The organism is Streptomyces sp. NPDC002520 (genome assembly GCF_053595235.1).
On the sequence record NZ_JBSFXG010000013.1, the window covers coordinates 1 to 227,962 of the forward strand.

The window sequence follows — 227,962 nt, forward strand, 5'->3', positions numbered from 1 at the left end:
ACAGCATCACCGACCCCGTCGCCAACATCACCGCCGCCGCCAACTACGCCGCCCACCGCTACGGCTCCATCGACAACGTCAACTCCGCCTACTGACAGCTGTCTTTGATCGGCCGGGGCGCCGGCCGGCAAGGGTGCTGGCCCGGGTCGCCCCGACCTCCGGCAGCGCGCGTCCAGGACCGGACGGTGATGCTCTGCCGACGACGCTGCCGACCACGCCGCATGAGAAGCGCTCTGTGTTCCGGGCAGTCATTTTCGGATGCGGCCTGCCACTGCTCCGTGGTGGGATGCGCCGTCCTTCCCACCGCTCGCCGTCGGGGCCTGGCCGCAGCCGTCACAGCGGCCCTGGCGACCCACGCCCGCAGCCACGGGGTCCGGACCGTCTTTCTCGCCTACGCGGACGAGACCGTCGCCTGTCTCTACGCCCGCTTGGGCTTCCGCCCCGCCGGCGTCACCCTGCTGATCGCCAACCAGCCCGCACGGTCGTGACAGAGCTCTGCGACGCCGCTGAGACCGGGACGCCGACGGCGAGTCCTCAGCCGTACCGGTTGAAGAGCGCCTGGAGGTAATCCTCCAGACGACCGGTGAGAACGGCCGATGTCAGATCGTCCCTCCCCAGTTCCCGCCACGGCCCGGCGACCTTCTCCGCATCCGGTGCGAAGGCCAGCGCGTCCAGGACACGCCAGTACAGGTGGTCGGCCGGATCCTCTGCGAGCGTTCCCCCGGCGGCGACGTAGTGGTCCGCCAGTCCCATGCCGACACCCGCTCCATGCAGCAGGGCAAGCGCTGTGCTGCAGTGGGCCACGTCCAGGTCGGCCGGTCCCCAGGACGTCTCCACCCAGTCCACGACACCGGTGATCGCCAGGTCGGGCCCTTCTCCCTCGAAGAGCACGTTCCCGGGATGGAAGTCACGGTGCAGGAAACATGGCCGATACGGCGGGGGCGGGCGGCGAATGACCTCCACGGCCTGCTGCCACAGGTCCGGCTGGTTCGAGTGCTCTGGGAACCGCACCCGTTCGGGACCGGTCCACGCCTGATATGTGCGAGGCCGGGCCTCTTCGGGAACGACCAGTCCGTGAATCGTGGTCAACTGCCGTGCCAGCAGTTCGGTTCTCCGCTCCAGGTATGCCTCGTCCAGCCTGACGCCGCCCGGTAGCAACGACATCAGCAGCGACGGCCGGTCGCAGTGCTCGGCTGCCGCGTCGACGGCGTGGAGACGCGCGGCCGGCACGTCGGTGTCCGCGAGGAGATCGAGGACATCGGCCTCCCGCGTGAGCAGTCCCAGGGCGTGCTTCACGAAGAACGGCTTGACGAATGAACGCAGCACCAGGAAGTACGGCTCACCGTCCCCCTCGACATCGAGGCGGCGCATCTCGGAGGTCCAGCCGCCTCGCAGCCTGACCACGCCACGAACCCGGTGTCCGGGGCGGAGATTCCGTTCCACCCATCGACGGGTGCCGGACCAGTCCGCATCGTCGACTTCAGCCTCGACCACCGCCGCGCTCTCGTCCTTGGTCACGACGGCAGACTAGTGAAAGCCCGGGAACGGCCCCGGCGAACCGTCGATTTCGGGCCCGGGTGATGCGCCCGACATTTCCCCATGCTCGCGCTCCGGACCCGGCGTGGTGTAGAACCGGCTGCCCCGACGAGCTGGAGGGGCCATGAATCGTCTGCTCGGCTACGCGATGTTCTGGGCGGCGGTCATGGCCTCGATAACCTTCGGGTACGGAGAGTCCGGCGAGGATCGGCTGATGAGCGTGGTCGCCGCCCTCCCGGCATGGTGGTACATCGGCTTCCGCGTCATGCGGGAGGTCCGCGGCATCAAGGAAGACGGCAGACTGGCGCGTCTCCGCAGGGAGGAACGGAAGCACACGGACTCGGCACCTTGGGCGGGGGTCAGGGACGGTGGCGGGAGTTGAGGCGGGCGGCCTGGCGCGTGAGATGGTCGCGTTCGGCGAGGTTGGGGGCCTTGTGGGCCGCCTCGGCGTACAAGCGGGCCGCCGTCGCCAGGTCTCCGTCGCGTTCGTGGAGGTACGCCGCCACCGCGGTGTGGCGGGGAAGTGAGTCGTCCAGCGCCGCGAGCGCCGCCAGCCCGGCGCGTGGCCCGTCGGCCTCTCCGACGGCGACGGCGCGGTTCAGTCGGACGACGGGGCTGTCCGTCAGGCAGGTGAGTTCGTCGTACCACTCGACGATCTGCACCCAGTCGGTCTCCTCGGCGGTGGGCGCGTCGGCGTGGAGTGCCGCGACGGCGGCCTGGGCCTGGAACTCGCCCAGCCGGTCGCGGGCGAGGGCCGCCTGCAGGATGCCGACGCCCTCGGCGATCAATCGAGTGTCCCACTGGCCGCGGTCCTGCTCGGCGAGCGGTACCAGGCTGCCGTCGGGTGCGGTCCGGGCGGCGCGCCGGGCGTGGTGGAGCAGTATGAGGGCGAGCAGCCCCGCCACCTCGGGGTGGTCGACCTGGGCCGCGAGCTGCCGGGTGAGCCGGATGGCCTCGGCGGCGAGGTCGACGTCGCCGGAGTAGCCCTCGTTGAAGACCAGATAGAGGACGCGCAGCACGGTGGCGACGTCGCCGGGCTGGTCGAAGCGTACGCCGGAGACGGTGCGCTTGGCCCGGCTGATGCGCTGCGCCATGGTCGCCTCCGGCACCAGGTAGGCCTGGGCGATCTGGCGGGTGGTCAGGCCGCCGACGGCGCGCAGTGTGAGCGCGACCGCGGACGCCGGGGTCAGCGACGGGTGGGCGCACAGGAAGTAGAGCTGGAGGGTGTCGTCCGTCGCGGGCGCGGTCCCGGCTGCCGGTTCCTCGTCGACAAGGTCCTCGCGCCGGCGGCGGGCGGCGTTCGCCCGGGCCGCGTCGAGGAACTTGCGCCAGGCCACGGTGACCAGCCAGCCCTTCGGGTCCCGTGGCGGGTCGGCCGGCCAGGCGCGGACCGCCTCGATCAGCGCGTCCTGTACAGCGTCCTCGGCCGCCGCGAAGTCGGCTCCGCGGCGGACGAGGACGGCGAGCACCTGCGGTGTGAGGCTCCGGAGCAGGGCCTCGCTCATGGGAGTGGTCACTCCGTGATGGTGTGCATGGCGGTCAGGAACGGGCGTACCTCGAGCCACTCGTGGATCGGCTTTCCGCCGGCACCTGGGGCGGCCGAGAGTTCCCCGGCCAGCTCGACGGCGCGCTCGTAGCTGTCGACGTCGATCACCATCCAGCCGGCGATGAGGTCCTTGGTCTCGGCGAACGGCCCGTCGGTCACCGGCGGGCGCCCCTCACCGTCGTAGCGGACCCACGTTCCCTCGGGGGCGAGCGGCTGGCTGTCGACGAACTCGCCGGTCTTCTCGAGCCGGGCCGCGAAGTCGTTCATGTACTGCACGTGGGCCGAGATCTCCTCCGGCGTCCACTGGTCCATGGGCACGTCGTTGACCGCGGCCGGGGCGCCGCGGTAGTGCTTGAGAAGCAGGTACTTGGCCATCGTGTTTCTCCTTGGTGCTGTGCGACCCATTCTGGTCGCGTTCACACCGGGGACGGAGCCGGTCGAGGGTTCTCGACATCGCCGCCGGATTTTTTGGCTCGTTCGGATGCGGGAGCCGGGTCACCCGGCTGACCCGGGATGCTTTCCGAAGAAGACCGCCGGTACCGATCCGATGCGGACTCCGAGCCGAAGCCCTCGACGAACGACCTGTCCGACCGCCACGCCCGCCCGCGGACCGCATCGTGATGAGCCCCATGGCTCATATCGAACACAAGGTACGTCACACGCGGTGCGCGAACGGCGGTGGGGAGATCGGCGCATGCGCCTCACCTGGCAGGCCCCGGCGACCACTCTCGTTCGCCGGGCGGTGTCCGTTCGCTTCGGCACGCGCGGCGCGGGGCCGACGCCCCGGCTGTGAACAGGGTCTCGTGAGCCGTCCGACAGGATTCTCCCCGCCCTCGAAAATACCCCCGGGGGTAACCGTGCTACGGTCTGAAAATACCCCGGGGGGTACATCGACACTGGAAGGGAGTACCTCGTGTTCTTCGTCGACACGATCGAGGTGCCAGGACTCGGCAACCGCAGCTACCTGGCGGGCGGCGAACGGACGGCCGTGGCGGTGGACCCGCCGCGCGACATCGACCGGGTGATCACGGCAGCGGCACGACGCGGAGTGCGCATCTCCCACGTCGTCGAGACGCACCTCCACAACGACTACGTCACCGGAGGCCTGGAACTGGCCCGGGTCACGGGCGCCGCCTACCTGGTACCGGCCGGAGCCGGTGTGTCGTACGAGCGCACACCCGTGCACGACGGCGACAGCGCGGAGATCGACACCCGCGCCGGACTGACGCTGCGCGCGCTGGCGACGCCCGGCCACACCGCGCACCACACGTCGTACGTGCTGGAGGCGGACGGGACGGCGGTCGCGGTGTTCACCGGCGGCTCGCTGCTCGTCGGCACGGTCGGGCGTCCCGACCTGGTCGAGCCGCGCCTGACGGAACGGCTCGCCCGCGCTCAGCACGCCTCGGCGCACCGGCTGGCCGCCGAACTGCCGGACGATGCGGCGGTCCTGCCCACCCACGGCTTCGGCAGCTTCTGCTCGTCCAGGCAGGCGGACGGCGAGTCCACCACCATCGGCAAGGAGAAGGCGTCCAACGAGGCGCTCACGCGGGACGTCGACACCTTCGTCGCCGATCTGCTGGCCGGCCTGAGCGACGTTCCCGCCTACTACACACACATGGCTCCGGCCAACGCCGCAGGTCCCGCGCCGGTCGATCTGACGCCGCCGGCCGTCGCGGACGCCGCGGAGATAGCCAACCGGCTGGCCGCGGGCGAGTGGGTGGTCGACCTGCGCAATCGCGTGGCCTTCGCCGAGGGACACGTCGCGGGTTCGTTCAACTTCGAGGGCGACGGGCAGCTCGCCACCTATCTGGCCTGGCTGATCCCGTGGGGGAAGCCGGTGACCCTCCTCGCCGAGTCCGCCGAGCAGCTCGCCGCCGCGCAGCGCGAGCTGGTCCGGGTGGGCATCGACCGCCCGGCCGCCGCGGCCACCGGGGCGCCGGAGCGCTGGGTACGGGACGGCGAAGCCCTCGCCTCCTTCCCCCGCGCCACCTTCGCCGGCCTCCCGAAGAACCCCGCGGACGGCGGCGCGGTGAAGGACGGAGTCGTCGTGCTGGATGTCCGCCGGGCCGCCGAACGCTCCGCCGGCTTCATCGAGGGCTCGGTGCACATCCCCCTCCACGCCCTGCACGGACGCCTCCACGAGGTTCCCGTGGGGCAGGTCTGGGTGCACTGCGCCGGCGGTATGCGCGCCGGCATCGCGGCCTCCCTGCTGGACGCGGCGGGCCGCGACGTCGTCGCCGTCGACGACTCCTTCACCGGCGCCGAACAGGCCGGACTCGCGATCCGCACGCCCTGACCCCGGCGGCGGCCCACAGGTACGGGCAGACGAGAAGCACGAGCAGACAGACCAGGAGCCAGAACGACGATGAGCCTCTTTCGACGCGACCGAGGCCCGGGGCGGGTGACCGTGCAGGAGGCCGCTGCCCGCACCGGCCACGCGCCCACCGACGCGGGCAGCGCAGACGCGGGCAGCGCAGACGCGCGCAACGGGGACAAGGTCAGAAGGAACGCGGGCAGAAGGGACGCGGGCAGCGCAGACGCGGTACTGCTCGACGTCCGCGAACCCCACGAGTGGCAGGCCGGGCACGCCCCCGGGGCCGTACACCTGTCTCTCGCGGCGCTCGCCGCCGGTGCCGGGCTGCCCGTCGGGGCGCGGACACGGCCGGTTGTCGTGATCTGCCGTTCGGGCAACCGCTCGCGGCAGGCCGCCGAACTGCTGCAGGCACGCGGTGTGGAGGCCGTCGACGTGATCGGCGGCATGCGGGACTGGGCGAGTGCGGGACTGCCGGTGGTGGACGCCCACGGCGGGAACGGGATCGTCGCGTGAGCGCTGTGGTCCTCGCCCTGGTCGCCGGTGCCGTCATCGGCCTGGCGCTCGGCGCGCTCGGGGGAGGCGGCAGTGTCCTGGCCGTCCCCGCGCTGATCTACCTGCTCGGTTTCACCCCGATCGCGGCCACCACGGCCAGTCTGGTCATCGTCTCCGTCACCTCGGCCACCGCGCTGTCCGCTCACGCACGCGACGGTCACGTCCGCTGGCGTACGGGGCTGCTGTTCGCGGCGGCGGGGATCGGTCCGGCGATGCTGGGCGGAGCGCTCTCCGCGCACCTGCCGGCAGCGGCGCTGACCTCGTCCTTCGCCCTGGTCGCGGCTGCTGCCGCGCTCCGTATGCTGCGGCCTCGTCCGCCGGCGGAGGGCGCGGTCGCGGTGCGGCCGGGCGGGGCGGCGGCCGCCGGTGCCGGGCTGGGCGCGGTCACCGGTGTCCTCGGTGTCGGCGGAGGCTTCCTCGCCGTCCCCGCGCTGGTCGGCGTCCTCGGCATGCGGATGCGGCAGGCGGTGGGCACCAGCCTGCTCGTGATCACGATCAACTCGCTGGCCGCACTGGCCCTGCGCGCCGGTACGGCAGAAGGACTGGACTGGGCCGTCATCGGCCCGTTCGCCGGGGCCGCGATCCTTGGCGCGCGGGACGGCAAGCGCCTGTCGGCGAAGCTGTCCGGGCACACCCTCCAGCGGGTCTTCGCACTCGTCCTGCTGGCGGTGGCCGGGTTCATGCTGGTGGATGCGGTGGCGTAATGCGCAAGGAGCCACTCGGCGCTCGGGCAGCCGTCACACGAGCGAACGCTCGCCTTCGGCAGTCCGTCACGCGAGCGACAGGAAGAGCTTCTCCAGTCGGGCGCGCATCGCCTCCGTGTCGTCGCCGTTCTTCCGGCCGGACTCGATGTCGGCGACACACTGCTGCAGACCGGTGGCGATGATCGCGAAACCGGCACGGTCCAACGCTCGTGAAGCGGCGGCCAGTTGCGTGACGACGTCCTCGCAGTCCCGCCCCTCCTCGATCATCCGGATCACACCGGAGATCTGGCCCTGTGCGCGCCGCAGCCGGTTCAGCACGGACTTCAGGGCCGCACCCTCAAGCTCCAGTTCCACGATCACTCCTCAAAAAATACCCCTAGGGGTACTCTACGTCCTGCTTCGGGACAGCGCCGACCAAAAAGGATCACATCTGTCATGACCGACCCCCTCGCCCCCCTCACCCCCGTTGCGCTCGGCACCGCGCAGGCCCACGCACGGCTGCACGAGTTCGTCGTGATCGACGTCCGCACCCCTGGCGAGCACGCCTCCGGCCACCTGCCCGAAGCCCTCAACATCCCGCTGGACCAGATACGCCGGGCGCTCCCGGAGATCCGCGAAGCGGCCAGGCGCGGCAGCGTCCTCCTGGTTTGCGCCTCCGGCGCTCGTTCGGAAAGCGCCGGCGCGCTACTCGCCGAAGAGGGGGTCCAGGCAGCCACCCTCGCCGGTGGTACGAACGCCTGGGCCGCCGACGGACACGAGCTGCGGCAGCCCGCGGCGTGCGACACGCGCGCCGGCTGGAGCATGGAACGGCAGGTCCGCTTCACCGCAGGCACCGTGGTGCTCCTGGGGCTGCTGCTCGGCCTGCTCGTGCATCCGGCCTTCCAGCTGCTGTCCGCCGGCATCGCGGGCGGCCTCGTGTTCTCCGCCCTCACCAACACCTGCGGCATGGCGGTCATCCTCGGGAAGCTGCCCCACAACCGTCCTCGCGCGGCGGACCTCGACGCCACACTCGCCGCTCTGCGCGCCCGCTGAGCCGACCCGGGCCCCGCGAACGCGGCGCGGGGTCCGGCCAGGGCAAGTCCAACTACCTTGCCCGGCCGTCACGTTGGGGCTCGGCGCTGTGATCGCTCGAACCGGCCTGCTCGAGAAGCAGGCGGGCCAGGCTCCGCGCCTCGTCGGCGGTGAGCGCCGCCCAGGCGCCCGGCACGCCGCCCTGGTCCGCCCCGACGTCCAAGGCGATCCGGCCGACAGGCCGGTCGGGAGAACCGAGCCGCAGGCCCCGCACCTCGATCCTGCGTCCGCAGGTGGTCACGAGGTGGCCCTCTTCAGTCGGCCGAAGCCCGCCATTTCCTGCCATCGCCATGGGTTTCACGCTCCTCCGCGCGCACTGTCACCACCCACCCGACAGAACGGATGATGTATCGGCAAGAGCACTTCGAGGGCGGTGTTTGTTCCCGTTCACAGCTCTCTCGGTGCGACCGTTCAGGCCGTCCCGCCGGGACGCAGGGCCGCCGTGGGCGCGCACGGCGCTCATGCGATGTCCGAGGCGGGGTCATCGGGCCGGCCGGGGAATGGGGTCACCCGGCAATGGGGTCGTGCGGCCCGCGGCCACCCGGCTCACACCTCACGCCTCACACCTCACGCCTCACGGACGTGCGTCGGTGTAGCCGCGGGCCCGGACGAGGTCGCGGGTGAGACGGGTGAACGCACGGGCGGCGGCACTCTGGTAGCTGCTCTCGCGCCGCAGCAGGGTGACGGTGCGTGCGGGCAGGGCGGGGTCGAGGGGGACGGGCTGCAGATGGGGGTGGTCGTGGGTGACGGCGTCGGGAAGCACCGTGGAGATCGGGGTGCGCCGCACGATCTCGACGAGGGCCTGGACGGAGTTGGCCTCCACGGCGATCGGAGGCTGCACCCGGTGGGCTGCGAAATGGGCGTCGATGTGATTGCGTGTGGCGAAGTCACCGTTGAGCAGGGCGAGTTGATGATTCGTCACGTCCCGGACCGGTAGGGGCGCGGCCGGCCCGTCCTGGGGGTCGAGGGTGCCGGTGACCAGGCTCAGAGACTCGGTGAACAGGGTCGTCGCGGAGATGCCGGGCAGGTGGGAACCGGCGAAGGCGATGCCGAGATCGAGGTCGTCGGCGAGCAGGGCCGACTCGATGTGGTCCTGGGTCATCTCCTTCATGTCCAGGGTGATGCCCGGGTGCCGGCGGTACAGCTCGGCGACCAGGGGGCCCACCAGGTACGCGGTGAACGTCGGCGTCACGGCGAGCCGCAGGTGGCCGCGGCTCAGATCCTGGACGTCCTGGACGGCTCGCTCGGCGGCCGCCAGGTCCCGCAGGGCACGGCGCGCATGGTGCGCGTACGTCTCGCCCGCGTCGGTGAGCCGCACACCGCGGCCGGTGCGGTCCAGCAGGGGCACTCCCACGGTCCGCTCCAGTTGCCTGACCTGCTGGGAGAGGGTGGGCTGGGAGATGCGCAGGTCTTCGGCGGCGCGCGTGAAGCTGCCGTGATCGGCCACCGCCAGCAGATAGCGCAGATGACGTAGTTCCAGAGCCATGGGAACAAGTATAGATATGACCAATGCGATGCATGGGCATTGCGTCTTGGACTCTATAGACCCTGGTCATGCATGGTGGATTCATCAAGCCCGGACAGCCTGAATCCACCGAGAGGAGTGACGCATGCGCAACCTCACCGAAGGCATCGTGCGTTTCCAGCAGGAAGTCCACCCCGCCAAGGCGGATCTGTTCGCTCACCTCGCCGAGAACCACACGCCGCACACGCTCTTCATCGGCTGCTCCGACGCCCGCGTGGTGCCCGAGCTGATCACGGCCAGTGAGCCGGGCGAGCTGTTCGTCATCCGCACCGCGGGCAACATCGTCCCGGCCTACGCGCCGGGCTCCGACGGTGTCGCGGCGAGCATCGAGTACGCCGTCGCCGTCCTCGGAGTGACCGACATCGTGCTGTGCGGGCACTCGGGCTGCGGCGCCATGACGGCGCTGGCCGAGTCCCAGGACCTGAGCGGTGTGCCGACGGTCGCCAAGTGGCTGCGGCACGCGGACGCCGCCCGCGCCCGCACCGCCGCTCGCGGAGACGTCATGGCTCTGGTACGCCAGAACGTGATGGCCCAGCTGGCGAACCTGGCCACCCACCCCTCGGTCGCCGGCGCCCTGGCCGAAGGCACCCTCGCCCTGCACGGCTGGGTGTACGACATCGCCTCCGGCGGCGTCGAGGCCCTCGGCGCCCACGCGAAGGCGACCATGACCGCGGCCTGACCGCCGGTCCCACCCCTCGTCCCGGCCCTGCGCACCGCAGCCGCAACCGCAACCGCAACGCAGTGGACCGGGTACTCCCCCCTTTTGACCCCTCTTCGACCCCTCTTCGACCCCTCTTCGACCCCTCAAAGTTTCACCCCTGAAAGGAAACCCCCCATGCCGCACGCCCAGTTCGACCCCACCGCCCGTGAAGCCCTCGCCATCGCCGCGGTCGAGGCCAAGACCCGCAAGGACCTCTCCTGGCAGCAGATCGCCGACGCGTCCGGCCTGTCGGTGGCCTTCACCACCGCCGCCGTGCTCGGTCAGCACGCCCTGCCCGAGGCGGCCGCGCAGGCCGTCGGCGAGCTGCTCGGCCTGGACGCCGACGCGGTGATGCTGCTCCAGACGATCCCGACCCGCGGTTCGATCCCCGGCGGCATCCCGACCGACCCGACCATCTACCGCTTCTACGAGATGCTCCAGGTCTACGGCACCACGCTCAAGGCCCTGGTGCACGAGCAGTTCGGTGACGGCATCATCTCCGCGATCAACTTCAAGCTCGACGTGAAGAAGGTCGCCGACCCCGAGGGCGGCGAGCGCGCGGTGATCACCCTGGACGGCAAGTACCTGCCCACCAAGCCCTTCTGATCTCCCCCCGTCGAACCCGTTCCGGGGCGGTCCGGCCCGCCCGGCCGCCCCGGGCTTCTTCCTCCCCCCACCGAAGGACACCCCTGATGGACTTCGCACAGCGCACCGTCGACCTCGCCCGCCGCAACGTCGCCGAGGGCGGCCGCCCGTTCGCGACCGTCATCGTCAAGGACGGCGAGATCCTCGCCGAGAGCCCCAACCGGGTCGCCCAGACCAACGACCCCACCGCGCACGCCGAGATCCTCGCCATCCGCGAGGCGTGCACCAAGCTGGGCACCGAGCACCTCGTCGGCGCCACCATCTACGTGCTCGCCCACCCGTGCCCGATGTGCCTGGGCTCGCTGTACTACTGCTCGCCGGACGAGGTCGTCTTCCTCACCACCCGGGACGCGTACGAGCCGCACTACGTGGACGACCGCAAGTACTTCGAACTGGACACCTTCTACGGTGAGTTCGCCAAGAACTGGGACGAGCGCCGACTGCCGATGCGCCACGAGCCCAGTGACGCCGCGGTCGAGGTCTACCAGCTCTGGCAGGAAAAGAACGGCGGCCGGCGCCGTGTCGCCGACGCCCCCACCGCGGCCTGAGGGAGCAGCCATGGCCCCCATCGAACCGACCCCTGCCGAGCTGCGGCACCTCGAGCGCGCCGTGGAGCTGGCGGCCGAGGCGCTTCGGGCCGGGGACGAGCCGTTCGGCTCTGTCCTGGTCGACGCCGACGGCCAGGTCCTGGCGGAGGACCGCAACCGGGTGAGGACGCTCGACGACAACACCCGGCACCCCGAGTTCGAGCTGGTCCGCTGGGCCACGGCCCACCTCACCCCACAGCAGCGGGCGCAGACCACGGTCTACACCTCCGGGGAGCACTGCCCCATGTGTGCGGCCGCCCATGGCTGGGCCGGCCTCGGGCGCATCGTCTACGTGCACTCGGCCGCCCAGTTGTCCCACTGGCTGACCGAGCTGGACGTACCGCCGTCCCCGGTGCACTGCCTGCCGATCCAGGACGTGGTGCCCGGCCTTCCGGTGCAGGGGCCCGTCCCGGCCCTGGCCTCCCGCATGCACGACATGCACGTCGGCTTTCACACCGGCCGGCCCGACGGCACCGCTCCCTGACGCGGGGCCCGGGACTCACCCGTACAGCCCGGCCGGGGCGCTCCCCGCTCGGCGAGTGCGCAGGCTGGTACGACGGACCGGCGTGAGAGCATGAGCCCGACGTGGGGAGGACGACATCGACAGGACGCGAACGGCGCACTCCCGCAGGGACTCGATCACGCGGCTTCTCGCGCGCTGCGCCGTGCTGGCGGCGGTCGGCGCCGTGCTCGTGCTGCTGCTCGCTCTGGGTGAGGACGGGCTGCTGATCATCGGGGCCGGGCTTCTCGGGCTGGTCGTCTGCGCGGTCGGCGTCTGGTGGTTCCTGGCGCACCGCGGGGCGCTGCGGCTGCTGGGGGCGCTCGTCGTCGTCGCGGTGCCCATCGCCATCGTGGTCCTCTTCGTGCACCGGTGGTTGTGGCTGACTGCACTGGTCTCGAGCCTGTGCTGGGGCCTCGCGCTGGCCTGCGCCCGGGCGGCGCTGCGCAGATCGCGTCCGCGGCGGCCCATGCGGGCGACCGCCGTACCACGGCCCGACCGGCCGGTCCTCATCATGAATCCGAGGTCCGGCGGCGGGAAGGTCGGCCGCTTCGGGCTCGTCGAGCGGGCGGAGGAGCTCGGCGCGCGGGTGATCCTGCTCGGTCCCTCCGTCCGGACCGACGTCACCGTGCTGGCCCGGCAGGCCGTGGCCGAGGGCGCCGACCTGCTCGGCGTGGCCGGCGGCGACGGCACGCAGGCGCTCGTCGCGGCGGTCGCCGCCGAGCACGACCTGCCGTTCCTCGTGGTCTCCGCGGGCACCCGCAACCACTTCGCCATGGACCTGGGCCTCGACCGGTCCGACCCCGCCCGCTGCCTCGACGCGCTGACCGACGGCGAGGAACTCAGGGTCGATCTCGGCGACGTATCGGGCCGGGCCTTCGTCAACACCGTGTCGTTCGGGGTGTACGCGGACGTCGTCCAGCACCCCGAGTACCGCGACGACAAGGCGGGCACGGCACTGAACCTGATGCCGGACCTGCTGGTCGGCGAGGGGGTGCGGCGGCTGGACGCGCGGGCCGACGGCACGGCGCTCTCGTCCCAGCAGGCGCTGCTGGTCAGCAACAACCCGTACGCCGCCCCCGACGAGTTCGGCAGCGGTGCCCGCCGGCCCCGGCTCGACGACGGAGAACTGGGCGTGCTGGGGATCCGGGTGGAGGGCGCGGCCCAGGCCGCGGAACTGGCCGTGCTGGGCTCCCAGTCCACCGGGCTGACCGTCATGACCGCGCACCGGGTCGAGGTGACCTCCGACGAGGACGAGATCCCCGTGGCGGTGGACGGCGAAGCGCTGCGGATGGCCACGCCGGTCGTGTGCTCGTTGCGGCCGGGCGCGCTGCGGGTCCTGGTGCCGCGCGACCGTCCGGGCGTCGTGGTTCCCGCGCCGCCCGTGAACTGGCGGCAGCTCGCCGCTCTCGCGTTCGGTCGCCCCGAGCGGACACCCGAAGGAGTTTCCCGTGCCTGACCGGAACACCGCCCCGCCCACCGCACCGGTGCACGGGAGCGTGGCCTCGGCGCGGTCGACCGTTGCCGCCGTGCTCAGCGACCTCCGTGCGATCGACGGGGCCCTGTACGCGGCCGTGGCCGCCACCCCCACGCCCACGCTGGACCGCGCGCTGCGGCGGCTGTCGCACGCGGCCGACCACTCGAAGATCTCGCTGACCGTCGCGGCGGGCCTCGCCCTCAAGCCCGGCCGCCCCCGGCGCGCCGCGCTGGCCGGAGTCGGCGCGGTCGCGCTGGCCTCGGCGGCGGCGAACCTGTTCGGCAAGCGGATGGTCCGCCGCCCGCGGCCCGACCGCGAGACGGCCCGGGTGGTCGTGGACCGGCACGTGCCCATGCCGAAGTCGGCTTCCTTCCCGTCCGGGCACACGGCATCGGCCACCGCGTTCGCCACCGCCGTCGGTGTCGTCCTGCCCCCGGCGGCCGTCCCGCTGGCGGCGCTGGCCGTCGCCGTCGGCTACTCCCGCGTCCACACGGGCGTGCACTACCCCGGCGACGTCGCGGCCGGAGCGGTCCTCGGCTTCGCCGCCGCGGCGGTGTCCCTGGCGGTCGTGCACGCCCCGCCGGGCCCCTTCGGAATCTGAGCGATCCGCCCGGGGAGCAGGCAAACGGCAACAGCCGGACGTCGGCCGTCGACCTTCGGCACGGGGAAAACCTGTTGGCCGACGACCGCCGCACTACGACGATGCGCCCCGGTCGTCGTTGTCGCGGGCCAAGAGGTCGCGGTCGCGGATCCGGCGGGCGGGCGCGGTCGCGGTCCCGCGCAGATCTCGGGATGCGGCGGTTCGGTCACGCGGTCGTCCGGGACGGCGCCTCGGGCGCCGGACCGAGGACGCGGTCGAGATACGGGTTGGCGAACACCCCGGTCGGGTCGTGCGCGTCGCGCAGCGCCACGAAGTCGTCGAACCGATCGTAGCGGGGGCGGAGTCGACCGGCGTCGAGGTCGTGCATCTTGCCCCAGTGCGGCCGGCCCCCGTAGCCGCCGAGGATGTCCTGGCAGGCACGGAAGTACCGCTGATGGGGCATGCGGTGGTACTGGTGGAAGGCGATGTAGCAGGTGGCGCGGCCCTGCGCGGTGGAGAGCCAGATGTCGTCCCCGGCGGCGAAGCGGACCTCCAGCGGGAACGACACCCGCTCGTCGTGCTCGTCGACCCAGCGCTTGAGCTCGCGCAGCGCGTCGACCGCGTGCTCCCTGGGGATCGCGAACTCGCCCTCGTGGAAGCGGACATCGCGGACCGAGGCGAACACCTTGTACGAGTGGTCGGTCCATTCGCGGGAGGACATGGCCCGCGCCGCGAACCGGGCGATGGGCGGCACCAGCTTCGGAAAGCGGGTGCCGATCCGGTTGAGTCCCTCGAAGCCGAGGCCGCTGACCGTCTCGTCCAGGCGACGGGCGAACGTGCCGATCGGCTTGAGCGGCGCATCGCCGGGCAGCCGGGTGAAGCGCCGGGTGAGGGCGGTGGTGCTGTGCGGGAACCAGAAGAACTCGAAGTGGTCGTCGGTGTCGGCGAACTCCTGCGCGCGCTCCAGCGTTTCGGCTACGGGCATGGCGGTGTCGCGGGCGTGCAGGGCGAACAGCGGAACGCAACTCAAGGTCACCCGGGTGATGACGCCGAGGGCGCCGAGGCCGACCCGGGCCGCCGCGAACAGTTCCGGGCGCTCGGTGGGCGAACAGGTGGCCACCGAACCGTCGGCGAGAACCAGTTCCAGGGCGCGGACCTGGGTCGCGATACCGCCGAAGCGGGTGCCGGAGCCGTGCGTGCCGGTCGAGATGGCGCCGGAGACGGTCTGCCGGTCGATGTCGCCCATGTTCTCCAGGGCGAGGCCGTGCGCGGCGAGCAGCGGGTTGAGCTTCCACAGCTCCATGCCCGCCTCGACGGTCACCAGACCCGTCTTCGCGTCGATGGAGGACACTCCGTCCAGCTGGTCCAGTCGCAACTGCACGTCGGGGGCGACGGCGGCGCCGCTGAAGGAGTGCCCGGAGCCCACGGGCTTGACCCGCAGCCCGTCCCGTACGGCGTCCTTCACCGCGGCGGCCACGTCCTCGGTGCTTCCCGGGCGGAGGATGCGACGGGGCCGCGCCTCCTCGTTGCCCGCCCAGTTGCGCCACACGCTGCTCATGCCAGGAGTCCTCTCGACCGGATCGGCGGGCGCCGGCGCCCGTCCCGGCGGCGGCTTGCCGGAAGCCTGAACTTGGTCAACCGTCCAAGTCAAGCGTCCGGAAGTCTTGACTTGGACAGTTGACCAAGAGACTGTGACTGCCCCGCACCGGTCCACGGAAAGGCCGCCAGCCATGGGAAGCGCCGCCTCGGACGAGAGCACCCTGACTGCTCCGCACCACCCCGCGCGTCCGACGTCACCGGCCGGCTTCGCCGACCTGGAGAAGGCGACGGCCGGACTCCAACCGCCGTTCGCCGTGGTCGACCTGGGCGCCCTGCGGGCCAACGCCGCACAGATGGTCCGGCGCGCGGGCGGCAAGCCGATCCGCCTCGCCAGCAAGTCGCTGCGCTGCCGCGCACTGATCGGCGACGTCCTGCGGCTGCCCGGCTTCTCGGGGGTTCTCGCCTTCACCGTGCCGGAGGCGCTGTGGCTGGCGGAGGACGGGGCGCTGGACGGGAAGGGGCGGCTCGGAGGGGATGCCGAACGTGCGGTGCACGGGGACGGGCGCCCCGAAGGGCACGCCGATGCTGCGGCAGGCGGCGCTCGGGACACCGCCGACCCGAGCATCCTGGTCGGCTACCCCACCGCCGACGTACCGGCCCTCCGCCGCCTCGCCTCCGACGAGCGCGCCGCCTCGCGGATCACGCTGATGGTGGACTCCGTCGAACAGCTCGACCTCATCACCGAGGCCATCGGTCCCTCCGGCCCGCCCGTCCGGATCTGCCTGGACCTCGACGCGTCGCTGCGCCTTCTCGGCGGCCGCCTCCACCTCGGCATGCGCCGCTCGCCGCTGCACGCGCCCGAGCAGGCCGCGGAGTTGGCCCGCGCCGTCCAGGCCCGGCCGCGGCTCCGCCTCGTCGGCGTCATGTCGTACGAGGGACAGATCGCCGGCGTCGGCGACAACCAGCCCGGTCCGCGCCTGACGCGGGCGGCGGTACGGCTCTTCCAGCAGCTGTCTGCCCGTGAGCTGCGCGCCCGCCGAGCCGCCGCGATCCGCGCGGTGCGCGCTGTGGCGCCGCTGGAGTTCGTCAACGGGGGCGGCACCGGCAGCCTGGAGCAGACCTCCGCCGAGCCCGCCGTCACCGAACTCGGGGCCGGATCCGGCATCTACGCGCCGGTCCTGTTCGACCACTATCGCGGATTCCGCCCGCTGCCCGCCGCGTACTTCGCCCTCTCCGTCGTCCGCCGGCCCGCGCCCCGCCACGTCACCGTGCTGGGCGGCGGCTGGATCGCCTCCGGCGCCCCGGGCACGGACCGGCTGCCGCTCCCCGTCGCGCCGGCCGGCCTGCGTCTGCTGTCCGCCGAGGGCGCCGGCGAGGTCCAGACCCCGCTGCTCGGAGCGGCCGCCGACGGCCTGCGGCTGGGTGACCGGGTGTGGTTCCGGCACGCCAAGGCGGGCGAGCTGTGCGAGCGGGTCGACCAGCTGCATCTGGTCGAGGGAGACAGGATCGTGGACGTCGTCCCCACGTACCGGGGCGAGCGGCACGCCTTCCTGTGACGGCCCGGCCGGGCACGAACCGCACTGGGATACGTTGACCCGAGCCGGGCGTGCCCGAACCCTGTCCATCCTCACTCTCCGAGGGAGCGCATCATGCCCCGCCTGTCAGCCGACGAGCGCCGTGAGCAGCTGGTCGAGGCGGCCATCCGGGTCATGATCCGCGACGGTGTCGCCAAGACGACGACCCGCGCCGTCGTCACGGAGGCGGCCGTCCCGCTGGGGGTGTTCCACTACTGCTTCCGCTCGAAGGAAGAGCTGCTGCAGAGCGTGATCGAACGGATCATGGAACGCGCCCTCACCCCGGTCATCGCCCGGCCCGACGGCGCCGACGCGTACGCCGTCATCCACGCCACCCTGCACGCCTACTGGGACCGGGTACGCGAACGCCCCGCCGAGCACCTGGTCACGTACGAGCTCACGCAGTACGCGCTCCGCCAGCCGGGCCTCGCCGATCTGGCCCGCAAGCAGTACCGCCACTACCTGGCGATCAACAGCGCCTACCTGGAGTCCCTCGCCGGCACCCTCGACATCCACTGGACGCTGGACCTCCCCGTCCTCGCCCGCTATGGCCTGAGCGTCCTGGACGGCCTCACCCTCAACTGGCTCGTCGACCGCGACGACACCGGGGCGACCGCGGCCCTGGACGAGTTCGCCCGCTATCTCACCTCACTGGCCCGCCCCAACCGCTGACCGCGGCGGTGCGGACTCCCGACGTTCCCCCCTCCCGGCACGCCGTGTGCACGCCTCAGCCTTCGTCCAGAACGGCCCGGATCACATGGCGGGCGTTGTGTGCCATCGCGGGGTTCGTCGTCCGGTAGTACGGCAGCGCGACCAGGGCCTGTGAGAGGGTCCGGCCCCGGCCGCGGATCCAGGTCGCCTCGTCCACGGCGAGCGCCTCGCGGAAGACGACTCTCGCCTCGGCCGGCAGCAGGTTCCAGGCCGGGAACAGATCGCATGCCGGGTCGCCCACCCCCGCGCACCCGAAGTCGATCACCGAGGACAGCCTGCCGCCGTCGACCAGCAGGTTGCCCGGCATCAGATCGGCGTGCAGCCACACCGGCGGGCCGTCCCAGCCGGGAGCCCGCAGCGCCTCCTCCCACACCGCGGTCGCGGCGTCGCAGTCGACGTCTTCCTGAGGGATTCCCCTCAACTCCTCAATCGCCGCGCGGGTATCCGCGTCGAGCGCGGCGACCGGCCCGCCGCGGTGTGCCTGCGGCGCGGCCGGCAGCGTGACACTCCGCATCGCCACCACGAAGGCGGCCAGATCCTCGGCCAGCAGCGCCGGCTCGCTGAGCGCTCCGGCTTCGGGAAGCTCCCCCGGCAGCCATCGGTACACCGACCACGGCCACGGATACGCCTGGTCCGGTTTCCCGGCCCCGAGCACCTCGGGGATGCGCGTCGGCAGGTGGGGCGCGAGGCGTGGGAGCCACTCCTGCTCCATCGACACGTCCTCGGCTCCGCCTCGTACCAGCGGCAGCCTGACGACCATGTCGTCACCCAGCCGGTACATGGCGTTGACCGTGCCACCGGACGGCCACCGTTCCACCGCCAGCCCCGCCCATCGGGGGAACTGACCGGCGATCAACCGTCGTACGAGGCCTTCGTCGATGGGACGCATCTCGGGATGCATCTGCCCGCTGCTCATGCGCGGCATCCGACCACCGGGCGCCGACGGACGTCAAACGCCTTTCCCCCTGCACCCGCACTCCGACGGGACGCCCCCACCCGCGCCGTCCCAGAGTCGCGAACTCTCGGGACGCACTCAATAAGGTAGGGCCGCGTGAGGCTGTGCGGGGCCGAGGTAGTGCACGGTGGTCTGTGCCGCGTGCGGGAAGAGCAGACCCTGGAGTTCGTCCGCCGCGACCTTGAGGAGGTCACCGTCCCGGTCGGCGTGGAGGGTTTCGAGGAGGAAGGCGACGTGCGTGGAGTCCTCGGTGACGCGCGTGCGGTGGGCGTCGCGGTGGTTCCAGTGGCGGGTCAGGACGCCGGCGGTGTCCGCGTAGATGATCTCCCCTGGCTTGGGATGCTCGACCGTGTCGGGCTCACCGAGTGGGGTGAAGGACTCGGTACCGTCCGCGTGGCGGATCGCGACGTCGCCGCTGACGTGGTCGAGGTCGAAGGCGCCGGCGGGCAGGCCGTGTCGGACGGAGACGGCGTTGTAGGAGTCGACCGCGGGGTTGATGCGCGGCAGGGTTCCCTTCTTCAGGAAGCGGCGGCCGAGTGCGTCGACGCTGGGGCGGATGCGGCGGGGGTTGGTGCCGAACGAGCGGTAGGCGGTGTGCCATGCCTCGATGCGGGGGTCGGTCTCGTCGGCGGGGTGCCAGGTGCCGTCGGCGAGTTGGCGTTCGAGTTCCTCCAGGCCGGTGGCGGTGTGGGGCCAGGGTTCGCGGCCGCGCAGGCCGGTGGCGGTGACCATGGCGATGAGGGTGCCGGGGAAGGCGTCCGCGACGGCGGAGGTGAGGCGGAAGGCAGGCATGGGCGGGGTTCCGTTTCCGGCGTGTGCAGGTGGTGGGTGTGGGAGCGGTGAGCGTCTGGGTCAGGCTTTCCAGGGGCCGATGCGGTCCGTACGGCGACGCTGCTGGCGTGCGGTGGGGACGTCCAGGCCCCGGCCGCGTTCGGTGAGGCGGTCGGCGACGGAAGTGCGGTGCTCGACGGGCTTGTGGTCGTCGTACTTGAACTTGGCCAGGACATCCCGGACTTCCAGCCGCAGACCGCGGATGCCGGACAGCATCCGGCCGTAGGGGGGTCGGTCGACGGCGACGGGGGCGTGGTCGCCGTCGGGCTGGAAGTGGGCGAGCTGACGGCGCAGCAGTTCGGCCTTGGCCTCGGGGGCGTCGACGATGCCGGCGCGACAGGTGAACTGGACGGCCGCGTAGTAGCTGGTGGGCACACCGTCGGTGGGCGGGGTTCCGGCCTGGGCGCGCCAGGGTCCGGGGATGAAGGCGTAGTCGCCGATGACGGTGAGGACGACGTTCGGGTCGCGCTCGATCGCCTTCCAGACCGGGTTGGGCCGGGCCAGATGGATCAGGAGGTGGCGGTCGTCGAGGGCGAAGTGGGTGGGGACGACGGCGGGCGGACGGCCGGGCAGGCCGTTGACGCTCAGCTGGCCGAAGTCGTGGCCTTCGGCGATCCAGGTCTGCCATTCGGATTCGTCCAGGCCGGCGTCCCACGGATGAACCAGCATGCCGTCCTCCTTGGTTCGGTACGGAGATGAGCTGATGAGGTGAGCTGGGTCGGCCCGATGGGGTGTGGGCCGATGCGGTGGGCCAGGTGCCCGATCAGGTCAGGGCGAGGAGGCTGACGGCGACGGCAGCGGTACCCAGCCCGACGAGTTGGCCGCGGGCGATGCGCTCGGCGAGCACGCCTCGGGCGAGGAGGACGGTGCCGACCGGGTAGAGGGCGGTGAGCACGGCGACGACAGCGAGGTCACCGCTGCGGGCCGCGAGCAGGAACAGCAGGTTCGCGATCGAGTCCAGCACGCCCGCGCCGGCCGACAGGGCGTAGGCGGGCTTCTCGGGTCCCAGCTTGCGGTACATCAGTCCCGCGGCGGCCAGGGTGACGGCCGAGGACACCGCCCGGCCCGTGATCAGCGGAGCCACTCCGCTGTCGGACGGCGCCTGATGCAGGAAGACCAGCTGAAGCGCGATGGCGGCGCCCGCGCCGAAGGCCAGCAGCAGCGCCGTACGCGAGGGCCGTGCCGAGCCCGCGCCGTGTCCGGCGCTGACCAGCACCACCGCGACCAGCGCCAGCGGCAGCCCCACCAGTCCGGCGGCGGTGAGGTGCTCACCCTGAAGCAGGCCCACACCCACGGGCAGCGCGGCGGACACCAGCGCGGTCACCGGCGACAGCACGTTCATGGGGCCGATCGCGAGCGTGCGGTAGAGCAGGGCGAACGCGGCCGCCGAGGCGACCCCGGACAAGGCACCCCAGCCGAGGGCCCCGGGACTGAACGAGGCGCCGAGTACCGGCCACAACAGCAGTTCGACCGCGAGACTGGCCGGGGCCGCGACCATCACGGTGCGCAACACGTGGGCCTTGCGGGCGCCGAGGCCGCCGAGGAAGTCGGCGCATCCGTAGGTGAGTGAGCTGCCCAGGGCCAGCAGCAGAGCGATCACGACACATCCCTTACCATTCAGTGGAGCGACCACACGGTACAACAGAACGACCGAGCCTTGTCAACCAAACGACCGGGCGGTCCATTCAAATGGTCAAGCGGCAAGGATGGTGATCAGGTGGCCGAGACAGCCGCAACCCTGCGGACGGTCGCGCACAACGTCCGCGCGGCCCGCATCCGCGCGGGCCTGTCCCTGGAGGAACTCGGCCGGCGCGCCCAGGTCAGCAAAGGCGCCCTGGTGGGCCTGGAGAAGGCGCAGGGCAATCCGAACCTGGCCACCCTGGTACGCCTGGCGGACACCCTCGGCATCTCGGTGAGCGCACTCATGCAGGGACCGCCCGAAGGCCGCGTCCGCATCGTCTCCGCCGACACCGTCGCACCCCTGTGGAGCGGAGACCGGGGCGGCGAGGCCCGACTCATGCTGACGACCTCGGGCCCGGCCCCTGTCGAGGTCTGGCGCTGGCGGCTGGAGCCGGACGAGGAATACCCCAGCCACCCCCACCAGGCCGGAGTCGTGGAAACGGTCAGCGTGACCGCCGGCCGGATGACCCTGGTCGTCGACGGCATCGAGCACACCCTCGAATCCGGACAGACCGCCACCTTCGACGGCGACACCCCACACACCTACCGCGGCTCCGGCACCGACACCTGCCACCTGATCATGACGGTCCACCTGCCCCCGGCCTCCACCACCTGACCCGCGGGGCATGCACGCGGGCGGTCGACGCGGCGGCAGCCGGTTCGGCGCCAAGTGGCCGCCACCGTACGGCCTTGGCGGGCGGGCGTTCGCGCAGCGCTCCGTAGGCGACCCAGTAGGCGGGAAGGCGACGGATCCAGCGTGCCCTGGTCAGCATGCGTACGATGCGCCGGGTGCGCGACGCGCTGCCGAGGGGTGGGCGGCCCCGCAGGACAGGAGCGATGACGCTCGCGTGGGCCGCACGCTGGAGGGCCTGGGTGGCGACCGCGGCGGGACGGCGGCGGCGCTGCACACCGCGCACATCGCCGTCGCTCACCGTGCCGCGGCGCAGTGGGCCGGCGAGGTGGCGGGCGGTGGCCACGGCGTCCTGGACGGCCAGGTTGATTCCGATGCCGAAGACCGGGGACATAGCGTGGGCGGCGTCCCCGATGCAGAGCAGGCCGGGGCGGTGCCAGTGGCGCAGGCGGTCCAGGCGTACGTCGAGAAGCTTGACCTCGTCCCACGAGCGCAGCGCTTCGGTGCGGTCGGCGAGCCACGGGACAGCGGCGGAGAAGTCGGCCCGGAAACGGCCGAGACCGGCCGCGCGGCGCTGCGCGTCGGTTCCCTTGGGGATGAGTGCGGCGCACTGCCAGTAGTCGCCGCGGTCGATCATCGCGGTCAGGAAGCGGTCGCCGGCGGCGCCGACGAGGCCGCGCGGGTCGCCCTCGTGCCGCGGCAGGCGGAACCACCAGGCGTCCATCGGGCAGGTGAAGTGCCGCAGTCCCAGTTCCGGCCGGGACCGGGCCAGCGATCCGCGGCCGTCGCAGGCGACGGTGAGGGCGGCGTGCAGCTCGCCGGTGCGGCCGTCGGAGGTGCGGTAGCGCACCCCGGTCACCCGCCCGGATTCGGTCAGGAAGGACGTCACTTCCGTGTTCATGCGCAGGTCGAAGGAGGGCTCGCGCCGCGCCTCGGCCGCGAGCAGGTCCAGAAGGTCCCACTGCGGCACCATCGCCACGTAGTTGTACGGCGGGCGCAGTACCGAGAGGTCCGCGACCGTGACCGACGAGCGGCCGACTCCGACGGGCAGCTGGACGGTGGTCACGCGGCGCTGTGGCAGCTGGGCGAAGCGCTCGGTCAGGCCCAGGGTGCCCAGCAGCGCCAGCGTGGACGGGTGGACGGTGTCGCCGCGGAAGTCCCGCAGGAAGTCGCCGTGCTTCTCCAGCACCGTGACCTCCACGCCGGAGCGGGCGAGGAGCAGGGCGAGCACCATGCCCGCGGGACCGCCGCCGACGACACAGCATGTGGTCCGTTCCCGAGTTGTCTGTTCCATGGGGACCTGCCCTTCGGAAGAGCAATAATTCACCGCTCGATGAATATCTTACTCCTCGCGGCGCCCCCGACGCAGCCTCGGGAAGCCCACGGGGGCTCGGACGACGCAGCGCGGCACCAATAACGCGGCACCAATAACATCGGATCACGGCAGGCCGGCCGGGGAATCGCGCCAGGCCGGCCGGGGAAAGGATCAGCAGTCGTTGCCCGTCGCCGGCCCGCCACGGGGTTCAGAAGCAAGGTGTGAACGCCGGAGCGGCCTCCGGCGCGTCCTCGGAGGGATTACGCGATGTCCGTCATCGAAATGACCACGTTCCAGGTGAGGCCCGACAAGGTCTCGGACATGCTGGCCGCACGCCCCGGCATGCTCGCGGCCTTCCGGGAGGGCCGGCGCGGCTTCGTCTCCGCGCGGCTTGCACGGGTGGACGAGGACACATGGCTGGACCTCGTCGAGTGGACGGACGACGCCGCGTGGGACGAGTCCCGCGCCAGGGGAGCCGACCGTCCCGAGATCGCCGAGTTCTTCGCGACGATCGACACGGTGGTCAGCAGCGAGCGGGGCATGCGATATGACGACGCCGCCGACGGCCCGCGGGCGGTTCGGACCGTCGCCTACGGCCCCCATCCGTCCCAGGTGGGGGAACTGTACGTACCCGAGGGGGAGGGGCCCTTCCCGGTCGTCGTGCTGATCCACGGTGGCTTCTGGACGGCGATGTTCGACCGTCGGCAGCTCGTCGGGCTCGCGGACGACCTGGTCGGTCTCGGGTACGCCGTGTGGAACATCGAGTTCCGACGCATCGGGGAGTCGGGGGGCGGGTGGCCCGGTACGTTCCTGGACGTTTCGGCCGCCATGGATGCGGTCGCCGGTATCGATCCGTCGGTGGATGCCGGCCGGGTGGTCGTCGTCGGTCATTCGGCCGGAGGTCTTCTGGCGACCTGGGCCGCTCACCGTTCCGTCCTGCCTCCGGACGCCCCTGGGGCCAACCCCGAGGTCAGGCCGATCGGTGCCGTGTCGATGGCCGGGGTGCTCGACCTCGTCGCCGCGGACGCCGCGCGGCTCGGTTCCGCGCTGGCCGACAGCGATACCGAGGGGCCGGCCGACGCGCCGCCGCCGTCGGATCCCACTGTCTGGCCCGCCGTGGCAGCCCTGGCCGGGAACGGTGTCACCCGCGCGCTGCTGGGCGGAGCGGCCGGCGACGTCCCCGAGCGCTACTCCCAGGCCTCCCCCGCCGAACTGCCGCCCGCCGACGTGCCCGTGCTGGCGCTCCAAGGAACCGACGACCATGTCGTGGCGCCGCCCTACGGCCGGGCGTACGCCGATGCCGCGACGGAACGCGGCGGAGACGTGCGCTTCGTCGAGATTCCCGCGACGAGCCATTTCGACTGGATCGACCCCGCAGGACCGAGCTGGCACATGGCTCGCGACTGGATCCAGAAGCTGCTCGCCTGACCTGCGTCACCGTCAGGCGGCAACTACTGAAGGCGAGTTGGACTTGAGCTGAGAGAAATGCCTTGCGCCTGATGCTGCCCGGACTGGTAGCTTTCGGTCGGCCGTGACATCGCCGGAGGAGGTGAGACCCATGAACGCTGTATCCGTATGGGTGCTCCCCCTCGTCGTCATGGTCGGGCGGTCGACATAGGTGTCGCCGGGAGCGCCTCACTGACAAAGGCCTCCCGAAGGGCAACAACCCATGCATTCTCTCCAGTTCACTGAGAAGTCGTCGTCGAACGGCGTCGTGGAACGCGAATTCACCGTCGGTGATGTCACCGGCGTTCTCTGGTCCCCCGCATCCGGCTCCGATCGCGCTCCCCTGGTGCTGATGGGGCACGGTGGCGGCACGCACAAGAAGTGGCCGGGCATGGTGGGCCGCGCGCAGCGCCTCGTGGCCGACGGCGGCTTCCACGTCGCCGTCATCGACGCACCCGGACACGGCGGCCGGCCACGCACCGCGCACGACGAGCAGGAGATCGCCGCACTGTACGAGGCGAGGGCGGCGGGCGAGCCGGAAGGCCCGGTCGTCGTCCGCTACAACCTCCACCTCGCGGAGCGCGCCGTACCGGAGTGGCAGGCGACCCTCGACGCTCTCCAGACACTGCCGGAGATCGGCACCGAGGGGCCGGTCGGCTACTTCGGTCTCAACATGGCCACCGCGATCGGCGTGCCACTGACGGCGACGGACCCCAGGATCACCGCCGCGGTCTTCGGAATGTTCTGGCCCGACCCACTGGCCGAGACAGCGAAGCGGATCACCGTCCCGATCGAGTACGTCCTGCAGTGGGACGACGAGCACATCCCGCGCCAGTCAGGTCTGGCCCTGTTCGACGCCTTCGCCTCGCGGGAGAAGACGTTGCACGCCAACACGGGCGGGCACAAGGACGTGCCCAGGTTCGAAGCCGACAGCGCGGTCCGGTTCTTCGTACGGCACCTCGGCGGGGCGGGCACATCGAAAGCCTGACATGAGATCGAAGGCCTGACATGAGGGGCCGGTATCCCCGGCCTGACAGGAAGGGGATCGGCGTCCGGCTCACCGGCCGGGCGCCGATCCCTGCTGCCGAAGTACGGAATTCCCTTTGAGTCGTCATTCGGAGTTGCCCCAACCCATCACAATCCAAGGCCCTGTTAATGCCCTCGCCACCCTTCCCCCACGCACCGGATTCGCCAGAAAATCTTTTCCCGGAGCCCGAATTGCGCGCCCCCTCATTCCCCATAGCATGAGAGAGATAAGACCAAGGAATACGGAGGGGAATCAAAAGAACACAGAGAGGAATGCGGCGGAGAATCCAGAAGGGAGCGCCGTCAGATGAACGCGATGCAGGGGGCCACGGCGGCGGGCATCGATCTCGTGACCGTGGGTTCGGGCAACGGACACCCGGTCATCCAGCCTCCCGCACTGGGCGGCTCCGAGCACACTGACTACTACCTCCTGAACGACCTGCTCGACGAGGATCAGCAGGCGCTTCGCTCGAAGGTCCGGGAGTTCATGGACCAGGAAGTCACCCCGGTCGTCAATCCGTACTGGGAGCGGGCCGAATTCCCCCATGAGCTGGTCCCCAAGCTGGCACAGCTGGGGATCTCGGGATTCCAGATCCAGGGATACGGCTGCCCGGGGATGAGCAACGTGACGGCCGGCCTGGTGATCATGGAACTGGCGCGCGGCGATCTGAGCATGTCCACATTCATGGGTGTGCACTCGGCGCTGGCCATGAACTCGATCGCGCTGCTGGGGTCGGACGAACAGAGGCAACGGTTCCTGCCGGGCATGGCGCGCATGGAGAAGATCGGCGCCTTCGGCCTGACCGAGCCCGCGCACGGCACGGACGTGGTCAAGCTGGAGACGATCGCGCGCCAGGACGGCGATTCCTACGTGCTCAACGGTCACAAGCGCTGGATCGGCAACGCGACCTTCGCCGACTACGTGATCGTCTGGGCCCGGGGCGACGACGGCCACGTCGGCGGGTACATCGTCGAGAAGGACACGCCGGGCTTCCAGGCCGAGGTCATCACCGGCAAGACGGCACTGCGCTGCGTGCAGAACGCGCAGATATCCCTGACCGACGTCCGCGTCCCCGCCGAGAACCGGCTGGCGAACGTCAGGACCTTCCGCGACACCGAGAAGGTCCTGCTGGCCTCGCGCTTCTGCGTGGCCTGGGAGGCGGTCGGCGCCGCGGTCCGCGGCTACGAGACCGCGCTGGCCTACGTCAAGCAGCGCAAGCAGTTCGGGGTTCCGCTGGCGGCCAACCAGCTCATCCAGTACCGGCTGTCGCGGATGCTGGCCGACATCACCGACATGATGTGCATGCAGTACCGGCTCAGCCAGCTCATGGACGAGGGCAAGTACTCGATGCCGCGGGTGGCGCTGGCCAAGATGCACTACACCGAGCGGGCACGGGCCATCCTCGCCGAAGCCCGCGACATGCTCGGCGGCAACGGCATCCTCCTCGACTACCACGTCGCCCGGCACCTGTGCGACATCGAGGCGATCAACACCTACGAGGGCACCGACACGGTCCAGGCGCTGATCGTCGGCCGGGACATCACCGGATACAACGCCTTCGTGCCTTCGGCTCCCGAACAGTGAGGGAGGCTTCATGCAAGACACGCCCCTCCTGCACGGGCTGCACGTCGTCGACCTCGCCAGTTTCATCGCCGCCCCGGCCGCCGCCACCATGCTCGGCGACTTCGGCGCCGACGTCGTCAAGGTCGAACCACCTCACACCGGTGACACCTATCGGGCGCTCAGGCACGTGCCTCCGAACCCGCGGGTCGACGGCGTCAACTACCCCTGGCAGCTGGACAACCGCAACAAGCGGAGCATCGCCCTCGACCTGAAGTCGCCCGACGCCCGGGCTGTGGTCGAGCGGCTGGTGAAGTGGGCGGATGTGCTGGTGACCAACTTCCCGCCCGGCCCCCGGGCCAAGCTGGGCCTGGACTACGACGATCTGGCCCCTCTCAACCCCCGGCTGGTGTACGCCGATGTCACCGGGTTCGGCGAGGAAGGACCGGACGCGCATCTGCCCGGGTTCGACGTCACCGCGTACTGGGCGCGCAGCGGCCTGATGGACGTGACGCGGCAGTGGGGCGCGCCGCCGGCGATGAACGCGTTCGGATCGGGCGACCACCCGACGGCGATCACCCTGTTCGCCGGGATCATGACCGCGCTGTACCGGCGGGAGAAGACCGGCGAAGGCTCCCGTGTCACGGCGTCGTTGATCGCCGAGGGTGCCTGGGCGGCGGGCATGTGGCTGCAAGCCGTACTGGTCGGCGGGAAGGCTCCCGACCCGGTCGACCGGAGAGACCCGCCGAACGCGCTCGCGAACGCGTACCGCACGGCGGACGACCGCTGGCTGCTGCTGGCCTTCGCCAACGAGGACAAGCAAGTCCCCCTGTTCCTCGAGGCCATCGGCAAGCCCGATGCGATACACAACCCGAACTACGCCGACACACCGAGCCGTCGGGCCCACGCGGCCGAGATCGTCGCCCTCCTGGACAAGACGTTCGCGACGCGGACGCTCGCCGAGTGGCGGGAGGCTCTCGACCGCGCGGGCCTCACCTACGGAGTCGCCCAGACCATCGAGGAGTTCGCCCACGATCCCCAACTCGTGGCCAACAGGATCCTCGTGCCCGTCGACGACGGCAGCCCGGAGCCGTATCTGACGATCGACAGCCCCGTGCGCCTGGACCAGGAGCAGAAGGTCCGTCCGCGCCCGGCTCCCGAGTTGGGCGAACACACCGAGTCGGTTCTCCGGGAACTCGGCTACGCCGATGCCGAGATCGCGGACCTGCGCCAGAGCCGGACGATCGACTGACACCCCGGGTGGCAGACGAACCCCGGGTGGAGGACGACACGCCGGGTGGAGGACGACACACCGTCCTGTCTCACGTCGAGCATCCGGCCGACGCGAGACAGGCGCGAGACAGGACGGACAGAAGGGAACCAGCACCATGACCGAACCCCGGACCAACCCCGGTGTGCGCACCGAGAACCGCAACGGCATCTTCGTGATCACCATCGACCGCCCGGAGGCCCGCAACGCCATCGACGGCGCGACCGCACGCGCGCTGGCGGCCGCCATCGACGAACTCGACGCCCGCGACGAGCTCCTCGTCGGCATCCTCACCGGCGCCGGTGGCGTGTTCAGCGCGGGCATGGACCTCAAGGCGTTCGCGGTCGGCGACAAACCCCTCATTCCCGGACGGGGCTTCGCGGGTATCACCCGCACCGAGATCAAGACCCCGCTCATCGCCGCCGTCGAGGGCTACGCGCTGGGCGGCGGCACGGAGATGGCGCTCGCCTGCGACATGATCGTGGCCGCCCGGAACGCCACCTTCGGCCAGACGGAGGTCCACTACGGAATCGTGGCCCCCGAAGGGGGAATGGTGCGCCTGCCCGAACGCATCCCCCACAACATCGCCGTGGAGCTCCTGCTCACCGGCGACCCCCTGCCCGCCGCACGTGCCGAGCAGCTCGGTCTCGTCAACCACCTCACCGAACCGGGCGAGGCGCTCACCCAGGCTCTCGAACTCGCCCACCGCGTCGCGCGCAACGCGCCCCTGGCGATCGCGGCCGTCAAACGCGTCGTCAACGAGCGCACCGCGTACCGCGACCAGGACGCCCTGCGCGACCAGGACCAGATCGTCCATCCCGTGCTCGACTCCCAGGACGCGCGGGAAGGAGCCCGCGCCTTCGCCGAGAAGCGCTCGCCCCACTGGCTGGGTCGCTGACATCGGCCTCGACGGGGGAATCCGCCGGTCACGACGGCGACCGGAAGTGCAGGGCCCTGTCGCGGGGCTCTGCACTGTCGTGAGGTGCACTCCCGGGACTCACCGAGCGCCCACCTCGGGCGGCGGGACGATCTCCCGCTTGACGATCTTCCCGGTCGGCCCCTTGGGCAGCGCGTCGACGATCCAGACCTTTCGCGGGTACTTGTACGCGGCGACCTGGCGCTTGACGTAGTCGCGCAGTTCCTCGGGCGTCGCCTCGGCGCCGGGCTTGAGCACGACAGCCGCGCCGACCTCCTGACCGAGGTCCGCACTGGGCAGGCCGATGACCGCCGCGTCCGCCACAGCCGGGTGCTCGTACAGCACGGACTCGACCTCGCGTGGGTAGACGTTGTACCCGCCGCGGATGATCACGTCCTTCTTGCGTCCGACGATCCAGAAGTACCCGTCCTCGTCCACCCGGCCGAGATCCTCGGTGTGGAACCAACCGCCCCGCATCGCGTCGGCGGTCTCCTCGGGCCGCTGCCAGTACCCCTTCATCACGTTGTGCCCGCGGACGACGATCTCGCCGGTCTGACCCTCCGGGACGTCCGCGCCGCGGCCGTCGACCACCCGCATCCGGACGCCCTCGATCGGGGTGCCGACCGAGCCGGGCTTGCGTTTGCCCTGGAGGGTGTTGAACGAGACGACCGGGGAGGTCTCCGACAGCCCGTACCCCTCGAGCACGACGGTCGCGAACGTGGCCTCGAAGGCGTGCAGGACGTTGACCGGCATGGCCGAGCCGCCGGCGACGGACAGTCGCAGACGGGAGAGGTCGTAGGCGTCCCGGTCGGGCGCCTGCAACAGCCGGCTGAACACCGTCGGCACCCCGGCGAACACGGTCACGCCGTGCTCGGCGAGCATCGCCAGGGCCTTCGCGGCGTCGAAGCGCGGCAGCAGGGTGAGGCACGCGCCGGAGGCGACGGCGGAGTTGAGCGTGCAGGTCTGCCCGAACGCGTGGAACAACGGCAGCCCACCGAAGATCACGTCGTCCGCGGTGAGCCCGAGCGGCCCGCCGGTCACGACGTCACAGTTCCGGACGAGGTTCGCATGGGTCAGCTCGGCGCCCTTGGGCTCACCGGTCGTACCGGAGGTGTAGAGGATCACCGCGGTGTCGTCCGCCTGCCGGTCGACGATGTCCTCGGTGGGCGCCCCGGATCCGGGCAGCCTCTCCAGTCCACCGGGTTCCACGACGACCGCGTCGGCCCCGGCCGTCCGCGCACCGACGCGCGCCTCGTCGGCGGCGTCGTGCCAGGCGAACATCAGCCGGGCACCCGAGTCGCCGAGGTAGTAGGCGACCTCGCGGGACTTGAGCAGCGGATTCATCGGCACGACGACGCCGCCCGCCCTGAGCACGCCGTAGTAGACGACGGCGAACTCCGGGATGTTCGGCAGCATGATCGCGACTCGGTCGCCGGGTCTGACACCGCGTTCGTGGAGCAGTGCGGCCATCCGCGCGCTGTCCTGGTCGAGCGTCCGGTACGAGATCCTCTCGTCCCCGAGACGCAGCGCGGTGCGGTCCTGATGGGTGCGGGCGCTGGAGATCACGTGCGATGCGAGATTCATGCCAGATCCTCTCTCCGCCGTCCCGGCGTCGGGCGCCCACGCGATCCCGGGCGGACCGGCGAGACCGCCACAGACGTCGTCGCCCTCGCAAGGTGACATCCCTCCGATGCACGGGGGCATCGGCACCGAAGACGCGCGGAGCGTCGCCACGCACCGCAGACAGCGCGCCCCGACCCCGCGGACCACCCGAACACAACACGGGCGGGGCCCTGTGGCGCTCGCCGCTGTCGACGCTACGCCCCGAGCAGCTCGCCACGCCACCGCAGGCACGGCCCTGACGACAGAGACTGGATCCGTCGGCGTGGGCACGTGAGGGGGCGTGAGGACCATTGTAAAGATTTCTTTAGAAAGATATCTTTAGCTCATGAACCGGCGACAGCTCACCGACCCGCGGGCCCTGCGGGCGTACGCCCACCCGTTTCGCCTGACGCTCATCGGACTGCTCCGCAGGGAAAGCGCGATGACGGCGACCCGGGCTGCCGACCTGACGGGCGAATCCGTGGCCAGCTGCTCGTATCACCTTCGGATGCTGGCCAAGTACGGGCTCGCCGAGCAGACAGGGGAAGGACAGGGCCGGGAGAAGCCCTGGCGGGCGACCTCGTCCTTCACCTCCTGGCCGGGTTATGCGGCGGACCCCGAGGTGAGAGAAGCAGCCACGGCACTCAGCCTCGCGGTCGTCGAGCGGTACTTCACCGAGGCGACCCGCTGGCTGGAGAGCCGGGACACCGAGCCCGCGGACTGGCAGGCGGCCGCGCCGCTGGGGGACGCCACGCTTTTCCTGACCGCCGACGAGCTCAAGGAACTCGACGAGAAGGTATGGGAGTTGCTCCAGCCGTACGTGGACCGGCTGGAACATCCGGAACAGCGTCCCGCCGCGGCTCGTCGGGTGACGTATGTTCACTTCGCGCACCCGACGCGGGAGTTCGGCGCCGAAACGCAGAACGAGACAGAAACGTCGGGCCCGTGACCTCGACCGGGCGGTTACCCGCGTTGCTGCGCGAGCCGTCGTTTCGCCGGTACTGGACCGGTCACACCGTGTCGCTCTTCGGGGACCAGACCACTCTGATCGCCCTGCCGCTGCTCGCGGTCCTGGCCCTGGATGCGGGTGCCGCACAGATGGGGTGGCTCACGGCCGCCGGGCTTCTGCCGAGCCTGCTGTTCTCGGTGCACGCCGGCGTCTGGGCCGACCGCCGCGGGCACCGGCGACGCATGATGATCATCACGGACCTCGGGCGGGCACTGGTCCTCGCCTCGCTCCCGGTCGCCTGGGCCCTGGAGTGGCTCGGCCTCGGCCAGCTCTACGTGGTCGCGTTCATGGTCGGCACGCTGAGCGTGCTGTTCGACGTGTGCAACGCCGCCCTGTTCGTCTCCCTCGTGCCCGCGGAACGCTACGTGGAAGGAAACTCCCTGCTCAACGGCAGCCGGGCCATGTCCTACATGATCGGTACCAGCGCCGGAGGAGCGCTCGTGCAGCTTCTGTCGGCGCCGGTCGCGCTGCTCGCCGACACCGCCTCCTACCTGGCCTCGGCCTGGCAGCTGTCCCGGATCCGCCCCACCGAGCCACCGGCTGCCGAGCGCGCCGAGGGTGACCTGATGGCCGGCTTCCGCCACCTCGTCAGTTCCCGGATCCTTCGCGGCTACTACGGCGCGGTCACCACTCTCAACCTGTTCAACTTCGCCTTCCAGGCCGTCTTCGTCCTCTATGCCACCACCGGCCTGGGACTCGGGCCCGGCCTGCTGGGCGCCGTGCTCGGCAGCGGCGCCGTCGGCTCCGTGATCGGGTCCCTGCTGACCGGCCGGATCGTGCGCCGCGTCGGGATCGGGCGGGCCACGCTCCTCGGCCTCTTCGCCTTCCCCGCGCCACTGGCCCTGGTCCCCCTGGCACAAGGTCCCGTCGCCCTCACGGCAACGTGCCTGTTCCTGGCGGAGTTCGGCTCCGGGTTCGGCCTGATGCTCCTCGACATCGCAGGAGGATCACTCACTGCGACACTGATACCCAACAGGCTGCGGTCCCGCGTCGCAGGGGCCGGCCGAGTGTTCAACTACGGCATCCGCCCCATCGGCGCACTGGCAGGCGGGTGGCTCGGCTCGGCGATCGGCCTGCGCCCCACTCTATGGATCGCGACCCTGGGGGCGCTGCTGGGCATGGCCTGGGTGCTGCCCTCCCGCATACTCCTGCACACGAAGAGGCCTGAGCCGGCTCATGGCGAACCAGAGCTGAACAGGGCGCCCTGAAAAGGTCGGCACATCGCGGCAGGTGCTGCGCTGTTCCGCCCGCCCATCGGCCGAGGGTCGAGGACAACCGGCTGAGGGGCGGCATGTGGTCCCGGTCGCTGCCACCCTGCAGTGACCGGGCATGCCGCCCCGCCAAGGGCACGGAGGCTCCCTCCGTACCCTGACTGACCGCCGGCGCCGCTCAAGGACCGGCGGATCCCCCGACGGACCCCAATCCGCTGGAGGAGTTTTCGGGTGCCGAGTCCGGTGGACGTTCCGTATCCACCGGACGCGTCACGCGTACGCGTCGATGTCCGCCTCGGCACCGCTGCCCCTGGTCAGCGCCTGCCGTCCTGGGAGCGAGCGTCGCCGTCGCGGTACTGGTGGCCGCGGCCGGAATCAGCGCCGGAGTGCCGCCCCACGCCGCGGTCGCCGTCCCATCGGTACGACCCCTCGTGGTGATCCCGCGCCCAGCGACCGTCGCGGTTGTCGTACCGGTACGCATCACGACGGTCGTCGTCGCGGTAGCTGTCACGGTGTTCGCCGTACCAGTGGCCGTAACCGTCGTAGCGGTAGCCGTCACGGTGACCCCATGCACCGTGGCTGCCCCCTTCGTGGGTGACGAAGCCGGCGGACCGGGCGGTGACAACGACAGAGGAATCGGTCGACGGGGTCGCCGCCGATGCCGCGCCTCCGGCGGCGAGGAGTACGCCGGCCGCGACGGCCACGGATGCGACCGCGACACCGGCCCGACGCGCAATCTTGGATGCCATGCTCTTCTCTCCTCCGCGACTTCGCGATCCATGGATAGCAGATCACAAATGCCTTGTTTTAGATGGCAATAGCGACCGTACTCCTGTACATCCAAGGAAATGTAAAGCCTCTGGCGTGATCTATGCCATGCACGAGAGAAGCGCCGCAACGGAATAATCCGAGAGACTCGGACACTCGCCTTCCCCGCCGCTCCACACGCGCTTTTCACCCGTAAAAGAGTTCATTCCGGCGACGGGGCCACCGAAACGAATATCGCCACCGCGGCCAAATGCATGCGTGACGATGCGTCAGAAGAAGCATGGGTCCATTAAGTAGCCTGTTTTCAGGGGTCGTTGCGCGCGTCTACTCCGACTCCGGCGCCAGCTGTCGCGGGAAGCCGATGCGCAGTACGGCGGCTGCCGCCGCGGCGGCCAGGATCACGGCCGCGGCCAGCAGCAGTGCCTCGTGGTAGCCGTGCCGAAGCAGGGGCGTTACGGCCAGCGGGCCGAGGATCTGGCCGACGGAGTAGCCGGCCGTCAGCAACGCGACGGAGCGGGGGAACCGCAGATGGGATCCGGTGGCGAGGGCCAGCGTGCAGATCCCGACGAACGTTGCGCCGAAGAGCGCGGCGGAGACCAGGGCGGCCGTCACTCCACCGATCAGGGCCGGCAGGGCGATGCCGACCGCCTGCAGGACGAGCGCGGCGAGCAGCAGGCCGGGGCGGGACCGGCGCCGCCCCAGCCAGGTCCACAGCACCGCGGAAGGTACGGCCGCCAGGCCGACCAGAACCCAGGCGCCGTTGCCGACCCACCCGGGCGAGGTCTGTTCGATCGCGGAGACGAGGAACGTGCCGGCCACCATGTAGCCGACGCCTTCAAGGGCGTAGGAGACGAACAGGGCCTTGAACCAGCGCTGCGTCCGCACCCCTGGCGCACCGGCCGTAGCCCCGCCGGCACGCGCGGTTTCCGACGGTGTGTCCTCGGGCCGGAGGTTCCACGAGGCGGCGCCGAGGAGGGCGGCGAGTACGGCCGCGATGTACCAGGCGGCCCGCCAGTCGGCGAGGGAGTGCAGCACGAGGACGAGCAGCCCGGACAGTGCGATGCCGGCACCGATCCCGCCGAAGGCCCAGCCTGGGAGGTGGGCCGGGTGCTCCCGCAGGTGGCACAGGAGGGAGCTTGCGGTGATGACGAAGATCAGGGCGCTCGCCACCCCGGCCGACAGCCGTAGCGCGATCCATATCGCCGTGTCGTGTGTGGCCGGCATCGCGGCCAGGCCGACGGTCAGGACGACCAGGGAGCCGCGCAGAAGGGTGGGCGAGCGCACCAGCGCGGGGGCCAGGATGCCCGCGAGCGCACCCCCGAGATAGCCGACGTAGTTGGCGGTGGCCAGGTTCGCGCCGGCGCTCGTGGAGAGCCCCGCCTGGGTGTGCATCAGGGGAAGGAGCGGGGTGTAGACGAATCGGCCGATTCCCATGGCCGCGGCGAGTGCCGCGGCGGCCCGGGCCACGTGCGCCCAGGGCGAGTGGAGCGGGCCGGCGCTTCCTCGGTGAGAGGAGGTACGCAGGGGTATGACGCTCATGCCGAAGTCCTTCTCCGCCCGTTCGGGCACCTGGCCTCGCGCGATGCCCGTCCAGGTACCGCGCCTCGTGCGATGCGCCCCTCACTCAGGAGGCGACGACAACGGCAATAACTGCGCGTAGCGGCAGCAAGGGTGGCGGTAGCCGTCGTCCTGACCGAAGGGGCCGGTTCGTCACGAGGTGTCGTCGGCCTTGCCGGGGTCGTTGGGGTGGGACTCGAGCGCGGTGACGTCGAAGCTCATCCAGGGACTGAGGGGGAGCGTGCCGAGCACCTTCTCGTGCAGCTCGTCCTCGTCGGCGGCCCGCCAGATGCCGATGCTGCGCAGTTCCCCGACCGGCCGCCACAGGCGCGCGAGGTTGCCTGTGGCAGCCAACTCCCGGGCGCGGAGGGCCTCGGCGGCGCGCCGTCGGTCGACTTCGTCCTGGCTGGTGCCCTCGGGAATGGTGGTGGTGATCCGGACGAGGAACTCCCGCATGGTCCAACTCCGTTCGCCGGGGCGGCCGAGGCCGTCGCGATGTGCCGCTGGGGCTCGCCACGCAGACGGGTCGCGTTCATGTGGCTGCCGTACTGCCTTGCCCTCATCTTCCGTCCGCCCCCGTGAGGTCGCCACGACTGGCATCCTCCTGGCTGATAGGCACAGCCTCTTACCGGACGTAGGATGGGGGACGTGGAGCTGCGCCAACTCCGGTACTTCGTGGCGGTCGCCGAGGAGCTGAACTTCAGCCGGGCCGCTGTGCGGCTCCTGATCGCGGGGCCGTCCCTGTCCCAGCAGATCAAGGCTCTCGAACGCGATCTCGGGGTACGCCTGTTCGACCGTGACCGTCGGTCCGTCTCCCTCACCCCGGCGGGCTCCGCCCTGCTTCCGCAGGTGCGCGACCTGCTGGCCCGCGCGAACGACGTCCAGCGCCGCGCCGCCACCCTGTCCGGATCGGAACCTGTACGGCTCGGCTACGTCAACTGGCTTCCGGCGGATCTGACGGCCCGCACCTCGGCCGTGGCCCAGGTCCACATCGACGCCTGGGTCGCCCCCTCGCACACCCAGGCCGCCCGGGTCGCCGACGGCAGCCTCGACCTCGCCGTGTGCTGGGTCCGGACCGAGGACCTGGATCGACTGGGCCTGCGGGCCCAGCTCATCGGCGCCGACCGGCTCTACGCCGTAGCCAAGGGCGACGACACCAGCGACGTCCCGGCGCACGACACCTCTGTCCTCGTCGACGCCGACACCACCTCCTGGTTGTCGTGGAACGTCTACGCCGAGGACGTGGCCCGGGACACGGGGGCCCGTGAGGTACGGGTGTCCGACGGAGGTGTCACGGGCCCCGCGTTCTTCGACCACGTCCGCCGTTGCGACCGCCCCGTCGTCAACTGCCCCAAGGGCCAGACCGACCCGCTCCCGCCGGACCTGGTCCGACGCGAGGTCGTGGCGCCGGAGATCTACTGGACCTGGTCGCTGGTCCGGCGGGCCGACGAGGCCCGAACCGCGGTCCTCGCCGTCGTCGACGCCCTCGGCGACGGCGTCGGCGACCTCGCTGTCCACACCCCGGGGGCCTGGCTGCCCGAGTCCGACCCGTACCGCCGGCAGGGGCCTTCGCCGGCAACCGCCCGGCAACTCTGACCCGCCCCGGCGCCGACCCGCTGACCTGCGCTTGGAGGAGTCGTCTCCCAGCAGGAAGGAAGCCGGTCCCGGCCAGGACCCCGTGTGCCTTTGACCTCCGCTCCCCGCGTGTCTACCTTCCGAAGAGTCGATCGGCCGAACACTCCGGGTCGGGAACCCTGTTCCCCCCGTCCATCCCTGACGCTTCCGAAGAAGGTTCGCCATGAACTCGCAGTTCCAGAAAGTCGCGGTCGTCACCGGTGCCTCGCAGGGCATCGGCGCGGGCGTCGTCGACGGCTACCGCAAGCTCGGGTACGCCGTCGTCGCCACGTCGCGCTCGATCGCGCCCGTCGACGACACCGACGTCCTGACCGTGCAGGGCGACATCGCCGACCCCGCCACCGCGGAACGCGTCATCGCCGCCGCCGTCGAGCGCTTCGGCCGTGTCGACACTCTGGTCAACAACGCCGGGATCTTCGTCGCCAAGCCCTTCACCGAGTACACCGCGGACGACTACGCCGCCGTGACCGGTGTGAACCTGGACGGGTTCTTCCGCATCACCCAGCTGGCCATCGAGCGGATGCTCGCCCAGGGCGGCGGCCACATCGTCAACGTGACCACCAGCCTGGTCGACAACGCCGACTCCAGGGTCCCCTCGGTGCTGGCCTCGCTGACCAAGGGCGGCCTGCAGTCCGCGACCAAGTCCCTTGCCATCGAGTACGCCACCCGCGGCATCCGCGCCAACGCCGTCTCCCCGGGCACCGTCAAGACCCCCATGCACCCCGACGAGACCCACGAGGCCCTCGCCGGTCTGCACCCGGTCGGCCGGATGGGTGAGGTGGGCGACATCGTCGACGCGATCCTCTACCTGGAGCAGGCCGCCTTCGTGACCGGCGAGATCCTGCACGTCGACGGCGGCATGTCCGCGGGCCACTGAACCCGGTTCGATCCGCTCCATCAGGAGAACACGATGCACGCCACGACAGAGAGTGAAGCGATCCTGCGCAGCGTCCTCGACCGCTGGAAAGCGGCTGTGGACAAGCACCGACCGGACGAGGTCGCCGCGCTCTTCACGGAAGACGCGATCTTCCAGGGACTGCATCCCTACAGCGTCGGCAGACGGGGAGTGAACGACTACTACGACTCCCAGCCGCTCGGGCTGGCCGCCGAGTACCGGATCCTGGAGACAAGGCGGCCGGCCGACGACCTGGTCCTCGGCTACCTGAGCGTGGACTTCTCCTACACCGACCGGCCGACGCGGCACGTCAACCTCAGCGTCCTGGCGAGGCGCACGGACGACGGCTGGTACCTCAGCCACTATCAAGTCTCCCTGCTCCCCTAGGAAATCCCGCTCGGGTTCTCGACCGGCACAACCGACACGACCGGGCCGACCGCCGCCGCAGCGACGACCCCTCGCACCCCGTGCTTGTCCGCCACTCCGGCACCGCATTACGGTGCCGGAGTGGATCTCTTCTCACGCTCGTGGACGGCGTTGCGCGCGGCGGTCGCCTATCTCCCGGACGAGCACTTCGCCCGCCCGTCCGGCTGTACCGGCTGGCTCGTACGGGACCTGGTCTGCCACCTGATCATCGATGCTCAGGACGTTCTGATCACCCTCGTGACGCCCGCCGAAGCGGAACCGACCCGCGACGCGGTGACCTACTGGGACATCGCCGGCACACCCCCGACCGGTGAGGACCTGCTCGACGCGCTGACCGTCCGGCTGGCCGCCGCGTACGAGGATCCCTGGCTGTTGAGGTTCCACCTGGACGACGTCGGCTCCGCCGCCGGGCGCGCCGCCGAACTCGCCGATCCCGGCCTCCGGGTCAGTACGCGCGACGAAGTCCTCACCGTGGGCGACTACCTCTCCGCGTACGTCATCGAGTGGACCCTGCACCACCTCGACCTCATCGCGCACCTCCCGGACATGGCGGATCCGCCCGCCGAGAGCCTCGCCCGCTCACGCGAGATGCTGGAGAAGATCGCCGCAGACCGTTTCCCCGGGTCGTTCTCCGACACCGACGCGCTGCGGGTCGGCACCGGACGACGTGCTCCGACGGACTCGGAGAGCGCCGAACTCGGACGGCTGGCCTCGAAACTCCCGTTCGTCCTCGGCTGATCATCTGCTCACAGATCGCTCCTGGCCCCAGCGAGTAGGCCGCCGCGCAGCGAAACACCTGCCCGGGATCCCGAACGACCGGTCGGTTGTTCCAGTGCCCTGTGAACTGGGCGGTCCCTGTCCCTTCCGCCCCGTGAGGCGTCCGGGCGCGTTCTTTGGCATCGTGAGTACGGGGACCGGCATCGTGCGAGCAGGAAAGGTGTGATCGTAGGCGGGGGGAGGTCACCGGAGATCTCCAGGCGTGGAACCTACACCCGCCCCACAGGGGCAGAGGCCGCTGCCGTCGCCACCCAAGGGAGTGCGGCGGCAACTCGGCACGGAAAAGGCGGTGGCGCTGCTCGACGCCCTGCTCGCCGAGGCGCCGGTGGGCCTGTATGTCCTGGACGCCGATCTGCGGAGAATGAGCGTCGGCAACGACGCTCCGCACGCAGTGCGCCGCCCGGACGCGGAGGAGAGCCCCTCACTGGTGTCCGGGCTGTCGGTTCCCGAGGTACGACGAGCTCTGCGTACGGCCCTGGATACCGGCGAGCCCGTACGTGACCTGCGCTGCCACGTGCACCTGCCTCCCGGCGGGGAACGGCGGCAACGGACGCTGTCCATCTCGGCCTGTCCCCTGCGCGATGACGACCGCCGCCCGCTCGGCCTGGCCGTGACCGTCGACGATGTCACGGCAGGCGAACGCGCCGAGAAACGACTGGAGTTGCTGCGGCGGGCTGATTCGACGATCGGCAGCTCACTGGATGTCTTCCGTACCGCGCGGGAACTGGCCGAGAGCGCGATTCCCGGGCTCGCGGACGCGGCCGCCGTCGACGTGCTCGATGCCGTCCTGCACGGTGACGCGCCCGCTCCGGGGCCGCTCGTGGAGCCGGTCACCGTGCGCCGGGCGGGCTTCGCGACGGCGACGCGCGTGGACCAGGGCGGTGTGTACGAGGTCGGCGCCGTGCGGGTCATGCGGCAGGGCAGACCGTACGCCTACGTGCTCGCCGATCTGGTCCCGCGCGTGGTGAACGATCTCGACGGCGACGAGTCGGCCGCGTGGCTGGCCCGCGATCCGGATCGTGCCGGCCTGTTCCAAAGCGTGGGGGTGCACTCGATGCTCGTGGTACCGCTCGCCGCCCGCGGTGTGGTGCTGGGCCTGGCCGCGTTCTACCGCGTGGGAGATTCGGAGCCGTTCGACGACGCGGACGTCGACGCGGCCGGGGAACTGGCGTCGCGGGCCGCGCTCTGTCTGGACAACGCGCGCCTGTACACACGCGAGCGGATCCTGGCGCGCATCGCCCAGCGGGACCTGCTGCCCCGGCACATGCCCGCCACCAGTGCCGTCGAGACGGCACACACGTATCTGCCCGTGGCCGCGGGCGGCGCATGGTTCGACGTGATCCCGCTGTCCGGGGCCCGGGTGGCCCTGGTGGCGGGTGACGTACGAGGCCGCGGACTGCGCGCCGCCACGGCCATGGGCCAACTCCGCACCGCAGTCCACGCGTTCGCCAGAATGGACCTGGAACCCGCCGAACTCCTCACCAGACTGCACGAGTTGACGGCGGGCGCCGCAGCGGACGAGTCGCCACCGGCTTTCGCGACCCAGGCCGACGGCTCGGCGCCGCACGACAGCTGGACGGACCATGACCCGCCGGCGAGCTGCCTGTACGTCGTGTACGACCCGGTGAGCCGGCAGTGCGAGGCCGTCAGCGCCGCGCACCCGCCGCCCGTGGTGACGTCGCCGCATGCGGAGCCGTACCTGCTGGACGTGGATCCCGGTCCCCCACTGGGTCATGGGACGGCCTTCTACCGGTCGACGACCGTCGAGCTGCCGGTGAACAGTGTGCTCGCGTTGTTCAACCACGGACTGGTGCGCGGCACAGCCCGGGACGGCGATCGACTCCCGGTCCTCACAGATCACTTGGCCGGAGCGTGGAAGCGTCCCCTGCGGCAGCTGTGCGACGCACTGGTGACCACCGTGCTGCCGGACGGCCCCGCGGAGGACGCTCTGCTGCTCCTCGCCCGCACCCGCTCCCTGGACTCCCTCCACGTGGCGAGCTGGACGCTGGACCACGACCCGCTCAGCGCCTCCGAGGCACGGCAGCTCACCGCAGACCGACTGACCGGATGGGGCCTCGGCGACCTGATCTTCAGCGCCGAACTGATCGTGAGCGAACTGGTCACGAACGCACTCCGTTATGCCGAGGGCGCCATCGGCCTGCGTCTGATCCGCGACGACGTGCTCATCTTCGAGGTCACGGACTCCACCAGCGCCGCACCGCACCTGCGCCTCGCCGACGACTCGGACGAGGGCGGCCGCGGCCTGTACCTCGTCGGCCGGGTCGCCAGGCGCTGGGGGACGCGTTACTCCTCCGAGGGCAAGACGGTCTGGGCGGAGCTGCCGCTGCCGTGAGGGGCAGACCGGCGACGGGCGGGCCGGCAACGGCCGAACCGGCGGCGAGCGGGCGGACCAGCGACGGGCGGACCAGCGACGACCGCGACGGCAAAGGCCCCGTCCGTGCTTCTCGGCGTTTTCCGGCGCCCTACGACATGCGCCGGGGCGACGGAGGAGTCACCCTGTACTTCCCCGGGCACTTCCCTGTGCCGGTACCCGTGGACGCAACGGCCCGTGCGCTGTCGGCGCCCGTCGGGCCGGAGGCCGGAAGCTGGAGGCGATCATGTCCGCACCGAGTGACCGCCGGCCGATCGTGGTCGGTGTGGAGGACGACCCCACCGGGCGGGCGGCGCTGGCCTGGGCGGCCGACGAGGCGGCCCGACGGCGCCTGCCCCTGCGTCCGGTCCGGGCCGAGGGCGTGCCCACCCGCGGGGATCGGGACCTGAAGGCTCCGCCGTCCTGGGAGGAGTGGAACACCGAGCTCCACGGGAGGGGGAAGCGGGTGCTCACGGAGGTCGCGGAATTCGTCGCGGCCAGGCATCCCGAGGTCGAGGTGGACATGCTGCTCGCCGAGGGCGAGCCCGCGTGGGTACTGGGCGAGGAGAGTCGTACCGCCACGTACGTCGTGCTGGGCTCACAGCATCTGAGCCGGGCGCAGGAGGTCTTCGGTTCCCATTCGGTCGCGCTGCCCCTCATCGCTCGCGCGAGTTGCCCGGTGGTGGTCGTTCCGGACGCCGAGCACGCTGTCCAGGAGCCCCCGTACTACGTCGTCGGCGTCGACGGCAGCGAGCACTCCGCCGCGGCCGTCGACACGGCGTTCGAGGAAGCCGCCCTGCGCGGGGCCCAACTGCGGGCGCTGTACGTCTGGCAGCCCGGACCGCTGCGCGTCTTCGACGAGTACGCGGCACAGCAGGAGGGCCGCCGGTTGCTCTCCGAGACCGTGGCAGGCCGCCAGGACCGCTACCCCGATGTGGACCTGCAGCTCGAACTGGTCGTCGGGCATCCGGTGCAGGCGCTCGCCGACGCCTCGGCTCAGGCCCTGGGCCTGGTCGTGGGCACGCGGGGGCGCGGCGGCTTCGCCGGCATGCTGCTGGGCTCGGTGAGCCAGGGAGTCCTGCGCCATGCCCGCTGCCCTGTCGTGGTCGTTCCGTGGGAGCGGACCTGAGCGACCGGCCCGCGACCGCCTCGCCTCACGCGAGGCCTCGCGGCGAAGCGCTCTTCGCGTGCGCGTCCGCACGGTCCAGGTCCGCCAGGAGCCGTTCCACGTCCGTCATGAGGGAGCCGTACACGTGCCACGCACCGGGTTTGGTGAGGGCGCCCCGGCCGATCAGCGTGGTCATGGTGTCGTGCCAGGCCAGCACGCCGTCCATCGCGAGCCGCAGACGTTCACGGGGCACGGCGTCGGGTGATCCGGTCGGGCCGGGCGGCTCGCCGAATCCGTTAACGGCCGCTCCCGCCAGCCGCAGGGTCTGCGCATAGCGGTCGAGGAACTCGTGGCCCAGGTGGTGACCGGTGTGGCGGTCACGGGCATTGTCGGCGAGGGTCCGTGCGATGCCGCGCACCTGGAGGGCGACCCCGCGCAAGGCCTGGAACGCCTCGCCTGCGGGCACTTCCCCGTGCCGGGCCTGGGCGGCGCAGCGTGTGTTCCAGTGCAGGCTCTCGTCGGCCGTGCGCACGCGCTCCTCCGCCTGGACGAGGCGCTTGTCGAGGCCGCGTGCGCGGTGGAGCCAGCCGTGAGCCCTGGATGTGAGCTGCCGGCCTTCCAGACCGGCCCCCATGTCGCTCAGCAGTGATCCCATGGCCCGGGCGAGCTCGCGTACGGCCGAATCGGACTCGTCGAGATGCAGCGGTGGCAGCACCAGGGCGTTCACGGCGATCCCCACGACCGCGCCGGCGAGGGTCTGCAGCGCCGGGTCCACGAGCCCGCCCAGGGGTTCGGTGGCCGTGGCGGTCAGCGCGATCACCGCTGTCGAGGCGATCTGCAGCCGGTCTTCCGCCGCGCTACGAGGACCGGCCAGCACCGCCAGAAGGGCGATGACCGCCGCGGCGCCCGCGGTGGGCCCCAGCAGCCGAGCGGTCCCGAGTGCGAGAACCAGACCCGCGACCCGCGCCGCCACGCTGTGCACCGCCTTTGTCACGGACTGGTGCACCGTGGAGGCGTTGACCATGACCAGAGCCGTGGCCACAGCCAGGAAGGGACGTCCCGTCGCCGCCCACGGCGCCGTGGCACACCAGGCGAGCAGGGCCGCGATCAGTGTCTTGACCCCGTGCACCACATACCCGGGCCGCAGGGCGGACAGGCGACGCAGGAGGCGCTGTGCCGGCGGTGATACCCGCATGGAAACCGGCCCCGACGAAATGGTTGAACGTTGCACGATGTCAAGGGTGGCACCTTCTGCCGCCACCGCGTTCGTGACATTAGACACGATAAAGGTATAGACCTCACCGATAGGCATGACTCGGACCGGACGGGCGTTGCCGACCATCACAGACCTCGCCACCAGGTGGCGATCAGGTGACATAGCCCACCCATGTAGTTCATTGTTCAACCATTCAGGGTGTGCATAACCTGGACATCGCCGTCACCACGGCAGGAACCACGGCTCGCCCTTCCACCACGACGGGCCGCACAGGAAGGCAAGATGATGACCAAGCTCATTCGCCGCACCGCGATCGCAGGCGCCGCAACCGTCCTCGCCGGAGCCGCTCTCCTGGCCACCGGCGGGTCCGCCCTCGCGGCCACCGACCACCTCGACGCGCGCACCCCCGCCCGGGTCGTCGCGACCGAGCACACCAGGACTCTCGCGGCCCGTGGCACTCACGAGGCCGCCCGGCCCGACGCCTGGATCGCCGGCCAGCTGGAAATGGTCTCCCCCTGGATCTCCGACCAGCTGACGCTGTTCGCGCCGACCGGGCATTCCGCCTGACGCCTTCTCACTTTCCGTATCTGAAGCGGATGTTGTCGGCGAAGATGATGTCGGCGGCGAAGACCGAGCGGGACGATACGGACAGTTGCTTCGGCGACTCCAGGTCGAGCCCGGAGAAATCGACTCCCCCTCCAGAGCACCGATCGGCTCGCGATCGGTCCCGGGAAACCCTGCCCCGAGGACGCCGATGCCGACGGCGGCACCCCGGTCGGCCGGTCAGCCGGTCAGCCGGTCAGGAAGCGGCCTCGAAGGCGTCGACCCGGACGTCCTTCCCGCACACGTCGAAGGAGCCCGCAGCCCCGCCGACCTTCGTGACCTGAACGGTGCGCGCAACGTCCTTGGGCAGGGCGATCTCGACCTTGGACGCCTGCACCGCGCAGACCTCGCGGCCCGACTCGCTGCCATCGAAGTTCAGGTCGGTGTAGGCCACCCACGCCTGTGCGGTGGCGCCCGGCCTGACGTCGACGGCGTCCGTGCCGCTCTTCGAGTTGTCGGTCTCGACGGGGTCGGCCTTGCCCTGGTCGTCCTTGGCCGTCAGGGTGACGGCGCCGACGATGGTGCAGATCGACTTCGAGGTGTTGGTGACCTTGATGGCGCCCTGGGCCGGCTGCTGCTCGCTGGCGTGCTGCGCGGACTGGACGAACTGGATCCGGGTGTTCCGCGTCGAGCACGCCGGCGTGATACCGCCGCTGCCACCGGAGTTACCGCCCGAGGCGGAGGTGTCGGAGCCGCCGCCCGTGGCGGATCCGCCCGAGCCGGTCTCCTTCGAGGTGGGGGTGTCCGAGACGGAGTCGGAGGACGCGGAGGCGGACGTCCGGCCGCCGGCCGCCTTCCCGTCAGTGTCGCTGTCGCTGTTGCCGCAGCCGGTCAGGGCCAGGGCCGACAGAGCGAAGACGGCGGCAGTGGTGACGATACGGGCACGCATGGGTATGGAGTTCCTTCCCCCTCAGCACGATGTGGTCAAGGGACAGGACGGCACGGCCCTGACGTCCGTTCCACCCCGCACAAGAAACTCACAGCCGTCACGAAGCCGTAACCATGATCACGATCCCGGGTCAGTTCGGCTGCCGGCGGGCCTGCCGCACCTCACGGTCGATGGCCCAGGCGTCGGCGACCGGTCCGAGGTGGCCCAGCTTGTCGGGGTTGATCACGACGCGGATGGTCCGAATACGCGCGTCGAACACATCAAGGACGAGGGCGTGGAGCACCTTGCCGGCCCGGTCGCGGAAGACCGCGCCGGGCTGGCCGTTGACCTCGTGCGGCTCGATCGTCACGTCGATGCGGATCAGCCAGGGGAAGACCGCGGCCAGCATCCGGGCCACGTTGTCCGCGCCCAGGACGGCCCGGGCGAGCTGCGGGGCCTTGCCACCGCCGTCCCCGACCAGTTGGACGTCGGCGGCGAGCAGATCCTGCAGTCCGCCCACGTCGCCTTCCTTCAGCGCGTCGAAGAACCGCGCCGCCAGCTTCTCCCTCTCCTGACCGTCCGCTTCGAAACGCGGCCGTCCGGCCTCCATGTGCCGCCGCGCCCGCACGAGCAGTTGCCGGCAGGCCGCCTCCGACCGTCCCACCGAGGCGGCGACGCCGTCGAACCCGAAGGCGAACACCTCGCGCAGCACGAAGACCGCGCGCTCGAGCGGGCTGAGCCGTTCGAGCAGCAGCAGGGCGGCCATCGACACCGAGTCGGCCAGCTCCACCGCCCGGGCCGGGTCCTCGTACGGATCGCTGAGCAGGGGTTCGGGAAACCAGGGACCCACGTACTCCTCGCGGCGCACCCGGGCCAGGCGCAGCACGTCGATCGAGATGCGGGTGATCGTGGCCGACAGAAATGCCTTGGTCGACGTGGGCCGGGTCGAGGACCTGTCGAAGCGCAGCCAGGTCTCCTGCACCGCGTCCTCGGCCTCGGCCACGCTGCCCAGAATGCGGTAGGCGATCGAGAACAGCAGCGGCCGCAGATCCTCGAACTCCTCGACCTTGCTCACTCCTGCTCCCCCTTGCGCCTCTCCCACCCGTGAACCTCCCCCGCCCCGCCGTGCTCCCCCGCGCAGGCATGCTCGTTGATCATCCGGGCCACCGCCAGAGTAGTACCGTTCCTGAAGGCTGAGCAGGAGTGAGCCCGTTCAGCCGCACGCCCCGAACGGTCTTGGGCGCACTGGTCCCCGGCGTACTCGACCCCAGGGTGGCGACACGGATCCTGTCCGTGGTCCGAGCCCGGGAGGCCAGTTCCCTCACGACCTGGCCATATGCATACGGCCAGAGGCGACGGGGAGGCCCGGGACCATCTCTCTGGTGAAAAGGGGGCCCCGCACGCTGGCGCCGTACCCGGCGTCCCAGATCGCACGGTCACCGTAGCCCGAACGGCCCAAGCCCGGAAGCTGACCATCACACGATCGAGCTAACGCAGCCTCGTGCGCGCTCCTCGCCGAACAGTGCCAACCCCCTCGGCCTGGGCCCGGGGTCCGCAGTCGGACCCCGGGCCGGTCGCGGGCGCCGGCTCAGTGGAACCGGCCGGGCTCGTAGCCACCGGCGGGCTGCTGGGTGATGATGTTCAGCCGGTTCACGGTGTTCATGAAGGAGACGAAGACCACCAGGGCGGCGAGCTGGTCCTCGTCGTAGTGCTTGACGGCACGTGCCCACACCTCGTCGCCGACCCCGCCGGCCGCGTCGGCAATCCGGGTGGCCTCCTCCGCCAGTTCGAGCGCGGCGCGCTCGGCGTCGGTGTAGACCGTGGCCTCCCGCCACGCCGCGACGAGGTTCAGCCTCACCGGGGTCTCGCCTGCCGCGGCGGCCTCCTTGGTGTGCATGTCGATGCAGGCGCCGCAGCCGTTGATCTGGCTGATGCGCAGCGCCACCAGTTCCCGCGTGGCGGCCGGCAGCGGCGAGTCCTTGAGCTCCTTGCCCACCGACATGAAGTACTTGAGGCCCTTGGCGACGGTCGGATTGGCGAAGTAGTCCAGTCGTGCGTTCATGGTGCGCGCTCCTTCGTGGTCGTCGGTTGCTCACCCCCTGGGACGGGTTCACCCGTTCTCCTGTGACATGGCCTGGTGTGACCCGCGTCTCCCCGCCGCAGGCCTGGCCGAGTCGAGAACCGGACGCGACGTCACACGCGCACCAGCCGGAATCAATTCCGGCATACCGGATGGCATTTTCAGCCATTCCGGCACGGCCGAACATACCCTTTCCGGCGCTACATCCCTTTTCCCTCCCCCTCCCGGGAACGGCGGGAAGTGAAAGGGTGTAGCTGTGAAGCAGTCCAACTTGGCATATTGCCAACACGGTTGATCTCCTGCACTCACCGAACGCCACCGCTTCAGCCGCAGACCGTTTCGAAGCCAGCGACCCATGGGGAGAGCGTGCGTACGACCAGGAAGATGAGGCGGCTCGCCAAGGCGCTCATCGACCCCATCACCGTCCCGGTCCCCGCGGACCCGGGCGTCCTCCTCGATGCCCTGGTCGAGTCCGCCACCTGGTGGCGGGGGCGCCCGATCGTCGTCCACACGGCCAACTTCCCCACGCCGCACACCACGACGACGGGTCTGTGGATCGACCGCGGCACCCGCGACGACATCGTCATCGAGGCGGACGCCCCGCCCTGGATGAAGCTGGTGATCCTGGGCCACGAGTTGTGGCACATGGCCGACGACGACCCCGTACCGCCCGGCGGGCACGCCGGCGGCCTGCTGCCGGCGCCTGTCGGCGAGAGCGCCCAGGCGAGCGCGGCCCGGACCCGGTTCCAGGAAGCCGCCGAGCAGCGGGCCGACCTGTTCGGCATGCTGATCGGCGACAGGCTCAGGCCGTGGCTGAAGGCATCTCCGGACTCGGTCTACGCGGCGCGGAACGCCGTGGGCGACGACCTCGCCAGCCGTATCGGTGCCGCTCTCAACTACCGGGGGACGGGCCGATGAGCGGGCTGATCAACTACATCAGCTGCGGGATCCTGTGGCTCGCGCTGCTGGCCAAGGCTCCGGACGTGGCCCGCAACCGCCGTGATCCGTTCCTTCTCTCCATCAGCGGACTGCTGGCCTTCGCCTCGTTGTGCTTCCTGTTCGGCGCCCCTCCTGTCGTCGGGTTCATCAATCGGGCCAGTGGTGTGCCCAACCTGGCGGCTCCGCTGACCTACGCCGCCGTCACCGCCTACAGCGCCTCGTACGTGATCCTCATCGTGTACTGGCGCGGCGGGCCGACGACAACGCGCACCGCGAAGCGCTGGATGTTCGGCTACGCGGCCGTGCTGTGCGGCATCGCCGTCATGTTCGCCTGCGGAGACGCGTCGGTGGAACGCCGGACCGACTTCGACACCTACTACGCCACGACCCCGTTCATCGCCGAGATGATCGTCCTGTATCTCGTGTCGCATCTGACGGCCGTCGTCATGGGGGCGGGCCGGTCGCTCGGCTGGGCACGGCACGTGCACGGACCCCTGCGCGCGGGGCTGCTCACCATGGGGCTCGGTGCCCTGGTCACCGGTGGTTACAGCATGTCGAAGGTCGTGGCCGTGGTGGCGCGTTGGTGCGGACGGGACTGGTCCGCGCTCGGCACCACCATCGCCCCGGCGTGCGCCGGGCTGGGCGCGGCACTGACGGTCATCGGCATCCTTGTGCCGCTGGCCGGCCATCATGTGGCCCGTCATGTGCGACTCTGGCGCGCATACGTGCGGTTGCGACCGTTGGAGCGTGTGCTGGAGGAACTCCTGGAGCGCGAGTACCTGCGCGTGCCGCGGCCGTCCAGGGCGTCCGTCGCCGCATGGCTGACGTGGCGCCAGAACAGCATCTACAACGGCCTGCGCTACCTCGGCCCGTACTTCGACTCCGGGCTGTTCCAGCGCACGTACGCCGATCGTCTTCGGGGCTCGCAGGATGCCGGCCGGGCGGAGGCCGCCGCGTGGGCCACGGCCATCACCGCGGCGACGCGCGCGGTCCGTGCGCAAGAGGCGGCGCTGTCGTCCGGCAGCGGGATCGGCTCACCGCCGGCGCGCCCCGAACTGCCGGCCCTGTTGGCCATCGCCGATGAACTGGCGCGCCGCGACGGGGGTGCTTCGCTGCCCCTGAACGACGGCGCGCTCACCGCAGGATCGGTGTGAGCCGGTGCCCGCCCGCCGTCCCCCCACCGCGTGCCACGTGTCCCACCGGGCACTGAACGGAGTTCTCAGCCCATGAGCCTGGTCGTCTACTCGGCCGCGTGCTTCCTCGGCGTGGCGGCTCTGCTGATCCTGCGCCGGCCGCGCCGAGCCCTCAGCGATCCGCTGAACGCGTCCACGTGTGCGGCGATCCTCCTCGGTGGGGTGTGTTTCGTCTGCTCGGCCCCGGCCACGCTCGCCGCGGTCAACGAGCTGACGGGAGTGCCCAACTTCGGTGCCCCGATGACGTACAGCGCCATCTCGGCGTTCAGCGCGTCCCTGATGATCCTGCTCATCAACTGGCGCGGTGGGCCGCCCGAGCGGATCAGGCGCTGGGTGTACTCGATCGGTATCGCCTACACCCTGCTGATCGTCGGCATCATCGCTCTGTTCGCGCTGGCGGACGCGCCCGAGGAGCGACTGACCGATCTGGACACGTACTACGCGAACACGCCGTACATGCGCGAGATGATCGTGCTGTACCTCGTGGGGCACGCCGTGTGCACGCTCGTGATGTGCGTGGTCTGCGTGCGGTGGTCGCGGGAGGTGACGGGCATCCTCAGGGCGGGCCTGCGGCTCATCATGGCGGGGCTGGCCCTGGATTTCGTCGGCTTCGTGGCCGCCAAGACGGCGGCGGTGGCCGCCCGGTGGGCGGGGCACGATCTGGACGTCCTGTCCACGGTCGTCGCTCCGCCGGCGGTGTCGCTCGGTGGTCTGGTGTTCAGTGCGGGGTTCGTCCTTCCACGACTGCTGCCCGCGGCCCTGTCCCAGTGGCGCAGCTACTGGGACCACCGGGCGCTGGCTCCGCTGTGGACCGAACTGCGTACCGTGCCCACCGCTCCCAAGCCCTCGCCCCCGCGCTGGCAACTGCCCAGGGGACGGCTCTACTACCGCGAGGTCCGCATCCTCGACGCCCTGCTCGCCCTCCAGTCCCGTTACGACGGCCAGGTCCGCGAGCGGGCGTACGCGCAGGCCCAGCGGCAGGGCTGTCCGGACGAGGAGGCCCGGCTCGTCGCCGTGGCCGCCATGGTGGTCGACGCCGCCCGTCAGAGTCCGGGTGCCGAGGACCGTGCCGTCGCGGAGCCCGTCGACGCCTCGCGCCTTCCGGCCTCGGCGTTCTCCGACACCGGTGAACTGGTGCGGTTATCAAGGGCGTTGGCGAGGCCCCCCGCTGTCGAAGCAGATCGTGAAGGTACGGTGAGGGCCTCTCATGGCTGATACACGAGGAGCATGATGTCGCGTAGAGCTGTCGTCCTCGGCGCGGGGATCGCCGGCATGCTCGCGGCTGCGGCGCTGTCGCCGGCCGTCGACCACGTGATCGTCCTGGACCGGGACGAGCTGCCTGCCGGGCCCGAACACCGCAGGGGTGTACCCCAGGGGCGGCATGCTCATCTGCTGATGCCCGGCGGGCTGGATGCGATGGACCGTCTGCTCCCGGCGACGGACATGCGCGAGCACCTGCTGGCCTCCGGGGCCCGGGAGGTCTCGCTCAGCTCCGCGATGGTGGCGCTCACCCCGGCGGGGTGGTTCAGGCGGTGGCGTCACAACCACCATCACGTGATCACGTGCAGCCGCGCTCTGCTGGACTGGGCCGTGCGCGCCGCGGTGCTGCGCGGCACCACCGTCGAGGTGCACCGCGCCCGCGCGACCGGGCTGCTCGGCGGTGCTCGGCGCGTCACCGGGGTGAGGCTCGCGACGGGCTCGGGCAGCGCGTTCGACCCCGCCTTCCTCGCCCGGCACGGTGTCCGCCTGTCCCCGGACGGGCGGGAGGCCGAGCTGGAAGCCGACTTCGTCGTCGACGCCACCGGCCGGGGGACGCGGATCGTGTCCTGGCTGCACGACCTGGGAATCCGTGACATCCGGGAGAAGAACATCGACTCCGGGCTGGTGAACGCCACCCGCGTCTACCGCACCCCCGAGGGCGCCCGGGACTGGCCCCTGACCCTCATCCAGCCGAACCCCTACACCGGCCGGCCCGGCCGAAGCGGCATGATCGTGCCGATCGAGAACGATCAGTGGATGGTGAGTCTCGGGGGTTCCCGTGGGGGCGAGCCCCCCAAGGACCCCGAGGGCTTCCTCAAGTACGCGCTCGGTCTGCCCCATCCTCTGGTGGGCCGCCTCATCCAGGGCGCCGAGCCTCTCACCCCGGTCTTCACCAGCCACAGCACCAGCAACTCGCGGCGCTACCTGGAGAAGACCCGTCTGTGGCCCGAGCGCTTCGTCGCGCTGGGCGACGCCGCCGCCACGTTCAACCCGCTGTACGGGCAGGGCATGTCGGTCGCCGCGCTGGGGGCCCTGAAGCTGGCAGAGGCCGTCGGGTCGGCCGACGTCGCGACGTCCGGTCTGGCCCGCCACGTCCAGCGCGTGGTGGCCCAGCCGGTCGAGGCGGCATGGACCCTGGCCGTGAGCACCGACGTCCTGTACCCAGGGGTGCACGGGGGCAGACCGACCCTCGCGGACCGGCTGGCCGCCGGCTACTCGCAGCGCCTGACCCGGGCCGCCACCGGCTCGTACGCGGCGGCGTCCGCCCTGTGGGACGTGACGGGGCTGCGCACGGGCCCGTCCCGGCTGATGCGGCCCGCCACGGTGCTGGCCGCGCTCGCCGGCTCCCCGCTGCCGCCGCTTGCGGGGCCGCCGCTGACCGCGCGGGAGCGCGTGCTTCTTTCCCGGCTGACGCGCACCCCGGCGCAGGTCTCCGCACAGGGTGACGACGGGGTCTGACACCGACTCGCGTCGTACGGCGGCGCGAACGGGTCGCTCGACCGCGGACCGGGGCCCGCCGGAGCCGTCGGCTACCTCTCCGTGTCGCTGAGCCTTCCCGCGACTCGACGCCGTGCGACGGTACGGCAGGGGGCGCGGTGGTGGCCCGGGGTATCAGGTGGGTGGACACAACGATGTGCTGCCCGTGATCCGTCTCCTGATCGTCGATGAGCTTCAGCGCCGGTTCACCGGCGATCCGGCCCATGTCCGAGGGTGACTGGGCCACCGTCGACAGGTCGAACCACGCCGGGATCCTGCTGGCGTCCGCACCCGTCGAGGGCGGTCTGCTCGCGCCTGACGACGCGGTGTGGCTCGCCGTGTAGGGGCCTGCGTCGCCTGGACGCCACCGGGCGCGCCGCGGGGCGCGCCGTCGGACGGGCAGCGGGCGGTCCCGTATCGGACCGCCCCGCCCAGGCCGAACCCGGCCGCCCGCCAGGGCCGCGTCATGGCGCCTGATCACCACCGGCCATCGGTCATCGGTCACCGGCCATCCGGCCCTGTGCCTGCCCCGCTCAGTACTTCTTCGCGCCGGCCTGGATCGCCTCGCGGATGCGGTGGTAGGTGCCGCACCGGCAGATGTTGCGGATCTCGTCCAGGTCGGCCTCGGTGATCTCGCGACCCTCCTCGCGGGCCTGGCGGACCTTGGCGACAGCGGTCATGATCTGGCCGGGCTGACAGTAGCCGCACTGGGCGACGTCCTGCTCCAGCCAGGCCTCCTGCATGGGGTGCAGGTCCTTGCCCACGGTGGCGGGCAGGCCCTCGATGGTGGTGATCTCGTCGTCGGCCCCGATGTCCTTCACCGGCACCGAACACGGGTTGAACGCCTTGCCGTTGATGTGGCTGGTGCAGGCCTGGCACACGCCGAGCCCGCACCCGTACTTCGGTCCGGTGACACCGAGGACGTCGCGCAGCACCCACAGGAGCCGGACGTCGTCCTCGATGTCGACGGTCACCCGCCGGCCGTTGACGATGAAAGTGCGTTCGGGCACGGGGACTCCTAGTAGGCGCGGTCGAGACCGTCGGTGGGCGACGCGGGTATCGGCGGGGTGGTGGGCAGCGGCTCGAAGCCGAGCGGCTCGGCGTGGTTGACCGGGAACGTCGTCGGCATGGTGCCGGTGGCACGGCCGTACGCACAGGCCACGGCGGCCATGGCGGCCGGGACGCCCAGCTCACCGGCTCCGCCGGGCTGTCCGGTGGTCGGCGGCATGACGACGATCTCCAGCTCGGGCGGGGTGTTCCACTGCCGGGTGTAGAAGTAGTTGTCCCAACTGCCTTCGAGGAAGTGGCCGTTGTCGAGGTGGAGGCCGGAGCTGAGGGTGATGGCGATGCCGTCCATGATGCCGCCCATCATCTGTGCCTCCAGGCCGCGCGGGTTGACGGCCAGGCCGACGTCGACGGCGCAGACGACCTTGGTGACGCGGGGCCCGGTGCAGGCGTCGCGGATCTTCCGGCCGGTGGTCTCGGGCCGGCAGTCGATCTCGGCCAGGACCGCCACGTACGCGTGGTACTCGGGGTGCAGCGCGATGCCCTGCGCGGTGCCGGCGGGCATGCTCCGGCCCCACTCGCCGACCTCGGCGACCTTGTCCAGGACGGCTCGGGCCCGTTCGTCCTTCACAAAAGCACGGCGGAACGCCAACGGGTCCTTGCCCATGCGTCTGGCCAGTTCGTCCACGACCAGTTCCTGAGCACACCGCACGTTCGGCGAGTAGATGTTGCGCATGGAGCCGGTGTTGAAGCCCTTGTCGGTCTCGCTCAGCAGCTGGGTGACGACACCGAAGTTGTACGGGGTCTGCTGGGTCAGGGCGAAGACCGTCTCGGAGAAGGTGAGATCGCTGACGGGCAGCCGGGCCGCCTCGGCGGTGATGATCTCGCCCAGGCCGTGGCCGAAGTCGGTGGCCACGGAGGTGTGCCGCTGGTCGTAGGTGAGCACGTTGCCCAGCGCGTACGTGGCCCGGACCCGGGAGGTGGACATGGGGTGGGCGCGGCCCTGGCGGAAGTCGTCGGTGCGATGCCACATCAGCTTGACGGGCTTGCCCACCGCCTGCGAGACCTCGGCGGCCTCGGCGGCGGCGTCGTGGAAGAGCTTGCGCCCGAAGGAGCCACCTCCCTCGGTGACATGGACCTTGACGGCGGCGGGGAGCAGCCCCAGTTGCGCCGCGATCTCCTCCTGGGCCGCGATCGGGACCTTCAGACTCGCCCAGATCTCCGCGGAGTCCGCGCGTACGTCGGCGATGGCGCAGTTGGTCTCCAGCGCGCTGTTGCTGGCGAAGTGGAAGGTGAAGCGCGCGTCCACCGACTTGGTCAGCAGGTCGAGCCCGACGAGCGGGAGTTCGGCCTTGCGCAGCTCGTCCTGGATCACCTTGTCGCTCTTGCCCTCGGCCGTGCCCGGCCCCCAGGTGACCTTCAGGGCGCGGACGGCGTCGATGCACTGGCCGAAGGTGCGGCCACGGACGGCGACGCCGGTGGAGACGATGACGACATCGGTGATGCCGGGCATCGCCCGTACCTCGGCGAGGTTCTCCACCGAGCGGACCGTCCCGTTGATGGTCGGCGGCCGGCAGATCATGGTCGGCAGGGCATCCGGGATGTGCAGGTCCATCGCGAACTTCTTCTGCCCGGTGACCGCTTCGCGGGCGTCGATGCGCCGCTGTGCCGTGCCGATGACCTTGAACTCCGAGGCCTGCTTGAGCGTGACCGACTCCTGTCCCGTGGTCACGGATGCCGCCTTGGAGGCGAGTTCGCCGTACGAGAGGCTCTTGCCGGTCACCGCGGAGGTGATGACGCCGGCCTTGGCCGTCAGGGTGCCCAGGGCCTCGCCCAGTTCGAGCGCCGCGGCCTTGAGCAGTCGGGCGCGGGCGAGGGCGGCTGCCACACGGATCGGCGTGAAGGTGGAGATGGTGGTGTTGGAGCCACCGGTGAGCTGGTTGAACAGCAGCTCCGGCCGGGCGTCCGCGAGCGTGACCTTGATCCTGTCCAGCGGAAGGTCCAGCTCCTCGGCGATCAGCATGGCGCTGGAGGTGGTGATGCCCTGCCCCACCTCCGCCCGGGGCAGCGCGAAGGACGCCGTGCCGTCCGCGTCGAGCCGAAGGGCGATGAGGTTCGCCGTCGGCAGGGCCGCGTGCGTGATCATGTCGTTGAGGTCGTAGATCTCCGCCGGCCCCGGCGGGGAGGGCACCGCGGCCTCCGCCTGCGCGGGGGCGAGGGCCGCCTCGCCGAGCTGCGCCGCCACCGTCAGTGTCGAGGCGCCGATGACATAGCCGAGAAACCTCCGCCGCCCGATCCCGTCCGCCCCCGGTGTGGGTGCGGGCTCCGACGAGCGCTGGTGTATGTCCGTCAACTGTCCTCCCGGTAAGGCGGAACGCGCCTGTTCGATGCGGCTCGTGGTGCGTTCAGGGCCAGTTCCCACCACGCCAGCAGATCCTCCATGACGACAGCACCTCAGTCGTGCTTTTCACCAGGGCCTTCACCTCTTCCCCATGGCTCTCGTGCGCGGCACTCATGAGGGGTCGGCGGTGGCCTGGTGCCATGCCCGGGAAGAGTCGCCGGTGCGCCGTGACTCCTGGTATCGGGGAGAGGTCGTCCAGACGCCGGCAGCCGCCGAGTCCATGCCTGCCTCTCCCGCGTCGCCCCGTGGATCACTGTCGGGCATGATGAGAGCGACGACGTGCTCCCCGCGCTCGCCGGGACGGATCCCGCTGCCGGAGGGGCGGGACCGACCGGCCTCCGGAGGCGGTGCTCACATGACTCACGCAACGCAGGCGGCCCGGCTGCCGTACGCCCTCTAGCGGCCCCGGGGAAGACACCGGCCGTACGCGCCGGCGATGCCCGGCCTGCGGCCCCCGACCACGATCGCCGGCCCGGCCGCGCCGCCAAACGGCGGGAATCGGTGCCCGCCTGTCCTCGGACGGCTCGCGCGGTGGTACGGATCGAACGGCGGGGATGCGACGAGCGGAGGGCATGTGATCCGGGTCCTGGTGGTCGACGACGAAGCCCTGGTCCGCGGCGGCTTCACCCACATCCTCAACGCGACGGACGACATCGAGGTCGTCGCGGCGGTCCCCGGCGGCCAGGCCCTGTCGGCGGTCCGCGCGTCACGCCCCGACGTCGTTCTGCTGGACATCCGGATGCCGGACGTGGACGGCCTCACCGTCCTGGAAGGCCTTGGCCGTATGCCGGACCCGCCGGTGGTGGCCATGCTCACCACGTTCGACGCCGACGAGTACGTGGCGACCGCGCTGCGTGAGGGCGCCGCCGGCTTTCTGCTCAAGGACACCGACCCGGAGCAGCTCCCCTATCTCGTCCGCGCCCTGGCCGAGGGCGGGACCGTGCTGTCGTCCAAGGTCACCCGCGCCGTGGTGGACGGATATCTCGACAAGGACGCGCGCGAGCCCGCTGTTCGGCTCGCCGACCGGCTGAGCGAGCGCGAGCGTACCGTCCTCGTGCTCATGGCCGAGGGGCTGGCCAACTGCGACATCGGCGAACGGATGCACCTGAGCACCGGCACGGTCAAAGGCCATGTCAGCGCGGTACTGAACAAACTGCAGGTCACCAGCCGCGTCCAGGCCGCGCTGATCGCCGAGCGCGCGGGCCTGCTCGCGTCCTCGCCGGCCGAGGACGCCGGGTGAACCACCGGTCGGGGCGGGCCGTGCTGCAGGACTGCGGGCTCGTGCTCATCGCGCTGGCGGACGCCTGGGCGCACATCGACGTCGAGACACAAGTGGCCATGGCCTGGGCGATCGTCGCCGCGCTCACCCTCCTCCTGCGACGGCGACTGCCCCTGCTCACGTTCGCCCTCGCCCTGCCCGCCGCACTCATCTCCGACGCCGTGTTCGCCACCACGGTCGCGCTGTTCACGCTCTCCTCGCTCAGCCGCCATCGCGTGCTGCTGGCCGGCTGCGCCCTGGTCTACACGGCGGCCGACTTCCTGCCCTGGCCGTGGTCGTCGCTGCGGGCCTCCGAACTCGACAAGACCGACAGTCTCCTGCACCTCACCTACACGCTGGCCACCGCGGCGGCGCCCGTCTTCCTGGGCCAGCTCGTCCAGGCCCGGCGGGACCTGTCCCTGCGGCTCAGCGAGATCTCCGAGGCACGGGAGCAGGAGCGGCTGCTGGCCGCGCAGAGCGTCCTGGCCCAGGAACGCGCCCAGCTTGCCCGGGAGATGCACGACGTGGTCTCGCATCAGGTCAGCCTCATCGCCGTGCAGGCCGGCGCCCTTCAGGTGGGCGGCCCGGACGCCGCGACGAAGGAGGCCGCGGCCACCATCCGCCGGCTCAGCGTGCAGACGCTGGACGAACTACGGCACATGGTCAGCGTGCTGCGGGCCGCCGACGGCCGCCCCACGGAACTCACCCCACAGCCGTCCCTCGCCGACCTCCAGCGGCTGGTCGACACCAGCGGCATCGAAGCGGAACTGAAGACGGACCTGCCCGAGGACCTTCCTGCCACGGTCCAGCGCGCCGTCTACCGCACCGTCCAGGAAGCCCTGACCAACGTCCGCAAGCACGCTCCCGGCGCCACGGCCACCGTCACCGTCCGCCAGACCGACGGCACCATCCGCACTTCCGTGGCCAACACAGCACCCACCCGGCCGGCCCTCCCCCTGCCCGGCGCCCACCACGGCCTCGTCGGCCTGCGCCAGCGCGCCGAACTCCTGGGCGGGACCATCACCTCCGGCCCCACCCCCGACGGCGGCTACGAGCTGCGGCTCGACCTGCCCGCCGCCGACGCGTCGTGACTCCGGCACGCGCATGCGTACCGGCGCCCCTGGCATGGATACCGGTGGTTCCCGCCGCGCCGGTGCGCCACCGCGCCCCGGCGCTCCCCGAACATGCCGTTGAGTGGAGCAATCACCGGCGTTCCGCGCCACCTCGGACCAGGCTGTATGCCCTGCCGAGGTCGTACAACTGGAGTCCCGAGTGCCAAGCCCGCAGAGGCCGAACAGTCAGGCGTGGCGTCCGCTTGCACGCAACGCCCACCGGGCCGTGTCCCCCGGTCCGACGGCCCCCGCGCTCAGGAGCGACCGGTGAGGCGCCGGCGTAGCGCCCCGGAGGCGGACCACGCGCAGGCGGACATCGGCCCGCGGACCCGGCTGCCCGCGCCTCCGGCATGGCTGCGCTGGCTGCCGCTCCTGTTCATCGCGGGGGTTCTGCTGCTGGAGCCGGTGACGCCCGTGGTCTGGCCGGTGAGCTTCGTGCTGATCGCCCTGCCGCTGGTGGCCGCCTTCGCACACGGTCCCGTGGTCGTCGCCGTCGCCACTCTCGGTGCCGTCCTCCTCGAAGGGATTCTGGCCGGTACCCCGTGCTGTGCGGGCCGGACGGTCGGCTACCTCTGGGACCGGCACTACGTCGCCTCCTACATCTGCACGGCCCTGGTGGGCGCCCTCGGCACGATCCTCGCCGCCCATCGCATCCGTCGTGAACGCACGCTCGCCGATGTGCGCTTCGTCGCCGACATCGCGCAGCGCGTCCTGCTCAGACCGGTCCCCCACCGGATCGGCAACCTCAGTCTGGAAAGCCTGTACCTCTCCGCCGCCGCGGAAGCGCACATCGGCGGTGACCTGTACGAGGCCGTCCCCACCGCGTACGGCGTACGGCTGCTCATCGGCGACGTCCGCGGCAAGGGTCTGCTCGCGGTCGAGACCGCCGCGTCGCTGCTCGGCGCGTTCCGCGAGGCGGCGCACGACGAACCCGACCTTTCCGCTCTGGTGGACCGCGTGGAGACGAGCATCGCCCGCAGGGCGACGCAGCTCGGGGGAAGCGAGACGGCCGAACGGTTCGTCACCGCCGTCTTCGCCGAGATCCCCTCCGACGGCCACGTCGTCCGCATCGTCAACTGCGGCCACCCGCCCCCGCTCCTCATCCGCCCCGGCGAGGTGCGCGAACTGGACCAGGGGCGGCCGGGTCCGCCGTTGAACCTGGGCGTACTGGTCGAGATGCCGTACCACGTCGACACCTACCCGCTGCGGCCCGGCGACCAGCTCCTCCTCTACACGGACGGCGTCACCGAGACCCGAGACGCCTCCGGCGCGTTCTACCCCCTCCTCGAACGCCTCAGCTCCTGGGGGCCGCTCCCTCCCCGGGAACTCCTGGACCGCCTCCACGACGACCTCCTGGCCCACAGCCACAAGGGCCTGCAGGACGACACCGCGGCCCTGAGCGTGTGCGTGCTCGCCGACGAACCGCCTGAGGAGTCTGCGGTGTGCATGAGCTGAGGGCCGCTCCGAGACCGCGTCGGCATCGACACCGACGTCGGCGTGCAGCGATCCGTCCGGATGCCCCGCCCGGCGCGGTTCGGTCGGCTTGTCCGGTGGGGTGGTGGGGTGCCGCGAATGATGGTCCCGACGGTCGCGGCCCGGGCGGCGCTGAGGCGCAGCTCGTGGGCGAGCCAGGGTCTCGGTCTCGTTGCAGTCGCTGAAGTAGCGTCCGCCGATGCCGTCGAGGAGGGGTGAGGGCCGGGCCGTCGGCTGCGAGTGCGCCGTGCAGGCCGGTGGCGAGGGCGAAGTGGCCCAGGTGGTGGGTGGCGAACTGCCACTCCCAGCCCTGGGGGGTGTACTGCTCGGGGCAGGCCATGACGCCCTGAGAAGTGGCGTTCCGCCGCCAACTCCCCCTGCAGGGCACGTCGATGTGTTGTTCGTGGCGGGCCCCTCCGTAGCGGGAGAATGGGCGCCGGGCGGCGTCTTGCGCTCGATGCACCGGAACCGGTGCCGGGGTCACGCCCCCGGCGGCCGGCATCACCCCGCTCTCTGAGGAGGACTTTCCGATGTGGTCCACCATCATCGCCGTGGCCGGCACGCTGCTCGGCGGCGCGCTCACCGGACTGATTCAATTCAGGGGTGAACGGGCCGCCCGCGCCGAACGCAGGGCGCAAGCGCTGCGTTCGGCACTGGGCGAACTGGTGGCTGCCCTGGGTGACCATCGGCGGGCCATGTGGCACCGCGAGGACCTTCGTCTGAGGGGCGCGAGCCAGGAGGCCGTCGACGCGGCCCGCGCCATGTCCCACGTCACCCGCTCCGCCGTCACCGCCCCCCTGGTGTCGGTCTCCGTCCTCGAACCGTCCCTCGCCGAAGTGGCTCGCAAGGCCGCCCTGGCCGCGTTCGACATACGTGACGCGGCCGACCTCACCGACCTGGCCGCCCGCCGCGAGGCCGCCATCGCGGCGACCGACGACCTGGTCGACGCGGCGGGGCGCGCCATGGCGTGACCACGGGGCCGGCGCTCGGGGGCAGACGGTGTCCGGCTGTCAGCTCGTCGGCAGCTGGTCGTAGGTTCTGAAGGTGTATATCGCGTCGTAGGACATCTGGTTTCCGCTGGCCGCCGGAAGCCCGAGCCGGCGGTTGAGACGTCCGGTCAGCGGCCCGCAGTTCTCCGCGGCAGGAGCGGTGAAGGTGTCGTCGTACGCCGAGAACCTGATCAGCGGCGGGTTCTTGGAGAGCCACTGCGAGGGGCCGGACCGCTTCAGACGGAAGTCGACCGGCGCGCTCGCGCCGATGGCGCAGTCATGGGGCAGCAACGGGCTCAGCAGGCGGAACCGGAGGCTGAACTGCCCTGTGTAGAAGTCGGACCGGTCACCGTACTCCGGTCGGATCGCCAGCCCCGGCTGCCGTGCGTGGTCACCGGCCGGGGTGCCGGTCAACCCGCCCGGCACTGCCGTCGGCGTGCTGTGCATCGCACCCCACACCTGGCCGTTCGTTCCGTCCGGGAGCGGGCCCTCGGCGTGCGTCATGGTGATGGGGGCGAAGGTCACCGAGATCTCGCCGATCGTCAACTGCGGCGAGGCGGTGTGTACTTCACACCTCCAACGGGTCGGATCGACGCCGGCGGGAAGGGCGGGGCAGTCGCTGAAGTCGGCCGGAGGCTCGTCAATGGCTGCTCCGTCGGAGGCGGCGGCAGGGGGTGTGGAGTTCGCGTAGCCCGGGGTGTAGGCGCCCGAGAGTCCCGCGAGGGCGGCAGCACCCGCGACGGCGAGCGCGGCGCGCCGGGCGAGAGGGAGGCGCCGGCGACCGGGAGAGCGGCCGGCATCGACGGAACTCCGGCTGTCTGCGGTGTTGATCGACATGCCCTCAGCCTGCCGTCCGTCCAGCACCCGGCACTATCGGTGACGCCCCCACCGCGCCCCTGAGTGGACCCTGACGTGGTGTCAGGGTCCAGGGCCGGATACCCCGTCACCGTGTGAGGGACACCCAGAACCGGCCCGCCCCGACCCGACCCGGCGGCCGGCATCCCATCACGGTGCAGCCCCTGACCCAGCGCTTGCTCGGCCCGCTCCCGATGTGCACATGCGCTCCTGTTGCGGAAGTATCGGCAGGGCCGGAACACCCACGCACCGGAGCACTCAGATGGCGAACCACAGCACGGATCAACCACAGGATTCCACGTCACCGGCAGCACGGCAGGCCCAGGGAGTTCAGGTGTCCGTCGCCGACTGTGCGCTGCTGCTCGTGCGGATGGCATTCGGATTGATCATGGCCGGGCACGGCTCCCAGAAGCTCTTCGGGCTGTTCGGCGGGACAGGTCTGACGGCGACCGGCACGGGCTTCGCCCACCTCGGCTTCCGTCCCGGCAAGCTGTTCGCCCTGATCGCCGGCCTCTCGGAGTTCCTCGGCGGCCTCGGCCTGGCGGTGGGCCTGCTCACCCCTCTGGCGGCAGCCGCCCTGATCGGCGTGATGATCAACGCCATGGCGACGGTCACCGGCGCGCACGGCCTGTGGGACGTGGACGGAGGCATGGAGTACAACATCAGCATTGCCGTCGTGGCGATCGCGGTCGCCGCACTCGGCCCCGGGCGGCTGGCCCTCGACCGGTTCTTCCCGTGGGGCACCGGAGGCTGGACCGAAGCGGCTGTCGCTCTGGGCCTCGGGGGTATCGGCGCGGCGATCACGCTGAGCCTTTGAGCACCGGCGGGAGAAGGCATGCCTGCCGAATCCGAGGGGCCTCCGGCATTCCCATGCGGCCCGAATCCGCGGAGCCGCGGACCCGCGCGTCTAACGGCACAGTTCGTCGCCCAAGGCCGTGCGCCGGTAGCGGACGGTGCGACCGCTGCGGGTGCGGCTGAGCAGACCCGCGTCGTAGAGGACGGCCAGGTGCTGACTGACCGCGCCAGGGGTGACCTCGAGGCGGTGGGCGAGTTCGGTGGTGGAGGCCGGTTCGGCGAGGATGCCGAGAAGTCGGGCGCGCGGGCGGCCGAGGAGTCGTATCAGGGCACGGTCGGTGACCGGCGGAGGCGCCTCGGAGAGGGTGGCGCGACCGCGGGCCGGATAGATGAGCATCGGCGGGCGTGACGGGTCGATCACCGTCTGGGCGCCGCGCGCGAACAGGGTCGGCACCAGTACCATTCCGCGGCCGGCGATGCGGATGTCGGCCGACGGCCACGGGGCGGTGTCACCGCGGCGCAGCAACAGCAGCTGGTCACCGGACCACACCAGCCGGGGGTCGAGCCCGGCGAACAGCGCGGCGGCACCCTGCTCGGCCAACACGCGCGCCTGATGCGCAAGATCGGCCTCCAGGATGCTGTGCACGCGCGGCCACCAGCTGTCGCTGAGACAGGCATGCCAGTAGGCGTCGAGGGCATCGGTGAGGCGGACGAGGAAGGCCGCCGGATCGGCCAGGCCACGGGCGACGAACGGCGGGATGGCGTCTTCGGTGCGGTAGGTGGCGCGGAAGTCCGCGGTGACGACGTCCGGCGGGGTGCGGCGGACCTCGTCGAGTTCTTCGGCGAAGGCGGGGCGGGTGCGCCCCGGGCGGGGGGTGAGGAAGTCGGGCACCCACAGCCAGGGGGCGACCAGGGCGGTGAGCAGTTCGCGGTCGAGGGTCTCCAGGCGGGGACGGAAGCGGCGCAGCCAGGGCCGGTGGTGCGGGAAGCGGGCCGGGTCGTGCAGGCAGCGCAGGGAGAACACCGCCTCCTGAAGCGGGGAGCAGGCGAAGGAGGTGCTGGCGAGGTCACCGACGGCGAAGCGGAACTCCATCATTGAGCGCCACGCTAAATCAATGTCGGCCCCCGGCGACAGGGGGTTCGCTGGTGGGCATGACCTCGACACCAGTCTCGCAGGACCCTGACCAGCAAGGGAGTTCGGCCGCGAGCCGCGCGACCCGCGCAGGCGGACTGCTGCCCGCCGATCCGGCGCTGCGTCTCGCCGCCGTGCTGACCGCCATCAACTCCCTGGGCAACGGCCTCTGCTTCCCGCTCGGCGTCCTGTACTTCACGCGCATCGTCGGTCTGGACGCGACCTCGGTGGGTCTCGGCCTGACGATCGCCGGTCTGGTGGGGGTGGCCGCCGGAGTGCCTGCCGGGCGGGCCGCGGACCGGTGGGGTGCAGGGCGCGTCGGGGCGCTGCTGTGGGGCGGCACCGGGATCGCCACGGCGACCTATCCCCTGGTGCACTCCTACGCCGGGTTCCTCGTCGCCGTGATCTGCGCGACGGCCTTGCAGATGGCGAGCCGTGGAGTGCAGGGCGCGCTGCACGCCGATGTGCTGCCGAGGGCGACGCGGGTCGAGGCACGGGCGTATCTGCGGACGGTGGTGAACGTCGGGATGGGCGTGGGAGGAGCGCTCGGCGCCGTCGCTCTCCAACTGGACACACGGGGCGCGTATGTGACGTTGATCGTGCTGAACGCGCTGTCGTACGCGGGTCCGGCCCTGCTGTTGCCCCGGTTGCCGCTGGCGCCGCATGTGCACGAGCGGCCGGTGCCGGACGCCGGGGCTCCGGCCGCCGACCGCTGGCGGGCGGTGCGTGACCTGCCGTTCCTCTCGGTGACCGTGCTGCACGCGGTGCTGGCCGTGCAGTACTCGCTTTCCGAGGTCGGGCTGCCGTTGTGGATCGTGGAGCGCACGCAGGCGCCGCGCTGGACGGCGGCCCTGCTGATGATCGTCAACTGCGTGCTGGTGGCGCTCCTTCAGGTGCGGGTCGCCCGCCGCGCCTCCCGAGTACCCAGCGCGGTGCGGGCGATGGGCTGGTCGGGGGCGCTGCTGGCGGTGGCCTGCGCCGTGTACGCCCTGTCCGCGGGTCTGTCGCCGGTGTGGGCGGTGCTGGCGCTGACGGCTGGTGCGGTGGTGCAGGTGCTCGCGGAGGTGCTGTCGGCGGCCGGGGGATGGACGCTCGGCTACGAACTCGCCGACGCTCGCGCGCACGGCGTGTATCAGGGGGTGTTCGGCGCGGGCATGTCGGCGGGGCTGATGGCGGGGCCGGCCCTGGTCACGGTCACCGCGATCGCCCACGGCGGTCTCGGGTGGGCGGTGCTCGGCGTGCTGTTCGCCGTGGCCGGGCTCGCCGTGGCGCCGTCCGTACGCTGGGCCCGCCGTGACGGTGCCTGGCGGGGCGAGGCGGTCTGAGAGGCCGTCGGCGTCCGTGCGCCGGGCCGGCCTGCCGGGGCATGGCGAGGCGGTCTCAGAGTCCATCGGCGGCCTTGGGCCGATGCATCCCCGATGAGGCATGGCCCGGCGAGACGGCCCGAGACCGACCTGTCGCGCTCCGCCCGCCCGACGGCCCGGTGTCACCAGGCCATCTCCTCGAAGAGCTCGGTCGGGTCCGGTTCCCGGGCCTCGTCCAGGGCGAGTTCGGCCCAGATCACCTTCCCTCGTGCCATGTAGCGGGTGCCCCACCGTTCCGCGAACTGGGAGACCAGGAACAGGCCGCGGCCGCCCTCGTCGGTGGTGGCCGCGAGCCGCAGCCGCGGCGAGGTGTTGCTGCCGTCCGCCACCTCGCAGACCAGGGTGCGGCCCAGCAGCAGCCTGACCCGCACGGGCGGGGCGCCGTAGCGGAGGGCGTTGGTGAGCAGCTCACTGAGGATCAGTTCCGTGGCGAACGCCGAGTCCTGGAGTCCCCACCCGTCGAGACGGCTGTTCACCTCCGCCCGGACCCGGGACACGGCCGCCACCTCGAACGGCACGTCCCAGACCGCGATCCGGGACGGGTCCAGCAGCCGGGTCCGGGCGACCAGCAGCGCCACGTCGTCGCTGGGCTGTTCGGGCAGCAGGGTCTCCACGAGGGCGCGGCAGGTGTCCTCGGGCGTCGGGCCCGCGCGGGCGACGGTCGAGCGGAGCAACTCCAGGGCCTCGTCGACGTCCCGTCCGCGGTGCTCGATCAGACCGTCGGTGAACAGCACGAGCCGGCTGCCCTCCGCGAGGTCCAGTTCGCCGGCTTCGAAGAGGGCCCCGTCCGCTCCCAGGGGCGGTGACAGAGGGAGGTCGGGGAAGGTCACCGTGCCGTCGGGGGTTGCCACGGCGGGGGCGAGGTGCCCGGCGCGGGCGACGGTGCACCGGCCGCCGGCGGGGTCGTAGACGGCGTAGAGGCAGGTGGCTCCGGTGAGGGGGGCGTGGTCGTCGTCGGTGACGGCGGCCTGGGTGTCCAGGCGGGTCACCATCTCGTCGAGGCGGGCGAGCAGTTCGTCCGGGGGCAGGTCCAGCGCGGAGAAGTTCAGCACGGCGGTGCGCAGCCGGCCCATGGTGACCGCGGCGTGCACGCCGTGGCCCACGATGTCCCCGACCACCAGGGCCACGCGGAAGCCCGGCAGCGGGATGACGTCGAACCAGTCGCCGCCCACTCCTGACTGCGCCGGCAGATAGCGCGAGTCGACGTCCAGCGAGTCCTGGTCGGGCAGGCCCACCGGCAGCAGGCTGCGTTGCAGGGTCACGGCGAGGGCGTGCTCGCGGGCGTACCGGCGCGCGTTGTCGATGGCCACGGCCGCCCGGGCCACCAGTTCCTCGGCGACGGCGACGTCCTCCTCCTCGAAGCGGTGCGAGCCCGCGCCCCGCCAGAAGTTGACCATGCCGAGGGTCACGCCCCGTGCCCGCAGGGCCACCGTGATCAGCGAGTGGATGCCGTAGTCCAGCGCCTGCCGTGCTCCCTCCGGGTCGTGCGTCCGCCAGTCCTGGGCACTGTCGAGGTCCGGGACCAGGACGGCCCTGCCCTGGCGCAGCGCCGCCGACATCGGCGTGTCGGCGGCCATGAGCCGGATCAGGTCCCCGACCGGCTGCAGCGGATGCCCGGGCTGTGCCTCGCGCAGCGCGGTGCGGCGCATCGGGTGGAGGGCGCCCGTGGGTTCCTCTCCCCGCAGTACCGGCTCGAGGAGTTCCACGGTGACGAAGTCGGCCAGGCGCGGGACGGCCACCTCGGAGAGTTCCTCGGCGGTGCGCCGTACGTCGAGCGTGGTGCCGATGCGGACCCCGGCCTCGTACAGCAGGGTCAGCCGGTTCCGTGCCACCTCGGCCTGTCCGGTCAGGGCTCTCAGCTCCGTGGTGTCACGGAGGGTGGCGACCAGGCCCTGGGCGTTGCCCTGGGGCGCGATGAGCCGTGTGTTGACGGCCAGCAGGCGGTCGCCGGCCAGCAGGACCTCGTCGGAGGCGGCCTCCTCCGAGACGACCAGGTCCGCGAGGCGGGGGCCCAGACCCAGTTCCGTGACCGGGAGTCCGTCCGCGTCACCGGGCAGGTCCAGCAGGCGGCGTGCCTCGTCGTTCGCGAGCAGCAGCCGCCCGTCGCCGCCCACGATCAGGACTCCCTCGCGCACGGCGTGCAGCACGGCGTCGTGGTGCTCGTACATCCGGGTCATCTCGGCCAGCCCCAGGCCGTGGGTCTGGCGCATCAGCCGCCGGCTGACCAGTGCGGTGCCGGCCGTGGCGAGCGCGAGGGCAACCGCGGCCGCTCCCACCAACTCCGGCAGCTGGTTGTCGATCATATGGCCCAGCGTGTCGTACCCGATGCCGGCGCTGACCATGCCGACCACGCGCCCGTGGGCGTCCAGCACCGGAACCACGGCGCGCTCGGCGTCTCGCGGCCGGCCGTGGAAGGTCTCGGTGAACGTCTCCCCGGCGGCTCCCCGGGCGACACCCGGCGCCTTGGTGCCGATCAGATCGGGGGTGGTGGCGGTGAGCCGTATGCCCTGCTTGTCGAGCACGCTGATGAAGTCGACGCCGGATCCGATCCGCGCCTTCTCGGAACTCGCCTGCAACGCAGCCGTCGGATCGGGTGACTCCAGGGCGAGTACCGTGCCCGGCGCGTGTGCGAACCCCTCTGCCGCGGCCAGGGTCCGGGACCTCGCGGACTGCTCCGCGCTGTGCCTGCCCTGCACGATCAGGGCCGTCGCCGCCACCGCGACGAGTACCAGCACGATGAGGGCCTGCAGCAGGAACACCTGCACGGCGAGTGTGCGGACGCTCAGCGACGGCGAGAGCCGGCGTCCGGGTGAAGGCCAGGACCCGGGACCATGGGACGGACGGGATGCCCCCGAGGCGCCGGGCGACGGCGTCGCTCTCGCCCTATATCGGCGGGAACGTGCGCTCATGCCTCTTTTCTAGCACTGCGGCTCCATGGAGGGCGAGCGCTGGTACCGCCGTCGGTACGCGCTGCCGCCGGGGCGGGGACGGGCCCGCGGTACGGACGGGACGCACGGGGTGGGCCGGCCGTCCCCCGCGCCCCGTACGGCCGGCCGGAGGGGGCGCGGAGGCGGCCAGCAGCAGGCCTCGCGCACGGCGGCGAAGCTGTGCCACCGCTCCGGCCGGCGACGCGCCTGCCGGCGGAGAATCGGCCAACCTCCTTGCTTTCGAAAGGAGTTCGAGCTTCTCGCACACGAGACGCAGGTCTCGGCCGACGGGATGGCGGAGGGGACCCGGCGCGGAACCACATGGCGGCTCCGGCGCTTGGCGGGGCCGGGTCCGCGGACGGTGCCGGGTTCGGCGGTCGGCCACTGCCCGCGCCGCCGCCCGCCTTCTGCCTCTCCGGCCGGGCGCGCGATGCCGCTTGGGCCGATCATCGTGACAAGAGACCCGTCGAGTCCCGTGCGGCGAGCAGTCGAGCAGGGAGGGACCGTGAGGCAGTTGCGGCGCGGCCTCCACCGCGCCTGGGAGTGGATCGCCGTGGACGCCCTGCTGCGGCGCGGCCGCCAGCTGGAGCTGCTGCACCGGGCGATGGGGTTCGCCACGCTGGCTCTGGTGACCCTCGCACCCCTGCTGATCGTGGTCGCGGCGTTCGATCCGCTGGTGCGGGGAGGTTTCGCGTCGTGGCTGTCGGACGGCATGGGGCTGTCCGGGCAGTCCGCGCACGTCCTCACCGACGTGTTCAGTCCCCCGCGCGAGGTCGTGGGCACCACCAGCGCGTGGAGTGTGCTCATGCTCGCCCTGTTCGGGGTGTCGTTCGGGGGCAGCGTGCAGAACGGCTACGAGCGGATCTGGAACCTGGCCGCCGGGCCCTGGCACCGGGTGTGGCGGCAGGCGACCTGGCTGGTGGTGCTGATGGCGTACCTCTACCAGGAGGTGCAGACGAAGACGGCGGTGCACGGGGCCGCGCGGATCGTGCTGTCCACGGTGACCGCGGTGCTGTTCTTCTGGTGGGGCCAGCGCTTCCTGCTGGGGGGCCAGGTCCGCTGGCGCGACCTGCTGCCGGGCGCCGTCGCCACCACGCTCGGACTGGTCGGGCTGCGGGCCTTCTCCATCCTCGTCTTCACGCCGCTGATCGTCACCAACGCGCTGAGCTACGGCGCGGTCGGAACCGTGCTGGTGGTGGAGTCGTGGCTGATCGGTGTGGGGTTCGTCGTCTACGGGGGCGCGCTGCTCGGCCGCTGGTTCCGCGAGCACCACTGGACGCCGTCGCACGACCAGGAGACCTGACCGGGCGCCTCAGGGCAGTTCCTGCTCGGCCCAGATGATCTTTCCCTGGGCCGTGTACCGGGCGCCCCAGCGGTGGGCGAGCTGGGCGACCAGGAACAGTCCGCGGCCGCCCTCGTCGGTGCTGCGGGCGTGCCTGAGCCGCGGGGCGGTGCTGCTGCAGTCGGAGACCTCGCAGGTCAGGCGGGCGTCGCGGAGGAGCCGTAGCCGGATGGGCTGGCAGGCGTAGCGGATCGCGTTGGTGACCAGTTCACTGACGATGAGTTCCGTCGTCATGGCCAGCTCGCCGAGCCCCCAGTGCTCGACCTGGCGGGTCGCCGCGGCCCGCACATGGCCGACGGCGGCCGGGTCGGCGGGCACGTCCCAGGAGACGACGTGGTCGGCCCCGAGGGCGTGGGTGCGGGCCAGCAGGAAGGCGACGTCGTCGTCCTGGGGTGCGGGCACGAGCCGCTGGACGGCGGACGTGCACAGGGTGCCGAGGTCGGCCCGGGTGTCGGCGAGGGCCCGACCGAGCCGCGTCATGCCCTCCTCCATGTCGTGGTCGTGTCCCTCGATGAGGCCGTCGGTGTACAGCCCGAGCAGGCTGTTCTCGGCCAGCTCGATCTCGGTGGCCTCGAACCCCATGCCGCCCAGTCCGAGGGGTGGTCCGGCGGGGATCTCCGGGAAGTGCGCGCGGCCGTCCGGTGCGACCACGACGGGTGGCGGATGGCCGGCCCGGGCCAGGGTGCAGCGCCGGGAGACCGGGTCGTAGACGGCGTACAGGCAGGTCGCGCCGGTGAAGGTCGCGGTGCTCCGGTCGACCGGGTCTCGGTCGCTCTGCTCGCCACTCAGCCGTAGCACCAGGTCGTCGAGGTGAGCGAGCAGTTCGTCCGGGGGCATCTCCATGTCGGCGAGGGTCTGCACCGCGGTGCGCAGGCGGCCCATGCTCGCGGCGGCGGCTATCCCGTGGCCCACCACGTCGCCGACGACGAGACCCACGCGGGCGCCGGACAGGGGGATGACATCGAACCAGTCGCCGCCGACGCCTCCGGTCGGGTCGGCCGGCTGGTAGGAGGAGGCGACCTCCAGTGCCGTGCCGCCCGACAGGACGTGGGGAAGCAGGCTGCGCTGGAGGGTGACCGCCGCGTTGTGCTCGCGGGTGTAGCGGCGGGCGTTGTCGAGACACACGGCCGCGCGTGCCACCAGTTCCCGGGCGAGCAGGACGTCGTCGGGTCCGAAGGAGACCGGGTTGAGCGAGCGTACGAAGGTGGTGAGGCCGAGGACGGTGTTGCGGGCCCGCATCGGCACCGAGATGAGGGAGTGCAGGCCGTAGTCGCGGACGCGGTCGGCGCGGGAGGGCTGGTCGGTGATCCACCCGGTCTCGGCGGGGTCGAGGACCGGGACGAGGATCGGATCCCCGTTCAGGAGCAGGTTGCCGTCGTTGGGCGGGGGGACGAAGTCCACCTCGTCGCCGATCTGGGCCACCGCCTCGGGACAGCCCTCGCGCACCGAGCGCATCGCGGTGCGGCGCATCGACGGCCTGGCGGGAGCCGGGCCGGCGTCACTCAGCCAGGCTCCGTGGCCCTCGGTGCTGAGCACGGGTTCCAGGAGGTCGACGATGACGAAGTCCGCGAAGCGCGGGACGGCGAAGTCGGCGAGTTCCTGGGCCGTCCGCGTCACGTCGAGCGTCGTGCCGATGCTGGTCCCGGCCTCGTTCACCAGGGTCAGGAGCTGGCGGGCGTTCCACCGCTCGGTGACGTCCGCGACCATGTAGCAGACCCCGGAGACGGCGCCGGCGGCGTCCACCAGGGGGAAGAACGAGGTGGAGTAGGCGTGCTCGCGGTGCGGATCGGCCCAGCTCCAGCCGACGTACTCGTAGTCGTTCACCGGTTCTCCGGTGGCCAGCACCTTGCGCATCCGCCCCTCGATGGCGTCGGTCTGCAGTCCGGGCAGCACGTCGCTCATCCGGAGGCCGAGCCGCTGCTCGCGGGGGACGCCGCCGAAGCGCTCCAGGGTGTCGTTCAGCCACACGTAGCGCAGGTCGAGGTCCATCACACCCATGCCGACCGGGGCGCGGGCCAGGAAGCCGTCCACGACGGACTCGCCCGCGGTCCACCGCCGGCGCTGTTCGCGTGCGGAGACCAGGAAGCACTCGTCCGCGCCGACCCGGAAGAACCCCGAGACACGCAGATCGACGTCGATACGGCGCCCGTCACGGTGGCGCACGGTGACGAGACCGCTCCACCCCGCTCCGGCGCGGCACCGCTCGGCGATGCCGGCCACGCGCGCCGGGTCCTCGGCCTGGGCCAGCAGGCGTGCGACGGGACGGCCCACGACGTCCGCGGTGGCGTAGCCGAGCAGATCCTCGGCAGCCCGCGTCCAGCCGGCCACCATGCCCCGCACGGTGATCAGTGCGGCCGCGTCGCTGGACGCGTCGAAGTGCCCCTGCGACCCGGCGGGTGGAGTCGCGTCGAAGCCGTTTCGCGCAGAATCCATCTGTTCCTTCCTCTACACCACCATGGTCCTGCTTCGCGGCCCGATGTGCACGGGCCGGGCCGCACACCACGGGACCGGCCCTCCCGGAATCCGTCCGAAGGCCGCCCGGCAGGGCCGTGAAGTGGGCGCGACGCCGCCGCGGAGGCAGCATGGAAGGAGTACGCACGAGCGCTCGGACGAGCAGCCGTGCCGGCAGCGGCCGGAACAGGAGGCCGACCGGCTCGTGGAGGTGGTTCCTGGATGGCCGTGGACTCCTACCGGGCCGACGACGAGCACAGCCCCCAACGCCTGCGGCCGACCGGCTTGCTGGACACGCTCAGCGTGGCCGCGGTGGCTCTGGACAGCAAGGGGCGCATCGTCTTCTGGAGCCCGCAGGCCGAGGAGCTCTTCGGCTACACCGCCGAGGAGGCCCTCGGCTCGTACGCGGCCCGGCTGTTGGTCCATCCCGAGCATCTGAAGTCCGTGGTGAGCCTGTTCACGGACGTGCTGGAGACCGGCCGGGGCTGGGCCGGTGCCTTCCCCGTCCGGCACAAGGACGGCTCCAGCCGCCTGACCGAGTTCCGCACCATGCGACTGCTGGACGACCTCGGCGACGTGTACGCCCTGGGCATCGCCGCCGACCACACCCTGCTGCAGCGCATCGAGACCGACCTCGCCCTGGGCGAGCAGCTGATCAACCAGTCCCCCATCGGCCTCGCCCTCCTGGACCCCGACCTGCGCTACCTCCTGGTCAACCCGGCGCTGGAGCGGATCGACGGCGTCCTGGCCGAGGACCACATCGGCCGCCGGCTCCGCGAGACCCTGCTGTTCCTGGACGTCGCCACCGTGGAGTCGGCGCTGCGGCAGGTGCTCGCCACCGGCACGCCACTGCTCGACCAGTACCACGTGGGTCATCCCCCGGCCGATCCCGCCAACGAGCACGCCTGGTCGCTGTCCTTCTACCGGCTGGAGGACCCGAGCGGGCGGGTCCTGGGCGCGGCGGCCTCGCTCGTCGACGTCACCGAGCGGCACCGCGCGGCGGACGAGGCCGACCGGGCCCGGCGCCGCCTGGCCCTCGTCGCCGACGCCTCCACCCGCATCGGCACCACGCTGGAGGTGGAGCAGACCGCCCACGAACTGGCGGAAATCGCCACGCCGGTGCTCGCGGACGTCGTCGCCGTGGACGTCCTCGACGCGGCGCTGTCCTGCCGGCGCACGCGCCGGCCCGACAACGGCCCCGAACTGTTCCGCGCCCTCGCCCTCAGGGCGTCCCATCCGACGGTGGCGCTGCGCGCCGCCGACCCGCCGGGAGACCTCGCCGCCTACGACGGCGACCGCCTGGTCACCCTGTGCGTGCACACCGCGCGCCCCGTCCTGGTGCGCGAGGTCGGGGAGCGCGATCTGCCGCGCATCGCCCGCAACGCCGAGGCCGTCGCACTCCTGGAACGGGCGGGCGTGCACTCGTACCTCGCCGTTCCGCTGATCGCCCACGGCGAGGTGCTCGGCGCCCTGGACCTCAAACGGACCCGCAACCCGCTGCCGTTCGACGACGACGACATCATCCTGGCCACCGAACTCGCCGGGCGCGCCGCCATCGCCATCGACAACGCCCGCTGGTTCCAGAGCGTGCGCAACACCGCGCTGACCCTGCAGCGCAGCCTGCTGCCCGACCACTCGTCGCGGCACACCGGCCTGGAACTGGCCACCCGTTACCAGCCGGCCCAGAGCACCAGCGAGGTCGGCGGCGACTGGTACGACGTCATCCCGCTGACCGGCGACAAGACCGCCCTGGTGGTGGGCGACGTCATGGGCAACGGGATCGACGCCGCCGCCACGATGGGCCGACTGCGCACAGCGACCTGCGCCTACGCGGACCTGGACCTGCCTCCGGAAGCGGTGCTGCGGCATCTGGACAAGATCACCTGCGATCTGGAGCACTACATCGTCACCTGCCTGTACGCGGTGTACGACCCCGCCACCCGGCAGTGCACCATCGCCAACGCGGGACACATGCCGCCCGCCCTCGCGCGCCCCGGCCGGGCGCCCGCGTTCCTCGACCTGCCGCCCGCGGCGCCGCTCGGCGTGGGCGGTGTCCCGTTCGAGACCGCCACGGCGGAACTCTCCCCCGGCGATCTGCTCGTCCTCTACACCGACGGCCTCGTGGAGACCCGCCACCAGGCCATCGACGACCGTCTCGACGCCCTTCTCGCCTTCCTGGACGAACCCGGCCGGCCGCTGGAAGAGACCTGCGACCTCCTGCTGCACGGACTGCGCCAGCCCGACGACCACGACGACGTCGCGCTGCTGGTCGCACGGACCCTGTAGGCCCGCGTTTCCGGTCACCGCACAGAGAAGGGTTCCGGGCTACGCTCGTCCGGCGTGGTGGGGACCGTCGGGCGGTGCGACGCTGGTGGGAGAGGTGTCCCAGAAGGGGATCCAGGAGGGCCGATGGGACGTGACGTCCCGGCGCTCGTCTTCACCCGCGAGGACCGCCGCCGGTACCGGATCAAGATGCACGAGTGCCTCGACGCGTTCGCGCAGATGCTGCGCGACTCACGGTTCGAGTCCGAACGGCCCCAGGTGGGGCTGGAGATCGAGCTGAACCTCGTCGATGCCGAGGCGGAACCCGCGATGCGCAACAGCGACGTGCTGGAGGCGATCGCGGATCCCGCCTGGTCCACCGAACTGGGCCGGTTCAACCTGGAGATCAACGTGCCGCCCCGGCGGCTGGTCGCGGGCGGTCCGGACGCCTGGGAGGCGGAGATCCGTGCCGCTCTGAACCACGCGGAGGAACGCGCGCGGTCGGTCGGCACGCAACTGGTGATGGTCGGCATCCTGCCCACGCTCCGGCAGGAGGACATCGGCGAGGACTCGCTCTCCGAGAACCCCCGCTACCGGCTGCTCAACGACCAGATCTTCGCGGCCCGCGGCGAGGATCTGCGCATCGAGGTGGACGGCGTCGACCGGCTGCGGACGTACGCGGACACCATCACCCCGGAAGCGGCGTGCACGAGCACGCAGTTCCATCTCCAGGTGTCCCCGGAGAGCTTCGCCGGGTACTGGAACGCGGCGCAGTCCATCGCCGGCGTCCAGGTGGCGCTGGCCGCCAACTCCCCGTTCCTCTTCGGCAAGGAGCTGTGGCACGAGACCCGTATCCCGCTGTTCGAGCAGGCCACCGACACCCGTCCCGAGGAGATCAAGATCCAGGGGGTGCGGCCCCGGGTGTGGTTCGGGGAGCGGTGGATCAACAGCGTCTTCGACCTGTTCGAGGAGAACCTGCGCTACTTCCCGGCCCTGCTCCCGCTGTGCGACGACCAGGATCCCGCGGAGACGCTGGGGTCCGGGGACACCCCCGAACTCTCCGAACTCACCCTGCACAACGGCACGATCTACCGCTGGAACCGGCCGGTGTACGCCGTCTCCCACGACCGCCCGCACGTCCGCGTGGAGAACCGGGTGCTGCCCGCGGGCCCGACCGTCGCGGACACCCTCGCCAACGGCGCCTTCTACTACGGCCTCACGCGCGCCCTGGTGGAGGAGGAGCGGCCGGTGTGGTCGCGGATGTCGTTCGCCGCCGCCGAGGAGAATCTGCACACGGCGGCACGCCATGGCATCGAGGCGCTCCTGTACTGGCCCGGTATGGGCGAGGTGCCGGTGCCGGAACTGGTCCTGCGCCGGCTGCTGCCGCTGGCGCACCGGGGCCTGGAGCAGTCGGGGATGGACGACGCCTGGCGCGAGCCGCTGCTCGGCATCATCGAGCAGCGCTGCGTCACCGCCCGCAACGGGGCCGTGTGGCAGAAGGAGACGCTCCACCGCATCGAGGCCACCACGCATGCCGGGCGCCACGAGGCACTGCGGCGGATGACGGAGTTGTACATCGACTACATGCACCTCAACGCCCCGGCCCACACCTGGCCGGTCGACTGACCGGACAGACCCGCGGAACGCGGATGCCGGACGCGACGATCACCGGCTACGCTCCTCCCGCAGGTGTTCGGGGGGGAACACCGGATCGAGGGATCAGCAGAGGTGGGGGACATGACCGTCGATTCCGCATCCGAGAAGAGCCACAGACCGGGGCTCCAGGCAGTCGCGGCGGTGGCGGTGGTCGCAGGCGCGCTGGGGGGACTGTGGGCTCTGGGCGAGGTCGGCGGGAACACCGGGGACAGGGGGCCTGCCGCGTGCTCGCCCAGTCATGACAAGCGGGCGTCCACGTACGTGTCGGCCGCCCGGCTGTGCGAGGCGCTGAACCGGCCTGACCTGCCGACGCTTCTCGGCGCACCGCAGGAGCAAGCGGAGACCGCCTACGGCTCCGAGAGTTCGTTCGTCGACGCCGACGGCACCAGGACGGGCACGCCCCAGGCGGAGGTCTCGACGAAGACGTACTCCGTCAAGCTGGAGGCGTCCGACGTGGATATGCCGGTGGCCGACATGGCCGACATCCTGGGCGGTTCGACACGGTCGAGGACGGTCCTCGGCCATCCCGCGATGCTCTACTCGGACCACACGATCGCCTTCGACCTCAAACTCGGCGACGAAAAGGTCAACACCGGCACCGGTGGCATCGCCCACCACCTGGTGGTCGCGACGGACAGGAAGGACGGCGGCCGCACGTTCGAGATCGCCATCTGGCGCCAGGACGACCTTCCTCCCGACGAGACGGCCCTGATGCGCATCGCCGAACGGGTTCTGCCCACGGTCCCCGGCTGGAAGGCCGGCTGAGACCGCCTGTGCCGCGGATGCCGGCCGGCAGCAGATGCCGGCAGGTTGACGATGAGGTACGCGTACCGGCCACCGGAATGACCCGTCGGGGTGAATCGGGCGCATCAGAGGGGCCCCGGCCTGATCCGGTCCGTCACGTGCCGCTCGGTCAGAGTGCGGCCAGAACAAGGACGAGCGGGACGCCGTGGCAAGGCACCAGGCGCAGACCGTCGTGTTCGCCGGGCGTCGCCGTGGCGAGCAGCTCGCCGAAGTCGGGGCCCTTGGTGAGGGAACCGGCGAGGTGGCCGGGGTCGGCGGAGGCGGCCACCCGGCCCCGGGCGTTGACCAGGTACGCGGGCCGGGGAAGGCGTCGCAGCAGGGGCAGGACGGCCGCCTCGAAGTGCCGCAGGTACACGTCCGCGGCGGCCACCCCGGCGAACCGTCCCTCCACGTGGACCGGTGCGGACAGCGTGAGGCTGTACTCGTCGGAGCAGAGGTAGTCGACGTACGGTCCGGCCACGGCGCGGCGCCCGGTGTCGCGGGGCAGGGCGAACCAGTCCCAGTGCGTGTAGTCCGAGTACGCGGACCGGCCGGGGTCGAGGTCGGGCAGAAGGGGGCGTACGTCGCCGTCGGCGCCCGACTGCCACCACTCCAGCCACGCGGGGACGTCGGCGAGGAGGCCCGGGGACGCCACGAAGCCGACGCCGGAGACGAGTTCCTGGCAGGCCAGGCGCAGGTGCAGTCCGGGGCGGAGGGCCGCCAGGTCCGCACTGGTCGGGCGCCGTCCGGCGGCGGTGACCCTGGCGAGCAGGGCCGTCGTGTCGGCGCGGGTGGCGGCGACGGCGTCGAAGACGGCATCCAGGGCGCCGCCGACCCGCGTGGCCACCCAGGTCTCCGCGTCGGTGTCGAGGGTCGCGGTCGCCGGGGCGGCCTGCCCGGGGCTCCAGGCCATGGTGTCCTCCAGCGGACGGGAACCGGACGCGGCGCGGTCAGAGGGTGAGGCGTACGGCGACGAGCCGCGCCGTCGTCTCCCTGACGCACCGCTCGGCCAGCGTGCCGGCCGTTTCGTGGGCCCCATCCTGCACGGAGGAGATCACGACGCGGTGACGGTCCGCGACTTCTTCACGATATTCGTCGCACCCCAGGACCAGGCAGAGCAGTGCGCCCACCTCGCTCTGCAGCGCGACCTGTTCCCGGGTGAGCCGGGCGGACTGGGCGGCGGCGGCGAGTTCGACATGGAAACGGCCGTACAGGCGACTACGGGCGGGCGACTGCTCGGCGAGCACCAACTCTGCGGCCGTACGGCGTAGTTGGTGCAGGTCGGCAGGTTCGGTGCGGTGGGCGGCGAGGCGGGCGGCGGCGCCGGACAGGGCGGCCCAGTGGTCGCCGAGGTCGCGCAGTTCCTCGGTGCTCCAGTCGCGCAGCCTCTCCCTGAGCCGGTCGTCCGCGGGCAGGTCGGGCAGCGAGACGAAGCTGCCGCCGCCGCGGCCCCTGCGGGTGACGACCAGTCCCCGCTGGCGCAGGGCCATCAGCGCCTCGCGCAGGGTTACCGTGGAGACCCCGAGCTGCCCGGCCAACTCGCTCTCGCCGGGGAGTTGTTCACCCTCGGCGAGGAGGCCCAGTTCTATGGCGTCCCCTATGCGGCGGACGACCGCGTCCACACGCGCCCGGTTCTCCACCGGACTGAAGACGGCTCTGCGCGCGCCGCCTTCCGCTTCGAACTGTCGCACGGTCACCGCCTCCGACATGGCACAAGCTTTACCTCAAGGGGACCTTGAGCTTTGAACTATGACTTCATATGTTTGCGCACAACGTTGGAACGCGCCAGAAAGGTTCCCACATGGAGGGGATAGCGATCCGGCTGCAGGACGTGCGGAAGTCCTTCGGCGGGACGACCGCCGTGGCCGGCATCGACCTGGAGGTCCGGGACGGGGAGTTCTTCTCCATGCTCGGCCCGTCCGGTTCCGGGAAGACCACCGTCCTGCGGCTCATCGCCGGATTCGACACGCCCAGCGCGGGCCGGATCGAACTCGCCGGCCAGGAGGTCACCGGTCTCGCCCCGTTCGAACGGGACGTGCACACGGTGTTCCAGGACTACGCCCTGTTCCCGCACATGACGGTCGAAGAGAACGTCGCCTACGGCCTCAAGGTGCGCAGGGTGGCCAAGGCCGAGCGGCTCGTCCGTGCCCGCGAGGCACTCACCGAGGTCCGTCTGGAGGGGTACGGCCAGCGCCGGCCCGCCCAGCTCTCCGGCGGGCAGCGGCAGCGCGTCGCGCTCGCCCGCGCCCTCGTCGGCCGCCCTCGGGTGCTGCTCCTCGACGAGCCCCTCGGCGCCCTCGACCTGAAGCTGCGCGAGCAGATGCAGGTCGAACTCAAGGCGATCCAGCGGGAGGTGGGCATCACCTTCGTGTTCGTCACCCACGACCAGGAGGAGGCCCTGACGATGAGCGACCGCATCGCCGTCTTCGACCAGGGCCGCATCGCCCAGGTCGGCACCCCGGCCGAGATCTACGAACGCCCCGCGACCTCCTTCGTCGCGAACTTCGTCGGCACCTCCAACCTGCTCGAAGGAGAGACGGCCCACCGGATCCTGGGCGCGCCCGGCACCTACAACATCCGGCCCGAGAAGATCCGCGTGCTGAAGGAGTCCGCCGAGGCGGACGAGCCCGAACACGCCACCGTCACGGGCACCGTGGCCGAGGCGGTCTATCTCGGCGACGCCACCCGCTTCCTCGTCGACCTCGACGGCGGCGGGCGCCTCACGGCGCTCCAGCAGAACCTGGAGACCTCCTCCGAGGACGTCGCCGCCTACCGCGGCACCCGGGTCCGCCTCCAGTGGCACAACCGGCACGCCGTCCCGCTCCCCTCCTGACCCCGCTCTCCCTTTCCCCCCGCGATCCCGCAACTCCCGTTCCACGCAAGGCTCCCTCACACTTGGAGAACGTCGTGCGTCTCACCCGAACCCTGCGGGCCACGGCCTGTGGTGCCGCGCTGCTGCTCGCCTCCGCCTGCGGCTCCTCCGGCTCCGGCGGCTCCTCCGCCACCGGCCTCAATCCGCCCGACCTCAAGGCCCCGACCAAGCTCGGCAAGACCGAGGGCCAGGTCAACCTGATCGCCTGGGCCGGATACGTCGAGGACGGCTCCAACGACCCCAAGGTCGACTGGGTCAGCGACTTCCAGAAGCAGACCGGCTGCCAGGTCCACTCCAAGGTCGCCGCCAGCTCCGACGAGATGGTCAAGCTGATGAAGACCGGCGAGTACGACGCCGTCTCCGCCTCCGGCGACGCCTCCCTGCGCCTGATCGCCTCGGGCGACGCGGCCCCCGTCAACACCGCTCTCGTCCCCAACTACAAGGACATCTACAGCGGGTTGAAGAACGGCGCCTGGAACTCGGTGAAGGGACAGATGTACGGCATCCCGCACGGCCGGGGCGCCAACCTGCTGATGTACAACACCCAGAAGGTGAGCCCCGCGCCCACCTCCTGGTCGGCGGTCTTCGACGACGCCTCGAAGTACAAGGGCCACGTCACCGCCTACGACTCCCCGATCTACATCGCGGACGCGGCGCTGTATCTCAAGGCCACCAAGCCGGAGTTGAAGATCAAGGACCCGTACGCGCTGGATCAGAAGCAGTTCGACGCCGCCGTGGACCTGCTGAAGAAGCAGAACGCGGACATCGGCGAGTACTGGGGCGACTACCTCAAGGAGGTGTCGGCCTTCAAGAGCGGTGACTCGGTCGTCGGCACCTCCTGGCAGGTCATCGCGAACCTCGCCGCCTCCGAGGGTGCCAAGGTGAAGGCGTTCGTCCCGAAGGAGGGCTCGACCGGCTGGTCGGACACCTGGATGGTCTCCGCCAAGGCCAAGCACCCCAACTGCGCCTACAAGTGGCTCGACTGGATCGTCTCCCCCAAGGTCAACGCCCAGGTCGCCGAGTACTTCGGGGAGGCCCCGGCCAACGCGAAGGCCTGCGCCGAGACCAGTGACAAGACCTTCTGCACGACCTATCACGCCGCGGACGAGGGCTACTGGAAGAACATCGCCTTCTGGAACACGCCCATCGAGCAGTGCCTCGACGGCCGCAAGGACGTCAAGTGCGTCCCCTACGCCAAGTGGGTTCAGGCCTGGACCGAGATCAAGGGCTGAGGCGTGACGACCGACGTGACGACGGCCGCCGGACGGGGAACCGTCCGGCGGCTCGCCGGGGCCCTGCACCGCAGGCCCCGACTGCGACTGACCCTGCTGCTCACGGCTCCGCTGCTGTGGCTGACGGTCCTGTACCTCGGCTCGCTGGCGGTGCTGTTCGTCTCCGCGTTCTGGACGACGGACTCCTTCACCTCTCAGGTGGTGAGGGTCTGGTCGACGGACAACTTCCACGAGCTGTTCACGACGCCGGTGTTCCGCCAGGTGGTGCTGCGCAGCGTCGGCGTGGCGCTCGCGGTGACCGCACTGTGCGCCGTGATCGCCTTCCCGGTCGCCTTCTACACCGCGCGGGTGGCCCGGCCGAAGTGGCGTCCGCTGCTCGTCGTGGCGATCCTGACACCGCTGTGGGCGAGTTACCTGGTCAAGGTGTACGCCTGGCGGCTCATCCTCTCCGAGGGCGGCCTGGCCGACTGGATGCTCGCGCCGTTCGGTCTGAGCGGTCCCGGCTTCGGCCTGCCCGCCACCGTGCTCACCCTGACCTACCTGTGGCTGCCGTACATGATCCTGCCGATCCACACGGCCCTCGAGCAGCTCCCGGACAACCTGCTCGACGCGTCCGCGGACCTCGGCGCACGCGCGGGGCGGACCTTCCGGTCGGTGGTCCTGCCCCTGGTGCTGCCGTCCGTCGCCGCCGGTTCCGTCTTCACCTTCTCGCTCAGCCTCGGCGACTACATCACCGTGCAGATCGTCGGCGGCAAGACCCAGCTCATCGGCAACCTCGTGTACTCGAACATCGAACTCAACCTGCCCATGGCGGCCGCGCTCGGCACCGTCCCCGTGGTCGTGATCGTCCTGTACCTGCTGGCGATCCGGCGCACGGGCGCCCTGAGCAGCCTGTAGGAGGAGAGCGCCATGCATCTCAGCCGCACCGCGCGCATCGCCCTGCGGGCCGGCGCCGTACTCGGCTTCGCGGTGATCTACGTGCCACTGCTTCTCGTCCTCGTCAACTCCCTGAACCCCGACCGCAGTGCGAGCTGGCCGCCGCCGGGGCTGACCCTGCACTGGTGGTCCGTGGCCGCCGGCAACTCCGGTGCGCGCGACGCCCTGTGGGTGTCGGTGAAGGCGGGTCTGGGCGCGACGGCGATCGCGCTGGTGCTCGGCACCCTCATCGCGTTCGCCGTCGCCCGGCACCGGTTCTTCGGCCGGGACACGGTGTCCTTCATCGTGGTGCTGCCGATCGCCCTGCCCGGCATCGTCACGGGCATCGCCCTCAACTCCGCCTTCAGTACGGTCCTGGCGCCGCTGGGTGTGGGTCTCGGGCTGTTCACCGTGATCGTCGGCCACGCCACCTTCTGCATCGTCGTGGTGTTCAACAACGTGGTGGCACGGCTGCGCCGGACGGCCGCGTCGTACGAGGAGGCCGCCATGGACCTCGGCGCGACCCCCTTCCGCGCCTTCGTCGACGTCACCTTCCCGCTGGTCCGCTCCGCCTTGCTGGCCGGCGGCCTGCTCGCCTTCGCCCTGTCCTTCGACGAGATCGTCGTGACGACCTTCACCGCGGGTCCGGGCATCGAGACCCTCCCCATCTGGATCTTCGGCAACATGACGCGCCCGCAACAGGCCCCCGTGGTGAACGTCGTCGCCGCCGTCCTGGTCTTGCTGTCGGTGATCCCGATCTACGCGGCCCAGCGGCTGTCCGGGGACACGGCGACGTCGAGCAGGGTGTGAGCGGGGCCCTCGGCGCGGCGGCGGACCGCTGTGCGCTGTTCGGCTGACGGAGGTCTTTCCACTGTTCGGCTGACAGCGGCCCGGCGGCGGGACGGCGGGGGCTTTCGTAGGCTGAGGGTGCCCGAGGCTCCGCTCGGAGGTGTACCCGCGGGCGGGAGGCGGTCGTGATCGAACTGGCCGCGGCGTTCGCCGTCGCGGGCGCGGCGAGCAACGCGGTGGGGACCGCGTTCCAGCGCAAGGCGGCCTCCGCCAGCACGCGCGGCGGCATCCGTCTGCTCGCGGATCTGGTGCGCCGGCCCGCCTGGGTCCTGGGCATGGGGGGCGTGATCGGCGCGGCGGTGTTCCAGAGCCTGGCCCTGGTCAACGGGCCGCTCGCACTGGTCCAGCCGCTTTTCATCCTCGAGCTTCCCTTCGCTCTGCTGGCCGCCGGGCCGATCATGCACCGGCGGATGCCCGGCTACGGCTGGTCGGGGGTCGTCGCCGTGGTGGCGGGCCTGGCCGTCCTGCTGGTCGCGGCGGCCCCGCACGGGGCCAGGGACCAGGCACCGCTCGTGCGCTGGATCCCGGCTCTCGTCCTGTGCCTGGGCGCGATCGCCGCGGCCGTCCTGCTGGCCGGGCGCAAGCCCTCCCCCGCCCGCCGCGCCGCCCTGCTCGCGGCGGCCTCGGCGATCGCCAACGCTCTCACCGCCGCCCTGCTGAAGTCGGCCTCGGGAACCTTCGCCGACCACGGCGGCATGGCGTTCCTGCGGTCCTGGCAGACGTACGGCTTCGCACTGGCCGGCGCCGGTGCCGTGCTCCTGCTGGAGAACGCGCTCCAGGCCGGCCCGCTGGTGGCCGCTCAGCCCGCCCTCACCATCGGCGACGCGGTGGTGAGCCTGGCCCTCGGCATCACCCTGTTCGGGGAGAGCGTCCGCACGGGCTGGTGGCTGGTTCCCGAGGCGTGCGGGGCCGTACTGATCGTCGGGGGTGTCCTGATTCTGAGCCGGGCCGTGCAGCACATCGCCGACCGGCCGCCCCGCGCCGCGCGAGCCTGACTCACGCGAGTCCGAACCACACGGACCGCAGTGTCACAACCGGCGCGTGCGGCCTCGCCGATGCCGTGCTGCCGCCGGAGCGCATGGGCGGGGCGGTGTCGAGCGGCCCGACGAGACGCCCGCCGCCCCGGGTTTCCCGATGCCCGAGCCGGTCAGGCGCTGGAGCCGAACGTCCGCGTCGTGTAGGCGCACTCCGTGTAGATGTAGCCGGACCGCAGCTCGGCGGTGTCCGAGGCGGGGGTGGCGGCGCTGCCGCGGTGCGACTTGTGCACGAAGTACGTGGTGCCGACCGGCAGACTGAGCGTGCGCTGCGGGTAGTTCTTGCCGCTGCTGCACGGTTTGAAGCCGATCCTGAGGGTGTCGGAGAGCGAGTACGCCTTGCAGCTGCCGCATCCCTTGAGGGTGAAGCTGCCGGTGACCGGGCCGGTGTAGAGCACGGTCACGTCGTCGGGGCTGTCGTTCTTGACCGTGACGGAGATGCTGCCGCCGGAGGCGGTGGTGGGCAGCTTCTTCCCGGCGGCCGGCAGGGTCTGGGCCACCTCGGCACCGATGGCGATCTTCTTGGCTCGCTCCCGGTTCCTGCCGTTCTTGTTGTCGGAGACGTACTGTTCCATGGTCTTCTGGGCCGCGTCGAAGTCGCCGTCCCTGTACTGGTCGACGCCGCACGCGTACTCCCCCGCGTCGCCGCTCCTGGCGGCACGGTCGGCGGACTTGACGAGGTCGCCCTTCGTGCTCCCGGCGGACGCCGACAGGTCGGTGATGCGGGTGTTGAGGTCGCGCAACCGCTCGACGGCGGTGCACGGCTGGTCCCCGTCGACGTCCTTCTCGGTGTTCCTCACCGCCGCGTCCACGGCGGGCGCGACCTTGCCCGCGGACGCGGACCTCGGGAAGGTGCCGAGCAGGTCGCCGAAGTGCGAGACCCAGTCCGCGCGGCCGCCGTTCAGTCCCTCCGAGCCGCACTCGTACAGCGAGGTCGCCAGCCGGTCGTCGGGCCACCGCGTCAGCGAGCCGAGCTGCTTCTTCGGCATGGTGCGGGGCACCGTGCGCAGGAACGTGAGCGGCTCGACGGCCTCGCAGTAGTCCTTGTGGCCGTAGGCCGCGCCGACGGTGGTGTAGTAGGTCCGCATGCGGTCGGGTATCCGATCGGCCGCGCGGGAGCCGGAGTGGTCGGCCGCGATTTCCCGGTAGACGTCCAGGGCCTTGCGGTAGTCGGCCCGTGCGGTGGCGAACCGGTGCCGGCCGCCCTTCGCCACCAGATCGTCGGCCCTTTCGAGGCGGTCGAGCAGCGCCTGCTGTACGGCCTCCTCGTGCGCGTCGTCGTACCACACCACGCCTCCCGCCGGTACGGCGAGCAGCAGCACGCCGAGCAGGAGGGCGAGGGGTGCGCGGCCCGGCCAGATGAGCCGCGTGCGCAGTGCGACGATCGCTCCGTGGACGGCGGCCAGCAGGACGAGCACCACATAGACGGTGAGTGCGGTCCCCGGGACGCCGTCGGCGTCGGCGGGCAGGGCGACGAACAGGAGGGCGACGGTCGCCGCCCAGCAGGCGGCCATGGGGACCCAGCGCCGGACGAGTGCGTACCCGAGGCCGAGGCCGCTGAGGTTGAGCACCGCGACGGCGGCCGCGCGCAGGCCGTCCGGCGGCGCGGGCGGCGGGGTCGACGGCATCGGTGGTATCGGCGGCACAGCGAACCCCTGCGGGCCGTACGGATTCCCGGACATGATGTGCTCCCCCGTCAACTGCCCCCGAAATACTGCGGACCGGCAGTGTACGGGCGTGGGCGCGGGCCCGACAGAGGGAGTTCGCGCAGCGCCCCAGAGGTGCGCGGGGAACTGCGCGACAAGCCACGACGGACCGGCAGATGACGCACCGGACTCCCAGCGGAGCGCTCCCACGCGGGCGAAGCTCGTCAAGGAGGCCGAGCAGTCTCTCGACGACTGGGAGGCGAACCATCGTGCCCGGATCGAGAAGGCGCTCAGGGAGAGCGGGTTCACCGGCCGAGTCCCGAACGCGGGTCACCCGTGCGGTTCGAGGAGTCTTCGCGGGTGCAGGGGCAGGCTTCTGTGGCGGACGCCGGTCGCGTGCCAGAGCGCGTTCGCCAGGGCCGCCGCGGTGCCTACGACGCCGATCTCGCCGAGGCCTTTGATGCCGACGGGGTCGTCCGCGAGCGGGTCGTCGAGCCAGTCGGCCTCGATGTGCGGCGTGTCGGCGTGGGTGGCGATGTGATAGCCGGTGACCGGGGTGCCGTGGGGGCCGTCGCGCAGGGCCTCTTCGTGGAGGGCCATGGAGAGGCCCCAGGTCATGCCGCCGATGAGCTGGCCGCGGGCCGTGAGGGGGTTGACGATCGTGCCGGCCGCGTAGATGCCGAGCAGGCGGCGGACGCGGATCTCGCCGGTGGCGGGGTCGACCGCCACCTCGGCGAACTGGGCGCCGAAGGAGTGGCGTTCGGCCGGGGGGAGGGCGTGTACCGCCTGGGTGGTGTCGGCGGTCACCGTCACGTCGTTCGGGGGCGTGGCGGTGAGCTGGTCGCGCAGGGACGCCGATGCCTGCCGCACCGCCCAGGACCAGGAGCGGGTGCCCATGGAGCCGCCCGCGAACATCGCGGGACCCAGGTCGCTGTCGCCGATGCGGATACGGATACGGTCCGGGCTCACCTCCAGGGCGTCGGCGGCTATCGACGTCAGTGCGGTGCGGGCGCCCGTGCCGATGTCGGCGGCGTCGATCCGTACGGTGAACGTGGCGTCCGGGTGGGCGGTCACCGTCGCGGTGGACGGGGCCACGTCGGCGGGATAGGTGGCCGCCGCCGTGCCGGTGCCCAGCAACCAGCGGCCCTCGCGGCGTCGGCGGGGGCGCGGGTCCCGGTCGGCCCAGCCGAAGCGGCGGGCGCCCTCGTCGAAGCAGGCGAGGAGGGCGCGGCCTGCGAAGGGCAGGGCGGAGAGGGGACCGCACGTCGGTTCGTTGCGGCGGCGCAGTTCGATGGGGTCGAGGCGGCATGTCTCGGCGAGTTCGTCCATGGCCGACTCCAGGGCGAAGGAGCCCGGCGCGTTGCCCGGCGCGCGCATCCAGGCCGGGGTCGGTACGTCGCGTCGTAGCAGGCGATGGATCGTGTGGTGGGCGGGGGCGGCGTAGAGGACGCGGGTGGGGGCGGTGCTCGGTTCGATGAAGTCGTGGACGGTGGAGGTCTGGCTGTCGGACTGGTGGTGCAGGGCGCGGAGGCGGCCGTCGTGGTCGGCGCCGAGGCGGATGCGCTGGGCGGTGGGGCTGCGGTAGCCGATGAGCGGCGGGAGTTGGGGGTGGGTGAGGGTGACGCGGACGGGGCGGCGGAGGGTGGTGGCCGCCATGACCGCCGCCACCTGCTGGGCGCCCAGGCCCTTGGCGCCGAAGCCGCCGCCGATGTGCTCGGAGCGTACGCGGATCGTGGCCGGGGGGAGGGAGAAGAGGGCGGCGAGGTCGCGGGCGACCCAGGTGGTGCCCTGGTTGGAGTCGGTCACTTCGAGGCGGTCGCCCAGCCACCTGGCCGTCGCGGTGTGGGGTTCTATCGGGGTGTGGTGGTGTTCCGGGGTGCTGTACCACTGGTCGATCGTCACGGCGGAGGCGGCCAGTTCTGACTCCAAGTCGCCCTTGTGGGCTGCCGGATCGACCCACGGGTCCGTAACCGGGGTGTGGGCGGCCGGGTCGTCCGGGGTGAACGTGACGTCGTGCGGCGTCTCGTCGTAGGTGAGGTGCAGGAACTCGGCGGCGGCTACGGCCTGTTCGCGGGTTTCCGCCACGACGAGGGCCACCGGCCAGCCGGCGAAGGGGATGCGGTCGTGCTGGAAGAGGGCGAGGACTCGGGGAGCGCCGAGGGGGCTGATGGCGTCGGTCTTCAGGTGGGGGGCGTTGCCGTGGTGGAGCACGGTGAGGACGCCGGGCCGGGTCAGGGCCGGGGTGGGGTCGAAGGTGTGGACGCGGCCTCGGGCGACGGGGGCGAGGACGAGATGGCCGTAGGCGAGGCCGGGGACAGGGAGGTCGGCGGCGTAGCGGGCGGTCCCGGTGACCTTGGCGCGGCCCTCGATGCGGGGGCGGGGGGTGCCCACGGACGGAGGGGTCATCCGAGGGTGAGGCTGCGGTCCGCCGCGCGGATCCGGGTCATCACCTGGGTCGTGATGTCGGTTTCGGCGGGCAGGGTCACGTAGTGGACGTCGGCGACGGTGTGCAGCCCCTGGACCAGGAAGGCGTACTCCGCGCCCTCTTCCAGGAGGAGCACGATCGGTTTGCCGAGGGCGGAGGCCCAGCCGATCTCGATGTGGGTGCCTGGGGACGCGGGCGCACCGGGGAACGCCACGAAGACGTCGCTGGCGCGTATCTCGTCGTAGTCGAGGCGGGTGCACTCGTCGGGGGTGAGGAAATCGGCGCCCCAGCCCTCGCGGCGGTGGGCGTTGTAGACCTCGTAGCCGTCGGCTTCGAGGGCGTGGATGAGGGACTCGAATCTTGTGCGGAAGCGGTTTTCGAGGACGCCGGTGTCCTGGCTGACCAGGGCTTTGAAGGGGCCGGCGAGGAAGACGCGGCGGGGGGTGTCGTCGGTCAAGGCTTCACTCCGGTCACGATCAGGAAGGGCGGGGTGGTCGCCTCGGCGGGCTCGGGGGTGTCCAGCAGGGTGCCGCGCACGGTCCCCGGATCCGCTACGTCGTCGAGCAGCGGTTCCGTGAAGGTGATCGCGGCGAAGCCCGCGTCGGTGAGGACGTCCGCGTAGGTCTGGCGAGGCCAGTGATGGTCGATCAGTTCCAGTACGTTCCCGCCGGGTTGGTGCAGGAGGACGCGGCGGTGTTCGCCGGTGAGGTAGTGGCGGCCGGGGTCGCCGGACCGGAAGGTGGTGAAGGGGACGCCGGTGGTGTCCGGGTTGGTGTCCAGGATCGTGTAGCGAGCGCCGGGGCGCAGGACGCGGTGGACCTCGGTGGTGATCGCGCGGATGGTGTCCAGGTCGGGGATGTTGATGAAGACGTAGGCGGACAGCGCGGCGTCCATCGAGTCGGCGGGCAGCGGCAACCGCGCTTCGGTGAGCAGGTGGTAGTGGATTCTGGGGTGGGGGCGGCGGGCTCGGGCTATCCGGAGCATGGGGGCGGAGATGTCGGCCGCCGTGACCTCCAGGTCGCCGTACTCGTCGGCCATCCGGAGGGCCACCTTGCCCGGTCCGCAGCCGTAGTCCAGGACGCGGGTCACGTCGGGGTCGCCGAGGCCGAGCCGGGCGAAGACCTGGGGGTAGCCGAGGATGCGTTCGGGCAGGTCGTCGTAGGCGTCGAAGCCGTCAGCGACGGTGGCGGAGTCGTACCAGTCGGTTCCCATCCCTCTCCCCCCTCAGCGTACCAACTGGGCTGTTAGCGAGGCTAGTTCACGTGAACGCCAGGACGTGACGAACCAGCGGTGCGGTGGCGTGAGGGCGGCCAGGAGGTCTTCGTCCACCGGATCGTCGTAGCGCAGGCGGCGGTACAGCTCGAAGAGGAGCAGGACCTGCGCCCAGTAGGCGGGCAGGCCGAGGCTGCCGGTGTCGTGGCCGAGGTGGTGGCGGTTCTGGCGCAGGGCCTCTTCGTGGTGCAGCACCTCGCGGATGTAGGGCCAGTTGTCGCCGTCCGGCATCGTGGGGAAGCGGTGCGCCGGGGGTTCGGCCGACGCGGGATCGGCGAGGACCTCGGCGGCGCGGTGGGCGTCGGGGTCGTAGAGGTGGAGCGAGCCGGCCAGGTGGGTGTAGCCGCCCAGGCGCAGGCCGAGTTCCCTGGCCAGTACTTCCTGGAGGAAGGTGAAGGAGAAGACGTCGCTGCTCATGCCGCGATAGACGTCGTTGGCGCGCATGAAGCCGACCGCGTGCAGGGCGCCGTCGCGGGAGAGGAACTGCAGGCCGAGGGTGCAGGAGACGTCGGGGTTGCCGGGGACGGTCAGTTCCTCACCCCGGAAGATCTGGACCACGGCGCGCTTGCTGTCCGGGTCGGTGCGCAACTCGGAGGTGACGGAGGCCCATTGGCCGGTGCGACGGTTGCCGGTGTCGCCGAAGAGGGCGCGGCCGTAGGCGGTTCCGGTGAGGCGGATGCCGTCGGCGGAGTACTTGCGGATGCTGGGGGCGTAGTACGCGATGAAGTCGAGGTCGTCGCGGCCCGCCAGGTACCAGAGGGCTTCGGCGTAGTTGAAGACGATGTTCAGGCGGCGGGCCGGTATCAGGGGGGTGCGTTGGGAGGCGTCCGTCAACTGGAATCGGATGCCCAGCTGTTCGCGGCTGGGGAAGCCGCGTGGGGCGTTGCGGTAGGCGGGGTCCTCGACCAGTCCACGCAGGAGGGCCGGGTAGGCGTGGTGGAACGAGTCGAACTCCATCTCCATGGGCACTCCGCAGGTCGTCGCCGGGTGTTGGGGCCGGGGCAGGGGGAACGAGAGGGGGATGGTGCTGTGGCGTGGGGTCGTGGTGCCCAACGGGTGGTGTGGAACGCCGGGTTGAGCGGGCGCTGGGTCCGTGGCCGCCGGGTTGAGCGGCACTCCGGGCCGGTTCCCGGGATTCAGGGCCGTCCGGTTCGTGTCGCTGGTCTCATCCGGCGTCCGATGGCTGTCGCCTCGCCGGGTCTCGGCGGCGACCGGCGGATGCAGCCGGTGCAGCGGCGTCCGGTGGGAGCGGGTAGTCGGGACGGCTGTGGCGACGGCGAAGGCTGCGGTGACGGCGGGTCGCATGCCCATATCCCGTCCAACGCGCCATGGAACTGCCCCTTTCGGGTGGCCATCCGCCATCCGCCAGCCGCACCTGGCGGCTCACCATACCCGGCAGTGAGCGGCCTCACCAGTGGACCACGGGCGTCCCACCGCGCTACGGCAGTCAGCTCAGCCGGGCCTTGAACGCGGCCGCCGCGCGCTCCGGGTCCGGGGAGGCGTTGATCGCGCGGACGACGGCGATCCGCCGGGCACCGGCGTCGAGGACCTGGGACAGCCGGTCCTCGTCGATGCCGCCGATGGCGAACCAGGGCCGTTCCGGGGCGACTTGGGCGGCAATGCGGACGAGGTCGAGACCGGCGGCGGGGCGGCCGGGCTTGGTGGGGGTGGGCCAGCAGGGACCGACGCTGAAGTAGTCCAGGCCGGGCTCCTTCGCTGCGGCAGTGGTCTGCGCGGGGTCGTGGGTGGAGCGGCCGATCAGCACACGGTCGCCGACGATACGGCGGGCGTGGTGCAGAGGCAGGTCGTCCTGGCCGAGGTGCAGAATGTCCGCCCCGGCGGCCACCGCGAGGTCCGCGCGGTCGTTGACGGCGAGCAGCGCACCGTGGCGGCGGCAGGCATCACGCAGGACCGCGAGGGCGTCCAGCGCCTGCGTGGCCTCCAACGGGCCGTAACGGCGCTCCCCTTCGGAACCTTTGTCGCGCAACTGGAGCACATCGACGCCACCGGCGAGGGCGGCATCGGCGAAATCAGCCAGATCCCTGCTGTCCCTGCGGGCGTCGGTACACAGGTAGAGTGCCGCCCTCGCAAAGCGTTCACTGATCGTCACCTGACACAACGTAATCGGTTGTTCCACTTCATGGCCACGTTTCGACCGTACGGAGCGGGATATTCCTTCCTCGGGAAGGAGACCGAACGCTTTGTTTTCTCGCCGTCTGAGTGTCGTGGGCGCCGGAGTTGTCGGCCTGTCGGTGGCCTGGCGGGCAGCCGCCGCGGGGTGGTCGGTCAGCCTGTACGACCCGTTGCCCGCGCGGGGTGCGTCCTGGGTGGCCGGTGGAATGCTGGCCCCGCTCACCGAAGGGTGGCCCGGGGAGGAACACGCGCTGGAGCTGGGCACCGAGTCGTTGCGGCGCTGGCCGTCCTTCGCACGGCAGTTGAATGCGGCTGCCGGGCTGGACCCGGGGCTGCGGACCGAGGGCACGCTGGTGGTGGCGGTGGACTCCGCCGACGCCGGGGAGCTGCGGGTGCTGGCGGAGTGGCTGGCGAAGCGCGGTCGCCGGGTGGCGGCCGTGGAGCGGCGTGAACTGCGGCGGATGGAGCCTTCGTTGGCGGGCGGCATCCGGGCCGCGCTGGATGTGCCGGGTGATCTGGCGGTGGACAACCGTGCTCTGCTCGCGGCGTTGGAGGCCGCATGTGTGGCCGCGGGGGTGCGGTTCGTGGCCGAGCGGGTGGACGATCTCGCCGCGCTGCCGGGCGATCAGGTGGTGCTGGCGGCGGGCCGCGGGTCGGCCGCGCTGCATCCGCTGGCGCGGGTGCGGCCGGTGAAGGGCGAGATCCTGCGGCTGCGGGCGCGGCACGGGGCGCCGGCCCCACCGGGGCGGACGGTGCGGGGCGTGGTGCACGGGCGGCATGTGTACCTCGTACCGCGCACGGGCGGGCTGGTGGTGGGGGCGACGCAGTACGAGGCCGGGGACGATCTGGAGGTCACGGTCGGCGGGGTGCGTGATCTCGTCGCGGACGCCGAGGCCGTGCTCCCGGCCGTCGCCGAGTACGCGCTGATCTCCGCCGACGCCGGGCTGCGGCCCATGACTTCGGACAACGTTCCGCTGATCGGGCGGGTCGACGGCACCACCGTCATCGCCACGGGACACGGGCGCAACGGACTGCTGCTCGCGCCGCTGACCGCCGACGCCGTGCTCGCCGAACTCGACGGCGCACCACTGGCCGTGGCCACAGCCGCCGACCCTGGGAGGACATCGTGAACGTCGTCGTCAACGGGGAGCGGCGGGTGGTGCCCGAGCGGTGCACCACGGCCCGGCTGGTGTCGGCGCTCGGGCTGCCCGAGCGAGGGATCGCCGTCGCGGTGAACGGGGTGGTGGTGCCGCGCGCGGACTGGCACACGCCGCTGACGGAAGACGCGGCGGTGGAGGTTCTGACGGCGGTGCAGGGTGGCTGAGACATGGCGTTCCCCCGGCCCGGTCGGGGGCGCCCTGCCAAGAGATACCAACGGGAGTGCACGGTGACTGAACCACTGGAGATAGCCGGTCGAACGTTCGGGTCGCGGCTGATCACCGGGACGGGCGGCGCGGCGAACCTCGCTGTGCTGGAGCGCGCCCTGATCGCGTCCGGTACGGAGTTGACCACAGTGGCGATGCGCCGCGTGGACGCCACGGGAGCCAATGGGCTGCTGGAGCTGCTGCGGCGGCTGAAGATCACCGTATTGCCGAACACGGCCGGTTGCCGGGGCGCGGCGGAGGCGGTGCTCACGGCGCGGCTGGCGCGGGAGGCGCTGGAGACCGACTGGGTGAAGCTGGAGGTCGTCGCCGATGACCGCACCCTGCTGCCGGACGTCGGTGAACTGGTCTACGCCGCCGAGCAGTTGGTGGACGACGGGTTCACCGTCCTGCCGTACACCACGGATGATCCGATCGTGGCGCGGCGGCTGGAGGACGCGGGGTGCGCGGCCGTGATGCCGCTGGGGTCCCCCATCGGTACCGGGCGGGGGATCTCCAATCCGCACAATCTGGAGATGATCGTCGAGGGTGCGGGGGTGCCGGTGATCCTCGACGCGGGGATCGGTACGGCGAGCGACGCGGCGCTGGCGATGGAACTCGGGTGCGACGCGGTGCTGTTGGCCACGGCGGTGACGCGGGCGGTCGATCCGGAGCGGATGGCTCGGGCGATGGCGGCGGCGGTGAGTGCGGGGTATGACGCGCGGCGGGCGGGGCGGATTCCGCGGCGGTTCTGGGCGCAGGCGTCCTCGCCCGGACTGCCCGAGGAGGGGGCCGCCCTCTCCTCCGGCCCGGTCGGCTCCTCCCCCGGCCTGGCCGATGGCGGACCGGGCTTTCCCGCCGATCTGCCCGAGGAGGACGCCTCGTGATTCCTGTCGCGCTCACCATCGCCGGAAGTGATCCGAGCGGCGGCGCCGGGATGCAGGCCGATCTGAAGGTGTTCTCCGCGCTCGGCGCGTACGGCACCTCGGTCGTCACCGCCCTGACCGCGCAGAACACCGTGGGGGTGCGGTCGGTGCGGCTGCTGCCGCCGGAGTTCCTGGCCGAGCAGATCGACACACTGTTCGAGGATGTGCGGGTCGACAGCGTCAAGGTCGGCATGGTCGGTGACGCGGCGACCATCCACGCCGTAGCGGACGGCCTACGACGTCACCGGCCCGCCACGGTCGTACTGGACCCGGTGATGGTCGCCAAGAGCGGCGACCGGCTGCTGGCCGCCGATGCCCTCGACGCGCTGCGGACCAGGCTGCTGCCACTGGCCGACCTCATCACCCCCAACCTGCCCGAGGCCGCCGATCTGCTCGGCGTCGCGCAGGCCGAGGACGAAGACGCCATGCACGCCCACCTGCGTAAACTCGCCGAGCTCGCACCGCGCGTGCTGCTGAAGGGCGGGCATCTCGACGGGCCGGACAGCGTCGATCTGCTACTGGAGGACGGACGCACGACCCGGTTCAGCGCGCCCCGCGTGAGCACGCGCAACACGCATGGCACCGGGTGCGCGCTGTCGTCCGCGATCGCGGCGCTGCGCCCGCAGCGGGACACGTGGGCGCGGACGGTCGGTGACGCCAAGGACTATCTGACCCGTGCGCTGGTCCACGCCGACCAGCTCGACGTGGGGACGGGGCACGGGCCGCCGCACCACTTCCATGAGTGGTGGCCGGGCGGGGGTGCGCGTCCGTGACCGTGCGGTTCGTGGCGGCGGACGGGTGCTTCAACTTCCGTGATCTCGGGGGCTATCGCACCTCGTGGGGTACGTCCGTGGCGTGGGGGCGCTTGTACCGGGCCGACGCGTTGCATCGGCTCAGCCCTGGCGGTCGGGCGGTGTTCGACGGGCTGGGGCTGGCGAGGGTGCTGGATCTGCGAACGGCTCAGGAGGTGGCGCGGTCTCCGTGGACGCCGCCGGACGCGTGGGCGGGTGAGCGGCGGCATCTGCCGCTGTTCACCCGGGTGCCGGACTGGACGGGTACGGCGCCGGAGGTGCTGGAGGGGCCCGGGTTCGCCGCCGATCACTACTGGGACGTCCTCGCGGAGGGCGGCCCTGCCCTGCGAACGGCCATCGAGACGGTGGCCGCGCCCGGCGGGCTGCCCGCCGTGTTCCATTGCGCGGCCGGGAAGGACCGCACCGGCATCCTCGCGGCGCTGGTGCTGCGGCTGCTGGGGGTGCCGGCGGAGGTCGTGGCCGACGACTACGCCCTCAGCGAGCGGGCCACCGCCCGGTGGGAGGCCTCGGTCGTCGGGGGCGGGGATGACGACACGAAGGCGACGTGGGCGTATGTGCCGCCGTCGCTGATGCGGGCGGACCGGGCGACGATGCTCGCGTTTCTGGAGCGGGTGGACGCGGAGTACGGGTCGGTGGAACGCCTCGTGTCGGGGATGGGGATCGGGGTGGCGTGCGTGGATGCGCTGCGGCGCGGGCTGACGGAGGGGTGACGCGGAGTCCCTCTCAGGCCGGCGGCTCCGTCTCGCCGAGCGCCGTCAGTTCCGCCACCACCAGGTTCCGGATCAGCGTCACCTTGTACCCGTTGTCCGGCAGCGGGCGGGCCGCCGCGAGTTCCGCTTCCGCGGCGGCGGCGTACGACGCGGCCTCGGCCGGTGCCCCGACGAGCAGCCGCTCGGCCTGTCTGGCCCGCCAGGGCCGCGACGCCACCCCGCCGAACGCCAGCCGCACGTCGGCTACGACGCCGTCGCGGACGTCGAGTGCGGCGGCGACCGAGCCGATGGCGAACGCGAAGGAGGCCCGCTCACGGACCTTCCGGTAACGGGAGCGGGCGGCGACCGGCGCGGGCGGGAGGGTGACGCCGGTGAGCAGGGCACCCGGCGGCAGGGCGGTCTCGCGGTGCGGGGTCCCGGCCACCGGGAGATAGAGGTCGGTCAGGAGCAACTCCCCCGGTCCGTCCGGTGATTCGTAGGAGACCGTGGCGTCGAACGCCGCCAGCGGCACGGCCATGTCCGACGGGTGGACGGCCACGCAGTGCGCCGACGCGCCGAGGACGGCGTGGTTACGGTGTTGTCCGCCGTTCCGCGCGGGGCAGCCGCTGCCGGGTACGCGCTTGTTGCAGGGCAGGTTCACGTCGGTGAAGTAGGCACAGCGGGTGCGCTGGAGGAGGTTTCCGGCGACGGTGGCCGCGTTGCGTATCTGGCCCGAGGCACCTGACAGTAGTGACTGCGCCAACGCCGGGTAGTGGCGGCGGACTTCGGGGTGCGCGGCCAGGTCGCTGTTGGTGACGGTGGCGCCTATGCGGAGGCTGCCGTCCGGGGCGGATTCGATCTCATTCAGCGGGAGTTGTCGTATGTCGACGAGATGTGCGGGGCGCTCCACTCCCGTCTTCATCAGGTCGGTCAGGTTGGTGCCGCCGGCGAGGTAGCGGGCGTCCGGGTCGCCGCCGTGCAGGGTCAGGGCGGTGGTGACGTCGGGGGCCTTGTCGTAGGCGAACTCCCTCATGGGGTGGCCTGCTCGGCGGCTTCCCGGGCGGCCTCTCGGGCTGCTTCCGCGATGGCGCGGACGATCGGGACGTAGGCGCCGCAGCGGCACAGGTTGCCGCTCATGCGTTCGCGGATCTCGTCGTCCGTGAGGGGCAGCGGTGATGCCTCGGGGTGGAGGTCGGCGGTGGCGGCGCTGGGCCAGCCTGCCGCGTGTTCTTCGATGGCGCCTATGGCCGAGCAGATCTGGCCGGGGGTGCAGAAGCCGCACTGGTAGCCGTCGAGTTCGAGGAACGCCTGCTGTACGGGATGCAACTGACCGTCCGTGGCGAGCCCTTCGACGGTCGTCACCGCACGGCCGTCGGTGGCGACGGCGAGTTGGAGGCAGGACAGGGTGCGGCGGCCGTCGAGCAGGACGGTGCACGCGCCGCACTGCCCTTGGTCGCAGCCCTTCTTCGTGCCGGTGAGGCCAAGGTGGTCGCGGAGGGCGTCGAGGAGGGTCACGCGGTGGTCGACGGCGGGGAGGATGTGCGGGGCGCCGTTGACGGTCAGGGTGAGGGGGCTGTGGGTGGGGTGGGGGTGGTCGTCGGCTATCGGAACCATGTGCCGCCATGCACCCTCTTTCGACCATCCGGAACAGGATCCAGAACCAATCACATCCGCCGAATGATCACAAGGCTCCCCCGTCAACTGCCCCCGAAATACTGCGGAGGGGCAGTATACGGGCGTGGGCGCGGGCCCGACAGAGGGAGTTCGCGCAGCGCCCCAGAGGGGCGCGGGGAACTGCGCGACCAGCCACGTCGGACCCGCGGATGACGCATCGGATGTCCAGCCGAGCGCTCAGCGTCGCAGGGCGGACATGTTGCGGTAGCCGATCGCCGCGTGTTCCAGGGACTGGCCCGGGTTGGTGGTGCTCGGGGCGTTGTCCTGTTCGACCATCGGGTTGTGGTAGTTGCGGTGGCCCACGCGGGAGAAGAAGGTGCGGTAGTCGATGACGCCGGTACCGAACGGGACCATGTCGTAGCCCATGCCGTTGGTGGCGTTGACGACGCCGTCCTTGGCGTGGAACAGCGGGTAGCGCAGGTTGTGCCGGGTGACCAGGCCGGCGGGGTCGAAGACGTTCGTCTGCGTGGAGCCGTCGTGGGCGGTGTAGCTACGGAACTTGTACTGGGCGACGTGGGCCCAGAAGACGTCCATCTCCAGCCAGATCAGCTTCGGATCGGTGATGGACAGGAAATACTCCAGCTTGCGGATGCCGGAACTGCGGGTCGGGCGGCCCTGGGCGTCCAGGGGACCGCCGTCGAGGAGGAATCCGTAGGCCGCGTCGTGGTTGTGGGTGTAGAGCTTGAGGCCGGCACCGCGGGCGAGCTCGCCGAGCGCGTGCCACTTGTCGGCGGCCACGTCCCAGTCGGACTTGTAGGAGCTGCTGGTGGGGTCGCCACCGGTGCCCATGTGGGCCATGCCGAGGATGTTCGCGATCTCCAGGTGCTTCTTGAAGGTGTCCAGGTCGGCGCCGGTCAGGGGCCAGGAGCCGGGGATGAAGCCGTGGTTGCCCTGGGCGCGCAGGCCGTTGTCGTCGAGCCAGCGGCGCAGCAGCCGGGCGCCTTCCACGGACTCCAGGCTGCCGCCGCCGGGCGCGCCCGGATGCTGGCCGTAGCCCGCGAACTCGACCTGGCGGTAGCCGAAGCGGGCGAGCTGCTCGAACACGGCGCGGAAACCGGAGGGGAGCGTCGTGGACAGGGGGTCACGGCCGATGGCGTCGCGGACCGTGTAGAGGATGATGCCGCGCCTGTCCGCGGGGACGAGGGCCTGGCCGTTGGCGGTGCCCTCGGCCGCCTCGGACCGCGGTGCGGCGTGGACGGGGCTCGCGCCGAGGACCGGCGCGGCGATCGCGCCTGCCGCGACGGCGGTGCAGGTGCTCAGGAAGCGCCGGCGGTCAATGCCGAGGCTGTGGCGCAACTGGTCGTCGGTGTCATGCGTGTGGGTCACGAGTGCCTTCTTTCGTACGGGTGTCGGTGCCGAGACCGGCGAGGTGGAGCAGGAGTGACTTCACGTCGGTGGCCGCGATGCGGTCACCGACGGCGCGGGGGGTGGAGCACAGCAGGAGCGGACCGTCGTCGTCGCTCGTGGGCAGGCGGCCGTGGCTGCCCCGGATCGGGGCCGGATCGAGGGGGACGACCGCCATGCGGTAGCGCAGCCCGAGCTTCTTGCGGGCGAGCGCGGTGGCGGCCTTGACCTTCACATAGGGGTCGAGCGGGTCCATGAACAGCTCGACGGGGTCGTAGCCGGGCTTGCGGTGGATCTCGACCAGGCGCGCGAAGTCGGGGGCGCGGGCCTCGTCCAGCCAGTAGTAGTAGGTGAACCAGGCGTCGGGTTCGGCGATCGCGACGAGTTCGCCGGCGCGCGGGTGGTCCAGGTGGTGCGCCTTCTTGCCCGCGTCGTCGAGGAGCTGCTCGATGCCGGGCAGTGAGTCGAGGGCGGCGCGGGTGGCCGCGATGTCCTCTGGGCGGCGCACGTAGACATGGGCGATCTGGTGGTCGGCGACCGCGAAGGCCCGGGAGGCCATCGGGTCGAGGTACTCCATGCCGTCCTGCGTGTGCACCTCCAGCAGGCCGGCGCGGCGCAGGGCGCGGTTGATGTCGACGGGCCGGCTCACGCGGGTGATGCCGTACTCGGACAGGGCGACGACCGTACGTCCCTGCGCGCGGGCGTCGTTCAGCAAGGGGGCCATGGCCGTGTCGAGGTCGGCGGCCGCCTGCAGGGAGCGCGGGTCGTCGGGGCCGTACCGCTGCAGGTCGTAGTCGAGGTGGGGGAGATAGCAGAGCGTCAGGTCGGGCTGCCTGGTCCGGAGGATGTGGCGGGTGGCGTCGATGATCCAGCGGCTGGAGGCGAGGTCGGCGCCCGGGCCCCAGAAGCGGAACAGCGGGAACGTGCCGAACTTCTCGTGGAGTTCGTCGTGGAGGGCGGGCGGCCGGGTGTAGCAGTCGGGTTCCTTGCGTCCGTCGGCGTAGTAGACGGGGCGCGGGGTGACGGTGATGTCGGTGTCGGCGCCCATGGCGTACCACCAGCAGATGTTGGCGACGGTGTAGCCGGGGTGGACGCGCCGGGCGGCGTCCCACAGCTTGTCGCCGGCGACCAGGCCGTTGTGCTGGCGCCACAGCAGGACGTCGCCGAGTTCGCGGAAGTACCAGCCGTTGCCGACGATGCCGTGCTCGGCGGGCAGGGTGCCGGTGAGGAAGGTGGACTGGGCGGCGCAGGTGACGGCGGGCAGGACGGTGCCGAGGTGGGCACGGGAGCCGGAAGCGGCCAGGGCCTTGAGGTGGGGCATGTGCTCCAGGAGCCGCGGGGTGAGGCCGACCACGTCGAGGACGAGGAGCGGGGTGGGTCGTACGGGCCCGGTCATGGCAGTTCCTTCAGGCCGAGGTCGGTCAGCAGATCGCGGGCGAGGGCGAGTTCGGCGGCGATGCCCTCGACGAGCCGGTCGCGGCCCCGGGGGCGCAGCGCGGGCGGCAGCGTCTGCCAAGTGTAGGTCTCGACCTCCAGGTGGCGGGTGAGCGCGGCCGGTCCGCCGACGAGCCGGGTGAGGGCGGTGCGCAGGACCGGGAGCGTGGAGGTGAGGGGTGCGGCGGGGTTCGCGTGCAGGGGGACGTGGAAGTGGGCGCGCCAGGGTGCGTCGGCGGGGAGGCTGTCCCCGTCGAGGGCTTCGGGGAGGTCGTCGGTGCCGCTGAGGCCGGTCGGGGTGAGCGTGCGGGTCTGGTGCAGGAAGCGGGGCTCGGCGAAGGCGGCGAGGGCCGTCCGGACGTCCGGCCGGCCGGGATGTTCGGCGTGCAGGGCGGCCGACAGCTGTGACTTGACCACCGGGATCCGGGCGTCGGCGAGCGCGTCCAGGGCCGCTTCGGGCTCCTCGAAGGAGGTGGCGAGGTGGCAGGTGTCGACGCAGACGCCGAGGCGCGGGTGGCCGAGGGCGGTCAGCGGGGCGAGGGCGTCGCCGGTGGTCTCCACGGTGCAGCCGGGCTCCGGCTCCAGGCCGACCCGGATCGAGCGGCCGGTCAGCGCTGCCAGCGCGTCGAGGCGCTCGGCGAGGGTCAGCAGGGCGCGGTGCCCGGCGCGGGCGCGCTCCTCGCTCCAGGCGGTGCGCCAGCCGAACGGCAGGGTGGAGACGCTGCCCTCGGTGACGTCGTCGGGCAGCAGCGCGGCCAGGATCCGGGCCAGGGCGGTGGTGTGTTCCAGGCGCTCCGGGTCGGCCCAGTCGGGCTTGTACACGCGGTACTTGACCTCGTCGTCGCCGAATCCCTCGTACGGGAAGCCGTTGAGGGTGACGACCTCCAGGCCGCGCCGGTCCAGCTCGCGGCGCAGGTCGCGCAGTGCGGCCGGGTCGGTGTCCAAGGTGCGGGCCGCGTCGCGGGCGAGCCACAGGCCGATGCCGAGGCGGTCGCGTCCGAGGCTGCGGCGCACGGGTTCGCAGTGGTCGCGCAGTTGGGCGAGGACTCCGTCGAGGGTCTCGGCGGGGTGGACGTTGGTGCAGTAGGCGAGGTGGACGGTCGTACCGTCGCGGTGGCGGAAGCGCATCGCTCACTCCCCGCCGCGCAGCAGGGAGTTGCCCTCGTGCGTGGCCCCCGGTGAGGAGACCTCCAGGTCGAGGCGGCCGCTTTGGCCGTAGAAGGCGACGGGGTTGCGCCACAGCACCCGGTCGACGTCGTCCGCGGTGAAGCCCTCCACCAGCATCAGGTCGGCGACCCGGCGGGTCTTCAGCGGGTCGCTGTGCCCCCAGTCCGCCGCGGAGTTGACCAGCACCCGCTCGGGGCCGTGGGCGCGCAGGATCTCCACCATGCGACGCTCGTCCATCTTGGTGTCGGGGTAGACGGAGAAGCCCAGCCAGCAGCCGCTGTCCTTGGCCTCCTTCACGGTCGTCTCGTTGAGGTGGTCCACCAGGACCCGCTCCGGCGCCAGCGCCGACTCGCGCAGGACGTCGAGGGTGCGGCGCAGTCCGGCGAGCTTGTCGCGGTGCGGGGTGTGCACGAGGGCGGGCAGGCCGTGGTCGGCGGCGAGCTGGAGCTGTGCGGCCAGTGCCGTGTCCTCGGCGGGGGTCATGGAGTCGTAGCCGATCTCGCCGACGGCGACGACCTGGTCCTTGACCAGGTAGCGGGGCAGCTCGTCGAGGACGGGGCTGCAGCGGGGGTCGTTCGCCTCCTTGGGGTTGAGGGCGAGCGTGCAGTGGTGGGCGATGCCGTGCTGGGCGGCGCGGAAGGGTTCCCAGCCGAGGAGGGAGTCGAAGTAGTCCAGGAAGGAGGCGGGCGAGGTGCGGGGCTGGCCGAGCCAGAACGACGGTTCCACGACGGCGCGGATGCCGGCGGCGCGCATGGCCTCGTAGTCGTCGGTGGTGCGGGAGGTCATGTGGATGTGCGGGTCGAACAGTCGCATCAGGACTCCTCGCTGGTCTGCGTGGTGGCCAGGGCCAGGACGCGGTCCAGGCCGTCGGGCACGGGGCGGCCGGCGGCGGTGCGTTCGGCGGCGTAGTCGGCGAGCATGCGGGCGAGTTCGGCGTCGCCCCGCGCCCGTTCGTCCAGGCCCGCGACCGTGTCGACGGGCACGCCGGTGAACAGGCACTTCAGCACGGCGTGCCGCCAGGCGTGGACGTCGAGGTGGCGGGCGGCGTAGGGGCCGAGGGCGGCGGCGACCAGGCGGGTGTCGTTGGTGCGCAGGGCGTCCTCGACCAGGGGGACGGCGTCGGGGCCGGGTACACGGTGGGGCAGGGCGTACAGGACGGCGCGGCGTTCGGCGGCGGTGCCCTGCCGGTAGACGCGGGTGAGGGCGGCGGTGTCGGCGCGGGCCGCGTGCAGGATCAGGACGCGGACGGCGTCGGCGTGCGCGCTGCCGCAGCGGCGGCCGGCCTCCGCCAGGCGCAGCTCCCACACGGAGATCGGCCCGTGCCGGCCGGGGTGGGCGGCGGCATCGTCCAGGGCCTGGTGGAGCCAGGCACGGGCGGCCGGGTCGAGGCTGGTCTCCAGGTGCTCGCGCAGGGCGTCCGGATCGGTCTCGGCGACGGGCGGTCGCGTCATGGAGTGCTCCCTTCTGGCACGGCGGCCGGGATGCCGGTGGCCGCGCGGCGGAGGAACGGCAGGGAGGTCTCGGCGTGCCGGGGGCCGGCGTGGGAGTGGCGGGGCAGTTCGACGACGGTCAGACCGCGGTAGCCGATCGCGGCGAGGGCCGCGAGGACCGGCGGGAAGTCGATCTCGCCGTCCCCCAGCGGCAGGTGGTCGTGGACACCGCGCCGCATGTCCTCGATCTGGACGTGCCGCAGCCAGGGCGCGGCCGCGCGAACGCAGTCCGCGGGCGGGAGCGGTTCGAGGCACTGGCAGTGGCCGATGTCGAGGGTGAGCCCGAGGGCGGGCGGGTCACCGAGGAGGCGCCGCAGGTGGTGGAAGTCGGCGAGGGTGGCGAGAAGGTGCCCTGGTTCGGGCTCGATCGCGAGGGGGATGCCGGCCTCGGCGGCGGCCGCGATGACGGGAGTCAGTGCCTCGGCGAGCCGCGGCCAGGCCGTGGCCGCGTCACAGCCCACCGGGACGATCCCGCTGAAGCAGTGCACCGCGTGGGCACCGAGGTCGGCTCCCACCCGAACCGCCCGCAGGAGCAGGTCCACGCGGCGGGCGCGGGCCCCCGGGTCCGGGTCGAGCAGCGACGGCCCGTGCTTGCGGCGCGGGTCCAGCACGTAACGGGCGCCGGTCTCCACCGTGACGTCGAGCCCGAGCGCGTCCAGCCGACGGGCGATCCGCCGGGTGCGGGCGGTCAGGTCGGGGGCGAGCGGGTCCAGGTGCATGTGGTCGAGGGTCAGACCGACGCCGTCGTAGCCGAGGTCGGCGAGCAGGGCGAGGGCGTCGTCGAGGCGGAGGTCGGCAAGACCGTTGGTGCCGTAGCCGAAGCGGAGGGCGCTCTCCTGGGCTGTCATGTGACGCTCACCCGCCGCGAGAACCGTCGGGCGGCCGCGGTGAGGGCGACCGTGCCCAGCGCCGTCGCGGTGGCCCCGGCGCGGGCGGCGAGGGCCGCCTGCAGCGGGATCGTGGCGCCGATGCCGGCGCCGACGGCGCGCTGGGTGAGCGGGGGTGAGGGGTTCAGGGCCGCGTGGGCGTAGGGGCGGCCCGTGGCCGTGGCGTAGGTGAGCGCGAGGGCGGTGGTGAGGAACCCGGCGTTCCGGCCGGGCAGCGACCGGGCCAGGGCGGCGGTGGTGGCCAGGGCGGCGAGAGGGGCGAGCGGGGATCCGTCACGGGTCTCCTGCCGGGAGACGGTGGTGACCGCGAGGGTGTGGGTGCCGAGCAGCGCTGCCGGGCCGAGGGCCGGGCGAACGCCTCCACCGGTGGCCGCGGCGCCGAGGAGCAGATCGAGACCACGAGCGGCGGCCATCGCTCCGGGACCGGCGGCCGTGCGCTTCAGCACCAGGTCGTACGACCACACGGTCGCCGCGAGCGGCACCGCGACCGCCAGCGCCTGGCGCCCCGCGCGTGCGGCCAGGGCGAGGCCGCCGGCCGTGAGGGCGCAGGCCGCGGTGAGGGCGGCGGCCGGGCCGACCCTGCCCGACGGAAGGGGCCGGTGCGGGCGCTCGACGGCGTCCTCCGCACGGTCCGCCCAGTCGTTCAGGGCCATCCCGGCCTCGTACAGGCACAGCGAACAGCCGACGGCGAGCAGGGTGCGGCGGTCCGGGCGGACGGCGACGGCGGCCGCTCCGGCGAGGGCGTCACCGGGGACGGTGAACAGGGCGGGCAGGCGCAGGAGTTCGGCCCAGGCGCGCAGGGCCGCGGAGGGCGCCTGGCGCACCGGGGCAGTGGTGTGCAAAGCCGCCTTGTCGCCAGGCCGGTGGCGAGGGACCTCGCCCGCCTGTGCGGGGGCGGCCTGCGGCCCCGCCTCGGCTCGCGCCGGTCCGGTGCCGGTGCCGGTGAACGACGCGGCCGTACGAAGGAGTTCGGCCCACACTCGCATGCGGCTCACCTCGCCTCCCCCGAGCCGGCGGCGAAGCGCACCAGTTCCGCGTACTGCTCCGCCAGTGCCGCCGGTGCCTCGCCCATCGGGTCCTTGAAGTAGAAGGCCAGTTCGGCGAGCGGGCCGGTGCGGCCGATTTCGTGGGCGCGGGAGGTGAGGCGGGCCAGGTCGAGGACCAGGGGCGCGGCGAGGGCGGAGTCGCAGCCCTGCCAGGTGGTCTGGAGGACCATGCGGGTGCCGAGGAAACCGTCGAAGGCGATGTGGTCCCAGGCGGTCTTCCAGTCGCCGAGCGCGGGCACGTCGTCGATGTGGACCTCGCCCTCGGGGGTGGTGCCGAGGGTGTCGGTGAGGACGCGTTCCTTGCCGGCGTTCTTGGCCGCGGCGGCGGCCGGGTCGGCGAGGCTGGCGCCGTCCCCGCCACCGAGGAGGTTGGTGCCGGACCAGGCGCGGACGCCGAGCGCCCGCTGCGCGAACATCGGGCCGAGGACCGAGCGGAGCAGGGTCTGGCCTGTCTTGCCGTCGCGGCCCGCGTAGGGCAGTCCGCTCGCCGCGGCGAGCGGGGCGAGTGCCGGGTGGTGCAGGCCCGTGGAGGGGGTGAAGTTGACGTAGGGGCAGCCGGCGCGCAGGGCGGCTGCCGCGTAGAGGGAGCTGGGCGGGAGCCCGGGGCCGGTGGGGGCCGGTTCCGTGGAGGCGACGTTCACCACGACGGCGCGCGCCAGGCCGTGCCGTCGCACGAAGTCCTCGATGTCGGCGGCGAACGCGGTGATCAGCTGCTCCTCGTCCCGCGTGTCGCCGGGGAGCGGGCCACCGGGTCTGATCTCCCGGTCGGCGCCGGTGAGTTCGGCCGCGACCGCGGCGGGCAGGCCGGGCGGGAGGACTCCGCCCGCGGCGAGCTGCTCGGCGCGTTTGGGCAGGGGGCAGTCTGTGGTGTCGTGGCCGCCGAAGACCAGCGAGGACAGGGCGGGCAGACCGCGGCCGGTGAAGGCGGGCGTCTCGGTGACCAGGCCGGTCGGCGGGCGCAGGCCCGCGGTGACGGCGGCGCACCCGGTGACGGCGGTGGTGGCGACGGAGCCCCGGGCTCCGATCAGCCAGACGCCGACGCGCGGGGGGCGGGAGAGAGACGCGGACATGGGCAGCCTCCTTGTCCCGGGCCGTGAGCTCCCGGAGGGAATGGCGGTGGGGGTAGAGAGATGGGGGTGGAGACGGCGGGCGGGGGTCCGGCGTCCCCCGCCCGCCGCCGTTCAGTCGCCCTTGGCGGGCAGTTCCTTGATCCGGACGTCACGGAAGGACACCTGGTCGTCGGTCCCGTGGTTCTGCAGGCCGATGTGTCCGTCGGTGAGGCTCCGGGCCGGGTCGGTGTTGGTGAAATCGTTGATCTTCACACCGTTGAGCCAGACCCGCAGACGTTCTCCCTGCACGCGGATCTCGTAGGTGTTCCACTCCCCCGGCGGGTTCAGCGCCCGGTCGCGCTTCTTCAGGTCGGCCGACCGGAAGCCGTAGACGGCCCCCGTGGTCTTCGCGGGCACGTCGGTGGCGTCGATCTGGATCTCGTAGCCGTTGTTCACGGCCGACCAGGGGTCGTCCGAGGGCGGGAAGCCTACGAACACGCCCGAGTTGTCGTCACCGGCCACCTTCCAGTCGAGCTTCAGCGAGTACGAACCGAAGTCCGACGGGGTGTACCAGAGCATCCCCAGGCCCCCGTGCGACGTCAGTGTGCCGTCGTCGGACAGGGTGAAGCCGCCCGGGCCCGCCTGCCGCCAGCCCTCCAGCGAGGCGGCCGACCCGTCGAAGAGCCGCCGGTAGCCGTTCTCCGGGCGGCAGTCGGCCTGTGTGTCGCCGATGGCCCAGCGGATGCCGCCCAGCAGATGCTGCCGGAAGGCGGGGTCCGTGTAGGACTCCTTGGTGTGGCCTTCGCCGGTGTAGAAGGCCCGGCCTCCCTGGTAGTTCTGGCACCAGGCGATGGGGTGGTCGCCGTTCATGGTGCCGCCGCTGTACGACGATTCGTCCAGGGAGGCCAGGACGTGGGCGCGTTCGCGCGGGTTGGAGCGGTAGTTGTACCACTCGTCCGTGCGGTCCCAGGTCATGCCCAGGTGGGCGGTGGCCGGGTGGCCGCGGTCCTCCACGTTCACCCTGGCGGGCTGGATCGCGGGATGGTTCTGGAAGTAGGCCCCCGCGAGCCCTCCGTAGAACGCCCAGTCGTACTCGGTGTCGGCGGCCGAATGGACACCGACGTAGGCGCCGCCCTGGTGTATGTAGCCCTCGAACGCCGCCTGTTGGGTGTCGTCGAGCACGTCACCGGTCGTCGACATGAAGACGACGGCGTCGTAGCGGCGCAGGTTCGCACCCGTGAAGGCGCCGGCGTCCTCGGTGGCATCGACCGTGAAGCCGTTGGCCTCGCCGAGTTGCTTGATCGTGGCGATGCCGTCGGGGATCGAGTCGTGCCGGAAACCGGCGGTCTTGGAGAAGACCAGGACCCGTTTGGCGTCGGCCTTGGCGTTGCCCGAGTCGGACACGGCGGGTGCCGTCACGCAGCCGAGGAGCAGGGCGGCACCCAGAACTCCGGTGGTGATTCTTCCGGTTGATCGCACGGTGTGCCCTCCTCTCAGCTCGTCGTGAAGGTGAAGTCGTCGATGTCGAACAGGGCGCCGGCGCCTCCCTTGAAGACCAGATACAGCGTGGTGGTGCCGCGCGGGGCGTTGGACAGGTCGGTGCTGACGTCCTGGAAGCTCTCCCAGCCTCCGGTCACCGGCACGGTGGCCGCGCCGAGCAGGGTGCCCGTGGGCGAGCCCGCGCGGACCTCGAGAGCGCCGCCGGCCCCGCCGGAGGCGATGCGGGCGCTCAACGAGGTGGCGTTGCTCAGGACGTACGGCTTGAAAGAGATCCAGTCGCCGTTGTCGACGTCGCCCACCGACTTGCCGCCGTGCGCGGTCGACTTGTTGTAGACCGTGATGCCGGAGGAGTCGTCGAAGTGCTCGGCCTGGCGATGCTTGGGCTGGGTGACGTGCCGGGCGTGCGTGGTGAGCGGGGCCTGCCCGCCACCTCCGCCGTCCGTGTACTGCGCGTCGAAGACCCCGAAGATGTTGGCGTCCTGGTCGTGGCCGCCGTCGGCTGTGGTCTGGATGGTGCCGGAGCAGCCGGTGGCCGAGGTCAGCGGGTGGCCGTGGGTGTCATGGCCGAGGATGAAGTTGACGGTGACCTTGGAGCAGTCGACGGCCTTGCCGTCCTCGGGGTCGCTCACCCTCACCTTGAACGGAACAGCGTCGCCGAACTCGAACAGCTGGCCGTCCTCGGGCAGTTGGAGGGTGACCTTGGGGGCGGTGTTGCCGACGACGATCTGGACGCTGGCGGTGCCGGTGCGGTCTGTCGTGTCCTTCACGGTGAGGGTCGCCGTGTAGGTGCCGTTCGTCCGGTACTTGTGCGCCGGGTTGGCGGCCGTCGACGTGGTGCCGTCACCGAAGTCCCAGCTGTAGGTGAGCGCGTCATCGTCCTTGTCGGTCGTCCCGGCGGAGGAGAAGTTCACGTTCATGGGCGCCTGCCCGGAGGTGCGGTCGGCCGCGGCCTGCGCCACCGGCGAGTGCCGGCCGGTCACGTTCTCGATGCGGAACAGGCCGGAGTTGGCGTCGCCGCCGAACCAGCTGGTGCCGTAGTCAAGGACGTACAGGGCGCCGTCGGGCCCGAAGGCCATGTCCATGATCTGGGTCCCGGTCCACGGGAAGGGGTTGATGGACTGTACGGTGCCGGCGTCGTCGCTGACGATGCGCTTGATCCAGCGGCGACCGAACTCACCGGCGAAGAAGTTGCCGTCGTAGGATTCGGGGAACTTGACCTGCGAGTCGAGCGTGGCGTCGTAGTGGTAGACGGGTCCGCCCATCGGGGACTCGGAACCGGTGCCGAACTCCGGCACGGAGCCGCCGTCGTAGGGGATCCAGGCGGGCTGCGCCGGGGGCAGGTCCGTCAGGCCGGTGTTGTTGGGCGAGTCGTTCTTCGGGGCGTTGCAGTCGAACTTGGCGCCCGAGAGCTTGGTCCCGAAGTCGTAGTCCACATAGGCGTCGTTCTTGCCCGTGCAGTACGGCCAGCCGTAGTTGCCGGGGCCGGTGACACGGTCGAACTCGACCTGTCCGCCGGGTCCGCGGGTGGGGCTGGCGGCACCGGCGTCGGGGCCGTAGTCGCCGACGTAGAGGATGCCGGTCTTCTTGTCGACGCTGAACCGGAACGGGTTGCGGAAGCCCATGGCGTAGATCTCGGGCCGCGTCTTGGGCGTGCCGGGCGCGAAGAGGTTGCCGTCCGGTATGGAGTACGAGCCGTCCGCGTTCACCTTGATGCGCAGGATCTTGCCGCGCAAGTCGTTGGTGTTGCCGGCCGAACGCTGGGCGTCGAAGGCCGGGTTGCGGGTGGAGCGCTCGTCGATGGGGGTGTACCCGTCGGACTGGAACGGGTTGGAGTCGTCGCCCGTCGACAGGTACAGGTTGCCCGCCGCGTCGAAGTCGATGTCTCCGCCGACGTGGCAGCAGATACCGCGCGAGGTCTTGACCTGGAGGATCTCCTTCTCGCTGGCGTTGTCGAGGGTGCCGTCCTGGTTCAGCACGAAACGGGAGAGACGGTTGTAGCCGTCGAACGGGGCGAAGTCGGCGGCGGTGCCGTTCTCGGGTGCGTCGCCCGCCGGGGTGCTGAGCGGGGGCGCGTAGTAGAGGTAGATGAACCGGTTGGTGCTGAAGCCCGGGTCTACGCCGATTCCTTGCAGACCCTCCTCGTCGTGGTTGTAGACGTTCAGCGTGCCCGCGACCTTGGTGTTGCCGTCCGCGTCGGTGAGGCGCAGCTTTCCGTCGCGGGAGGTGTGCAGGACGGAGCGGTCGGGGAGGACGGCGAGCGACATGGGCTCGCCGACCTCGGCCTCGCCCTTGGCGAGGGTGACCTGCTGGAAGTCCTCGGTCGCCGCGGCGGCGCCCTGGTCGGTGACGGCTGCGCCGGCCTGGGGGGTGGTGAGGGTCAGGGTGGCTCCGGCGAGGAGTGCTCCGCTGAGCAGCGCGAGCATCCTGCGCAGGCGTGGTCTGTGGGTCGCGGTGCTGGTGGTGCGATCGTTCCCGTGCACGAAGGGCCTCCAGAATGGGGCTGGTTGTACGGGCGGGTGCGAACGCCGGGATGCGCCGTCATCCCGGTGCGGTGACAACTGACCGTTTATTGGCGTCAGTTGGAGAAGGCCGCGTCGAAGGATGTGGACGGCGGCTCGAAGTCGTAGGCCTTGAGGCGGGTGAGTGCCTCGGGGGCGCCCTGGAGCCGGTCCATGCCGGCGTCCTCCCACTCGACGGAGACGGGGCCCCGGTAGTCGATGGAGCGCAGCATCCGGAAGACGTCCTCCCAGGGGACGTCGCCGTGCCCGGCGGAGACGAAGTCCCAGCCGCGGCGCGGGTCGCCCCAGGGCAGGTGGGAGCCGAGGCGGCCGTTGCGGCCGTCGAGGCGCCTGCGGGCCTCCTTGCAGTCGACGTGGTAGATCCGGTCGCGGAAGTCCCACAGGAAGCCGACCGGGTCGAGGTCCTGCCACACGAAGTGGGAGGGGTCGAAGTTCAGGCCGAAGGCCGGGCGGTGGCCGATCGCGTCGAGGGCGCGGTGGGTGGTCCAGTAGTCGTAGGCGATCTCGCTCGGGTGGACCTCGTGGGCGAACCGCACGCCGTGCGCGTCGAAGACGTCGAGGATCGGGTTCCAGCGCTCGGCGAAGTCCTCGTAGCCGCGTTCGATCATGGACTCGGGGGCGGGCGGGAACATGGCGACCAGGTGCCAGATCGCGGAGCCGGTGAACCCGATGACGGTGTCGACGCCGAAGGCCGCGGCGGCGCGGGCGGTGTCCTCCATCCGTTCGGCCGCCCGCCGGCGCACCCCTTCCGGGTCGCCGTCGCCCCACACCGCGCCCGGCAGGATCGCCTGGTGGCGCTCGTCGATGATGGCGTCGCAGACGGCCTGCCCGACCAGGTGGTTGGAGATCGCCCAGCACTTGAGGCCGTACCGGTCGAGGAGCTGGTGGCGGGACTTCACGTATCCGGGGTCGGCGAGGGCCTTGTCGACCTCGAAGTGGTCGCCCCAGCAGGCGAGTTCGAGGCCGTCGTAGCCGAAGTCGCGGGCCAGGCGGCAGACCTCCTCCAGCGGCAGGTCGGCCCACTGGCCGGTGAAAAGGGTGAACGGGCGCGGCATGGGCGGGCCTCCTCAGTCCCCGACGGGGGTGTAGACGGAGTTCTTCTCGGCGCTCTCCTCCACCGCGGCCAGGACGCGTTGCACCTGGAGTCCGTCGGCGAAGGAGGGTTCGGGACGGCGGTGTGCGGCGATGGCGTGGACGAGGTCGCGGGCCTGGTGGACGAAGGAGTGCTCGTAGCCCAGTCCGTGGCCGGGCGGCCACCAGGCCTCCAGGTAGGGGTGGTCGGGCTCGGTGACGAGGATGCGGCGGAAACCGGCCTCGGCGCCCGGCTCGGTGGCGTCGTGGAACCAGAGTTCGTTCAGACGCTCCAGATCGAAGGCCAACGAGCCACGCTCGCCGTTGAGTTCGATACGCAGGGCGTTCTTGCGGCCGGTGGCGTACCGGGTGGCCTCGAAGGAGGCGAGGGCGCCGGAGGCGAACCGGCCGGTGAACAGGGCGGCGTCGTCCACGGTGACCGTGCCGGTGCCGCCCTGCGCGACCGCGCCGCTCAGTCCGCTGGTGGGTCCGGTGGGCAGCGGCCGTTCCCGGACGAAGGTCTCGGTCAGGGCGGACACGCCGGCCACCTTCTCGCCGGCCAGGTACTGGGCGAGGTCGACGATGTGGGCGCCGAGGTCGCCGAGCGAGCCGGAGCCGGCCGACTCCTTGCGCAGCCGCCAGGTCAGCGGGAAGTCCGGGTCCACGAGCCAGTCCTGGAGGTAGGTCACCCGCACGTGGCGCAGGGCGCCGATCCGGCCATCGGCGACCATCCGCCGGGCGAACGCGGTGGCGGGCAGCCGCCGGTAGTTGAAGCCGACCATCGCCAACCTGCCTGCGGAGTAGGCCTCCTCGGCCGCCCGTGCCATGGTCTCGGCCTCGTCGACCGTGTTGGCGAGGGGCTTCTCGCACAGGACGTGCTTGCCGGCGGCCAGCGCGGCGACGGCGATCTCGGCATGGGTGTCGCCTGGGGTGCAGATGTCGACCAGGTCGACGTCGTCGCGGGCGATCAGCGCCCGCCAGTCGGTCTCGACGGCCGCCCAGCCGTGCCGCTCGGCGGCCGCTCGTACGGCGCTCTCGTCGCGGCCGCAGATCACCGCCAGGACCGGTTGCAGCGGCAGGTCGAACACGCGGCCCGCGGTGCGCCAGCCCTGGGAGTGGGCGGCGCCCATGAAGGCGTATCCGACCATGCCGACACGCAGCGGGCGTTTCCCGGCACGTGCCGGGACCCCTGCCGGTGCCTCCGACTCCGGCTCCGGTGACTGGTGCGGCTGTTCCATGCGCTCGTCCTCCTCTTCGTCGTGGCGCGGTGGGGGGTGCGGGCGATCTGGATCACCGGAAGCCGGTGGACATGTACTGGTCGACGTTGTCCTTGTCCACGACGGCCGAGTAGAGGGTGATCGACGCCGGGATCTCGAACTCGGCGAGGCCGGAGACGCCCTTGCCCTGGCCGAGGGCGCGGGCGAGGTCGATGGCGGAGGCGGCCATCGTCGGCGGGTAGAGAACGGTGGCCTTCAACACGCCGTCGTCCTGCTTGATCGCCTGGAAGGCGGAGAGCGCTCCGGCTCCGCCGACCATCAGGAAGCCGTCCCGTCCGGCCTGCTGGATGGCGCGCAGCGCGCCCACGCCCTGGTCGTCGTCGTGGTTCCACAGGGCGTCGAACGTGGGCTGGGCCTGCAGCAGCTGGGCCATCTTGGCCTGCCCGGACTCGACGGTGAACTCGGCGGCCTGGCGGGCCACCTTCTTGATGTTGGGGTAGCTCTTGAGAGCGTCGTCGAAGCCCTGGCTGCGCTGCTTGGTCAGCTCCAGGTTGTCCAGGCCCGCCAGCTCGATCACGCGGGCGTTCGCCTTGCCCTTGAGCTTCTCACCGATGTAGCGGCCGGCGTTGAGACCCATGCCGTAGTTGTCGCCGCCGATCCAGCAGCGGTACGCCTGCGCCGAGTTGAAGATCCGGTCGAGGTTGACGACGGGGATCCCGGCGCGCATGGCCTTCAGACCGACCTGGGTGAGGGCCTTGCCGTCGGCAGGGAGGACGACCAGGACGTCGACCTTCTTGTTGATGAGGGTCTCGATCTGGCCGATCTGCTGGGCGGTGTCGTTGGAGCCCTCGGTGATCTCCAGGGTGACGTCGGAGTACTTCTTCGCCCGGCTCTTGGCGTTGTCGTTGATGGCGTTGAGCCAGCCGTGGTCGGCCTGCGGTCCGGCGAAGCCGACGGTGACGTGCTTGCCGGGCTTGTCGTCGGCGGCCGGCCGGGTGTCGGCGGCGGGGCTCTCGTTCTTGGGGTCGTTGCTGGTGCACGCCGTGAGAAAGGCGCCAGCGGACACCGCGGCGGTCCCGAAGAGGAGCCCTCTGCGGCTCGTGCGGCCGTTCGTGGCGCGGCTCGTGTGCTCTGGCATGGCGGTGAACCCTTTCCTCAGGTCGTGCTCGCGGTACGGCGCTGGACCAGGACGGCGGCGACGATGATCGCGCCCTTGGCGATCTGCTGGACGTCGGTCTGGAGGTTGTTCAGGGCGAAGATGTCGGTGATCGTGGTGAAGACCAGGACGCCGAGCACGGAGCCGGTGATGGTGCCCCGTCCCCCGCTGAGCAGGGTGCCGCCGATGATCGCGGCGGCGATGGCGTCGAGTTCGTAGAGGTTGCCGTTGGTGTTCTGGCCGGAGCCGGACAGGACGATCAGCAGGAAGGCCGCGATGCCGCAGCACAGGCCGGACAGCAGGTAGAGGTAGAGCCGCTGGCGGCGGACGTCGATGCCGGCGAGCCGGGCGGCCTCGGCGTTCCCGCCGACGGCGACGGTGCGGCGGCCGAAGGTGGTCCGGTTGAGCACCAGCCAGCCGGCGACGGTCACGATCGCGAACACCAGGACGAGCGGCGGAATCCCGAGGACGTAGGAGTCCCGCTCCCCGAGGTTGAGGATGCCGTCGACGGTGACGATCTGGGTACGCCCGTCGGTGATCTGCAGGGCAAGGCCGCGCGCCGAGGCCAGCATGGCGAGGGTGGCGATGAACGGGACCACCCCGCCGTAGGCGACCAGCAGCCCGTTGACCAGGCCGCAGCCGAGTCCGACGACCACCGCCGTGAAGAGGATGCCCGCGAAGCCGTACTCCTGCGTGGCGAGCGTGGTCGCCCACACGGAGGCGAGGGCGACGATCGCGCCGACGGAGAGGTCGATGCCGCCCGAGGTGATCACGAACGTCATGCCGACGGTGACGACGCCGATCACCGAGGCCTGGGTGAGGACGAGTTGCAGGTTCCGGGTGTCGAGGAACTCGTCGGGCTTGGTGACGCCGCCGATGACGACGAGGACGGCGAGGACGCCGAGCAGCGAGAGGGTGCGGACGTCGGCGCGGGCGAGCACGCCGCGCCAGGCGGGGGGCCGGCCGGCCGCCGGCAGCTTTCCGGCGGCGTCCCGGGGCGGTGAGACGGGCTGCGTCATGACGCCGGGGTTCCTTCCATGACAAGGTCGAGGACACGGTGTTCGTCCAGTTCGCGGGCGGGTGCCGTGTGGACGACCCGGCCCTCGCGGAGCACCAGGACGCGGTCGGCGAGGCCGAGCACCTCGGGCACCTCGCTGGAGACGAGGAGCACGGCGAGGCCTTCGTCCGCCAGCCGGCGGATCACCGCGTACAGTTCGGCGCGGGCGCCGACGTCGACGCCGCGGGTGGGTTCGTCCAGCAGCAGCACACGGCAGCCGCGCAGCAGCCAGCGGGCGAGGACGGCCTTTTGCTGGTTGCCGCCGGAAAGGGTGCGCACGGGTGCGTCCGGGTTGTCGGGCCGCAGCGACAGCTCGCGGGTCGCCGCCCGCGCGGCGCTCCGCTCGGCCCGCCGGTCGATCCAGCCGCCCCGCGAGAAGCGGGACAGGGTGGAGACCGAGACGTTGCGGGTGACGGACTCCAGCATCAGCAGGGCCTGTGCCTTGCGCTCCTCGGGGGCGAGCCCGAGCCCGGCGCGTACGGCGGCCCGTACGCTCCCGCTCCGCAACGGCCGCCCGTCGACCTGGACTTGGCCTGCCGTGGGCCTGCGTGCCCCGTAGATCGTCTCCAGGATCTCGGAGCGCCCGGAGCCGACCAGTCCGGCGAGTCCGACGATCTCCCCGGGCCGCACGTCGAGGTCGAGCGGAGCGAACTCGCCGTCGCGGGCGAGCCCGCGGACCCGCAGCACGGGCTCGGCGGCGGGCGGCGTCGCAGGCCGCTCGGGGAAGACGTACTCGACGTCGCGGCCGGTCATCAGCGCGACGACGTCCCGGGTCGGGGTGGTCCGGGCGGGCAGTCCTCCCGCGACCGCCCGCCCGTCCTTGAGCACGGTCACCCGGTCGCCGATGCGCCGGATCTCCTCCAGCCGGTGCGAGATGTAGACGACGGCGACGCCCTCGGCGGTGAGACCGCCGACGATCCGGAAGAGATTGTCGACCTCGTCGGGGTCCAGCGCGGCGGACGGTTCGTCCATGACGATCAGGCGTACGTCGTGCGAGAGGGCGCGGGCCATGGACACGATCTGCTGCTGGGCCGCCGACAACTCCCCCACCAGTCGGCCGGGTTCGATCTCGGGATGGCCGAGCCGCTTCAGCAGGCGGGCCGTCGAGGAGCGGGCCGCCTTGCCCCGTACGACGAAGCCGGCGGTTGTCGGCTCGTGGCCGAGGTGGACGTTCTCCGCGACCGACAGGTGTTCCACCAGGTCGAGTTCCTGGTAGATGGTGGCGATGCCGAGGCGCATGGCGGCGATCGGCGAGCGCAGCGTGACGGGCTCGCCGCGCCAGCGGACGGTGCCGCCGTCCGGCTGATGGGCACCGGCCAGGACCTTGATGAGGGTGGACTTCCCGGCGCCGTTCTGGCCGAGCAGGCAGTGCACTTCACCGGCCTGGACGTCGAGCTCGACGCCGTCCAGGGCGCGGACACCGGGGAACGACTTGGTGATCCCGGACATGCTGAGCAGCGGTGGTTCTGGTGCCATGTGGTTCCCCTAGGCGGGCGTGCGGGCCGGTTTCAGGGCGTGCGAGTTGGTCTCAGGGGGTGCGAGTTGGTTTCAGGGCGTGCTTCGCCCACGGCCGGCGGTGCGGTCGAGGCAGGTGCAGGCGGGCAGGCGGGCAGGCGGGCAGGCGGGCAGGCGGGCAGGCGGGCAGGCGGGCAGGCGGGCAGGCGGTGCCTGGCTACGCCGGGCAGCGGTCGTGCCGACACGAGTAAGCGGTGCTGTCTACACGAGTCAGTGGGCGTGGTGAGGTCTGCCGGGACGGGTGGACAGGGTTGTGTGCGGGTCGGAGGAACGGTCGGCTAGGCGGGTGAGAAGAGATGGTCGCTGATCAGTCGGGCCGCGCCGATGACGCCGGCGTCGGCGCCCAACTCCCCGAGGACGATGGGCAGATTGCCGGTCGCCAGGGGCAGGGACTGGCGGTAGACCTGGGTGCGGATCGCGGCGAGCAGGTTGTGACCGAGACCGGTCACCCCGCCGCCGATCACCACCAGGCCGGGGTTGAAGAAGGAGACGAGCCCGGCGATGACCTGGCCGACGCGGGTGCCTCCCTCACGGATCAGTTCGAGCGCGGTGGCGTCTCCCGCGGAGGCCGCCGCGGCGACGTCCACGGCGGTGAGGGTGCCGTTCGCCGCCAGCCGGGCCGCGAGTTCGCCGGACAGGCCCTGCGTGGCGGCCTGCATCGCCTCCCGGGCCAGGGCGGCGCCGCTGAAGTGGGCTTCCAGGCAGCCCCGGTTGCCGCAGGCACAGGGGCGGCCGTCGGGTACGGCCTGGATGTGGCCGATGTCGCCCGCGCTGCCGGTGGTACCGCGGTAGACGTGACCGCCGACGACGATGCCGCAGCCGATGCCGGTGCCGATCTTGACGCAGAGGAAGTCGGCGACGGTGCGGGCGACTCCGGCGTGCTGCTCCCCCATCGCCATGAGGTTCACGTCGTTGTCGACCATCACCGGGCAGCCGAGTTCCTGACTGAGCGCCTCCCGTACGGGGAAGCCGTCCCAGCCCGGCATGATCGGCGGGGCGACCGGCACGCCCTCGGGGAAGCGGACGGGTCCGGGGACGCCGACGCCGGCGCCGTCGAAGCCCCCGGCGAGCCCGGCGGCCTTCAGCTTTCCGGCCATGTCCAGGACTTGCTCGAAGACGGCGACAGGGCCCTCACGGACGTCCATCGGATGGTTGAGGTGACCGAGGACCTCCAGCTCCGCGTTGGTGACGGCGACGTCGACCGAGGTCGCGCCGATGTCGACGCCGAGGAACCGGAGGTCCGGGTTGAGCCGGACGTTGTGGGAGCGGCGGCCGCCGCGCGATGCGGCGAGTCCGTCGGCCACCACCAGGCCGGTCTCCAGCAGCCGCTCCACCTCCACGGCCAGCTTGGACCGGGACAGATCGACCTGGTCACCCAGCTGGGCACGGGAGTTGGGGCCGCCGTCACGCAGCAGCTTGAGCAGCCGGGCCTGGTGCGCGTTCGCCGGTCGTGCCGTCATGCGTCTCACGTGCCCCTCCCCGCCCAGATCCGGCCACCAGTGTCGGGCTTTCGTAGGGAACGTAGCAGTGGCTGCCGAGCCTGGGAAGAAGTCGCGCACGGATTGCCGCAGACTTTCTCCACTCGCAGGACAAAGAGTGAAGTCCGCGGGGAAGAGCGGCAGTTACCGCGCCCGCATCGGCGCCCGCACCAGCGCCTGCGCCGACGCCGACGCCGACGCGTGAACCGGTCAGCGTTCCTGCGCCGCGGCCAGGGTGTGCACGGTCTCCGCGGTCTCGCGGTACAGCCGCCGGTAGAGCGCGTACAACGCGTCGTACCGGGCGGCGAGTTCGGTGCGGGGCCGCACCGTCTCGCGCACCGGGTTCCAGTCGTCGGCCGAGGTGTCGCGCAGGAGTCGCGCGGCGAGCAGCGCATCGCCGTACGCGGCGCCGACGGTGGTGGCGCGCAGTTCCTGAGGAAGTCCGGTGATGTCGGAGACGATCTGCGTCCACAATGCGCCCTGGGTGCCGCCGCCGACGGCGACCACGCGGCGGATGTCGCCGCCGGCCTCCTCGATGACCTCGATGTTGTGACGGACACCGAAGCCGGTGGCCTCGAGCGCGGCCCGGTAGAGATCGGCACGGGTGTGCGACAGGGTCAGTCCGGCGATGACGCCACGGGCGTCCGGGTCCATGAGCGGGGTGCGCTCGCCGGAGAAGTAGGGGAGCATCAGCAGGCCGTTGGCACCGGGGCCGGATGCGGCCGCCTGCCGGGTCAGCTCGGTGTGGTCCGCGCCGGAGAACAGATCGCGCAGCCAGTTGGTGACCGCGCCGGAGGTGGCCATGCCCCCGGCCAGGTTGCGGGTGCCGGGCAGCGCGCCGACCGTGCCCCACAGGGAGGGGCTGGTGAGCGGCCGGGGCACGGTGTGGATGAGGAACATGGTCGTGCCGTACATGAGCATCAGGTCGCCCGTGGCCCCCGCACCTACGCTCAGGGCCTCGGCCCAGGCGTCGATCGTGCCGGTGGCGACCGGAATGCCGACGGGCAGGCCCGTCTCCCGGGCCGCCTCGGGCGTCACCGTGCCTGCCGCTTCACCGGACCAGCGCAGCGGCGGCAGGTCGAGGCCAGGGGCGACCTCGGCGGCCCAGGGCGCGTACCAGGCGTGGGCGAGTGTGTCGTACAGCGGAGTGCACTGGCTGGCCGAGTGGTGGTCCAGGACGTACGCCCCGGTGAGCTTCCTGACCAGCCAGTTGCTGGGCATGTACAGGCGCCGGGCCCGGGCGTAGACCTCCGGTTCCTCCTCGGCGATCCAGGCGATCTTCGGCCCGGCGGCCTGGGTGCTCAGGGCGGAACCGCCGCGCCGGATGATCTCCGCCGCCCCGAGTCGCTCCTCGAGGCGCCGGATCTGGGGGACCGAGCGGGTGTCCACGCCGTAGAGGACGGCGGGGCGCAACGGGGTGTCGCGCTCGTCGGTGAGCAGGACGCAGGGCCCCATGCCGCTGACGCCGACGGCGACCACGGTGGCGTCGCCGGGACCGGTCAGCTCGCGGGCCAGGCCGGCGAACTCGGCCCACCACACGCCGGCGTCCATCTCGAAGCGCCCGGGGCCCGGCCGGGCCGGGGTGTGTTCCCGTACGGCCGAGCGGATCACCTCGCCGTCCGGTCCGACCAGGACGCCCTTGCTGCTCGATGTCCCGATGTCCACACCGATGACGGTTTCGCGAGCCATGGCGAGGACGCTCGCAGAGATCGATTTCGGGGTCAAGGCAGCGCGGACCGGCAGCTCTCCGGGCGCCCGGACGCCGCCCACGCGACACTTGACGGAAAGCGGTCGAACGGCAAGGGGCGGGAGGCGACGGGCGGTGATCGCGGTCGACCCCACGGACAGTGCCTCCCTGCTGGCCGCCTTCGGCGCGCTCGGCGTCCTGGTGGTGATCTTCGCGGAGTCGGGGCTGCTGGTCTTCGGCTTCTTCCTGCCGGGCGACACGTTGCTGTTCCCCGCGGGCGTGCTGTGCGCGGGCGCCGCGCACCAGGCGCCACGGCTGGCGTTGTGGCAGGTGCTGCTGTGCGCGGCCGTCGGGGCGGTGGCGGGCGGCCAGGTCGGCTATGTGCTCGGGCAGCACGGCGGACGGGCGGTGCTGGGCCGCACCTCCAGCCGACGGGTCAAGGAGGGCGTCGCGCGGGCGGAACGGCTCCTGGCCCGCTACGGCTACCGCAAGGCCCTGGTGATCGGCCGCTGGGTGCCCATGGTGCGGTCCGTGCTGCATCCGGCGGCGGGCGCGCTCGGCGTGCCCGTGCGGACGTTCACCGTGTGGCAGACGGTCGGGGGTGTTCTCTGGTCCCAGACCCTGGTCCTGGCCGGCTTCCTGCTGGGTTCGTCGGTCTCGCACGTCGACGACTACCTGTTGCCGCTGGTCGCCGTGATCGTCGTCGTCTCCCTGCTCCCGCTGCTGGTCCAGGCGCTCCGGGAGAGGCGCGGACGGTGTGCCCGCAGCCCGCAGAGGGAGCAGAACGACCAGGGCGGGCGGAGCGGCCGACGGGGCGAGTGAGCACGCCGGTACCGGGCTCCTCCCCGGGGCGATGGCCTCGCCCGCCCGGCCGCGCATCCCTTCGGTGTCACCGCTCACCGCTGTCCCACCCCCCGGCGTCACCTGCCTGGCCCAACCTCGGTCCGCCGGAGGGGCGAGGTGCTGTGAGGGGTGTGACGGTGGTGGAAGGAATGCGCGCGTGCAGAGGCGCCAAGGAGGCGGAATGTCGGACAGGGGCGACGGCAGTGGCGCGGCGTGTGTCGCCGTACAGAACCAGGACGGCAGCCGGGACCGGGACAGGAGCCCGGTCCCGGGCACGTCGTGTGCGCTGCCCGGGGATCCCTTCGGTCAGGTGAGCGGCGTCGCCGACGCCGTGCTCTACGAGGGGTACCTCCTCTATCCGTACCGACGCTCCTCGGGCAAGAACCGCGTCCGCTGGCAGTTCGGGGTGCTGCTGCCCCGTGAGTGGGTGGAGGCCGACGGACCGGTCCGCGTGGGCATCTCCGGCTCGGCCGACTCCTGGTACCAGCAGACCGAGTGCCTGGTGCGCGTGGGGCGGCCCGGCGCGGTCGTACAGGTCCGGGTCCGGTATCTGCAGATGCAGCACAAGCAGGTGGAGGCGGCCGGCGACGGCGGGTTCCGTGCCGTCGAGTCGCTGCGGACGGACGACGGGACGACACATCTGAGCTTCGACGAGGCCGTGCCGCGTGAGGTCGACCTCGTATGGCCGCTGGAGGATCTGCTGCGCGGCCCGTGTCGCGCGCCGGTCTCCGCCCAGGCCTCGACGGAGACCGAACCGCTGTCCGAAGGCGCCGGGCGGGTGGTGCGACGGCGCGAGGAGGTCCGGGCGCACACCACGGTCGAGGCCGAGCACCTCGGCGCCGAGGTCTACCGGCTGCGGGTGCGCACCGAGAACGCCGGATCCGCGCCCGACCCCCGTGTCCCGCGCGGTGAGGCGCTGCGCCGGGCGCTGCTCGCCGCCCACACCCTCATCGGTGGCGAGGGCCTCGAGTTCGTCTCGCTGATCGATCCTCCCGCCGCGCTGCGGGACCACGTCCGCGACTGCCGCAACGCGTTCACGTTCCCCGTCCTCGGCGGCGAACCCCCGCGGACGGACGACGGCGCCGGCGCCACCGGTCCGGTCGTCCTCTCCTCGCCGATCATCCTTCCCGACCACCCGCAGGTCGCCCCCGAGAGTCCGGGCGATCTCCACGACGCCGCCGAGATCGACGAGATCCTGACGCTGCGCACGATGCTGCTGACCGACGAGGAGAAGGCCGAGGCCCGGGCCACCGACCCGCGCGCCGCGCGCATCCTCGACCGGGTCGACACGATGCCCCGGGAGGTGTTCTCCCGGCTGCACGGCGCCATCCGCTCACTGACCCCGGCCGCCCCGGCCCGGACACCCTCGACCCGGCCCAAGACAACCGCGGCCCAGCCCGTGGCAGCCGCCGCGCCCATGGCACCCGCCGTCCGGCCCTGGACACGGGACGCCGCGGCCCCGCCATCCGCCGCCTTCTCCCAGGTCCCCGCCTCCGGTCGGCCCGCCTGGTGGCAGGAGGGTGCCGACGACGGGCTGTCACCGACCACGGACACCGTGCTCGTGGACGGCGTCCCGGTCGGCGGCGGCAGCCGGGTGCGGCTGTGCCCGCGCGGCCGGGGCGCCGACGCGCAGGACATGTTCCTGGCCGGCCGGACCGCGCAGGTGGCCGCGGTCTTCCACGACGTGGACGGGAGCGTGCACCTGGCGGTGACCGTCGACGGCGATCCCGCGGCCGAACTGCACGGCTGGTACGGCCGTTTCCACTACTTCCGGCCCGACGAGCTCGAACCGCTCGGACAGGCGGACACACCCGCTCCGGCGGACCCCGCCGATCCGGGCCGGCCATCGGGGCCCCAGTCCCCGCGGCCCAGGCACCCGGCCGCCGGACCGGAGGAGGGACGGCTCGATGGACGCCCCTGAGTCACCGGCGCACGACCACCGGCCGGTCGGACACCCCCTCGGCGACCCCGACGCGGCCGCCCCCGACCGACTCCTCGACCGACTGGAGCAAAGGCGGACCACATGACCACCCAGAGCGGCACCACCGAAGTCCGCGGCGCGCCCGAGCGGGCCGACGAGCAAAAGGGGATCGACGAGATCCACATCCTCTGGATCTCCGAGGGCATGAGCTGCGACGGCGACACCGTCTCCGTGACGGCAGCCGACCAGCCGTCCATCGAGGACGTCGTCCTCGGCCTCATCCCCGGCCTGCCGAAGGTCAACCTGGTCAACAAGGTGCTCTCGCCCAGCCTGGGCGGCGAGGACTTCCTGGCCCCCTACCGGGCGGCCGCACAGGGCGAGCTGTCCCCGTTCATCCTCGTCATCGAGGGCTCGATCCCGAACCAGAACATCATCGACGGCGACGGCTACTGGACGTCGTTCGGCAACGACCCGGAGACCGGGCAGCCGCAGACCCTGAACTGGTGGATCGACCAACTCGCGCCCAAGGCCTGGGCGGTGGTCGCCGCGGGCACCTGCGCGACGTACGGCGGCATCCACGCGATGGCGGGCAACCCCACCGGCTGCATGGGCCTGGCCGACTACCTGGGCTGGGAGTTCAAGTCCACGGCCGGCCTGCCCGTGGTCAACGTGCCCGGCTGTCCCGTCCAGCCCGAGAACTTCATGGAGACCCTGGTCTGGGTGCTGCAGCACGCCGCCGGCAACGCTCCCCCGCCCCCGCTGGACCACATGCTGCGTCCGCAGTGGCTGTTCGGGAAGACCGTGCACGAGGGCTGCGACCGTGGCTCGTACTACGAGCAGGGCGACTTCGGACTCGACTACAACTCACCCAAGTGCCTGGTGAAGACGGGCTGCTGGGGTCCGGTGGTCAACTGCAACGTGCCCAAGCGCGGCTGGATGGCCGGCACCGGCGGCTGCCCGAACGTGGGCGGTATCTGCATCGGGTGCACGATGCCCGGCTTCCCCGACGCGTTCATGCCGTTCATGGACGAACCCCCCGGCGGCACGCTGTCCTCCCTGGTCATCAAGCCGTACGGAGCGGTCGTACGCCGACTGCGCGGCCTGACCAACGAGATGGTCAACCACGAGCCCAAGTGGCGCCACAAGAAGCGCAAGCTGACCAGCGGTTACAACCCGCACTGGCGTCCGTGACGCCGCCCGGCACCCCTTCAGCGCATCCCGCCACCCACCCGCCGAACCCGAACAGCGAGGGGCAGTACCGCAGATGACGACCACCGAGTCCCGGAACACAGAACGCAAACCCGCGCAGGTCGTGGACATGTCGTGGGATCCGATCACCCGGATCATCGGCAACCTGGGCATCTACACGAAGATCGACTTCGCCAACCGGGAAGTCGTCGAGTGTCACAGCACCTCGTCGCTGTTCCGCGGCTACTCGGTGTTCATGAAGGGCAAGGACCCGCGCGACGCGGGCTTCATCACCTCACGGATCTGTGGCATCTGCGGCGACAACCACACCACGTGCTCCAACTACGCGCAGCAGATGGCCTACGGGGTCAAGCCGCCCCGGATGGCCGAGCACATCACCAACCTCGGCGAGGCGGCCGAGTACATGTTCGACCACACGCTCTTCCAGGACAACCTGGTGTTCGTGGACTTCTGCGAGGCGATGGTCAAGGCCACCAACCCCGGCCTCCTCACCCGGGCCGAGCGCACCGCCGCGCCCCGCGGCGACATCCACGGCTTCAAGACCATCGCCGACATCATGAAGGCCTTCAACCCCTTCGAGGGCGAGGTCTACAAGGAGGCGCTGAAGGTCAGCCGGACCACCCGGGAGATGTTCTGCCTGATGGAGGGGCGGCACGTCCACCCGTCGACGCTGTACCCGGGTGGCGTCGGCACGGTGCCGCAGCCCAGCACCTTCACCGACTACCTCAGCCGGCTCATGCACGTCATCGACTTCATCAAGAAGTCGGTGGCGATGAACGACGACGTCTTCGACTTCTTCTACGAGGCCCTGCCGGGCTACGAGGAGGTCGGCAGGCGGCGCATCATGCTGGGCTGCTGGGGCGCGTGGCAGAACCCGGACGTCGTCGACTACCGGTACGCCTCGATGAACGAGTGGGGCAAGGCGATGTACGTCACCCCGGGCGTCATCGTGGACGGCAAGCTCGTCACCAACAACCTCATCGACATCAACCTCGGGCTGCGCATCATGCTAGGCAGCTCCTACTACGAGGACTGGGTCAACGAGCAGCCCTTCGTCACCCACGACCCGCTCGGCAACCCGGTCGACATGCGTCACCCGTGGAACCAGACGACGGTCCCGGTGCCGCAGAAACGCGATTTCGACGGCAACTACAGCTGGGTGATGAGCCCGCGCTGGCACCACGCCCAGACGGGGGAGCACCTCGCGCTGGACACGGGCGGCGGCCCGCTCGCCCGGCTGTGGTCGACCGCGCTGAGCGGCCTGGTCGACACCCAGTACGTCAAGGCCGTCGACGGCGGCGTCAGGATCACCCTGCCCAAGGGCGAGAGCCTGCCGGAGACCACGCTGGAGTGGCGCATCCCGAAGTGGAGCAACACCATCGAGCGGGACCGCGCCAGGCCCTACTTCGTCGCGTACGCCGCCGCGATGGCCCTCCAGTTCCTGGAGGAGGCCATGGGTCTACTGCGGGCCGGCGAGACCAAGGTGTTCGAGGACTTCGAGGTGCCGGACGAGGCGATCGGCTGCGGCTTCCACGAGGCCGTGCGCGGTGTGCTCTCCCACCACCTGGTGATCAAGGACAAGAAGATCGCCAACTACCACCCGTACCCGCCCACCCCGTGGAACGCCAGCCCCCGGGACATCCACGGCACCCCGGGCCCCTACGAGGACGCCGTCCAGGGGCAGCCCATCTTCGAGGAGAACGGGCCCGACGACTTCAAGGGCGTCGACATCATGCGCACCGTCCGCAGCTTCGACCCCTGTCTGCCCTGCGGCGTGCACATGTACGTCGGCAAGGGCAAGACCCTGTCGACCGTGCACTCGCCGACCTACGGGGCCACCCATGGCTGACGCCGGACGGCTGCCGGATGCGGCGGTGGAGGCGCGGCTGGCCCGGCTGGACGAGTTGCTGGCCGGTCTGGAGTCCGCGTCCGGACCCGTCGTCCGCGAGGCGCTGGAGACGGTGGGGCTGCTCACCGAGGTGTACGGCGAGGCGCTCGCCCGGGTGCTGGACGGCGCCGACGAGGCGATGGGCGCGCGGCTGGTCGATGATGAGCTTGTGGGACATCTGCTCGTGCTGCACGCGATCCATCCCGAGCCGGTCGAGCGCCGTGCCGCCCGGGCGGTCGAGAAGCTGCGTCCGGCGGTCCGCGAACGCGGTGGCGACCTGGAGTGGGCCGGTGTCGAGGGACGGGTGGCCCGGGTGCGGGTGAACACCGGCTCCGCGTGCGGCTCGGGATGCGGCGGCGGGTCGGCCGACGCCATCGAGGCCGTCCGTGCGGCGGTCCTGGCCGTCGCCCCGGAGCTGGAGGCGGTCGAGGAGATCCGCGCCGAGCGACAGGCCGCTCCCGCGTTCGTCCCGCTGGCGACGCTGACCCGCCGGACCGCGGCGCAGGCGCGAGAGGCGGGGTGAGCGTGGACGGAGCACTGGCCCGCGTCATCCGCTCGGCCGCCGACCGCGCGGCCACGGCCGAGGCCGAGACCTGCGAGCTGTGCGCCGCCCCGGTCGCCGACGAGCACCGTCACCTCTACGACACCACGGCCGAGCAGGTGCGCTGCGTGTGCGGTCCCTGCTCGGTGCTCTTCGCGGACGACGCGGCGGGCCACTACCGGCTCGTGACCCGGCGCCGGCGCCGGCTGCCGCCGGTGGACACGGGGGTGCTGGGCGTGCCGGTGGGGCTGGTGTTCTTCGTGCCGCGCTCCGACGGCACGGTCACCGCGCAGGGGCCCAGCCCGGCCGGTGCCATGCGCTGGGAGGTCGACGCGGCGGCCTGGCAGCGGCTGGCCGCGACGTGCCCGCCGCTCGCCTCGATGACGCCCGAGGTGGAGGCCCTGCTGGTGAACACGGTTCGCGGCATGGACGAGCACTGGATCGTGCCGGTCGACGACTGCTTCCGGATGGTCGCCCTCGTCCGCCGTGAGTGGCGCGGCCTGTCCGGCGGCGGCCGGGTCTGGCCGGCCGTGGAGCGGTTCTTCGCGGAGCTCACCGAGCGGACGTGAGGACCTGGAAGGAGAACGGACATGGGCAAGATCCGAGTGGGCCGCCCCCAGGCGAGGCCCGACACCCCCAGCCACGTGCGCGGGCTGCACGAGGGCAATCAGGGTCCGTACGACAAACAGTCCGGACACCACGACAACGGCACCTCCGACGCCCGCAGGTCCACGGGCATCCACTGGAAACGGCATGACGCCCTGGTGAAGGACATGCCGAACATCTCACCGGGATGACGGAGCAGGGAGAGAACACGATGAAGCACTGTCGAGAGGAACGCACGGCGAGATCGGCGATGACGGGCCGCCAGGTCCTGCTCGCGCAGGCCGTCCTGGTGGGCGGTCTGATGCTGGCCCTGCTGGTCAAGGAGATCCCCGGCATGGTGCGCGAGCTGCGGATCTATCGGATGACCGGTGGCCTGCGCGCCGGCAACCGGTACCCGTGAGCCCGCTGTGCACGAACTGTCGATCGCGACCGCGATCGTGGAACAGGCCGAGGAGATCGCCCGCGCGGACGGCGCCGGCGACGTCGTGTCGGTGACGGTACGGGTCGGCGAGCTGGCGGGTGTGGTGCCGGACGCGTTGCAGTTCGCCTTCGACGTGGCCCGCGACGGCACCGCCCTCACGGCGGCCCGGCTCGTGGTCGAGCAGGTGCCCGCCCAGGCGTGGTGCGCCGAGTGCGCCGAGGAGTTCGCGGTCGGCATGCCGCCGTTCTTCTGGTGCCCGCGCTGCGACCTGCCCTCGCAGGACCTGCGCAGCGGACGGGAGTTGGAGATCACGGGAGTCGAGCCGGCGCCCTGACGACGGCCGGCCCGCCGGGACGAGCACCGGCCCCGCCCTCAGGGCGGGGCCGGTCCCTGTCTGTCCGGGGCGCCGTCGGATGCGACGGCACCGGGGTCAGCAGATGCGCGGCAGCTGCTCCCCCAGCGGCAGGTCCAGCACCCGGGTGCCACCGAGCCCGGTGGCGATGGTGACCATGCCGGGATGCTCCGCCACGCACTCACCGACGAGTGCCGCCCCGCTGCCCCGCGGGTGGGCGCGCATCGCCGCCAGCACGGCGTCGGCCTCCTCGCGGGGCACGAAGGCGACGAGCCTGCCCTCGTTGGCGACGTACAGCGGGTCCAGGCCGAGGAAGCCGCACGCGTTCGCGACCTCGTCCGGGACGGGCAGGGCGCGCTCGCGCAGCCGTACGCCGGTGCCGGAGGCGCGGGCGATCTCGTTCAGGGACGCGCCCAGGCCGCCGCGCGTGGGGTCCCGCAGCACGTGGACGTCCTTGGTGACCTCGAGCATGGTCGCCACCAGGTCCGCGAGGGGCGCGGTGTCCGAGGCGATCTCCACGCCGAACTCCAGGCCCTCCCGAACGCTCATGATCGCCACACCGTGCAGGCCGATCGGGCCGCTGACGATGACGGCGTCGCCGGGCCGGGCGCGCTGGGGACGGATGTCGACCCCGTCCGGGACGAGACCGACGCCGGCCGTGGTGACGTAGACGCCGTCGCCGTGCCCGGACTCGACGACCTTGGTGTCGCCCGTGGCGATGGTGACGCCCGCCGCCTCGGCCGCGGCGCCCATGGCGCGGGCGACGCGCTCGACGACGGCGAGTTCCACGCCCTCCTCCAGGACGAACGCGGCGGACAGCCAGGCGGGGCGGGCGCCGCTCATCGCCAGGTCGTTGACGGTGCCGTTGACGGCGAGGTCGCCGAGGCTGCCGCCGGGGAAGAACAGCGGCCGTACGACGTAGGAGTCGGTGGAGAAGGCGACGCGGGCGCCGCCGAGGTCGAGGACGGCCGAGTCGGTGAGCGCGGACAGGGTGGGGTTGCCGTAAGCGGGGGCGAAGACCTGCTCGATCAGCTCTGCGGACAGGGCGCCCCCTCCGCCGTGCCCCATCACCACCACCGGCTGGTCGCGCAGCGGGGCGGGGCAGGTCCAGTTCGCGGGGTCGACGGCGGCGGCCGCGGTGTCGGCGGTCGCTTCGGTGGCGAGGTCAGCCAACGGGGTTCATCTCCTCACGCGGGATGCGGGAGCCTCGCGGTGCCGGGCTCTCGGTCATGCGGCGATAGAGGTAGTAGGCCGCACAGGCACCCTCGTTGGAGACCATCGTGGCGCCGAGCGGGGTGCGCGGGGTGCAGGTCGTGCCGAACGCGGCGCACTCGGTGGGTTTGATCAGGCCCTGGAGGACCTCGCCCGCCCGGCACTCGGCGGGTTCCTCGGTACGGATGCCGGTGACGTCGAAGCGGTGCTCGGCGTCGTAGGCGCGGAAGGCCTCGGACAGGCGCCAGCCGCTGGCCGGGATCGGGCCGATGCCGCGCCAGTTGCGATCGGTGACCTCGAACACCTCCTCGATCATGCGCAGGGCCGCCGGATTGCCCTGGTCGCGCACGGCCCGTGCGTAGGCGTTCTCCACCCGGTGCTCGCCTCGCTCCAGCTGGTGGACGGCGCGCCGGATGCCCTCGAGGATGTCCAGCGGTTCGAAACCGGTCACCACGACCGGTACCCGGTGCCTCTCTGCCAGTTCCGGGTACTCGGCGGTGCCCATCACGCTGCACACGTGCCCGGCGGCGAGGAAGCCCTGCACCCGGCAGGTGGGGGCCGTCATGATGGCCTCGATCGCCGGGGGGACCCGGACGTGGGAGACGAGCAGGCTGAAGTTGTCCAGGCCGAGACGGCGGGCCTGGTGCACGGCCATGGCGTTGGCGGGGGCGGTCGTCTCGAAGCCGATCGCGAAGAACACCACCTGGCGGTCGGGGTTCTTGCGCGCGAGGTCGAGGGCGTCGAGCGGCGAGTAGACCACGCGGACGTCACCGCCCTCGCCCTTGACCCGGAACAGGTCACGGTCGGAACCGGGCACCCGGAGCATGTCGCCGAAGGAGCAGAAGATCACGCCCGGCCGGGCGGCGATCTCCAGGGCCTTGTCGATGACGTCGAGCGGGGTGACGCACACCGGGCAGCCGGGCCCGTGGATCAACTCCACCTTTTCGGGCAGGAGTTGGTCGATGCCGTGCCGGATGATGGAGTGGGTCTGGCCGCCGCAGACCTCCATCAGCGCCCAGGGCCGGGTGACGGTGGCCCGGATCTCGTCCAGCAGCCGGTGCGCCAGGTCCGGGTCGTTGAACTCGTCGATGTACTTCACTGGACCTCACTCCCGCTGCGCTGCCGGGCCGCCTGCTCCCAGGCGTCGCCGAACTCCTCTTCCAGCAGCCCGAGTTGCTCGAAGAGCTCCAGGGACGCGCGGGCGGATTCCTCGTCCAGGCGCTGCAATGCGAATCCGACGTGGACGATGACGTACTCCCCCACCCGCACGTCCGGCAGGTACTCCAGACACGCCTGTTTCTGTACCCCGCCGAAGTCGATCAGCCCGGTGAGCGGGTCGGCGCCGTCGTCGATGGCCACGACCTTGCCGGGCACTGCCAGACACATGGGTCACTCCGTCTCGTCGTTGTGTACTGATCGTCGCTGTGTGCTGCTCGACGTTGTGTGCTTCTCGTCGCTGAGTGCTGCTCGACGTTGTGTGCTGCTCGACGTGGTGCGCCTCTCGTCGTTGTGTGCTGTTCCGCGGGCTACCTGGCGCGTCCCGACCGGGGTTCATGGGCCGCGACCATGAGCTGTCCGAGCGCCAGACCGCCGTCGTTCGGGGGCACTTCGCGGTGGCGCAGCACCGTGAAGCCGTCCGCCGCGAGCAGTGCGGCGCTCTCCTCCTCCAGCAGGGCGTTGGCGAAGACCCCGCCGGTGAGGGCCACGGTGGCCAGGCCGGTGGCCGCGCGGGCGCGCCGGCAGATCCCGGCGACCGCCCGTGCGACACCTCGGTGGAAGCGGGCGGCGAGAAGCGGGGCGGGGGTGCGGCGGCGCCGGTCGGCCAGGAGGGCCCGGAGCATGGGGGCGGTGTCGATGCCCCACCCGCCCGTCCCGGCCGGCCGGTCGAACCCGAAGGCGTAGGCCTCGTCGCCCGTGCCCCATGCCTGCGTCGCGGCCGCCTCCAGTTCCAGCGCGGCCTGCGCCTCGTACCGCGCCCGGTGGCACACGCCCACGAGCGACGACACGGCGTCGAAGAGACGGCCCATGCTGGTCGTCGGGACGCAGGCCACCTGGCGGGTCAACTGGTTTCGCAGGACGGAGAGTTCGGTGTCCGCGCAGGCCAGGACGCTCGGCAGGTCGGGCTCCCACGGCAGTCCGGCGGCCCACAGCCGGGCCAGTGCGAGCCGGCACGGGTTGGCCACGCCCGTGTCGCCGCCGGGCAGCGGTGCCGGTGTCAGGTGGGCGAAGCGCCGGTGGCCCGCGTAGTCGGCGAGCAGGATCTCGCCGCCCCACACGGCGGCGTCGTCGCCGTATCCGGTGCCGTCGAAGGCGACACCGATCACGGGTGTGGTGCCGTCGAGGCCGTGTTCGGCCATCGCGGCGGCGATGTGGGCATGGTGGTGCTGGACCAACGTCGGTGCCGGGAGACCGAGTTGGGTGGCGCGACGGCGGGCCCGGCCCGTCGAGTGGTAGCCGGGGTGCCGGTCCGCGGCCAGCAGTGCGGGGGTGATCCCGGTGAGGCGGGTGAGGTGCCGCTCGGCTCGCTCGGCGGCCTCGTGGGTGGCGAGGTCGCCCATGTCGCCGATGTGCGGCCCGAACCAGGCCTGATCGCCCTCGCCCAGGCAGAGGGTGTTCTTCAGGTCGCCGCCGACCGCGAGCGCGGGGCGGACCGGGACCGGGAGGGACAGGGGGCGCGGGACGTAGCCACGGGAGCGGCGCAGGACCTGCTCGGTGCCGTCGGGGCGCACCCGGAGCAGGGAGTCGTCGCACGGGGAGGCGATGGGCCGGTCGTGGGCGAGCCAGGCGTCGGCCAGGCCGGCGAGCCGGGTCAGTGCCTCGGCGTCGTCGGTGACGATGGGCTCGCCGGAGCGGTTGCCGCTGGTCATGACCAGGACGCGGGGGCCCGGGGCATCACCGGGCAGCCCGAACAGGAGGGTGTGCACGGGGGTGTAGGGCAGCAGCACGCCCACATGCGGGCTGCCGGAACAGACCTGCTCGGCCAGTCGGGGACCGTCCGCCGACCGGTGCGCGCGCAGCAGGACGATCGGGCGCCGGGGGCCCGTGAGCGCGGCGCGTTCGGCGTCGGAGAGCACGGCGATGCGCTCCGCCGTGGCGAGGTCGGCGCACATCACCGCGAACGCCTTGCCGCCCCGTTCCTTGCGCTCGCGCAGAGTGGCGACGGCGCGGGCGTCGGTGGCGTCGCACGCCAGGTGGTAGCCCCCGACGCCCTTCACGGCGACGATCCGGCCCTCGCCGAGCAGTGCCCGGACCGCTGTCAGGGCCTGCGCGTCGCGGGCCGGGCGCACGCCGGTGCCGTCGGCGGGGATCAGTCGCAGCCTCGGACCGCAGTCGGGGCAGGCGACGGGCTGGGCGTGGAAGCGCCGGTCGGCGGGGTCGCCGTACTCGCGGGCGCAGGCCGGGCACATCGGGAAGCCGGCCATCGTGGTCGCCACGCGGTCGTACGGCATCGCCGTCGCGATGGTGAAGCGGGGGCCGCAGTGGGTGCAGGTGATGAAAGGGTGCCGGTGCCGGCGGTCGGCCGGGGCGGCCAGTTCGCGCAGGCAGTCGGCGCAGGTGGCGGTGTCGGGTGGCAGCTGTGTGCGACCGGTGGACTGCCCGGTGGCGCGGATGGTGAACGGTTCGGTGGCCGCGGTCGCTCCGGTCGCGGGCAGGTCCTCGCAGTCGATGCCGGTCACGGTGGCGAGCGGAGGCGGCCGCTCGGCCAGCAGGGCGCAGAACCGGCCGACGCCGTCCGCCGGGCCCTCGACCTCGATGAGCACGCCGCTCGCGGTGTTGCTCACGAATCCGGCCAGACCGAGGCCGGCGGCCAGCCGGTGCACATGGGGCCGGAAGCCGACGCCCTGCACCGTGCCGCGCACGGTGAGGCGGCGGCGCACCAGGCCCGTGACGGGTGCCGTCACGACACGGGGGCGGACGCAGGATCGTGGGAGTGACCGCCGTCGTCCAGGTGATCACCGCCGTGCAGGTGATCGCCACCGTGCAGGTGATCGCCACCGTGCCGAGCGTCGTCCGCGGGCAGATGGCCGTCTTCGTCGTCGTGCGCGTGTCCGTGCGGGTGCGGGGCGAGGGGGGGCCGGTGCCGTGGGGCTCCGTCGCGGGCGGCCAGGGTCCGTGCGAGGAGAGTGTCGACGCCGTCGTCGGTGCGGGCGCAGGACCGTACGATCTCCACGCCCGGGTTGACCCGCCGGACGTTCTCCCGGAAGGCACTCTCGTCGAAGCCGGCCGCCTCGGCCAGGTCGGTCTTGGTGATGACGACGAGATGGGCGGAGCCGAACGCGGTGGGGTACTTGAGCGGCTTGTCCTCGCCCTCGGTGACCGCCATCAGCACGATCCGCAGGGTCTCGCCGAGGTCGTAGGAGGCCGGGCAGACGAGGTTGCCGACGTTCTCCACGAACAGCACCCGGGTGTCGGCGGGCAGCCAGCCCGCCAGGCGGGCGCGCACCTGCCGGGCCTCCAGGTGACACAGTCCGTCGGTGAGCAGTTGCTGGACCGGGGCGCCGGAGCGCGCGAGGCGGACGGCGTCGTTCTCGGTCGCGAGGTCGGCGGTGAGCGCGGCCACCGGGACGCCCCGCGCCACCGCCCGGGCGAGGACGCGCCCGAGGAGCTCCGTCTTGCCGCTGCCCGGGCTGGACAGCAGGTTGACCACGGCGACGCCCTGCCGTCCGAGGTCGTCACGCAGGCTCGCGGCCAGGTCGTCGTTCTTGGCCAGGACGGCCTGCCTGACGTCGGACCGGCACATAGGCGCAGCTCCTCGGGTCGCACGGGCAAAAGCGGGGGCCTCGGGCCGTGCCGGGCACGGCCCGAGGTCTCACCGATCTTCGGCTCCGCCGACCTCGGGTCAGGGCAGCGCAGCCGCGTGCGGGGGCCCGGATTCCATCGGGCGGCCCAACGGGGGCGCCGGCGCCGCGGGATCGGCGAGCAGCGAGGGGATCAGCGTGTGCAGCGCGTCGACGGCGCGCTCGACGGCCTCCCGCACCGTGTCGCTGAGGCCCGGGGCGATGTCCTCGTCGCCGCGCGGCAGCACCTCCGGCTCGCAGGCGAGGACGAGGACGCGCGGCACGGGCTCGTCGCCGAGGTGCGTGGCGAGGGCCAGCACCTTCTGCGGGTCCATGCCGTGTGCCTCGGGCACGACCGTGCCGTCGGGCGGTTCCGCCTCGAGCAGGGACAGGGTGCCGGGGCGGTGTCCGCGGGGGGCGGCGTCGACCAGGACGGCGGTGGCGCAGCCGTCGAGCAGCGCGTAGGCGAGGTCCATGCCGCGGATGCCGAAGTCCCGCACCCGGACCTCGCCCGGCAGGGGGCGCCGTTCGAGGGCGCGGATCACCTCGGGGCCGAAGGCGTCGTCCCCGAGGAAGATGTTGCCGACACCGGCCACGAGCAGCCCGCCATGGGCCGACCCGCCCGGGGTGCCGTTCATCGGGCCTCTCCGGTGTCTGTCTCCAGCGGGCGGACGGAGGGCGACGGGACCTTACGGACGAAGGCGGAGCGCAGGGCGTGATACGGGGCGGCGGGGTCGTGGAACAGGGCGTGCATGCGGGCGAGTTCGTCGCGCCGGTACTCCGCGAGCGGCCGTGCCTCCTCGTCCGAGCGGCGCGCGGCCGCCTTGGCGGCGATCCGGTCGGCCAGGTCCGGGGCGGCGGCGAGCGCGTCGGCCATCCGCTCCACGGTGCCCGCGAACTCCTGTGTCCCGGTGGGCACGAGCCGGTCGACCAGTCCGATGCGTGCGGCCTGCGCGGCGCCCATCGGCAGTGCCTCGGACGTGAGCCGCTGTGCCATGTCCGCTCCCACCCGGCGGGGCAGGCTGTAGGTCCAGAACTCCGAGCCGAAAAGGCCCATGCGCCGGTAGTGCGGATTGAGGACGGCTCCCGTTCGGCACCACACCTCGTCGGCGGCGAGGGCGAGCATGACACCTCCGGCGGCGGCGTTGCCGGCGACGGCGGCGACCACCAGCCGGTCGGTGGTGCGCAGGATCGCCTCGACGAGGTCGTCGATGGCGTTGAGGTTCTGCCAGGACTCCTCGGCGGGGTCGGCGGCGGCCTCGATGACGTTCAGGTGGATGCCGTTGGAGAAGAAGTCGCGGGCACCGCCGAGGACCAGCACGGTGGTGGGGCGGGAAACGGCGTACCTGTAGGCGTCGAGCAGCCTGCGGCACTGGTCGGTGCTCATCGCGCCGCCGGGGAAGGAGAACGTGAGGTAGCCGGTGGTGCCGTGCTCCCGGTAGCCGATGTCGCGCCAGGTGCGCCGTTCCGTGGGCAGTTCGAGCGGGGCGGGGTCGTCGGGGAGCTCCGCCGCGTGCTCGGGGGAGATGGAGGCGAGCACGTCGATGGCGGGGCGCCGGAAGGGTGCCGGGTCGCCGGAGTTCTTGCGCGGGCGCATTTCCGGGATCCACACGGCGCCGTCGCGGGTGGCGCGGCAGACGCCGCCAGCCCGGGTGGCCAGCAGGTCGCCGGGGCGGCCGTGGAGCCGGTCCTCCGGGTGCCCGCCGTGCAGGAACACCTCCCGGCCGAGGAGTTCGTCCAGGATGCCGGGCTGCGAGTCGGCGCCGCGCAGCTTGCGCAGCACGGTCTCGGTGTCGTCGTGCTCCCAGTCGATGCGGCGCGCGTCCTGCCGGAAGAAGTCGCGCCACACGACGCGCAGCCCGTCGGCCGTCTGCGGACGGGGCTTGTAGGCGCCGTCGGCGTAGCGGTGTACGGCGTCGAGCACGGCGGTCACCGCGGCGTCGGAGGCTTCGTTGCGGTACAGGTCGCTCTTGCCGACGGGCGGTACGGGAAACGTCTCCGCGGCCCAGATGTCCCCCGCGTCCATCGCGGCCTCCGCCTGGAGGACCGTCACGCCCCAGCGCGTCGCCTCGCCGGCGATCGCCCAGTCCAGCGACGAGGGGCCCCTGTCACCGGGGGGTCCCGGGTGGACGATCAGGCAGGTGTGCTCCCGCCAGACCTCCTCGGGCAGTGCCGTCTTCAGCATCGGTGCGACGATCAGGTCCGGGCGCCGCTCGTGTACGGCGGCGCGAACGGGGCCGGTGCCGTGCGTGGCCAATACGACGTCCACGAGGTGGCTCTGGTCCGACAGTTCGGCGTACAGGCGTTGGGTGAGGCTGTTGAACGCGCTGGCGACGAGCAAAATGTCCATGACACGACATATTCGTCCCTCAATGGGATGCCGTGAAGAACCACCGCGGCGTTTCTTCCGTCACAGCCGTGGCCGTGCGCCATGCGGATTATGCCCCGGGCCTGGGATCACACACCTGATCTGCACATCTCAGAGGTTGCGCGCGAGCCGTGCAGCGGCATCGTCCGGGCTTCTCCGTCGGCCGAATTTGCCGACTGCACACCTTCCGCGCTTTAATAAATGAACGAGCATTTATTAATGGGAGGTGGCGACCGTGGGACGTCCCCGAGGGGTGGACGACGCGGTGATCCTGCGCGCGGCGACCCGGGTCATGGGGCGGGTGGGGCCCACGGGACTCACACTGGCCGCCGTGGCGCGGGAGGTCGGGCTCGTACCCGGCACCCTGGTGCAGCGGTTCGGGTCCAAGCGCGGTCTGCTGCTGGCCCTCGCCGACCAGTCCGCCAAGGACGCCGGCGAGACGATCGCGCGGGTGCGTCGGGCACAGGGCTCCGCACTCGGAGCTCTGGCGGCGCTGGTGACGGAAAACACAGTCGCGATGGCCACCCCGGAGCAGTTCGCCCATCACCTGGCCTTCCTGTGTCTCGACCTCACCGACGAGGAGCTCCACGAGCGCGCCCTGACCGTGCACCGCGCCCACGCGCGGGCGATCGGGGAGCTGCTGGCACAGGCCGCCGACGCGGGCGAGCTGCGCACCGGCACAGACGTCACGGCGCTGGCCCGCACCGTGCAGGCGATCATCGCCGGCGCGGGCCTGAACTGGGCCCTCGACCGCGACGGCACCCTCGAACAGCGGCTGCGGCGCGAGCTCGACGCCGTACTCGCCCCCCACATCCCGCCCGCGCACCGCCACGCACCCCCACGCACCGGAGGAATCATGACGACCGACTCACGCCCGCTGGCCGGAAAGGTGGCCCTCGTCGCCGGGGGGACCCGGGGCGGAGGACGGGGCATCGCGGTCGAGCTGGGCGCCGCGGGCGCCACGGTCTACGTCACCGGCCGCAGCAGCACGGGCGGCCGCTCCGACCTGGACCGCCCCGAGACGATCGAGGAGACCGCCGGCCGGGTCACCGCCGCCGGCGGCCTCGGCATCCCCGCCCGTACCGACCACAGCAGCCCCGACGAGGTCCGGGCCCTGGTCGAGAGGATCGCCGCCGAACAGGACGGACGGCTCGACGTCCTGGTCAACTCCGTCTGGGGCGGCGACCCGCTGACCGACTGGGAACATCCCCTGTGGGAGCAGGATCTCGAGACAGGTCTCCGGCTGCTGCGGCAGGCGGTGGAGACCCATGTGATCACCAGCCGGTACGCGCTCCCGCTGATGGTGGCCCGCCAGAGCGGCCTGGTCGTCGAGGTCACCGATGGCAACACCGCCCGCTACCGCGGCAGCTTCTTCTACGACCTGGCGAAGTCGGCGGTCATCCGTCTCGCCGTCGCCCAGGCCGCCGAGCTCGAGCCGCACGGCGTCGCGGCCGTGGCCGTCACGCCCGGTTTCCTGCGCTCGGAGGCCGTGCTGGAGCACTTCGGAGTCACCGAGGACAACTGGCGCGAGGCCGCGGCCCAGGACCCGAACTTCACCCACTCCGAGAGCCCCGCCTACCTGGGACGTGCGGTGGCCGCGCTGGCCGCGGACCCGCGGATCATGGCCAGGACCGGACGGGCACTGGCCACCTGGGGCCTGTACAAGGAGTACGGGTTCACCGACGCCGACGGCACTCAGCCGGACTTCGCCGCCCACTGGGCCCGGAACCTGGAGGAGCAGTTCGGCCCCCTCGGTGATCCGCTGTAACACCCGGCACGGTGACGACCCGGCCGTGGGCGAGCCGGCCGTGGGCGAGCCGGCCGTGGGCGAGCCGGCCGTGGGCGAGCCGGCCGTGGACCACCTGGCCGTTGACGACCCGGCCGTGGACGACCCGGCCGTGGACGACCCGGCCGTGGACGGGCCGCCCTTCGCGCCCGCCCTCGGCCGTCCCGACGCCGGGCCGTGGGCACCGGCCGGCCCTCGCCACCGGCCGCAGGGACGACAGCAGTTGGCTGCTCGTCCTGCCCTCGGTGGAACGCCGGAGGGGGCCTCACGCACGTACGTCCTCCCGTGGGGTCCCGCCGGACCCGCACCGGAGCCGGCCGCCCGTCACAGGAGAGGGCAGGGCGGGGGCGAAGCACGATCCCGGATGCGGGTACTCGCACCTTGCCCAGTCGTCGGGAGTGCGGGTCCACCGCACCGTGAGGAAGGGACCGGCCTCATGCACCACGACGAGATGATCGGAAAAGTGCAGGAGCTCGCCCAGCTGCCCGACCGGCGCGCGGCCGGCCGGGTGGCGCACGCGGTGGTGAGCACGCTGGCGGAGCGGCTGCCGACCGGGCTCGCCCGGCATGTGGCGGCCCAGTTGCCGCCGGACATGGCGGCCGCCATGCGCGAGGCGATGGACGCGTCCCCCGGCACCGACTCGGGAACGGCCTGCGAACGGTTCGGGCTGACGGTCTTCGCCGGACGGATCGCCGACCGCGCCGGCACGGACGAGAGCACGGCCCTGCGCGACGCCGCCGCCGTCCTGGAGGTGCTCGACGCCGCGCTCGCTCCGGAGCTGATGGAACGGATGGCCCGGGCGCTGCCCGCGGACATCCGGGAGCTGCTGCCCGTGGGCCGCGCCGTCGAGAGGAACGAGGTCGAGACGGCGGGCTGAGGCGGAGCTCCGGACGGTTGAGGACGCCGTACGGCAGCCCGCACGGCGAGAACGTGCCGGGCGGGTCGCACGCGTCACGGACGGTGAACACCCGGCGACCATCCGCTGTCCACCCCCGGCGCCCGACGATGAGCCGAAGGCGCACGAGCGCGGCCGACACCGATCGGAGTCGGAGCGAACGGGGCGGGGCACGCGGGGTCGCCGGGTGACCGGGCACGCTCCGACGAACGGAACCACCCGCTTCCTCGGCGGTGATCCGCAGGGGGGAGATCCCGGTCCGTGCCCGCCATGTCCGTCCGGGCGGCGGGGTGCGAGGAGGGGCCCCGTCCGGCGTAACGCGGGGTGGAGGCACGCCTCCGGGGCGGCCGTTGCGCCACCCTCTCGCGAACTCGACGGTATATGGAGGAAGTTGCATGCCCCACGGACGAACGCGCCTTCGTGATCTGCGAGGTTGTCCGGTGCCGTAGGCTGCGGAACGCGCCGCGCGGTGCCGGTGGTCGCCGGTCGGCGGCCACGGGCTCTCCGGTCGCGCGCCACCGTGCCGTCGCACCTGTGACGGGCCCGTCCCCTCGGCGACCGGACGAGTCGAACGACGTCCCTGCGCGCGTCCCCACTCGGGTGCGGCGGCGTGGGCGAGAAGGAACGGAGAAGCGTGGAGTACGCAGAGACACGAAGGCTCGGCGGGCGGGCGTGTGCCGCGCTCGCCGTCTGCGGGGCCTTACTCGCGGGGTGTTCGGGCACCGGTGACGGCTCCGGGGCGCACAAGGAGACGAGCGCCTCCCCCACGCGGTCCGCGAAGGCGAGCGGATCGGGCGCGGCCGCGCCCAACCCGCGGTTCACGGCCGACCCGGCACGCCTGCCCCGGACCCGGTCCGCGGCCCTGACCCTGGTGCGTGCCGTGGCCGCCGGCCCGGACAGCTACGGACCCGGGTACGAGAGGCGCGCCCGGTACGAGAGCGATCCCGCCTCCTGGCCGGTGCTCGGCGACGACTGCGTCTGGCGCCAGGAACGGCTGCCCGCCGACGTGCTGGCCAGCTTCACCCGCTACAGCAGGCTCCCGGCCGGCGGCGGCAGGGGCGAGGTGCGCACCTCGGCCACCGTCACCGTGCACCGCACCACCGGTCAGGCGGACTGGGAGATCGCCGAGACGCTGGAGGAGGCGCTGCGCTGTCCCGACCAGCAGCTGCGGGCGACCGAGCGGATCAGCGGGCTCAACTCGGTCGGCTCCGGGTACGGCACCAATGGCAACACGTCGGCCGACGACGTCCTGCTCGAAGTGGGCAACTACCTCGACCCCGCCCTCGGCAAGGGCCCGACCACCTACCTGTGGGATCAGGTTCGGCTCGGCCCGGTCACCCTCGCCGTGGCCGTCGAGGGTGGCAAAGGTGTCTCGCAGAACGAGCTGCTGACCGTACAGGCGCGGGCCGTCGCCGCCATGGAGACCAAGGTGCGCACCGAGCTGGGAGCCACGAAGTGACCGACCGTTCCCTGCGTCCCTCCGACCCGTCCTTCGTCGGCGGTCACCGTCTGCTGGCCCGGCTCGGCGCGGGCGGGATGGGCGTCGTCTATCTCGCGCGTACGGAGTCCGGGGCGCTCGCCGCCGTCAAGGTGATCCAGGCCGAGTACGCGCACGACGAGGAGTTCCGCGCCCGGTTCCGCCGGGAGGCACAGGCGGCCCGGCGGGTGGACAGCCCGTGGGTGGTCAAGGTGACCGGTGCGGACCCGGAGGCCGAACAGCCGTGGCTGGCCACCGCCTTCGAACCCGGTCCCTCGCTGGCCGAGGCCGTAGGACAGCACGGGCCGCTGCCCCCGCGCGCGGTGCGCGTCCTCGGCAAGATGCTGGCCCGGGCGCTGGCGGCGGTCCACGCGGCGGGGCTCGTGCACCGGGACGTCAAGCCGGGCAACATCCTGCTGGCCGCCGACGGACCGCGGCTGATCGACTTCGGCATCGCCCGCTCCTTCGACGACACCGCGCTCACCTCCACGGACCTGGTGGTCGGCACACCCGGCTTCCTCTCCCCCGAGCAGGCCGCGGCGCGCGGCGCCGAACTGGGCCCGGCGAGCGACGTGTTCTCGCTGGGCTGCGTGCTCGCGTACGCGGCGACCGGGCGGCCGCCCTTCGGCACGGGCGCGACCGACGCCCTGCTCTACCGCACCGTGCACGACGCTCCCGACCTCGATGGAGTGGAGGCCGAGCTGGCGGCCGTGCTGCGGCGCTGTCTCGCCAAGGACCCCGCCGACCGTCCCGGTCCGGCGGAGCTGGACGAGGCGCTCGTGGAGGACGTGCCGTCGGGCACCGCGGACTGGCTGCCGGCCGACGTCGTACGAACCATCGCCGAGCGGTCGGCCGAGATGCTCGCCCTGCCCGAGATCGAGGCCACCGTCGCACAAGCACCGGCTGCTGCCGCGACTTCCCGCCGGGGTTTCCTGGCCGCCGCGTCCGCGGGAGCCGCCGTGCTGGCCGTCGGCGGCGGTGCGGCTGTCTGGGCCGCGCTGCGTGGCACGCGCGGCGGTGACGGGAAGAAGGCCGCGCCGGGCTGGGCGATCGGTGTCCAGGCGGACTTCAGCGGCCCGGGGAAGGCGGCCGGGCAGGCCCAGGAGGAGGGTGCGCGGCTCGCCGTGGAGGAGTTCAACGCGCGCGTCGACCGGTCGTTCGCGCTGCGGCTGAGGACCGCCGACGACGGCGGCAGCGCGGACCGTGCGACGGCGGCGGCACAGCGGCTGGCCGACGACCCGGACGTCCTGGCCGTGATCGGGTCCAGCACCGACGTCACCACGCAGGCCGCGCTGCCGGTCTACGACGCGGCGCTGCTGCCCGTCCTGAGCATGTCGGCCGGGCAGAACCTGTACCAGAACCTGCGCTCCTTCGTCCGTGGCCGCCCGCTGCACGGCACGGTCGCGATGAAGCTGGCCTTCCACTGGGCGGCGACGAGTCACGTCGGCCCGGTCGGCCTGCTCCTGGACCGCAGCGGGGGCGACGTGTCCTGGATGACCGTACAGATGGTCAACCTGATCGTCGGCAAGTACGACCGTGCCACCCACCCACGGGTCGTCCCGGCCGGCACGACCGAACTGGGCCCCGTCATCGACGACATGCGGTCTGGGGGCATCAAGGCCTTCGTGTACGCCGGGCCGCTCGACGGCGCGATCCGCACGGCACGGGCGCTGGACGGCTTCGAAGGCCCCAAGTACGCGGCGGAACCGGCCCTGGACGCCCGGTTCGCGGCCGAGCCCGCCGCCGCGGGCTGGACGGTCGTGGGGTCGGCGATCGGCCCCGGGGCGGCCCAGGTCCGCACCTTCGCCGAGGCGTTCCGCGCCCGTTACGGCCGGGCGCCCGGCCTCTGGGCGGCCGAGGGCTACGACGCGGCGAACCTGCTGATCCGGCAACTGACGGCGGCCGGCGGGAAGCGGCCACCGGCCCGCAAGGCACTGATCGCCCCGCTGCGGGCCGCCAAGTACCGGGGAATCAGCCGGGAGTTCGTCTACGACCCGGAGTATCAGCAGCTCGCCACCCCGGCCAGTTTCGTCCACCAGGTCCGCGGCGGCGCCCTGCACTACGAGGGTCCCGCCCCGGACCGGGCCCCGCAGCCGAAGGGGAGCTGACGGTGCGTCCCCTCACCGCGGACGATCCGGAGGCGGTGGGCGGCTACCGGCTGCTGGCCCGGATCGGGGCGGGCGGCATGGGCCTCGTCTACCTCGCCCGCTCCGAGGGCGGCGCCCTGGCCGCGCTCAAGGTCATCCGCGCCGAGCACGGCGCGGACCCGGGGTTCCGGGCCCGGTTCCGGCGTGAGGCCCGGGCGGCCGCCCGGGTCGACGGCCGCTGGACGACGCCGGTGCTGGCCGCCGACCCCGATGCCGTCGAACCGTGGATCGCCACCGCGTTCGTCCCCGGTCCCTCGTTGGCCGAGGTCGTCGCCGCGCACGGTCCGCTGCCCCCGGTCACCGTGCGGGCGCTGGGGGCACGGCTGGCCGAGGCGCTCGCCGCCGTCCACGCGGCCGGGCTCGTCCACCGGGACATCAAGCCGGGCAATGTGCTGCTCGCCCTTGACGGGCCGCGTCTCATCGACTTCGGGATCGCCCGCGCGTCCGGCGCGACGGCGCTCACCGCGACCGACGCCGTCGTCGGCACCCCCGGCTACCTCTCCCCCGAGCAGGCCCGCGCCCGTGACGAGGAGGCGGGACCGCCGAGCGACGTGTTCTCGCTGGGCGCGCTGCTGGCCTTCGCGGCGTCCGGCCGGCCGCCGTTCGGCCGGGGCCTGGCGGCGGCGGTGCTCTTCCGGACGATCCACGAGGAACCGGATCTGGCCGCCGTACCGGACGACGCGCTGCGGGCCCTGATCGGCCGCTGTCTCGCGAAGGACCCGGCCGACCGGCCCACGGTCCCCGAACTGCTCGGTCTGCTCGGCGACTTCGGGTCGGACGACTGGCTGCCGACGGGACTTCCCGCCCTCATCGCCGAGCGCTCGGCGCGGGCCCTGGACGTGCCCGAGCCGCAGCGGGCCTCCACGGCGCCGGCGGAGCAGCCGTCGCGGCCGAGCCGGCGCCGCTTCCTGCTCCTGGGCACCTCGACGGCCGGCGTGCTGGCGGCCGGCGGGGCGGCCGCCGCATGGCTGGCCACCGGGCGCCGGCCCGCCTCCCCGGCCGCCCGCCCCACCCGCACGATCGCCCTCCACGCGGACCTGACCGGCCCGGGAAAGATCCTGGGCGACGCGATCCAGAAGGGCGTGCGCCTCGCCGTCGCGGAACACAACGCACGCGAGGAGCGGTCGTTCGACGTCGTCCTCCAGGTCCATGACGACCAGGGTGACACCGGGCGGGCGAAGGAGATCGCCCGGCGGCTCGTCGCGGAGACCCGGGTCTGCGCGGTCGTCGGCCCGACCGGCGACGCCACCGCGCTCGCGGCCCGCGACCTCTACAACAAGGCGTCACTGCCCCTGGTGACGGCGTGGGCCGGCGCCGAGAACCTCTACAGCACCGTGTCGGTGACGGTGCCGGCCGTCTTCCAGATCCGGCCCTCCGACGACACGATCAACACCCCTCTCGTCCGCTACCTCACCAGCGTCCGCCCGGCCGCCCGCCGCGCCCTGATCGAGGACGGCGCCGCGCCCGGCTTCAGCTGGCTCATCGCCCAGCACCTGCGCAAGGTGCCCCTGTCCGGCGGCAGGATCGTCAGCCGGAGCGTCCCGGCCGCCACCGATGACTTCGGCCCCGCCGTGACCGCGCTGCTCGCTCACGACCCCCAGGCCGTCGTCTACTGCGGGAGCTCACCCCGGCGCGCGGCCGCGTGCGCCCGCGCCCTTCGGAAGGCCGGTTTCACCGGAACCTGCGCGGCGACCCAGCCGGTCCTCGACCGGATCTTCCTGGACGAGGCCGGCGCCGCCGCGCAGGACTGGGTCTTCTCGAGCACGCTCGTCGACCCGGCCCGGGTGAAGTCCGCCGCCGGCTTCGTGCGCTCCTTCCGACGGCGTTACGGCGTCGCGACCGTCCCCGTGGGTGCCGCCGAGGCCTACGACGCGCTGGGCCTGGTGGCCCACGCCCTCCCCACGGACACGACCGCGGTGGACCGCGGCACCCTCACCCACCGCCTGCGCGCCCTGTCGTACCGGGGCGTCACCCGCACCTTCGCCTTCGCCGCGGACACCGGCGTCGTGGAGACGCAGCCGGGCCTGTTCCTGTGGCAGATACGCAAGGGAGCACCGGCCTTCCTCGGCCAGTACGAGCAGGTCGCCGCCGCATAGGTCGCATCCCCGCCCGAACGCCGGGGCGCGGGCGCGTTGGACGGCCCCCTTCCTTCGGCTGCCCGTACCGTTCTCCCAATATGACGGACGGTCACAGAGTGGGTGCGGAACGGAGGCGGACGGCGTGACGAGTGGCGCGAGCCGGCGAGCGGGGCGGGGGCGTCGTGCGCCGGGCGTGCGCGGCCCGGTGACCGGAAGCCGGACCGCGTACGCCCTACGGCCTTCGACCGTCGCCCGCGCCGTCCCGCGGGCCCCGGTGACCGAGCGCGTCGTGCCGTGGCTGAGGATCAGCGCCGCGTACGCCTGGCGGCTCATCCTCGTCGGCATCGTCGTCTACGGCGTGTTCGGCATCCTGGGCCGCTTCCAGCTGATCGCGGTCTCCCTGTTCCTCGCCCTCGTCGTCACCTCGGTGCTGCGCCCCCTGGCCGACCTGCTGAACCGTGTCATGCCCCGGCCCCTGAGTGTCGCCGTCGCCCTCGTCGGAAGTCTGCTGCTCCTGCTGGGGCTGTTCGCCCTCGTGGGCAACGCGGTTGCGGGCGAGTCGACGCGGCTGGCCGGCGAGTTCCGCGGCGGGGTGCACCGGATCGAGCAGTGGCTGCAGCGCCCGCCGTTCCGGCTCAGTCCCGGCAGACTGGCCGATCTGCAGCGTCAGGTGACGGACTACATCACGGCGCACCGGGCCAGCCTGCTCAGCAGCGCGGTCTCGGGCCTGGGCCGGGTGGTGGAAGTGGTCACGGGCGGCGCGCTGGCACTGTTCGCCTCCGTCTTCTTCATCCACTCCGGCGAGCGCCTGTGGGGCTGGGTGCGGGACCGGTTGCTCCCGGTCGGCGCCCGCCGGGGGTGGGACCGCGCGGGGCAGGCGGCCTGGCGGACCTTCTCCGGCTACACGCGCGGCATCATCATCGTGTCCGCGTCCAACGCCGTGCTCGTCGGTATCGCGCTGTTCCTGCTGCGGGTGCCGCTCGCACTGCCGCTGACGCTGCTGGAGTTCTTCGCCTCGTTCGTGCCCCTGGTGGGCTCACCGGTCGCGCTCGGGGTGGCCACGGTGATCGCCCTGGCAGGGCGCGGGCCGCTCACGGCCGTCGTGGTGCTGGCCCTGATCGTCGTGATCGGTCAGCTCGAAGGGCATGTGCTGCATCCGGTGGTGATGAGCTGGGCGGTGCGACTGCACCCGCTGGTGGTCGCCGTGTCCGTCATCGCGGGCAGCATCATCGCGGGGGTGATCGGGGCGATCGTGGCCGTCCCGTTCGTCTCGGTCGTGTGGGCGGTGCTGAGCGCACTGCGGTCACCACCGGAACAGCAGCCGCCGCCCTGACCTCAACCACCCTGAAATCATGGCGAGTTGGCGGCGAAAGCCCGACAAGATCCGAACAAAGGATCAGTTGCTCCCTCGAACAGGCGATCGTCACTCATGTGTCCACCGAGGCACGGGGGACGGACAGATACTTACGTTGTGCGAGCGACGGGCTGCAGACCGTAGCGGACGCACAGGTCCCATCACGGTTACACCGCAAGGAGTTGCACGACCATGAACCTTCTCACCGATGTCCTCGCCGGTCTCGTCCACTTCATCGGGTGGCTGATCTGACGCACCGGGGCACGTGAAGAAGCGCGGCGCCGTCTCCCCGTCCCAGGGAGGTGGCGCCGCCGTCGTGCCGGGACCGAAGTACGGGCTCTCGGGACCGGGGAACGGACCGGCAGGACCGGCGAACGGCCTCAGGGAGCGATCGGCAGCTGCCGCTTGTGCTCGGTGAGGCGGTAGCGGTCCACGATGGCCCTGAACGCGGCCTCGCCGACGGGCTTGCCCTCCAGCAGGTCGTCGATGTCCTCGTAGGTGACACCGAGCGCGTCCTCGTCGGGCTTGCCCGGGTCCAGGGTCTCCAGGTCCGCGGTCGGCGTCTTGTGCACCAGCGTGGCGGGCGCGCCGAGGGCCTCCGCGACGGCGCGTACGCGCCGCTTGGTGAGGCCGGTGAGCGGAACGACGTCGGCCGCGCCGTCGCCGAACTTGGTGAAGAAGCCGGAGACCGCCTCGGCCGCGTGGTCGGTGCCCACGACCAGGCCGGCGTGCGCGCCCGCCACCGCGTACTGGGCGACCATCCGTTGGCGGGCCTTGATGTTGCCGTGCACGAAGTCCTGGTGGTGCGCGTCACGGAAAACGGTGCCGCCGGCCAGCACCGCCTCCAGGGCGGCGTCGCTGGCGGGCCGCACGTCGACGGTCAGCACCTGGTCGGCCCGGATGAACTCCAGCGCCTGCTGCGCGTCGCTCTCGTCGGCCTGGACGCCGTACGGCAGCCGCATCGCGAAGAACGTCGCGTCCTGCCCCTCGGCACGGAGCCGCTCGACGGCGAGCTGGCACAGCCGGCCGGCGGTCGTGGAGTCCACACCGCCACTGATCCCCAGCACCAGCGAGCGCAGACCCGTCGACGTGAGCCGGCGGGCGAGGAAGGCGACACGGCGCTCGATCTCCTGGCGCGGCTCGAACGACGCGCTCACCCGGAGATCCCGGGCGATCTCCTGCTGCAGGGACATGGGCACCACGTCGGTCACGGTTGTTCCTCGCACTCTGCTGGGGGTCGACTGCTGTTCCGCCGAGCTCAAACTACCCGGAACGCCATCCGCCGGACCAAGCCGGTCCCGGCACCCAAGGGCGCATACAGCGCCATCTGCCTAGGCATCCGCAGCTTTCCGCACCCCGAACACCGCGGGGCCCACCGTGAGGATGCCGTCGGTCAGTGGGCGGCAGCGCACTCCGCCTCCGCCACGCAGCGCCCGCTGCGCGCCGGGCCCGAGGGTGGTGTCCATCCAGGCGCAGGGTCTGGCCGCGCTGCGCACCTCGAACTCCACGGGTCCCGTGCCGCAGTCGAGGAACACGGTCGAGTCGATGTACGCGTCGATGTCCACACCTCGCAGCAGGACGTTGCGCCGCGTGCGGAGCAGGTCCGCCTCTCCCGTGACCGGCTGCGGCAGCCGTTCGGCGGCCATGAGGGTGACCGAGGCGTTGCGGTGGGCCGGGCGGTTGAAGTACCGGTCTCCGACGATGCCCAGGCCCGCGCGGACCTCCGCCGACGTCACCAGGTCGGCGGGCGGCAGATCGGGCAGCCCGTCACCGGGCCGCCCCTCGAACCGGTGCACCGGCGAGACCAGCAGCTGAACGATTTCCACGTGCGGCACGCTCAGAGCCTAATTCGTCGGTGACAGCCCCAGGGAAGGGAGGGTGCCGTTCCCGGGGTGTTCGAGTCCGAGGGCCGTCACGCCTTCTCGGAGCTGGGCTCGCGAAGCCTCTGGGGAGACCGTGCGGACGATCCTCACGCTCGCGGTCGTGGCGGTCACGTGGACGCCGGGCGGATGCCGAGGAGAACACCTCGTCGCCCGTTCCAATCGCCCCGCCCCCACCAGCCGTTCACACCTTCGGCCGCAGTCACCGCACCCGGACCCGCCCCGCCTGCAACACCCCCCTCCCCCTTCCCACCACGATACGATCACGCGCATGACGGCCCCGGAACCGACCATCCTCGCCACCTCCGGCGGACACCGGCTCGGCGCTCGCACCCGGTTGCTCTTCGACGCCCTGGTCCACCACGCGGTCGACCTCTCGGGCGTGCACGGCAGGCGGCCCCGGATCCTGTACGTCGGTACGGCGGTCGGGGACGCGGAGGTGCCGGCCGCACGGATGGCGGAGGCGGCCCGGGTGGCGGGCTTCGATCTCATGCCGCTGCAGCTCTTCCCGATGCCCAACGTGGAGGACGTCGAGGGCACGGTCCTCGACCATGACGTGGTCTGGGTGATGGGCGGTTCGGTGGCCAACCTGCTCGCCGTGTGGCGGGTGCACGGTCTGGACGACATCCTGCGCCGCGCCTGGCAGGCGGGCGTGGTGCTCGCCGGGGTGAGCGCCGGTTCCCTGTGCTGGTTCCAGGGCGGTGCCACGGACTCGTTCGGTCCGCGGCTGCGCCCGGTGACCGACTGCCTGGGCCTGCTGCCGTACGGCAACGGGGTGCACTACGACTCGGACACGGGCAGGCGCCCGCTGATCCACCATCTCGTCGCGGACGGCACGTTCCGGACGGCTCACTGCACCGACGACGGGGTCGGCCTGGTCTACCGGGGCACCGAACTGGTCGAGGCCGTCACCGAACTCCCCGGCAAGAAAGCCTACTTGGTGACCCGGGACGGCGAGCGGACGGTGGAGGAGCGCATCGAGCCCAGACTGCTGCCGGCCCCGGCCTTCTGAGACGGAGGCGTTCGGCCTCCTGCCGCGTCCGCTCCGCTTCGCCCCGGCGGTCGCCGTTCGGCGCGTACACCGCTCAGCCGGTGGCGAACGAGCGCAGCGTGTCTACGGATCCGTTGAACTTGTCGTGGTCGCCGACCGTCGGGCCGGACGAGGTGTACTGCCACATCGTGTACGACGACCAGCCCGCCGGCAGTGTCCCGGTGGTGGAGGCGTACCGGGCGATCCACAGCGGGTTGGCGCCGAAGCCGCCGTAGTTGCCGGTGCACTGGGTCCACCAGCTGGTGGCCGTGTAGATGGCGGCGGCGCGGCCCGTGCGGGCCTTGTAGCGGTTCAGGAAGTCGCGGATCCATTTCACCATGGCGCTCTTCGACTTGCCGTAGCAGGAGGAGCCGTAGGGGTTCCATTCGATGTCGAGCACCCCGGGCAGGGTCTTGCCGTCGGCGGACCAGCCGCCGCCGTGGTCGACGAAGTAGTCGGCCTGGGTGGCGCCGCCGGCGGTGTCCGGGGTCGCGAAGTGGTAGGCGCCGCGCACCATGCCGACCTGGTACGGGCCGTCGTACTGCTGGGTGAAGTAGGGGTTCTTGTAGTACGTCCCCTCCGTCGCCTTGGTGTAGGCCCATTTCACGTCGTTCGCCCACAGAGAGGACCAGGGAACGTTGCCCTGGTGGCTGGCGACGTCCACCCCCTCGGTGCCGGCCGCCCGGGTGCCGGCTTCGGAGGCTCTTCCGTCGTGGGCGAGGACGCCGATGCCCATGTACGCACTGCCGCGCCGGGCTGTCCGCCCGTCCGGGTCGGATACGGCGGGGGAAGCCGCCAAGGTGAGGAGGAGGCCGGTCAGGACGCCCGTGACACACAGGCGTGAGGGGCGGCCGCGGTGGGGGATCTTGTCGCTTCGCACATCATCCATCTGACCCGCGGTCGGGGCGTAGCGCACCCCGGGTTCCGCCCAACGAAGCTGTCGGCGGCCGGAGGTTGGGCCATGTGGGTGGCTTACGGAGGGCATGCGGCCGGCTTTGTGCGTCGCCGCTGCGGCTGTGAGCGGGAACGGTCGTGGGCGGCGCCTGGCGGGTGCCGCCCACGACCGGGCGGGTCAGCCGTCGATGCGGTGCTGGGTCCAGTAGGAGGTCAGGTCCGTGCTCGTGGCGGCCTGGGCGGCCGCCTTGAACTCGGCCGTGGTCGACACGCCGTACCAGTGCGCGGTCGCGTAGTCCTTGAGGAGCTTAGTCATGGCGGTGTCGCCGAGGACGCGCCGCAGGTCGTGCAGGGCGCACTTGCCGTAGCCGTAGACGACGGTGGAGTAGCGGGAGGAGTGCGCGTCCCAGTACGCCATCGAGTTGGTGATCTTCTCTGCGCTGGAGGCCCAGGAGACGGTGCTCCAGCAGCCGGTGCCCGTCTTGCCGAGGGCCAGGTCGGTGGCGTAGTCCGTGAACGCCTCGTCCAGCCAGGGGTTGGTGTACTCGTCGTCGCCGACGATGCCGTACCACCACTGGTGGCCGATCTCGTGGGTGAGGGCGGTGGTGCTGACCAGGTCGAGGACGAAGCCGGGGTACTCCATGCCGCCGAACCAGTAGTTGTTGTCGATGACCGCGTCCAGCTCGCCGTAGGGGTAGGCGCCGAAGCGTGCCGCGTGGGCGTCGACGGCGGTCTTGGCGGTGCTGAGCATCGACTGGGCGCTGGAGGAGCTGATGCCCGAGACGGAGTAGATGTTCACCGGGACGCCGCCGGGCGAGGTGCCGGAGATCTTGCTGAACGGTCCGGCGGCCCAGGCGAAGTCACGGACCTGGGAGGCGGTGGCGGTGGTGATCGTACGGCCGCTGGAGCCCGGGGTGTCGGTGGAGGTGCCGGTGGCCGGGACCAGCAGGCCGCTGGGGTGGTCCAGGGTCACCTTGAAGTCGGCGGCCAGGGAGTAGAACGACTCACCGTTGTTGGTGTACGGGTCCAGGTGCCAGCCGGCGCTGTCGCGGACCGCGAGGACGGGCAGCGCGTTCCCGATGAAGTTGAAGGCGCCGTCGTGCCCGAACCGGTCGGCGCCGCTGGGCACGGTGATGCCGAGATCGAAGCCGACGGTGGCGCTCTGCCCCTGGTTCAGCGGTGCCGGCAGGGTGACCTTCAACGCCGTGCAGTCCGCCGAGAGGGCGCCCGCGGTGCCGCCGGTGACGTCGGTGACCGTGATGGGCATCGCCGCGCAGGTGCCGTGGTAGTTGTCCCACAGCCTGAGGTACACCTCGCTCAGCGCGGTGGCGGAGGCGTTGGTGAAGGACACGCTCTCGTGCCCGTTCCACACGGTGCCGCTCGTGTCGCTGCTGAGGCTGACGGTGTACGAGGGTGCGGCGGGGGTGCGGGCCGAGTCCGCCGGGGGCGGGGCGGTGTCGCCGGAGGTGTCGAGGGTGACGTCGTCCAGGACGAAGCTCGTCTGCAGGCTCACGTCCTCGGTGCCGGTGAAGGCCAGGTTCACGGTCTGGCCCGCGAACGACGACACGTCCAGCGACTTCTTCACGTAGCCGGTGTTCTTGTCGAGGTTCGAGTATGTCGCCAGTGTGGTGCTGCCGATCTTGGCGGTCAGCTTGTCGTACGCGACGGACGAGGTCGTCTCGGCGGTGTCGATGTGCAGCCAGAAGGTGAGGGTGGCCGTGCTGCAGCCGCTCGGGATCGTGACGCTCTGCGCGAGCGTGTCGGTGCGGGTGCTGCCGACGCCGTCGAGCCAGGCAAACGAGGAGCCGCCGTGGGCGCTCTGGCCGGAGCGGCTGGTGATGACCGTGGACGGGGACTGGGTCCAGGGCGAGGTACCGCTCTCGAAGCCGCCGTTGGTGACGGCCTGTGCCGGGGTGCAGGCGGCTGCCATCGGGGCGGTCCTGGCCGGCTGGGCGGCGGCGGGGGTGACGGGGAGGGAGAGGGCGGCCAGTGCGGCGAGGGTGAGCACGCCGGCGCCGAGCGCCTTGTGGGGGGCGGATCTCACACGCTACTCCTTTGCGGCGGCCGGGGTCCCGGCCTGCTCGATGACCGTCCGGCCGGCTGGGGTGCGCCGGGGGGCGGCCGTGGACTGGGGTTGCGCGATCGCTGTGCGGGGCGGTGCGCCGCGCCCTCAGGGGTCGGGGCGTGGGCTGCCGAAAGAGTGACAGATTTGACCGGAGCATGCCAGATACGAGCGGGAAGTGGGTGGCGGCGCTCCTGATGTCGCGTCAGGAAGCGGACACACCGGCGAGAGCCGGTCGCGCCGCGTACGTGGTGGGGGGGCGGGCGCCGCCGGGTCGGGGCGGCGCCCGTGCGGTCAGCTGGGGTTCAGGACCATGAAGACCGCCCGCAGTCGGGCGTCGTCCGGGCCCGGCCAGCCGGTGGCGACATGGCCGACCGCTCCCTCGGCGGGCAGCGGCGGGTTGTCGGGCGCGAGGCCGAGGACGCGGTGGATGTGGAGCGTCGTGCCGTGCGGCGCGGGCAGGCGGGTGCCGTGCTCGTCGTCGGCGGGGGCCGGGGTGAACACGGTGCGCGGGAAGGGCTCGCCGGTGTAGGAGCGGGTCACCTCGTGGTCGGGTGTGTCGGAGACGCTCTGCGCCATCGCCTGGGCCCGGCCCTCGATCAGCGACAGCAGTTCGGTGACCAGCACCGGGTCGTGGCAGCCGTCGTAGACCCAGCGCTTGCCCAGCACCCCGTGTTCCATGGTGCCGACGAGGGCGTGGTCCGCCCCCTTGAGCGGTGCGCCCCGGTAGCTGAGCGGCACCAGGTAGGCCGTCGGTTCGGGGGTGGAGGTGTCGGTGGCCACCATGAACTCGATGCCGACCTCGCCCTCGGGGTCGTCCAGCCGGAATCCGCCGGACTTCGTCAGCACGGGCGCCTGTGCGCCACCGCGGTACCAGGGGCGGGTCGGCAGCCAGGTGGTGAGGAGTTCGAACTTGGTCGGCTTGAGAGTGGTGTGGTGGATGAGGGCCATACGGGAGTCTCTCCTGGCGGACGCGTGGGCGGGCCCTCGCAGCTTCACACATGGCGGTACCGGACAGGTTCTCGGCTGTACATGTGCGAACCGGTCCTGCCTCCCCGAGCCGGGGCGGCAGGACCGGTGGTCGCCTTGGGACGGGTCAGTCCGCCGAGCGGGCGTGCACTCGCTCGAAGGCCGCGAACGCGCTCTCCTGGCGCCATTCCAGCCGTGCCTTCGGGCTGTCCGCCAGCAGCCGCAGACAGGCCCGGGACCGTACGGGGAAGCCGGGCCGCTCGTCACGGCAGGCCCTCACCGGGCGGTACCCGGAGGCGGTGGGGTTGCCCTGCCACAGGCTCGTGCCGGGCAGGAACCCGTACTCGAGGGAGGCGCGGGCCAGGTCCTTCAGGTCGGGGTAGCCCAGGCCGTAGGTGCTGGAGGCGTACTGGTACTCGTGACTGATGTCGATACGGGACACGCCGGGGTCGTCGGTGGAGAGGACGACCGGCACGCCGTACTGCCGGTAGGTGCTGAAGGGGTGGTCGGCGCCCTTGACGCCGAGGATCTGGGCGTTGCTGGAGAAGGGCACCTCGACGGCCACCCGGCGGGCCGCCATCGTGCGGGCGGTCTGCTGCCAGTCGTCCTCGTGGACGAGGTCGACACCGTGCCCGACCCGCTCGGTGCGGGCGACGTCCACGGCCTCCTCGATGTGGAACCTCAGGTCCTCGGGCTTGACCAGGCCGGGCCACAACTCGCCCGCGTGCAGGGTGACATGGGCCGTCGGATACTGGGTGCGCAGGTACTGGACCATGCGCATCTGCAGGCTGTAGTTGCGCAACGAGCTGTCCCAGTCCTCGGGCTGGACGAGGTTCACGGCGACGAAGCGCGGGTCGGCCTGGGCCAGGCGCATGCCGAGGGCGAGCTGGGTGAACACCCGCTCCGGTGAACTGCCCCTGGACGCCTGGGAGATCCAGCGGACGGTGAGGGCGCAGCCGGGCCGGGCCAGGGCGGTGCCGCAGCGCTCCGTGGCGCGGAACTCGGCGTCGCCGTCGTCGGCCTCCTTGCGGGCCTCGGCCACCACCTTGTCCAGCTTGCCGCCCTCGACCAGCTTGCGGTGCAGTGCAGCGAGGTCGTCGTCCCAGCCGACCTGGGCGGCGAGGTTGCGCGCGCTGTCGGAGGCCGGGGTGACCATGGTCTCCAGGTAGAACTGGTTCTGCCGTACGACGCCGTCGGCGACGTCGGCGAGCAGCTTGCCGCGGTGCCTCCAGGTGGCCTCGCCGAACTTGTTGAAGGTGTCGAAGAAGTGGTCGTGGCCGTTCTGGTCCGGCGGGAAGTCCTGCATGGACCAGGCGCGCACGATCGCGTCGCGGAAGGCGCGGTCGGTGCGGGCGTCGGCGGCCGGGCGGGTGCCCGGGCCGCAGGGCGGGGCGACGGCGGTCAGCGTGGCGTCCACGCACAGCCCGTCCTCGGCGGCCAGCTCGATGAGGTACTCCGTGGACACCGCGCCGGAGAGGTGGTTGTGCAGGTCCCCGCCCTTGGGCAGCCGCCGGAAGAAGTCGCGCAGCGCATCGGGCCGGGCCTGGACGGACCGGAGGTAGGCGTCCGTGCGCGCCTCGGCCCGCGTGACGGGCCGGGGCGCCACGGCACCCCGGGCGTCGTCCCGCGGCGCGGGCTGCGCGGAGGCGGGCAGTGCGGACAGCAGGGACAGGACACTGAGAGTGCCGAGCACGGCCGGAACGACCCGGCGGCGTACGACACTTCGACGTTGCGGATTCACCAGGGAATGATCACGGAAGGATCACAGGGGAATCGTTTCACCTGGCGGAGGTTCCCCGGAGAACACCCGACCGGGTGATACGGCGAGCATGTCGGCACGATCTCGGCGGCTCCCGGCACCGGTTGCTCCCCTGAACACGAGTCGCGGCTGCGGGCCCTTGGACACGGGGTTCCGCTCCGCACCGGCGCGAATGTTCGTACCGGCTTCTGGTCCGCGCGACCAACCGGACGGTATACAGACCCAGTCGAACGCGCGAGCGCCGCACCGCGGGTGCGCACTCGACGCGATGTCCCGGCCTCAGGGGGAGGAATCATGACGAACGACATGCGTGCGGGGGACGTGGCGAGAGGTCGGCGGCGGGCCGCCGTGCTGGGGGCGGCTCTGGGCGGATGCGCCCTCGTCGCCGCCTCCACGACGCCCGCCGCCGCGCACCCGGCCGGCCACGGCCGCGACCTCACCTACGTCGCGCTCGGCGACTCCTACACCTCCGGCCCCGTCATACCGGACCAGGTGGACGCCAACTGCGCCCGCTCCGACCGGAACTACCCCTCGCTCGTGGCGGCGCAGCGCCGGGCGACCGTGTTCAAGGACGTGAGCTGCTCGGGGGCCACGACGAACGAGATGTGGAAGGCGCAGGGCACCAACGGCCCCCAACTCGACGCGCTGGGACGCGACACCGACCTGGTGACGGTGCAGATCGGCGGCAACGACGTCGGCTTCGGCCCGATCATCGCCACCTGTGCCCGGCTCGCCGTCCAGGACCCGGCCGGCAATCCCTGCGAGCGCTCGTACAACGCCGCCGGGTACGACCAGTTGGCCCTCGCCGTCGCGCAGACCGCGCCGAAGATCGACCGGGTGCTGCGGGCCGTGCACGACCGGGCGCCGCACGCGCGGGTCCTCCTCGTCGGCTACCCGGACCTGCTCCCGGACGACGGCAGCGGCTGCTTCCCGTCGGTGCCGTTCGCGCAGCGGGACTTCCCGTATCTGCGGGACACCGAGAAGCGGCTGAACCTGATGCTGCGTCTGGTGGCCGCGTGGAACCGGGCGGAGTACGTCGACACGTACGGTCCCACGGTCGGCCACGACATGTGCAAGGCGCCCGCCGACCGCTGGATCGAGCCGCTGCGCCCGGCCGCGCCCGCCGCCCCGGCCCACCCCAACGCCACCGGTGAGGCCGCCATGGCACAGGCCGTCCTGGACCGGCTGGCGCGGGGGCGCGGACAGGACTGACCGCGCGCGGCGACGGCCTCGGCGCACCCGGCGTGCGTGGAGGCCGTCGCAGGACCACGTGTGCTCAGCCGCCGAGGGCGCTCTGGACCACGGCCTTGGCCTCCTCCTGCACTTGGGCGAGGTGGTCCGGGCCGAGGAAGGACTCGGCGTAGACCTTGTAGACGTCCTCGGTGCCCGAAGGGCGGGCGGCGAACCAGGCGTTGGCGGTGGTGACCTTGATGCCGCCGATGGCGGCGCCGTTGCCCGGTGCCGCGGTGAGGACGCCCGTGACCGCCTCGCCCGCCAGCGTGTCGGCGCTGACCTGGGCCGGGGACAGCTTGCCGAGCAGCGCCTTCTGCTCGCGGGTGGCCGGGGCGTCGATGCGGGCGTAGGCGGGCTCGCCGAAGCGGGCGGTGAGGCCGGCGTAGTGCTCGGACGGCGTCCGGTCGGTGACCGCGGTGATCTCGGAGGCGAGGAGGGCCAGGAGGATGCCGTCCTTGTCCGTGGTCCACACCGAGCCGTCACGGCGCAGGAAGGAGGCGCCGGCCGACTCCTCGCCGCCGAACCCGAGGGAGCCGGTGACCAGTCCGTCGACGAACCACTTGAACCCGACGGGCACCTCGACGAGTTGACGGCCGAGATCGGCGGCGACCCGGTCGATCATCGTGGAGGAGACGAGGGTCTTGCCGACGCCCGCGCTCTTCGGCCACTGCTCGCGGTGCCGGTAGAGGTAGGAGATGGCGACGGCGAGGTAGTGGTTGGGGTTCATCAGGCCCGCGTCCGGGGTGACGATGCCGTGCCGGTCGGCGTCGGCGTCGTTGCCGGTGGCGATGCGGAAGCGGTCGCGCTGCTCGATGAGGGAGGCCATCGCGTACGGCGAGGAGCAGTCCATGCGGATCTGGCCGTCCCAGTCCAGCGTCATGAACCGCCAGGTCGGGTCGGTGTGCGGGTTGACCACGGTCAGGTCGATGCCGTGCTGTTCGGCGATCCGGCCCCAGTAGGCGACGGACGCCCCGCCGAGCGGGTCGGCGCCGATGCGCAGGCCGGACGCGCGGACGGCGTCCAGGTCCAGCACGCTCGGCAGGTCGCCGACATAGGCGCCCAGGAAGTCGTAGCGCCGGGTGGTGGGCGCGGCGAGCGCGGCGGTGTACGGGATGCGCCGTACGTCCTTCATGCCGCCGGCGATGATCTGGTTGGCCCGGTCCTGGATCCACGAGGTGGCCTCGGAGGCCGCCGGGCCGCCGCTGGGCGGGTTGTACTTGAACCCGCCGTCGGCGGGCGGGTTGTGCGAGGGGGTGACGACCACACCGTCGGCGAGAGCGGAGGTGCGGCCGCGGTTGTGGGTGAGGATGGCGTGCGAGACCGCGGGGGTCGGGGTGTAGCCGTCCGCGCTGTCGACGAGCACGGTGACCCCGCCCGCCGCGAACACCTCCAGTGCGGTGACCTTGGCGGGCTCCGACAGGGCGTGCGTGTCGGCGCCGAGGAACAGCGGGCCGTCGACGCCCTGGGCGGCGCGGTACTCGCAGATGGCCTGGCTGGTGGCGGCGATGTGATCCTCGTTGAAGGCGCTCGCCAGGGACGAACCCCGGTGCCCCGAGGTGCCGAACGCGACCCGCTGCGCCGGGTCGGCCGGATCGGGGTGCAGCGCGTAGTACGCCGTGACCAGCCGGGCCACGTCGACAAGGTCCTCGGGACCGGCCGGCCGGCCAGCTCGCTCGTGCGGCATGAGTCCGCTCCTCCGCATCGGTGTGATCGAACGCTGCGCCCCATCTTTCCTTGTCAGGGGCCCGGCGTGCGAGTACGCCACCGAGGCGGGGAGCGAAGGGAGCCGGCCGTCACCGCTGCCTTATGATCCGGTCCTCCGATCTTCCTTCTCGACCGTCACCGCGCCGTTCCCGCACGCGCGGTCCCCGACAGACAGGAATCCCGCCGTGTCCACAGCCTCCGTCAAGGCCCCCTGGTCGCTGGCCCGTTCCGCCCAGGTCGCCGTGGCCGTGACAGCCCTGGCGGACGTCTACCGGGCGGTGACGCTGCGGGCACACCAACTGGATCCGCAGCAGACGCCGTTGAGTGCCTCTGGGCGCGCGTCCATGCTGTACGTGAACGCGTCCCTGGCCACGGTCGTGCTGTTCCTGTTGTGGTTCTCCCGCTGCCGGCGCAACGCCCGGCTCCTCTCCCCCAAGCCCCTTGCCGGCTCCGCCGCCTGGGCCGTGTTCGCGTGGCTGATCCCGGTGGTCAACTTCTGGGCGCCGCGCGGGCTTGTCCTGGACGTCCACCGCGCGAGCGGCCCGGGTGCGGCTGACGGCCGCGACCGCGCACTGGTGAACATCTGGTGGGCGGTCTGGGTCGGACACGCGCTGGTCGCCGCCGTGGCCGTCCAGGTGGCCGACGGGACGTCACTCGCCCTCCTGCTCGTGGCCGAGTTCCTCGAACTGGCCGCGGGTGCGCTGGCGATCGCCGTGATCCAGCGGGTCACGGCACGGCAGTCCGCGGCGCTCGAGGCGACGGGCCCGTTGCCGGACGCCGCGGTACTGCCCCACCTGTCGTAAGCAGCCGGGCCGCCGTGACGGCGGCGTCCGGGCGGCTCAGCCTATGTGGTAACTGTCCCCGTACACCTTCCAGTCCAGCGGGGTGTTCAGGTCGAGGTTGCCCTTGCGCAGGAAGACCCGCTGTGCGGTGTCGACCCTGCTGGTGTCGCTGTGGGCCTCCTCCTGCTTCATGGCCCACACCCGGGCGTCGAGGAAGGCGCCCAGGTACGTCGTCTCGTCGCCGCCCTGGGCCGGCGGCTTGGCGCTGCGCAGGGCCCGCTTGCGGATGTTGCGGAAGCTGGTGGGGTCGTCGCCGTCGCCGTGCATGACGATGGCGTCGTAGTAGGCGAACTGGCCGAGCGCGCGCAGCCCGTCCGTCCTGCCCTGAGCGACGGCGGGGCTGAAGTAGACGCGGTCGCGTTCGTCGTTCTGTGCCTGCTGGAAGGCGGAGTCCTGGGCGGCCTTGCGCCAGTCCCGTGGGTAGTTGGGGTCCAGGCCGTCGTGCGAGTCGCCGCCGTTGACGCGGCGCAGGGCCGGCAGGTATTTGGCGAGGACGTTGCCGGGCTTGCGGTCGGCGTAGAGCTGGACGAGGTCGAGCATGTCGCCGGTGCCGGAGCAGAAGCCGATGATGCCGGCGGTGTAGCCGCGTCCGTCGCCGATGTCCTCGATGTACTTGTACTGGGCTTTCCAGTCGAGCGAGGAGTTCTCCGCGCTCGAGACCAGTTTCATGGCGATCTCCTTCTTCGCCGGGTCGTCGAGGCCCGGCGCGGCCGCGGAGGCCACCGAGGCCGCCGCGGCGCCCCGGGCACCCAGCAGGGCTCCGGAGGCGACGACGCCGAGCAGGGCGACGACGGTCCGGCGGGAGGGGAGGGCGGAGGCCGGTGTCTCACGGTCTGCCGCGCGGTCTGCGTGCACCATGGGAACTCCAAATCGAGGTGGGGGTTGGAGAGTTGGTCCAGTACCGCACTGGTAGGAAAGTTTCCTATCAGGTAAGACGGAGGACGTTAACCCACCCCGGGGGAAGTTCGTAGGATCGAACAGCGCGATGCCCGCCACCGACCGGCGCCGCCCGCACCGTCTCCTCGCCCGGCCGATTCAGAAGCCACGCCGATCAATGCCATGAGGTCCGCCGGTTGGACTTACGAATCTTCAAGGCGCAGGGTGGACAAGCCCCTTTCATCCGGCGGGCACCCCCTTACAGCACCATCCGGAGAAGACCCGATGAACCACGTCGCTGACCCCGAGCGCTACAACGGCACCATGCGCTACCGGCGCACCGGCCGCTCCGGGCTGGACCTTCCCGTCCTGTCCCTGGGCTACTGGCACAACTTCGGCGACGACCGCCCCTTCGAGACCCAGCGCGAGATCGCGCTGCGCGCCTTCGACCTCGGCATCACCCACCACGACCTGGCCAACAACTACGGTCCGCCGTACGGCTCGGCAGAGATCAACTTCGGCCGGCTGCTGAAGCAGGACCTCGCGCCGTACCGGGACGAGCTGGTGATCTCCACCAAGGCGGGCTGGGACATGTGGCCCGGTCCCTACGGCCAGGGCGGCGGCTCGCGCAAGTACGTGCTGGCCTCGCTCGACCAGTCGCTGCGCCGGATGGGCGTGGACTACGTCGACATCTTCTACTCCCACCGCCTGGACGCCTCCACGCCGCTGGAGGAGACGATGGGCGCGCTCGACACGGCCGTCCGCCAGGGCAAGGCCCTGTACGTCGGCATCTCCTCCTACGACGCCGAGCGCACCCGGCAGGCGGCCGCCATCCTCCGCGAGCTGGGCACCCCGATGCTGATCCACCAGCCGTCGTACAGCATGCTCAACCGCTGGATCGAGACGGACGGGCTGCTGGACGCGGCCGAGGAGGAGGGCTTCGGTGTCATCGGCTTCACGGCGCTCGCCCAGGGCCTGCTGACCGGCCGCTACCTCGACGGCGTCCCCGGGGACTCGCGGGCCGCGCAGGGCAAGTCGTTCGACCCGGCCTGGCTCACCGAGGACATGCGGGACCGGCTGCGCGCGCTGAACGACGTCGCGGCCCGGCGCGGGCAGACGCTGGCGCAGATGGCGCTGGCCTGGGCGCTGCGTGACGAGCGGGTCACCTCGCTGGTCATCGGCGCCTCGCGCGTCGAGCAGCTGGAGCAGAACGTGGCGGCACTGGAGAACCCCGACTTCAGCGCCGAGGAGCTGGCCGAGATCGACAAGCTCGCCACCGACGGCGGCGTCGACCTGTGGCGGGACGCCCGGCTGGGGAACCTGGGCGGCTGAACCGCGGGCGCCTGATCTCGACACCCGGGGACACCCCTCACCCCGCCCGAGGCCGGCCCGTGACTGCGTGCACCGCCTCGGACGGGGGCGTGGTCACCCACCACGGAACCTCCCGTATCCCCCTGAACCGACCACCCCCTTCCGATGGCCGTTCACCGTCAAGCTAAGCTTCCGGTAATGGATTCACCAAGAAACGGTCAAGGCCGGATCAGGGGGGCTGCCATGGGCACCGCACGCACGAGCAGGACGCCATTGCCGGGTATCGGCGTCCGGTACGACCTCACGACCCGGGAGCGGCGTCGCCTGTCGGTGGTGGCCCACCACGACGGATCACGGACACTCAGCGCCTACCGGGACGACGATCCCGACGCCTGCGCACTGTCGGTCCAGCTCTCCGGCGGTGAGGCGGAGGCGCTCGTCGAGGCGCTCAAGCCGACGCACCACAGCCCGAACCTGCTGTCCACCACCGAACTCGGCCTGGTGGCCGAGCGGATCTCGCTGTCCGCGGTCTCCCACTGGAACGGGCGCCTGCTCGGCGACACACGGATGCGGACCGAGACCGGCGTCTCGATCGTGGCCGTCCTCCGCCGCGCCGACGCCATCCCCTCCCCCGGCCCCGACTTCCGGCTGGCCGGCGGGGACACGCTGATCGTGATCGGCACCCGCGAGGGCGTCGACGCCGCCGCCGACGTGCTCGGCCGGGAGTGATGCGGATGCATTCCTCCGCGGTCTTCCTCACCGAGTTCGGCGCCATCATCCTCGGCCTCGGACTGCTCGGCCGGCTCGCCGCCCGGCTGCGCTTCTCGCCGATCCCGCTGTACCTGCTCGCCGGGCTGGCCTTCGGCAAGGGCGGACTGCTGCCGCTCGGCGCCAGCGAGGAGTTCGTGGCGATCGGCGCCGAGATCGGCGTGATCCTGCTGCTCCTCATGCTGGGCCTGGAGTACACCGCCGGGGATCTCGTCTCGAACCTGAAGACGCAGTACCCCGCCGGCCTCGTCGACGCCACCCTCAACGCCCTGCCCGGTGCCGCCATGGCCCTGCTCCTCGGCTGGGGCCCCATAGCCGCCGTCGTCCTGGCCGGCATCACCTGGATCTCCTCCTCCGGCGTCATCGCCAAGGTCCTCGGCGACCTGGGCCGGATCGGCAACCGGGAGACCCCGGTGATCCTCAGCATCCTGGTGCTGGAAGACCTGTCGATGGCCGTCTACCTGCCGGTCGTCACCGCGCTGCTGGCCGGGACCGGTCTCGCCGCGGGCAGTGTGACCCTCGCCGTCGCCCTCGGCGCGGCCGGTCTGGTGCTGCTGGTTGCGGTGCGCTTCGGGCGGCACATCTCCCGCTTCGTCTCCAGCGACGATCCGGAGAAGCTGCTGCTGGTCGTGCTCGGCCTGACGCTGCTGGTGGCCGGACTCGCCCAGCAGCTGCAGGTCTCGGCGGCGGTGGGCGCGTTCCTCGTGGGCATCGCACTGTCCGGCGAGGCCGCCGAGGGCGCACACAACCTGCTCTCCCCGCTGCGGGACCTGTTCGCCGCGGTGTTCTTCGTCTTCTTCGGCCTGCACACCGACCCGGCCGCCATCCCGCCGGTGCTGCTGCCCGCCCTCGTCCTGGCGGCCGTCACCACACTGACCAAGATCGCCACCGGCTACTGGGCGGCGCGCCGGGCCGGCATCTCCGCCAAGGGCCGGTGGAGGGCGGGCGGCACCCTGGTGGCCCGGGGCGAGTTCTCCATCGTCATCGCCGGACTCGCCGTCACCTCGGGCATCGACTCCGACCTGGGACCGCTGGCCACGGCCTACGTCCTGATCCTGGTCGTCCTCGGCCCGCTGACCGCCCGCTACACCGAGCCGCTCGCCCTGCGGCTGACCGGCCTGCAGACCCGCCTGCGAGGCGCCCGCACGGCTCCGGCCGAGGCCGCCGACGACGCGGTGCCGGTGGCGGACACGGACGCCCCTCCCCGGGACCAGGACACCGTCGGCCGGCCCTGACAAGCGGAGTCCTTCGCTCCCCGACGGTGAGTCATCTCCTGACACCCTGAGGGTTACCTGTGAGTAATTCCCGGTGGTTTGATGTGCGGCGCCACTCACCCCCCTTCACCCACAGGGAGATCCAGTGACGTTCTTCGCACCGCGCCGCGCCCTCGGGGCGGCCGCGCTCGCCCTCGCCCTGCCCGCGACGGCACTCGCCGGTTCGGCCCCAGCGGCAGCAGCCACGCCGGCGCCGGCGCTGAAGGTCCTGACGTACAACGTGTTCCTGATGAGCAAGAGCCTTTATCCGAACTGGGGTCAGGACCACCGGGCCGCGGAGATACCGAAGACGTCCTTCTTCCGCGGCAACGACGTCGTCGTGCTCGAGGAGGCGTTCGACAACTCCTCCTCCGACGCGCTGAAGAGCGCCGCCGGGGCCGAGTACCCGTACCAGACGCCGGTGGTGGGCCGCAGCAAGAGCGGCTGGGACGCGACCGGCGGCGCGTACTCGGCGACGACGCCGGAGGACGGCGGTGTCACCGTGCTCAGCAAGTGGCCGATCCTGCGCAAGGAGCAGGTGATCTACAAGGACGCGTGCGGCTCGGACTGGTGGTCCAACAAGGGTTTCGCGTACGTGGTGCTGAACGTGAACGGCACCAGGGTCCACGTCGTCGGCACCCACGCGCAGTCCACGGACTCGGGGTGCGGCGCGGGTGAGGCCGCCCGGGACCGCAGCCTCCAGTTCAAGGCGATCGACGCCTTCCTGGACGCCAAGAACATCCCCGCCGGTGAGGAGGTGCTGGTCGCGGGCGACATGAACGTGGACTCGCGCAGCTCCGAGTACGCCTCCATGCTGAACGACGCCGGTCTGGTCGGCGCGGACGCGCGCACCGGGCACCCGTACTCCTTCGACACGCAGGAGAACTCCATCGCCCACGACCGGTACCCGACCGACCCGCGCGAGGACCTGGACCACGTCCTCGCCCGCGCCGGTCACGCCCGTCCGGCCGGGTGGACGAACGAGGTCGTCAAGGAGCAGTCGGCGCCCTGGACGGTGACGAGCTGGGGCACGTCGTACACGTACACCAACCTCTCGGACCACTACCCGCTGACGTCGTACGCGAAGTAGGACGGGCGCGGGCGGCGCCCTTCTCTCAGGAGGAGGGCGCCGTGCGGCGCTGCGGCCTGTCGGTCGTGGCGTGGTCCGGGCCGTCCTTCGGGGGCGCCGCGTCCGCGCGCTCGTGGCCGCCGCGCAGCGCGGAGGCGAGCGCCGCGATCAGGGCCATGGCGGCGGCGACGGTGAAGACGATCGTCAGTCCGTGGTGGAAGGGGCCGGAGACCAGTTCGGGGAAGAAGGTGTGCCCGGTGAGCGTGGCGCGCCGGCTCGCGGTCAGGTGGTCGAGGGTGCCGCTCGCGCCGAGCAGGTGACCGATGGGGTTGTTGCCGAGGAACGTCGCGAAGAGTGTGCTGACCGGCGGCAGCGAGGCCACCTCGTGGGCGGTGGCGGCGGGTACGCCGTGCGCCTGGAGCCCTCCGCTGAGCGTCGAGGGCAGGGTGGAGGCGAGGCCGGAGACCATCAGGGAGAAGAAGACGCCGATGGACAGGGCCGTGCCCGAGTTCTGGAAGGTGGAGCGCATTCCGGAGGCCACGCCCCGGTAGCGGGCCGGCACGCTGCCCATCACGGAGGAGGTGTTGGGCGAGGAGAACATGCCCTGGCCCAGCCCGTTGAGCAGAAGCAGCGCGGCGAACACGGTGTAGTCGAAGTTCACCGGCAGCGCCAGCAGGCCGAGGAAGGAAGCGGCGACCAGGATCAGGCCGGTCGTGGAGAACAGCCGGGCGCCGAACCGGTCGGACAGGTATCCGGATACGGGCCCGGCGATCAGGAAGCCGACGGTCAGCGGCAGCATGAAGATGCCGGCCCACAGCGGGGTGTCCTCGAAGTCGTACCCGTGCAGCGGCAGCCAGATGCCCTGAAGCCAGATGATGAGCATGAACTGCAGGCCGCCGCGGGCGATCGCGGTGAGCAGGGCGGCGAGGTTGCCCGCGGCGAACGCCCGCACGCGGAACAGGGAGAGCCGGAACATCGGCTCGGCGACCCGGGTCTCCACCACGCAGAACACCAGCAGCAGGAAGGCGCCGCCGATCAGGCCCGCCAGCACCCAGGGGTTGGTCCAGCCGGTGGGGTGGCCGCCGTAGGGCTGGATGCCGTAGGTGATGCCGGCGAGCAGGATGCCGGCGCCGGTGGCGAAGGTGATGTTGCCGAGCCAGTCGACGCGGCCGCGTTCGCCGGACGCTGTCTCGCGCAGGCTCAGGTACGACCAGATCGTGCCGGTGATGCTGACCGGGACGCTCACCCAGAACACGGCTCGCCAGTCGACGGCGGCCAGCAGGCCGCCGGCGAGCAGCCCGAGGAACTGCCCGGCGAGAGCGGTGATCTGGTTGATGCCGAGGGCCATGCCGCGCTGCCTGGCCGGGAAGGCGTCGGTGAGGATGGCGGCCGAGTTGGCGGTGAGCATGGAGCCGCCGAAGGCCTGCACGACACGCCACAAGATGAGCCACAGGGCGCCCGCGCCGGCCCGGAACGGGTCGAGGGACAGGGCGATGGAGGCGCAGGCGAAGACCAGGAAGCCGAGGTTGTAGATGCGGACCCGGCCGAACATGTCCCCGAGCCGGCCGAGGACGACGACGAGGACGGCCGAGACCAGCAGGTAGCCGAGGATCATCCACAGCAGGTAGCCGATGTTTCCCGCGGCGAGGGGGTCCAGGCCGATGCCCCGGAAGATCGCGGGCAGGGAGATGATCACGATGGAGGCGTCCATCGTGGCGATCAGCACGCCGAGCGTGGTGTTGGAGAGCGCCACCCACTTGTAGCCGGGGCCGGGAGGCGTGTCGCGGAGCCGGGCGGACCGGGCGAGCAGCCAGGCGCGTGCTCCGTCCGTCATCGGGGTGCCGGCCCGGCGGGGCGCCTGCCCGCTCACAGCCGTTCCGCCAGCCGGTCGAGCAGGGGCAGCGCGGTACGCAGTGTCTCGCGCTCCTGCGGCGTGAACTCGTCGAGGGCCTGGGTGAGCCGGGCGACGGACTCGGAGCGGCGTTCCGCCAGCACGGCCCGGCCCTCGTCGGTGACGGACACGATGGCTCGCCGTCCGTCGGCGGTGTCGGGGGTACGGCTGACCAGTCCGCGCTGTTCGAGGGCGGCGAGGGTGGTGGCCATCGCCTGCGGGCGGACCCGCTCGAGTTCGGCGAGCGAACCGGGCGAGTCCGGTCCGCCGGAGGCCAGCCTGTTCAGTACCGAGACGCCCGAGAGGCTGAGGTCCCCCACCGCGTGTGCCTGACGCAGTCTGCGCACGATCCGGCCCATGGCCAGCCGCAGGGAGGCCGCGAGCGGCACGGTGTCCTGTGGCGGCCCGGCGGAACGGGTGCCGTTTTCGGTGATGCCGTCCATGCCCATGATTAATAACAGTAGGTTTATCAGCCTGGACTGTTCAACCAAGATTGAGTAATTCGCCGGGGCCGTGCCGGGGCGGTGTTCGGGGAGCGCGCACCGGGCGGCGGGGCGTGCTCGGTTCATCGGCCCGCGTCCGGCCGCGGAAGACTCACGACTCGCCCTCGGGCCAGGATTTGCCCCCGGGCGACGGTTTGCCCTTGTTCCCCGTGCCGTTGTCGGGGGCCGGGCCCGGTCGGGGTGGCGGGCCCTCGCCCGCGGTGAGGTGTTCCAGGACCTCGACCAGTTCCTTGCAGGCCTGTTCGACCGAACTCCGGGTGTTGCGCTGCTCGGTGATCACGGCGGAGAGCAGGAGCGCGGTCAGCGCCATCGATCCGTTGAAGGCCTGGAGTTTCGCCATCACCTCGATCCGGCTCAGCCCGCGGAAGACGCCGGCGCCGTCGGTGGCGGCGACGGTGGCCACCACGGACGTCACCAGCGCGCAGAGCACGCTGCCGGCCAGCTGGAAGCGCAGCGCGGCCCAGATGATGAGCGGGTAGACGAGGAACGCCAGGCTGAGCGAGCTGTAGATGGCCAGGGGGACGAGGCAGGCGGCGGCGACGGTCAGCGCGGCGGCCTCCTTCCAGCGCCTCGCGGGCGGCGCCCGGCGCGCTCCGTACAGCAACAGCAGGAACGGGGTGACGATCAGGACGCCCATCGCGTCGCCCACCCACCAGGCCAGCCAGATGGGCCAGAAGGAGTGCCAGGGCAGTTTGCCGGTGAGCAGGAGCAGGCCGACGCCGATGGTCGCGCTGATCAGCATGGCGCCCAGCGCGCCCAGGAACACCAGGGCGAGGCCGTCGCGCAACCGGCTCAGGTCGAGCCGGAACCCGGCCCTGCGCAGCAGCACGAACGCGCACAGGGGCGCGACGGTGTTGCCGAGCATGAAGCCGAACACGTCCGGGCCGGGTGGCGGGGTGATGGACAGGATGACGAGGAACGCGCCGAGCGTGATGCCGGGCCAGCAGCCGACTCCCAGGATCAGCAGGGCGGCGACGGCGACGCCGGTGGGCGGCCAGATGGGCGTGACCACCGCGCCCTCGACGACGAGCCGGCGCATGAGTCCGAGCCGCCCCGCCGCGAAGTAGCAGGCGGTGACGGCCAGCACCTGGAGGACATGGCCGCCCGGCCGACGCAGATCCTGGACACCCACCACAGCAGACATCTCACACCGGCGGCCCACCGACGGCGAGGCGGGAGCCGTCCGGTCCCGCTCCATGGCTGAACCTGCGGCGCGCCGCACGGCCACCGGCCCGACGGTCCGCCGGGGCAACCGATCGGTCGGGCCCGCTACGGCTGCTCGTCCGGCTCGCCGTGGCCGACGACGAGGACGGCGGCGTCGTCCTCGTGCCCCACGCACTCGGCGCCCTTGATCACGGCGGCGGCCAGCGCGTGCACCTCCAGCCCGGCGACGGCTGCGACGCCCGCGAGCCGTACGACCTGGTCGAGGCCGTCGTCGATGCACATCGCGGGGCCCTCCACGACGCCGTCGGTGAGCAGGACGAACACTCCGCCGGTGGTGAGCCGGTGCCGGGTCACCGGGTACTCCATGCCCGGCTGGATGCCGAGCGGCGGCCCGCCCTCGTCGTCGACGATGCCGGACTTCCCGTCCGCCGTGGCCCAGACGAAGGGGATGTGTCCGGCCCGGGCGCTCTCCAGCACCCCGGTGGCCGGGTCGAGCCGCAGGAACGTGCAGGTGGCGAACAGCTCGCTGCCCAGCGAGAGCAGCAGGTCGTTGGTCCGGCGAAGCAGGGTGCCCGGCTCGCTTGTGACAGTGGCGAGGGCGCGCAGTCCGGCCCGGACCTGGCCCATGAAGGCGGCGGCCTCGATGTTGTGGCCCTGAACATCGCCGATGCACAGTCCTATGCGTCCGTCGGCCAGGGTGAAGGCGTCGTACCAGTCGCCGCCCACGTTGAGGCCGGAGCAGGCGGGGGCGTACCGCACGGCGATACGGAGGCCGGGCCGGCGGGGCATGTCCCGGGGCAGCATCCCACGCTGGAGGGCGATCGCCAGCTCGACCTGGGTGCGCTGCAGCTCCGCGCGCTCGCGCGCCTGGGCGGTGAGCGACCCGAGCCTGGCGAGCAGCTCGTCGCCGTCGTCCGTGGAGCTCTTCCGGGACATCGATCACTTCCGGATACGAGGTGACCCTCTGCGGCAAACTCCTTGATTTTACCGATTTACGGCTTTACGGCGCTTCCACCCCCGGGGGAGCCCGCTCACAGCGGGGAGTGGGCGACCACCGTCACGTAGACCCCGTACAGCAGGGACACGACGGCCAGGGAGCCGCCGACGAGCAGCGTCTGGGCCGGCCGGACCCGCCAGGTGCGGACCAGAGCGCGCGCGGGCGGGACGAGCAGCGGGAAGACCGGCAGCAGGAAGCGCGGCTTGGACGAGAAGGAGCCGGAGGCGCCGACCACGAGCAGCAGCACGACCCCGGCGAAGACCACCAGGACCAACGGGGCACGGTCCAGGCACAGCAGCCCGAACAGCACGAGTCCGACCACGACGAGGAGCAGGGCCATCGGGTAGACGACGCCGCCGCCGTGCCGGAACAGTGCCACGATGAACCGCGCGGCCCCGACGCCGAAGTCGAAGCGCGAGTCCCAGGCGCTCTGCACCTGGAAGTAGCCGCCCAGCAGGTCCCCGGTCTGCCATCCCACCCAGAGCACATAGCCGAGCCAGCCCACCGGGGCGACGAGGGCGCCCACCCACAGCCCCACCGGCACCCGGCCGTGCCGGCGGAGCGCCTCGTGCACGGCAGCGGCTCCGACAGCGACCGCGACGGCGAATCCGGTCGGCCGGGCCAGGCCCGCCAGCGCGGCCAGCGAACCGGCCCACAGCCAGCGCCCCTTGAGCACGCAGTACAGCGACCAGGCCGCGAGGGCGGCGAACAGGGACTCGGTATAGGCGATGGTGAGCTCGACGGCGTGCGGCAGGACGGCCCACAGGGCGACCAGGGCGGTGGCGACGCCCCGGCCGTACAGGCGGTGGCCGATGAGGTAGACGCCGTACGCCGCCGCGATCGCCGCGCCCCAGGCGATGAGGAGGGCGGCGATGCCCGGGGTGACGAAGGGGAGGACGGTGGTGACGGCCCGGACGAGGCCGGGGTAGAGCGGGAAGAACGCCCAGTCGGTCTGCACCGCGCCGGCCTTGGTGATCCAGATGAAGCGGCCGTAGCCGTGGGCGGCGATGTGCAGGTACCAGCGCGAGTCCCAGGAGTGGGCCAGGCTCTTGGTCAGCGAGTGTCCGGCGAGGTGGTCGGCGACGATCACGGCGAGGACCCCGGCCAGCCGGACGGCCGCGAACAGCGCGAGGGCGAGCGGGGCGCCGTGCGCCATCCGGTCCCGGCCGACACGGGGCAGCGCGGGGCGGTAGGGGAAACGGGAGGGAGTGCCCTGCTCGGGCCGTGGTGCGGAAGACGTGATCACGCTCCGACCTTGGGCAGCCCGACACGGCCACGCCAGGCACGACCCGGGTTTCTTAACCTCTTCCACCCTGATTCAGGAACGGGGGTAACCGTTTTCAGGAGCGACACCCACCCGTCCCGCGGCCAACCGGAGCACCGCGCGAACCAGGACGAACAAGGGCACCGGCCACCCCCACCGCCAGCCCCCGGAAAGATCAACGTAGGGTGTTGTTACCATATGAGCGCTGCCTAGCTCGAAAGATTGATCTGTGACTGTCAACGAGGACTCGTTCACCAACTGGATGCACCGCGAGGAGATCGCGGAGTCGATGATCCCGATCATCGGGAAGCTGCACCGCGAGCGGGACGTGACCGTCCTGCTGCACAGCCGCTCCCTGGTGAACAAGTCGGTGGTCAGCATCCTGAAGACGCACCGCTTCGCCCGGCAGATCGCCGGTGAGGAGCTCTCGGTCACCGAGACCATGCCGTTCCTTCAGGCCCTGACGACCCTCGACCTCGGGCCCTCCCAGATCGACCTCGGCCTGCTCGCCGAAACCTACAAGGCCGACGACCGCGGCCTGAGCGTGGAGCAGTTCACCGCCGAGGCCGTCGCCGGTGCCACCGGCGCCAACAAGATCGAGCGCCACGAGTCGCGCGACGTCGTCCTCTACGGCTTCGGCCGTATCGGCCGCCTCGTCGCCCGCCTGCTCATCGAGAAGGCCGGCTCCGGCAACGGCCTGCGCCTGCGCGCCATCGTCGTGCGCGGCGGCGGCGGGCGGGCCGCCGACGACCTCGTCAAGCGTGCCTCGCTGCTGCGCCGTGACTCCATCCACGGCCAGTTCAACGGCACGATCACGGTGGACGAGGACACCAACACGATCGTCGCCAACGGCAACTCGATCAAGGTGATCTACGCCGACGACCCGACGGCCGTGGACTACACCGAGTACGGCATCCGCGACGCCATCCTCATCGACAACACCGGCAAGTGGCGCGACCGCGAGGGCCTGTCCAAGCACCTGCGCCCCGGTATCGAGAAGGTCGTCCTGACCGCGCCGGGCAAGGGCGATGTCCCGAACATCGTGCACGGCGTCAACCACGACACGATCAAGCCGGACGAGCAGATCCTGTCCTGCGCCTCCTGCACCACCAACGCGATCGTCCCGCCGCTGAAGGCGATGGACGACGAGTACGGCGTGCTGCGCGGCCACGTGGAGACCGTCCACTCGTTCACCAACGACCAGAACCTGCTGGACAACTACCACAAGTCCGAGCGCCGCGGCCGCTCCGCGCCGCTCAACATGGTGATCACCGAGACCGGTGCCGCCTCCGCCGTCGCGAAGGCGCTGCCCGACCTCAAGGCGCCGATCAGCGGCAGCTCGATCCGTGTCCCGGTGCCGGACGTCTCAATCGCGATCCTCAACCTCCAGCTGGCCCGCGAGGCCACCCGCGAGGAGGTCCACGACTACCTGCGCGAGGTGTCGCTGACCTCGCCGCTGCGCCGCCAGATCGACTTCACAACGGCGCCCGACGCGGTCTCCAGCGACTTCATCGGCTCCCGCCACGCGTCGATCGTGGACGCCGGCGCCCTCAAGGTCGACGGCGACAACGCGATCCTCTACCTCTGGTACGACAACGAGTTCGGCTACTCCTGCCAGGTCGTCCGCGTCGTCCAGCACGTCTCGGGCGTCGAGTACCCGACCTACCCGGCGACGGCGGTCTGACCCCGAAGCCCCGCGTGACCTGAACGGCCGCCGACCGGAACTCCGGTCGGCGGCCGTTTCGTTCGCGTTTCCGGTCCCGCGGCGGCAGTAGCCGGACGCGGGCCGTCACGCCCCCGCGATGTTCCACGTGCGTGACGCCCACGTGCGCAGGTGCGGCGCCTGGGCGACGAGGTCGCGGTAGGCGGCGGTGGCGGACTGGAAGAGGGCCTCGACCACGTCGGCGGTGACGGCGTCGGGGCGCCAGGCCAGGACGTAGCGGCACCACAGGGGCGAGCCGGCCAGTGGCTTGATCGCGACGTGCGGGATCGGGCGCAGCGTCGGCTGGACGACGGAGACGCCGAGCCCGTCCGCGATCATGCTCTGCAACTGGGTCTGGTCGCCGAGGAACTCGTGCACGGCGACCGGGGTGAAGCCGGCGGCCGCGCACGCATCGTAGAACACCCCGGGCCAGCCCGCCCCGTCGTCCGGCGTCAGGAACCACTCGTCCTCGGCCAGGTCGGCGAGCTGGATCTGGGCGCACTGACGCAGCCGGTGCCGGGCGGGCAGGGCGACGAAGGTCGGCTCGGTGACGATGCCGCGGTGCCGCACGGCGGGCGAGTGGCGCAGTTCCATGCCCGGGTAGTCAGCGGCGATGGCCACGTCGGCCCCGCCCTCCTCCAGCAGCTCCACGATCCGCGAGGAGGCGTAGACGCTGGTCATGGTGAAGGAGAGGTCGGGCAGCCGGGTGCGGGCGCGGGACATCGTGCCGGAGAGCACGGGCGAGTTGGTCGCGGCCACGCGCAGGGTCCGGCGCGGGCGCGCGGAGGCCGGACGGTGGCCGATGACGTCGGCGCGGGCGAGGACGTCGCGGGCCTGGGCGACGACCTCGGCGCCGTACGGCGTGGGCCGAACACCGCTCGCGCCCCGCTCGAACAGCGGCTCGCCCAGGTGGCGCTCGATCCGCCGCAGCTGGGTGCTCACGGCGGGCTGCGAGTACCCGAGCTGCGTCGCCGCGCGACCCACGCTGCCCGCGTCGGCGATCGCGCACAGCACACGCAGGTGCCGAAGCTCCAACTCCATCGGTCCACTCCCCGTTCCGGTCCCCGGCCGGCGCCGGAAGGCCGTGCGCCTCCCGGAAAGCCGGTACTCCGCCCCGTCGCCGTCCCTGGCCGCGGTCGACGGACGGCAGCGGTCCATTGTGCCGTCTGCCGGCCCGCGTCACGAACGCCCACCCCACGTCGGGCCTGCGGTGATGGGAGGACGGAGGGGAGCGGGACGGGTCCGGGCGGGCCGCCCGGCGGCGGGTGGCCTCACCCACCGCGGAACCGGCCGACTCAGCGCCGGCCGGGCATCTCCGCGACCCGGGGTGTTCGCCCCGGCGCCGCCACACCCCGCGCCGACAGCAGCCGCCCTGACTACAGCAGCTTCCCATTTGCCTAATACTTTTAGGCAAGTACATAATCGCTATCGGCGAACAGGAGGAAGAACATGGTGCGCGTCGGTCTGACCACGGAGCGTCTGGTGCGTGCGGGCGCGGACCTGGCCGACGAGGTCGGCTTCGAGCAGGTGACCGTGTCCGCGCTGGCCCGGCGGTTCGACGTGAAGGTCGCGAGTCTGTACTCGCACCTGAAGAACTCGCACGACCTCAAGACGCGGATCGCCCTGCTCGCGCTCGAGGAACTCGCCGATCTCGCCGCCGACGCACTGGCCGGCCGCGCCGGCAAGGACGCCCTCGGCGCCTACGCCAACGTCCACCGGGATTACGCCCGCGAACACCCCGGCCGCTACGAGGCGGCCCGGTTCCGGCTCGACCCCGAGACGGCCGCCGCCGGTGCCGGCCCCCGGCACGCCCAGATGACCCGGGCGATCCTGCGCGGCTACGACCTCGGCGAACCGGACCAGACCCACGCGGTCCGGCTGCTGGGCAGCGTGTTCCACGGCTACGTCAGCCTGGAGGCGGCCGGCGGGTTCAGCCACAGTGCCCCCGACTCGCAGGAGTCCTGGACCAGGATCCTCGACTCCCTCGACGCCCTCCTGCGCACCTGGCCGACGCCCTGACCCCCTCGCTCCCCCTCGTCCCCTCCCCTTGCCCTCTTCTCTTCCGACTCTCTTCCAAGCACTTCTCCTCTCCCGGCAGGCAGTGGCGGCCGCCCACCTGTACGGGGCGCGGACGCGTTCACACGAGGTGGGCGAAGACCACCAAGTTCTCGGTGTAGTCCTTGGCCGAGTGGTCGTAGTTCCCGGCGCAGGTGATGAGCCTGGCCTCGGGGCGCGTCGCGTCGGCGTACACGCGTTTGCTGGGGAAGTCGTCCTTGTCGAAGGTCTCGGCGCTGTCCACGACGAAGGTCGCCGTCTGCCCGTCGGCCCGCTCCACGCTGAAGTGGTCGCCGGGCTCCAGCTCGTCGAGGTTGGCGAAGACGGCCGCGGTGGTCTTCGTGTCCACGTGACCGGCGATGACCGCCGTGCCCTTCTCGCCGGGGGTGACGCCCTTGGCGTACCAGCCGACCAGGTTGGTGTTCTCGGCGGGCGGGGCCTCGAGCTGGCCGGAGGAGCTGAGGGCGAGGTCGGTGAAGGGGGCGTCGACGGCGATCTTCGGGATGCGCAGACGGGTCGGCGCGGCCCGGGGGAAGGGCTCGCCCGCGCGGTGGGAGCCGGCCGTCGCGCCGGCGGACCGGTCCCCGGGGTCGTTCGCCCCGTGGTGGCCGCCGAGCACGCTGACGGCGAGGACGAGGATCGCCACGCCCCACAGCGTCAGCCGGCCGCCACGGCCCGGGTGCTGTCCGTCCGCCGGTTCGGCGGGGTGCGGGGAAGAGGGGTCTGCTGCCATCGGACACCACCTCACTCGGGCACGGCAGCACGGGGATCGGGGCAAGGGGACGGGGTCCGGACGGGGATCCGGACAAGGATCGAGGCGGCGCGGGCCGCCGGCACGGTGTGCGCCGGCGGTGACCGCGGCCTTGGCGAACGGCAGGGCGGTCAGGACGCCTGCTCGCCCGCCTTCTTGCGGCGCAGCGCGTACATCCCGGTGGCGCCTACGGCGAGCACCGCCATACCGCCGGTGCTGACACCCGGGTCGGCGAGGGCGCCGCCTCCGGTGTGCATGCCGCCACGCGGCTTGTCGCGGCCGCCGCTTCCCGAGTCCTCGTTGTCGCGCCCGCTCCCACTGCCCTTGCCGCTGTTGCCCTTGCCGCCGTTGTCGCCGCTGTCCTCTCCGCTGTCGTCGCCGCTGTCGTCGCCGCTGTCCCCGTTGTCCTTGTAGGTCTCGGGGTCGAACCTGCTGTCGTCCTCGCCCGAGCTGGTCCATTGGTCGCTGCGCACCGCGGCGAGGGCACCGCCCCCGGTGTGCATCCCGCCGCGCGGCCTGTCGCCGTTGTCGCCGCCGCGGCCGCTGCTGTAGTCGTCGTCGCTGTCGTCTCCGGAGCTGTTGCCACGACCGCTGCCGGACCCGTTGTCACGACCACTGCCGGACCCGTTGTCACGGCCGCTGCCGGACCCGTTGTCACGGCCGCTGCCGGAATCGCTGCTGTGAGAGGAGTTGTCCCGGCCCCCGTCGTCCCCCGCGAGCGCGGCACCGGGCACGGCGAATGCCAGGGCTGCGGTGGCGGCGGCCGTGGCGAGAAGAATGCGGGCAGAACGCATATCGATGTCCTTCCGCCGTGGCCGGGCAGCGGATACGTCATCGGCTCAAGAGACCCGGCCTCGACATGAACCACCGTCAATCAGGCCGTTGCCGCGCACCATCCAGGCAGCCCAGCCGGGTCACCGCTCCACCCGTCTGTCCCAGCGACACGCCGGTGCATGCCCCGTCCGGCCGACCCCTTGTCACTCGCGGGCGCGCGGCCCGCCGGCACGGTCGTACGTCCTCGGGGGCGCCCCCTCCCGGGGACCGACACTCCGTCACCTCACGGACTGCTCCGCCTCCTCTCCCGCCGGCAGGCGCCACCCCGGTGCCCGACTTCACGCGTCCCGTGGATCTTCTTCGGCCTGTTCGCCGTACGCGCTTGTTGTGGCCGTCGTCATGGCGCAGTCTGGTGCCGACAGGAGCGACGGGGCGGGAGGACGCTGTGGCGGGCGGGACGGCGCGGGCGATGTGGGAGCGGTACGAACCGGTGCACGATCTCGTGTACTTCGCCCCGGAGGCGCGGCGAGCGGCGGACGGGCTGGGGCTGCGCGGGTTCTGGATGGGCTACATGGCGCTGCGGGCCGCGCCGCTCGGCGCGGTGCCCCCGTCCGTGGTGACGAGCGGCTTCTTCGTCTTCCACCCGTCCCGGGTCCACCGGGCGCTGCCCGACGCGTGGGGGTACGCCGACCCGAAGGACGTGCTGGCGGCCCGCCTGGACGCGATGGACGCGGCGATGAGCCGCGTGTTCGGGGCGGACGTGGCCGGTTCGGCGGAGCTGGCGGAGGCGGCGGACCTCGCGTGGGAGGCGGCTGCCGCCGCGGACACGGCGGGCCGGATGCTGGGCGCGGCCAACCAGGCGCTGGAGCGCCCGGAGCGGCCCACCGCGCGCCTGTGGCAGGCGGTCACGACGCTGCGCGAGCACCGGGGCGACGGGCATGTCGCGGCCCTGGTGAGCCGGGGGCTCGGGCCGGTCGAGGCCATGGTGCTCAAGGCGGCCTCCGGGGAGTCGGACGCGACGTTCCTGCGGGAGACCCGCAAGTGGGAGCCGGCGCAGTGGGCGGCGGCCGAGGACGGGCTGCGCGAGCGCGGCCTGCTCGCGCCGGACGGAACACCGGCCCCGGCCGGGTCGGCCCTGCGCGCGGAGATCGAGGCGCTGACCGACGCCGCCGCCGAGCGACCGTGGGCCGCGCTCGGCTCGGACCGCACCGTGCGCCTGGCCGAGCTGCTGGAGCCGCTGGCCCGGAGTGTCCACGCGTCAGGGCTGCTGCCGGCCGGCAATCCCGTGGGGCTGACGCACCAGGAGTTCGCGGCCCGCTGACGTTCGCGTACGCCGGATTCCCCGACGTGCCGACACGGCCCGCTGCCGGCCGGCTTCGGCCGAGGTCGTCGCACCCCCGCTCGAAGTGCCGTGGGGGCGGCCCTCTCGTGGGACCTACTCTGGGGCCGTGGTCACGCGAGACGAAGGTCCGGCTCAGGCGGCGTCCCGGCTCACGGGACGCCGGGTCACCGGCGGGCGGGCGCCGTCCGGGTCGCCGGCCGAGGTGGAGCTCGAGGGCGGTACGGCGGTGATGGTCAAGCGCGGCGACGGCCCGGGTTCGGTCCGCGCCGAGGTGGCCGGGCTGCGCTGGCTCGGCGAGACGGGAGCGGTCCGGGTGCCCGGGGTGCTCGGCCACGACGAGGACTGGATGGTCACCGAGCGCGTGCCGACCGGTCCTCCCGACGCCGGGGCGGCCCTGCGCTTCGGCCATGCCCTGGCCGCCCTGCACGCGGCCGGGGCGCCCGCGTTCGGGGCGGCTCCGCCGGGCGGGCCCGTGGAGGCGTACATCGGTCTCGCACCCATGCGCAACGCGCCGGGCACCGACTGGCCGGACTGGTACGCCGAGCACCGGGTGCTGCCGTATCTGCGCGACGCGGTCGACGCCGGGACCGTGCGGCCCGGTGAGGCCGCTGTCATCGAGCGGGTCTGTGAGCGGCTCGCGGAGCTGGCCGGGCCGGCCGAGCCGCCCGCGCGGCTGCACGGGGACCTGTGGAACGGCAATGTGCTGTGGGGCGCCGACGGCGAGGTCCGGCTCATCGACCCGGCCGCGCACGGCGGGCACCGGGAGACCGATCTGGCGATGCTGGAGCTGTTCGGCTGCCCCCATCTGGACCGGGTGCTGGCCGGGTACGCGGAGGCGGCGCCGCCGGCGGAGGGCCGGCGGCGCCGGATCGGCATCCACCAGCTCTTCCCGCTGCTGGTGCACGCGGTGCTGTTCGGCCGCGGCTACGCCGAACAGGCCCTCGCGGCGGCCCGCGACGCCCTGGCGGGCTGAACCGGGCGCCGCTGCGCGGCGGGTGCCGGAGCGTCCCGGGCGTCGGCCCCGGCGTCGGCCTCGCGAGGTTTCCGTGTCTTTCGCGCAGCCGTTTCGCCCGTAATGGCGTCCTCATACCTGGCGCCGAACCGCCCCTTTCCAGACCCTGGTCACGGAGCGTAAGGAAACCAACCACCCGTTCGAATCGTATAAGGACGTGAAAGCCGAATCAGGGAGAGACCATGCAACCGTTCACGCTCAACTACGCGCGCCCGGCTGTGCAGTTGGATGTCACCACTCCGTACACGTACGACTCCGGACTGCAGTTGAACGTCCTCCCGGACGGGCGCATCGCCGCCACCGACCACGCAACGCTGAGGGCACTGGGAACCACCACCTCCACGGCCGGTTCCAAGACACACTTCGACGACTGAACGCGAGTCGCGCGCAATGACGGTGCTCATCCTGACCAGTGAAGAGGACGTGACGGCGGACATGGTGGTCCTCCGGCTCGGCGAGGCGGACGTGCCCGTGGTCCGCCTCGACCCCGCCGATCTCACCAACGGGGTGTCGCTGTCGGCCGAGTACGCGCAGGGCGCCTGCGACGGGCAACTGTCCGTCGGCGGGCGCCTGGTGAGCTTGAGCGGCCTGCGCTCCGTCTGGGTGCGCAGGCCGGGCCTCGCGGCGGCCCGCGCCGCGCAGCCGTCCGCCTGGCTGACGGAGGAGGCCGCGCAGGCGCTGTACGGCATGCTCCGCGGTACCGACGCACGCTGGATGAACCATCCGGACGCCGCGCAGCGCGCCCGTCACAAGCCCTGGCAGCTGCGGCTCGCCCAGCGCAGCGGGCTCGCCGTGCCGGCCACGCTGATCACGATGTTCCCGCGGGCGGCCCGGGAGTTCGCCGAACGCTTCCCGGACCTCGTGGTCAAGCCGGTCTCCGGCGCGCATCCGCAGGAGCCGCCGCGGACGGTGCCGACGAGCCGGGTCGCGCCGGACGCCGACTTCTCGGCCGTCGCCTTCGGCCCGACCCTGTTGCAGCGGCGGGTCGCCAAGAGGGCCGACATCCGGCTCACGGTCGTCGGGGACCGGCTGCTGGCCGCACGCAAACCGGTCGCCCCGGACGCGCATCCGGACGACGTGGACGTCCGCTTCGCCCCCTCGGTCTTCCCCTGGCTGCCCACGGAGGTGCCCGCGCGCACCGCCGAGGCGGTCCTGCGGTACATGAAGGGCGCCGAACTGGTCTACGGCGCCTTCGACTTCGCGGAGGACGCGGACGGCATCTGGTGGTTCCTGGAGTGCAACCAGTCGGGCCAGTTCGGGTTCGTGGAGATGGACACCGGCCAGCCGATCGCCGCGACCATAGCGCGATGGCTCGCGGGAGACGAGGATTCCGCACGAACGTCTGTCGACGGCGTGAGAGACACGGCACTTTGACTCCCCGGCGAATCGCCTCGGAGAAAGGAACGCGACATGCGCATCGGACTGCTGGGCACGGGCCCCTGGGCCCGGGCGGCCCACGCCCCCGCACTCGCCGGGCACACCGGTCTGGACTTCGCCGGGGTGTGGGGGCGCCGCCCGGAGGCGGCCGGCGCCCTCGCCGAGGAGTACGGCGTCCGGGCGTACGACGACGTGGACGAGCTGCTCGCCGACGTGGACGCGGTGGCGGTGGCGCTTCCTCCGTCCGTGCAGGCCGAGTTGGCGGTGCGCGCGGCGCGGGCAGGCCGCCATCTGCTGCTGGACAAGCCCGTGGCGGTGGGGGTCGACCAGGCGCGGGCCGTGGCCGAGGAGGTGGAACGGGCCCAGGTCGCCTCGGTGGTGTTCTTCACCACCCGCTTCCAGAAGGAACCGGAGGCGTGGATCGACGAACAGGCCGCGGAGGCGGGCTGGTTCACGGCGCGGGCGCAGTGGCTGGGAGCGGTGTTCACGAGCGACAGCCCGTTCGCGGCCTCGCCGTGGCGGCGTGAGAAGGGCGCGCTGTGGGACGTGGGCCCGCACGCCCTGTCGGTGCTGCTTGCGGTGCTCGGTGACGTACGGCAGGTCCTGGCGGCCGCGCACGGTCCCTCGGACACGGTGCATCTGGTCCTCGACCACGAGACCGGGGCGTCGAGCACCGTGACCCTGAGTCTGACGGCACCGCCCGCGGCGGCCGGGGCCGACGTGGAGCTGCGGGGCGAGGCCGGGACCTCGCTGCTGCCGACGAGCGCGGAGGGCGCGGTCCCCGCCCTCGCCCGTGCCGCCGACGCCTTGATCACCGCCGCCCGTACGGGCCGCCCGCACGCCTGCGACGCCGCGTTCGGCCTCCGGGTCACCGAGATCCTGGCGTCCGCGGAGGCCCTGCTGACCGGCATTCCGGCCGACGGGACAGCCCCGCCGGCCGGAATGGTCTGCTGCTAGGGCCCCCTCGGGCTGAGAACCGGCAGGAGCTCAGCCGGTTCACACCACCTGCTGCGGCGAGCACCGCCACTGCCGCGCCGGGAGTCCGCACCCGGCGGCCCGTCCCCTGCCGACACAGGCCCCGGAGATCCCATTCTCTCCTCACCTGTCACTAGACGCCTGTTTTCTACCACTGGACGAACATCGCAATGCCTTCTAAGTTTCCCTCTTGGTAGCGATTTTGCCCGCAACCTGCGAACCAGGTGAGCACAACAGCGCTTCCAGGCAACTTACTTGGCACGTCAACTACGCCTGACGCTGAAAGGTTGTGGACAACATCGGCGCTCTTGCGCCTGACCGGGCCCACACCGCTGCGCCGACCTCAGGCCGCCCCGGATTCCGGGCGCCCAGTCGGCCGGCCATCACAGACGACCACGAGACGGCCCTACGGCAGCCCTCCTGACCCGCCCCCTCCGCCGCCGTACTCCTGCGCTACCCCGCCTTCGTCGCGTCCTGCGCATTCTTCCCGCGCGTCACCCACCACTCTCAACTCCGCCCCGACCCACCACCAGCCGTTCCGCCACCTGGGACCAGGTCGGAAACGCCGCCGGCCGGTCTGCCGCGCCCCGAACACAGCCCGGAACCGGAACCCGGCATTCACCACACCCCCGCCCCACGTCAAATGCCTACGCCCAAAGCGTGGCGACGCTTGGAGGATGCATGTCCGACCTCCCGCAGCCCCTGATACCCGACCTCCCTTTCCCCTCCCACGTCAACAGACACGTCAATGTCCTACAGGAGCACGCTGACGCCTGGGCACGCGTATCGGGCATGCGCGACCTGGTCGGGGCGGCGCACTGGTCCGGTGGCCGCTACGCCCGGCTTGTCGCCCGGATGTACCCTGACGCCCCCCTCGACCGCCTCGGCCTGGTCTGCGACGCCGTGCTGTGGCTCTTCCTCTATGACGACCACCTCAGGCCCGGCGATGACCCCGAGAACGACCAGAGCCGAGCGCGCCGGCTCGCCGCTGTCACCGCGCAAGTGGTCGGCGGCCTGCTCGACGAGCGGCCGGAGCCACCACTCGGCGCGCTGTGGGATCTGCGTGGCCCTCTGCTGGAGATGGGCGGAGCAAAGTGGTGGCGGCGTTGCGCGGAGGATCTGTGCGCCTTCGCCGACTCCCTGTATGAGGAGGCGCGTTCACGCGCGGCGCAGGCGCTGCCCGGGATGGACGCCTATGTGGCACTGCGCCGGAGGACATCCGGCTGGGGGCTGCTCACCGACCTGGTCGAGTTCGCCGCCGACGCACCCCTGCCGGCGTTCCTTCTACAGTCCCCCGAGTACGAGGAAATGCGCTGGGCGGCGGGCGATGTCGCCTGTGCCGTCAACGACATCCTCTCGCTGCGCAAGGAACTGGCGGAGGGAGAATGTCACAACCTCGTCCTCATCCTGCAGAACCGATCCGGCAGCGAGCGTGCCGAGACGAACCGGGAGATCGAGCGGTGGATCGCTGCGCGTCTGACGGACTATCACAACGCGCGGGACGGGTTCCTCGCCCGCTGTGACCGCGGACCGCTGCAGGCCGAGCAACGCCCGGTCGCGCTCGCCTACATCCGCGGGCTGGAGCACCTCATGCGCGGCAGCCTGGACTGGAGCCTGGAATCGGGCCGCTATCAGGAGCCGTCGGCTACCTCAGGGCGACCGACGGTGCCGCTCTGACGTCGCTGCCTGCCATGAACTGGGCGCGTACAGCGCGCGCCTCCCGTACCAACCGCGAGGTACCACTGATGCGAGTTCCCCATCACCGCCCCCAACTGCCGTTCTGGTCACGCGAATTGTTCCCGGCACATCTCCACCTGACCACGTCGCGACTCAAGGACCGGCTCATCGCCGCCGTCGATGCCGACGGAGCGCTGCGCGATCCTTGCCGCAGCCGCGTTCTGGAATCCGCGCTGTGCCTTCGGCTGCTGGAGCGCAGTGGTCTCGAACCGGAGGCAGGGGCAGGTCTTGTGACCTACCTCGACGCCCGGCGAGAATCCACGGTTGCGCTCGACCGGCTCCTGGTGTCGGCCGCGCTCGATGACCCCGCGCACACCGCGGAGCCCCTCATGGGTGACTTCCTGGCGAGGGCACCACGCTTCACCAGTCGCCGCAAGCAGGTGATGATCGACGCCGTGCTCTCCGTGTTCGGCGCTCCCATGCCCGAGCCGGACCCGAGGGCATTCAGCAGCGACGGCCTGCATCCCTGGGCAAAGGTCCAGGTCGCCTCGCTGAAGGTGATCAGCTTCCGGGCGCTCAACCGTGCCGAGGCGATCGACGCGCGGGACTGGGAACTTCTGCTGTCGACGCAGAATCTGCCCGATGTGTGGGAGGGGAACATCCTCATCCACCTTTCGGTGCTGCATGCCCTGGTGGGTCTGCCCGACACCGCGGGAACCGTCGCCCACGGCGTCCGACAGGTGCTCAGGCATCAGCGGCCCGACGGCGGACTGCCGTTTGTCACGGACACCGACACCTGGTGCACCGCGACCGGCGGCGTCGCGCTCGCGGCGGCCAAGGCGCCCGCGCCGGTACTGCACCGGATCGCCGGACACCTCGTACGCCAGCAGCGGCCGGACGGCGGCTGGGCCTACACCGACCTCGCCCAGCAGACCGACGCCGATGACATCTCCGTCGCCACGGAGTTCCTGCACACGCTGGACGCGAATCTGTACCGCCCGCAGATCGCGGCCTCCCTGGAGTGCCTGCGCCGCCTCGCCGGCCCGGACGGAGGCTTCCCCACCTATGCCGGCGCCCCCGCCGAAGCCTGCATGACCGCCGCCGCGGTCAATGCTCTCGGCGTCGAAGGCCCGGCGAACCACAAGACGCTGCGCGAGGGGATACGGTTCCTCGCCCTTGCCCAGAACCCCGACGGCACCTTCGCCCCGGACTGGAGCGCCAGCACACTGCACACCGTCTTCCGCACGGTGCTGGCGACCGGCCAGGAGCCGACGGCGGCGTCATCGGAGGCAACCCGCCTCCGGCAGCGCTGTCTTGACTTGATACGCGCCGCCCAGAACACGGACGGCGGATGGGGCTGGGCCACCGGACACCCCAGCGACGCGCTCAGCACCTCCTACGCTCTGATCGCCTTGTGCGCGCAGCAGGACCCCGAGCCTGCCGCACGGGCCGCCCGCTATCTGCTGTGCGGCCAGCAGGAGAACGGGTCGATCCCCTCGATCTCCGACTCCATCGGCCCACGCCCGTTCATCTTCCAGGTCCCGCTGCTTGCCGACATCTTCGCCATGCTAGCGCTGGGCCACCTCGCCAGCCGCCTGGCACCGGTCGAGGCCGAGCACACCGCTCAGACCGGCCACGCCGATGAGTCCGCGCTCGTCCACTGAACTCGTAGGAGCCCATAGTTGACTTCCCCAGGAGACGGCTCGGCCGACTTTCGCCCCCTGCGGAATGCCGCCTCGACCGGTCGTGACCACGCCGTGGTCATCGGCGCGGGGATGGCCGGCCTGTTGGCGGCGCGCGTTCTGGCCGAGCGCGGCGGGCGCGTCACCCTCATCGACCGTGACCGCATGCCGCGAACGCCGCGGTTCCGGTCCGGGGTTCCGCAGTCCCGGCACACCCATCTGCTGCTCGGCCGCGGTCTCGATTCGCTGGAGAAGCTGCTGCCGGGGTTCGTGAACGAACTGGTCGACGCGGGTGGGGTACCTCTCGACTGGCCCGGCGATGCCCTCTGGCTGACACCGGCCGGCTGGTGCTCGCGCTTCCGGCCGGGCATGTCCATCGTGTCCGCCAGCCGCGATCTGATCGAGTGGCTGGTGCGGCGACGCGTGCTGTCGGGTACGGGCATCACTTTGCGGGAGGGCACCGAAGTCACCGGGCTCTCCCGCGCCGAGGACAGCGCCCGTATCACCGGTGTGACCATACGTGAGCGCGGCGCAAGGCAGCACGTCCCGCTCACTGCCGATCTGGTGCTCGACGCCTCCGGGCGCGGCTCGGCCGCCCCCGACTGGCTGGCCGAACTGGGCTGGCCGGTGCCGCGGGAGATCAGAGCACCATCGGATGTCGGCTACGCCAGCCGGTTCTACGCCCGGCCCGAGCAGGACCGGGGCTGGCGGCTGATCCTGCTCCAGACCCAGCCTCCCCAGCACACCCGCAGCGGAATGCTGCTACCCGTCGACGGTGACCGCTGGATGGTCAGCATGGTGGGCGTGGGCGGCGATCACCCGCCCACCGACGACGAAGGATTCCTCGCCTTCGCCAAGACCCTGCGCAGCCCGGTGCTGCACGACGCGATCAGCACCGCTCGACCGCTCACCCCGGTCCACGGGTTCCGGGTGCCCGACAGCCGGCGTCGTCGCTATGAACTGCTTTCCGACTGGCCACGAGGCTTCGCGGTGGTCGGCGACGCGTTGTGTTCGCTGAACCCGATGTACGCGCAGGGCATGTCGGTGGCGGCGGCCACCGCACTCGCCATGCGCGAGGAACTCGGCCGCACGTCGGGCGAACCGCTGGGCAAGCGACTGCAGAAACGGGCGGCACGCAGCGGCAGTGACGCCTGGCTCATCGCCAGCGGCGAGGACATCCGTTATCTGCCGCCCGCCGAGCGTGGCCGACGGCCCTTCTACGAGCCGGTGATGCAGGCCTACTTCGACCGGGTACTGAAGACGGGAAGGACCGACCGTAAGGTCAACGCGGCACTGCTGCGCGTCCTCAACCTGCAAAGCGGACCCTATTCGCTGATCCGTCCGGCGGTCGCCGCACGCGCGCTGCTGCCCAGGCGCGGCAGTGCCGAGGCACCGGCAGCCGACGTCGGCGAGCGCTGATGCCACATCATGTGCGTCTTGCCCGAATCCCTCGCACGACCCATTCCACTACTGAGGGTTACCCTATGTCCACCGAGACCTCCCCGACCGGAACACCTCCCGGTCCCCGCTGACCGGCGCAAGCGTCGGCGACTATCCGGTGCACACCCGCGAAGAGGTGCGCGCGACAGTGCGGCGCGCCCGGGAGGCCGGGCACTGGTGGGCCGCGCTGGACCCGAAGGAGCGCCGGCGGCGCATTCTGGCGTGGAACGCGGTCCTGGCACGCCGGATCGACGAACTCGCCGAGAAGGTCGAACGCACGCACGCTGCTTCCTACGGCCTGGGCGCCGCCGTCTTCACCCGTGACAAGCGGACCGCGCTCCGACTGGCCCGGCGTCTGCGCGTCGGGGCGGTCGCGGTGAACTCCGTGATCACCTTCGCCGCCGTCGCCAGCCTGCCCTTCGCCGGCACGGGGGACTCCGGCTTCGGTCGTGTCCACGGTGCTGACGGCCTGCGCGAGTTCAGCAGGGCGCATTCTGTAGCCCGACGCCGCTTCCGGCCGCCCGTCAACCTGCTCTCGTTCTCCCGCAGCGGCAAGGACATGGCCCTGGCCATGGCCCTGGTACGCGTACTGCACGGCCGACGGCGATGGCGGTCGGGGCAGCGTACGGAATGAATCGTCCAGGAGGTGCCGAAGGCCTCGCCCCCATGACCGGAAGCTCCCTCGTTCCGCTTCCGGTCACTGCCCCGTCGGTATGTCACCCGGTACCGACAGTGTGGTCGGCCCAGAGGTTGACGCGTTCGCGGACGACGGGATAGCCGGCCTTGGCGAAGTTCGCGGCCATGGGGAAGTTGCCCTGGTCGGTGCCGGCGGCGATGAACTCCGCGCCCCGTTCGACCAGGAAGTGGGTGCACTCGGCGAGGAGGTCGTAGGCGTAGCCGTGGCCGCGGTGGTCCGGCAGGACGCCGATGAAGCCGATACAGGGGCCGCTGGGATTGTGGGCGGGGATGTGGATGCCGACCAGCTCGCCCTCGGGGATGCGGGCCACCTGCCACCACTCGCGCGGCGACGGCATCCAGTGGAAGATGTCGAGTTCCTCCTGGGCGGCCCGGTCCACTCCGCCGTGCTCGATGGCCCGGCGGGCGTGGGCGTCGAGGGTGACGGAGTGGATGCGGCGCAGCGCCTCGAAGAAGACACCGTCGTCGGGTTCGGCGGCGAAGACCAGGCGTCCGGGGCGCTCGGGCAGGCCCAGGTCTGGGGTCCAGCGGTAAATGAAGCGTTCCACCAGCGGTTCGTAGCCGGCCATGCGGCCGGCCGCGACACGCGTGTCGGTCGCGGCCCGCTGTACGGGGTCGTCGCGCCAGCCCACGGGCAGGTCGAGTTCGAGCTCATCGGTGCGCCAGGGCGCCGTCCGCAGGAGTTCGGCGCCCGCGTCCTCCTCGCCCTCGGCCACGTCGAACCAGTTGATCACGAGGGGCTCGGCGTCCTCGGGCCGGGCCCACCACGCGGCGCGGGCCACCGGCCGGCCGTCGCGCAGGGCGACGCGCTTCCAGTCGGGGCGGTAGCGGGTCTTCCGGTGTTTCTCACGGAAGCCCAGCGGGTCGGGCAGGTCGTGGAACAGGTGAGCACTGCTCTCGTCGAGCGTGCGGATGACCAGTGCGGTCAAGGGATTCCTCCGGGATGCGTACGGTGTTCAGCGCTCCCGGTCAGGTCAGACGTGGCACGCCCGGGCAACGGGGAAGGGGGAGCGCTGGGTGAGCAGGACCTGCATGACGCTCGCCTCCTTCCGGCCGTCTCGGGCGTGGTGCATCACGGTAGGGGGACGGCCGCACGAGCGTCCACCGGTTTTCCTGGTTTCCTCGTTTCCCCTTTTCCTCGTGTCCCCTTTTCCTCGTCGCGGGCGTTTTCCTCGTCGCGGGCGCCGAGGCCGGAAGAGGCCCCCGGCCGGACGGCGGCGTAGCGTGGGCATGTGACATCGGTGCGCGGCTGGTCGTCGCGACGGGCCCGAGAGGAGCGCGGCTGGCTGCGAGGCGCGCCACCGCCGCGATGGGTGCGGGTGCTGCCGGTGCTGCTGCTCGTGCTGGTGACCGTGACCGCGGTCGGCACCCCGCACGCGCGCGATCTGGGTTTCCTGCTCGGCGCGATCCCGCCGCTCGCCGTCCTGTCGTACGGGCCGTTGGCGACCGCTGCCCTCGGCGCGCTCGTCGTCGTGGTGCTGAACCTGCCGTTCGCGAATCTGAACCGACCGGGCAACACCGATGTGCTGACCATCGCGTTCGTCGCCCTGCTGAGTGTGCTCCTCGCCTTCGTGCGCAGCCGCAGGGACGCCCAGCTGAGCATGGAGCGCGAGATCAGCGAGGCCGTGCAGGGGGCCGTGATGCCGGCCCTGCCGGAGCGCGTCGGGCGGGTGGGGTGCGCGGGGTTCTACCGGGCGGCGCAGAACGGGACGCTGGTGGGCGGGGACTTCTTCGACGTACGCGACGGACCGTACGGCGTGCGCGTGGTGATGGGTGATGTACAGGGGCACGGGCTGGCGGCGGTCTCGACGGTGGTGTCGCTGCTGGGCGCGTTCCGGGAGGCGGCGCTGGACCAGCCGGGCCTGGAGGCGGTCGCCGCCCGCATGGACCGCCGGCTGGTGGTGGACTCCTCCGCCGTCCGGCACCCGGAGCTGTTCGCCACCGCGGTGCTGCTGGAGTTCTCCGCCGACGCGCGAGCGGTGCGGGTGCTGGCCTGCGGTCACCCGCCGCCCGTGCTGCTGCACGGGGAACAGGCCCTGGAGGTGACCGTCCCGCCCAGTCCGCCGCTGGGCATCGGGCTGCTCGGCGCGGAGCGGCCGAAGGAGGTCACGGTGACCCTCGGTCTGCGGGACCGGCTGCTGCTCGCCTCCGACGGCGTGTGGGAGGCCCGGAACGCCTCGGACGTCTTCTACCCGCTGCCCGAGCGGCTGACCGCACTCGCGGGCGCCGGTTCGGGCGACCTGCCCGACGCGGTGTGGGCGGACCTGCTGCGGCTGCGCTTCGAGGTCCGCGACGACGCCACCATGCTCGTCCTGACCCCCGCCCCGGCAGTCCCCTGATCACCCCGGCGGCGCGGGCCGCTCCGGTACGGACGACGTCAGCCCACGTCCCACAGGAACCGGTGGGTGTGGATCCCGAAGTAGGGGAAGGACTGGATCTCGCGGACGCCCTCCAGCGGCCGGACCTCGTCGTTGACGAAGTCCAGCAGGGCCTTGGGACCGGGCGCCACCACCTCCGCGAACAGGTCGAACCCGCCGGAGGTGAGGACCGAGTAGACGACCTCGGGGCGTTCGGCGAGGGCGTCGGCCACGGTGCGCGGGTCGCCGTCGACGGCGATGCCGAGCAGCGCCATGGCCTGGCCGCCCATGGCCATCGGGTCGGTGACGCCGACGACCTGAACGGCCCTGGAGTCCAGCAGGCGCTGAAGGCGCTGGCGGGCGGCCGACGCCGACAGGCCGACCTTGGGGCCGAGGTCGGCGTACGCGATGCGTCCGTCGGTCTGCAGTTCACGCAGGATGGCCCGGTCGATCTCGTCCACGGTCGTCGTTCTTCCTCTCCGGCGGGTCGGTGGGGGGTCGGTCCAGCCTAGCGGCGCAGGTCAGCTACTGAGTTCGGCGAGTGCGGCGGCGAAGACCTCGGTGTGGGTGTCCACGTCCTGCTCGGTGGTGTCCGGGCACATCAGCGCCATGTTGTGGAACGGGGTGAGCAGGATGCCCCGGTTGGCCAGGTAGAGGTGGAGGTAGTCCTCCAGCTCCGCGTCGGCCACGGCCGCGGACTCGGTGCCGGTACGGGGTGCGGGAGAGACGAAGCGGTACTCGGTGCGGGCGCCGAGGCGGCTCACCGACCAGGGCAGGGCGTGTGCGTCGATGCCCGCCTGTACGCCGGCCTCGAAGCGTTCGGACAGTTTGGCCATGTGGGCGAACGCCTCGTCGGTGAGGACGTGTTCGAGGGTGGCGCGCGTCGCGGCGACGGACAGCGCGTTTCCGGCCAGGGTGCCGCCGACGCCGCCCATGTCCACCAGGTCCAGGTCCTCGCGGGCGAGCAGCCGCTCGGCGAGGTCGGCGGAGAGGCCGTAGGCGCCGGCCGGGATGCCGCCGCCGATCGCCTTGCCGATGGTCAGCACGTCGGGTTCCAGGTCCCAGGCGGCCGTGCAGCCACCGGGGCCGGCCGAGAAGGTGTGGGTCTCGTCGTTGATGAGCAGGGCGCCGTACCGCGTGGTCAGCTCGCGGACACCGGCGAGGTAGCCGGGCTCGGGCAGGACGATGCCGATGTTGGTGAGGGCCGGCTCCATGAGGACGGCGGCGACGTCCCCGTGGGCCAGCTCCCGCTCCAGTCCGGCGAGGTCGTTGAACTCGGCGACCCGGCTGGTCAGCGTCACGTCGCAGGGGGCGCCGACGTTGCCGGGGCGGGCGGTGCCGTCGCCGTCGGGGCCGACGACGATGAGCGACTCGTCGACGCTGCCGTGATAGCAGTAGCTGTTCACCAGGATCTTGGGGCGTCCGGTGACGGCGCGGGCGAGCCGGATGGCCCATCGGTTGGCGTCGGTCGCGGTCAGCGAGAAGCTCCAGCGGGCCAGGCCGAAGCGGCGGGTCAGCTCGGCGCCGACCCACTCGGCGTCCTCCGTGGGCAGCATGGCGGTGGCCCCGCCCAGGTCGGCGTACCGGCGGTGCACCGCCTCGGTGACCGGGGCCGGCGAGTGACCGGCCATCGCGCCCGTGTCGCCGAGGCAGAAGTCGATGTACTCGTGGCCGTCCACGTCGGTGACGCGGGCGCCGCGCGCCCCGGCCAGGTAGCGGGGGAAGGCGCCGGCGGTCTTGTTCATCCAGGTCATCGGCACCCGGCCGAAGAGGTGGTCGGCGCGCGAATAGGCCGCTCGGGAGCGCGGATTGCGGCGTTCGGCCTCGGCACTCTCGCGAGCCAGGAGGGCGTGCAGACGCGTGCGGTCCATGGGATACCTCGATGGGTGCGGTGATGGAACAGGGTGAGGGTACGACCGAAATCCCAGCTCGATCAAGCTGTCACGCATGAATCATTCGCAACAGCGCTCGAATCGAGCGTTGCTGGGGCATGGCAGACCTTCGAGGGTGACGCATCCCCCCGCGCCCGACTGACGAACCGCCGCTCGGATCTCGAACGCACCCACCGAAACGCCAGACCGCGCCACCCCTTCCGCCAGGTAGAAATATCTACGAGCATGCATGCATATGCCGGGTAGGAGTGCAGTCGCGCGAACTGCCCGGTCACAGTCGTTCCCTGCGCCCTCGCGGCGTACGAGGATCATCCGGAGCAGTGCATGACGAACGCGATGTGGATGCGGGGCGTGGAGTGGCTCGCCGCGGCGGCGGCCGATCCCCGCGCGTGCAAATGGGAGTGGGATCATGGCGAGGGTGTCGCACTGCTCGAGGCAGGCCGCTTCTGGGACGTCCTGAGCGTGCCCGAGCCGCTCGGTCTGCTCGCACTGGACCTGCTGTGGCGGCCGGCGCCGGGCACCCCCGGGCCGACGCTGGTGGACACCGCGGCGGAGCGGGTCGGATTCTTCCTGCCGCCCGACCCGTCCGGCGGCTGGGTGGGCGCCGGCCTGCGGTACGCGACCAGGGGCTCCTGGGTCGCGGTACCACCGCCCTACCGCCCCACCCGCTCCCTTGAGTGGCTGGTCCCGCCGGACGGCACCGGCGCGCTGCACCGGCCCGGCCCACTGGAGGAGGCGCTGCGCGAGGCCAACGGCACGCTGGCCGTGCTCGCTCCGACGTGCGGGCGCTGACGGCGGTACGGGACGCGGGCGGTCAGGGACCTTCGGGCTCGGGGCGGGCGCGCAGCGTGAACCCGGTGAGGGCCGCCCACAGCGCGTCCGGCTCGGCGGGCACCGTCCGCCCCTGGGCGCGCCACTCCCCCACGAGCTCGGCGTAGATCGGCTCACGGGTCCGGTCCGCCGGCACCTTGCGGTCCGCCCGGTCCTTCCGGTCCGTGTGGTCCTTGCGCTCCGTACGGTCCTCGCCCTCCGTACGGTCCTTGCGCTCCACCCGGTCCTCGTGGTCGATGCCGTTCATGTCGAGGGCAACGCCCGGCGCGCGCCGCCGGTACGTTTCGGGGTGCTCCGCTCACCGGGTCGGGTGAACCCACCCCTCGAACGCGCCGTTCCGCCTGTACGACAAACATCCCGCGTTCGCCCGGAACCCATGCCTGCGGTGCCGTCGCGGGCAGGGCCGGGCCGACGGGCGCGGCGCGGCGCGCGCTTCTATTCTGGGAGGTCGGGGCTCCGACGTGTCGCCCATCGCACGTCCTGCTCCCACGTGCCTGGAGTCAGCCCATGTCGCATACGTCCGCAACGCCGCGCCGGGGGGCCGTGGTCGCCGTCGCGGTGGGAACGCTCATGGTGCCGCTCGCCGGTGCTCCCGCGGGCGCGGCGCCCGCCTCCGCACCGGCCGTGTACTCCACGGCCGCGCCCAGCCCCTCCCCGGCGGCCCCCGACGTCCGCACCCTCACTCCCACCGTGACGCGCCAACTCGACGTCGCCGTGCGGAACGTGATGCGCGAGGCCGGCATTCCGGGTGCCACGGTCGGCATCTGGACGCCGGATCAGGGGAGTTACGTCCGTTCGTTCGGCGTCGCCGACAAGAGCGACGGCCGGCGGATGAGCCCCGACCTGTACATGCGCATCGGGAGCGAGACCAAGACGTTCACGGTGACCGCGCTGCTCCAGCTGGTCGACCGGGGCAGGGTAGGCCTGGACGATCCGGTCGGCAGATACGTCGCGGGCGTCCCGAACGGTGACGTCATCACGCTGCGGCAGCTGGCCGGCATGCGCAGCGGGCTGTTCAACTACTCCGAGGACGACGACTTCTTCAAGGCGCTCACGTCCGACCCGCGGCGCAGCTTCACCCCCCGGCAGCTGCTCGACTACTCCTTCCGGCACCCCGTGCTGTTCCCGCCCGGCGAGAAGTTCTCGTACTGCAACACCAATCTCATCCTGCTCGGCCTGGTCGTCGAGAAGCAGAGCGGACAGCCGCTCGCGGACTACATCCACCGGCACATCCTGGACCCCGCCGGCATGCGGCACACCCTGTTCCCGAGCGGTGCCGAGTTCCCCGAGCCGCATGCGCAGGGTTACACGGACCAGACGGCCGACGGGAAGGTCGCGGACACGGCGGACTGGAACCCGTCCTGGGGCTGGGCGGCCGGCGCGATGATCTCGACGCTCGACGACCTGCGTGTGTGGGCGCGTACGGTGGCGACCGGCCGGCTTCCCGACGGCAGGCGGCTGATCAGCGCGGCCACGCAGAGGGAACGGCTGATCACCCCCAGGACCCCGATCCCGGGCACCGGATACGGGCTGGGCATCTTCGACGTGCACGGCTGGATCGGCCACAACGGCTCCCTGCCGGGCTACGAGTGCCTGACCGTCCATCTCCCGTCCGCGCGGGCCACGATCGTGGTGCTCCTCAACGCCGACATCCACCACGCCGGCCAGGAGCCGAGCACATTGGTCGGCGAGGCGGTCACGAAGATCGTCTCCCCGGGTCACGTCTTCGACCTCCCGGCGGAGCCCGCCGCCAGATGAGATCCGAACTCGGCTGGTTTTGGCGGCTGTTGCCCATTCCTTGCGTCCCCGGCCCCGGCCACCATGTGTACGGCACCGACGCCGCGCGCCCGGGGCTCGGGTCAGCTGACCGCGCTGCCGGGCACCTGAAACTGATGCGGGGCCTCGACCGGTCCCCCGTTCCGGTCGCGCCCCGCGCGTTGCTGAACTTACGTGCGATGCACGGCGGTGACTATCGCGTCGGTGCCCTCTCGGCGGCGACGGGGACTCACCTGTGCACAGGTGAGTCCGCTTGCTCCCCGTTCGCCCCGCCCAGGGCGGGTGCGGTGAGGGCCCCGGTGGCCAGGTGGGCGAGGACGACCTCGTACAGGTCGCCGCCGCCGGTCAGCAGCTGCCGTTCCAGGACCGGTTCGGCGGCGCGGACGTGCTCGCGCACGGTCTGGGCGTGGACGCCCAGTTCCCGGGCGGCGCGTTCGGCGTTGCCACCGGCGGCGATCCAGGCGCGCAGGGTGCCGCGCAGGTCGCGGCCGTCGCCGTCCAGGCGGGCGAGGAGGTCGACGGCCCAGGCGCGCAGCGCGGCCGAGGCGAGGAGTTCGCCGAGCCCGACGCGCCGCCCCTGGTGCCCACCCGTGGCGGCGGGGTCGTACGGACCGTGCACCGCCTCGGTGGTGAGTGCCAGGCGGGCCACGGCACGGGTGGCGAGGTCGGCGAAGTCGATGCCGAGCAGCGACTCGACGCGGTCCATACGGGCGCGGACGGTGTTGCGGCTGACGCCGAGCACCTTGGCGGCGCTGACGGCGGTGAAGTCGAGGCCCAGCCGGGTGGTGGCGAGCAGTTCGGCGCGGATGTGGTGGGGCAGCGTGTCGAGCGGGCGGAGCACCTCGGCGGACCAGGCCCGCAGGAGGGCCGGGTCCAGGAGCCGTTCGGGGTGGGTGCGTTCGGCGTAGACGGCACTCTGGTCCGGGCGGAACCGGGCGACGGCGAGCGCGCTGACGGCCTGGCCGTACGCGGTGGCGGTCCGGGCGAGGCCCTGGCGCAGACTGCCGCCGAGGAAGGCGCCGGGCCGGCCGTCGACCAGGGACCGCAGCCGGCTCCCGGCCGCCCGTGCGGGACTGACGACGATGACGTGGCCGTCGACGGCGGGGCAGCGCACCACGAGCGCCTCGCCCTCGGTGGCGTCCCCGCACGCCTCGGCGAGCGCGTCCCGCTCGTCGGGAGCGACCTCCACGACGTACACGCGGGCGGTCTCCTGGTCGAGCAGGCCGGGCCACAGACCCGCGGCGACGCGACGGGCGGAGACGATGTCCTCCACCATCAGCAGCTGAAGGATCGCGAGGCGCAGGTCGGCCGAGGCGCGCCGCAGCCGGTACCCGGCCTCCGTCAGTTCCTTTTCCCTGAGCAGGAGTTCGAGCACGCCCGCGGTGTGGAGCACGATCTCGGCGGCGTGCCGGTCGAAGGGGGCCGGCCGGGCCACCGCCAGCACGGCGCCGGCCGCCGGGCCCTGTGTCGGGTGACGCAGGCCGACCAGGCGGACATGGCATGCGCCGTCCTGCACGGCCGCCGAGGAGATCCGGCCGGCGAGGACGTCGGCGAGAACGGTGTCGTCCAGCGGCAGGGGCTCGCCGGCCAGGAGTGCGCCCTGCGCGTCCTGGAGGCAGACCGACGCCCGCACGGTGCGCTCCAGCCAGCCGACGACCCGGCGGGGGTCGCGGCCGGCGGGGCGCAGATGGTCGAGCAGCTGCTCCGCCCAGGCGGTGTCGGTGTCGTACGGCTGCTGGGCGTGGGGGCCCTCGTCGGCTCGGCCGGCCACGTCGCCCGTCTCCTCGTCGTCGGGTCGGGTTGACCTCGGATGTCGGATCATCGACGTTACCCGACAGGGCGACCGGACGCGCCCGGGTGTCCCCGACGCCGCGGGGCAGGGCTCCGCCGGCGGCCCGAGAGGGGGATGGACCACCGGCGGAGACGGGCAAGCCCTGAGCGGGGGGGTGGCCCGGGGCGCCTCCTCCGTCGGATGCCCCGGAATCGCCGCCGCACACCCGGGGTTCCGGCTCGTACGGTGACATGCGCGGGCAAGGGACGGAGCTGCGGGTGCGACGCCCGCCGACGGCATAAGCTCGATGAATGGCGAAGTACTTCGACGTGCACCCCGAGAACCCGCAGCCGCGCAGCATCGCCCAGATCGCCGACGCGGTGCGGGACGAGGCACTCATCGCATATCCCACCGACTCCTGCTACGCGCTGGGCTGCCGCCTGGGCAGCCGGGACGGCATGGACCGGATCCGTTCCATCCGCCGTCTCGACGACCGGCACCACTTCACGCTGATGTGCCGGGACTTCGCGCAGCTCGGCCAGTTCGTCCGGGTCGACAACGACGTGTTCCGCGCGGTGAAGGCCTCCACGCCCGGCAGTTACACCTTCATCCTGCCGGCCACCCGCGAGGTGCCGCGCAAGCTGCTGCACCCCAGGAAGAAGACCGTCGGCGTACGCATCCCCGACCACGTGGTCACCCAGGCGCTGCTCGCCGAGCTGGGCGAGCCGCTGCTGTCCAGCACGCTGCTGCTGCCGGACGAGAAGGAGCCGTTGACGCAGGGCTGGGAGATCAAGGACCGCCTCGACCACGTCGTGGACGCGGTGGTGGACTCCGGGGACTGCGGCACCGAACCGACCACGGTCATCGACTTCTCCGGCGGCGAGGCGGAGATCGTACGGCGGGGCGCCGGGGACACCACCCGGTTCGAGTGAGGGACGCGGGCCGGTTCCGGTCACGGACGGCGCGGACCGGTCGCGTCCGTGTAGATCTTGCGTGGCAGCATGGGGGCGCGCGGCGCCGAGGGGCGACAGCCTCCCGCCGCTGACTTCTCAGGAGGCTTCGCACCATGACCGCCGTACAGGGAACCACTGTCGACATCCCCACCGAGGACGGCGTCGCCGACGCCTACCTCGCCCACCCCGTCGACGGGCGGCCGCACCCCGGCGTGCTGCTCTACCAGGACGCCTTCGGGCTGCGCCCGCGGCTGCGGGCCATGGCCGACCGGCTCGCGGGCGCCGGTTACACGGTCCTGGTGCCGAACGTCTTCTACCGGGGTGGCCGCACCCCGATCGGCGAGCTGCCGGAGTTCATCGACCCGGCGGCCGACCCCACCCTCTGGCAGCGGATCGGCCCGGTCATGGCCTCGCTCACGCCCGAGCTGATCGAGCGGGACGCCGACGCCTATCTGGGCTGGCTGGCCGACAGCCCGCTGGTCGCCGACGGCCCGGTCGCGCTGACCGGTTACTGCATGGGCGCACGGCTGGCCCTGCGCACGGCGGCCACCCATCCGGAGCGGGTGGCCGCCGCGGCCGGCTTCCACGGCGGCCGGCTGGCCACCGACGACGCGGACAGCCCGCACCTGGGCGCCCAAAGCATCACCGCAGAGCTGTACTTCGGCCACGCGGACCAGGACGCGTCCATGCCCGAGGAGCAGATCCGCCGGCTGGACGACGCGCTCACCGCCGCGGGTGTGCGGCACACCGCCGAGGTCTACGCGGGCGCCCAGCACGGCTACACCCAGGCGGACACCCCCGCCTACGACCACGAGGCCGACGAGCGGCACTGGGCCGCGCTGCTCGGCCTGCTCCGACGCACGTTCTGACGCCCGGCCGGTGCCCCTCGCGCGGAGGGGCACCATCGGCCGAATCGAGCCAACTCATTGACATGCACGCGATCACCCAGCACGCTGAGAGCGCTCTCACACAGGTACGGACCAGAGTCCGTACGACCCCGACCCCCACACGGAGGTGGAGAGTGCCTCACAGGATCACGCGCCCCGCGCTGCCCCTGGCAGCCGCGACGGCCCTGGTCGGCGCAGCGCTCGCCCTGGGCACACCGGAGCCCGCCGGTGCCGCCGTCCCCGACACCATCCCCCTGACCATCACCAACGACTCGGGCCGCGGCGACCCGGTGTACGTCTACGACCTCGGCACCCAGCTGTCCACGGGACGGCAGGGCTGGGCCGACGCGAACGGCACCTTCCACGCCTGGCCGGCCGGCGGGAACCCGCCGACTCCCGCGCCCGACGGGGCGATCACCGGACCGGCCCCGGGCCGGTCGACGACCATCCGGATACCGAAGTTCTCCGGCCGCCTCTACTTCTCCTACGGCCAGAAGCTCGACTTCCGGCTCACCACCGGCGGTCTGGTGCAGCCGGCCGTGCAGAACCCGTCCGACCCCAACCGGAACATCCTGTTCAACTGGTCCGAGTACACGCTGAACGACGCCGGGCTGTGGCTCAACAGCACGCAGGTCGACATGTTCTCGGCGCCCTACGCGGTCGGCGTGCGGCGGGCCGACGGCAGTGTGAGCACCACCGGACACCTCAAGTCCGGCGGCTACACGGGCTTCTTCGGCGCGCTGCGCGCACAGCCGGGCGGCTGGGGCGGCCTGGTCCAGACGCGCCCCGACGGCACCGTGCTCCGGGCGCTGTCCCCGCTGTACGGCGTCGAGACCGGGGCGCTGCCGGCCGACGTGATGGACGACTACGTCGACCGGGTCTGGCAGAAGTACACGACGGCGACCCTGACCGTGACGCCGTTCACCGACCGGCCGGGCACCCGGTACTTCGGGCGGGTCTCGGGGGACGTCATGAAGTTCACCGACTCCTCCGGCGCGGTCGTCACCAGCTTCCAGAAACCGGACGCGGACAGCGTCTTCGGCTGCCACAAGCTGCTGGACGCGCCCAACGACACCGTGCGCGGCCCCATCTCCCGGACGCTGTGCGCCGGTTACAACCGATCGACGCTGCTGACCAACCCGAACCAGCCCGACACCTCGCCCGCGCACTTCTACGAGGACGCGGTCACCAACCGGTACGCGCGCGCCGTCCACGCGCAGATGGCCGACGGCACGGCGTACGCCTTCGCCTTCGACGACGTCGGCCACCAGGAGTCGCTGGTCCACGACGGCAGTCCGCAACAGGCGTACCTGACACTGGATCCGCTGAGCTGACATGCGAAGGTCCCGCACGCGGACGGCTTCCGCGTGCGGGACCCCGAGGTGGTGCGGGGAGATCAGCCGGTCGTGAGGGCGGTGTCGTCCACCACGAAGCTGGTCTGCAGCGAGACGTCCTCGACGCCGTTGAACTTCAGCGTGAAGGTCGTGCCCGCCAGCGCGGACAGGTCGAACGACTTCTGGGTGTAGCCCGTGGCCTTGTTGAGGTTCGAGTACGTCGCCAGGGTCGTCGAACCGGCGCTCACCGTCAGCTTGTCGTACGCCGTCGTGGTCGTGGTCTCGGCGGAGTCGATGTGCAGGTAGAAGGTCAGGGTCGCCTTGCAGCCCGCGGGGATCGTCACCGACCGGGACACGGTGTCGGTGTGCGAGGTGCCGTAGCCGTCGAGCCAGGCCTTGTAGGTGCCTCCGTGGGCGGCCTCACCGGTGTCGTTGGTGATGACGCCGGTGGTGGCGGTCCAGCCGGTGCTGCCCGACTCGAAGCCGGGGTTGCTCAGCAGCTGGGTCGGGGTGCAGCCGCTGCCGACCGGGTTGACCGTCCAGCCGAAGCTCGCGGTGCCGCTCGCGCCGGTGGAGTCGGTCACCGTGACCGTGGTGCTGGAGGAGCCCGCGGTGGTCGGCGTGCCGGAGATCAGGCCGGTCGAGCTGTTGATGGACAGACCGGCCGGCAGCCCGCTGGCGCTGTAGGTGAGGGCACCGGCGTTGGTGCTGCTCGCCTGGACCTGCAGGCTGACCGCCGTGCCGACGGTCGAGGTCTGGCTGCCCGGGTTGGTGACGGTCACCCCGTTGGCCGGCGGGTTGATGTGGCTGCCCACGTTGATGCCGGCGAAGGCGTTGCCCACACCCGCGTACTGGGTGGAGTTGGCGCCGTAGAGCGCGGTCGCCGCGTTCAGTGCGGCGGTGCGGGCGGCGGCGTAGTTGGTGCTCGACGTCATGTACGTCGTCAGCGCCTTGTACCAGATCTGCAGGGCGGCGGCCCGGCCGATGCCGGTGACGGCGACGCCGTCGGAGGTCGGGCTGTTGTAGGTCACACCGTTGATGACCTTGCTGCCGCTGCCCTCGGAGAGCAGGTAGAACATGTGGTTCGCCGGACCCGAGGAGTAGTGGACGTCCAGGTTGCCGACCCCGGAGTACCAGCTGTCGGCGGACCCGCCGTCCTTGCTCGGCTTGTCCATGTACCGCAGCGGCGTGCCGTTGCCGTTGATGTCGATCTTCTCGCCGATGAGGTAGTCACCGACGTCGGTGCTGTTGTTGGCGTAGAACTCGACACCGGTGCCGAAGATGTCGCTTGTCGCCTCGTTCAGACCGCCGGACTCACCGGAGTAGGTGAGGTTGGCGGTGGCGGCGGTGACGCCGTGGCTCATCTCGTGGCCCGCGACGTCGAGCGAGGTCAGCGGGTCGTTGTTGGCGGTGCCGTCGCCGTAGGTCATGCAGAAGCAGGTGTCGTCCCAGAACGCGTTGACGTACGCGTTGCCGTAGTGGACGCGGGAGTAGGCCGCTACACCGTCGTTGCGGATGCCGCTGCGGCCGAAGGTGTTCTTGTAGAAATCCCACGTCGTCGCCGCGCCGTAGTGCGCGTCCGCGCCGGCCGTGGCGGCGTTGGACGTGGTGCCGTTGCCCCAGGTGTCGTTGGTCTGGGAGAACAGCGTGCCGGTCCCGGACGTGCCGCGGTTCAGGTTGTACGTCTTGTGGCCGCCGCGCGCCCCGTCGGTGAGCGTGTAGTTCGAGCCCGACTGGGTCGTGGTCAGCGTCACCTGGCCGCTGTACTGGGTGTTGCCGATACCGGTCTTGACCGCCTGGAAACGGTGGAGCTCGGCACCGGTCGTGGCGTCGGTGATGACGTGCAGCTGACTGGGGGTGCCGTCGTCCTGGAAGCCGCCGATCACCGTCTCCCAGGCGAGCTTCGGGGTACCGGTGCCCGCCCAGATCACCTTGCGGGCGCTGTCGGTGGTGGCCTTGTCGGCGGCGAGAGCCTTGGCGGCCTTCAGGGCCTTGCTCTCGGCGGCGGACTTGGTGAAGGTCGCGGTGGTGGAGGCGACCGTGACCTTGTGCTTGTTGTTGAAGGTGGTGGTCACCGCGCCCTTGGCCAGGGTGGCGGGCGGGGTGTGCACGACGAGGTCGCCACCGAGGACCGGGAGGCCGGCGTAGGTGCGCTCGTAACGCGTGTGCACCGTGCCGTCGTTGTCCTTGACGACGTCCCTGACGACCAGCTTCTCCTTCGCGCCGAGCCCCAGGGTGCGGGCCGTCGCGGCGGTCTTGTCCTTGGCGCTCTTGATCAGCGCCGAGTGCTGGGCGGGGGTGAGTTCGGCCTCGAGCCCCCCGCTGCGGAGCGGGCTGGGGTGGGGCCCTGCGGGCTTGGCGGTCGCCGGAACCGACTGAATGCCGACGGCCAGGAACGCCGCGGCGGAGACCAGTGCTGCTCCGACCGTGGCCCGTCTGTGGGGAAGGCGTCTCACTCGTACTCCTCCTGCTGCGGCCGCCGGGTCGCGGCCGGTGACAGACCGGGCAGACGGGTGTGCTGCCCGGACGAGCTGAGCTGTGCGGGAACCGTGATCCGTACGCACACCGGGGAGGATCTGTGTGCGGGGGGAGAATTGCAGCTTTGACCCGCACATGTCAGCCACGCCGGAGACAATCGAGGGTTTTCCCTAGGTGTACTGACCCGTGAGGTTGGGGGCGCGGCTGGCGGGTGGTTGACCCTTGAGCGCGGTGTGTCCGCGGTGGTGATTGTAGGTGTGCAGCCAGGCCGGGTAGGCGGCACGTCTGTCGGCCTCGGTCCGGTAGGGCCGTGCGTAGGCCCATTCGTCCAGGAGGGTGCGATTGGACCTCTCGACCTTCCCGTTGGTCTGGGGCCGGTAGGGGTGAGGCGCGGCCTCCCGGCCGGCAGGGATGGTTCCGCTTAATCTCGACATATCCGCTGATCGACCTGACGAGTTGATCGACCAGATGAGTTGATCGACCAGACAAAGGGAGCGCCATGGATCTCCGGCTCAAGGACAAGGTCGTCGTCGTCACCGGGGCGAGCAAGGGCATCGGCCTCGCCATCGCCGACGCGTTCGCCCGGGAAGGCGCACACGTCGTCGCCGGCAGCCGGACCGTCACTCCCGAGCTCGAAGCTCTCCACGAGAACCACGGCGTCACCGCGGTCCCGGTCGACCTGTCCACCGAGGACGGGCCCGACATGCTCGTCCGCAGCGCGGCGGACCAGTACGGCAGGGTCGACATCCTGGTCAACAATCTGGGCACCGCGACGTCCCGTCCGACCTTCCTGGACATCGACGACGGCGAGTGGCAGCGGGTGTTCAACGTGACCCTGTTCAGCGCGGTCCGGGCGAGCCGCGCGGTCCTCCCGCACCTGCTGGACGCCGGCGAGGGCGCCATCATCAACATCAGCTCCATCAACGCGCGGCTCCCCTTCCCCATGGTCGTCGACTACTCGGCGGCCAAGGCCGGGCTGACCAGCCTGACCAAGTCGCTGTCCGAGGAGTTCGCGCCGCGCGGCATCCGGGTCAACGCGATCGCCCCGGGACCGGTCCGCACCCCGTTCTGGACCGCGCCGGGAGGCTTCGCCGATGCCACCGCCGCCCAGTCCGGCACCACCGCCCAGGAGGCCATGGACGTGGTCGTCCCGCAGAGCATGGGCATCTCCACCGGACGGGTCACCGAAGCGCACGAGGTCGCCGACCTGACGCTGTTCCTCGCCTCGCCGCTCGCCGGGAACATCACGGGCGCCGAGTTCACCATCGACGGCGGCCAGGTCAAGACACTTTGAAGGCTCCCCCGCCTGAAGGCGCGAATTCCCGCCCGGTCTGGCGGCCGGACGCCGCTGACGCGGCGCGGTCCTGGCGGATGCGGCCTGGCCCGCCCCTCGAACCGGGCAGCGGACTGGTGCGTCTTCCACGATGTCCGGTCGATGCGGGTCCGGATCTGGCGCCGTGTCAGGACCCGGCCTCCCACTGGCGATCGGCTCGTTGTTACGGTGCACGGCGTGTCTGAATCCTCACGCGATACCGCGCAGGGTGCCGGCTGGGGTTCGGCCGACCCCGGCGCCTACAAGCAGCTCATGCCGGACCATGTCGAGAAGCTGTCGTGGCTGAACCCGAGAATCCTGTGGGCGGCCCGCAACGGCGTACTGGCGTCGTGGTTCGGTGACCCGACGGGCCGCACCCGCAGCCGCTGGGTGGCCCGGCGGGCCGAGACCGGGGCGCCCGCCGACAAGGTGATCCGGCGGGAGGGCCCGGACCGGTTCTCCTTCATGGTCATCGGCGACACCGGCGAAGGCGACGACTCCCAGTACTGCGTCGTACCAGGCTTCCTGACGGCAAGTCAGGACACGGACTTCGCGGTGATCGCCAGCGACGTGATCTACCCCGTGGGCAGCGTCGACGACTACGGCACCAAGTTCTTCCGGCCGTACCGGGACTATCCGGCCCCCATATACGCGATACCCGGCAACCACGACTGGTACGAGGACCTCGGCGCGTTCATGCGCGTCTTCTGCGCCGACACCCCGCCGCTCGCCCCGGAGCCCGCCCCTCGGCCGCTCACCCGCGCCTGGTGGCGCACCCTGCTGTGGCGCAAGCCGCGCCCGACGGACGAGCAACAGCTCGCCGAAGCACGGAAGTTGCGCTCGCTGCCCGGACAGGAGGCCGAACAGCCCGGCCCGTACTGGGCGATCGACGCGGGGCCCGTACGGCTCGTCGGCATCGACACCGGCCTGCTGGGCACCCTCGACGCCGAACAGGGCGCCTGGCTGCGGGAGGTGTCGCGGGGGCCGAAGCCGAAGATCCTGATCTCCGGATCGCCTCTGTACGTGGACGGCGAGTACCACCCGTGCTCCATCGAGGGCGGCGGCACCGTCGACGACGTCGTCCGCGACCCGGACAACCACTACGTGGCCGCGATCGGCGGTGACATCCACAACTACCAGCGGTATCCGGTCGACGTGGACGGCCGCACCGTCCAGTACGTGGTCTCGGGCGGCGGCGGCGCGTTCATGCACGCCACGCACACCATCCCCCGGATCTCCGTCGCGAACGTCACCGAGCGGGACTTCCGCTGCTACCCGCTGCGCGGCGACTCGTTGGCCTTCTACAGCCGCCTGTACGCCCGCAGGCTGGGCCTGCGCCGTCTCCTCGCCCTCACCGAGTCCGAGGCGACGGCCGTGATCGCCCAGTACCTCGGTATCGAGCCCGGCCGCTCGCCCGGACCGGACGTCCGGGTGACCCGGCGCATGCGCCTGGCCGCGACCCTGCTGGGCGCCGGCGGCGACCCGGACCGCACTTCCCGGGTCCGGCTCCCGGTGCGCAAGCTCTACACCAAGCTGTTCTCGCCGGGCTCCGCCACCTACAGCCCGCCGTTCTTCAAGTCCTTCCTGCGGCTGGACGTCACCCCCGAGGCGGTGCGGCTGCGCTGCTTCGCCGCGACCGGCAACCGGCCGCAGGAACTGGATCCGCCGGTCGAGGACGAGATCACCATCCCGCTCACGTGATCACACGGTTGTCACAACCGGCTGCAAGAATCGGTGGTGGACCCACGTACGGCCGTCCTGCGACAGCCGTACGACCGTACGACGGCAAGTACGACCGCCGAACGACCGCTGGAGGAGCCCGTGCCCACCTCTCCCCGCCCGTTGCGCAAGCTGGGCTTCCTCACGATCGGCCTGTTCGACGCGGCCGATCCGGGCCGGGGCCACGAGTCCACGCTGGAGATCATCGAGCTGGGCGAGCGGCTGGGCCTCGACAGCGCCTGGCTCCGCCACCGGCACCTGCAGTACGGCATCTCGTCGCCGGTCGCGGTGCTGGCGGCGGCCTCCCAGCGCACCCGGCGGATCGAACTGGGCACGGCGGTCACCCCGCTCGGCTGGGAGAACCCGCTGCGCCTGGCCGAGGACCTCGCGACCGTGGACATCCTCTCCAGATGCCGCCTGAACCCGGGCGTCAGCGTGGGCCCGCCGGCGCACTACGACCAGGTGAAGCAGGCCCTCTACCCCGACACGGCCGCCGCGGAGGATTTTGGCTACGAACGGGTGCGGCGGCTGCTGGACCTGGTGCGCGGCGAGCCGGCCAGCGACTTCACCGGGGTGGAGGGCTTCGAGGTGTTCTCCGACAGGGTGCAGCCGCACTCCCCCGGGCTCGGCCGGCGGATGTGGTACGGCGGCGGCAGCCTCGGCTCGGCGCGCTGGGCGGGCGAGCACGGCATGAACTTCCTGACCAGCAGTGTCGTCAAGGCCGAGAACACGGAGGCCGGGGACGAACCCCTGGACTTCGCCGAGATCCAGCTGTCCCACATCCGCGCGTTCCGCGCCCACCACCCCGACGGCGAAGCGGCCCGCGTCTCACAGGGCCTGGTCGTGATCCCCACCGACTCGGCGAGCCCCGCGCAGCGGGCCAGGTACGAGGCGTACGCCGCCCAGAGACTGCCCCGTACGACCGCCCCGCAGGGCCCGGCGCGGTTGCTCTTCGCACCCGACCTGGTCGGCACCAGCGACGAGATCGCCGAGCGGCTGTACGCGCACGCCGCGTTCCGCGAGATCGACGAGGTGGCGTTCGCGCTGCCGTTCACCTTCGAGCACGAGGACTACGTCCAGATCCTCACGGACATGGCGACGAAGCTGGGTCCGGCACTGGGGTGGCGGCCGGCGGGCTGATCGCACGGCGCTTGCTCCGTCCGGTGCGAGAGGGGATGCTGTTGCGGCTCGTGGGGATCGGGCGCCGACAGGGGGACATCGTGAGCGAACAGCCGATGAGCGACCGGGAGTTGTGGGCGAGCGTGGCCGGCATCGCGGGCATCGTCGCCCTCGTGGTGTCGCTCTTCGTGGGCACGCCGCTGTGGCTGACGCTTCCGGCGGCGCTCGTGATGTGCGCCTGTATCCCCGTGATCTGGATCGAACAGAAGAAGCGCGGGCACCGCTGAGCGGATCCGGGCGGTCGCCGTCGTACGACCGCCCGGATCCGGTCACCAGTGGCCCGGCTCGGTGCCGACGAGTCCCTCGGACGGCCTGCCGTCCACGCCCACCGGTACGTCCCCCGCGAGCATCACCCGGTGCATGGTCCGGGGGAAGTCCAGATGGACGTTGTCGCTCGGTGCCAGGTGGATGGTGGCCCGGTTGTCCCAGAAGGCGACGCTGCCGGGCTCCCAGCGGAAGCGGACGGTGTACTCGGGCCGTACGGCCTGTTCCAGCAGCATCTCCAGCAGGGCCGCGCTCTCCGGGCGGGAGACGTCACTGATCTGCTCCAGGTAGTAGCCGTTGACGAACAGCACCCGCTCGCCGGTCTCCGGGTGCACCCGCACCAGCGGGTGGACGGAGGCGACCTGGTGGTCCAGGAGGTGGCGCAGGTACGCGTCGTCGCCCGGCCGGGGCTGGTAGCCGACGCCGAGCCGGTGCTCGGCGCGCAGCCCGTCCACGAAGGCGCGGACCGGCGCCGACAGTCCGGCGTAGGCGGCGGCCAGGTTGGCCCACGTGGTGTCCCCGCCGTACGGCGGGACAGTCTCGGCGCGCAGGACGGTCGCGGCCGGCGGGTCGATCCGTGCGCCGTGGTCGCAGTGCCAGCCGCGCAGCAGGGTGTGCCGGCGCCGGCGCAGCCACTCCTCGTGGTCCATGCCGAACCGTCCGCCCAGTTCCAGCCGGTCCGCGGTGGTCTCCACCTCGGGGAAGCCTGCGGGTGAGGCGCTGCCCCGGCGGCCGAGGACGACGGGCTCGCCAAAGCAACGGGCGAAGGCGACGTGCCTGGCGTGGTCCAGGTGCTGCCCCCGGAAGAACACCACCTTCCAGCGCAGCATCGCCTGCCTGATCAGCGCGACCACAGCTTCCTGGAGCGGTGCGGCGAGGTCGACGCCGGTGATCTCGGCACCGATGTGCCCGGCGACCGGTCTCACCTCCACGCCCTCGACGCGCTCGGTCTGATCCGCCATGGTCCTGTGCGTCGTCATCCGCGCTCCGATGCTCGTGATCGTGCTCGTCGGTACCGGCTCCTCCGACCGATCGTGACATCCCGGCCCCTCCCAGGGTGAACCCCTCGACCTTCCTAACTCGTTAAAGGTCAAGTGGTCCCACGTCTTGACAGGGGTGTGGCCCGCTTCTCAGACTCTGGGCATCACACCTCAACTAACACGAGTTAGGCACGTTGGATGACCGACTCGCATCTCTCCCGCCGCGCGTTGCTGCGGTACGGCGCCTACGGCGCGGGGGCCGCCGCACTGGCCGGCACCGCCGCGAGCTGGGACCGGCTGACCGGGAACGACGTCCCTGGCCGCAACGACGGCTCCCTCGTCGTCGCGACCCTGGGTTCGGCGTTCTCCCCGGACGCCGTCCGCACCCTCGTCGAGGGCTTCCGCACGCTGCACCCAGACATCAAGGTCCGGGTCAACCCGGTCCAGGCCGTCGACTGGTCGGACTTCTTCGCGAAGATCCTCACCCAGATCGCCGCGGGCACCGCGCCCGACCTCGTCTACGTGGCCACCGAGGGCGTGCAGTTGTTCGCGCGCCACCTCGGCGTGCCGCTGGACCGCTGGGTGAAGCGGGACGCGGCGGAGCTGAAGGAGTACTTCGCCGATGTCCACCCCTCGCTGGTGGAGTCGATGATGTACGAGGGCAGCCTGTACCAGCTGCCGGCGGAGTTCAACGCGGCCGACATGTACCTCAACACACAGGTGCTGAAGCGGTCCCGCGCGGACTTCCCGGCGGACGACTGGACCCGCGACGACTTCACCGCGCTGCTGCGCCGCATGAAGAAGGCGAGCGACGCGCACTTCACACCGTACTTCTGGACCAACCGGCTGTGGGGCGGGGTGGTGCCCTGGCTGTTCGCGAACGGCACCAACCTGCTGGCCGAGTCGAAAGCACCCGGCGGCGGGTGGCTGTGGGACTCCTTCTACCCGGCCGGACAGCGGCGCGGGCGCGGCGGCGGCTTCCGCTGGACGACCCCGCAGGCCACCACCGACGGGGTGGAGGAGACGTACGACTACCTCGGCTCCCTGATCCAGGACGGCCTGTGCACCCGCCCCGAGGGCGGCAACGGCTCCAACCTGGTCGGCGTGTTCTCCACCGGCCGGGTCGGGGTCACGCCCGCCGGAGGCTTCTGGGCGGGCGGTCTGCACCAGGCCGGCCTGCGCGCCGACGGGTTCGACGTGCAGTACTTCCCCCGCTGGCGCACCCAGCGCCACCAGTTCGGCGCCGCGGGCTACGCACTGCTGCGCACATCGAAGAAGCAGGACGAGGCCTGGGAGTTCATCAAGTACTCGGCCCGCCTCGACACCCTGACCCGACTGTTCTCGACGAACCAGACGACCCCGGCCCGCCGCTCGATGCTGACCGAGGCCCGCTACAAGGAGACCGGTCCCGCGCACTGGCGGGTCTTCTACGACACTCTCGACAAGTTCCCCGACACCGGGCCGATCCCGGCGCCGCCGCAGGTCGCCGAGGTGACCCAGGTGCTGCTCAAGCACACCGGGACGGCGCTGGCGAGCCCGCGCTCGGTCGGGTCCGCACTGCGTCGGATGCAGGCCGATCTGGAGAAGGCCATGGAGCGTGACGTATGACGAACATCCGGATGGCCGGCGTACGGACGCGGGCGGCGACCCCCGCCGTCGTCACGGCCCGGCGCTCGGCGCGCGAGCGGGGGACGCGGCTGCTGGCCGCGCTGTTCCTGGCGCCCACGGTGGTGGGCATCGTGGTCTTCACGGTCGTACCGATCGTCGGCTCGGTCGGCTTGAGCCTCTTCCACTGGAACGTGATCGACTCGCCCGGCTTCGCCGGAACGGCCAACTACCGTGAGGTGTTCACGGATTCGACCGTGCTGGTCTCCTTCCGCAACACGCTCGTCTTCATGGTGTTCGCGGTCGCCGCGCAACTGCTGATCGCCCTGGCGCTGGCGCTCACCCTGCACGGGCGGATGCCGTCGTGGCTGCGCTCGGTGTTCCGCTCGGCGTTCTTCTTCCCGCTGGTGCTGTCCGCCGCGTCCATCTCGGTCGTGATGAAGTACCTGTTCAACCAGGACTTCGGCGTGATCAACTGGCTGATCGGCCTGGTCGGGGTCTCCCCCGTGCCCTGGCTGACCTCGGAACAGGGCGCGATGGCCACGGTGGTCCTCGTGTACGTGTGGCAGCAGTTCGGCTTCTCGTTCCTGCTGTTCGTGGGCGGGCTGAACAACATCCCCAAGGAGATCCACGAGGCCGCCGCCCTGGACGGCGCGACCGGTCTGCGCAAGCACCTGGCCGTCACCCTTCCCCTGTTGTCGCCGACCCTGCTGGTCGCCTCGGTGGTCGGCATCATCAACGCGCTCCAGGTCTTCGAGCAGCCGTACGTGCTCACCGACGGGGGTCCCGGTGACTCGACCCGCACGGTCGTGATGGTCATCTACGAGAAGGCGTTCGAGCAGTTGCGGTTCGGTGAGGCGTCCGCGGTGGGCGTGCTGCTGTTCGTGCTGATCATGGCGGTGACCGCCCTCCAGTTCCGGCTCAGCCGGCGTTTCGTCCACTACCAGTGAGCCGGGTGAGTCCCATGAGTCAAGCAACCCTGTCCCTCAGCCGCGCCCGGTACGCGATCGGGCCCTGGGCGCGGATCGCCGGGCTGACCGTGTGCGCGCTGCTGACCCTCGGCCCGGTCGTCTGGACCGTCTCCACCTCGCTGCGCACTCCGGCGGAATCGCTCGACCTGCCGCCGCAGATCATTCCGGCCCACCCCGGCACGGCCGCCTATCACGGGGTGTTCGACCAGATCGACGTGTGGCTGCTGGCGCTCAACTCGACCCTCGTGACCGGCCTCGTCGCGGTCGGGCAGATGATCACGGCGGGCCTCGCGGGGTACGCGTTCGCCCGGCTGGAGTTCCGCTTCAAGAAGCCGCTGTTCGGGCTGGTCCTCGCGACCATGATGGTCCCGCTGCAGGTCACGATCGTCCCCGTGTTCCTCGTGCTCAAGTCGATGGGTCTGACGGACACGCTGCTCGGTCTGATCGTTCCGGCGTTCCCGACCGCGTTCGGCACGTTCCTGATGCGCCAGTACTTCCTCGGCATGCCGAAGGACCTGGGCGAGGCTGCGATGCTGGACGGCGCCGGGCCCTGGCGGATCTTCCGTTCCGTGTACGCCCCGCTGGCGACTCCCGGTCTGGCGATCGTCGGCGTGCTGGCCTTCAACTACCACTGGAACGAGTTCTTCCGCCCGCTGATCCTGGAGACCTCCGGCCAGAACTACACGCTGCCGCTGGGTCTGGTCTCCCTCCAGGGCAACCTCGGCACCGGCTCCATCTCGGTGGTCCTCGCCGGTGTCGTCCTCTCGATGATCCCCGCCGTCGCCGTGTTCGTCGTCGGCCAGCGCCCTCTCCGCGAGGGCATCACCTCCGCAGGAGTCAACCGTTGAGCGTCGCCGCTCCCACCCCGGACCCCACCGCCCCCCGCTTCCGGGTCCGGCCCCCCGCCAACTGGATCAACGACCCCAACGGACCCTTCCGCTGGCGCGGCCGCCACCACCTGTTCTACCAGCACAACCCGTCGGCACCGGTGCACACGAACGTCCACTGGGGACACGTCTCCAGCGCCGACCTGGTCCACTGGGAACACCACCCCGTCGCCCTCACACCGACTCCGGGCGGCCCCGACGAGGCCGGCTGCTGGTCGGGCTGCGTCGTCGACGACGCGGGCACGCCGACCGCCGTGTACACCGGGATCGACCACGCCCACACCGGTCTCGGCACGATCTGCCTGGCCCGCGCCACCGCCCCCGAGGACGACCGGCTCCTGCGCTGGCGCCCCCTTCCCACGCCCGTCGTCACGGCACCGCCCGCCGGGCTCGATGTGGTGATGTTCCGCGACCCCTTCGTGTTCCGGTACGCCGGCCGGCGCTGGGCCCTGGTCGGCGCCGGCCACGCCGACGGCACCCCGTCGGTCCTCCTGTACGACTGCGACGAACTGACCGAGTGGCGGTTCGCCGGCGTGCTGCTGGACGGCGAAGACCCGGTGGCCACCGACGCGTTCGGCGACAAGGCGGTCGGCTGGGAGTGCCCGCAACTGGTGGAGACGCACAGTGGCGAGCACATACTCGTCGTGTCCCTCTGGGACGGCAAGCCGTGCAGCACCGGTTATCTGACGGGTCGTCTGGAAGCGGACGGGGAAGGCGGGTTGCGTCTTCGTGCCCGCTCCGGTGGACGGCTCGACAACGGCCGGGACTTCTACGCCCCGGCGGTCCTGCGGGAGCGGGACCGCGCATTGATGTGGGGCTGGTCCTGGGAGGCGCGCGACCCGTCGGCGGTGCTGGAGGCCGGTTGGGCCGGGGTGCTCACCGCACCCCGGGTCGTCGGCCTCCACCCGGACGGCGCTCTGCGCGTCACCCCGGCCCCCGAGCTGGAACTCCTGCGTGCCGCCGAGCCGTTCGTCCGCGCGCCGGGCCGGGTGCCGCTTCCGGTGTCGTACGACCTGACCGTGACGGCGCACGATGCGACGACGATCACCCTGCTGCACGCGGAGGACCGGGCGCTCACGGTCCGGTTGGACCCGGTGGCGGGGACGGTCGCGCTGGACCGCAGCGGCTGGCCGCGCGAGGGCGCGGTCGAGGGTTCCGCGCCGATCACGGTGAACCTGCCGTCCGGCCCGCGTCTCACGGTCCGTGTCCTCGTGGACGGCTCGCTGCTCGAACTCTTCGCCGAGGACCGGGCGACGGTGACCGAGCGGGTGTACCGCGGGCCCGGGGACGTCGCCGAGCTGATGGTGGACGGGGACGCCGAGGTCAGCGGGTGGGAACAGGTCCCCGCGGGGCAGGTGCCACCGAGTCGCGGGTGACCACCGGGCAGGCCAGGCGCCGGACCGTGGCGGGCGGGGTACGCCCGGTGTCGATGGCGTCCAGGAGCAGCCGGGCCGCCACCTCGCCCATCGCCCGGTGCGGCAGCGCGACCGTGGTGAGCGCAGGGGTGAGGTAGGCGGCCATGTGCTCCTGGTCGTCGTAGCCGACCACCGACAGGTCGGCGGGTACGGCGATGCCGAGCCGGGTCGCGGCGTGCAGGGCGCCCGCCGCGACCCGGTCGTTGTAGCAGAAGATCCCGGTGGGACGGCGGTGCGGGTCGGCGCCGTCGAGCAGGCGGGCGGCACCCTCGTAGCCGCTGGTGATCTCGCCGCCGGTGCGTACGACCCACTCCTTGGGCAGGGTGACGCCCTCGGCTCGCAGCGCGTCCCGGAAGCCGCGCAGCCGCTCGGCGGACGCGATGTCGTCCGACCCGCCGACCAGCGCGATCCTGCGGTGCCCCGCCTCCAGCAGCAGCCGGGCAGCCGTACGCCCGCCGGCCCGCTCGGCCGGGACGACGGCGGGCAGCGAGCCGTCCTCGGGAATGCAGTTGGCCAGCACGGAGAGCGTGCGGTGCAGCCCCTCGGGGACGCGGACCCGGCGCAGGGACATCGCGGCGTAGATGATGCCGTCGACGCGCCGGTCGAGGAGTTCCGCGACGGCCGCGTCCTCCTTGGCCGGGTCGCCGCCGGAGTCCACGGTCAACACCAGGTGGTCGCTGCCCCAGGCGGTCTCCATCGCGCCGCGCAGCAGCCGGCCGGCGAACGGGGACGAGGCGATCTCGTCGGTGACAAGCCCGATCACGGCCGTACGGCGGCTGCGCAGGCCCCGGGCGACGGGGTCGGGACGATAGCCGAGCTGGGCGGCGGCCTGGCGGATGCGTTCCTGGGTGGCGGGCGAGAGGTTGCCCTCGGCGCGCCCGTTGAACACGAAGGAGACGGCCGTGTGCGACACACCGGCGAGCCGGGCGACGTCCCGTGAGGTGGGGCGTCCGCCGCCCACGGTGTTCCTGTCCGTGCCTGCGCCCATGCCGACCGCTGTCCTCATCCCCGCCCGTCCGGTTGATCACTGCTCACCCTATCCGTGCGGCCGGGCAGGTGACAGCGACGGCCGCTCGCCCCGGCCGGGGTCGAGAGGCCGTCGTCGATCGCCGGATTGCTCCGTTCCGGCCCCAACTGCCGTGTCGAGCCCATAGGTTCACGGCGGCAGTCGATCTCCGCCCGTGTTCCTGGAGGCTTCCCATGCGCACCGTGCTCCGTACCGCGATCGCCGGGGCGGTGGCCGCCGGTACCCTGCTGACCTGCGGCACCGCCCACGCCACCCCCGCCGGACCGGGTGTCACCGCCCGGCTGATCAGCCAGACCACCGTCGGCGGCACCGACTACGTCGTCCGGGAGATCACGATCCCTCCGGGCCAGAGCACCGGCTGGCACTACCACGACGGTCCCCTCTACGGGTACGTCCGCCAGGGCACCCTCACCCACTTCCACTCCGACTGCACCCAGGACGGCCTGTACCGCGCCGGGCAGTCGCTGCGCGAGCCGAGCGGGCCGAGCGAGGTGCACCTGGGCGCCAACCTCGGGGACAAGCCGTTGGTCCTCGACGTGCTGTACGTGCTGCCGCACGGCGCGCCGTTCGCCGAGTCGGTGCCGAACCCGGGTTGCTCCTTCGAATGATCGCTGCGAGTCCGTCGTGATCGGCCGGCGATTCGCCGTGCTCGTGTGATCAGGCGTCGGGCAGCGGCTGTTCCGCCCAGATCGTCTTGCCGCTGCTCGTCTGCCGGCTGCCCCAGCGCTGGGTGAGCTGGGCGACCAGCAGCAGTCCGCGGCCGCCCTCGTCGTAGGCGTGGGCCCGGCGCAGGTGCGGTGAGGTGGAACTGCCGTCGGAGACCTCGCAGATGAGTGCGCGGTCGCGGATCAGGCGCAGCTGGATGGGCGGGTCGCCGTAGCGGATCGCGTTGGTGACGAGTTCGCTGACGACGAGTTCGGTGACGAAGGCGGCGTCCTCCAGGCCCCAGACGGCGAGCTGCTCGGTGGCCGCCTGCCGGAAGTGGGCCACCTGGGCGGGGTCGGGCGGCACGTCCCAGGTGGCCACGCGGTCGGCGCCGAGGGCGCGGGTGCAGGCCAGCAGCAGGGCGACGTCGTCGCCGGGCTGTTCGGGGAGGACGGACTTGAGGATGGTGTCGGCGAGCGCGTCCAGGGAGTCGTGGGGGGTGTCGATCGCCTGGCACAGTTCGTCGCCGGCGTTGTCGACGTCCCGGTCGCGGCCCTCGAGCAGCCCGTCGGTGTAGAGGGCGACGACGGACCCTTCGGGAAGTTCCAGTTCCGTGGCCTCGAAGGGCAGCCCGCCGACGCCGAGCGGTGGTCCGGCGGCCATGGGGACGAACTCGGCGACGCCACCGGGCAGTACGAGGGCGGGGACGGGGTGGCCGGCGGCGGCGAGGGTGAGATGACGGGAGACGGGGTCGTAGACGGCGTACAGACAGGTGGCGCCGAGCTCGGCGACCTCGTCGCCGCTGTCCTCCTCGGCGGCCAGATGGGTGACGAGGTCGTCCAGGTGGGTGAGGAGTTCGTCGGGGGGCAGGTCGACGTCGGCGAGGGTGCGTACGGCGGTGCGCAGCCGGCCCATGGTGGCCGAGGACTGGATGCCGTGGCCGACCACGTCGCCGACGACGAGGGCGACACGGCTGCCGGAGAGCGGGATCACGTCGAACCAGTCGCCGCCGATGCCGGCCTGCGATCCGCACGGCAGATACCGGTGGACGACGTCGACGGCGGCCTGTCCGGGCAGTCCCCTGGGCAGCAGGCTGTGCTGGAGGGCGTGGGCGGTGCTGCGCTCGCGGGCGAAGCGACGGGCGTTGTCGATGCAGACGGCGGCGCGGCTGCCGAGTTCCTCGGCGAAGACGGCGTCGTCGGGGGCGTAGGGGTCCGGGTGGGCCTTGCGGGCGCAGACGGTGACGCCGAGCGTGGTGCCGCGGGCGCGCAGCGGGATCGCGATCAGGGAGTGGACGCCCTGGCGGTAGGCGCGGCCCTCGGGCGAGCGCCGGTTGCGTTCCTCGATCCATGTGTCGAATTCGGGGTCGCCGGCGTGGCTGAGGACCACGCCGCCCTCGCGCAGGGCGCGCTCGGGCGCCGAGGGCGGCTCGTAGACGTGTGTCTCGCCCAGGGCCATGGCGACCCCGGGGTTGCCCGCCCGGGTGGAGCCGTGGGCGACACGGCGCAGGTCACCGCGGTGCGGTTCCGTCGGCGGCTCCTCCTCCCCGAGGACCCAGTCGAGGAGGTCGACGGCCGCGAAGTCGGCGTACCGCGGGACGAGCAGGCCGACGAGTTCCTCGGCGGTGCGTACCACGTCCAGGGTGGTGCCGATGCTGGTGGCCGCCTCGTTCAGCAGGGCGAGGCGGCGCCGGGCCCAGTACTGCTCGCTGCTGTCGAACGCGGCCAGGGCGACGGCGGTCAGCTCGCCCGCGCCGTCGCGCAGGGGCCACATCTCGATGCTCCAGGCGTGGTCCTGGCGCAGGGTGGGGGCGCCGGTGAAGCTCTCGTAGCGCAGGGCCTTCCCGGTCTCGGCGACCTGGCGCAGATGGTCGAGGAAGCCCTGGGTATGCACGGAGGCCTCTACGGTCTCGGCGAGGTGGCGGCCGAGCAGCGTCTCTTCGGGCCGGCCCAGGAGCTGGCCGGTGGCGTCGTTGACGCGCAGGTAGTTCTGCCGGAGATCGAAGACGGACATGCACATGGACGCCTGCTGGAAGGCGTCGGCGGCCAGGGCGCTGCCGGGCGGTCGGGACGGCTCGCCGGTCACGACGTATCCGGCCGGTTCGCCGTCGGTGCCGAGGACGGGGCAGGCGGTCAGGGACAGCTCGATCCGGTGGCCGTCACGGTGACGCAGGGCGACGGCGCCGGAGCCGGCGGCGAGGGCGGCGGGCGGCACGTCCTCGGCGAGCAGGTCGCTCGCCGGCCGGCCTACGACATCCCGCGCCGGGTGGCCCGTGAGCTGCTGTGCGCCCTCGCTCCACCCGCTCACCCTGCCGTGGGCATCGATGATCGCCGCGGCCGCGACATGCTCCATATGGTCAAGGATGATCCGATTGCTCCGGAGCATCAAGCAGAGAGGCTCCGGAGCACCGGACGCGGACGGGGCCGGGGCCGGTCTCAGGCCTTGGCGGTACGCAGTACGGCCAAGGCCCGGTCGGCGTGGGTGTTCATGCGCAGTTCGCTGCGGACGACCTCGAGGACGGTGCGGTCCTGCCCGATCACGAAGGTGACCCGTTTGGTGGGCGCGAGCGAGAAGCCCCGCTTGACGCCGAACCGCTCGCGGATCGTGCCGTCGGGGTCGGAGAGCAGGGGGATGCCGAGCGTGTGCCGGCCGGCGAACTCCTGCTGCCGTTCGACGCTGTCACCGCTGATCCCGACGGGCCGGGCGCCCGCCTCGGCGAATTCGGCGGCGAGGTCGCGGAAGTGGCAGGCCTCGGCGGTGCAGCCGGGCGTGAGGGCCGCCGGGTAGAAGAACAGCACCACGGGGCCGTCGGCGAGCAGTTCGGTGAGGCGTCGTACGGTCCCGGTCTCGTCGGGCAGCGCGAAGTCCTCGATCTTGTCGCCGATCTCGATGCGCTCGGTCACGACCGTCCCTCCCCACCGCGGGCGACGCCACGGGCCCAGAGCAGCAGGGGCAGTTGGAGGGGCAGCCGGGCCAGGGCCGCGTTGCGCTGCGGCGCGGGCCGGTCCCGCCAGTCCACGGCCATCTTCACGTTGGCCGGGAAGACCCCGACGAAGAAGGCCGCTGCTGCCTGTGCGGCGGCCGGACGCGTCCGGCGGGCGGCGATGCCGGCGGCGAGGGCCAGTTCGACGGCTCCGCTGCCGTACGTCCACGCCCGGGGGGATCCCGGCAGGATCCGCGGGATCGTGGCGTCGAACTGCCGTGGGGCGACGAAGTGGGCGACGCCGGCTGTGGCCAGTAGGCCGGCGAGCAGCAGGGGTGAGCGATCGGACCGGGGCACGGTTCCTCCTCTGGTGACCTGTCGCCGGATATTACTCCTGGGTAGAGGGTGGGGCGGACGCTCGGTGCGGGCTGTCGGGAGTACTGGCCGCCAGGTGTCCGCAATGCCTGCGATCAGGCGTCCCGGGCGTCGGTGATCAGGTGTCCCGGGCGCCGGTGATCAGGCGTCCGAGGTCCCCGTGCTCAGGTGTCCGGGGTGTCGCCGGTCAGGCCCGTCGCCGGTGACCGGGGCGTGCGCATCGTGGCCGGCTTCGCCCCGGGCCGCGTAGGCGACGAAGTCGTCGACCATACGGTGGAACAGGCCGGCCAACTCCCGCAGCTCGTCGGGCCGCCAGCCGGCGAGCGCGAGTTGCATGGCGCGGGCTCCGGCGTCCCGGATCCGGTCGACTGCCTCATGGCCGGCGTCGGTGAGCCGGATCCGCTGGGCCCGGCGGTCGTCGGGGTCGGGGACGCGGCTCACGTACCCGCCCCGTTCCAGCTGCTGGACGGTCCGCGTCACGTGGGAGGCCTCCACGCCCAGCCGCTGCGCCAGCTCCCCCGGCCGCAGCGGTTCGGAGTCGGCGGCGATGCGGAGCAGCGCCACCGCCGCGCGGTCCAGCGGTACACCGGCCGTCGCCATGAGCCGCTCGTGCTGCCGCGCCCGGGAGCCGAGGTAGGTGATACGGGTCAGCGCGCGCTCGATCTCGGTGACCTCGGAAGAGGCGGCGGGGAGGTCGGGCAGCGGTTCCATGGGCATACGCGCCATTTTAGTTCGTTGCGTTACTCAAGCAAGTCGCCCGGGGCACGACCTCGGGAGGTCACCCTCCGTCGGCCGCCGACCGGAATCCCCGGATGCCGGAACGGGCGTACCCGGCCGGTCGGGCCCTGGGACGTCCCTCGGCTTCCGGCAGGTGGGCCGGGGCGCGGGACGCGGTGGCCGTCCCCGGGACGTCCCGGGCGTCCCGAGGGACGCGGGGACGGCATTCTGACGCCCTGTCACGGCAAGGCTGGCCTCGTGATCACGGCTCGTGGTCACGAGAACGAAAGCCGGAGGTTTCCATGATCCGACGGACCCTCAAGCGTGGCCTGGTGGCCACGGTCGCGGTGTTCGCGTTCCTCCCCGCGATGGCCGGCGCCGCCCCGGCGAGCGCGGCCGCCCCGCGCCCCGCACCCGACCTCTCGGTCCCGCACCTCGCGCAGCTCGTCCTGCCGGCCCAGCGCGCGGCGCATCTCTTCCAGCACCGCCCGGCGCTCACCCGGCACTGCCTCCACCACACGAAGCACCATGCCCGGCACGCCCTGCGCCGCCACCACACGCGCTGCGCGCACCACGTCGTCGCACGGCGGGCCTCGTACCACCGCCACGCCCGGTCGACCGTCGGCAGGGTCGCCACGCGCTGGGCCCGGCTGAACGTCCGCTCCGGCCCGGGCACCGGCTACCGCGTGGTCGGTCACCGGCACACGGGCCGACTGGTCCGGGTGACCTGCAAGACGTACGGCTCCAGGGTGTTCGGCAACCACATCTGGTACCGGCTCCCGCACCACCGGGGTTACGTCTCCGCCCACTACATGCGCACCGGGCGCGCCGTCCCCTGGTGCTGACGGCCGCCGATCGTCGTACGACCTGACCGCCGTGGCCTGTTCGGGAGTCCCGTGTCCCCGAACAGGCCTTCGGCATGTCCCCGTACTTCACCAGCCTCACACCCCTCCGGACGTTGCACAGGCCGATCAGCCGGGAAGACATCGCGACATCAGGGGCCAAAACGCCCATAGCGGCAAGGGAGTCGAGGGACGCACGATGCGGCATCCCCAAGAATCGGCCACGCCTGACGAGCCACTGGTGGTGAGACTGCGCGAACTGAAGGACCGCACGGGCCTGAGTCTGGCGGCGCTGGCCGCCCGCACGCCGTACAGCAAGTCCGCCTGGCACCGCTACCTGACGGGCACGCAGCGGCCACCCCGCCCGGCCGTCGAGGCGCTCAGCCGGCTCGCCGGCACCGATCCCGTGGCCGTACTCGCGCTGTGGGAGGCCTCCGAGGAGCCGCCCGCCGCGAGTCCGCCGGGTCAGGAGCCGCGCAGGGGCCGCCGTTGGGCGCGGTGGCTGCCACTGCCGGCACTGGCACTGCTCGGCGTGGCCACCGCGGTCGCCCTGCCCGACCGGGGCGGTACGCCCGCCGCGCAGACGTTGCCCACGGCCCCGCGCTGTCACGGGCGCTCCTGCCAGGGCCAGTTGCCCGACGCCTCGGTCTGCGCCCGCGACGCGCAGACCAGGACCTCGGTCACCGGACTCTCCTACGGCGTCCTGCTGCGCTACTCCCCCAGCTGCGGCACGGCCTGGTCGGAGGTGCGGATGCGCTCCCCGCACAGGCGGGAGGTGTCGGTGCGGGCGGGGCAGGACGTGCTGTCGGCCAGCTATCCGGCGGACGACTCGACGAGGAACGCCAGCCCGATGCTCGCCGTCGACTCCCCCCGCGGAGTGGAGGCATGCGCCGAGGTGGACGGCCAACTGGCCTGCACGGGCCTGGACGTGGAGGCGAGCGACCCGGAGTGACACATGAGGCGCACGCACCCCGTCGGCGACATCCGCGCGGCCGCCACGTCCGGTACGACTCGGAGGGCGGTTCGAGCACGGTGGCGTGGGCGGGGTGCGGATCGTCACGCCACCGGTCGGGACACACGGCGACGCGTGCGGGCATGCGCACCAGCCGGTGGGTGGTGGCAACGGGGGGCGGGCTCGCGCACCGGCCGGTGCGCGACGCCGGCCGCCCACTCCCGGGGCTGGGGCCGAGGCCGTTCAGCCGGGGCCGTTCAGGGGAACCCGTGCCGGAAGGTGCGTGATGTCGGCGGCGGCGGTCGACATCTTGTGCCGTGACCGCCGTGCCCCTGCCCCTCGTCGCGCCCATGCTCGCCACCCCCGGCACGCTGCCGCCCGCAGCCCAGGACGCGCGGTGGGCGTACGAGACGAAGCAGGACGGCCAGCGGGTGATGGCCTACCTGCCCGGCGACGGGAGCGTGCTGCTGCGTGCCCGGTCGGGTGAGGACATCACGGCCGCCTATCCCGAACTGCATTCCCTCGGCGGCGCCCTGGGCGGCACGCCCGCCGTGCTGGACGGGGAGGTGCTGGCCCTCGACGAACAGGGCCGGGCCGACTTCCAGTTGCTGCAGGGCCGCATGGGCCTCGCCCACTCCCCCGCGCTGGCCGCCCGCCGGGCCGCCCGGGTGGCGGTCCACCTGGTGCTGTTCGACGTGCCGTACCTGGAGGGGCCGCTGCTGCGGATCCCGTACGCGGAGCGCCGGGCACGGCTGGAGGGGCTGGGCCTGGCCGGGCCGTACTGGTCGACGCCTGCCGCGGTGGTGGGGCACGGCGCCGAGGCACTGCGCGCCACCCGGGAGCACGGCCTGGAGGGTCTGGTGTGCAAGCGGCTGGACTCGGTGTACGAACCGGGGGTGCGTTCCCGGGCCTGGGTCAAGATCCGGAACATGCGCAGCGAGGACGTCATCGTCGGTGGCTGGCTGCCGGGCAAGGGGCGGCTGACCGGGCTGCCCGGCGCGGTGCTGGTCGGCCAGCGTGCCGGTGGCCGGCTGCGGTACGTCGGCCGGGTGGGCACCGGCTGGAGCGAGACGGAGCGCACGGAACTGGCGGCGCTGCTGTGGGCCGCCGCGAGCGACCGCTGCCCTTTCGACCCGGTGCCGTCCGTGCCGGACGCGCGGTGGGCGCTGCCCCTGCTGGTCGGGGAGGTCGGTTACAGCACCCGGACCCGGGCCGGTCTGCTGCGCCAGCCGTCCTGGCTCCGGCTGCGCCCGGACCTCACACCCGAGGAGTCGGCGGCGGACCTTCCCGAGGGCTTCGGCTGAGACGGGGTGACACCTGTGCGGCAGAGCTGCACCTGAGTGACACTCGGGACATCTTGGCGGCGGGACATGCGCTCTCGGCCCGGGATGCCGAACTCCACTGGCCACAGCCTCCGTTGGAGCTCGCCTCCATTTGTCGGGGTCGGTCCCGGGACCTACGTCCCCTCCCTCGCCGGGATGGGTCCCGAGACCGATCAGGCGCCGCCGTCAGCGGCGTAGCGTCCCGCACATGACCACGAACGACACGAGCGGACGGCTCGACGAAGCCTTCGAACGGCTCCACGCCTCGGGTCCGGAGTTCCGCGGATGGCTCTCCAACCACGCACCCATGGTGGTCGAAGCACTGGCCACCCACGGTCAGGCCGCTGCGGTGCACCGCTGGCTGGACCTGTACAGCGACCGGCTGGAGGAGTTCCCCACCCCGGTGGAGCCCGTCACGGACACCAACTGGCCCCAGGCGCTGGGTGATCCGCACCGGGCCGCCGACTGGATCGCGTACTTCTCCCGGACCCTCGCCGAACGCCCGTGGCGCACGGTGCTCGCCGAGTGGTGGCCGCGCCTGCTGCCCGGCCTGTACGCCGGTGCCACGCATCCCGTCATCCGGGTGGGCCACGCCGTACGGTCCCTGGAAGCCGAGGAGAACGCGCCGCGGCTCACGGAACTCGCCCACGCCCTGGGCTACTGGGCAGCCCGCCACCTGCCCGTCTCCGGCGTCGAGGCTCTGCCCGGCGCGGGGAGCGCCGCACGGAGCCTGGACCTGGTACCCCGCATCGAGCCCGCCGAGGGCGGCTACCTGGCCCGGCTGGGCGCCGTACGCCGCCTGCCGGTCTGGGCGGACGACGTCACCGACCCGGACACGGCCAGGGAGCGCCTGACCGATCTGGTCCGCGCGGCGACCCACCGCTACGCGACCCACGGCCACGGCGAAGCGACGATGCTCGTGCACGCGGCCACCGCCCCCAACGCCGTGCTGCGGACGCTCGGTTCGCTGCCGCGTGAGCTGTGGGCGCCGAGCCTCAACGCGGCCTGGACGGCGTCGGCGGCCGTCACGGCGATGTACGCGCCCGACGCTCCGGTCGACTACGTCCCACCTGCCCGGCTCACCGCCGAAGAGGTCCTCGGGCGCGCCGTCGACCACGGCGACGTACACGTCATCAAGTTCACGGACACGGCCTTGGACGTCGGCGACGAGCAGGCCCTCGCCGCCGCCCTGCGCTCGGTCGAACTGAGCGAACCACTGGCCTGAGCCCCCTTCTCACCCCGCATCATGTCCCCATGACCGACAGGGACATGCACAGGGAACTGCCCTCCGCCGTGCGCGAGGAGGCGCTGCTCGAACTGGCCAAGGGCCACCACGCCCGCCTCGCACGACCGCTCGGCACCCGCGAGGCCGCCGGACACCTGGTGAAGGTGTACGCGGTTCAGGCGCCGGGCCGCACCGTGACGGAGGCGGACGCGCAGGCCGCCCTCGGCATCGCGGACGGCCATCTGCGCCTGGCCGGGCAGCGCGGCTCGGTGGGCCTCGCGGTGCTGATCGCGCACGCGGGCGGCGACGGCGACTACGTGCTGCTGCACACCTGGATCGAGGCGTACATGTCCGATCTGGCGGTGTTCACCGGCCCGGCGGGCGAGCCTGGGCTGCTGCGTCCGGGCCGGGCGGGGCTCGCGCCCTGCGTGTGGGAGGCGGCCGTCCTGGCCCATGAGCGCGCGGCGTACTCCCGGCACGTACTGAACGGCGACGGTGCGCTCGCCGGGCGGCTGGCCGCCTGGAGCGCCGACACGCTGGAGGAAAGGGTCGGATGAGCCGCCGTCCGCTCGGCCCCGGCCGCAGACGGACCCGAGTCCGGCCTGAGCGACGGGCGGGCGGGTCGGCGCCGCCCGACGGCGGGCACTATGGTGTGCGCATGTCCGTACCCGAATTGATCCGGATCGTCTCCCGCGACTCCCCCATGGCCCTGGCCCAGGTCGAGCGGGTGCGCGGCGAGTTGGCCGCCCACTACCCCGGTGTGCGCACCGAGGTCGTGCCCGTGAAGACCACCGGCGACAAGTGGCTCGGCGACCTGTCCCAGGTCGAGGGCAAGGGGGCGTTCACCAAGGAGGTGGACGCGGCCCTGCTGTCCGGGGAGGCCGACCTCGCGGTGCACTGCGTCAAGGACGTGCCCGCCGACCGGCCGCTGCCCGCCGGCACGGTGTTCGCCGCGTTCCTCAAGCGGGACGACATCCGGGACGCGCTGGTGCACCCGGGCGGACTCTCCCTGGACCAGCTGCCGTCCGGTACCAGGATCGGCACCTCGTCGGTGCGCCGGATCGCGCAGCTCGCCGCGACGCATCCGCACCTGGAGTGCGTGCCGTTCCGCGGCAACGCCAACCGCAGGCTGGAGAAGCTGGCCGCGGGCGAGGCGGACGCGCTGCTGCTGGCCGTGTCCGGCCTGGAGCGGATCGGCCGCGAGGACGTGATCAGCGAGGTGCTGTCCCCGGAGACGATGATGCCGCCGATCGGCGCCGGCATCCTCGCGCTGCAGTGCCGGGAGGACGACGCCGAGCTGATCGACGCGGTCAGCGGACTCGGCGACCCGGCCACGCATCGGGAGGCGACGGCCGAGCGGATGTTCCTGCACGTGCTCCAGGGGCACTGCAACAGTCCCATCTCGGGCTACGCGCGCGTGGAGCGCAGCGGTGAACTGTCCCTGCGGGCCTGCGTGTTCACCCCGGACGGCAAGACCCGGCTGAACGCCCACGAATGGGCGGGCCGGCTCGACGCGGCCACGCTCGGCACCTCGGTCGCGGTGGCGCTGCTGCGGCAGGGCGCGCGGGAGATCATCGACGGCATCCCGCACTGACCACGGGCCGCGGAACTGCGGGGCCTCGGGAGCCTTCTCCGGCTGCCGCGGCCCCGCGGCCGTTCCTGGCGCCCATGACGTCCATGGACGCCATGGCGTCCGTCGGCGCCGTAGGCCGCTCCCGGGTGCCGCCTCAGCCCGCTGAGACGTGGTTCCCGACGGCTTCCACAGACGCCTGAGCCACCGTGGCCGCCACGTCATCCGCCGTCAGGCGGTTCCCGGTTCGGTCTGGTCCTTGAGGAAGGCGCTCAGCTGGTGGGCCAGGCTGCCCGGCGCGGCGCTCGCCGCCGTCGCGGCCGCCGTCGCCTCCACGACCCCGATGCCGCCGGCCCACAGCCGGCGGTCCGTCCACTCCTCGTCCACCCGCAACTGGACCTGGATGTCGACATGCGTGAGCGCGGCCTCCGGGGCGGCCGCGTACAGCACCGCGGTCGCCCGGCGCAGCGGATAGACGTCGAAACCCTCGATGAACTGGGTGCTGCGCCAGTCGATGAACGCGCTCTCGCCGTCGGGGCCGACCCGGACGTCGATCTGGCCGTCCTCCAGATGGATGCCGTAGTGCCGCGCGCCGCGGTTCTCGACCGTCACCCGGACACGGAAGTACGTGAGCCCTGTCGCGGCGTCGTCGCGTCCGCGGGGCGGCTCGGCCGCCTCCAGACGGTGGACACGGATCCGCAGACCGGCATGCTCGTCGTACTCCTGCCAGTCCCCGACCACGTTCGGCTCGTACACGGTGCCCCTCTCGACCTCTCAAGAGGTGCTGTCTATCCGTGTGCTCAGCGCACTGTCAAATGAGCAGAATGCGCTGTGGCCAGCGGATTCGCCCGCTTTGATCGGTGATCAAGCGCTGCCCAGGAAGAATCCCGCCGAAGCGGATTTCGGCGGGGTCCGGTGCGTGCCGCACATCACGTCCGCGACAAGATCAGCGGGCCAGCCGGCCGAGCAGTGAGGAAGCCGCCGCGATGCCGAGGGCGGCGGCCACCGCCAGCACGCCGAAATCGGCGCCGAGGTGGGCCGGTGTGCCCAGGAGCAGACCCCGCAGCGCGTCGACCTGATAGCTGAGCGGGTTGACCTTGCTGACGGCCTGGAGCCAGCCGGGCATGATCGAGACGGGGTAGAGGGCGTTGGAGGCGAAGAACAGCGGCATGGTGATCGCCTGCCCGAAGCCCATCAGCCGGTCACGGCTGAGGACGATGCCCGCGATGGTCATCGACAGGCAGGAGAAGAAGACGGACGCGAGGACCACGGCCGCGGCGACGCCGAGCAGCTTCAGCGGGTTCCAGGTCAGGGCGACGCCGAGCAGGGCCGCGATGACGATGACGACGACCGCCTGGATCAGCGACTTCACTCCGGCCGCGAACGCCTTGCCGGTGATGAGGGCCGAGCGCGGCGTCGGAGTGACGAGCATCTTGTTCAGGACGCCGGCGTCCCGTTCCCAGATGATCTGGATGCCGTAGAAGATCGCGATGAACATCGCGGACTGGGCGATGATGCCGGGCGCCAGGTAGTCGATGTAGGGGACCCCGCCGGTGGGTATCGCCCGGATCCGGGTGAAGGTCTGGCCGAAGATCAGCAGCCACAGGGCCGGCTGGACGGCGCGGGTGTACAGCTCGGTGCGGTCGTGGCGCAGTTTCTGCAGTTCGACGGTGCACATCGCGACGACCCGGGCGGGCAGCAGCCGCCAGCCCGGTCGCGCCGGGGGCGGGCTGAGCAGCAGGGCGGTGCCGGGGGTGGGCGCGGTACCGGCGGTGCAGCTGCCGGTGCCGTCAGCCGACCCGGTTCGCGGTGCGGCGGGTGCTTCGGACATCGCGGAAACCTCCTCCTGACTGGTCGTCCAGGCCGCTGCCGGCGACGTCGCGGAAGACGTCCTCCAGCGTGGGCAGGGTGTCCGTCGCCCGGCGCTCGGCGAGCCCCCGGCGCAGTTCGGCCGGGGTGCCCAGGGCGCGGACGCGGCCCCGGTGCATCAGGCCGACGCGGTCGCAGTACTGGTCGGCCTCGTCCATGTAGTGGGTGGTGACCAGGACGGTCATGCCGGTGGCGGCGCGGACGGCGTTGATGTGCCGCCAGACGCCGGTGCGGGCGATGGGGTCGAGGCCGATGGTGGGTTCGTCGAGGATCAGCAGGCGGGGCGCGCTGACCAGGGCCTGGGCGAGTTCGAGCCGGCGGATCATGCCGCCGGAGTAGGTGCCGGCGAGCCGGTCGGCGGCGTCGGCGAGGTCGACTGCGGCGAGGGCCTGGGCGACGCGTTCGGCGCGTTCGCGGCGAGGCACGTCGAAGACACGGGCGAACAGGGCCACGTTCTCCCGTCCGGTGAGCCCGCTGTCGGCGGACAGCTGCTGCGGGACGTAGCCGAGGAGGCGGCGCACCGCCATGCGGTCCTGTGCGGTGTCGTGCCCGAAGACGCGGACCATGCCGGCCGGGACGGGCAGGAGCGTGGTGATGCAGCGGATGGCGGTGGTCTTGCCGGCGCCGTTGGGGCCGAGCAGTCCGAACACCTCGCCTTCGTGGACGGTCAGATCGAGCCCGTCGACCGCCCTGGTGTCCCCGAAGGCGTAGGCGAGGCGGGTGCAGGCGACCGCTTCGGCGGGCGGCGGGGCTGGGGTGTCGCTCGTCATGTCTCCTCGGCCTCCTCGTGCAGGGTGGCGGCGAGCTTGCGCAGGGCCGGAAGTGCCGCGCGCAGGGCCTCCTGGTCGGCCTCGTCCAGCAGGGCCACGTGCCGGCCGACCAGTTCGGCGCGGCGCTGCTTCCAGCGCTCGAGCCGCTGGTGCGCGGCGTCGGTGAGCAGCAGGCGGGCGGCCCGCCGGTCGGCCGGGTCGGTCTCGCGGATCAGGTAGCCGTCCCGGACGAGCTGGTTGACCAGGGTCGACACGGAGTTGCCCGCCAGGTGCAGGGCCCTGGCGGCCTCCGAGATGCCGACGCCGGGGCGGTTCTCGACCAGGCGCAGCAGCTCCACCTCGGCGCCGCGCAGTCGCGGCTCCGTGAGCCCGCTGCGCAGCCGGCGCCGGACCAGCCGCTGGATGCGCACCAGGGCGTCGGCGAGGTCTTCAGTGAAGGTCTCCGATTCCACTCCTGAAGATTACCTCTGCTACAGAGGTAATCGGTTCAAGCGCAGGTCAAACCCTCCGACGCGTCACACACTGTGAACAATTCATGCTATATAGGAATATTTGTTTCGACCGGCTTCCCAGTGGGAATGCGACCGACAGTGCTTCGGACTGGAGGCACGCCCGTGGGACCCGGCTCGTGCCGGACGCCCCGGTGCCCTTTCCACGGTCCGAGCGCGCCTCCCGCGGTGTCTGTCCATCCGGCACCTGCCGAGAGAGGTGCGCGATGCCTGTCACTGGCAGCACCAGAGCCCACCCCCATGACGACGCCCCCGACACGGCCGGCTCCTTCGAGCGGCTCGCCGGGCTGCCCGCCGGTCCCGAGCGCCGGGCGCTGCGGGACGAACTGGTCGAGCTGTGGCTGCCCATGGCCGAGCGGATCGCCGTACGGTTCCGCGGCCGCGGGGAGTCCCTGGAGGACCTCTACCAGGTGGCCGCGCTGGGCCTGGTGAAGGCCGTCGACCACTTCGACCCGTCGCGCGGACGGGCCTTCGAGGCCTACGCGGTGCCGACGATCACGGGTGAGATCAAGCGGCACTTCCGTGACCACATGTGGACGCTGCACGTCCCGCGCCGGGTGCAGGACCTGCGCAACCGGGTCCGCGGCGCGGTGAAGGAGCTGGCGCAGTCCGGCTCGGGACAGATGCCCACCGTCGCCGAGATCGCCGCGTACACCTCGCTGAGCGAGGCGGAGGTGCGCACGGGCATGGAGGCCCTGGAGTGTTTCACCGCGCTGTCCCTGGACGCCGAGGTGGCGGGAACGGACGGATACGCGCTCGGTGACTCCCTCGGCGAGGCGGATCCGGGTTTCGACCTGGTGGTCGACCGGGCCGCGGTCAAGCCCTGTCTCGCCGCCCTGCCCGAGCGCGAGCGCACCATCCTCTACCTGCGGTTCTTCGGAGGGATGACACAGAGCCGGATCGCCCAGCAGCTCGGCATCTCGCAGATGCACGTCTCCCGGCTGCTCAGTGGCTGCTTCGACCGGCTGCGCGAGGAACTGCTCGCGGAGGCCGGCTGAGCCTCACTCGTCCGGGCGGCCGGAGATCTCCGGCTCGACGGCCGGTACGTCCTCCTCGGACCCGGGGATCTGGGTGGGCCCGTACCGGTCGAGCGCGTCCTCCAGCTCGGCGCGGATCTCCGGCGCCATGTCGCCCCGGCGGCCCCAGATCAGGATCAGTTCCGCGATGGTGCGCAGTTTGATGTTGGTGTGCTGGGAGACCTCCTTGAGCACCTCCCACCCCTGGTCCGGGGTCACCCGGCCGAGGGCCACCACCATCCCGATCGCCTGGTCGACGACCGCGTGGGAGGCCACGGCCTCCTTGAGCTGGTCGACCTCCGCCTGCAGCTCGAGGATCCGGTCGGGCTCACTCTCCGCCATGCACTCCATCGTGCTCACTCACCCGGCCGCGTGCCACCGGGGTGTTCGACAGGCACCCGGGCCCGTTCCGGTTGGACACTGGTGGCAGAGCGGTGCCGCCGGGCCCCGGGAGCAGGACGCGACTGCCATGAACCAAGACACACCTGTCGACGGAGGACCGCGCAGGAAGCGGGACGTCATCTCGACGGACTCCGTCTTCGGAGCCCCCTGCTGGGTGAGCCTGACCAGCCGCGACCTGGAGGCCACCCAGGAGTTCTACACCGCCGTGCTGGGCTGGCGATGGCGCGGCGTCAAGCTCGGGGAGCACTTCCGGATCGCGCTGGCGAACGGTGTGCCGGTGGCCGGGATCGCCGCGGTCGCCGGCATGTGGCACATGGCGGTGGCCTGGACGCCGTACTTCGCCGTCCCCGACGCCGACGTGGCCGTGGCCCGCGCCCGGGAACGCGGTGGGACGGCGGCGGTCGGGCCGCTGTCGTTCCCGCCCGGCCGGGCCGCGCTGCTCGCCGACCGTGACGGGGCCGCCTTCGGGATCTGGCAGGGCGAACTGGTCTCCAACTGGGAGGCGTGGCGGCGGGCCGTCCCGACCTTCATCCGGCTGCACACCCGCAACGCCTTCGACTCCGCGCTCTTCTACGGCGAGATCCTCGACTGGGCCTCCGGCAGCACAGGCTGCTGCGAGGTCGAGTACGAGGGCGACGAGGTGGTGCTGCGCCACAAGGGCGAGGTGGTCGCGCGCATCGACTCGGGCGCGGCGGAGTCGGCCCCCGACCCGTCCGTACGCCCGCACTGGCAGATCCACTTCGCGGTCGCCGACGTGGCCGCCTGCGCCCGCAGCTCCGAGAAACACGGCGGCAGCGTCCTCGGCGAGGACGAGACCGAGGCGATCCTGCGGGACCCCGACGGCGCCCAGTTCACGGTCACCACCCGCACCAAACCCTGACGGCACAAGGGCCGGCCGCCAGAAGGCGCCCCCCGCACGGGCCGGGGGCGTCTTCGCACGCCGGTGCGGGAGGTGTCAGCCGGTGCCGGCGGAGGGGCGGGACAGGAGGATCAGGCTGCGGGCTTCGACGCGCAGACGGGTCCCGGCCTTGCGTTCTCGTTCGTCGGGGATGCCATCGGGGTCGGCGGTGTCGATCAGGGTCGTCCAGCGCTCGCCGTAGGTGTCGTCGGGGAGGCGGAAGTCGACGGGTTCCCAGTAGCCGTTGAGGAGCAGCAGGAAGGAGTCGTCGACGACACGGCGGCCGTAGGGGTCGCGTTCGGCGATGGCGTCGCCGTTCAGGAACACGCCGAGGGAGTGTGCGTCGCGGCGCTGCCAGTCCCGGCCGGTCATCTCGCGCGCGTCGGGCCGCAGCCAGGTCAGGTCGGGCAGCGGCTGGTCGGCGTTGGTCGCGGTCTCGCCCTGGAAGAAGCGGCGCCGGCGCAGCACGGGATGCTCGGCGCGCAGGTTGATGACGTACCGGCTGAAGTCGGTGAGGGCGCGCTGTTCGTCCGTCAGCTCCCAGTCGATCCAGGAGACTTCGTTGTCCTGGCAGTAGGCGTTGTTGTTGCCGCGCTGGGTGCGGCCGAGTTCGTCGCCGTGGCACAGCATCGGTATGCCCTGGCTGAGCAGCAGCGTGGCCAGCAGGTTGCGCTGCTGACGGGCGCGGAGTTCGAGGACGGCCGGATCGTCGGTTTCGCCCTCCGCTCCGCAGTTCCAGGACCGGTTGAACCTCTCGCCGTCCCGATCGCCCTCGCCGTTGGCCTCGTTGTGCTTGTCGTTGTACGACACCAGGTCGCGCAGGGTGAAACCGTCGTGCGCGGTCACGAAGTTGACGCTGGCGCGCGGCCGGCGCCGACTCGCCTGGTAGAGGTCGGAGGAGCCGGTCAGGCGGGAGGCGAACTCGCCGAGCGAACCGGGCTCGGCCCGCCAGAAGTCCCGTACGGCGTCCCGGTAGCGGCCGTTCCACTCCGACCACAGCGGCGGGAAGTTGCCGACCTGGTAGCCGCCCTCCCCCACGTCCCACGGCTCGGCGATGAGCTTGACGCGGCTGATCACCGGGTCCTGCTGGATCAGGTCGAAGAACGCCGAGAGCCGGTCCACCTCGTGGAACTGCCGGGCCAGCGTGGCCGCGAGGTCGAAACGGAAGCCGTCGACGTGCATCTCGGTCACCCAGTACCGCAGCGAGTCCATGATCAGCTGGAGTACGTAGGGATGGCGCATCAGCAGGCTGTTGCCGGTGCCGGTGGTGTCGTAGTAGTGCGCCCAGTCGCCGTCGACCAGGCGGTAGTAGGAGGCGTTGTCGATGCCCCGGAAGGAGAGCGTGGGGCCCATCTCGTTGCCCTCGGCGGTGTGGTTGTAGACCACGTCGAGGATGACTTCGAGGCCGGCCGCGTGCAGCGCCTTCACCATGGCCTTGAACTCGTTGACCTGCTGACCCCGGCTGCCCAGGGCGGCGTAGGCGTTGTGCGGGGCGAAGAAGCCGATGGTGTTGTAGCCCCAGTAGTTGGAAAGCCCCCGGTCGGTCAGCACGCCGTCCTGTACGAACTGGTGCACCGGCATCAGTTCGACCGCGGTGACACCGAGCGAGGTCAGGTGCCCGGTCACCGCGGGATGGGCGAGCCCGGCATACGTGCCGCGCAGCCGGTCGGGGATCTCGGGGTGGGTGCGGGTCATCCCGCGCACATGGGCCTCGTAGATGACGGAGTCCGAGTACGGCCGGCGCGGCGGGCGGTCGTCACCCCAGTCGAAGTACGGGTCGGTGACGACGCCGAGCATGGAGTGCCCGGAGCTGTTCCCGGGCGACGGGCCGTCGGGGGAGCGCTCGTAGAGGGAGGCGTGGTTGTCGATCTGGCCGTCCACGGCCCGCGCGTACGGGTCGAGCAGCAGCTTCGCCGGGTTGCACCGGTGGCCGAGGGAGGGCTGCCAGGGGCCGTGCACGCGGTAGCCGTAGCGCTGTCCCGGGCCGACGCCGGGCAGGTAGGCGTGCCACACGAAGCCGTCGACCTCGTGCAGCGGGACGGGGGTCTGGTTGCCCGCGTCGTCGGCCAGGATCAGCTCGACGTGCTCGGCTACCTCGCTGAACAGCGCGAAGTTGGTGCCCTGTCCGTCGAAGGAGGCACCCAACGGGTAGGGGTGCCCGCTCCACACGGGCACCCCTTTCCTGGACTTCCGTGCCGTCACCGGGCGCCCACCAGGGCGTCGTCGGCCGGTGCGGCCGGCGCCGCCAGGGCGGCCGCCGGCAGTGCGCGCGGTACTTGCAGCACCTGGCGCAGGCTCGGCTCGGGAGCGGTCGGCACCAGCGGGACGCGCTCGCCGGCCCGGGCCCGCCGGGAGAACCAGATGATCTTGCTGCCTGTCTCGGAGGAGCAGCAGCCCCAGCCGTCGCTCATGGCGGCGATGTTCGCGAGGCAGGCGCGAAGATCCTGGTCGGGACGCAGATCACGGTCGTCGCCGCCCACGGCGGTGATGAGATGCTGGCCGTTCCACCACATCTCGACGGATGTGGTCTTGTCGGTGGCGTGCTGGTCGATCGCACGCAACAACAGTTCGGCGTTGCGGCAGACGGGGTCCACGAGGTTCTCGAGGTCCCAGTAGCGCAGGTGGGCACCCAGGATGCGGCTGACCTGTCCCACTCTTTCCGGGCTGACTTCCACGTCGAGGTGGTAGTAGCAGGGCACAGCGGTCTTCATTGTCGCTTGCTCCTCACCGGCGAAGCTCTCTCGCCCCGTCCGGGAGGGATCCCGGACACGTAACGTGAGTGTTAATCGCTTCTGAGTCACCTCCACAGTGGGGTCACTACGCCATTCGTGCAACACGAGCATCCGGACGGCCGGGTCGTTGAACGTCCAACAGGACGTTGCGTGCACCTGCGTGCACCATGAGTGAAAGCCTCGATCGCCGTAACGGTGCCGCGCCCTTCCGTGCGCGGATGCCACCCGACCGTCGGGAACGCGCCCAGTCGAGAGCGTGGAAGGTGAAGAGGGCGATGCTGCTACCCGCCAAGGCCGAAGTGGCCCGGCAGTTGCGGCGTTACCGGGCGTGGGAGCGCGTGATGCTCGCCTCGCCCCACGACCGCACGGTCCGGGCCACCTTCGAGGACTCGGGCTACACCTTGTGCGTGTTGATGGGAAAACGTTGCGCCCGCGAGGCCGCGGACGCGGCCGAGCGGTATCTGCGCTCCACCCTGGCCGGCTATCTGCGCGAGCAGGACGGGCGGCCGCAGCCGGACCGGGCGGCCCGACGCGCGCCGTCATCGGAGCGGCGTTCCACGGCGCCAAGCCCCTGACCTGGCACCGTACATGGCGTTCCCCTCGGGTCGGCAGCGGCCGGCCCGTATCCAGGTCGCGAAGCCGGGCCCGGGGCCCGGCTTTCGCGCACGGCGGAGGTGAGATCCATGCGCAGGACCCCGGCCATCGGCCGCGTACCGGTACGTGACGTCCGGCCGGCCGTGGAGTGCGGCAGGCGCCCGGCGAAGGCGGTGACCGGAGAGACGTTCCAGGTCACCGCCACGGTGTTCCGGGAGGGACACGACGCGGTGGGCGCCAATGTGGTCCTGCGGGATCCGAAGGGCCGGCGCGGCCCGTGGACTCCGATGTGTGAGCTGTCCCCCGGCAGCGACCTCTGGGGCGCCGAGATCACCCCGGACGCCCCTGGACGCTGGACCTTCCGCGTGGAGGCCTGGTCGGATCCACTGGCGACCTGGCGGCACATCGCCGGTGTGAAGGTCCCGGCGGGCATCGACACCGGCCTGGTCCTCGAGGAGGGGGCCGAACTCTACGAGCATGCGGCGGCAGGTGCCCCCAGGGGCCCGGAGCGGGACCTGGTCCTTGCCGCGGCCGTGGCGCTCGGCGACGACTCCTTGTCGGTGCACGACCGCCTGAAGGGTGCCCTGTCGCCCGAGGTGGAGGCGGTGCTGGCCCGGTATCCCTTGCGGGAGTTGGTCACCGCCTCCGACCCGATGCCGTTGCTGGTGGAGCGGGAGCGGGCCCTGTT

207 protein-coding genes and 5 pseudogenes are annotated in these 227,962 nt (G+C 71.9%); 115 read left to right on the top strand and 97 right to left on the bottom strand.

The window, feature by feature from the left end:
- A pseudogene (locus ACWD5D_RS19610) lies at positions 1-95 on the top strand (transglycosylase SLT domain-containing protein); the annotation flags it as partial.
- Between the two features lie 126 nt (positions 96-221).
- Positions 222-488 (top strand): GNAT family N-acetyltransferase, encoded by a 267-nt coding sequence (locus ACWD5D_RS19615; RefSeq protein WP_451373973.1) that lies wholly within the window; start codon positions 222-224, stop codon positions 486-488.
- Between the two features lie 46 nt (positions 489-534).
- On the opposite strand, the gene ACWD5D_RS19620 is transcribed toward ACWD5D_RS19615, so the two are convergent.
- A complete protein-coding gene (locus ACWD5D_RS19620) occupies positions 535-1,518 on the bottom strand; it encodes a phosphotransferase family protein (RefSeq protein ID WP_451373974.1) in 984 nt (327 codons plus the stop codon).
- Between the two features lie 142 nt (positions 1,519-1,660).
- On the opposite strand from ACWD5D_RS19620, the gene ACWD5D_RS19625 reads away from it, so the two are divergent.
- Positions 1,661-1,918: a hypothetical protein gene (locus ACWD5D_RS19625; protein ID WP_451373975.1), complete on the top strand. Its 258-nt coding sequence runs from the start codon at positions 1,661-1,663 to the stop codon at positions 1,916-1,918.
- Here the strand turns inward: ACWD5D_RS19625 and ACWD5D_RS19630 are convergent.
- A complete protein-coding gene (locus ACWD5D_RS19630; RefSeq protein ID WP_451374164.1) occupies positions 1,896-3,041 on the bottom strand; it encodes an RNA polymerase sigma factor in 1,146 nt (381 codons plus the stop codon). The two genes, ACWD5D_RS19625 and ACWD5D_RS19630, sit on opposite strands and share 23 nt — an antisense overlap.
- A gap of 8 nt (positions 3,042-3,049) precedes the next feature.
- Complete coding sequence (locus ACWD5D_RS19635) at positions 3,050-3,457, bottom strand: YciI family protein (protein WP_451373976.1); 408 nt, start codon at positions 3,455-3,457, stop codon at positions 3,050-3,052.
- Between the two features lie 538 nt (positions 3,458-3,995).
- Here ACWD5D_RS19635 and ACWD5D_RS19640 point away from each other — a divergent pair.
- From ACWD5D_RS19640 to ACWD5D_RS19650, 3 genes are all read left to right on the top strand, one after another.
- Positions 3,996-5,378 carry a rhodanese-like domain-containing protein gene (locus ACWD5D_RS19640; RefSeq protein WP_451373977.1) on the top strand — a complete coding sequence of 461 codons (1,383 nt, stop codon included), beginning with the start codon at positions 3,996-3,998 and terminating at the stop codon, positions 5,376-5,378.
- A 69-nt stretch (positions 5,379-5,447) separates the two neighbouring features.
- Complete coding sequence (locus ACWD5D_RS19645) at positions 5,448-5,909, top strand: rhodanese-like domain-containing protein (RefSeq protein WP_451373978.1); 462 nt, start codon at positions 5,448-5,450, stop codon at positions 5,907-5,909.
- The gene (locus tag ACWD5D_RS19650; RefSeq protein WP_451373979.1) at positions 5,906-6,652 is read left to right on the top strand and encodes a sulfite exporter TauE/SafE family protein; all 747 of its coding nucleotides are present in this window, start codon (positions 5,906-5,908) and stop codon (positions 6,650-6,652) included. Before ACWD5D_RS19645 ends, ACWD5D_RS19650 begins: the two co-directional genes overlap by 4 nt.
- Positions 6,653-6,718: 66 nt before the next feature.
- Here ACWD5D_RS19650 and ACWD5D_RS19655 read toward each other — a convergent pair whose 3' ends face one another.
- Positions 6,719-7,006 carry a metal-sensitive transcriptional regulator gene (locus ACWD5D_RS19655; protein WP_451373980.1) on the bottom strand — a complete coding sequence of 96 codons (288 nt, stop codon included), beginning with the start codon at positions 7,004-7,006 and terminating at the stop codon, positions 6,719-6,721.
- A gap of 81 nt (positions 7,007-7,087) precedes the next feature.
- On the opposite strand from ACWD5D_RS19655, the gene ACWD5D_RS19660 reads away from it, so the two are divergent.
- Positions 7,088-7,684 (top strand): rhodanese-like domain-containing protein, encoded by a 597-nt coding sequence (locus tag ACWD5D_RS19660; protein ID WP_451373981.1) that lies wholly within the window; start codon positions 7,088-7,090, stop codon positions 7,682-7,684.
- Between the two features lie 52 nt (positions 7,685-7,736).
- Here ACWD5D_RS19660 and ACWD5D_RS19665 read toward each other — a convergent pair whose 3' ends face one another.
- Together ACWD5D_RS19665 and cynR are read right to left on the bottom strand one after the other, a co-directional pair.
- Positions 7,737-7,964, bottom strand: coding sequence for a hypothetical protein (locus ACWD5D_RS19665; protein ID WP_451373982.1), 228 nt, complete (start codon positions 7,962-7,964; stop codon positions 7,737-7,739).
- Positions 7,965-8,297: 333 nt separating this feature from the next.
- On the bottom strand, positions 8,298-9,209 hold the full coding sequence (gene cynR, locus ACWD5D_RS19670) for a transcriptional regulator CynR (protein ID WP_451373983.1): 912 nt from the start codon (positions 9,207-9,209) through the stop codon (positions 8,298-8,300).
- Between the two features lie 124 nt (positions 9,210-9,333).
- On the opposite strand from cynR, the gene ACWD5D_RS19675 reads away from it, so the two are divergent.
- The 6 genes from ACWD5D_RS19675 to ACWD5D_RS19700 all read left to right on the top strand — a co-directional run bounded on the left by ACWD5D_RS19675 (position 9,334) and on the right by ACWD5D_RS19700 (position 13,757).
- Positions 9,334-9,927, top strand: a complete 594-nt coding sequence (locus ACWD5D_RS19675; protein WP_451373984.1) for a carbonic anhydrase — start codon at positions 9,334-9,336, stop codon at positions 9,925-9,927.
- Between the two features lie 156 nt (positions 9,928-10,083).
- Positions 10,084-10,554, top strand: coding sequence for a cyanase (gene cynS, locus ACWD5D_RS19680; protein WP_451373985.1), 471 nt, complete (start codon positions 10,084-10,086; stop codon positions 10,552-10,554).
- Between the two features lie 86 nt (positions 10,555-10,640).
- Entirely contained in the window at positions 10,641-11,141 is a 501-nt protein-coding gene (locus ACWD5D_RS19685; protein WP_451373986.1) for a nucleoside deaminase, read from the top strand.
- 10 nt (positions 11,142-11,151) lie between these two features.
- Positions 11,152-11,664 (top strand): nucleoside deaminase, encoded by a 513-nt coding sequence (locus ACWD5D_RS19690; RefSeq protein WP_451373987.1) that lies wholly within the window; start codon positions 11,152-11,154, stop codon positions 11,662-11,664.
- Between the two features lie 184 nt (positions 11,665-11,848).
- On the top strand, positions 11,849-13,138 hold the full coding sequence (locus tag ACWD5D_RS19695) for a diacylglycerol/lipid kinase family protein (protein ID WP_451374165.1): 1,290 nt from the start codon (positions 11,849-11,851) through the stop codon (positions 13,136-13,138).
- 28 nt (positions 13,139-13,166) lie between these two features.
- Positions 13,167-13,757 carry a phosphatase PAP2 family protein gene (locus tag ACWD5D_RS19700; RefSeq protein ID WP_451374166.1) on the top strand — a complete coding sequence of 197 codons (591 nt, stop codon included), beginning with the start codon at positions 13,167-13,169 and terminating at the stop codon, positions 13,755-13,757.
- 205 nt (positions 13,758-13,962) lie between these two features.
- Here the strand turns inward: ACWD5D_RS19700 and ACWD5D_RS19705 are convergent, their stop codons facing one another.
- Positions 13,963-15,294: a D-arabinono-1,4-lactone oxidase gene (locus tag ACWD5D_RS19705; protein WP_451373988.1), complete on the bottom strand. Its 1,332-nt coding sequence runs from the start codon at positions 15,292-15,294 to the stop codon at positions 13,963-13,965.
- A 172-nt stretch (positions 15,295-15,466) separates the two neighbouring features.
- Here ACWD5D_RS19705 and ACWD5D_RS19710 point away from each other — a divergent pair, with 172 nt between their 5' ends.
- On the top strand, positions 15,467-16,831 hold the full coding sequence (locus ACWD5D_RS19710) for an alanine racemase (protein WP_451373989.1): 1,365 nt from the start codon (positions 15,467-15,469) through the stop codon (positions 16,829-16,831).
- Between the two features lie 93 nt (positions 16,832-16,924).
- On the top strand, positions 16,925-17,521 hold the full coding sequence (locus ACWD5D_RS19715; protein WP_451373990.1) for a TetR/AcrR family transcriptional regulator: 597 nt from the start codon (positions 16,925-16,927) through the stop codon (positions 17,519-17,521).
- 55 nt (positions 17,522-17,576) lie between these two features.
- Here the strand turns inward: ACWD5D_RS19715 and ACWD5D_RS19720 are convergent, their stop codons facing one another.
- The 4 genes from ACWD5D_RS19720 to ACWD5D_RS19735 all read right to left on the bottom strand — a co-directional run bounded on the left by ACWD5D_RS19720 (position 17,577) and on the right by ACWD5D_RS19735 (position 20,946).
- Positions 17,577-18,476 (bottom strand): aminoglycoside phosphotransferase family protein, encoded by a 900-nt coding sequence (locus ACWD5D_RS19720; RefSeq protein WP_451373991.1) that lies wholly within the window; start codon positions 18,474-18,476, stop codon positions 17,577-17,579.
- A gap of 117 nt (positions 18,477-18,593) precedes the next feature.
- Entirely contained in the window at positions 18,594-19,307 is a 714-nt protein-coding gene (locus tag ACWD5D_RS19725; protein ID WP_451373992.1) for a B3/B4 domain-containing protein, read from the bottom strand.
- Positions 19,308-19,367: 60 nt separating this feature from the next.
- On the bottom strand, positions 19,368-20,015 hold the full coding sequence (locus ACWD5D_RS19730) for an FMN-binding negative transcriptional regulator (protein WP_451373993.1): 648 nt from the start codon (positions 20,013-20,015) through the stop codon (positions 19,368-19,370).
- Between the two features lie 94 nt (positions 20,016-20,109).
- Positions 20,110-20,946, bottom strand: coding sequence for an EamA family transporter (locus ACWD5D_RS19735; protein WP_451373994.1), 837 nt, complete (start codon positions 20,944-20,946; stop codon positions 20,110-20,112).
- A gap of 117 nt (positions 20,947-21,063) precedes the next feature.
- Here ACWD5D_RS19735 and ACWD5D_RS19740 point away from each other — a divergent pair, with 117 nt between their 5' ends.
- On the top strand, positions 21,064-21,642 hold the full coding sequence (locus ACWD5D_RS19740) for a helix-turn-helix domain-containing protein (RefSeq protein ID WP_451373995.1): 579 nt from the start codon (positions 21,064-21,066) through the stop codon (positions 21,640-21,642).
- Here ACWD5D_RS19740 and ACWD5D_RS19745 read toward each other — a convergent pair.
- Positions 21,605-22,951: an FAD-dependent oxidoreductase gene (locus ACWD5D_RS19745; RefSeq protein ID WP_451373996.1), complete on the bottom strand. Its 1,347-nt coding sequence runs from the start codon at positions 22,949-22,951 to the stop codon at positions 21,605-21,607. The two genes, ACWD5D_RS19740 and ACWD5D_RS19745, sit on opposite strands and share 38 nt — an antisense overlap.
- 288 nt (positions 22,952-23,239) lie before the next feature.
- Here ACWD5D_RS19745 and ACWD5D_RS19750 point away from each other — a divergent pair, with 288 nt between their 5' ends.
- From ACWD5D_RS19750 to ACWD5D_RS19770, 5 genes are all read left to right on the top strand, one after another.
- Positions 23,240-24,400, top strand: coding sequence for an alpha/beta hydrolase (locus ACWD5D_RS19750; RefSeq protein WP_451373997.1), 1,161 nt, complete (start codon positions 23,240-23,242; stop codon positions 24,398-24,400).
- A gap of 241 nt (positions 24,401-24,641) precedes the next feature.
- Positions 24,642-25,406, top strand: a complete 765-nt coding sequence (locus tag ACWD5D_RS19755; protein ID WP_451373998.1) for an alpha/beta hydrolase family protein — start codon at positions 24,642-24,644, stop codon at positions 25,404-25,406.
- A 345-nt stretch (positions 25,407-25,751) separates the two neighbouring features.
- Positions 25,752-27,029: an acyl-CoA dehydrogenase family protein gene (locus ACWD5D_RS19760; protein ID WP_451373999.1), complete on the top strand. Its 1,278-nt coding sequence runs from the start codon at positions 25,752-25,754 to the stop codon at positions 27,027-27,029.
- A 10-nt stretch (positions 27,030-27,039) separates the two neighbouring features.
- A complete protein-coding gene (locus tag ACWD5D_RS19765) occupies positions 27,040-28,257 on the top strand; it encodes a CaiB/BaiF CoA transferase family protein (protein ID WP_451374000.1) in 1,218 nt (405 codons plus the stop codon).
- Positions 28,258-28,393: 136 nt separating this feature from the next.
- Complete coding sequence (locus tag ACWD5D_RS19770) at positions 28,394-29,173, top strand: crotonase/enoyl-CoA hydratase family protein (protein WP_451374001.1); 780 nt, start codon at positions 28,394-28,396, stop codon at positions 29,171-29,173.
- Between the two features lie 99 nt (positions 29,174-29,272).
- Here ACWD5D_RS19770 and ACWD5D_RS19775 read toward each other — a convergent pair whose 3' ends face one another.
- Positions 29,273-30,775, bottom strand: a complete 1,503-nt coding sequence (locus ACWD5D_RS19775; protein WP_451374002.1) for a long-chain-fatty-acid--CoA ligase — start codon at positions 30,773-30,775, stop codon at positions 29,273-29,275.
- Between the two features lie 364 nt (positions 30,776-31,139).
- On the opposite strand from ACWD5D_RS19775, the gene ACWD5D_RS19780 reads away from it, so the two are divergent.
- A complete protein-coding gene (locus ACWD5D_RS19780) occupies positions 31,140-31,742 on the top strand; it encodes a winged helix-turn-helix domain-containing protein (RefSeq protein ID WP_451374003.1) in 603 nt (200 codons plus the stop codon).
- Entirely contained in the window at positions 31,739-33,010 is a 1,272-nt protein-coding gene (locus ACWD5D_RS19785; RefSeq protein ID WP_451374004.1) for an MFS transporter, read from the top strand. The genes ACWD5D_RS19780 and ACWD5D_RS19785 overlap by 4 nt, the downstream gene beginning before the upstream one ends.
- 317 nt (positions 33,011-33,327) lie before the next feature.
- Here the strand turns inward: ACWD5D_RS19785 and ACWD5D_RS19790 are convergent, their stop codons facing one another.
- The 3 genes from ACWD5D_RS19790 to ACWD5D_RS19800 all read right to left on the bottom strand — a co-directional run bounded on the left by ACWD5D_RS19790 (position 33,328) and on the right by ACWD5D_RS19800 (position 35,794).
- Positions 33,328-33,762 (bottom strand): hypothetical protein, encoded by a 435-nt coding sequence (locus ACWD5D_RS19790; protein WP_451374005.1) that lies wholly within the window; start codon positions 33,760-33,762, stop codon positions 33,328-33,330.
- Positions 33,763-34,105: 343 nt separating this feature from the next.
- Complete coding sequence (locus tag ACWD5D_RS19795) at positions 34,106-35,320, bottom strand: YbfB/YjiJ family MFS transporter (protein WP_451374006.1); 1,215 nt, start codon at positions 35,318-35,320, stop codon at positions 34,106-34,108.
- Between the two features lie 171 nt (positions 35,321-35,491).
- Positions 35,492-35,794 (bottom strand): muconolactone Delta-isomerase family protein, encoded by a 303-nt coding sequence (locus ACWD5D_RS19800; protein ID WP_451374007.1) that lies wholly within the window; start codon positions 35,792-35,794, stop codon positions 35,492-35,494.
- A gap of 183 nt (positions 35,795-35,977) precedes the next feature.
- Here ACWD5D_RS19800 and ACWD5D_RS19805 point away from each other — a divergent pair, with 183 nt between their 5' ends.
- The 6 genes from ACWD5D_RS19805 (at position 35,978) to ACWD5D_RS19830 (ending at position 42,571) form a co-directional block, all read left to right on the top strand.
- Positions 35,978-36,934 (top strand): LysR family transcriptional regulator, encoded by a 957-nt coding sequence (locus ACWD5D_RS19805; protein WP_451374008.1) that lies wholly within the window; start codon positions 35,978-35,980, stop codon positions 36,932-36,934.
- Between the two features lie 202 nt (positions 36,935-37,136).
- Positions 37,137-37,850 (top strand): SDR family NAD(P)-dependent oxidoreductase, encoded by a 714-nt coding sequence (locus ACWD5D_RS19810; RefSeq protein ID WP_451374009.1) that lies wholly within the window; start codon positions 37,137-37,139, stop codon positions 37,848-37,850.
- A gap of 33 nt (positions 37,851-37,883) precedes the next feature.
- Positions 37,884-38,255 carry an SgcJ/EcaC family oxidoreductase gene (locus tag ACWD5D_RS19815; protein ID WP_451374010.1) on the top strand — a complete coding sequence of 124 codons (372 nt, stop codon included), beginning with the start codon at positions 37,884-37,886 and terminating at the stop codon, positions 38,253-38,255.
- A gap of 120 nt (positions 38,256-38,375) precedes the next feature.
- Positions 38,376-39,032: a maleylpyruvate isomerase N-terminal domain-containing protein gene (locus tag ACWD5D_RS19820; protein WP_451374011.1), complete on the top strand. Its 657-nt coding sequence runs from the start codon at positions 38,376-38,378 to the stop codon at positions 39,030-39,032.
- Between the two features lie 328 nt (positions 39,033-39,360).
- The gene (locus ACWD5D_RS19825; protein ID WP_451374012.1) at positions 39,361-41,424 is read left to right on the top strand and encodes a SpoIIE family protein phosphatase; all 2,064 of its coding nucleotides are present in this window, start codon (positions 39,361-39,363) and stop codon (positions 41,422-41,424) included.
- Positions 41,425-41,689: 265 nt separating this feature from the next.
- On the top strand, positions 41,690-42,571 hold the full coding sequence (locus ACWD5D_RS19830; protein WP_451374013.1) for a universal stress protein: 882 nt from the start codon (positions 41,690-41,692) through the stop codon (positions 42,569-42,571).
- A gap of 25 nt (positions 42,572-42,596) precedes the next feature.
- Here ACWD5D_RS19830 and ACWD5D_RS19835 read toward each other — a convergent pair whose 3' ends face one another.
- Entirely contained in the window at positions 42,597-43,781 is a 1,185-nt protein-coding gene (locus ACWD5D_RS19835) for a hypothetical protein (protein WP_451374014.1), read from the bottom strand.
- A gap of 267 nt (positions 43,782-44,048) precedes the next feature.
- Between ACWD5D_RS19835 and ACWD5D_RS19840 the strand changes: the two genes are divergently transcribed.
- A complete protein-coding gene (locus ACWD5D_RS19840) occupies positions 44,049-44,333 on the top strand; it encodes a hypothetical protein (protein ID WP_451374015.1) in 285 nt (94 codons plus the stop codon).
- Positions 44,334-44,565: 232 nt separating this feature from the next.
- On the opposite strand, the gene ACWD5D_RS19845 is transcribed toward ACWD5D_RS19840, so the two are convergent.
- The 3 genes from ACWD5D_RS19845 to ACWD5D_RS19855 all read right to left on the bottom strand — a co-directional run bounded on the left by ACWD5D_RS19845 (position 44,566) and on the right by ACWD5D_RS19855 (position 47,299).
- Positions 44,566-45,258 (bottom strand): DUF4232 domain-containing protein, encoded by a 693-nt coding sequence (locus ACWD5D_RS19845; RefSeq protein WP_451374016.1) that lies wholly within the window; start codon positions 45,256-45,258, stop codon positions 44,566-44,568.
- Positions 45,259-45,388: 130 nt separating this feature from the next.
- A complete protein-coding gene (locus tag ACWD5D_RS19850; protein WP_451374017.1) occupies positions 45,389-46,312 on the bottom strand; it encodes an RNA polymerase sigma-70 factor in 924 nt (307 codons plus the stop codon).
- A gap of 513 nt (positions 46,313-46,825) precedes the next feature.
- The gene (locus ACWD5D_RS19855; RefSeq protein ID WP_451374018.1) at positions 46,826-47,299 is read right to left on the bottom strand and encodes a carboxymuconolactone decarboxylase family protein; all 474 of its coding nucleotides are present in this window, start codon (positions 47,297-47,299) and stop codon (positions 46,826-46,828) included.
- A 384-nt stretch (positions 47,300-47,683) separates the two neighbouring features.
- Between ACWD5D_RS19855 and ACWD5D_RS19860 the strand changes: the two genes are divergently transcribed.
- The 5 genes from ACWD5D_RS19860 to ACWD5D_RS19880 all read left to right on the top strand — a co-directional run bounded on the left by ACWD5D_RS19860 (position 47,684) and on the right by ACWD5D_RS19880 (position 52,529).
- Positions 47,684-48,235, top strand: a complete 552-nt coding sequence (locus tag ACWD5D_RS19860) for a toxin (RefSeq protein WP_451374019.1) — start codon at positions 47,684-47,686, stop codon at positions 48,233-48,235.
- Positions 48,232-49,410: an MAB_1171c family putative transporter gene (locus ACWD5D_RS19865; RefSeq protein WP_451374020.1), complete on the top strand. Its 1,179-nt coding sequence runs from the start codon at positions 48,232-48,234 to the stop codon at positions 49,408-49,410. The genes ACWD5D_RS19860 and ACWD5D_RS19865 overlap by 4 nt, the downstream gene beginning before the upstream one ends.
- A 72-nt stretch (positions 49,411-49,482) precedes the next feature.
- Positions 49,483-50,664, top strand: coding sequence for an MAB_1171c family putative transporter (locus ACWD5D_RS19870; RefSeq protein WP_451374021.1), 1,182 nt, complete (start codon positions 49,483-49,485; stop codon positions 50,662-50,664).
- Positions 50,665-50,679: 15 nt separating this feature from the next.
- Positions 50,680-52,167, top strand: coding sequence for an NAD(P)/FAD-dependent oxidoreductase (locus tag ACWD5D_RS19875; protein WP_451374167.1), 1,488 nt, complete (start codon positions 50,680-50,682; stop codon positions 52,165-52,167).
- A 206-nt stretch (positions 52,168-52,373) separates the two neighbouring features.
- Positions 52,374-52,529 (top strand): hypothetical protein, encoded by a 156-nt coding sequence (locus tag ACWD5D_RS19880; RefSeq protein WP_451374022.1) that lies wholly within the window; start codon positions 52,374-52,376, stop codon positions 52,527-52,529.
- Positions 52,530-52,718: 189 nt separating this feature from the next.
- Here ACWD5D_RS19880 and ACWD5D_RS19885 read toward each other — a convergent pair whose 3' ends face one another.
- Entirely contained in the window at positions 52,719-53,195 is a 477-nt protein-coding gene (locus tag ACWD5D_RS19885; RefSeq protein WP_451374023.1) for a (2Fe-2S)-binding protein, read from the bottom strand.
- Between the two features lie 8 nt (positions 53,196-53,203).
- Complete coding sequence (locus ACWD5D_RS19890) at positions 53,204-55,543, bottom strand: molybdopterin cofactor-binding domain-containing protein (protein WP_451374024.1); 2,340 nt, start codon at positions 55,541-55,543, stop codon at positions 53,204-53,206.
- 622 nt (positions 55,544-56,165) lie between these two features.
- Between ACWD5D_RS19890 and ACWD5D_RS19895 the strand changes: the two genes are divergently transcribed.
- The 3 genes from ACWD5D_RS19895 to ACWD5D_RS19905 all read left to right on the top strand — a co-directional run bounded on the left by ACWD5D_RS19895 (position 56,166) and on the right by ACWD5D_RS19905 (position 59,416).
- Positions 56,166-56,831: a response regulator gene (locus tag ACWD5D_RS19895; protein ID WP_451374025.1), complete on the top strand. Its 666-nt coding sequence runs from the start codon at positions 56,166-56,168 to the stop codon at positions 56,829-56,831.
- Positions 56,828-57,940, top strand: coding sequence for a sensor histidine kinase (locus ACWD5D_RS19900; RefSeq protein ID WP_451374026.1), 1,113 nt, complete (start codon positions 56,828-56,830; stop codon positions 57,938-57,940). Before ACWD5D_RS19895 ends, ACWD5D_RS19900 begins: the two co-directional genes overlap by 4 nt.
- Before the next feature lie 375 nt (positions 57,941-58,315).
- Positions 58,316-59,416, top strand: coding sequence for a PP2C family protein-serine/threonine phosphatase (locus ACWD5D_RS19905; protein ID WP_451374168.1), 1,101 nt, complete (start codon positions 58,316-58,318; stop codon positions 59,414-59,416).
- A gap of 238 nt (positions 59,417-59,654) precedes the next feature.
- Here ACWD5D_RS19905 and ACWD5D_RS19910 read toward each other — a convergent pair.
- Positions 59,655-59,780, bottom strand: a pseudogene (locus ACWD5D_RS19910) (SDR family NAD(P)-dependent oxidoreductase); the annotation flags it as partial.
- 184 nt (positions 59,781-59,964) lie between these two features.
- On the opposite strand from ACWD5D_RS19910, the gene ACWD5D_RS19915 reads away from it, so the two are divergent.
- Entirely contained in the window at positions 59,965-60,405 is a 441-nt protein-coding gene (locus ACWD5D_RS19915; protein ID WP_451374027.1) for a protein kilB, read from the top strand.
- A 39-nt stretch (positions 60,406-60,444) separates the two neighbouring features.
- On the opposite strand, the gene ACWD5D_RS19920 is transcribed toward ACWD5D_RS19915, so the two are convergent.
- Positions 60,445-61,260 carry a hypothetical protein gene (locus ACWD5D_RS19920; RefSeq protein WP_451374028.1) on the bottom strand — a complete coding sequence of 272 codons (816 nt, stop codon included), beginning with the start codon at positions 61,258-61,260 and terminating at the stop codon, positions 60,445-60,447.
- 280 nt (positions 61,261-61,540) lie between these two features.
- On the opposite strand from ACWD5D_RS19920, the gene ACWD5D_RS19925 reads away from it, so the two are divergent.
- Positions 61,541-62,095: a DoxX family protein gene (locus tag ACWD5D_RS19925; RefSeq protein WP_451374029.1), complete on the top strand. Its 555-nt coding sequence runs from the start codon at positions 61,541-61,543 to the stop codon at positions 62,093-62,095.
- Between the two features lie 90 nt (positions 62,096-62,185).
- Here the strand turns inward: ACWD5D_RS19925 and ACWD5D_RS19930 are convergent, their stop codons facing one another.
- Positions 62,186-63,169, bottom strand: coding sequence for a helix-turn-helix domain-containing protein (locus ACWD5D_RS19930; protein ID WP_451374030.1), 984 nt, complete (start codon positions 63,167-63,169; stop codon positions 62,186-62,188).
- Between the two features lie 56 nt (positions 63,170-63,225).
- On the opposite strand from ACWD5D_RS19930, the gene ACWD5D_RS19935 reads away from it, so the two are divergent.
- A complete protein-coding gene (locus tag ACWD5D_RS19935) occupies positions 63,226-64,530 on the top strand; it encodes an MFS transporter (protein ID WP_451374031.1) in 1,305 nt (434 codons plus the stop codon).
- Positions 64,531-64,691: 161 nt separating this feature from the next.
- Here ACWD5D_RS19935 and ACWD5D_RS19940 read toward each other — a convergent pair whose 3' ends face one another.
- The gene (locus tag ACWD5D_RS19940; RefSeq protein WP_451374032.1) at positions 64,692-67,478 is read right to left on the bottom strand and encodes a SpoIIE family protein phosphatase; all 2,787 of its coding nucleotides are present in this window, start codon (positions 67,476-67,478) and stop codon (positions 64,692-64,694) included.
- Positions 67,479-68,010: 532 nt separating this feature from the next.
- Here ACWD5D_RS19940 and ACWD5D_RS19945 point away from each other — a divergent pair.
- A complete protein-coding gene (locus ACWD5D_RS19945) occupies positions 68,011-68,799 on the top strand; it encodes a ribonuclease BN (protein ID WP_451374169.1) in 789 nt (262 codons plus the stop codon).
- Positions 68,800-68,808: 9 nt separating this feature from the next.
- On the opposite strand, the gene ACWD5D_RS19950 is transcribed toward ACWD5D_RS19945, so the two are convergent.
- Positions 68,809-71,271 (bottom strand): SpoIIE family protein phosphatase, encoded by a 2,463-nt coding sequence (locus tag ACWD5D_RS19950; protein ID WP_451374033.1) that lies wholly within the window; start codon positions 71,269-71,271, stop codon positions 68,809-68,811.
- A 240-nt stretch (positions 71,272-71,511) separates the two neighbouring features.
- On the opposite strand from ACWD5D_RS19950, the gene ACWD5D_RS19955 reads away from it, so the two are divergent.
- From ACWD5D_RS19955 to ACWD5D_RS19965, 3 genes are all read left to right on the top strand, one after another.
- Positions 71,512-73,575 carry a SpoIIE family protein phosphatase gene (locus ACWD5D_RS19955; protein WP_451374034.1) on the top strand — a complete coding sequence of 688 codons (2,064 nt, stop codon included), beginning with the start codon at positions 71,512-71,514 and terminating at the stop codon, positions 73,573-73,575.
- A 123-nt stretch (positions 73,576-73,698) separates the two neighbouring features.
- On the top strand, positions 73,699-75,177 hold the full coding sequence (locus ACWD5D_RS19960) for a glutamate-cysteine ligase family protein (RefSeq protein WP_451374035.1): 1,479 nt from the start codon (positions 73,699-73,701) through the stop codon (positions 75,175-75,177).
- Positions 75,178-75,288: 111 nt separating this feature from the next.
- Positions 75,289-75,972 (top strand): DUF6215 domain-containing protein, encoded by a 684-nt coding sequence (locus ACWD5D_RS19965; protein ID WP_451374036.1) that lies wholly within the window; start codon positions 75,289-75,291, stop codon positions 75,970-75,972.
- A gap of 148 nt (positions 75,973-76,120) precedes the next feature.
- Here ACWD5D_RS19965 and ACWD5D_RS19970 read toward each other — a convergent pair whose 3' ends face one another.
- The gene (locus ACWD5D_RS19970; protein ID WP_451374037.1) at positions 76,121-76,903 is read right to left on the bottom strand and encodes a PDC sensor domain-containing protein; all 783 of its coding nucleotides are present in this window, start codon (positions 76,901-76,903) and stop codon (positions 76,121-76,123) included.
- A gap of 37 nt (positions 76,904-76,940) precedes the next feature.
- Positions 76,941-77,681: a FadR/GntR family transcriptional regulator gene (locus ACWD5D_RS19975; protein WP_451374038.1), complete on the bottom strand. Its 741-nt coding sequence runs from the start codon at positions 77,679-77,681 to the stop codon at positions 76,941-76,943.
- 110 nt (positions 77,682-77,791) lie between these two features.
- On the opposite strand from ACWD5D_RS19975, the gene ACWD5D_RS19980 reads away from it, so the two are divergent.
- The 5 genes from ACWD5D_RS19980 (at position 77,792) to ACWD5D_RS20000 (ending at position 82,853) form a co-directional block, all read left to right on the top strand.
- Positions 77,792-78,823 carry an ABC transporter ATP-binding protein gene (locus tag ACWD5D_RS19980; protein ID WP_451374039.1) on the top strand — a complete coding sequence of 344 codons (1,032 nt, stop codon included), beginning with the start codon at positions 77,792-77,794 and terminating at the stop codon, positions 78,821-78,823.
- Positions 78,824-78,897: 74 nt separating this feature from the next.
- Complete coding sequence (locus ACWD5D_RS19985; protein WP_451374040.1) at positions 78,898-80,094, top strand: ABC transporter substrate-binding protein; 1,197 nt, start codon at positions 78,898-78,900, stop codon at positions 80,092-80,094.
- 3 nt (positions 80,095-80,097) lie between these two features.
- Positions 80,098-80,991: an ABC transporter permease gene (locus ACWD5D_RS19990; protein ID WP_451374041.1), complete on the top strand. Its 894-nt coding sequence runs from the start codon at positions 80,098-80,100 to the stop codon at positions 80,989-80,991.
- Between the two features lie 12 nt (positions 80,992-81,003).
- Complete coding sequence (locus ACWD5D_RS19995; protein WP_451374042.1) at positions 81,004-81,819, top strand: ABC transporter permease; 816 nt, start codon at positions 81,004-81,006, stop codon at positions 81,817-81,819.
- A gap of 164 nt (positions 81,820-81,983) precedes the next feature.
- Positions 81,984-82,853 (top strand): DMT family transporter, encoded by an 870-nt coding sequence (locus ACWD5D_RS20000; protein ID WP_451374043.1) that lies wholly within the window; start codon positions 81,984-81,986, stop codon positions 82,851-82,853.
- Positions 82,854-83,005: 152 nt separating this feature from the next.
- Here ACWD5D_RS20000 and ACWD5D_RS20005 read toward each other — a convergent pair whose 3' ends face one another.
- From ACWD5D_RS20005 to thiE, 6 genes are all read right to left on the bottom strand, one after another.
- A complete protein-coding gene (locus ACWD5D_RS20005) occupies positions 83,006-84,574 on the bottom strand; it encodes a hypothetical protein (protein WP_451374044.1) in 1,569 nt (522 codons plus the stop codon).
- A gap of 294 nt (positions 84,575-84,868) precedes the next feature.
- Complete coding sequence (locus tag ACWD5D_RS20010) at positions 84,869-86,944, bottom strand: xanthine dehydrogenase family protein molybdopterin-binding subunit (protein ID WP_451374045.1); 2,076 nt, start codon at positions 86,942-86,944, stop codon at positions 84,869-84,871.
- Positions 86,941-87,420, bottom strand: a complete 480-nt coding sequence (locus tag ACWD5D_RS20015) for a nucleoside 2-deoxyribosyltransferase (protein WP_451374046.1) — start codon at positions 87,418-87,420, stop codon at positions 86,941-86,943. The genes ACWD5D_RS20010 and ACWD5D_RS20015 overlap by 4 nt, the downstream gene beginning before the upstream one ends.
- Positions 87,417-88,175, bottom strand: a complete 759-nt coding sequence (locus ACWD5D_RS20020) for a class I SAM-dependent methyltransferase (protein ID WP_451374047.1) — start codon at positions 88,173-88,175, stop codon at positions 87,417-87,419. Before ACWD5D_RS20020 ends, ACWD5D_RS20015 begins: the two co-directional genes overlap by 4 nt.
- Positions 88,176-88,187: 12 nt before the next feature.
- A complete protein-coding gene (locus ACWD5D_RS20025; RefSeq protein WP_451374048.1) occupies positions 88,188-89,198 on the bottom strand; it encodes a thymidylate synthase in 1,011 nt (336 codons plus the stop codon).
- Positions 89,199-89,682: 484 nt separating this feature from the next.
- Positions 89,683-90,345 carry a thiamine phosphate synthase gene (gene thiE / locus ACWD5D_RS20030; protein ID WP_451374049.1) on the bottom strand — a complete coding sequence of 221 codons (663 nt, stop codon included), beginning with the start codon at positions 90,343-90,345 and terminating at the stop codon, positions 89,683-89,685.
- Between the two features lie 91 nt (positions 90,346-90,436).
- On the opposite strand from thiE, the gene thiO reads away from it, so the two are divergent.
- The 5 genes from thiO to ACWD5D_RS20055 all read left to right on the top strand — a co-directional run bounded on the left by thiO (position 90,437) and on the right by ACWD5D_RS20055 (position 94,177).
- The gene (gene thiO / locus ACWD5D_RS20035) at positions 90,437-91,498 is read left to right on the top strand and encodes a glycine oxidase ThiO (RefSeq protein WP_451374050.1); all 1,062 of its coding nucleotides are present in this window, start codon (positions 90,437-90,439) and stop codon (positions 91,496-91,498) included.
- Positions 91,495-91,692: a sulfur carrier protein ThiS gene (gene thiS, locus ACWD5D_RS20040; protein ID WP_451374051.1), complete on the top strand. Its 198-nt coding sequence runs from the start codon at positions 91,495-91,497 to the stop codon at positions 91,690-91,692. The genes thiO and thiS overlap by 4 nt, the downstream gene beginning before the upstream one ends.
- A 63-nt stretch (positions 91,693-91,755) precedes the next feature.
- Entirely contained in the window at positions 91,756-92,616 is an 861-nt protein-coding gene (gene thiG, locus ACWD5D_RS20045) for a thiazole synthase (RefSeq protein WP_451374052.1), read from the top strand.
- Positions 92,613-93,428, top strand: coding sequence for a bifunctional hydroxymethylpyrimidine kinase/phosphomethylpyrimidine kinase (thiD, locus tag ACWD5D_RS20050; protein WP_451374053.1), 816 nt, complete (start codon positions 92,613-92,615; stop codon positions 93,426-93,428). Before thiG ends, thiD begins: the two co-directional genes overlap by 4 nt.
- Positions 93,425-94,177: a tyrosine-protein phosphatase gene (locus ACWD5D_RS20055; protein WP_451374054.1), complete on the top strand. Its 753-nt coding sequence runs from the start codon at positions 93,425-93,427 to the stop codon at positions 94,175-94,177. The genes thiD and ACWD5D_RS20055 overlap by 4 nt, the downstream gene beginning before the upstream one ends.
- A 13-nt stretch (positions 94,178-94,190) precedes the next feature.
- Here the strand turns inward: ACWD5D_RS20055 and ACWD5D_RS20060 are convergent, their stop codons facing one another.
- The 19 genes from ACWD5D_RS20060 to ACWD5D_RS20150 all read right to left on the bottom strand — a co-directional run bounded on the left by ACWD5D_RS20060 (position 94,191) and on the right by ACWD5D_RS20150 (position 117,449).
- Positions 94,191-95,189: an FAD binding domain-containing protein gene (locus ACWD5D_RS20060; protein ID WP_451374055.1), complete on the bottom strand. Its 999-nt coding sequence runs from the start codon at positions 95,187-95,189 to the stop codon at positions 94,191-94,193.
- Positions 95,186-95,770: a (2Fe-2S)-binding protein gene (locus ACWD5D_RS20065; RefSeq protein WP_451374056.1), complete on the bottom strand. Its 585-nt coding sequence runs from the start codon at positions 95,768-95,770 to the stop codon at positions 95,186-95,188. Before ACWD5D_RS20065 ends, ACWD5D_RS20060 begins: the two co-directional genes overlap by 4 nt.
- 237 nt (positions 95,771-96,007) lie before the next feature.
- Complete coding sequence (locus ACWD5D_RS20070; protein ID WP_451374057.1) at positions 96,008-97,156, bottom strand: sugar phosphate isomerase/epimerase family protein; 1,149 nt, start codon at positions 97,154-97,156, stop codon at positions 96,008-96,010.
- The gene (locus ACWD5D_RS20075) at positions 97,140-98,570 is read right to left on the bottom strand and encodes an alkaline phosphatase family protein (RefSeq protein WP_451374058.1); all 1,431 of its coding nucleotides are present in this window, start codon (positions 98,568-98,570) and stop codon (positions 97,140-97,142) included. The genes ACWD5D_RS20070 and ACWD5D_RS20075 overlap by 17 nt, the downstream gene beginning before the upstream one ends.
- Positions 98,567-99,736: a metabolite traffic protein EboE gene (eboE, locus tag ACWD5D_RS20080; RefSeq protein WP_451374059.1), complete on the bottom strand. Its 1,170-nt coding sequence runs from the start codon at positions 99,734-99,736 to the stop codon at positions 98,567-98,569. The genes ACWD5D_RS20075 and eboE overlap by 4 nt, the downstream gene beginning before the upstream one ends.
- 3 nt (positions 99,737-99,739) lie before the next feature.
- Positions 99,740-100,588: a TatD family hydrolase gene (locus ACWD5D_RS20085; RefSeq protein ID WP_451374060.1), complete on the bottom strand. Its 849-nt coding sequence runs from the start codon at positions 100,586-100,588 to the stop codon at positions 99,740-99,742.
- On the bottom strand, positions 100,588-101,226 hold the full coding sequence (locus ACWD5D_RS20090) for an EboA domain-containing protein (protein ID WP_451374061.1): 639 nt from the start codon (positions 101,224-101,226) through the stop codon (positions 100,588-100,590). The genes ACWD5D_RS20085 and ACWD5D_RS20090 overlap by 1 nt, the downstream gene beginning before the upstream one ends.
- Entirely contained in the window at positions 101,223-102,113 is an 891-nt protein-coding gene (locus ACWD5D_RS20095; protein WP_451374062.1) for a sugar phosphate isomerase/epimerase family protein, read from the bottom strand. The genes ACWD5D_RS20090 and ACWD5D_RS20095 overlap by 4 nt, the downstream gene beginning before the upstream one ends.
- Complete coding sequence (locus ACWD5D_RS20100; protein ID WP_451374170.1) at positions 102,110-103,138, bottom strand: SCO3242 family prenyltransferase; 1,029 nt, start codon at positions 103,136-103,138, stop codon at positions 102,110-102,112. The genes ACWD5D_RS20095 and ACWD5D_RS20100 overlap by 4 nt, the downstream gene beginning before the upstream one ends.
- Positions 103,139-103,143: 5 nt before the next feature.
- Positions 103,144-104,268 carry an inositol-3-phosphate synthase gene (locus tag ACWD5D_RS20105; RefSeq protein ID WP_451374063.1) on the bottom strand — a complete coding sequence of 375 codons (1,125 nt, stop codon included), beginning with the start codon at positions 104,266-104,268 and terminating at the stop codon, positions 103,144-103,146.
- A gap of 111 nt (positions 104,269-104,379) precedes the next feature.
- Entirely contained in the window at positions 104,380-105,726 is a 1,347-nt protein-coding gene (locus tag ACWD5D_RS20110) for a ThuA domain-containing protein (RefSeq protein WP_451374064.1), read from the bottom strand.
- Between the two features lie 14 nt (positions 105,727-105,740).
- Positions 105,741-108,227 carry a PQQ-dependent sugar dehydrogenase gene (locus tag ACWD5D_RS20115; protein WP_451374065.1) on the bottom strand — a complete coding sequence of 829 codons (2,487 nt, stop codon included), beginning with the start codon at positions 108,225-108,227 and terminating at the stop codon, positions 105,741-105,743.
- 95 nt (positions 108,228-108,322) lie between these two features.
- Positions 108,323-109,321: a sugar phosphate isomerase/epimerase family protein gene (locus tag ACWD5D_RS20120; protein WP_451374066.1), complete on the bottom strand. Its 999-nt coding sequence runs from the start codon at positions 109,319-109,321 to the stop codon at positions 108,323-108,325.
- A gap of 12 nt (positions 109,322-109,333) precedes the next feature.
- Positions 109,334-110,575 carry a Gfo/Idh/MocA family protein gene (locus tag ACWD5D_RS20125; protein WP_451374067.1) on the bottom strand — a complete coding sequence of 414 codons (1,242 nt, stop codon included), beginning with the start codon at positions 110,573-110,575 and terminating at the stop codon, positions 109,334-109,336.
- Between the two features lie 52 nt (positions 110,576-110,627).
- On the bottom strand, positions 110,628-111,692 hold the full coding sequence (locus ACWD5D_RS20130) for a substrate-binding domain-containing protein (RefSeq protein ID WP_451374068.1): 1,065 nt from the start codon (positions 111,690-111,692) through the stop codon (positions 110,628-110,630).
- A 17-nt stretch (positions 111,693-111,709) separates the two neighbouring features.
- A complete protein-coding gene (locus ACWD5D_RS20135; protein WP_451374069.1) occupies positions 111,710-112,729 on the bottom strand; it encodes an ABC transporter permease in 1,020 nt (339 codons plus the stop codon).
- Positions 112,726-114,243 (bottom strand): sugar ABC transporter ATP-binding protein, encoded by a 1,518-nt coding sequence (locus tag ACWD5D_RS20140; RefSeq protein ID WP_451374070.1) that lies wholly within the window; start codon positions 114,241-114,243, stop codon positions 112,726-112,728. The genes ACWD5D_RS20135 and ACWD5D_RS20140 overlap by 4 nt, the downstream gene beginning before the upstream one ends.
- 317 nt (positions 114,244-114,560) lie before the next feature.
- Positions 114,561-115,742: an ROK family protein gene (locus ACWD5D_RS20145; RefSeq protein WP_451374071.1), complete on the bottom strand. Its 1,182-nt coding sequence runs from the start codon at positions 115,740-115,742 to the stop codon at positions 114,561-114,563.
- A 228-nt stretch (positions 115,743-115,970) separates the two neighbouring features.
- Positions 115,971-117,449, bottom strand: coding sequence for an FGGY-family carbohydrate kinase (locus ACWD5D_RS20150; protein WP_451374072.1), 1,479 nt, complete (start codon positions 117,447-117,449; stop codon positions 115,971-115,973).
- Positions 117,450-117,582: 133 nt separating this feature from the next.
- Here ACWD5D_RS20150 and ACWD5D_RS20155 point away from each other — a divergent pair, with 133 nt between their 5' ends.
- The 9 genes from ACWD5D_RS20155 (at position 117,583) to hypA (ending at position 125,210) form a co-directional block, all read left to right on the top strand.
- Positions 117,583-118,269: a DedA family protein gene (locus ACWD5D_RS20155; RefSeq protein ID WP_451374073.1), complete on the top strand. Its 687-nt coding sequence runs from the start codon at positions 117,583-117,585 to the stop codon at positions 118,267-118,269.
- Between the two features lie 202 nt (positions 118,270-118,471).
- Positions 118,472-120,211 (top strand): hypothetical protein, encoded by a 1,740-nt coding sequence (locus ACWD5D_RS20160; protein ID WP_451374074.1) that lies wholly within the window; start codon positions 118,472-118,474, stop codon positions 120,209-120,211.
- Between the two features lie 102 nt (positions 120,212-120,313).
- The gene (locus tag ACWD5D_RS20165; protein WP_451374075.1) at positions 120,314-121,402 is read left to right on the top strand and encodes an NADH-quinone oxidoreductase subunit B family protein; all 1,089 of its coding nucleotides are present in this window, start codon (positions 120,314-120,316) and stop codon (positions 121,400-121,402) included.
- A gap of 73 nt (positions 121,403-121,475) precedes the next feature.
- Positions 121,476-123,269: a nickel-dependent hydrogenase large subunit gene (locus ACWD5D_RS20170; RefSeq protein ID WP_451374076.1), complete on the top strand. Its 1,794-nt coding sequence runs from the start codon at positions 121,476-121,478 to the stop codon at positions 123,267-123,269.
- A complete protein-coding gene (locus tag ACWD5D_RS20175) occupies positions 123,262-123,831 on the top strand; it encodes a NifU family protein (protein WP_451374077.1) in 570 nt (189 codons plus the stop codon). Before ACWD5D_RS20170 ends, ACWD5D_RS20175 begins: the two co-directional genes overlap by 8 nt.
- On the top strand, positions 123,828-124,418 hold the full coding sequence (locus tag ACWD5D_RS20180; RefSeq protein WP_451374078.1) for a DUF5947 family protein: 591 nt from the start codon (positions 123,828-123,830) through the stop codon (positions 124,416-124,418). Before ACWD5D_RS20175 ends, ACWD5D_RS20180 begins: the two co-directional genes overlap by 4 nt.
- A 21-nt stretch (positions 124,419-124,439) precedes the next feature.
- Entirely contained in the window at positions 124,440-124,646 is a 207-nt protein-coding gene (locus ACWD5D_RS20185) for a hypothetical protein (RefSeq protein ID WP_451374079.1), read from the top strand.
- 20 nt (positions 124,647-124,666) lie between these two features.
- A complete protein-coding gene (locus ACWD5D_RS20190) occupies positions 124,667-124,855 on the top strand; it encodes a hypothetical protein (RefSeq protein WP_451374080.1) in 189 nt (62 codons plus the stop codon).
- A 7-nt stretch (positions 124,856-124,862) separates the two neighbouring features.
- Positions 124,863-125,210 (top strand): hydrogenase maturation nickel metallochaperone HypA, encoded by a 348-nt coding sequence (gene hypA / locus ACWD5D_RS20195; protein WP_451374081.1) that lies wholly within the window; start codon positions 124,863-124,865, stop codon positions 125,208-125,210.
- A 96-nt stretch (positions 125,211-125,306) separates the two neighbouring features.
- Here hypA and hypE read toward each other — a convergent pair whose 3' ends face one another.
- From hypE to ACWD5D_RS20230, 7 genes are all read right to left on the bottom strand, one after another.
- The gene (gene hypE / locus ACWD5D_RS20200) at positions 125,307-126,401 is read right to left on the bottom strand and encodes a hydrogenase expression/formation protein HypE (RefSeq protein WP_451374082.1); all 1,095 of its coding nucleotides are present in this window, start codon (positions 126,399-126,401) and stop codon (positions 125,307-125,309) included.
- Complete coding sequence (gene hypD / locus ACWD5D_RS20205) at positions 126,394-127,539, bottom strand: hydrogenase formation protein HypD (protein WP_451374083.1); 1,146 nt, start codon at positions 127,537-127,539, stop codon at positions 126,394-126,396. The genes hypE and hypD overlap by 8 nt, the downstream gene beginning before the upstream one ends.
- Positions 127,536-127,826: a HypC/HybG/HupF family hydrogenase formation chaperone gene (locus ACWD5D_RS20210; RefSeq protein WP_451374084.1), complete on the bottom strand. Its 291-nt coding sequence runs from the start codon at positions 127,824-127,826 to the stop codon at positions 127,536-127,538. Before ACWD5D_RS20210 ends, hypD begins: the two co-directional genes overlap by 4 nt.
- A 140-nt stretch (positions 127,827-127,966) precedes the next feature.
- Positions 127,967-130,342 carry a carbamoyltransferase HypF gene (gene hypF / locus ACWD5D_RS20215; protein WP_451374085.1) on the bottom strand — a complete coding sequence of 792 codons (2,376 nt, stop codon included), beginning with the start codon at positions 130,340-130,342 and terminating at the stop codon, positions 127,967-127,969.
- A complete protein-coding gene (gene hypB / locus ACWD5D_RS20220; protein WP_451374086.1) occupies positions 130,339-131,181 on the bottom strand; it encodes a hydrogenase nickel incorporation protein HypB in 843 nt (280 codons plus the stop codon). The genes hypF and hypB overlap by 4 nt, the downstream gene beginning before the upstream one ends.
- 99 nt (positions 131,182-131,280) lie before the next feature.
- Positions 131,281-131,856, bottom strand: a complete 576-nt coding sequence (locus ACWD5D_RS20225) for a hydrogenase maturation protease (RefSeq protein ID WP_451374087.1) — start codon at positions 131,854-131,856, stop codon at positions 131,281-131,283.
- Complete coding sequence (locus ACWD5D_RS20230) at positions 131,853-133,568, bottom strand: hydrogenase maturation protein (protein WP_451374088.1); 1,716 nt, start codon at positions 133,566-133,568, stop codon at positions 131,853-131,855. Before ACWD5D_RS20230 ends, ACWD5D_RS20225 begins: the two co-directional genes overlap by 4 nt.
- Before the next feature lie 283 nt (positions 133,569-133,851).
- Between ACWD5D_RS20230 and ACWD5D_RS20235 the strand changes: the two are divergent.
- The 7 genes and pseudogenes from ACWD5D_RS20235 to ACWD5D_RS20265 all read left to right on the top strand — a co-directional run.
- A pseudogene (locus tag ACWD5D_RS20235) lies at positions 133,852-134,361 on the top strand (TetR/AcrR family transcriptional regulator); the annotation flags it as partial.
- Between the two features lie 81 nt (positions 134,362-134,442).
- The gene (locus tag ACWD5D_RS20240; protein WP_451374171.1) at positions 134,443-135,354 is read left to right on the top strand and encodes an SDR family oxidoreductase; all 912 of its coding nucleotides are present in this window, start codon (positions 134,443-134,445) and stop codon (positions 135,352-135,354) included.
- 454 nt (positions 135,355-135,808) lie between these two features.
- A complete protein-coding gene (locus ACWD5D_RS20245) occupies positions 135,809-136,249 on the top strand; it encodes a DUF2267 domain-containing protein (RefSeq protein ID WP_451374089.1) in 441 nt (146 codons plus the stop codon).
- Between the two features lie 652 nt (positions 136,250-136,901).
- Positions 136,902-137,726: a hypothetical protein gene (locus ACWD5D_RS20250; protein WP_451374090.1), complete on the top strand. Its 825-nt coding sequence runs from the start codon at positions 136,902-136,904 to the stop codon at positions 137,724-137,726.
- Positions 137,723-139,852 carry a protein kinase domain-containing protein gene (locus ACWD5D_RS20255; RefSeq protein WP_451374091.1) on the top strand — a complete coding sequence of 710 codons (2,130 nt, stop codon included), beginning with the start codon at positions 137,723-137,725 and terminating at the stop codon, positions 139,850-139,852. Before ACWD5D_RS20250 ends, ACWD5D_RS20255 begins: the two co-directional genes overlap by 4 nt.
- Positions 139,853-139,854: 2 nt before the next feature.
- Positions 139,855-141,987, top strand: a complete 2,133-nt coding sequence (locus tag ACWD5D_RS20260; RefSeq protein WP_451374092.1) for a bifunctional serine/threonine-protein kinase/ABC transporter substrate-binding protein — start codon at positions 139,855-139,857, stop codon at positions 141,985-141,987.
- Between the two features lie 187 nt (positions 141,988-142,174).
- Complete coding sequence (locus tag ACWD5D_RS20265) at positions 142,175-143,302, top strand: AI-2E family transporter (RefSeq protein WP_451374093.1); 1,128 nt, start codon at positions 142,175-142,177, stop codon at positions 143,300-143,302.
- Between the two features lie 401 nt (positions 143,303-143,703).
- On the opposite strand, the gene nadE is transcribed toward ACWD5D_RS20265, so the two are convergent.
- Positions 143,704-144,516 carry an ammonia-dependent NAD(+) synthetase gene (gene nadE, locus ACWD5D_RS20270; RefSeq protein WP_451374172.1) on the bottom strand — a complete coding sequence of 271 codons (813 nt, stop codon included), beginning with the start codon at positions 144,514-144,516 and terminating at the stop codon, positions 143,704-143,706.
- 138 nt (positions 144,517-144,654) lie between these two features.
- Positions 144,655-145,158 (bottom strand): molybdenum cofactor biosysynthesis protein, encoded by a 504-nt coding sequence (locus ACWD5D_RS20275; protein ID WP_451374094.1) that lies wholly within the window; start codon positions 145,156-145,158, stop codon positions 144,655-144,657.
- Between the two features lie 316 nt (positions 145,159-145,474).
- On the opposite strand from ACWD5D_RS20275, the gene ACWD5D_RS20280 reads away from it, so the two are divergent.
- Positions 145,475-146,215: a Type 1 glutamine amidotransferase-like domain-containing protein gene (locus ACWD5D_RS20280; RefSeq protein WP_451374095.1), complete on the top strand. Its 741-nt coding sequence runs from the start codon at positions 145,475-145,477 to the stop codon at positions 146,213-146,215.
- 73 nt (positions 146,216-146,288) lie between these two features.
- On the opposite strand, the gene ACWD5D_RS20285 is transcribed toward ACWD5D_RS20280, so the two are convergent.
- The 4 genes from ACWD5D_RS20285 to ACWD5D_RS20300 all read right to left on the bottom strand — a co-directional run bounded on the left by ACWD5D_RS20285 (position 146,289) and on the right by ACWD5D_RS20300 (position 151,899).
- A complete protein-coding gene (locus tag ACWD5D_RS20285; protein WP_451374096.1) occupies positions 146,289-147,122 on the bottom strand; it encodes a lysozyme in 834 nt (277 codons plus the stop codon).
- A gap of 183 nt (positions 147,123-147,305) precedes the next feature.
- Positions 147,306-149,171 carry a M1 family aminopeptidase gene (locus tag ACWD5D_RS20290; protein ID WP_451374097.1) on the bottom strand — a complete coding sequence of 622 codons (1,866 nt, stop codon included), beginning with the start codon at positions 149,169-149,171 and terminating at the stop codon, positions 147,306-147,308.
- A 312-nt stretch (positions 149,172-149,483) separates the two neighbouring features.
- Positions 149,484-150,140 (bottom strand): maltokinase N-terminal cap-like domain-containing protein, encoded by a 657-nt coding sequence (locus tag ACWD5D_RS20295; protein ID WP_451374098.1) that lies wholly within the window; start codon positions 150,138-150,140, stop codon positions 149,484-149,486.
- Positions 150,141-150,285: 145 nt separating this feature from the next.
- On the bottom strand, positions 150,286-151,899 hold the full coding sequence (locus ACWD5D_RS20300; RefSeq protein WP_451374099.1) for an adenosine deaminase family protein: 1,614 nt from the start codon (positions 151,897-151,899) through the stop codon (positions 150,286-150,288).
- Positions 151,900-152,211: 312 nt separating this feature from the next.
- Here ACWD5D_RS20300 and ACWD5D_RS20305 point away from each other — a divergent pair, with 312 nt between their 5' ends.
- Complete coding sequence (locus tag ACWD5D_RS20305; protein WP_451374100.1) at positions 152,212-153,129, top strand: SGNH/GDSL hydrolase family protein; 918 nt, start codon at positions 152,212-152,214, stop codon at positions 153,127-153,129.
- Positions 153,130-153,193: 64 nt separating this feature from the next.
- On the opposite strand, the gene pgm is transcribed toward ACWD5D_RS20305, so the two are convergent.
- The gene (gene pgm, locus ACWD5D_RS20310) at positions 153,194-154,834 is read right to left on the bottom strand and encodes a phosphoglucomutase (alpha-D-glucose-1,6-bisphosphate-dependent) (RefSeq protein WP_451374101.1); all 1,641 of its coding nucleotides are present in this window, start codon (positions 154,832-154,834) and stop codon (positions 153,194-153,196) included.
- 205 nt (positions 154,835-155,039) lie between these two features.
- Between pgm and ACWD5D_RS20315 the strand changes: the two genes are divergently transcribed.
- Positions 155,040-155,657, top strand: coding sequence for a DUF4328 domain-containing protein (locus tag ACWD5D_RS20315; protein ID WP_451374102.1), 618 nt, complete (start codon positions 155,040-155,042; stop codon positions 155,655-155,657).
- A 36-nt stretch (positions 155,658-155,693) separates the two neighbouring features.
- On the opposite strand, the gene ACWD5D_RS20320 is transcribed toward ACWD5D_RS20315, so the two are convergent.
- Positions 155,694-156,554: a chitosanase gene (locus ACWD5D_RS20320; protein ID WP_451374103.1), complete on the bottom strand. Its 861-nt coding sequence runs from the start codon at positions 156,552-156,554 to the stop codon at positions 155,694-155,696.
- A gap of 303 nt (positions 156,555-156,857) precedes the next feature.
- Between ACWD5D_RS20320 and mgrA the strand changes: the two genes are divergently transcribed.
- The 4 genes from mgrA to sph all read left to right on the top strand — a co-directional run bounded on the left by mgrA (position 156,858) and on the right by sph (position 160,994).
- Positions 156,858-157,904, top strand: coding sequence for an L-glyceraldehyde 3-phosphate reductase (mgrA, locus tag ACWD5D_RS20325; protein ID WP_451374104.1), 1,047 nt, complete (start codon positions 156,858-156,860; stop codon positions 157,902-157,904).
- A gap of 222 nt (positions 157,905-158,126) precedes the next feature.
- Complete coding sequence (locus ACWD5D_RS20330) at positions 158,127-158,612, top strand: cation:proton antiporter regulatory subunit (RefSeq protein ID WP_451374105.1); 486 nt, start codon at positions 158,127-158,129, stop codon at positions 158,610-158,612.
- A 5-nt stretch (positions 158,613-158,617) separates the two neighbouring features.
- Entirely contained in the window at positions 158,618-159,886 is a 1,269-nt protein-coding gene (locus tag ACWD5D_RS20335; protein ID WP_451374106.1) for a cation:proton antiporter, read from the top strand.
- A 124-nt stretch (positions 159,887-160,010) separates the two neighbouring features.
- The gene (gene sph / locus ACWD5D_RS20340) at positions 160,011-160,994 is read left to right on the top strand and encodes a sphingomyelin phosphodiesterase (RefSeq protein ID WP_451374107.1); all 984 of its coding nucleotides are present in this window, start codon (positions 160,011-160,013) and stop codon (positions 160,992-160,994) included.
- A 25-nt stretch (positions 160,995-161,019) separates the two neighbouring features.
- Here sph and ACWD5D_RS20345 read toward each other — a convergent pair whose 3' ends face one another.
- The 5 genes from ACWD5D_RS20345 to ACWD5D_RS20365 form a co-directional block, all read right to left on the bottom strand.
- Positions 161,020-162,807, bottom strand: coding sequence for an MFS transporter (locus ACWD5D_RS20345; protein WP_451374173.1), 1,788 nt, complete (start codon positions 162,805-162,807; stop codon positions 161,020-161,022).
- A gap of 32 nt (positions 162,808-162,839) precedes the next feature.
- Entirely contained in the window at positions 162,840-163,313 is a 474-nt protein-coding gene (locus ACWD5D_RS20350) for a MarR family winged helix-turn-helix transcriptional regulator (protein ID WP_451374108.1), read from the bottom strand.
- Positions 163,314-163,458: 145 nt separating this feature from the next.
- Positions 163,459-164,502: an MASE1 domain-containing protein gene (locus ACWD5D_RS20355; RefSeq protein ID WP_451374174.1), complete on the bottom strand. Its 1,044-nt coding sequence runs from the start codon at positions 164,500-164,502 to the stop codon at positions 163,459-163,461.
- Between the two features lie 134 nt (positions 164,503-164,636).
- Positions 164,637-165,467 (bottom strand): PP2C family protein-serine/threonine phosphatase, encoded by an 831-nt coding sequence (locus ACWD5D_RS20360; protein ID WP_451374109.1) that lies wholly within the window; start codon positions 165,465-165,467, stop codon positions 164,637-164,639.
- 95 nt (positions 165,468-165,562) lie between these two features.
- Complete coding sequence (locus ACWD5D_RS20365) at positions 165,563-166,774, bottom strand: hypothetical protein (RefSeq protein ID WP_451374110.1); 1,212 nt, start codon at positions 166,772-166,774, stop codon at positions 165,563-165,565.
- A gap of 247 nt (positions 166,775-167,021) precedes the next feature.
- Here ACWD5D_RS20365 and ACWD5D_RS20370 point away from each other — a divergent pair, with 247 nt between their 5' ends.
- Positions 167,022-168,476 (top strand): glyceraldehyde-3-phosphate dehydrogenase, encoded by a 1,455-nt coding sequence (locus tag ACWD5D_RS20370; protein ID WP_451374111.1) that lies wholly within the window; start codon positions 167,022-167,024, stop codon positions 168,474-168,476.
- A 105-nt stretch (positions 168,477-168,581) separates the two neighbouring features.
- On the opposite strand, the gene ACWD5D_RS20375 is transcribed toward ACWD5D_RS20370, so the two are convergent.
- Positions 168,582-169,535, bottom strand: a complete 954-nt coding sequence (locus tag ACWD5D_RS20375; RefSeq protein ID WP_451374112.1) for a LysR family transcriptional regulator — start codon at positions 169,533-169,535, stop codon at positions 168,582-168,584.
- Between the two features lie 408 nt (positions 169,536-169,943).
- On the opposite strand from ACWD5D_RS20375, the gene ACWD5D_RS20380 reads away from it, so the two are divergent.
- Entirely contained in the window at positions 169,944-170,513 is a 570-nt protein-coding gene (locus ACWD5D_RS20380) for a TetR/AcrR family transcriptional regulator (RefSeq protein WP_451374113.1), read from the top strand.
- 118 nt (positions 170,514-170,631) lie between these two features.
- On the opposite strand, the gene ACWD5D_RS20385 is transcribed toward ACWD5D_RS20380, so the two are convergent.
- A complete protein-coding gene (locus ACWD5D_RS20385; RefSeq protein WP_451374114.1) occupies positions 170,632-171,282 on the bottom strand; it encodes a class F sortase in 651 nt (216 codons plus the stop codon).
- A gap of 149 nt (positions 171,283-171,431) precedes the next feature.
- Positions 171,432-172,094 carry a hypothetical protein gene (locus ACWD5D_RS20390; RefSeq protein WP_451374115.1) on the bottom strand — a complete coding sequence of 221 codons (663 nt, stop codon included), beginning with the start codon at positions 172,092-172,094 and terminating at the stop codon, positions 171,432-171,434.
- Positions 172,095-172,519: 425 nt separating this feature from the next.
- On the opposite strand from ACWD5D_RS20390, the gene ACWD5D_RS20395 reads away from it, so the two are divergent.
- From ACWD5D_RS20395 to ACWD5D_RS20440, 10 genes and pseudogenes are all read left to right on the top strand, one after another.
- A complete protein-coding gene (locus ACWD5D_RS20395) occupies positions 172,520-173,395 on the top strand; it encodes an SCO6745 family protein (protein WP_451374116.1) in 876 nt (291 codons plus the stop codon).
- Between the two features lie 127 nt (positions 173,396-173,522).
- Entirely contained in the window at positions 173,523-174,389 is an 867-nt protein-coding gene (locus ACWD5D_RS20400; RefSeq protein ID WP_451374117.1) for a fructosamine kinase family protein, read from the top strand.
- Between the two features lie 221 nt (positions 174,390-174,610).
- Positions 174,611-174,802 carry a putative ATP-grasp-modified RiPP gene (tgmA, locus tag ACWD5D_RS20405; protein ID WP_451374118.1) on the top strand — a complete coding sequence of 64 codons (192 nt, stop codon included), beginning with the start codon at positions 174,611-174,613 and terminating at the stop codon, positions 174,800-174,802.
- Between the two features lie 16 nt (positions 174,803-174,818).
- Positions 174,819-175,802 (top strand): ATP-grasp ribosomal peptide maturase, encoded by a 984-nt coding sequence (gene tgmB / locus ACWD5D_RS20410; protein WP_451374119.1) that lies wholly within the window; start codon positions 174,819-174,821, stop codon positions 175,800-175,802.
- Between the two features lie 36 nt (positions 175,803-175,838).
- Positions 175,839-176,762: a Gfo/Idh/MocA family protein gene (locus tag ACWD5D_RS20415; protein WP_451374120.1), complete on the top strand. Its 924-nt coding sequence runs from the start codon at positions 175,839-175,841 to the stop codon at positions 176,760-176,762.
- An 810-nt stretch (positions 176,763-177,572) separates the two neighbouring features.
- The gene (locus tag ACWD5D_RS20420; protein WP_451374121.1) at positions 177,573-178,457 is read left to right on the top strand and encodes a terpene synthase family protein; all 885 of its coding nucleotides are present in this window, start codon (positions 177,573-177,575) and stop codon (positions 178,455-178,457) included.
- A 68-nt stretch (positions 178,458-178,525) separates the two neighbouring features.
- Positions 178,526-180,121, top strand: coding sequence for a prenyltransferase/squalene oxidase repeat-containing protein (locus tag ACWD5D_RS20425; protein WP_451374122.1), 1,596 nt, complete (start codon positions 178,526-178,528; stop codon positions 180,119-180,121).
- Between the two features lie 18 nt (positions 180,122-180,139).
- Positions 180,140-181,558 (top strand): NAD(P)/FAD-dependent oxidoreductase, encoded by a 1,419-nt coding sequence (locus ACWD5D_RS20430; protein WP_451374123.1) that lies wholly within the window; start codon positions 180,140-180,142, stop codon positions 181,556-181,558.
- 103 nt (positions 181,559-181,661) lie between these two features.
- Positions 181,662-181,820, top strand: a pseudogene (locus tag ACWD5D_RS20435) (aldehyde dehydrogenase family protein); the annotation flags it as partial.
- Positions 181,797-182,213: an aldehyde dehydrogenase family protein gene (locus ACWD5D_RS20440; protein WP_451374175.1), complete on the top strand. Its 417-nt coding sequence runs from the start codon at positions 181,797-181,799 to the stop codon at positions 182,211-182,213. The pseudogene ACWD5D_RS20435 and the gene ACWD5D_RS20440, both read left to right, overlap by 24 nt.
- An 82-nt stretch (positions 182,214-182,295) precedes the next feature.
- On the opposite strand, the gene ACWD5D_RS20445 is transcribed toward ACWD5D_RS20440, so the two are convergent.
- Positions 182,296-183,204 (bottom strand): GNAT family N-acetyltransferase, encoded by a 909-nt coding sequence (locus ACWD5D_RS20445; protein ID WP_451374124.1) that lies wholly within the window; start codon positions 183,202-183,204, stop codon positions 182,296-182,298.
- Positions 183,205-183,507: 303 nt separating this feature from the next.
- Between ACWD5D_RS20445 and ACWD5D_RS20450 the strand changes: the two genes are divergently transcribed.
- Positions 183,508-184,614, top strand: coding sequence for a PP2C family protein-serine/threonine phosphatase (locus ACWD5D_RS20450; RefSeq protein WP_451374125.1), 1,107 nt, complete (start codon positions 183,508-183,510; stop codon positions 184,612-184,614).
- Between the two features lie 38 nt (positions 184,615-184,652).
- On the opposite strand, the gene ACWD5D_RS20455 is transcribed toward ACWD5D_RS20450, so the two are convergent.
- Complete coding sequence (locus ACWD5D_RS20455; RefSeq protein ID WP_451374126.1) at positions 184,653-185,093, bottom strand: Lrp/AsnC family transcriptional regulator; 441 nt, start codon at positions 185,091-185,093, stop codon at positions 184,653-184,655.
- 60 nt (positions 185,094-185,153) lie between these two features.
- Positions 185,154-186,503: a transaminase gene (locus tag ACWD5D_RS20460; RefSeq protein ID WP_451374127.1), complete on the bottom strand. Its 1,350-nt coding sequence runs from the start codon at positions 186,501-186,503 to the stop codon at positions 185,154-185,156.
- A 345-nt stretch (positions 186,504-186,848) separates the two neighbouring features.
- Here ACWD5D_RS20460 and ACWD5D_RS20465 point away from each other — a divergent pair, with 345 nt between their 5' ends.
- Positions 186,849-187,316 (top strand): hypothetical protein, encoded by a 468-nt coding sequence (locus ACWD5D_RS20465; protein ID WP_451374128.1) that lies wholly within the window; start codon positions 186,849-186,851, stop codon positions 187,314-187,316.
- Positions 187,317-187,338: 22 nt separating this feature from the next.
- Here the strand turns inward: ACWD5D_RS20465 and ACWD5D_RS20470 are convergent, their stop codons facing one another.
- The gene (locus ACWD5D_RS20470; RefSeq protein WP_451374129.1) at positions 187,339-187,602 is read right to left on the bottom strand and encodes a hypothetical protein; all 264 of its coding nucleotides are present in this window, start codon (positions 187,600-187,602) and stop codon (positions 187,339-187,341) included.
- A 260-nt stretch (positions 187,603-187,862) separates the two neighbouring features.
- Between ACWD5D_RS20470 and ACWD5D_RS20475 the strand changes: the two genes are divergently transcribed.
- Entirely contained in the window at positions 187,863-189,113 is a 1,251-nt protein-coding gene (locus ACWD5D_RS20475; RefSeq protein ID WP_451374130.1) for a serine hydrolase domain-containing protein, read from the top strand.
- A gap of 247 nt (positions 189,114-189,360) precedes the next feature.
- Here the strand turns inward: ACWD5D_RS20475 and ACWD5D_RS20480 are convergent, their stop codons facing one another.
- Positions 189,361-190,902 carry a helix-turn-helix domain-containing protein gene (locus tag ACWD5D_RS20480; RefSeq protein ID WP_451374131.1) on the bottom strand — a complete coding sequence of 514 codons (1,542 nt, stop codon included), beginning with the start codon at positions 190,900-190,902 and terminating at the stop codon, positions 189,361-189,363.
- 311 nt (positions 190,903-191,213) lie between these two features.
- On the opposite strand from ACWD5D_RS20480, the gene ACWD5D_RS20485 reads away from it, so the two are divergent.
- From ACWD5D_RS20485 to ACWD5D_RS20495, 3 genes are all read left to right on the top strand, one after another.
- Complete coding sequence (locus tag ACWD5D_RS20485) at positions 191,214-191,834, top strand: L-threonylcarbamoyladenylate synthase (RefSeq protein ID WP_451374132.1); 621 nt, start codon at positions 191,214-191,216, stop codon at positions 191,832-191,834.
- Between the two features lie 134 nt (positions 191,835-191,968).
- Positions 191,969-192,724: a dienelactone hydrolase family protein gene (locus tag ACWD5D_RS20490; RefSeq protein ID WP_451374133.1), complete on the top strand. Its 756-nt coding sequence runs from the start codon at positions 191,969-191,971 to the stop codon at positions 192,722-192,724.
- Positions 192,725-192,876: 152 nt separating this feature from the next.
- Positions 192,877-194,076, top strand: coding sequence for a glycoside hydrolase family 64 protein (locus ACWD5D_RS20495; protein ID WP_451374134.1), 1,200 nt, complete (start codon positions 192,877-192,879; stop codon positions 194,074-194,076).
- A 62-nt stretch (positions 194,077-194,138) separates the two neighbouring features.
- Here the strand turns inward: ACWD5D_RS20495 and ACWD5D_RS20500 are convergent, their stop codons facing one another.
- Positions 194,139-196,532 carry a M4 family metallopeptidase gene (locus tag ACWD5D_RS20500; RefSeq protein ID WP_451374135.1) on the bottom strand — a complete coding sequence of 798 codons (2,394 nt, stop codon included), beginning with the start codon at positions 196,530-196,532 and terminating at the stop codon, positions 194,139-194,141.
- A 192-nt stretch (positions 196,533-196,724) separates the two neighbouring features.
- A pseudogene (locus tag ACWD5D_RS20505) lies at positions 196,725-196,937 on the bottom strand (integrase core domain-containing protein); the annotation flags it as partial.
- A gap of 116 nt (positions 196,938-197,053) precedes the next feature.
- On the opposite strand from ACWD5D_RS20505, the gene ACWD5D_RS20510 reads away from it, so the two are divergent.
- From ACWD5D_RS20510 to ACWD5D_RS20525, 4 genes are all read left to right on the top strand, one after another.
- A complete protein-coding gene (locus ACWD5D_RS20510) occupies positions 197,054-197,848 on the top strand; it encodes an SDR family NAD(P)-dependent oxidoreductase (RefSeq protein WP_451374136.1) in 795 nt (264 codons plus the stop codon).
- 216 nt (positions 197,849-198,064) lie between these two features.
- Positions 198,065-199,567 carry a metallophosphoesterase family protein gene (locus ACWD5D_RS20515; protein ID WP_451374137.1) on the top strand — a complete coding sequence of 501 codons (1,503 nt, stop codon included), beginning with the start codon at positions 198,065-198,067 and terminating at the stop codon, positions 199,565-199,567.
- 120 nt (positions 199,568-199,687) lie between these two features.
- Positions 199,688-200,725, top strand: coding sequence for an LLM class flavin-dependent oxidoreductase (locus ACWD5D_RS20520; RefSeq protein ID WP_451374176.1), 1,038 nt, complete (start codon positions 199,688-199,690; stop codon positions 200,723-200,725).
- A gap of 80 nt (positions 200,726-200,805) precedes the next feature.
- Positions 200,806-200,991 carry a hypothetical protein gene (locus ACWD5D_RS20525; protein ID WP_451374138.1) on the top strand — a complete coding sequence of 62 codons (186 nt, stop codon included), beginning with the start codon at positions 200,806-200,808 and terminating at the stop codon, positions 200,989-200,991.
- 42 nt (positions 200,992-201,033) lie between these two features.
- On the opposite strand, the gene ACWD5D_RS20530 is transcribed toward ACWD5D_RS20525, so the two are convergent.
- On the bottom strand, positions 201,034-202,008 hold the full coding sequence (locus ACWD5D_RS20530) for a TauD/TfdA dioxygenase family protein (protein WP_451374139.1): 975 nt from the start codon (positions 202,006-202,008) through the stop codon (positions 201,034-201,036).
- 198 nt (positions 202,009-202,206) lie between these two features.
- Here ACWD5D_RS20530 and ACWD5D_RS20535 point away from each other — a divergent pair, with 198 nt between their 5' ends.
- Genes ACWD5D_RS20535 through ACWD5D_RS20550 form a run of 4 tightly spaced genes read left to right on the top strand, consistent with a single transcriptional unit; the run spans position 202,207 to position 206,847 of the window.
- Entirely contained in the window at positions 202,207-203,616 is a 1,410-nt protein-coding gene (locus tag ACWD5D_RS20535; protein ID WP_451374140.1) for an extracellular solute-binding protein, read from the top strand.
- Positions 203,613-204,563, top strand: coding sequence for a carbohydrate ABC transporter permease (locus ACWD5D_RS20540; protein ID WP_451374141.1), 951 nt, complete (start codon positions 203,613-203,615; stop codon positions 204,561-204,563). The genes ACWD5D_RS20535 and ACWD5D_RS20540 overlap by 4 nt, the downstream gene beginning before the upstream one ends.
- A 14-nt stretch (positions 204,564-204,577) precedes the next feature.
- The gene (locus ACWD5D_RS20545; protein WP_451374142.1) at positions 204,578-205,432 is read left to right on the top strand and encodes a carbohydrate ABC transporter permease; all 855 of its coding nucleotides are present in this window, start codon (positions 204,578-204,580) and stop codon (positions 205,430-205,432) included.
- Positions 205,429-206,847, top strand: coding sequence for a glycoside hydrolase family 32 protein (locus tag ACWD5D_RS20550; protein WP_451374143.1), 1,419 nt, complete (start codon positions 205,429-205,431; stop codon positions 206,845-206,847). The genes ACWD5D_RS20545 and ACWD5D_RS20550 overlap by 4 nt, the downstream gene beginning before the upstream one ends.
- On the opposite strand, the gene ACWD5D_RS20555 is transcribed toward ACWD5D_RS20550, so the two are convergent.
- Complete coding sequence (locus ACWD5D_RS20555) at positions 206,795-207,874, bottom strand: LacI family DNA-binding transcriptional regulator (protein WP_451374144.1); 1,080 nt, start codon at positions 207,872-207,874, stop codon at positions 206,795-206,797. The two genes, ACWD5D_RS20550 and ACWD5D_RS20555, sit on opposite strands and share 53 nt — an antisense overlap.
- Before the next feature lie 212 nt (positions 207,875-208,086).
- On the opposite strand from ACWD5D_RS20555, the gene ACWD5D_RS20560 reads away from it, so the two are divergent.
- A complete protein-coding gene (locus tag ACWD5D_RS20560; RefSeq protein WP_451374145.1) occupies positions 208,087-208,521 on the top strand; it encodes a cupin domain-containing protein in 435 nt (144 codons plus the stop codon).
- Between the two features lie 49 nt (positions 208,522-208,570).
- Here the strand turns inward: ACWD5D_RS20560 and ACWD5D_RS20565 are convergent, their stop codons facing one another.
- The 4 genes from ACWD5D_RS20565 to ACWD5D_RS20580 all read right to left on the bottom strand — a co-directional run bounded on the left by ACWD5D_RS20565 (position 208,571) and on the right by ACWD5D_RS20580 (position 212,573).
- The gene (locus ACWD5D_RS20565; RefSeq protein ID WP_451374146.1) at positions 208,571-210,910 is read right to left on the bottom strand and encodes a SpoIIE family protein phosphatase; all 2,340 of its coding nucleotides are present in this window, start codon (positions 210,908-210,910) and stop codon (positions 208,571-208,573) included.
- 83 nt (positions 210,911-210,993) lie between these two features.
- The gene (locus tag ACWD5D_RS20570; RefSeq protein WP_451374147.1) at positions 210,994-211,461 is read right to left on the bottom strand and encodes a peroxiredoxin; all 468 of its coding nucleotides are present in this window, start codon (positions 211,459-211,461) and stop codon (positions 210,994-210,996) included.
- Positions 211,458-211,838, bottom strand: a complete 381-nt coding sequence (locus tag ACWD5D_RS20575) for a DoxX family protein (protein ID WP_451374148.1) — start codon at positions 211,836-211,838, stop codon at positions 211,458-211,460. Before ACWD5D_RS20575 ends, ACWD5D_RS20570 begins: the two co-directional genes overlap by 4 nt.
- Positions 211,839-211,997: 159 nt before the next feature.
- Positions 211,998-212,573, bottom strand: coding sequence for a MarR family winged helix-turn-helix transcriptional regulator (locus tag ACWD5D_RS20580; protein ID WP_451374149.1), 576 nt, complete (start codon positions 212,571-212,573; stop codon positions 211,998-212,000).
- Positions 212,574-212,875: 302 nt separating this feature from the next.
- On the opposite strand from ACWD5D_RS20580, the gene ACWD5D_RS20585 reads away from it, so the two are divergent.
- The 6 genes from ACWD5D_RS20585 to hemC all read left to right on the top strand — a co-directional run bounded on the left by ACWD5D_RS20585 (position 212,876) and on the right by hemC (position 218,508).
- The gene (locus ACWD5D_RS20585; protein WP_451374150.1) at positions 212,876-213,418 is read left to right on the top strand and encodes an SH3 domain-containing protein; all 543 of its coding nucleotides are present in this window, start codon (positions 212,876-212,878) and stop codon (positions 213,416-213,418) included.
- Positions 213,419-213,614: 196 nt separating this feature from the next.
- Positions 213,615-214,367: a DUF2690 domain-containing protein gene (locus tag ACWD5D_RS20590; RefSeq protein WP_451374151.1), complete on the top strand. Its 753-nt coding sequence runs from the start codon at positions 213,615-213,617 to the stop codon at positions 214,365-214,367.
- 326 nt (positions 214,368-214,693) lie between these two features.
- Positions 214,694-215,671, top strand: coding sequence for an ATP-dependent DNA ligase (locus ACWD5D_RS20595; protein WP_451374177.1), 978 nt, complete (start codon positions 214,694-214,696; stop codon positions 215,669-215,671).
- 226 nt (positions 215,672-215,897) lie between these two features.
- Positions 215,898-216,914: a questin oxidase family protein gene (locus ACWD5D_RS20600; protein ID WP_451374152.1), complete on the top strand. Its 1,017-nt coding sequence runs from the start codon at positions 215,898-215,900 to the stop codon at positions 216,912-216,914.
- 29 nt (positions 216,915-216,943) lie between these two features.
- Positions 216,944-217,471, top strand: a complete 528-nt coding sequence (locus ACWD5D_RS20605) for a hypothetical protein (RefSeq protein ID WP_451374153.1) — start codon at positions 216,944-216,946, stop codon at positions 217,469-217,471.
- 95 nt (positions 217,472-217,566) lie between these two features.
- Positions 217,567-218,508, top strand: coding sequence for a hydroxymethylbilane synthase (hemC, locus tag ACWD5D_RS20610; RefSeq protein ID WP_451374178.1), 942 nt, complete (start codon positions 217,567-217,569; stop codon positions 218,506-218,508).
- 207 nt (positions 218,509-218,715) lie between these two features.
- Here hemC and ACWD5D_RS20615 read toward each other — a convergent pair whose 3' ends face one another.
- The 4 genes from ACWD5D_RS20615 to ACWD5D_RS20630 all read right to left on the bottom strand — a co-directional run bounded on the left by ACWD5D_RS20615 (position 218,716) and on the right by ACWD5D_RS20630 (position 221,575).
- Positions 218,716-219,240 carry a hypothetical protein gene (locus ACWD5D_RS20615; protein ID WP_451374154.1) on the bottom strand — a complete coding sequence of 175 codons (525 nt, stop codon included), beginning with the start codon at positions 219,238-219,240 and terminating at the stop codon, positions 218,716-218,718.
- Between the two features lie 190 nt (positions 219,241-219,430).
- Complete coding sequence (locus tag ACWD5D_RS20620; protein WP_451374155.1) at positions 219,431-220,315, bottom strand: ABC transporter permease; 885 nt, start codon at positions 220,313-220,315, stop codon at positions 219,431-219,433.
- Positions 220,275-221,123 carry an ABC transporter ATP-binding protein gene (locus ACWD5D_RS20625; protein ID WP_451374156.1) on the bottom strand — a complete coding sequence of 283 codons (849 nt, stop codon included), beginning with the start codon at positions 221,121-221,123 and terminating at the stop codon, positions 220,275-220,277. Before ACWD5D_RS20625 ends, ACWD5D_RS20620 begins: the two co-directional genes overlap by 41 nt.
- Entirely contained in the window at positions 221,120-221,575 is a 456-nt protein-coding gene (locus ACWD5D_RS20630) for a MarR family winged helix-turn-helix transcriptional regulator (RefSeq protein WP_451374157.1), read from the bottom strand. Before ACWD5D_RS20630 ends, ACWD5D_RS20625 begins: the two co-directional genes overlap by 4 nt.
- A 263-nt stretch (positions 221,576-221,838) precedes the next feature.
- On the opposite strand from ACWD5D_RS20630, the gene ACWD5D_RS20635 reads away from it, so the two are divergent.
- Positions 221,839-222,630, top strand: coding sequence for an RNA polymerase sigma factor SigF (locus ACWD5D_RS20635; RefSeq protein WP_451374158.1), 792 nt, complete (start codon positions 221,839-221,841; stop codon positions 222,628-222,630).
- Between the two features lie 3 nt (positions 222,631-222,633).
- Here ACWD5D_RS20635 and ACWD5D_RS20640 read toward each other — a convergent pair whose 3' ends face one another.
- Complete coding sequence (locus ACWD5D_RS20640) at positions 222,634-222,990, bottom strand: ANTAR domain-containing protein (RefSeq protein WP_451374159.1); 357 nt, start codon at positions 222,988-222,990, stop codon at positions 222,634-222,636.
- A 127-nt stretch (positions 222,991-223,117) separates the two neighbouring features.
- Here ACWD5D_RS20640 and ACWD5D_RS20645 point away from each other — a divergent pair, with 127 nt between their 5' ends.
- Entirely contained in the window at positions 223,118-223,930 is an 813-nt protein-coding gene (locus tag ACWD5D_RS20645) for a VOC family protein (RefSeq protein ID WP_451374160.1), read from the top strand.
- Positions 223,931-224,005: 75 nt separating this feature from the next.
- On the opposite strand, the gene glgX is transcribed toward ACWD5D_RS20645, so the two are convergent.
- Both glgX and ACWD5D_RS20655 read right to left on the bottom strand, forming a co-directional pair.
- Positions 224,006-226,123, bottom strand: a complete 2,118-nt coding sequence (gene glgX, locus ACWD5D_RS20650; RefSeq protein ID WP_451374179.1) for a glycogen debranching protein GlgX — start codon at positions 226,121-226,123, stop codon at positions 224,006-224,008.
- Positions 226,124-226,146: 23 nt separating this feature from the next.
- A complete protein-coding gene (locus tag ACWD5D_RS20655) occupies positions 226,147-226,659 on the bottom strand; it encodes a pep a2 (RefSeq protein ID WP_451374161.1) in 513 nt (170 codons plus the stop codon).
- Positions 226,660-226,955: 296 nt separating this feature from the next.
- On the opposite strand from ACWD5D_RS20655, the gene ACWD5D_RS20660 reads away from it, so the two are divergent.
- Both ACWD5D_RS20660 and ACWD5D_RS20665 read left to right on the top strand, forming a co-directional pair.
- Positions 226,956-227,255 (top strand): DUF5133 domain-containing protein, encoded by a 300-nt coding sequence (locus ACWD5D_RS20660; protein ID WP_451374162.1) that lies wholly within the window; start codon positions 226,956-226,958, stop codon positions 227,253-227,255.
- Positions 227,256-227,363: 108 nt separating this feature from the next.
- Positions 227,364-227,962: maltotransferase domain-containing protein (locus ACWD5D_RS20665; RefSeq protein WP_451374163.1), on the top strand; the 599-nt coding region annotated here is incomplete at its 3' end.

Bases quoted from the DNA above. Each gene is read 5' to 3' on its own strand.
- ACWD5D_RS19615 (WP_451373973.1), top strand. From the start codon at position 222: ATGAGAAGCGCTCTGTGTTCCGGGCAGTCATTTTCGGATGCGGCCTGC.
- ACWD5D_RS19625 (WP_451373975.1), top strand. From the start codon at position 1,661: ATGAATCGTCTGCTCGGCTACGCGATGTTCTGGGCGGCGGTCATGGCC.
- ACWD5D_RS19630 (WP_451374164.1), bottom strand. From the start codon at position 3,041: ATGAGCGAGGCCCTGCTCCGGAGCCTCACACCGCAGGTGCTCGCCGTC.
- ACWD5D_RS19635 (WP_451373976.1), bottom strand. From the start codon at position 3,457: ATGGCCAAGTACCTGCTTCTCAAGCACTACCGCGGCGCCCCGGCCGCG.
- ACWD5D_RS19645 (WP_451373978.1), top strand. From the start codon at position 5,448: ATGAGCCTCTTTCGACGCGACCGAGGCCCGGGGCGGGTGACCGTGCAG.
- ACWD5D_RS19660 (WP_451373981.1), top strand. From the start codon at position 7,088: ATGACCGACCCCCTCGCCCCCCTCACCCCCGTTGCGCTCGGCACCGCG.
- cynR (WP_451373983.1), bottom strand. From the start codon at position 9,209: ATGGCTCTGGAACTACGTCATCTGCGCTATCTGCTGGCGGTGGCCGAT.
- ACWD5D_RS19675 (WP_451373984.1), top strand. From the start codon at position 9,334: ATGCGCAACCTCACCGAAGGCATCGTGCGTTTCCAGCAGGAAGTCCAC.
- cynS (WP_451373985.1), top strand. From the start codon at position 10,084: ATGCCGCACGCCCAGTTCGACCCCACCGCCCGTGAAGCCCTCGCCATC.
- ACWD5D_RS19685 (WP_451373986.1), top strand. From the start codon at position 10,641: ATGGACTTCGCACAGCGCACCGTCGACCTCGCCCGCCGCAACGTCGCC.
- ACWD5D_RS19690 (WP_451373987.1), top strand. From the start codon at position 11,152: ATGGCCCCCATCGAACCGACCCCTGCCGAGCTGCGGCACCTCGAGCGC.
- ACWD5D_RS19705 (WP_451373988.1), bottom strand. From the start codon at position 15,294: ATGAGCAGCGTGTGGCGCAACTGGGCGGGCAACGAGGAGGCGCGGCCC.
- ACWD5D_RS19710 (WP_451373989.1), top strand. From the start codon at position 15,467: ATGGGAAGCGCCGCCTCGGACGAGAGCACCCTGACTGCTCCGCACCAC.
- ACWD5D_RS19715 (WP_451373990.1), top strand. From the start codon at position 16,925: ATGCCCCGCCTGTCAGCCGACGAGCGCCGTGAGCAGCTGGTCGAGGCG.
- ACWD5D_RS19720 (WP_451373991.1), bottom strand. From the start codon at position 18,476: ATGAGCAGCGGGCAGATGCATCCCGAGATGCGTCCCATCGACGAAGGC.
- ACWD5D_RS19725 (WP_451373992.1), bottom strand. From the start codon at position 19,307: ATGCCTGCCTTCCGCCTCACCTCCGCCGTCGCGGACGCCTTCCCCGGC.
- ACWD5D_RS19730 (WP_451373993.1), bottom strand. From the start codon at position 20,015: ATGCTGGTTCATCCGTGGGACGCCGGCCTGGACGAATCCGAATGGCAG.
- ACWD5D_RS19745 (WP_451373996.1), bottom strand. From the start codon at position 22,951: ATGGAACAGACAACTCGGGAACGGACCACATGCTGTGTCGTCGGCGGC.
- ACWD5D_RS19750 (WP_451373997.1), top strand. From the start codon at position 23,240: ATGTCCGTCATCGAAATGACCACGTTCCAGGTGAGGCCCGACAAGGTC.
- ACWD5D_RS19755 (WP_451373998.1), top strand. From the start codon at position 24,642: ATGCATTCTCTCCAGTTCACTGAGAAGTCGTCGTCGAACGGCGTCGTG.
- ACWD5D_RS19760 (WP_451373999.1), top strand. From the start codon at position 25,752: ATGAACGCGATGCAGGGGGCCACGGCGGCGGGCATCGATCTCGTGACC.
- ACWD5D_RS19765 (WP_451374000.1), top strand. From the start codon at position 27,040: ATGCAAGACACGCCCCTCCTGCACGGGCTGCACGTCGTCGACCTCGCC.
- ACWD5D_RS19770 (WP_451374001.1), top strand. From the start codon at position 28,394: ATGACCGAACCCCGGACCAACCCCGGTGTGCGCACCGAGAACCGCAAC.
- ACWD5D_RS19775 (WP_451374002.1), bottom strand. From the start codon at position 30,775: ATGAATCTCGCATCGCACGTGATCTCCAGCGCCCGCACCCATCAGGAC.
- ACWD5D_RS19780 (WP_451374003.1), top strand. From the start codon at position 31,140: ATGAACCGGCGACAGCTCACCGACCCGCGGGCCCTGCGGGCGTACGCC.
- ACWD5D_RS19790 (WP_451374005.1), bottom strand. From the start codon at position 33,762: ATGGCATCCAAGATTGCGCGTCGGGCCGGTGTCGCGGTCGCATCCGTG.
- ACWD5D_RS19795 (WP_451374006.1), bottom strand. From the start codon at position 35,320: ATGAGCGTCATACCCCTGCGTACCTCCTCTCACCGAGGAAGCGCCGGC.
- ACWD5D_RS19800 (WP_451374007.1), bottom strand. From the start codon at position 35,794: ATGCGGGAGTTCCTCGTCCGGATCACCACCACCATTCCCGAGGGCACC.
- ACWD5D_RS19805 (WP_451374008.1), top strand. From the start codon at position 35,978: ATGGGGGACGTGGAGCTGCGCCAACTCCGGTACTTCGTGGCGGTCGCC.
- ACWD5D_RS19810 (WP_451374009.1), top strand. From the start codon at position 37,137: ATGAACTCGCAGTTCCAGAAAGTCGCGGTCGTCACCGGTGCCTCGCAG.
- ACWD5D_RS19815 (WP_451374010.1), top strand. From the start codon at position 37,884: ATGCACGCCACGACAGAGAGTGAAGCGATCCTGCGCAGCGTCCTCGAC.
- ACWD5D_RS19830 (WP_451374013.1), top strand. From the start codon at position 41,690: ATGTCCGCACCGAGTGACCGCCGGCCGATCGTGGTCGGTGTGGAGGAC.
- ACWD5D_RS19840 (WP_451374015.1), top strand. From the start codon at position 44,049: ATGATGACCAAGCTCATTCGCCGCACCGCGATCGCAGGCGCCGCAACC.
- ACWD5D_RS19845 (WP_451374016.1), bottom strand. From the start codon at position 45,258: ATGCGTGCCCGTATCGTCACCACTGCCGCCGTCTTCGCTCTGTCGGCC.
- ACWD5D_RS19855 (WP_451374018.1), bottom strand. From the start codon at position 47,299: ATGAACGCACGACTGGACTACTTCGCCAATCCGACCGTCGCCAAGGGC.
- ACWD5D_RS19865 (WP_451374020.1), top strand. From the start codon at position 48,232: ATGAGCGGGCTGATCAACTACATCAGCTGCGGGATCCTGTGGCTCGCG.
- ACWD5D_RS19870 (WP_451374021.1), top strand. From the start codon at position 49,483: ATGAGCCTGGTCGTCTACTCGGCCGCGTGCTTCCTCGGCGTGGCGGCT.
- ACWD5D_RS19875 (WP_451374167.1), top strand. From the start codon at position 50,680: ATGTCGCGTAGAGCTGTCGTCCTCGGCGCGGGGATCGCCGGCATGCTC.
- ACWD5D_RS19880 (WP_451374022.1), top strand. From the start codon at position 52,374: ATGAGCTTCAGCGCCGGTTCACCGGCGATCCGGCCCATGTCCGAGGGT.
- ACWD5D_RS19915 (WP_451374027.1), top strand. From the start codon at position 59,965: ATGTGGTCCACCATCATCGCCGTGGCCGGCACGCTGCTCGGCGGCGCG.
- ACWD5D_RS19920 (WP_451374028.1), bottom strand. From the start codon at position 61,260: ATGTCGATCAACACCGCAGACAGCCGGAGTTCCGTCGATGCCGGCCGC.
- ACWD5D_RS19925 (WP_451374029.1), top strand. From the start codon at position 61,541: ATGGCGAACCACAGCACGGATCAACCACAGGATTCCACGTCACCGGCA.
- ACWD5D_RS19930 (WP_451374030.1), bottom strand. From the start codon at position 63,169: ATGATGGAGTTCCGCTTCGCCGTCGGTGACCTCGCCAGCACCTCCTTC.
- ACWD5D_RS19935 (WP_451374031.1), top strand. From the start codon at position 63,226: ATGACCTCGACACCAGTCTCGCAGGACCCTGACCAGCAAGGGAGTTCG.
- ACWD5D_RS19940 (WP_451374032.1), bottom strand. From the start codon at position 67,478: ATGAGCGCACGTTCCCGCCGATATAGGGCGAGAGCGACGCCGTCGCCC.
- ACWD5D_RS19950 (WP_451374033.1), bottom strand. From the start codon at position 71,271: ATGGATTCTGCGCGAAACGGCTTCGACGCGACTCCACCCGCCGGGTCG.
- ACWD5D_RS19955 (WP_451374034.1), top strand. From the start codon at position 71,512: ATGGCCGTGGACTCCTACCGGGCCGACGACGAGCACAGCCCCCAACGC.
- ACWD5D_RS19960 (WP_451374035.1), top strand. From the start codon at position 73,699: ATGGGACGTGACGTCCCGGCGCTCGTCTTCACCCGCGAGGACCGCCGC.
- ACWD5D_RS19965 (WP_451374036.1), top strand. From the start codon at position 75,289: ATGACCGTCGATTCCGCATCCGAGAAGAGCCACAGACCGGGGCTCCAG.
- ACWD5D_RS19970 (WP_451374037.1), bottom strand. From the start codon at position 76,903: ATGGCCTGGAGCCCCGGGCAGGCCGCCCCGGCGACCGCGACCCTCGAC.
- ACWD5D_RS19980 (WP_451374039.1), top strand. From the start codon at position 77,792: ATGGAGGGGATAGCGATCCGGCTGCAGGACGTGCGGAAGTCCTTCGGC.
- ACWD5D_RS19995 (WP_451374042.1), top strand. From the start codon at position 81,004: ATGCATCTCAGCCGCACCGCGCGCATCGCCCTGCGGGCCGGCGCCGTA.
- ACWD5D_RS20005 (WP_451374044.1), bottom strand. From the start codon at position 84,574: ATGTCCGGGAATCCGTACGGCCCGCAGGGGTTCGCTGTGCCGCCGATA.
- ACWD5D_RS20010 (WP_451374045.1), bottom strand. From the start codon at position 86,944: ATGACCCCTCCGTCCGTGGGCACCCCCCGCCCCCGCATCGAGGGCCGC.
- ACWD5D_RS20020 (WP_451374047.1), bottom strand. From the start codon at position 88,175: ATGGGAACCGACTGGTACGACTCCGCCACCGTCGCTGACGGCTTCGAC.
- ACWD5D_RS20025 (WP_451374048.1), bottom strand. From the start codon at position 89,198: ATGGAGATGGAGTTCGACTCGTTCCACCACGCCTACCCGGCCCTCCTG.
- ACWD5D_RS20060 (WP_451374055.1), bottom strand. From the start codon at position 95,189: ATGAGGGAGTTCGCCTACGACAAGGCCCCCGACGTCACCACCGCCCTG.
- ACWD5D_RS20065 (WP_451374056.1), bottom strand. From the start codon at position 95,770: ATGGTTCCGATAGCCGACGACCACCCCCACCCCACCCACAGCCCCCTC.
- ACWD5D_RS20075 (WP_451374058.1), bottom strand. From the start codon at position 98,570: ATGACCGGGCCCGTACGACCCACCCCGCTCCTCGTCCTCGACGTGGTC.
- eboE (WP_451374059.1), bottom strand. From the start codon at position 99,736: ATGCGCTTCCGCCACCGCGACGGTACGACCGTCCACCTCGCCTACTGC.
- ACWD5D_RS20085 (WP_451374060.1), bottom strand. From the start codon at position 100,588: ATGCGACTGTTCGACCCGCACATCCACATGACCTCCCGCACCACCGAC.
- ACWD5D_RS20090 (WP_451374061.1), bottom strand. From the start codon at position 101,226: ATGACGCGACCGCCCGTCGCCGAGACCGATCCGGACGCCCTGCGCGAG.
- ACWD5D_RS20095 (WP_451374062.1), bottom strand. From the start codon at position 102,113: ATGACAGCCCAGGAGAGCGCCCTCCGCTTCGGCTACGGCACCAACGGT.
- ACWD5D_RS20100 (WP_451374170.1), bottom strand. From the start codon at position 103,138: ATGCGAGTGTGGGCCGAACTCCTTCGTACGGCCGCGTCGTTCACCGGC.
- ACWD5D_RS20105 (WP_451374063.1), bottom strand. From the start codon at position 104,268: ATGTCCGCGTCTCTCTCCCGCCCCCCGCGCGTCGGCGTCTGGCTGATC.
- ACWD5D_RS20120 (WP_451374066.1), bottom strand. From the start codon at position 109,321: ATGCCGCGCCCGTTCACCCTTTTCACCGGCCAGTGGGCCGACCTGCCG.
- ACWD5D_RS20125 (WP_451374067.1), bottom strand. From the start codon at position 110,575: ATGGAACAGCCGCACCAGTCACCGGAGCCGGAGTCGGAGGCACCGGCA.
- ACWD5D_RS20130 (WP_451374068.1), bottom strand. From the start codon at position 111,692: ATGCCAGAGCACACGAGCCGCGCCACGAACGGCCGCACGAGCCGCAGA.
- ACWD5D_RS20135 (WP_451374069.1), bottom strand. From the start codon at position 112,729: ATGACGCAGCCCGTCTCACCGCCCCGGGACGCCGCCGGAAAGCTGCCG.
- ACWD5D_RS20140 (WP_451374070.1), bottom strand. From the start codon at position 114,243: ATGGCACCAGAACCACCGCTGCTCAGCATGTCCGGGATCACCAAGTCG.
- ACWD5D_RS20145 (WP_451374071.1), bottom strand. From the start codon at position 115,742: ATGACGGCACGACCGGCGAACGCGCACCAGGCCCGGCTGCTCAAGCTG.
- ACWD5D_RS20150 (WP_451374072.1), bottom strand. From the start codon at position 117,449: ATGGCTCGCGAAACCGTCATCGGTGTGGACATCGGGACATCGAGCAGC.
- ACWD5D_RS20160 (WP_451374074.1), top strand. From the start codon at position 118,472: ATGTCGGACAGGGGCGACGGCAGTGGCGCGGCGTGTGTCGCCGTACAG.
- ACWD5D_RS20165 (WP_451374075.1), top strand. From the start codon at position 120,314: ATGACCACCCAGAGCGGCACCACCGAAGTCCGCGGCGCGCCCGAGCGG.
- ACWD5D_RS20170 (WP_451374076.1), top strand. From the start codon at position 121,476: ATGACGACCACCGAGTCCCGGAACACAGAACGCAAACCCGCGCAGGTC.
- ACWD5D_RS20175 (WP_451374077.1), top strand. From the start codon at position 123,262: ATGGCTGACGCCGGACGGCTGCCGGATGCGGCGGTGGAGGCGCGGCTG.
- ACWD5D_RS20185 (WP_451374079.1), top strand. From the start codon at position 124,440: ATGGGCAAGATCCGAGTGGGCCGCCCCCAGGCGAGGCCCGACACCCCC.
- ACWD5D_RS20190 (WP_451374080.1), top strand. From the start codon at position 124,667: ATGAAGCACTGTCGAGAGGAACGCACGGCGAGATCGGCGATGACGGGC.
- ACWD5D_RS20210 (WP_451374084.1), bottom strand. From the start codon at position 127,826: ATGTGTCTGGCAGTGCCCGGCAAGGTCGTGGCCATCGACGACGGCGCC.
- hypB (WP_451374086.1), bottom strand. From the start codon at position 131,181: ATGTGCCGGTCCGACGTCAGGCAGGCCGTCCTGGCCAAGAACGACGAC.
- ACWD5D_RS20225 (WP_451374087.1), bottom strand. From the start codon at position 131,856: ATGAACGGCACCCCGGGCGGGTCGGCCCATGGCGGGCTGCTCGTGGCC.
- ACWD5D_RS20230 (WP_451374088.1), bottom strand. From the start codon at position 133,568: ATGGACATTTTGCTCGTCGCCAGCGCGTTCAACAGCCTCACCCAACGC.
- ACWD5D_RS20240 (WP_451374171.1), top strand. From the start codon at position 134,443: ATGACGACCGACTCACGCCCGCTGGCCGGAAAGGTGGCCCTCGTCGCC.
- ACWD5D_RS20245 (WP_451374089.1), top strand. From the start codon at position 135,809: ATGCACCACGACGAGATGATCGGAAAAGTGCAGGAGCTCGCCCAGCTG.
- nadE (WP_451374172.1), bottom strand. From the start codon at position 144,516: ATGTCCCTGCAGCAGGAGATCGCCCGGGATCTCCGGGTGAGCGCGTCG.
- ACWD5D_RS20280 (WP_451374095.1), top strand. From the start codon at position 145,475: ATGACGGCCCCGGAACCGACCATCCTCGCCACCTCCGGCGGACACCGG.
- ACWD5D_RS20285 (WP_451374096.1), bottom strand. From the start codon at position 147,122: ATGGATGATGTGCGAAGCGACAAGATCCCCCACCGCGGCCGCCCCTCA.
- ACWD5D_RS20295 (WP_451374098.1), bottom strand. From the start codon at position 150,140: ATGGCCCTCATCCACCACACCACTCTCAAGCCGACCAAGTTCGAACTC.
- ACWD5D_RS20305 (WP_451374100.1), top strand. From the start codon at position 152,212: ATGACGAACGACATGCGTGCGGGGGACGTGGCGAGAGGTCGGCGGCGG.
- pgm (WP_451374101.1), bottom strand. From the start codon at position 154,834: ATGCCGCACGAGCGAGCTGGCCGGCCGGCCGGTCCCGAGGACCTTGTC.
- ACWD5D_RS20320 (WP_451374103.1), bottom strand. From the start codon at position 156,554: ATGGTGCACGCAGACCGCGCGGCAGACCGTGAGACACCGGCCTCCGCC.
- mgrA (WP_451374104.1), top strand. From the start codon at position 156,858: ATGAACCACGTCGCTGACCCCGAGCGCTACAACGGCACCATGCGCTAC.
- ACWD5D_RS20330 (WP_451374105.1), top strand. From the start codon at position 158,127: ATGGGCACCGCACGCACGAGCAGGACGCCATTGCCGGGTATCGGCGTC.
- ACWD5D_RS20335 (WP_451374106.1), top strand. From the start codon at position 158,618: ATGCATTCCTCCGCGGTCTTCCTCACCGAGTTCGGCGCCATCATCCTC.
- ACWD5D_RS20345 (WP_451374173.1), bottom strand. From the start codon at position 162,807: ATGACGGACGGAGCACGCGCCTGGCTGCTCGCCCGGTCCGCCCGGCTC.
- ACWD5D_RS20350 (WP_451374108.1), bottom strand. From the start codon at position 163,313: ATGGGCATGGACGGCATCACCGAAAACGGCACCCGTTCCGCCGGGCCG.
- ACWD5D_RS20360 (WP_451374109.1), bottom strand. From the start codon at position 165,467: ATGTCCCGGAAGAGCTCCACGGACGACGGCGACGAGCTGCTCGCCAGG.
- ACWD5D_RS20375 (WP_451374112.1), bottom strand. From the start codon at position 169,535: ATGGAGTTGGAGCTTCGGCACCTGCGTGTGCTGTGCGCGATCGCCGAC.
- ACWD5D_RS20380 (WP_451374113.1), top strand. From the start codon at position 169,944: ATGGTGCGCGTCGGTCTGACCACGGAGCGTCTGGTGCGTGCGGGCGCG.
- ACWD5D_RS20385 (WP_451374114.1), bottom strand. From the start codon at position 171,282: ATGGCAGCAGACCCCTCTTCCCCGCACCCCGCCGAACCGGCGGACGGA.
- ACWD5D_RS20390 (WP_451374115.1), bottom strand. From the start codon at position 172,094: ATGCGTTCTGCCCGCATTCTTCTCGCCACGGCCGCCGCCACCGCAGCC.
- tgmA (WP_451374118.1), top strand. From the start codon at position 174,611: ATGCAACCGTTCACGCTCAACTACGCGCGCCCGGCTGTGCAGTTGGAT.
- tgmB (WP_451374119.1), top strand. From the start codon at position 174,819: ATGACGGTGCTCATCCTGACCAGTGAAGAGGACGTGACGGCGGACATG.
- ACWD5D_RS20415 (WP_451374120.1), top strand. From the start codon at position 175,839: ATGCGCATCGGACTGCTGGGCACGGGCCCCTGGGCCCGGGCGGCCCAC.
- ACWD5D_RS20420 (WP_451374121.1), top strand. From the start codon at position 177,573: ATGCGCGACCTGGTCGGGGCGGCGCACTGGTCCGGTGGCCGCTACGCC.
- ACWD5D_RS20425 (WP_451374122.1), top strand. From the start codon at position 178,526: ATGCGAGTTCCCCATCACCGCCCCCAACTGCCGTTCTGGTCACGCGAA.
- ACWD5D_RS20460 (WP_451374127.1), bottom strand. From the start codon at position 186,503: ATGGACCGCACGCGTCTGCACGCCCTCCTGGCTCGCGAGAGTGCCGAG.
- ACWD5D_RS20465 (WP_451374128.1), top strand. From the start codon at position 186,849: ATGACGAACGCGATGTGGATGCGGGGCGTGGAGTGGCTCGCCGCGGCG.
- ACWD5D_RS20470 (WP_451374129.1), bottom strand. From the start codon at position 187,602: ATGAACGGCATCGACCACGAGGACCGGGTGGAGCGCAAGGACCGTACG.
- ACWD5D_RS20475 (WP_451374130.1), top strand. From the start codon at position 187,863: ATGTCGCATACGTCCGCAACGCCGCGCCGGGGGGCCGTGGTCGCCGTC.
- ACWD5D_RS20485 (WP_451374132.1), top strand. From the start codon at position 191,214: ATGGCGAAGTACTTCGACGTGCACCCCGAGAACCCGCAGCCGCGCAGC.
- ACWD5D_RS20490 (WP_451374133.1), top strand. From the start codon at position 191,969: ATGACCGCCGTACAGGGAACCACTGTCGACATCCCCACCGAGGACGGC.
- ACWD5D_RS20510 (WP_451374136.1), top strand. From the start codon at position 197,054: ATGGATCTCCGGCTCAAGGACAAGGTCGTCGTCGTCACCGGGGCGAGC.
- ACWD5D_RS20530 (WP_451374139.1), bottom strand. From the start codon at position 202,008: ATGACGACGCACAGGACCATGGCGGATCAGACCGAGCGCGTCGAGGGC.
- ACWD5D_RS20535 (WP_451374140.1), top strand. From the start codon at position 202,207: ATGACCGACTCGCATCTCTCCCGCCGCGCGTTGCTGCGGTACGGCGCC.
- ACWD5D_RS20540 (WP_451374141.1), top strand. From the start codon at position 203,613: ATGACGAACATCCGGATGGCCGGCGTACGGACGCGGGCGGCGACCCCC.
- ACWD5D_RS20545 (WP_451374142.1), top strand. From the start codon at position 204,578: ATGAGTCAAGCAACCCTGTCCCTCAGCCGCGCCCGGTACGCGATCGGG.
- ACWD5D_RS20555 (WP_451374144.1), bottom strand. From the start codon at position 207,874: ATGGGCGCAGGCACGGACAGGAACACCGTGGGCGGCGGACGCCCCACC.
- ACWD5D_RS20560 (WP_451374145.1), top strand. From the start codon at position 208,087: ATGCGCACCGTGCTCCGTACCGCGATCGCCGGGGCGGTGGCCGCCGGT.
- ACWD5D_RS20565 (WP_451374146.1), bottom strand. From the start codon at position 210,910: ATGGAGCATGTCGCGGCCGCGGCGATCATCGATGCCCACGGCAGGGTG.
- ACWD5D_RS20580 (WP_451374149.1), bottom strand. From the start codon at position 212,573: ATGCCCATGGAACCGCTGCCCGACCTCCCCGCCGCCTCTTCCGAGGTC.
- ACWD5D_RS20585 (WP_451374150.1), top strand. From the start codon at position 212,876: ATGATCCGACGGACCCTCAAGCGTGGCCTGGTGGCCACGGTCGCGGTG.
- ACWD5D_RS20590 (WP_451374151.1), top strand. From the start codon at position 213,615: ATGCGGCATCCCCAAGAATCGGCCACGCCTGACGAGCCACTGGTGGTG.
- ACWD5D_RS20600 (WP_451374152.1), top strand. From the start codon at position 215,898: ATGACCACGAACGACACGAGCGGACGGCTCGACGAAGCCTTCGAACGG.
- ACWD5D_RS20605 (WP_451374153.1), top strand. From the start codon at position 216,944: ATGACCGACAGGGACATGCACAGGGAACTGCCCTCCGCCGTGCGCGAG.
- ACWD5D_RS20620 (WP_451374155.1), bottom strand. From the start codon at position 220,315: ATGTCCGAAGCACCCGCCGCACCGCGAACCGGGTCGGCTGACGGCACC.
- ACWD5D_RS20625 (WP_451374156.1), bottom strand. From the start codon at position 221,123: ATGACGAGCGACACCCCAGCCCCGCCGCCCGCCGAAGCGGTCGCCTGC.
- ACWD5D_RS20635 (WP_451374158.1), top strand. From the start codon at position 221,839: ATGCCTGTCACTGGCAGCACCAGAGCCCACCCCCATGACGACGCCCCC.
- ACWD5D_RS20640 (WP_451374159.1), bottom strand. From the start codon at position 222,990: ATGGCGGAGAGTGAGCCCGACCGGATCCTCGAGCTGCAGGCGGAGGTC.
- ACWD5D_RS20645 (WP_451374160.1), top strand. From the start codon at position 223,118: ATGAACCAAGACACACCTGTCGACGGAGGACCGCGCAGGAAGCGGGAC.
- ACWD5D_RS20655 (WP_451374161.1), bottom strand. From the start codon at position 226,659: ATGAAGACCGCTGTGCCCTGCTACTACCACCTCGACGTGGAAGTCAGC.
- ACWD5D_RS20660 (WP_451374162.1), top strand. From the start codon at position 226,956: ATGCTGCTACCCGCCAAGGCCGAAGTGGCCCGGCAGTTGCGGCGTTAC.